At 55.0% G+C, this 230,686-nt stretch carries 186 protein-coding genes, 4 pseudogenes and 1 riboswitch (2 of these 191 only partly in view); of the genes and pseudogenes, 100 read left to right on the top strand and 90 right to left on the bottom strand.

Going from position 1 to position 230,686, the window contains the following annotated elements; translation table 11 throughout:
• Nucleotides 1-2,284, top strand: the 3' portion of a protein-coding gene (locus K5Y33_RS12470) for a cation-transporting P-type ATPase (RefSeq protein WP_222234119.1). The gene continues 416 nt to the left of window position 1, outside the view; 2,284 of the gene's 2,700 nt are visible here — the last part of the coding sequence; the start codon falls outside the window, past its left edge; its stop codon occupies nt 2,282-2,284.
• A 36-nt stretch (nt 2,285-2,320) separates the two neighbouring features.
• Here the strand turns inward: K5Y33_RS12470 and K5Y33_RS12465 are convergent, their stop codons facing one another.
• The 4 genes from K5Y33_RS12465 to K5Y33_RS12450 all read right to left on the bottom strand — a co-directional run bounded on the left by K5Y33_RS12465 (nt 2,321) and on the right by K5Y33_RS12450 (nt 8,494).
• Complete coding sequence (locus tag K5Y33_RS12465; protein WP_222234118.1) at nt 2,321-5,386, bottom strand: efflux RND transporter permease subunit; 3,066 nt, start codon at nt 5,384-5,386, stop codon at nt 2,321-2,323.
• The gene (locus K5Y33_RS12460; protein WP_222234117.1) at nt 5,383-6,528 is read right to left on the bottom strand and encodes an efflux RND transporter periplasmic adaptor subunit; all 1,146 of its coding nucleotides are present in this window, start codon (nt 6,526-6,528) and stop codon (nt 5,383-5,385) included. The genes K5Y33_RS12465 and K5Y33_RS12460 overlap by 4 nt, the downstream gene beginning before the upstream one ends.
• Nucleotides 6,529-6,617: 89 nt before the next feature.
• Entirely contained in the window at nt 6,618-7,802 is a 1,185-nt protein-coding gene (locus K5Y33_RS12455) for a cell wall metabolism sensor histidine kinase WalK (RefSeq protein WP_222234116.1), read from the bottom strand.
• Nucleotides 7,799-8,494: a response regulator transcription factor gene (locus K5Y33_RS12450; RefSeq protein WP_101761262.1), complete on the bottom strand. Its 696-nt coding sequence runs from the start codon at nt 8,492-8,494 to the stop codon at nt 7,799-7,801. Before K5Y33_RS12450 ends, K5Y33_RS12455 begins: the two co-directional genes overlap by 4 nt.
• A 124-nt stretch (nt 8,495-8,618) precedes the next feature.
• On the opposite strand from K5Y33_RS12450, the gene K5Y33_RS12445 reads away from it, so the two are divergent.
• Nucleotides 8,619-9,404, top strand: coding sequence for a MipA/OmpV family protein (locus tag K5Y33_RS12445; RefSeq protein ID WP_222234115.1), 786 nt, complete (start codon nt 8,619-8,621; stop codon nt 9,402-9,404).
• Between the two features lie 71 nt (nt 9,405-9,475).
• On the opposite strand, the gene K5Y33_RS12440 is transcribed toward K5Y33_RS12445, so the two are convergent.
• The 3 genes from K5Y33_RS12440 to K5Y33_RS12430 all read right to left on the bottom strand — a co-directional run bounded on the left by K5Y33_RS12440 (nt 9,476) and on the right by K5Y33_RS12430 (nt 10,868).
• Nucleotides 9,476-9,706 (bottom strand): YgdI/YgdR family lipoprotein, encoded by a 231-nt coding sequence (locus K5Y33_RS12440; protein WP_222184172.1) that lies wholly within the window; start codon nt 9,704-9,706, stop codon nt 9,476-9,478.
• A 27-nt stretch (nt 9,707-9,733) separates the two neighbouring features.
• A complete protein-coding gene (locus tag K5Y33_RS12435; protein WP_007885913.1) occupies nt 9,734-9,967 on the bottom strand; it encodes a YgdI/YgdR family lipoprotein in 234 nt (77 codons plus the stop codon).
• Nucleotides 9,968-10,097: 130 nt separating this feature from the next.
• Nucleotides 10,098-10,868: a GntR family transcriptional regulator gene (locus K5Y33_RS12430; protein WP_110867130.1), complete on the bottom strand. Its 771-nt coding sequence runs from the start codon at nt 10,866-10,868 to the stop codon at nt 10,098-10,100.
• Nucleotides 10,869-10,947: 79 nt separating this feature from the next.
• Here K5Y33_RS12430 and K5Y33_RS12425 point away from each other — a divergent pair, with 79 nt between their 5' ends.
• From K5Y33_RS12425 to K5Y33_RS12400, 6 genes are read left to right on the top strand one after another with little or no spacing between them, the layout of a single operon-like run.
• Entirely contained in the window at nt 10,948-12,228 is a 1,281-nt protein-coding gene (locus K5Y33_RS12425; RefSeq protein ID WP_222234114.1) for a M20 family metallopeptidase, read from the top strand.
• Between the two features lie 20 nt (nt 12,229-12,248).
• Nucleotides 12,249-13,847, top strand: coding sequence for an ABC transporter substrate-binding protein (locus tag K5Y33_RS12420; RefSeq protein ID WP_222234113.1), 1,599 nt, complete (start codon nt 12,249-12,251; stop codon nt 13,845-13,847).
• A gap of 9 nt (nt 13,848-13,856) precedes the next feature.
• Complete coding sequence (locus tag K5Y33_RS12415; RefSeq protein WP_007885920.1) at nt 13,857-14,804, top strand: ABC transporter permease; 948 nt, start codon at nt 13,857-13,859, stop codon at nt 14,802-14,804.
• Nucleotides 14,797-15,624, top strand: a complete 828-nt coding sequence (locus K5Y33_RS12410; protein WP_222234112.1) for an ABC transporter permease — start codon at nt 14,797-14,799, stop codon at nt 15,622-15,624. Before K5Y33_RS12415 ends, K5Y33_RS12410 begins: the two co-directional genes overlap by 8 nt.
• Nucleotides 15,624-17,261 (top strand): ABC transporter ATP-binding protein, encoded by a 1,638-nt coding sequence (locus tag K5Y33_RS12405; RefSeq protein WP_222234111.1) that lies wholly within the window; start codon nt 15,624-15,626, stop codon nt 17,259-17,261. Before K5Y33_RS12410 ends, K5Y33_RS12405 begins: the two co-directional genes overlap by 1 nt.
• 10 nt (nt 17,262-17,271) lie before the next feature.
• On the top strand, nt 17,272-18,498 hold the full coding sequence (locus K5Y33_RS12400) for a M20 family metallopeptidase (RefSeq protein WP_222234110.1): 1,227 nt from the start codon (nt 17,272-17,274) through the stop codon (nt 18,496-18,498).
• Between the two features lie 177 nt (nt 18,499-18,675).
• On the opposite strand, the gene K5Y33_RS12395 is transcribed toward K5Y33_RS12400, so the two are convergent.
• Together K5Y33_RS12395 and K5Y33_RS12390 are read right to left on the bottom strand one after the other, a co-directional pair.
• Nucleotides 18,676-19,365, bottom strand: coding sequence for an NYN domain-containing protein (locus K5Y33_RS12395; protein WP_222234109.1), 690 nt, complete (start codon nt 19,363-19,365; stop codon nt 18,676-18,678).
• Between the two features lie 336 nt (nt 19,366-19,701).
• Entirely contained in the window at nt 19,702-19,968 is a 267-nt protein-coding gene (locus K5Y33_RS12390; RefSeq protein WP_008110643.1) for a DksA/TraR family C4-type zinc finger protein, read from the bottom strand.
• Between the two features lie 123 nt (nt 19,969-20,091).
• Nucleotides 20,092-20,219, top strand: a riboswitch (TPP riboswitch).
• 101 nt (nt 20,220-20,320) lie between these two features.
• Here K5Y33_RS12390 and K5Y33_RS12385 point away from each other — a divergent pair.
• From K5Y33_RS12385 to K5Y33_RS12375, 3 genes are all read left to right on the top strand, one after another.
• On the top strand, nt 20,321-21,403 hold the full coding sequence (locus K5Y33_RS12385; RefSeq protein WP_222234108.1) for a long-chain fatty acid--CoA ligase: 1,083 nt from the start codon (nt 20,321-20,323) through the stop codon (nt 21,401-21,403).
• A complete protein-coding gene (locus K5Y33_RS12380) occupies nt 21,400-22,848 on the top strand; it encodes an acyl-CoA reductase (RefSeq protein WP_222234107.1) in 1,449 nt (482 codons plus the stop codon). The genes K5Y33_RS12385 and K5Y33_RS12380 overlap by 4 nt, the downstream gene beginning before the upstream one ends.
• A gap of 114 nt (nt 22,849-22,962) precedes the next feature.
• Complete coding sequence (locus K5Y33_RS12375; RefSeq protein WP_222234106.1) at nt 22,963-23,730, top strand: 3-oxoacyl-ACP reductase; 768 nt, start codon at nt 22,963-22,965, stop codon at nt 23,728-23,730.
• A gap of 30 nt (nt 23,731-23,760) precedes the next feature.
• Here K5Y33_RS12375 and K5Y33_RS12370 read toward each other — a convergent pair whose 3' ends face one another.
• Complete coding sequence (locus tag K5Y33_RS12370) at nt 23,761-25,236, bottom strand: Sapep family Mn(2+)-dependent dipeptidase (protein ID WP_222234105.1); 1,476 nt, start codon at nt 25,234-25,236, stop codon at nt 23,761-23,763.
• Nucleotides 25,237-25,446: 210 nt separating this feature from the next.
• Here K5Y33_RS12370 and K5Y33_RS12365 point away from each other — a divergent pair, with 210 nt between their 5' ends.
• The 10 genes from K5Y33_RS12365 (at nt 25,447) to K5Y33_RS12320 (ending at nt 37,135) form a co-directional block, all read left to right on the top strand.
• Nucleotides 25,447-27,504 (top strand): hydantoinase/oxoprolinase family protein, encoded by a 2,058-nt coding sequence (locus K5Y33_RS12365; RefSeq protein ID WP_222234104.1) that lies wholly within the window; start codon nt 25,447-25,449, stop codon nt 27,502-27,504.
• Nucleotides 27,501-29,531 (top strand): hydantoinase B/oxoprolinase family protein, encoded by a 2,031-nt coding sequence (locus K5Y33_RS12360; RefSeq protein ID WP_222234103.1) that lies wholly within the window; start codon nt 27,501-27,503, stop codon nt 29,529-29,531. The genes K5Y33_RS12365 and K5Y33_RS12360 overlap by 4 nt, the downstream gene beginning before the upstream one ends.
• Nucleotides 29,515-30,591 carry a PotD/PotF family extracellular solute-binding protein gene (locus tag K5Y33_RS12355; RefSeq protein ID WP_222234102.1) on the top strand — a complete coding sequence of 359 codons (1,077 nt, stop codon included), beginning with the start codon at nt 29,515-29,517 and terminating at the stop codon, nt 30,589-30,591. The genes K5Y33_RS12360 and K5Y33_RS12355 overlap by 17 nt, the downstream gene beginning before the upstream one ends.
• Nucleotides 30,588-31,670 (top strand): ABC transporter ATP-binding protein, encoded by a 1,083-nt coding sequence (locus K5Y33_RS12350; protein WP_222234101.1) that lies wholly within the window; start codon nt 30,588-30,590, stop codon nt 31,668-31,670. Before K5Y33_RS12355 ends, K5Y33_RS12350 begins: the two co-directional genes overlap by 4 nt.
• Nucleotides 31,670-32,536 (top strand): ABC transporter permease, encoded by an 867-nt coding sequence (locus K5Y33_RS12345; RefSeq protein ID WP_061720430.1) that lies wholly within the window; start codon nt 31,670-31,672, stop codon nt 32,534-32,536. Before K5Y33_RS12350 ends, K5Y33_RS12345 begins: the two co-directional genes overlap by 1 nt.
• Entirely contained in the window at nt 32,529-33,335 is an 807-nt protein-coding gene (locus K5Y33_RS12340; RefSeq protein ID WP_217547923.1) for an ABC transporter permease, read from the top strand. Before K5Y33_RS12345 ends, K5Y33_RS12340 begins: the two co-directional genes overlap by 8 nt.
• Before the next feature lie 235 nt (nt 33,336-33,570).
• Nucleotides 33,571-34,266: a hypothetical protein gene (locus K5Y33_RS12335; protein WP_222234100.1), complete on the top strand. Its 696-nt coding sequence runs from the start codon at nt 33,571-33,573 to the stop codon at nt 34,264-34,266.
• A gap of 469 nt (nt 34,267-34,735) precedes the next feature.
• Nucleotides 34,736-35,215: a type VI secretion system tube protein TssD gene (locus K5Y33_RS12330; protein ID WP_222234099.1), complete on the top strand. Its 480-nt coding sequence runs from the start codon at nt 34,736-34,738 to the stop codon at nt 35,213-35,215.
• A 39-nt stretch (nt 35,216-35,254) separates the two neighbouring features.
• Nucleotides 35,255-35,773 carry an O-acetyl-ADP-ribose deacetylase gene (locus K5Y33_RS12325; RefSeq protein ID WP_101761282.1) on the top strand — a complete coding sequence of 173 codons (519 nt, stop codon included), beginning with the start codon at nt 35,255-35,257 and terminating at the stop codon, nt 35,771-35,773.
• A gap of 150 nt (nt 35,774-35,923) precedes the next feature.
• Nucleotides 35,924-37,135, top strand: coding sequence for a DUF4236 domain-containing protein (locus K5Y33_RS12320; RefSeq protein ID WP_222234098.1), 1,212 nt, complete (start codon nt 35,924-35,926; stop codon nt 37,133-37,135).
• 182 nt (nt 37,136-37,317) lie between these two features.
• On the opposite strand, the gene malG is transcribed toward K5Y33_RS12320, so the two are convergent.
• Genes malG through malE form a run of 3 tightly spaced genes read right to left on the bottom strand, consistent with a single transcriptional unit; the run spans nt 37,318 to nt 40,989 of the window.
• Nucleotides 37,318-38,208, bottom strand: a complete 891-nt coding sequence (malG, locus tag K5Y33_RS12315; protein WP_008110659.1) for a maltose ABC transporter permease MalG — start codon at nt 38,206-38,208, stop codon at nt 37,318-37,320.
• Between the two features lie 9 nt (nt 38,209-38,217).
• Nucleotides 38,218-39,738 carry a maltose ABC transporter permease MalF gene (malF, locus tag K5Y33_RS12310; protein WP_222234097.1) on the bottom strand — a complete coding sequence of 507 codons (1,521 nt, stop codon included), beginning with the start codon at nt 39,736-39,738 and terminating at the stop codon, nt 38,218-38,220.
• 60 nt (nt 39,739-39,798) lie between these two features.
• Entirely contained in the window at nt 39,799-40,989 is a 1,191-nt protein-coding gene (gene malE / locus K5Y33_RS12305) for a maltose/maltodextrin ABC transporter substrate-binding protein MalE (protein ID WP_192235192.1), read from the bottom strand.
• A 363-nt stretch (nt 40,990-41,352) separates the two neighbouring features.
• Here malE and malK point away from each other — a divergent pair, with 363 nt between their 5' ends.
• The 3 genes from malK to malM all read left to right on the top strand — a co-directional run bounded on the left by malK (nt 41,353) and on the right by malM (nt 44,825).
• Nucleotides 41,353-42,462, top strand: a complete 1,110-nt coding sequence (malK, locus tag K5Y33_RS12300; RefSeq protein WP_222234096.1) for a maltose/maltodextrin ABC transporter ATP-binding protein MalK — start codon at nt 41,353-41,355, stop codon at nt 42,460-42,462.
• 41 nt (nt 42,463-42,503) lie between these two features.
• Nucleotides 42,504-43,805 carry a maltoporin gene (locus K5Y33_RS12295; protein ID WP_222234095.1) on the top strand — a complete coding sequence of 434 codons (1,302 nt, stop codon included), beginning with the start codon at nt 42,504-42,506 and terminating at the stop codon, nt 43,803-43,805.
• A gap of 96 nt (nt 43,806-43,901) precedes the next feature.
• Nucleotides 43,902-44,825 carry a maltose operon protein MalM gene (malM, locus tag K5Y33_RS12290; protein WP_222234094.1) on the top strand — a complete coding sequence of 308 codons (924 nt, stop codon included), beginning with the start codon at nt 43,902-43,904 and terminating at the stop codon, nt 44,823-44,825.
• Nucleotides 44,826-45,366: 541 nt separating this feature from the next.
• Here the strand turns inward: malM and malQ are convergent.
• Both malQ and malP read right to left on the bottom strand, forming a co-directional pair.
• Complete coding sequence (gene malQ / locus K5Y33_RS12285; RefSeq protein ID WP_222234093.1) at nt 45,367-47,409, bottom strand: 4-alpha-glucanotransferase; 2,043 nt, start codon at nt 47,407-47,409, stop codon at nt 45,367-45,369.
• The gene (gene malP / locus K5Y33_RS12280) at nt 47,406-49,799 is read right to left on the bottom strand and encodes a maltodextrin phosphorylase (protein WP_222234092.1); all 2,394 of its coding nucleotides are present in this window, start codon (nt 49,797-49,799) and stop codon (nt 47,406-47,408) included. The genes malQ and malP overlap by 4 nt, the downstream gene beginning before the upstream one ends.
• Before the next feature lie 274 nt (nt 49,800-50,073).
• Between malP and malT the strand changes: the two genes are divergently transcribed.
• On the top strand, nt 50,074-52,776 hold the full coding sequence (gene malT / locus K5Y33_RS12275; RefSeq protein ID WP_222234091.1) for an HTH-type transcriptional regulator MalT: 2,703 nt from the start codon (nt 50,074-50,076) through the stop codon (nt 52,774-52,776).
• Nucleotides 52,777-52,796: 20 nt separating this feature from the next.
• Here the strand turns inward: malT and K5Y33_RS12270 are convergent, their stop codons facing one another.
• Nucleotides 52,797-53,630 (bottom strand): MBL fold metallo-hydrolase, encoded by an 834-nt coding sequence (locus K5Y33_RS12270; RefSeq protein WP_255610305.1) that lies wholly within the window; start codon nt 53,628-53,630, stop codon nt 52,797-52,799.
• Nucleotides 53,631-53,769: 139 nt separating this feature from the next.
• Here K5Y33_RS12270 and K5Y33_RS12265 point away from each other — a divergent pair, with 139 nt between their 5' ends.
• A complete protein-coding gene (locus K5Y33_RS12265) occupies nt 53,770-54,648 on the top strand; it encodes a LysR family transcriptional regulator (protein WP_222234090.1) in 879 nt (292 codons plus the stop codon).
• A gap of 2 nt (nt 54,649-54,650) precedes the next feature.
• Here the strand turns inward: K5Y33_RS12265 and K5Y33_RS12260 are convergent, their stop codons facing one another.
• Both K5Y33_RS12260 and eptB read right to left on the bottom strand, forming a co-directional pair.
• Nucleotides 54,651-55,187, bottom strand: coding sequence for a GNAT family N-acetyltransferase (locus K5Y33_RS12260; protein WP_222234089.1), 537 nt, complete (start codon nt 55,185-55,187; stop codon nt 54,651-54,653).
• Between the two features lie 24 nt (nt 55,188-55,211).
• Nucleotides 55,212-56,879 carry a kdo(2)-lipid A phosphoethanolamine 7''-transferase gene (gene eptB, locus K5Y33_RS12255; RefSeq protein WP_222234088.1) on the bottom strand — a complete coding sequence of 556 codons (1,668 nt, stop codon included), beginning with the start codon at nt 56,877-56,879 and terminating at the stop codon, nt 55,212-55,214.
• Nucleotides 56,880-57,331: 452 nt separating this feature from the next.
• Here eptB and K5Y33_RS12250 point away from each other — a divergent pair, with 452 nt between their 5' ends.
• The 10 genes and pseudogenes from K5Y33_RS12250 (at nt 57,332) to K5Y33_RS12205 (ending at nt 74,323) form a co-directional block, all read left to right on the top strand.
• Nucleotides 57,332-58,996, top strand: coding sequence for a ShlB/FhaC/HecB family hemolysin secretion/activation protein (locus K5Y33_RS12250; protein ID WP_222234087.1), 1,665 nt, complete (start codon nt 57,332-57,334; stop codon nt 58,994-58,996).
• 12 nt (nt 58,997-59,008) lie between these two features.
• Entirely contained in the window at nt 59,009-70,051 is an 11,043-nt protein-coding gene (locus K5Y33_RS12245) for a hemagglutinin repeat-containing protein (RefSeq protein ID WP_222234086.1), read from the top strand.
• 2 nt (nt 70,052-70,053) lie between these two features.
• Nucleotides 70,054-70,404: a hypothetical protein gene (locus K5Y33_RS12240; protein WP_154156727.1), complete on the top strand. Its 351-nt coding sequence runs from the start codon at nt 70,054-70,056 to the stop codon at nt 70,402-70,404.
• A gap of 141 nt (nt 70,405-70,545) precedes the next feature.
• Nucleotides 70,546-71,247, top strand: coding sequence for a GNAT family N-acetyltransferase (locus K5Y33_RS12235; RefSeq protein ID WP_336768069.1), 702 nt, complete (start codon nt 70,546-70,548; stop codon nt 71,245-71,247).
• 62 nt (nt 71,248-71,309) lie between these two features.
• A pseudogene (locus K5Y33_RS12230) lies at nt 71,310-71,903 on the top strand (NAD(P)H-dependent oxidoreductase).
• The gene (locus K5Y33_RS12225; RefSeq protein WP_222234085.1) at nt 71,900-72,115 is read left to right on the top strand and encodes a hypothetical protein; all 216 of its coding nucleotides are present in this window, start codon (nt 71,900-71,902) and stop codon (nt 72,113-72,115) included. The pseudogene K5Y33_RS12230 and the gene K5Y33_RS12225 overlap by 4 nt, the downstream one beginning before the upstream one ends.
• Nucleotides 72,036-72,677 (top strand): hemagglutinin repeat-containing protein, encoded by a 642-nt coding sequence (locus tag K5Y33_RS12220; RefSeq protein WP_222234084.1) that lies wholly within the window; start codon nt 72,036-72,038, stop codon nt 72,675-72,677. The genes K5Y33_RS12225 and K5Y33_RS12220 overlap by 80 nt, the downstream gene beginning before the upstream one ends.
• Nucleotides 72,678-72,930: 253 nt before the next feature.
• Nucleotides 72,931-73,293 (top strand): annotated as a pseudogene (locus K5Y33_RS12215) (hypothetical protein); the annotation flags it as partial.
• 8 nt (nt 73,294-73,301) lie between these two features.
• Entirely contained in the window at nt 73,302-73,703 is a 402-nt protein-coding gene (locus tag K5Y33_RS12210; RefSeq protein ID WP_222234083.1) for a hypothetical protein, read from the top strand.
• Nucleotides 73,704-73,720: 17 nt separating this feature from the next.
• Nucleotides 73,721-74,323, top strand: coding sequence for a hypothetical protein (locus K5Y33_RS12205; RefSeq protein WP_222234082.1), 603 nt, complete (start codon nt 73,721-73,723; stop codon nt 74,321-74,323).
• Between the two features lie 266 nt (nt 74,324-74,589).
• On the opposite strand, the gene K5Y33_RS12200 is transcribed toward K5Y33_RS12205, so the two are convergent.
• A complete protein-coding gene (locus K5Y33_RS12200; RefSeq protein ID WP_222234081.1) occupies nt 74,590-75,510 on the bottom strand; it encodes a LysR family transcriptional regulator in 921 nt (306 codons plus the stop codon).
• Between the two features lie 111 nt (nt 75,511-75,621).
• Between K5Y33_RS12200 and K5Y33_RS12195 the strand changes: the two genes are divergently transcribed.
• The 5 genes from K5Y33_RS12195 to K5Y33_RS12175 all read left to right on the top strand — a co-directional run bounded on the left by K5Y33_RS12195 (nt 75,622) and on the right by K5Y33_RS12175 (nt 83,941).
• Complete coding sequence (locus tag K5Y33_RS12195) at nt 75,622-76,764, top strand: M20 family metallopeptidase (RefSeq protein WP_222234080.1); 1,143 nt, start codon at nt 75,622-75,624, stop codon at nt 76,762-76,764.
• Nucleotides 76,751-78,151: a YfcC family protein gene (locus tag K5Y33_RS12190; protein ID WP_222234079.1), complete on the top strand. Its 1,401-nt coding sequence runs from the start codon at nt 76,751-76,753 to the stop codon at nt 78,149-78,151. The genes K5Y33_RS12195 and K5Y33_RS12190 overlap by 14 nt, the downstream gene beginning before the upstream one ends.
• A gap of 302 nt (nt 78,152-78,453) precedes the next feature.
• A complete protein-coding gene (locus K5Y33_RS12185; RefSeq protein WP_255610302.1) occupies nt 78,454-83,019 on the top strand; it encodes an autotransporter outer membrane beta-barrel domain-containing protein in 4,566 nt (1,521 codons plus the stop codon).
• Between the two features lie 69 nt (nt 83,020-83,088).
• Nucleotides 83,089-83,364, top strand: a complete 276-nt coding sequence (locus K5Y33_RS12180) for a TetR/AcrR family transcriptional regulator (RefSeq protein ID WP_222234078.1) — start codon at nt 83,089-83,091, stop codon at nt 83,362-83,364.
• A 28-nt stretch (nt 83,365-83,392) separates the two neighbouring features.
• Nucleotides 83,393-83,941: a pyridoxamine 5'-phosphate oxidase family protein gene (locus K5Y33_RS12175; protein WP_222234077.1), complete on the top strand. Its 549-nt coding sequence runs from the start codon at nt 83,393-83,395 to the stop codon at nt 83,939-83,941.
• Here K5Y33_RS12175 and K5Y33_RS12170 read toward each other — a convergent pair whose 3' ends face one another.
• Nucleotides 83,942-85,408 carry an MFS transporter gene (locus K5Y33_RS12170; protein WP_222234076.1) on the bottom strand — a complete coding sequence of 489 codons (1,467 nt, stop codon included), beginning with the start codon at nt 85,406-85,408 and terminating at the stop codon, nt 83,942-83,944.
• A 117-nt stretch (nt 85,409-85,525) separates the two neighbouring features.
• On the opposite strand from K5Y33_RS12170, the gene K5Y33_RS12165 reads away from it, so the two are divergent.
• Nucleotides 85,526-86,530 carry a helix-turn-helix domain-containing protein gene (locus K5Y33_RS12165; RefSeq protein WP_222234075.1) on the top strand — a complete coding sequence of 335 codons (1,005 nt, stop codon included), beginning with the start codon at nt 85,526-85,528 and terminating at the stop codon, nt 86,528-86,530.
• Nucleotides 86,531-86,567: 37 nt separating this feature from the next.
• Here the strand turns inward: K5Y33_RS12165 and uraH are convergent, their stop codons facing one another.
• Nucleotides 86,568-86,990: a hydroxyisourate hydrolase gene (gene uraH, locus K5Y33_RS12160; RefSeq protein WP_222234074.1), complete on the bottom strand. Its 423-nt coding sequence runs from the start codon at nt 86,988-86,990 to the stop codon at nt 86,568-86,570.
• Between the two features lie 587 nt (nt 86,991-87,577).
• The gene (locus K5Y33_RS12155; protein WP_064740224.1) at nt 87,578-87,781 is read right to left on the bottom strand and encodes a general stress protein; all 204 of its coding nucleotides are present in this window, start codon (nt 87,779-87,781) and stop codon (nt 87,578-87,580) included.
• Nucleotides 87,782-88,206: 425 nt separating this feature from the next.
• Here K5Y33_RS12155 and K5Y33_RS12150 point away from each other — a divergent pair, with 425 nt between their 5' ends.
• Together K5Y33_RS12150 and K5Y33_RS12145 are read left to right on the top strand one after the other, a co-directional pair.
• On the top strand, nt 88,207-88,701 hold the full coding sequence (locus K5Y33_RS12150; protein WP_222183016.1) for a DUF892 family protein: 495 nt from the start codon (nt 88,207-88,209) through the stop codon (nt 88,699-88,701).
• A gap of 429 nt (nt 88,702-89,130) precedes the next feature.
• Nucleotides 89,131-90,696, top strand: coding sequence for a methyl-accepting chemotaxis protein (locus K5Y33_RS12145; protein WP_192235148.1), 1,566 nt, complete (start codon nt 89,131-89,133; stop codon nt 90,694-90,696).
• 43 nt (nt 90,697-90,739) lie between these two features.
• Here the strand turns inward: K5Y33_RS12145 and map are convergent, their stop codons facing one another.
• The 3 genes from map to K5Y33_RS12130 all read right to left on the bottom strand — a co-directional run bounded on the left by map (nt 90,740) and on the right by K5Y33_RS12130 (nt 92,062).
• Nucleotides 90,740-91,522, bottom strand: a complete 783-nt coding sequence (gene map, locus K5Y33_RS12140) for a type I methionyl aminopeptidase (protein ID WP_222234073.1) — start codon at nt 91,520-91,522, stop codon at nt 90,740-90,742.
• The gene (locus K5Y33_RS12135) at nt 91,522-91,764 is read right to left on the bottom strand and encodes a ParD-like family protein (protein ID WP_008106304.1); all 243 of its coding nucleotides are present in this window, start codon (nt 91,762-91,764) and stop codon (nt 91,522-91,524) included. Before K5Y33_RS12135 ends, map begins: the two co-directional genes overlap by 1 nt.
• A 112-nt stretch (nt 91,765-91,876) precedes the next feature.
• Entirely contained in the window at nt 91,877-92,062 is a 186-nt protein-coding gene (locus tag K5Y33_RS12130; RefSeq protein ID WP_101761305.1) for a general stress protein, read from the bottom strand.
• A 242-nt stretch (nt 92,063-92,304) separates the two neighbouring features.
• On the opposite strand from K5Y33_RS12130, the gene K5Y33_RS12125 reads away from it, so the two are divergent.
• The 4 genes from K5Y33_RS12125 to K5Y33_RS12110 all read left to right on the top strand — a co-directional run bounded on the left by K5Y33_RS12125 (nt 92,305) and on the right by K5Y33_RS12110 (nt 98,015).
• Nucleotides 92,305-93,753 carry a sugar porter family MFS transporter gene (locus K5Y33_RS12125; RefSeq protein ID WP_137387035.1) on the top strand — a complete coding sequence of 483 codons (1,449 nt, stop codon included), beginning with the start codon at nt 92,305-92,307 and terminating at the stop codon, nt 93,751-93,753.
• Between the two features lie 64 nt (nt 93,754-93,817).
• Nucleotides 93,818-94,522, top strand: coding sequence for a YoaK family protein (locus tag K5Y33_RS12120; protein WP_110867163.1), 705 nt, complete (start codon nt 93,818-93,820; stop codon nt 94,520-94,522).
• A gap of 214 nt (nt 94,523-94,736) precedes the next feature.
• Nucleotides 94,737-96,605 (top strand): PTS beta-glucoside transporter subunit IIABC, encoded by a 1,869-nt coding sequence (gene bglF, locus K5Y33_RS12115; RefSeq protein ID WP_222234072.1) that lies wholly within the window; start codon nt 94,737-94,739, stop codon nt 96,603-96,605.
• Between the two features lie 15 nt (nt 96,606-96,620).
• Entirely contained in the window at nt 96,621-98,015 is a 1,395-nt protein-coding gene (locus tag K5Y33_RS12110) for a glycoside hydrolase family 1 protein (protein WP_222234071.1), read from the top strand.
• A gap of 131 nt (nt 98,016-98,146) precedes the next feature.
• On the opposite strand, the gene licT is transcribed toward K5Y33_RS12110, so the two are convergent.
• Nucleotides 98,147-99,010 (bottom strand): BglG family transcription antiterminator LicT, encoded by an 864-nt coding sequence (licT, locus tag K5Y33_RS12105; RefSeq protein ID WP_137387031.1) that lies wholly within the window; start codon nt 99,008-99,010, stop codon nt 98,147-98,149.
• Between the two features lie 293 nt (nt 99,011-99,303).
• Here licT and fliD point away from each other — a divergent pair, with 293 nt between their 5' ends.
• Nucleotides 99,304-100,716: a flagellar filament capping protein FliD gene (fliD, locus tag K5Y33_RS12100; RefSeq protein ID WP_110867167.1), complete on the top strand. Its 1,413-nt coding sequence runs from the start codon at nt 99,304-99,306 to the stop codon at nt 100,714-100,716.
• A 48-nt stretch (nt 100,717-100,764) separates the two neighbouring features.
• Here fliD and yajD read toward each other — a convergent pair whose 3' ends face one another.
• Nucleotides 100,765-101,112, bottom strand: a complete 348-nt coding sequence (gene yajD, locus K5Y33_RS12095) for an HNH nuclease YajD (RefSeq protein WP_101761311.1) — start codon at nt 101,110-101,112, stop codon at nt 100,765-100,767.
• Between the two features lie 175 nt (nt 101,113-101,287).
• Here yajD and K5Y33_RS12090 point away from each other — a divergent pair, with 175 nt between their 5' ends.
• On the top strand, nt 101,288-102,793 hold the full coding sequence (locus tag K5Y33_RS12090; protein ID WP_255610301.1) for a glucosyltransferase domain-containing protein: 1,506 nt from the start codon (nt 101,288-101,290) through the stop codon (nt 102,791-102,793).
• A 60-nt stretch (nt 102,794-102,853) separates the two neighbouring features.
• Here the strand turns inward: K5Y33_RS12090 and K5Y33_RS12085 are convergent, their stop codons facing one another.
• Both K5Y33_RS12085 and K5Y33_RS12080 read right to left on the bottom strand, forming a co-directional pair.
• Nucleotides 102,854-103,885: a methionine synthase gene (locus K5Y33_RS12085; RefSeq protein ID WP_101761313.1), complete on the bottom strand. Its 1,032-nt coding sequence runs from the start codon at nt 103,883-103,885 to the stop codon at nt 102,854-102,856.
• 29 nt (nt 103,886-103,914) lie between these two features.
• Complete coding sequence (locus tag K5Y33_RS12080) at nt 103,915-104,895, bottom strand: DUF1852 domain-containing protein (RefSeq protein WP_110867169.1); 981 nt, start codon at nt 104,893-104,895, stop codon at nt 103,915-103,917.
• Between the two features lie 306 nt (nt 104,896-105,201).
• On the opposite strand from K5Y33_RS12080, the gene K5Y33_RS12075 reads away from it, so the two are divergent.
• Entirely contained in the window at nt 105,202-105,741 is a 540-nt protein-coding gene (locus K5Y33_RS12075; RefSeq protein ID WP_222234070.1) for a DUF2058 domain-containing protein, read from the top strand.
• A 20-nt stretch (nt 105,742-105,761) separates the two neighbouring features.
• On the opposite strand, the gene K5Y33_RS12070 is transcribed toward K5Y33_RS12075, so the two are convergent.
• Complete coding sequence (locus tag K5Y33_RS12070; protein WP_222234069.1) at nt 105,762-106,460, bottom strand: RluA family pseudouridine synthase; 699 nt, start codon at nt 106,458-106,460, stop codon at nt 105,762-105,764.
• Nucleotides 106,461-106,650: 190 nt separating this feature from the next.
• Between K5Y33_RS12070 and K5Y33_RS12065 the strand changes: the two genes are divergently transcribed.
• A complete protein-coding gene (locus K5Y33_RS12065) occupies nt 106,651-107,133 on the top strand; it encodes a cold-shock protein (protein ID WP_101761317.1) in 483 nt (160 codons plus the stop codon).
• 53 nt (nt 107,134-107,186) lie between these two features.
• Here the strand turns inward: K5Y33_RS12065 and K5Y33_RS12060 are convergent, their stop codons facing one another.
• The 4 genes from K5Y33_RS12060 to K5Y33_RS12045 all read right to left on the bottom strand — a co-directional run bounded on the left by K5Y33_RS12060 (nt 107,187) and on the right by K5Y33_RS12045 (nt 110,315).
• Nucleotides 107,187-107,672: an Hcp family type VI secretion system effector gene (locus K5Y33_RS12060; RefSeq protein WP_222234068.1), complete on the bottom strand. Its 486-nt coding sequence runs from the start codon at nt 107,670-107,672 to the stop codon at nt 107,187-107,189.
• Nucleotides 107,673-107,686: 14 nt separating this feature from the next.
• Nucleotides 107,687-108,013, bottom strand: coding sequence for a DUF1493 family protein (locus K5Y33_RS12055; protein ID WP_101761319.1), 327 nt, complete (start codon nt 108,011-108,013; stop codon nt 107,687-107,689).
• Nucleotides 108,007-108,456 (bottom strand): STM2901 family protein, encoded by a 450-nt coding sequence (locus K5Y33_RS12050; RefSeq protein ID WP_101761320.1) that lies wholly within the window; start codon nt 108,454-108,456, stop codon nt 108,007-108,009. Before K5Y33_RS12050 ends, K5Y33_RS12055 begins: the two co-directional genes overlap by 7 nt.
• 215 nt (nt 108,457-108,671) lie before the next feature.
• Nucleotides 108,672-110,315: a methyl-accepting chemotaxis protein gene (locus tag K5Y33_RS12045; RefSeq protein ID WP_222234067.1), complete on the bottom strand. Its 1,644-nt coding sequence runs from the start codon at nt 110,313-110,315 to the stop codon at nt 108,672-108,674.
• Between the two features lie 289 nt (nt 110,316-110,604).
• Here K5Y33_RS12045 and K5Y33_RS12040 point away from each other — a divergent pair, with 289 nt between their 5' ends.
• On the top strand, nt 110,605-113,883 hold the full coding sequence (locus tag K5Y33_RS12040) for an autotransporter outer membrane beta-barrel domain-containing protein (RefSeq protein WP_222234066.1): 3,279 nt from the start codon (nt 110,605-110,607) through the stop codon (nt 113,881-113,883).
• A gap of 85 nt (nt 113,884-113,968) precedes the next feature.
• Here K5Y33_RS12040 and glgX read toward each other — a convergent pair whose 3' ends face one another.
• The 6 genes from glgX to K5Y33_RS12010 form a co-directional block, all read right to left on the bottom strand.
• The gene (glgX, locus tag K5Y33_RS12035; RefSeq protein WP_222234065.1) at nt 113,969-116,041 is read right to left on the bottom strand and encodes a glycogen debranching protein GlgX; all 2,073 of its coding nucleotides are present in this window, start codon (nt 116,039-116,041) and stop codon (nt 113,969-113,971) included.
• A 35-nt stretch (nt 116,042-116,076) separates the two neighbouring features.
• Nucleotides 116,077-118,563 (bottom strand): malto-oligosyltrehalose synthase, encoded by a 2,487-nt coding sequence (gene treY, locus K5Y33_RS12030; protein WP_222234064.1) that lies wholly within the window; start codon nt 118,561-118,563, stop codon nt 116,077-116,079.
• Nucleotides 118,560-120,344, bottom strand: coding sequence for a malto-oligosyltrehalose trehalohydrolase (treZ, locus tag K5Y33_RS12025; RefSeq protein ID WP_222234063.1), 1,785 nt, complete (start codon nt 120,342-120,344; stop codon nt 118,560-118,562). The genes treY and treZ overlap by 4 nt, the downstream gene beginning before the upstream one ends.
• Before the next feature lie 743 nt (nt 120,345-121,087).
• Nucleotides 121,088-122,527 carry a glycine betaine/L-proline transporter ProP gene (proP, locus tag K5Y33_RS12020; RefSeq protein ID WP_101761326.1) on the bottom strand — a complete coding sequence of 480 codons (1,440 nt, stop codon included), beginning with the start codon at nt 122,525-122,527 and terminating at the stop codon, nt 121,088-121,090.
• A gap of 200 nt (nt 122,528-122,727) precedes the next feature.
• Nucleotides 122,728-123,618, bottom strand: coding sequence for an oxidoreductase (locus K5Y33_RS12015; RefSeq protein ID WP_222234062.1), 891 nt, complete (start codon nt 123,616-123,618; stop codon nt 122,728-122,730).
• Nucleotides 123,619-123,678: 60 nt separating this feature from the next.
• Nucleotides 123,679-124,428, bottom strand: coding sequence for a DeoR/GlpR family DNA-binding transcription regulator (locus K5Y33_RS12010; protein ID WP_222234339.1), 750 nt, complete (start codon nt 124,426-124,428; stop codon nt 123,679-123,681).
• Between the two features lie 129 nt (nt 124,429-124,557).
• Between K5Y33_RS12010 and K5Y33_RS12005 the strand changes: the two genes are divergently transcribed.
• Entirely contained in the window at nt 124,558-124,917 is a 360-nt protein-coding gene (locus K5Y33_RS12005) for an NUDIX hydrolase (RefSeq protein WP_222234061.1), read from the top strand.
• Between the two features lie 47 nt (nt 124,918-124,964).
• Here the strand turns inward: K5Y33_RS12005 and K5Y33_RS12000 are convergent, their stop codons facing one another.
• From K5Y33_RS12000 to K5Y33_RS11985, 4 genes are read right to left on the bottom strand one after another with little or no spacing between them, the layout of a single operon-like run.
• Nucleotides 124,965-125,744 carry an SDR family oxidoreductase gene (locus K5Y33_RS12000; RefSeq protein WP_222234060.1) on the bottom strand — a complete coding sequence of 260 codons (780 nt, stop codon included), beginning with the start codon at nt 125,742-125,744 and terminating at the stop codon, nt 124,965-124,967.
• Nucleotides 125,745-125,754: 10 nt separating this feature from the next.
• Nucleotides 125,755-126,834: a Xaa-Pro peptidase family protein gene (locus K5Y33_RS11995; protein WP_222234059.1), complete on the bottom strand. Its 1,080-nt coding sequence runs from the start codon at nt 126,832-126,834 to the stop codon at nt 125,755-125,757.
• Entirely contained in the window at nt 126,827-128,470 is a 1,644-nt protein-coding gene (locus K5Y33_RS11990) for a GMC family oxidoreductase (RefSeq protein WP_222234058.1), read from the bottom strand. Before K5Y33_RS11990 ends, K5Y33_RS11995 begins: the two co-directional genes overlap by 8 nt.
• Nucleotides 128,471-128,480: 10 nt before the next feature.
• Nucleotides 128,481-129,800 (bottom strand): MFS transporter, encoded by a 1,320-nt coding sequence (locus tag K5Y33_RS11985; RefSeq protein ID WP_222234057.1) that lies wholly within the window; start codon nt 129,798-129,800, stop codon nt 128,481-128,483.
• A 152-nt stretch (nt 129,801-129,952) separates the two neighbouring features.
• On the opposite strand from K5Y33_RS11985, the gene K5Y33_RS11980 reads away from it, so the two are divergent.
• The gene (locus K5Y33_RS11980) at nt 129,953-131,125 is read left to right on the top strand and encodes an ROK family protein (protein ID WP_222234056.1); all 1,173 of its coding nucleotides are present in this window, start codon (nt 129,953-129,955) and stop codon (nt 131,123-131,125) included.
• Nucleotides 131,126-131,164: 39 nt separating this feature from the next.
• Here K5Y33_RS11980 and K5Y33_RS11975 read toward each other — a convergent pair whose 3' ends face one another.
• Complete coding sequence (locus K5Y33_RS11975; protein ID WP_222234055.1) at nt 131,165-131,911, bottom strand: SDR family NAD(P)-dependent oxidoreductase; 747 nt, start codon at nt 131,909-131,911, stop codon at nt 131,165-131,167.
• A 147-nt stretch (nt 131,912-132,058) separates the two neighbouring features.
• On the opposite strand from K5Y33_RS11975, the gene K5Y33_RS11970 reads away from it, so the two are divergent.
• The gene (locus K5Y33_RS11970; RefSeq protein WP_222234054.1) at nt 132,059-132,964 is read left to right on the top strand and encodes a LysR family transcriptional regulator; all 906 of its coding nucleotides are present in this window, start codon (nt 132,059-132,061) and stop codon (nt 132,962-132,964) included.
• A 35-nt stretch (nt 132,965-132,999) separates the two neighbouring features.
• On the opposite strand, the gene K5Y33_RS11965 is transcribed toward K5Y33_RS11970, so the two are convergent.
• The 4 genes from K5Y33_RS11965 to K5Y33_RS11950 all read right to left on the bottom strand — a co-directional run bounded on the left by K5Y33_RS11965 (nt 133,000) and on the right by K5Y33_RS11950 (nt 137,693).
• Nucleotides 133,000-133,896, bottom strand: a complete 897-nt coding sequence (locus tag K5Y33_RS11965) for an SDR family oxidoreductase (protein WP_101761337.1) — start codon at nt 133,894-133,896, stop codon at nt 133,000-133,002.
• 248 nt (nt 133,897-134,144) lie between these two features.
• Nucleotides 134,145-134,297, bottom strand: coding sequence for a general stress protein (locus tag K5Y33_RS11960; RefSeq protein WP_101761338.1), 153 nt, complete (start codon nt 134,295-134,297; stop codon nt 134,145-134,147).
• A gap of 116 nt (nt 134,298-134,413) precedes the next feature.
• Entirely contained in the window at nt 134,414-135,523 is a 1,110-nt protein-coding gene (locus K5Y33_RS11955) for an ABC transporter substrate-binding protein (protein ID WP_222234338.1), read from the bottom strand.
• A 40-nt stretch (nt 135,524-135,563) separates the two neighbouring features.
• Nucleotides 135,564-137,693, bottom strand: coding sequence for a TonB-dependent siderophore receptor (locus K5Y33_RS11950; protein WP_222234053.1), 2,130 nt, complete (start codon nt 137,691-137,693; stop codon nt 135,564-135,566).
• Nucleotides 137,694-137,889: 196 nt separating this feature from the next.
• Here K5Y33_RS11950 and K5Y33_RS11945 point away from each other — a divergent pair, with 196 nt between their 5' ends.
• A complete protein-coding gene (locus K5Y33_RS11945) occupies nt 137,890-138,777 on the top strand; it encodes a MurR/RpiR family transcriptional regulator (RefSeq protein WP_222234052.1) in 888 nt (295 codons plus the stop codon).
• A 2-nt stretch (nt 138,778-138,779) separates the two neighbouring features.
• Here K5Y33_RS11945 and K5Y33_RS11940 read toward each other — a convergent pair whose 3' ends face one another.
• Nucleotides 138,780-139,697, bottom strand: coding sequence for a DMT family transporter (locus K5Y33_RS11940; protein ID WP_222234051.1), 918 nt, complete (start codon nt 139,695-139,697; stop codon nt 138,780-138,782).
• A gap of 169 nt (nt 139,698-139,866) precedes the next feature.
• On the opposite strand from K5Y33_RS11940, the gene K5Y33_RS11935 reads away from it, so the two are divergent.
• On the top strand, nt 139,867-140,781 hold the full coding sequence (locus K5Y33_RS11935; RefSeq protein ID WP_222234050.1) for an alpha/beta fold hydrolase: 915 nt from the start codon (nt 139,867-139,869) through the stop codon (nt 140,779-140,781).
• A gap of 39 nt (nt 140,782-140,820) precedes the next feature.
• Here K5Y33_RS11935 and K5Y33_RS11930 read toward each other — a convergent pair whose 3' ends face one another.
• On the bottom strand, nt 140,821-142,992 hold the full coding sequence (locus tag K5Y33_RS11930; protein ID WP_222234337.1) for a TonB-dependent siderophore receptor: 2,172 nt from the start codon (nt 142,990-142,992) through the stop codon (nt 140,821-140,823).
• A gap of 659 nt (nt 142,993-143,651) precedes the next feature.
• On the opposite strand from K5Y33_RS11930, the gene K5Y33_RS11925 reads away from it, so the two are divergent.
• The 6 genes from K5Y33_RS11925 (at nt 143,652) to K5Y33_RS11900 (ending at nt 149,267) form a co-directional block, all read left to right on the top strand.
• Nucleotides 143,652-144,548, top strand: coding sequence for an ABC transporter substrate-binding protein (locus K5Y33_RS11925; protein WP_222234049.1), 897 nt, complete (start codon nt 143,652-143,654; stop codon nt 144,546-144,548).
• Nucleotides 144,545-145,468: an amino acid ABC transporter permease gene (locus K5Y33_RS11920; RefSeq protein ID WP_110867192.1), complete on the top strand. Its 924-nt coding sequence runs from the start codon at nt 144,545-144,547 to the stop codon at nt 145,466-145,468. The genes K5Y33_RS11925 and K5Y33_RS11920 overlap by 4 nt, the downstream gene beginning before the upstream one ends.
• Nucleotides 145,461-146,222 (top strand): amino acid ABC transporter ATP-binding protein, encoded by a 762-nt coding sequence (locus K5Y33_RS11915; protein WP_137387006.1) that lies wholly within the window; start codon nt 145,461-145,463, stop codon nt 146,220-146,222. The genes K5Y33_RS11920 and K5Y33_RS11915 overlap by 8 nt, the downstream gene beginning before the upstream one ends.
• A gap of 34 nt (nt 146,223-146,256) precedes the next feature.
• A complete protein-coding gene (locus K5Y33_RS11910) occupies nt 146,257-148,542 on the top strand; it encodes a molybdopterin-dependent oxidoreductase (RefSeq protein WP_222234048.1) in 2,286 nt (761 codons plus the stop codon).
• Between the two features lie 87 nt (nt 148,543-148,629).
• The gene (locus K5Y33_RS11905; protein ID WP_110867195.1) at nt 148,630-148,902 is read left to right on the top strand and encodes an antitoxin; all 273 of its coding nucleotides are present in this window, start codon (nt 148,630-148,632) and stop codon (nt 148,900-148,902) included.
• The gene (locus tag K5Y33_RS11900; RefSeq protein WP_222234047.1) at nt 148,902-149,267 is read left to right on the top strand and encodes a type II toxin-antitoxin system PemK/MazF family toxin; all 366 of its coding nucleotides are present in this window, start codon (nt 148,902-148,904) and stop codon (nt 149,265-149,267) included. The genes K5Y33_RS11905 and K5Y33_RS11900 overlap by 1 nt, the downstream gene beginning before the upstream one ends.
• A gap of 98 nt (nt 149,268-149,365) precedes the next feature.
• Here K5Y33_RS11900 and K5Y33_RS11895 read toward each other — a convergent pair whose 3' ends face one another.
• A complete protein-coding gene (locus tag K5Y33_RS11895; protein ID WP_222234046.1) occupies nt 149,366-153,076 on the bottom strand; it encodes an FAD-dependent oxidoreductase in 3,711 nt (1,236 codons plus the stop codon).
• A 329-nt stretch (nt 153,077-153,405) separates the two neighbouring features.
• Between K5Y33_RS11895 and K5Y33_RS23680 the strand changes: the two genes are divergently transcribed.
• A complete protein-coding gene (locus tag K5Y33_RS23680) occupies nt 153,406-153,528 on the top strand; it encodes a hypothetical protein (RefSeq protein ID WP_255421536.1) in 123 nt (40 codons plus the stop codon).
• A gap of 114 nt (nt 153,529-153,642) precedes the next feature.
• On the top strand, nt 153,643-153,867 hold the full coding sequence (locus tag K5Y33_RS11890) for a hypothetical protein (RefSeq protein WP_007890034.1): 225 nt from the start codon (nt 153,643-153,645) through the stop codon (nt 153,865-153,867).
• On the opposite strand, the gene K5Y33_RS11885 is transcribed toward K5Y33_RS11890, so the two are convergent.
• The 3 genes from K5Y33_RS11885 to K5Y33_RS11875 are packed head-to-tail and all read right to left on the bottom strand — an operon-like array spanning nt 153,864 to nt 156,861.
• Nucleotides 153,864-155,177, bottom strand: coding sequence for an MmgE/PrpD family protein (locus K5Y33_RS11885; RefSeq protein WP_222234045.1), 1,314 nt, complete (start codon nt 155,175-155,177; stop codon nt 153,864-153,866). The two genes, K5Y33_RS11890 and K5Y33_RS11885, sit on opposite strands and share 4 nt — an antisense overlap.
• Entirely contained in the window at nt 155,177-156,319 is a 1,143-nt protein-coding gene (locus K5Y33_RS11880; RefSeq protein WP_210080228.1) for an amidohydrolase, read from the bottom strand. The genes K5Y33_RS11885 and K5Y33_RS11880 overlap by 1 nt, the downstream gene beginning before the upstream one ends.
• The gene (locus K5Y33_RS11875) at nt 156,316-156,861 is read right to left on the bottom strand and encodes a GNAT family N-acetyltransferase (RefSeq protein ID WP_101761773.1); all 546 of its coding nucleotides are present in this window, start codon (nt 156,859-156,861) and stop codon (nt 156,316-156,318) included. Before K5Y33_RS11875 ends, K5Y33_RS11880 begins: the two co-directional genes overlap by 4 nt.
• 334 nt (nt 156,862-157,195) lie before the next feature.
• Here K5Y33_RS11875 and K5Y33_RS11870 point away from each other — a divergent pair, with 334 nt between their 5' ends.
• Genes K5Y33_RS11870 through K5Y33_RS11860 form a run of 3 tightly spaced genes read left to right on the top strand, consistent with a single transcriptional unit; the run spans nt 157,196 to nt 160,819 of the window.
• Nucleotides 157,196-158,266, top strand: a complete 1,071-nt coding sequence (locus K5Y33_RS11870; protein ID WP_101761352.1) for an iron-containing alcohol dehydrogenase family protein — start codon at nt 157,196-157,198, stop codon at nt 158,264-158,266.
• Nucleotides 158,267-158,299: 33 nt separating this feature from the next.
• Complete coding sequence (locus tag K5Y33_RS11865) at nt 158,300-159,601, top strand: LLM class flavin-dependent oxidoreductase (RefSeq protein ID WP_101761353.1); 1,302 nt, start codon at nt 158,300-158,302, stop codon at nt 159,599-159,601.
• An 18-nt stretch (nt 159,602-159,619) separates the two neighbouring features.
• Entirely contained in the window at nt 159,620-160,819 is a 1,200-nt protein-coding gene (locus K5Y33_RS11860; protein WP_222234044.1) for an aminotransferase class I/II-fold pyridoxal phosphate-dependent enzyme, read from the top strand.
• Between the two features lie 208 nt (nt 160,820-161,027).
• Here K5Y33_RS11860 and K5Y33_RS11855 read toward each other — a convergent pair whose 3' ends face one another.
• On the bottom strand, nt 161,028-161,429 hold the full coding sequence (locus K5Y33_RS11855) for an H-NS family nucleoid-associated regulatory protein (RefSeq protein ID WP_101761355.1): 402 nt from the start codon (nt 161,427-161,429) through the stop codon (nt 161,028-161,030).
• Nucleotides 161,430-161,957: 528 nt separating this feature from the next.
• Between K5Y33_RS11855 and fhuE the strand changes: the two genes are divergently transcribed.
• Nucleotides 161,958-164,153, top strand: coding sequence for a ferric-rhodotorulic acid/ferric-coprogen receptor FhuE (gene fhuE, locus K5Y33_RS11850; RefSeq protein ID WP_217548030.1), 2,196 nt, complete (start codon nt 161,958-161,960; stop codon nt 164,151-164,153).
• Between the two features lie 69 nt (nt 164,154-164,222).
• On the opposite strand, the gene K5Y33_RS11845 is transcribed toward fhuE, so the two are convergent.
• The 6 genes from K5Y33_RS11845 to K5Y33_RS11820 all read right to left on the bottom strand — a co-directional run bounded on the left by K5Y33_RS11845 (nt 164,223) and on the right by K5Y33_RS11820 (nt 170,358).
• Nucleotides 164,223-165,341: a M20 family metallopeptidase gene (locus K5Y33_RS11845; RefSeq protein WP_222234043.1), complete on the bottom strand. Its 1,119-nt coding sequence runs from the start codon at nt 165,339-165,341 to the stop codon at nt 164,223-164,225.
• Complete coding sequence (locus K5Y33_RS11840) at nt 165,341-166,096, bottom strand: glutamine amidotransferase (RefSeq protein ID WP_222234042.1); 756 nt, start codon at nt 166,094-166,096, stop codon at nt 165,341-165,343. Before K5Y33_RS11840 ends, K5Y33_RS11845 begins: the two co-directional genes overlap by 1 nt.
• Nucleotides 166,097-166,109: 13 nt before the next feature.
• Entirely contained in the window at nt 166,110-167,189 is a 1,080-nt protein-coding gene (locus K5Y33_RS11835; protein WP_101761359.1) for a phosphotriesterase, read from the bottom strand.
• A gap of 3 nt (nt 167,190-167,192) precedes the next feature.
• Nucleotides 167,193-168,194, bottom strand: a complete 1,002-nt coding sequence (locus tag K5Y33_RS11830) for an ABC transporter permease (RefSeq protein WP_222234041.1) — start codon at nt 168,192-168,194, stop codon at nt 167,193-167,195.
• An 18-nt stretch (nt 168,195-168,212) separates the two neighbouring features.
• On the bottom strand, nt 168,213-168,959 hold the full coding sequence (locus K5Y33_RS11825; RefSeq protein WP_222234336.1) for an ATP-binding cassette domain-containing protein: 747 nt from the start codon (nt 168,957-168,959) through the stop codon (nt 168,213-168,215).
• Nucleotides 168,960-169,329: 370 nt separating this feature from the next.
• Complete coding sequence (locus K5Y33_RS11820; RefSeq protein WP_110867209.1) at nt 169,330-170,358, bottom strand: LacI family DNA-binding transcriptional regulator; 1,029 nt, start codon at nt 170,356-170,358, stop codon at nt 169,330-169,332.
• A gap of 350 nt (nt 170,359-170,708) precedes the next feature.
• On the opposite strand from K5Y33_RS11820, the gene K5Y33_RS11815 reads away from it, so the two are divergent.
• Nucleotides 170,709-171,659 (top strand): substrate-binding domain-containing protein, encoded by a 951-nt coding sequence (locus tag K5Y33_RS11815; RefSeq protein WP_110867210.1) that lies wholly within the window; start codon nt 170,709-170,711, stop codon nt 171,657-171,659.
• 4 nt (nt 171,660-171,663) lie between these two features.
• Here the strand turns inward: K5Y33_RS11815 and K5Y33_RS11810 are convergent, their stop codons facing one another.
• Nucleotides 171,664-172,533, bottom strand: coding sequence for a PfkB family carbohydrate kinase (locus K5Y33_RS11810; protein WP_222234040.1), 870 nt, complete (start codon nt 172,531-172,533; stop codon nt 171,664-171,666).
• Between the two features lie 28 nt (nt 172,534-172,561).
• On the opposite strand from K5Y33_RS11810, the gene K5Y33_RS11805 reads away from it, so the two are divergent.
• From K5Y33_RS11805 to K5Y33_RS11775, 7 genes are read left to right on the top strand one after another with little or no spacing between them, the layout of a single operon-like run.
• On the top strand, nt 172,562-173,407 hold the full coding sequence (locus tag K5Y33_RS11805) for a BtpA/SgcQ family protein (protein ID WP_222234039.1): 846 nt from the start codon (nt 172,562-172,564) through the stop codon (nt 173,405-173,407).
• A complete protein-coding gene (locus tag K5Y33_RS11800; protein WP_101761366.1) occupies nt 173,407-174,066 on the top strand; it encodes a TenA family protein in 660 nt (219 codons plus the stop codon). Before K5Y33_RS11805 ends, K5Y33_RS11800 begins: the two co-directional genes overlap by 1 nt.
• Complete coding sequence (locus K5Y33_RS11795) at nt 174,063-174,830, top strand: ATP-binding cassette domain-containing protein (RefSeq protein ID WP_101761367.1); 768 nt, start codon at nt 174,063-174,065, stop codon at nt 174,828-174,830. The genes K5Y33_RS11800 and K5Y33_RS11795 overlap by 4 nt, the downstream gene beginning before the upstream one ends.
• Nucleotides 174,831-174,861: 31 nt before the next feature.
• The gene (locus tag K5Y33_RS11790; RefSeq protein ID WP_101761368.1) at nt 174,862-175,833 is read left to right on the top strand and encodes an autoinducer 2 ABC transporter substrate-binding protein; all 972 of its coding nucleotides are present in this window, start codon (nt 174,862-174,864) and stop codon (nt 175,831-175,833) included.
• An 11-nt stretch (nt 175,834-175,844) separates the two neighbouring features.
• Entirely contained in the window at nt 175,845-176,786 is a 942-nt protein-coding gene (locus K5Y33_RS11785; RefSeq protein ID WP_222234038.1) for an ABC transporter permease, read from the top strand.
• Nucleotides 176,783-177,727: an ABC transporter permease gene (locus tag K5Y33_RS11780; protein WP_222234037.1), complete on the top strand. Its 945-nt coding sequence runs from the start codon at nt 176,783-176,785 to the stop codon at nt 177,725-177,727. Before K5Y33_RS11785 ends, K5Y33_RS11780 begins: the two co-directional genes overlap by 4 nt.
• Before the next feature lie 3 nt (nt 177,728-177,730).
• Nucleotides 177,731-179,053, top strand: coding sequence for a M20 family metallopeptidase (locus tag K5Y33_RS11775; protein WP_222234036.1), 1,323 nt, complete (start codon nt 177,731-177,733; stop codon nt 179,051-179,053).
• A gap of 37 nt (nt 179,054-179,090) precedes the next feature.
• Here K5Y33_RS11775 and K5Y33_RS11770 read toward each other — a convergent pair whose 3' ends face one another.
• Entirely contained in the window at nt 179,091-180,167 is a 1,077-nt protein-coding gene (locus K5Y33_RS11770; protein ID WP_222234035.1) for an LLM class flavin-dependent oxidoreductase, read from the bottom strand.
• Complete coding sequence (locus tag K5Y33_RS11765; protein WP_222234034.1) at nt 180,164-181,312, bottom strand: acyl-CoA dehydrogenase family protein; 1,149 nt, start codon at nt 181,310-181,312, stop codon at nt 180,164-180,166. Before K5Y33_RS11765 ends, K5Y33_RS11770 begins: the two co-directional genes overlap by 4 nt.
• Nucleotides 181,313-181,512: 200 nt before the next feature.
• Here K5Y33_RS11765 and K5Y33_RS11760 point away from each other — a divergent pair, with 200 nt between their 5' ends.
• Nucleotides 181,513-182,571, top strand: a complete 1,059-nt coding sequence (locus K5Y33_RS11760) for an ABC transporter substrate-binding protein (protein ID WP_222234033.1) — start codon at nt 181,513-181,515, stop codon at nt 182,569-182,571.
• A gap of 65 nt (nt 182,572-182,636) precedes the next feature.
• Here K5Y33_RS11760 and K5Y33_RS11755 read toward each other — a convergent pair whose 3' ends face one another.
• The 3 genes from K5Y33_RS11755 to K5Y33_RS11745 all read right to left on the bottom strand — a co-directional run bounded on the left by K5Y33_RS11755 (nt 182,637) and on the right by K5Y33_RS11745 (nt 185,889).
• A complete protein-coding gene (locus tag K5Y33_RS11755) occupies nt 182,637-183,686 on the bottom strand; it encodes a PLP-dependent cysteine synthase family protein (RefSeq protein ID WP_222234032.1) in 1,050 nt (349 codons plus the stop codon).
• 111 nt (nt 183,687-183,797) lie between these two features.
• Nucleotides 183,798-184,805: an ABC transporter permease gene (locus K5Y33_RS11750; protein WP_222234031.1), complete on the bottom strand. Its 1,008-nt coding sequence runs from the start codon at nt 184,803-184,805 to the stop codon at nt 183,798-183,800.
• A 10-nt stretch (nt 184,806-184,815) separates the two neighbouring features.
• Nucleotides 184,816-185,889, bottom strand: a complete 1,074-nt coding sequence (locus K5Y33_RS11745) for an ABC transporter substrate-binding protein (protein WP_222234030.1) — start codon at nt 185,887-185,889, stop codon at nt 184,816-184,818.
• Between the two features lie 194 nt (nt 185,890-186,083).
• On the opposite strand from K5Y33_RS11745, the gene K5Y33_RS11740 reads away from it, so the two are divergent.
• Entirely contained in the window at nt 186,084-186,860 is a 777-nt protein-coding gene (locus tag K5Y33_RS11740; protein ID WP_222234029.1) for an ABC transporter ATP-binding protein, read from the top strand.
• Nucleotides 186,861-186,893: 33 nt separating this feature from the next.
• On the opposite strand, the gene eptA is transcribed toward K5Y33_RS11740, so the two are convergent.
• Entirely contained in the window at nt 186,894-188,537 is a 1,644-nt protein-coding gene (eptA, locus tag K5Y33_RS11735) for a phosphoethanolamine transferase EptA (RefSeq protein WP_222234028.1), read from the bottom strand.
• Between the two features lie 89 nt (nt 188,538-188,626).
• A complete protein-coding gene (locus K5Y33_RS11730) occupies nt 188,627-189,541 on the bottom strand; it encodes a LysR family transcriptional regulator (RefSeq protein ID WP_222234027.1) in 915 nt (304 codons plus the stop codon).
• A 164-nt stretch (nt 189,542-189,705) separates the two neighbouring features.
• Here K5Y33_RS11730 and K5Y33_RS11725 point away from each other — a divergent pair, with 164 nt between their 5' ends.
• On the top strand, nt 189,706-190,218 hold the full coding sequence (locus tag K5Y33_RS11725) for an SRPBCC domain-containing protein (protein ID WP_222234335.1): 513 nt from the start codon (nt 189,706-189,708) through the stop codon (nt 190,216-190,218).
• A 94-nt stretch (nt 190,219-190,312) separates the two neighbouring features.
• On the opposite strand, the gene K5Y33_RS11720 is transcribed toward K5Y33_RS11725, so the two are convergent.
• Nucleotides 190,313-191,188, bottom strand: a complete 876-nt coding sequence (locus K5Y33_RS11720; RefSeq protein WP_222234026.1) for a LysR family transcriptional regulator — start codon at nt 191,186-191,188, stop codon at nt 190,313-190,315.
• A gap of 90 nt (nt 191,189-191,278) precedes the next feature.
• Between K5Y33_RS11720 and K5Y33_RS11715 the strand changes: the two genes are divergently transcribed.
• From K5Y33_RS11715 to K5Y33_RS11705, 3 genes are read left to right on the top strand one after another with little or no spacing between them, the layout of a single operon-like run.
• The gene (locus K5Y33_RS11715; RefSeq protein WP_225608256.1) at nt 191,279-191,782 is read left to right on the top strand and encodes a lactoylglutathione lyase family protein; all 504 of its coding nucleotides are present in this window, start codon (nt 191,279-191,281) and stop codon (nt 191,780-191,782) included.
• Nucleotides 191,775-192,737, top strand: coding sequence for a zinc-binding dehydrogenase (locus K5Y33_RS11710; RefSeq protein ID WP_222234025.1), 963 nt, complete (start codon nt 191,775-191,777; stop codon nt 192,735-192,737). The genes K5Y33_RS11715 and K5Y33_RS11710 overlap by 8 nt, the downstream gene beginning before the upstream one ends.
• 18 nt (nt 192,738-192,755) lie before the next feature.
• On the top strand, nt 192,756-193,859 hold the full coding sequence (locus K5Y33_RS11705; protein WP_222234024.1) for an NADH:flavin oxidoreductase/NADH oxidase: 1,104 nt from the start codon (nt 192,756-192,758) through the stop codon (nt 193,857-193,859).
• Between the two features lie 547 nt (nt 193,860-194,406).
• On the opposite strand, the gene K5Y33_RS11700 is transcribed toward K5Y33_RS11705, so the two are convergent.
• Together K5Y33_RS11700 and aspT are read right to left on the bottom strand one after the other, a co-directional pair.
• Nucleotides 194,407-196,002 carry a bifunctional aspartate transaminase/aspartate 4-decarboxylase gene (locus K5Y33_RS11700; protein WP_222234023.1) on the bottom strand — a complete coding sequence of 532 codons (1,596 nt, stop codon included), beginning with the start codon at nt 196,000-196,002 and terminating at the stop codon, nt 194,407-194,409.
• 34 nt (nt 196,003-196,036) lie between these two features.
• On the bottom strand, nt 196,037-197,728 hold the full coding sequence (gene aspT, locus K5Y33_RS11695; protein WP_222234022.1) for an aspartate-alanine antiporter: 1,692 nt from the start codon (nt 197,726-197,728) through the stop codon (nt 196,037-196,039).
• A 512-nt stretch (nt 197,729-198,240) separates the two neighbouring features.
• Here aspT and K5Y33_RS11690 point away from each other — a divergent pair.
• Complete coding sequence (locus K5Y33_RS11690) at nt 198,241-198,765, top strand: phenolic acid decarboxylase (RefSeq protein WP_222234021.1); 525 nt, start codon at nt 198,241-198,243, stop codon at nt 198,763-198,765.
• 186 nt (nt 198,766-198,951) lie between these two features.
• Here K5Y33_RS11690 and K5Y33_RS11685 read toward each other — a convergent pair whose 3' ends face one another.
• Entirely contained in the window at nt 198,952-200,154 is a 1,203-nt protein-coding gene (locus tag K5Y33_RS11685; protein ID WP_222234020.1) for an MFS transporter, read from the bottom strand.
• A 65-nt stretch (nt 200,155-200,219) separates the two neighbouring features.
• Between K5Y33_RS11685 and K5Y33_RS11680 the strand changes: the two genes are divergently transcribed.
• Both K5Y33_RS11680 and K5Y33_RS11675 read left to right on the top strand, forming a co-directional pair.
• Nucleotides 200,220-201,242, top strand: coding sequence for an AraC family transcriptional regulator (locus K5Y33_RS11680; protein ID WP_222234019.1), 1,023 nt, complete (start codon nt 200,220-200,222; stop codon nt 201,240-201,242).
• Nucleotides 201,243-201,782: 540 nt separating this feature from the next.
• Nucleotides 201,783-202,214: a hypothetical protein gene (locus K5Y33_RS11675; RefSeq protein ID WP_222234018.1), complete on the top strand. Its 432-nt coding sequence runs from the start codon at nt 201,783-201,785 to the stop codon at nt 202,212-202,214.
• Nucleotides 202,215-202,429: 215 nt separating this feature from the next.
• Here the strand turns inward: K5Y33_RS11675 and K5Y33_RS11670 are convergent.
• The 14 genes and pseudogenes from K5Y33_RS11670 to K5Y33_RS11605 all read right to left on the bottom strand — a co-directional run.
• A pseudogene (locus K5Y33_RS11670) lies at nt 202,430-202,740 on the bottom strand (IS30 family transposase); the annotation flags it as partial.
• A 70-nt stretch (nt 202,741-202,810) separates the two neighbouring features.
• Nucleotides 202,811-203,083, bottom strand: a pseudogene (locus K5Y33_RS11665) (GNAT family N-acetyltransferase); the annotation flags it as partial.
• A 102-nt stretch (nt 203,084-203,185) separates the two neighbouring features.
• On the bottom strand, nt 203,186-204,034 hold the full coding sequence (locus K5Y33_RS11660; protein WP_222234017.1) for a VOC family protein: 849 nt from the start codon (nt 204,032-204,034) through the stop codon (nt 203,186-203,188).
• Nucleotides 204,035-204,057: 23 nt separating this feature from the next.
• Nucleotides 204,058-205,209, bottom strand: coding sequence for an amidohydrolase (locus K5Y33_RS11655; RefSeq protein ID WP_222234016.1), 1,152 nt, complete (start codon nt 205,207-205,209; stop codon nt 204,058-204,060).
• 2 nt (nt 205,210-205,211) lie between these two features.
• On the bottom strand, nt 205,212-206,309 hold the full coding sequence (locus K5Y33_RS11650; protein ID WP_222234015.1) for an alkylhydroperoxidase domain protein: 1,098 nt from the start codon (nt 206,307-206,309) through the stop codon (nt 205,212-205,214).
• Between the two features lie 12 nt (nt 206,310-206,321).
• Nucleotides 206,322-207,323, bottom strand: coding sequence for a putative FMN-dependent luciferase-like monooxygenase (locus K5Y33_RS11645; protein ID WP_222234014.1), 1,002 nt, complete (start codon nt 207,321-207,323; stop codon nt 206,322-206,324).
• A complete protein-coding gene (locus K5Y33_RS11640; protein ID WP_222234013.1) occupies nt 207,320-208,930 on the bottom strand; it encodes an ABC transporter ATP-binding protein in 1,611 nt (536 codons plus the stop codon). The genes K5Y33_RS11645 and K5Y33_RS11640 overlap by 4 nt, the downstream gene beginning before the upstream one ends.
• Complete coding sequence (locus K5Y33_RS11635; RefSeq protein WP_222234012.1) at nt 208,927-209,784, bottom strand: ABC transporter permease; 858 nt, start codon at nt 209,782-209,784, stop codon at nt 208,927-208,929. Before K5Y33_RS11635 ends, K5Y33_RS11640 begins: the two co-directional genes overlap by 4 nt.
• Entirely contained in the window at nt 209,781-210,725 is a 945-nt protein-coding gene (locus K5Y33_RS11630) for an ABC transporter permease (RefSeq protein WP_222234334.1), read from the bottom strand. The genes K5Y33_RS11635 and K5Y33_RS11630 overlap by 4 nt, the downstream gene beginning before the upstream one ends.
• Nucleotides 210,726-210,737: 12 nt before the next feature.
• Nucleotides 210,738-212,360: a TIGR04028 family ABC transporter substrate-binding protein gene (locus tag K5Y33_RS11625; RefSeq protein WP_222234011.1), complete on the bottom strand. Its 1,623-nt coding sequence runs from the start codon at nt 212,358-212,360 to the stop codon at nt 210,738-210,740.
• A gap of 13 nt (nt 212,361-212,373) precedes the next feature.
• Nucleotides 212,374-212,556 (bottom strand): hypothetical protein, encoded by a 183-nt coding sequence (locus K5Y33_RS11620; protein WP_222234010.1) that lies wholly within the window; start codon nt 212,554-212,556, stop codon nt 212,374-212,376.
• Between the two features lie 474 nt (nt 212,557-213,030).
• Nucleotides 213,031-214,317 (bottom strand): TRAP transporter large permease, encoded by a 1,287-nt coding sequence (locus K5Y33_RS11615; protein WP_222234009.1) that lies wholly within the window; start codon nt 214,315-214,317, stop codon nt 213,031-213,033.
• 12 nt (nt 214,318-214,329) lie between these two features.
• The gene (locus K5Y33_RS11610; protein ID WP_110868462.1) at nt 214,330-214,836 is read right to left on the bottom strand and encodes a TRAP transporter small permease; all 507 of its coding nucleotides are present in this window, start codon (nt 214,834-214,836) and stop codon (nt 214,330-214,332) included.
• 48 nt (nt 214,837-214,884) lie between these two features.
• Entirely contained in the window at nt 214,885-215,862 is a 978-nt protein-coding gene (locus K5Y33_RS11605; protein ID WP_222234008.1) for a TRAP transporter substrate-binding protein, read from the bottom strand.
• A 368-nt stretch (nt 215,863-216,230) separates the two neighbouring features.
• Here K5Y33_RS11605 and K5Y33_RS11600 point away from each other — a divergent pair, with 368 nt between their 5' ends.
• The 9 genes from K5Y33_RS11600 to K5Y33_RS11560 all read left to right on the top strand — a co-directional run bounded on the left by K5Y33_RS11600 (nt 216,231) and on the right by K5Y33_RS11560 (nt 224,652).
• On the top strand, nt 216,231-217,226 hold the full coding sequence (locus K5Y33_RS11600) for an MsnO8 family LLM class oxidoreductase (RefSeq protein ID WP_222234007.1): 996 nt from the start codon (nt 216,231-216,233) through the stop codon (nt 217,224-217,226).
• Between the two features lie 22 nt (nt 217,227-217,248).
• Complete coding sequence (locus tag K5Y33_RS11595) at nt 217,249-218,406, top strand: amidohydrolase (RefSeq protein ID WP_222234006.1); 1,158 nt, start codon at nt 217,249-217,251, stop codon at nt 218,404-218,406.
• 83 nt (nt 218,407-218,489) lie between these two features.
• The gene (locus K5Y33_RS11590) at nt 218,490-219,803 is read left to right on the top strand and encodes an LLM class flavin-dependent oxidoreductase (protein ID WP_110868465.1); all 1,314 of its coding nucleotides are present in this window, start codon (nt 218,490-218,492) and stop codon (nt 219,801-219,803) included.
• 18 nt (nt 219,804-219,821) lie between these two features.
• A complete protein-coding gene (locus K5Y33_RS11585; RefSeq protein WP_101761401.1) occupies nt 219,822-220,754 on the top strand; it encodes an ABC transporter substrate-binding protein in 933 nt (310 codons plus the stop codon).
• Between the two features lie 9 nt (nt 220,755-220,763).
• Nucleotides 220,764-221,276: a GNAT family N-acetyltransferase gene (locus tag K5Y33_RS11580; protein ID WP_101761402.1), complete on the top strand. Its 513-nt coding sequence runs from the start codon at nt 220,764-220,766 to the stop codon at nt 221,274-221,276.
• 9 nt (nt 221,277-221,285) lie between these two features.
• A complete protein-coding gene (locus K5Y33_RS11575; protein ID WP_110868467.1) occupies nt 221,286-222,212 on the top strand; it encodes an amino acid ABC transporter permease in 927 nt (308 codons plus the stop codon).
• Entirely contained in the window at nt 222,196-222,990 is a 795-nt protein-coding gene (locus tag K5Y33_RS11570) for an amino acid ABC transporter ATP-binding protein (protein ID WP_110868468.1), read from the top strand. Before K5Y33_RS11575 ends, K5Y33_RS11570 begins: the two co-directional genes overlap by 17 nt.
• Nucleotides 222,990-223,895 carry an ABC transporter substrate-binding protein gene (locus K5Y33_RS11565; RefSeq protein WP_222234005.1) on the top strand — a complete coding sequence of 302 codons (906 nt, stop codon included), beginning with the start codon at nt 222,990-222,992 and terminating at the stop codon, nt 223,893-223,895. Before K5Y33_RS11570 ends, K5Y33_RS11565 begins: the two co-directional genes overlap by 1 nt.
• A gap of 331 nt (nt 223,896-224,226) precedes the next feature.
• Nucleotides 224,227-224,652, top strand: a complete 426-nt coding sequence (locus K5Y33_RS11560; RefSeq protein WP_255610300.1) for a hypothetical protein — start codon at nt 224,227-224,229, stop codon at nt 224,650-224,652.
• Between the two features lie 52 nt (nt 224,653-224,704).
• Here the strand turns inward: K5Y33_RS11560 and K5Y33_RS11555 are convergent, their stop codons facing one another.
• Entirely contained in the window at nt 224,705-225,865 is a 1,161-nt protein-coding gene (locus K5Y33_RS11555; RefSeq protein WP_255610299.1) for a bifunctional diguanylate cyclase/phosphodiesterase, read from the bottom strand.
• Nucleotides 225,866-226,264: 399 nt separating this feature from the next.
• On the opposite strand from K5Y33_RS11555, the gene K5Y33_RS11550 reads away from it, so the two are divergent.
• From K5Y33_RS11550 to K5Y33_RS11540, 3 genes are all read left to right on the top strand, one after another.
• Nucleotides 226,265-226,825, top strand: a complete 561-nt coding sequence (locus tag K5Y33_RS11550; protein WP_222234003.1) for a non-canonical purine NTP pyrophosphatase — start codon at nt 226,265-226,267, stop codon at nt 226,823-226,825.
• Nucleotides 226,822-227,616, top strand: coding sequence for an SIR2 family protein (locus K5Y33_RS11545; protein WP_008108794.1), 795 nt, complete (start codon nt 226,822-226,824; stop codon nt 227,614-227,616). The genes K5Y33_RS11550 and K5Y33_RS11545 overlap by 4 nt, the downstream gene beginning before the upstream one ends.
• A 73-nt stretch (nt 227,617-227,689) precedes the next feature.
• On the top strand, nt 227,690-228,037 hold the full coding sequence (locus tag K5Y33_RS11540) for a YebG family protein (RefSeq protein WP_222234002.1): 348 nt from the start codon (nt 227,690-227,692) through the stop codon (nt 228,035-228,037).
• A 42-nt stretch (nt 228,038-228,079) separates the two neighbouring features.
• Here K5Y33_RS11540 and K5Y33_RS11535 read toward each other — a convergent pair whose 3' ends face one another.
• Nucleotides 228,080-229,189, bottom strand: coding sequence for a Fic family protein (locus tag K5Y33_RS11535; RefSeq protein WP_222234001.1), 1,110 nt, complete (start codon nt 229,187-229,189; stop codon nt 228,080-228,082).
• Between the two features lie 270 nt (nt 229,190-229,459).
• Between K5Y33_RS11535 and K5Y33_RS11530 the strand changes: the two genes are divergently transcribed.
• Nucleotides 229,460-230,686: the 5' portion of a methyl-accepting chemotaxis protein gene (locus K5Y33_RS11530; protein ID WP_222234000.1), read on the top strand. Its footprint extends 714 nt past the window's final position; only the first 1,227 of its 1,941 coding nucleotides appear in the window; the start codon lies at nt 229,460-229,462; the stop codon falls past the right edge of the window.

Here is a 230,686-nt window from a genome sequence, read left to right as displayed (position 1 = left end):
CACCGTCGCTACACAGCATCTGGTGGTCGGCGATGTGGTAATGCTGCGTCCTGGCGATAAGATCCCGGCGGATTTGCGGCTGTTCGAGGTACATAACTTGCGTGTCGAAGAGGCGATTCTGACCGGCGAATCCACGGTGGTATCAAAGAACACCGTGGCACTTGAAGGTGAAAAAGGGCTCGGCGATCGCCTGAATCTGGCCTATTCCGGCACCACCGTCAGTTCAGGTACCGCGCTGGGCGTGGTGATCGCCACCGGCGGCGACACCGAGCTGGGCCACATCAATGCGATGATCTCCGCGATTGAAGAGGCGAAAACCCCGCTGCTGGTGCAGATCGACAAACTCGGAAAAGCCATCTTCGGCATCATCATGTTGATGATGGCGGCGCTGTTTGTGTTTGGTTATCTGCTGCGCGACATCGCGGTGACGGAGCTGCTGCTGTCGGTGATCAGCCTCGCGGTAGCGGCGGTGCCGGAAGGTTTACCGGCGATTATTTCGATCATTCTGTCGCTTGGCGTGCAGTCGATGGCACGCAATCACGCCATCATTCGCAAGCTGCCGACGGTCGAAACGCTCGGTGCCATGACGGTGATCTGCTCGGATAAAACCGGCACGCTGACCATGAATGAGATGACGGTGAAAGCGGTGGTGCTGGCGAACAGCCAGTGGCGCATCAGCGGTAACAGCTATGAGCCTAAAGGTGAATTTACCCTTGAAGCGGGTCAGCAGAGCGATGCGCTGATGCAGGGCTTCCTGCAGGTGGTGGATATCTGTAACGAAAGCCAGCTGCGTCAGGATGCCAACGGCAACTGGGGCATTGTGGGTGGCCCAACCGAAGGGGCGCTGAAAGTGCTGGCCGCCAAGGCGGGCATTCACAGTGACAAGGTGCAGATCCTGAGCAAGCTGCCGTTTGACTCGGCCTACAAATACATGGCGGTGAGCTGCCTGATTGATGGCAAACCGTGCCTGCTGATGACCGGTGCGCCCGATGTGTTGCTGTCGCTGTGTCAACAGCAGCAGGGCGCTACCGATGCGGAAGTGATTGATCGCGAGTATTGGGAAGCGGCGATCACCACCTACGCCAGCGAAGGGTTGCGCACGGTTGCCGCCGCGTGGCGCTGGCTGCCGGAAGCGCAGCACCACATCGATCATGAGGATTTACGCAACGGCATGAAGATGCTGGGCCTGGCGTGCATGATGGATCCGCCGCGTCCGGAGGCCATCACCGCGATTCGCGACTGCCAGCAGGCAGGGATTCGCGTGAAGATGATTACCGGCGATCACCCGGAAACCGCGATGGCGATTGGCCAGATGCTGGGCATTGGTAACAGCGATTCTGCGATTACCGGTTATCAACTGGAGCACATGGACGATGCCGAGTTGGGCGTGGCGGCGCGTGAATACGACATCTTTGCCCGTACCAGCCCCGAGCATAAGCTGCGTCTGGTGAAAGCGCTGGAGAGCAGCGGTGAGATCGTCGGCATGACCGGTGATGGCGTCAATGATGCGCCCGCGCTGAAGCAGGCCAACGTTGGTATCGCGATGGGTATCAAAGGCACCGAAGTGACCAAAGAGGCGGCGGATATGATCCTCGCCGACGACAACTTCGCCACCATCGCGGCGGCAGTGAAAGAGGGCCGACGCGTCTACGATAACCTGAAGAAAACCATCCTGTTTATCATGCCGACCAACCTCGCGCAGGGATTGCTGATCATCATTGCGATTCTGATGGGCAACCTGCTGCCGCTAACGCCGGTGCAGATTCTGTGGATGAACATGGCGACCTCGGCAACGCTGTCGTTTGGTCTGGCATTTGAACCGGCAGAGCGCAACATCATGCGCCGCCCGCCGCGTAACGCACGCAGCCCGGTGATGGACGCTTACGCCATCTGGCGCGTCATCTTCGTCGGCCTGCTGATTTCGATTAGCGCCTTTGTGCTGGAAGCCTGGCTCCAGCCGCGCGGCTACACGCCGGAGTTCATCCGCACCGTGCTGCTGCAGATGCTGGTCACCGCGCAGTGGGTTTACATGCTGAACTGCCGCAACAGCAACGGATTCTCGCTGGATGCCGGCTTGCTGAAAAACCGTGGCATCTGGCTGGTCACCGTGGTGCTTATCGCGCTGCAGGCGATGATTATCTATGTTCCACTGATGAACACGCTGTTTGGCACCGCGCCGCTGCCGTTCAAATACTGGCTGATTTCGCTGGCGGTGAGCGCCGGGATCTTTGTGCTGGTGGAGATAGAGAAGCGCCTGACACGCGGCTGGCGCCTGGCACGTTAACGTATGTTGGCTGGCGCAAGGCCAGCCAACCCTTTTTCATTCAGCGGAAGACGCTGATTCACGCTGCATCACCAGACTGAGCGCAGCGGGCAATACCGTCAGTGTCATCAGCGTTCCCACCAGCAATCCACCAATGATGGCGTAGGCCATCGGCCCCCAAAACACCTGTTGCGAGATGGGAATCATGCCTAAAATCGCGGCGCAGGCGGTGAGAAGAATCGGCCGGGCACGATGCTCAGCCGCTTGGCTTACCGCATCATTGCGCGACATGCCAGCACGCAGATTGCTATCGGCTTCCATGATCAGGATCACCGCGTTGCGGATGATCATGCCAGCCAGCGCAATCATACCGAGCAGGGCGACAAATCCCATCGGCGTGCCGCTGGGCAGCATTGCCAGAACAATGCCAGGCAGTCCAAAAGGCGCCATCGCCAATGCCAGCAACATGCGCGATACGCGTTGCAGCTGCACCATCAGCAGTATCAGCATGACAAACAACGTCACCGGCAAAACGGCAAACACTGAGCCGTTACCTTTATCCGATTCGGCAACCGTGCCCTCTTCATCAAGGGTGTAACCCGGCGCTAATCCGGCACGCAGCTGCTGGACATCTGCGCTGAGCTGCGCGGATGTGGTCTCCGCTTGCATGCCCGCCGCTACATCAGTTTGTACCACCACATAGGGAAAACCCTGGCGACGCCACATCACCGGATCCTGCAATCCCCACTGCAGCGTCGCAACCTGGCCGATGGCAATCTTCGTGCCTGCCGCGGTGGTCAGTTTCAGCGCAGCGAGGCCAGTTAAATCCAGCCGGTCAGCATCGTTGGCGCGCAACACCACGTCAACCAGCCGGTTATGATCTCTCACGGTAGTCACGCTTTGACCGGACCACACGCGGTTCAGCAGCTGCGCGATATCCTGTGAAGAGACGCCAGCCGCTCGGGCTGCAGTCTGGTTCACCACAAAGGTGATGACGCGTTCCGGCTCGCCCGCTGTCAGGTTTACACTGCGCGTCGCGCGGGATTGCCCGAGGATGCTGGCCAGCTTTTCCGCATACTGTTTCACCCGCTCGTAGTGCGGCCCGCTGATGCGATAGCGGATCGGCCAGCCAACCGGCGGACCCAGTTCCAGCGGCGATACGCGCGTCACCACATCGCTGAAATCGCGTGCCAGCAGGCGATCGAGTTCAGCTTTCAACCGATCCCTCGCCGCCAGATTTTTGGCTACCACGACCAGCTGGGCGATGTTTTCATCATCGTTCAGCACGTCCATCGGCAGATAAAAACGCACGGCGCCGCTGCCGCTATAGGAGGAGAAATGGTCGATATTGGTGTTGCCGCTGAGTTTCGCTTCGAGCTGTTCTACCACGCTTAAGGTGCGCGCCTGCGAGGCGTTCGCCGGCAGCGTGAGGCTGACCAGCAGCTCCGGGCGATCGGATGCCGGGAAAAACTCGCCCTGCAGGTGGCTCATGCCCCAGATGGCGAGCAGCAGCGATGCGCCCGCCAGGCCGAGCGTCAAGCCCCGATGGCGTAACACCTGTGAAACCAGACGGCGATAGAGGCGCAGCAACCAACCGGGCTCAGCGTGCGGTTTACCTGGCCTTGATGACAGGATCCAGCTGCCGGTCAGCGGAGAGAACAACACCGCAACGACCCATGAACTGAGCAGCGAGATCAGCACCACCACAAACAGCGAGTAGCAATATTCCCCCGCGCCGGACGCGGCGAAGCCGACGGGAATGAAACCGGCAATCATCACCAGCGTGCCGGTGAGCATCGGAAATGCGGTGGTTTCAAAGGCTACGGTAGCGGCGCGCCAGCGGGAATCACCGGCTTCGAGTCGGGCGACCATGGTCTCCACCGCGATCATCGCATCATCCACCAACAACCCCAACGCGATGATCAGCGCGCCAAGGGAAATGCGTTGCAGCCCAATGCCCGCCAGCATCATGCCGGTAAAGGTCATCGCCAGCACCAGAGGAATCGCCGCCGCCACCACTAAACCGGCACGCAGCCCGAGCGAGACGAAAGAGACGGCCAGCACGATAAAGATGGCTTCCCCGAGCACCCGCACAAATCCGCTGACCGCGTCGTTGACCACCCGCGACTGATCCGCCACTTTCGTTACCTCAATTCCGTGCGGCAGTTGGCTGGCAATCAGCGACATTTTGTCCGTTAACGCGTGGCCAAAATCCAGCATATTGCCGGTCGGCGCCATGGAGATCGCCAGCCCAATCGCTGGCTTACCGTTGACGCGATAGAGCGGCGTTGGCGGTTCCGCCGCCACACGCGTCAGCGTGACGATATCGGTCAGGGGAATGTAGCGATCGTTGATGTGCAGCGTCACGGCGCGCAGGCTTTGTTCCGAGTTGAAGGCACCGCTGACGCGCAGCGCGATGTTATCGCTGTCGGTGCGAATGACGCCTGCGGGTGACAAGGCATTCTGCGCCTGCAAGGCATCGGTGACCTGTTGCAGGCTCAGGCCCATTCCCGCGAGCGTGCGCGGAGAGAAGCTCGCCACAATCTGCTGCTCCTGCACGCCGAGCAACGTAATTTTGCCGACATCCGGTACGCTCATCAGCCGATCGCGAATCGACTCAACGCGATCGCGCAGTTCACGCGTGCTGAATCCTTCCGCAGTAAAACCGTAAATCGTGCCAAAGGTATCGTCAAAATCATCATTGACCGCCGGTGCCGCAACGCCCGCAGGCAGCGCGGAGTTGACATCCTGCATTTTCTTGCGTACCTGATACCAGATGTCCTGCACTTTGCCGGGCGGCGTGCTGTCGCGCAGATTGACAAAGATAACGGTTTTACCGGGATGCGTTTCGCTCTGCACGTAATCCAGATAGGGCACTTCCTGCAGCTTTTTCTCCAGCGGTTCAGTCAGCAGTTGCACCGTATCGTCGAGATCGGCACCGGGCCATTGCGCGGAGACCACGGCGGTTTTGATGGTAAAGGCGGGATCTTCGTTGCGCGGCAGCGCCTGATAGCTGAGCACGCCAGCGCCAAGGATCATCAGCATCAGAAAAGCCATCAGCTGTTGATGAGCCAGCGCCCAGGCGGAAAGGTTGAATTTATCGCGAGCGGAAGGTTCACTCATGGCTGCTCATCTCCCCGCGCAACCGCTTCGCCATCGCGCAGTGTGCTGACGCCTGCCGTGACCACGCTTTCGCCTGCCGTGAGACCACTGGCGATATAGACTTCGCTGGCGGTGAAGCGGGAAATCACCACCGTGCGGCGTGTGACCTTGCCGCGCTGCGCATCCAGCACAAACACCGCCGGCTTGTCCGCAAGGCGCGTCAGCACGGATGCAGGAAGGATAAAGGTGCGGGGATCGCTCTCCGGTAGTGCAACGCTGACGCTGGCGCCCAACAGCATCGCTGGCGGTGGATCGTCTAGCGTTAATCGAACCCGCCAGGTCCGCGTTTGCGGATCGGCCTGCGGGCTGATATCGCGCAGATGCGCCTGCGCGGTGATCGCCGGTGAAGAGAGCAGAGTTACGCGAAAGGCATCGCTGGGGAGCGAGGAAAATGCTGCCGGGAAAGGCACATCCAGAACCACATCCCGCCGCGCACCGCTTGCCAGTGACATCACCGTTTGACCGGTGCTCACGACCTGTCCGGCAGAGTCGCTGACGGCGGTGATCACGCCGCTAAAAGGAGCCGTCAGCTGCGTCCAGCGTAGATTTTCCTGCGCGCTGTTGAGTGCGGCTTCGCTGCTTTGCAGGTGCGCCGCAGCGGATTGCCAATCGGATTGCGCGCTGTCGAGCTGCGCCCGTGCAATCGCACCGGAAGGCATCAACTGTTTCATACGATGTAGATTCAGCGCCGCAACGCGTTCAGCTGCCCGCGCGCTGTCGGTGTCCGCCATCGCGCTGCGTAACGCATTGGCGGTAGTGCTGCTCTCTAACGTTGCCAGCACCTGACCGGCGTCAACACGATCGCCCACTTCGGCAGGGCGCGTCAGAATCCGCCCATCCAGCCTGAAACCCAATGATGTTTCGTCGTGGGCATGAATATCGCCGGTCATCTGCACCTGTTGCCCTTCCAAGGCGGGCTTCACGGTGATGAATTTTACCGGTCGGGGAGGCGCGGGTGGTAAGGGATCGCGTGGCCCGCAGGCAGTCAGCGACAAGGCGATGACCACCATGCAGGGCAACAATGGCAGTAACGTTATCAGGCGTTGTGCATCGATAAGATGGTCGGCGGCCTGTTTGACCAGGCCGGTGAAAGAGTCAGTCATGGCGCCACTCCGTACAAGGATTTGGCGCCATTAAAACGGCTAACTGTCGAGATTCGTTGTACGGCGAGTCAAGATCCTGTCAAGAGCGCTTAAAACGGTGCCGGACTGACGTCCGGCAGGAAAATCGCCAGGCTGAGGCCGCCCTCTTTGGGTAGTTTGGCGCTGATCCTGCCGCCATGCGCCGCGCAGATGGCGCGGGCGATCGACAAGCCCAGCCCGCTGCCGCCTGAGTGGCGCGCGCGCGAGGATTCACCGCGCGTGAAACGTTCAAACATCTCGGGCAGAAACTCAGGCGCCACGCCGGGGCCATCATCTCTGAATTCGATGCTGCAGCCTCCCGGCACCGCGCGGGCAGTAATCTGCAACTGGCCCGCAGGTTTGCCATAGCGCAAGGCGTTTTCAATCAACACGCTAAACACCTGGCCCAAGCGGAAGGGATCGGCACGGCAGGTGAGCGTGCTGTCTGCTGCCACGCTGATGATCATGCCGCTGGCTTCGGCTTGCGGTCGCACCCAGGCCACGCGCTCCCGCGCCAGTTCTCCGGGGTTGATCTCATGCAGATCCAACTTGAGTTGCCCGGCGTCGGCCAGCGACAGCAGGTGCAGCTCATCAATCAGTCGGCTCATGTGGCGCAGCTGTTTCATGATCATCTCCAGCTGCTGCGGTTCGGGCTGAAACACGCCATCCCGCAGACCTTGTAACCGGCCAATGGCGGCCGTCAGCGGCGAACGGAGTTCGTGTGCCAGCGCCACGTGCGAGGCGCGCAGTTCACGATCGTAGAGCGCCAGCTGCTGGCTCATGCGATTAAAGTCGTGCGCGAAGTGCAACAGCTCCGCCGGCGCGCTTTTTACAATGGTGGCGGCGGAACCAAACTGCCCTTCGGATACCCGATCAGCGGTTTTTTTCAGGTGGCTAAACTGCAACGCCAGCGGGCGGGCGTTGCGCAGAACGGTGAAGGCAACAAACGGCGTAATGATGAAAATCAGGATGATCACCATCAGCCAGTCAGCGGCACCCACCGAAGGATCGGAGTAGCGCACGCCCCAGCGTTCATCAACGATCTCGTGGAAGCGCGGCAGATTGGTTTGCGGATGCGCACGCAGCGTCAGAAATTCCTGGCGCATCTCCGGCGGCATATGGTGGATGATCCACAGGTTTTGCAGCGCAAAGCGCAGGAACATAATCCCGGCGACGGCAATCACCGTGACGATCGCCAGCGTCAAAATACGCACGCAGATCCAGCGCCATAGCGTTTGAGGAGGTGACTTTTTCATGGCTGTCTGAACCTGTAACCCACGCCGCGCACGTTAAGTAATATCTCGGATAAACCGGCGTTTTCGAGCTTCTTACGCAGGTTGTAAACGTGGGTGTCGATCACCCTTTCCAGCGCCTCGCTTTCAGGCATGCAGGTTTCGATCAGATAGTGACGGCTGAGTGCGCGTACCGGCGCTCGCATCAGGGTCACCAGCAGGGAAAATTCGGTTGGCGTGAGTTCAACGCGTGTTGGCTGTTGCTCTGGCTGCGCGACCATTGCAGTCATCGCGGCAGTATTGACCTCAAGCGCCTGCCAGCGCAGCACTTCATCCTCTGCAACGGCCGCCCGGCTGCGGCGCAGCACCGCCTGCACGCGCGCCACCACTTCGCCCGGATGATAGGGTTTCACGACGTAGTCATCCGCGCCTAAGCGCAGCGCGCCGATTCTGTCGGGCGTGTCGGTCATCGCGGTAATCATAATCACCGGCGTGTCCGCGCGGCGTCGCACGGCAGCCAGCACCTCGGTGCCGTTCATGCCGGGCAACATGATGTCGAGCAGAATGAGATCGGGTTTCCACTTCTCAACGCGCTCAAGTCCGCTATGCCCATCGCCGGCAATCTCCACGGCGTATCCTTCACGTAGCAGATAGGCTTCCAGCACGTCTGCCGCGTCTGCATCATCCTCAATAACCAATACTCGTCTGTTGTTCATGGCTCACCTTGACAGTTTCTTCATAAATCCCTGGCACGTTATTGACAATGCTTCGGGATACTCCAATCCGTGACGCAACGCCCGGGCAAGGGGCTAAAAACAGATGGGTAACTGAGGTGACACGATGATAACGAGAAAAAAGGCGCTGTACAGTGGCTGTTTGTTACTGGTCAGTATCAGTACCAGCAGCCGCGCTGATGACAGCGCAGCGCAGGATGGCGTGATGATTGGCGTGGGCGCGCAGACCACGCCGACATACAGCGGCGCGGACAAGCAACGCTGGCAAGCGGTGCCGATGTTGCAGGCCAGAAAAGGTGCCTTTTTCGTCGATTCCCAAAAGGGGGTCGGCTACGATCTGCAAAGCGACAGCGGCCTGTATCTGGAGCATTCGCTGGGATATGGCCTGGGCAGGGCAGACAAAGATTCCGACTGGCGCGACGGTTCTGACAAGCTGCGTGGCATGGGCACGATCAATGCCACGCTCAACACCGCTATTGCGGCCGGTTGGGCGGTCTCGCCGTGGCTGGTCCTCGAAGCGAAAGCCGTGCTGTCGCTGACAGACAGTCAGGGCGTGAATTATCGCACCTCGGTAACGTTAATTCCGCTGCAAAGCCAGCAGGATAGCCTTTCCTTGCAGACGTCCGCGTTGTTTGGGGATGCGCGTTACATGCAAACCTGGTACGGCGTTAGTGCGCGTCAAAGCGTGAAAAGTGGCTATGCGACTTACTCACCGGCAGCGGGATTTTATGGGGTAGAAACCGATCTGACATGGAGTCATCAGTTTACCCATCATTGGGGCGGCGCGTTAAGCGCGGGCTACACGTGGCTGGACGATCACGCGGCGGACAGTCCCATCGTGTTCAGGCAGAATCAGCTGACCGCAACAGCGGCGGTGACCTATACGTTTTAAGATTTGAATGGTGTTTAAGCCCGCACCGCTGTAAGGAAATCCACTACAGCGGGCGGCTTGAGTGAGAAAGATTATTTATGCGGAACTTCAGAGATCTCTTTCACGTCACTTTTATTAATTTGCTGCTTCACGCCATTGGCATCGACGTAACCCAGCAGGCCGGTTTCAGCATCCTGTGGTTTGCCATCGGTGACGATGGTGCGTCCATCATTGGTGTGGATGGCGTACGAGGTACGCGTACATCCGGTTAAAGCGGACAGGGCAATAAGCGCAGTAATAGAAAGCAAAATTGATTTTTTCATTAGTCTCTCCAGGCTGTTAAAAGGATATTAATTATCCAGTTCGCTCATGTTGGTAATCTTGTCGCGATTGATCTGCTCAGTTTTACCGGTTTGCGCATCCTTGTAAGAAACAAGGCCCGTGTCACTGTCGATTTGCGGCTTACCAGACGTCACAATCGTGCGTCCGTCGGTGGTCTTAATCGCCTGATTTGAAGAGCAAGCGGTCAATGTCATTGCCATAAAAGTGCCAAGAAATGCCGTTGCCAGTACTGTTTTTTTCATCGTGATGAGTTCCTTTCAGTGGAATAAGTTTTAACTACCTAAATAGCTTAGAACATTTTCCCGAAACAGCCAGAAACCCGGCGCATCTGCGCTGTTTAACCCTACTCAGATGGCGGTTCATGCCGCGCGCTTAGCGGATCTCATTCACATACATAAAGTGTTCAGTACTAAAACGGTGGTGCGCCAAAATTACCGGCAGGGCACTTTGGTCAAATGACACTTCATCAATCACCATCACGGCGTGCGGCAAACTCAGCTCCAGCAGCGCCGCATCCTCTTCATTCGCCAGCGTAGCGGTAATTTGTTCACGCACGGCGGCGACGCGCAGGTCGTAGCGCTCAAACAAATAGCGATAAAGCAGCGGCGGTAACTGATCGGCTGCTGGGAAATCGGCCAGTCGCGCCGAGGGCAGCACCAGCGTTTCATGCATCGCGGCGATGCCCTTCACGCGACGCAAACGCTTCAGCCGGATCACTTCATCGCCCTGACCAATTTGCAGTTTCTCTGCTTCGTCGGCGCTGGCAAGACTCAGTTGATAATCCAGTAATCGGGTATCGGATTGCAGCAATCCGCCGGTTTTATCGTGCAGGCGAAAATACTGGAAAAAGTGGCTGAGATTGTGCAGCGGCGCCCAGCCGGTTACCACGGTGCCGGTTTTGCGGCGTCGCATCAGCATGCCTTCCGTGGTCAGCGCCGCCAGCGCTTTGCGCACTGTGCCCACCGACACACCAAACTTCGCCGCCAGGCTATTTTCACTCGGCAAAATCGTGCCTGCGGGCAGTTCACCTTGCAGGATCGATTCGCTGATATGGCGCTTGACCACTTCGTACAGCGGCGCACCTTCACCTTCGCTGAGTCTGGCGAAAGGTTGAGCGTGGTTCGCGTCATAGTTTTTTTGCATGTTTCCGATTACCGATTGACCTCAGTCGTTGAATTGCATTATCTATAAACTATATAGAAATACAACAGACGATAATCCTATGACGCAAAATCCACGGTTTAACAACGCATTAGCGATGATTGCTCATGACGGCGCGCAAATGACGGATGACCTCAAACAGATGCTGGAGGTGGATACCTGCTTCCCGCCGGGCAACGGTTATGGCGCATTTGCTGACGTGATGACGCACTTGTTAACACCGCTGGATTTTCATTTTGCGCGCGTCTCCGTGCCGGAACATTTATGGCAGGCACCGGACGGCAGCGCGTACGGTGAACGTGTCAATTTGCTGGCATCGCTTAATGCCGGTGCCGCTGAAAACTGCAATCTCTATTTCCACACCGATACCGTGCCCGCCGGCGATGGCTGGCGTTTTCCGGCGCTCACGCTGACCGCAGCAGAAGGCAAGCTGTTTGGGCGCGGCGCGGCAGACATGAAAGGCACCATTGTTGCCGCGATGGCGGCAGTGCGCGCGGCACAGGCGGCGGCCATCCCGCTGCGTTTTAATCCGGTATTTCTGCTGTGTAGCGATGAAGAGGGCGGCTTGTATCCCGGCATTCGTTATCTGGCGGAACAACAGCTTTTCTCCGGTCACCTGCTCAGCTTCAACGGCGGCGCGGTGCCGCGCATCTGGGCCGGTTGCTTTGGCAGCATCGATCTCAAAGTGATTATCACCGGACGTTCGGCGCACTCCGGCGATCCGGTTAACGGCATTAATGCTATTGAAGCGGCGCTGCCAATGATGAACGCGCTTTATCAGCTGAAGCTCGAGGTGGAACAACGCACCTCGGCGATGCCTTCTCCGCCGCACTATCACGGCAAACCGTTGACGTCACTGCTAACGCTGGCCGCTGCGCAGGGCGGCAGCAAAGGATCAACCATTCCAGAACGGTTTGAGCTGCTGATTAACCGCCGCTACGCGCCGGAAGAGCGCTTTGACGCGGTGTGGCAGGAGCTGACGCACTGTGTGGAAAGTGCGATGCGCGACAGCCCCGCGCTCGACGTCACGCTGCAAATGATTGGCCATCTGGCGCCGGTCGCTAATCCGGACGGTCCGCACTGGCCGCGCTGGCAGGCGGCGCTGAGTCAGGGTTTTGGCTTCCAACCCAGCGAATTCAAACCCTGGGGATCGTCCACCAGTTCCGATATGGGCTGGGTCCAGCAAGCCGGGATTCAGGAGATTTTACTCGGCGGCCTCGCCCGTCCTGACAACCGCATTCATGCCGCCGATGAGTACACCACGCTGGCAGATGTGATCGCACTTTCGCAGTCCATTCTGGCGTATCTCGCCGATGATTTTCAGCCAACCCAGGGTTATTAACTAATCACGAGGAAGAGAAGATGTGCGCAATGAAAGGGTTAAACCGCAGACAGTTTATCGCCAGTTCTACCGCTCTGACGGGCGCAGCGATGCTGCCCTGGTCGTTCTCGGCCCATGCCGCGCAGGTGGCGAGCGCCACGCCGGGCGGCACGGCGCGTAAAGGCGGTGTGCTGCGCATCAGCGTTGATCAAGCCGTCGGCGTGTTAAATCCACATCAGGTGCGCGTCAACCCGGAATATCTGGTGGCGGAACTGCTGTACAGCGGCTTAACGCGTCTGACGCAGGAGATGGAAGCCGAAGCCGATTTGGCGCAATCCTGGCAGGCCAGCGCCGATCTTAAACAGTGGACGTTTACCCTGCGCCCGAACCTAAAGTTCAGCGACGGTTCCGCGCTGACTTCCGCCGATGTGGTCGCCAGCCTGCAGGCGCTGCTCGAACCGAAAAATGCCTCGCCAGCGCTGCATAACATTGGGCCGATTAACGCCGTCAGCGCGCCAGATACCAACACGGTTTTGATTGAAACCGATGCGCCTTACGCCGATTTGCCGGTGATGCTGGCTTATCCGGATGCGAAAATCATCCCCGCCAGTATCGCGCAAGGTCAGTATGACAAGCTGAGCAAAGCCTCGTTCGGCGCCGGTCCTTTCCAGCTGGTCTCCTACGACCCAGAACGCAAAATTGTGGTGAAGCGCAATCCGCATTACTACGATCCGGCGCGTCCCTATCTGGATGGCGTGGAAGTGATGGTCTATCCCGATGGCATCGCGGAGAGTTCCGCGCTGATCTCCGGTGACACCGATCTGATGCTGAGCGCGCAGTCGAGCGAGTTCGCGCGCCTGTCCAAATCTTCCGGCGTGCTGCCGCTGCGCGTGGCCTCCGGCCAGTTCCTCAATGTGAACATGGGCTGCGACCAAAAACCGTTTAACGATGTGCGGGTACGTCAGGCGCTGGCACTGTGCGTTGATCGTCAGGCGTCGGTGGATTTCGTGGCGGATAGCCTGGGTTCACCGGGCAACGACACGCCGATTAACGGCGCGTATCCGTTCTTCGCCAACCTGGCGAAAAAAGCGGTGGATTACAGCAAAGCCAAAGCGCTGCTGGCGGAGGCCGGTTATCCCAACGGGATCGATTTAACACTTATCGCCTCCGACAAACCGGCCACCCGCACGCAGCTGGGCATTGCCCTGCGCGAGATGGCGAAACAGGGCGGTTTCCGCATCAACGTGCAGACCATGGCGCACAGCACCTATCTCGATCAGGTGTGGAAGAAGGGCAACTTCTACGTTGGCTTCTACAACATGCAGCCGACGCCAGACGCGGTGTTCTCGCTGCTCTACACCACAACCGCATCGTGGAATGAAACGCGCTGGAACAACGCGGAGTTCGATAAAGCGGTAAGTGCGGCGCGTGAAACCCGCGATGAAGCACAGCGCACCACGCTGTATGGCAAAGCGCAGCAGCTGATGCATGACGAAGTGCCATCGGTGATCCCGACCTTCTTCGATCTGCTCGCCGCCAGCCGCGATTATGTCGGCGGATATCATCTGCATCCGCGCGGTGCGGTATTCCGTCTTGACCATATCTGGTTAACCGACAAAGCGCCGAAGCGCGCAGCGTAAGGAGCGAACGTGACAGCAAGTTATCTGCTCAAACGCCTTCTGCTGATGGTTTACACCTTGTTAGTGGTGTCGCTGCTGGTTTTTGGCATCACGCAACTGTTACCGGCCGATGCGGCTGTCACCTTGCTGGGACAAAACGCCACGCCGGAAGCGCTAGCGGCGGTGCGTGAACGTCTGGGGCTGGATGCCCCAGCGTGGCTGCAATATTGGCATTGGCTGACGCAGGCGCTGCAGGGCAACTTTGGCGTATCGATGCGCAATGGTCTTGAAGTGGCGCCGACGCTGCTGACGGCATTATCACGCTCGCTGCTGCTGGCGGTGTGCGCCTTAATTCTGATGCTGATTATCGCCATACCCCTCGGCATCTGGGCGGCGGTGCGCCGTGGCAAAACCGCCGATGTGCTGGTGAGTGTCATCTCCTATATCGGCATCTCCTTCCCGGAGTTCGTCACCGCCACGCTGGTGCTGCTGCTGTTTGCTGATGTCTGGCAGATTTTGCCCGCCACCGGCTATGTGCCGCTCAGTGAGAACTTCGTCAGCGGGATCCAGCACCTGATTCTACCTTCGGTGACCGTGGCGCTGATTCTGGTGGCGCACGTCTCGCGCATGGTGCGCTCAGAAATGGTCGATGTGTTGCATACCGATTACATCCGCGCCGCGTGGCTAAAGGGCTTATCGCGTCGCCGCATTCTCTGGCGACATGCGCTGCGTAACGGCTTGTTGCCGACCATCACCATTGTGGCGCTGGATGTTGGTTATCTGCTGGGCGGCATTGTGGTGGTGGAGGAGATCTTCGCCATTCCCGGCATTGGCCGTGAACTGATTGTCGCCGTGCAGGCGCGCGATCTGCCCACCATTCAGGCTGGCGTGATGATTCTTGCCGCGACCTATTCAGTGGTGAACTTCCTGGCTGATTTGGCCTATGTCACTCTCGATAAGCGGATCTCCTATGCCTGATATGTTGAAACGTTTGCTGCGTTCACCGCAGGGTGCCGCTGGCGTGCTGATTATCTTGCTGGCGCTGCTGATGGTGGTGGGCGGTGCGCACGTCGCGCCTTTTGATCCCGAATCGATCTCCATTCTGACGCGCTATAAGCCGCCCAGCGCGGAACACTGGTTTGGTACCGATCAGATGGGCCGCGACATCTTCAGCCGCGTAATGGTGGGCGCACGCTCAACCATTCTAATGTCGCTGCTGGCGACCGCGCTGGCGATGGTAATCGGTTCGGTGCTCGGTACCGCCAGCGCCTATCTGGGCGGCAAATTTGATGAGTTCATGATGCGCACCATGGATGCGGTGATGGCGATTCCCAGCCTGCTGTTTGCGTTGCTGATTGTCAGCACGCTTGGGCAGAGCAGCATGAACGCGGTGCTGGCGATCACTATCGCCTTTGTGCCGGGCATGGTGCGCATCTCGCGCAGCGTGGCATTGGCCGCCCGCCAGCAGGATTACATCAACGCCGCCATCGCGCGCGGCGAAGCCGGGCACTACATCATTCTGCGAGAAATGCTGCCGAATATTCTGGCGCCGATCATCGTGGAAGCCACCATTCGCGTCGCCTTCGCCATCATGCTGTTTGCCACCCTGAGTTTTCTGGGTTTGGGCGCGCAGCCGCCAGAGCCAGAATGGGGATTGATGGTCTCTGAAGCGCGCGCTTACTTCTTTAATGCGCCGTGGATGATGATGATTCCGGGCCTCGCCATCGCATTGGTCGCCATTGGGTTTAATTTACTGGGTGACGGGCTGCGTGATGTGCTCAACCCAAGGAGCCACTGATGAGTGACAAGCTTACACCGGTGCTGTCGGTGGAAAATTACAGTCTCGATTACGCGTTAGCCAAAGGACATGCACTACCGGTACTGCGTGACATCAACCTGCAGGTGATGCCCGGCGAAGTGTTGGGGCTGGTGGGCGAATCGGGTTCCGGCAAAACCACGCTCGGCTGGGCGATCATGCGCTGGCTGGCGGGCAATGCGCGCGAGCTGCAGGGCGATATTCGTCTCAACGGCGAGAGCCTGCTGACTTTACCCGCGGCCAAACTGACAGCGCTGCGCGGTGCCAAACTCGGCATGATTTTTCAGGATCCCAGCGCCTCGCTCAATCCCACGCTGACATTGGGTGAGCAGGTCACCGAAGTGTTACGCCGCCATCGCGGTTTATCGGCGCGTGAAGCGCAGGAGATGGGCGAATCGCTGCTGCGTGACGTTGAACTTAAAAATCCGGCGCGCATGATGCGCCGCTATCCGCATCAGGTGTCGGGTGGCGAGAAGCAGCGCATCCTGATCGCCACCGCATTTGCCTGCCAGCCGGACTGCATGATTTTTGATGAGCCAACCACCGCGCTGGATGTGATCAGCTCGGCGCAAATCCTCGATTTGTACGAGCGTTTGCGCGAAGAGACCGGCGTTGCGTCGCTCTACATCTCGCACGATCTGGCGTTGGTGGCCAAAGTGGCCAATCGCGTCTGTGTGCTGGAACAGGGACGCATTGTCGAACAGGCCGACACGCGCAGCCTGTTCAGCGCGCCGCAAAACGCCTATACGCGCAAGCTGATTGAGGCGGTACCCAATCCGCAGCACCGGCTGGTGCAGGACGCGCCCGGCAACCAACCGTTACTCGGCCTGAAACAGCTGACCATCGATTACGGCAAACACGGTCTTCTTGATCGTCTGCTGAAGCGTGAAGCCAATACTACGCGCGCCGCCAATGCGGTTGCGCTCACCGTTCATCAGGGAGAAATTCTCGGCGTGGTTGGCGAATCGGGTTCCGGCAAATCCTCGCTCGGTAAAGCCATTACCGGGCTGGTACCGTTCAGCGGCGAGCTCGACTTTTGTGGCTACGCGCTGCATGGCCGGGCGCAAATGGATAAAGAGTATCGCCGCCGCGTGCAGATGATTTTCCAGCATCCAGATGCCTCGCTGAATCCGCGCATGACCATTGGCGAAATCATCGCACGGCCACTGCGGTTGTATGGTTTACCCGCAGGTGAAACCGAAGCGCAGGCGGTCGCGCGCCTGCTGCAGGAAGTGCGTTTGCCGGCGGAGTTTGCGCAGCGTTATCCGCATGCATTGTCGGGCGGGCAGAAGCAGCGCGTTGCTATCGCCCGTGCGTTTGCCAATCCGCCGGATTTGGTGATTTGTGACGAGATCACCGCCGCGCTCGACGTCTCGGTGCAGGCCACCATTATCGAGCTGCTGCTGGAACTGCGCCGCCGCTACGGCACCGCGTATCTGTTTATTACCCACGATCTCAACCTGATTCGCCAAATCGCCCATCGTGTCGCCGTGATGTATCGCGGTGACGTGGTGGAAGTGCTGCCCGGCGACAACATGACGGCGCTGGCGCAACATCCTTATACTCGTGCACTGCTTGATGCGGTGCATATTCCCGACTTATCCAAGTCCGTTGCATGACGAGAGAAACATGAAGCCTGAACAGTTGATTCATCATATCGATCGCGATTTTTGCCTCTCATTCCTGGCAAAAATGGTGCAGCACAAAAGCTACAGCGCCACCGATGGCGAGCGTGAATTGGCGAAATACATGGCCGCGCAGATGGCGCAGCTGGGCCTGGAAACCGAACTGCAGAATGTGCCCGGCGACAGGCTGAATGCCATCGGACGATTGGCAGGCAGCGGCGGCGGCAAAAGCCTACTGTTCAACGGACATCTGGATACCAATCCAGTCACCGAAGGCTGGACCGTCGATCCCTGGGAAGGAAAAATCGACGAACAGTTTATCTACGGTATTGGCGTTTCGAACATGAAAGCGGGCGATGCCGCCTATTTTTGCGCGTTGAAAACACTGATTGATGCCGGTGTAAAGCTGAAAGGCGATGTGATTTTGACCTATGTGGTGGGTGAGTTGCAGGGCGGCATTGGTACGCTGGCGGCGATTGAGCAAGGTGTGCGCGCCGACTACTTCATCAATGCCGAACCCACAGATCTGCAAGCGCTGACCATGCACGCCGGTTCGCTGATGTTTACTATTGAGCTCACCGGCGATACGCGCCATCTGTCAAAACGGGAAGAAGCGGTGGATGCGATCAGCGCCGCCGTCGAGCTGATTCCGCAGATTAACGGCATAACCTTTAGCGGCGCGAAAACCGCTGAGCATCGCAAGATTAACCGTGGTCATATCGGTACCGTGCATGGCGCGTTAGGCCGCGATCTGGAAGAGTGGCGACCGCCGCAGGTGGCTGACTTTGTGCGCTTAAAAGGCTCGGCACGTTTCGCGCCAGGACAAACGGTGGAAGGTGTGCTCGCCGATCTGCAGGCGCTGCTGAACACGTTGTGCCAGCGCTATCCGGGACTGAAAGCCGAGCTTTATGATGATGGCATCCGTGATAAACCCACCATGTTGCCGTTCGAAGTGTCACCGGAATCCGCCATCGTCAAAGCGGTGAATCGCGGCTGGAAAACCGTGCGCGGCACCGAACAGCCCACCGGCGTGATCACGCCTCCGGCGTTCTTCGGCACCGATGCGGCACATCTCTATCAGCATGCGGGCATGGAAGGGATCGTCTGTGGGCCAGGCGGCAAATACAACACCATGCCGGATGAGCGCGTAGAAATCAGTGAATTCCTCGACATGGTGCGCATCTATCTGCTGGCCATTCTGGAGATTTGTCAGCCGGTTGAGGCCGCGTAATTCAGGTTTAAGCGCTGATGAGAGCTAATAGGATTTAGCCTGACGCAGGACGTTGAACTGAATGATTTATCAGTAACCGTTCTCGCATTACGTTTCGATATGAAATAGGCCACGACGGAGAACATCGCGAGCTATGCCATTTACCGCGAGGCGCATTAAATGGCGTGGTTCTGATGCTTACCAATATTCGGGTTTAACCGCAGGTTTTTTACGCGTCGCAACCCGAACAGGAAACTGGCATGCATCAAGCTCTTCATTGGTGATCGTTCTGCGTATCCAGTGACTATGATTCTGCAGTGAACCCGGAACACCACGTACGTTGCCCTGGCGGTGCGGCAAAATGATCCCGATGCGAACGTCGGGAAAATCTTCGCGAATAGCCTTGAGTGCTGGCGTCATGTCGGTGTCAGCTGAAACTAACACCAGCTGCGCGATTCTCTCTTCGGTTGCCAACTTCTGCTGTTTTGCAAATAAACGGTACATACTGATGGCAATATTCACATCGGTTTCTTTTTCTTCCAGCTCCCAGATATCCACCTTATCCAAGCGTGATGCTGGCACGCTTTTACTGATGAAACGCGGAGCCCGAGCGTGCTCAAGCCGATGACGTCCGGTAAATATATTAATTCCGGTCGTCTTCAGCGCGCGAATATAAGTATCCTGAGCGTGTCGGGATTCGATGCCGCGTGTGGCGAGATGGGGAATAACCGAGGAGGTGTAATAGTTTACTGTTTCAATTATGGCAGTCGGATCCTGTACCCGGCATATATGCGACAGCAGCAATGACAAGTTGAGCCATTTATAAGGCGTACCTGCCAGCAGTCCATAAAATACATTGTACCCGTCAATAAAAACTGCAGTACGCACTCTTATCCTTCCTTAAGATACGAAAAAACCGGCCTGAGCCGGTTTTTTCACCCTAACGGCCAGCGAACTGAATCGCTGCGTACAGGGTTGAGTTGTGTGGCTAACTTATCAGCATTACTGGCTAAACTCAAGTTGCTCAAGGTGAAATCTAAGCCATAAAGTTTGTAAAATTAGGCGCTTCTTTCGGCTTCAGCAATAGTGCTGCAGTATTTAACTTTGGAAAATCAGGAGATATGCGAATTGTCTTGCTTCAGATTAATGGTAATTCTAATTAAAAGTAACAAGTGCAAATGAAATTTTAAAATATCCATTAACCTGAATTGCTAATTTAAATAACTATCTCAACTGACTATCCTTACTTCCACGGCGGTTATAACCGCTGATCGCTGCCTGTTTTTTATCGATCTTGCTCTGGCAATTCACGCAGTAACGCACGCCAGCCAATGCTGCGCGACGCGCTTCCGGGATCGGTTCGCCGCACTCGTCGCAAAATTCAGCACTTTCACCGTGCCCGAGATTTTCACGAGCGCGGGCCACCGCATCATCTACCGTGGCATCAATTTGTTTGTGCACCGCACCGTCTTCTGACCAACCGCCAGCCATACTTCACCTCCGCAAATACTCATGCTCTGAGTATAAGACATGACTTGATTTGTGCCGGGCAGCTCAAATTTTCACGCGTATTTAACATGGTTGACACATCATCGCGCGCCATCCTAGACTGCGGCTTGTTCCAAGGGGTGCTCTGTTAAGGGGCTGAGATTCTACCGGCTGGCGTGTATGCGCGAGCAACGTAGTGACCCTCCGAACCTGATCCGGCTAATACCGGCGTAGGGATGCGGAACCGCAGGGCGATATTGCGCCCTGATTCCCTCTTTGTGCTTTGTAGCGGACAGTTCGCGCTCTTCAGGCGTTGCCTGAGAGTCTCTGCGCAATCGCAAAGGTGGCGACGCACATGAACGAAACACACATCATCCAGGCTCTGCTGACATTCCTGCAGCGCGAAGATAGCTCAGACGACGATTTCAACCAGCTGGCCCTCGAAATCTTCGCTTATCAGTTCGCACACAATTTTCCTTATCGCCGCTTCGCCACCCAGCGCGGACGCACGCCGCTGACGGTGAAAAACTGGCGCAACATTCCCGCCATCCCGATTAATGCCTTCAAAGATCTGACGCTCAGCTGCCGTCCCACCGACCAAATGGCCGAGATCTTCATGACCAGCGGCACCACCGGCACGGTAAAAGGGCGCAGTTACCATTCGACGCTGGAGGTGTGGAAAAAATCGATGCTGCTTAACTTCCGCCGTCGCTTTATGGCGGGCCGCGATCGCATTCGCATGGGCATTTTGTTCCCGGATACCGTGGCGATGCCGAACTCCTCGCTGGCGACCTATCTTGATTTGGCGATGAAGGAGTGTGGCACGCCGGACAGTGAAGTGATGGTGGACGAACATGGGCTCGAAACCAGTCGTCTGTTCAGTGCGCTGGAACAGGCCGAAGCGGGCGGCGAACCCTACGCGCTGCTGGGCGCCAGTTACAGCTTTGTGCCTCTGCTGGATGACATGCAGCGCCAAAAACGCCGCTTCACGCTGCCGGCAGGCAGTCGCATTCTTGATACCGGCGGTTTCAAAGGCCAGTCGCGCGAGATGGGTGCGGAAGAATTCTACGCTTCGCTCTCTCACGCTTTCGGTATCCCGCGTTCCCACTGCATCAACATGTACGGCATGACGGAAATCAGCACGCAGTTTTACGACGCGGGCAATGAGCGCTGCCCGGCGGTGAAATCCGGGCCGCACTGGATCCGCACGCGCGTGGTCAATCCGCTTACCGGTGATGATGTGCCGGACGGCGAAGTTGGCGTGCTGGTGCATCACGATCTGGCGCATTTCAACTCGGTGTCCGCCTTGTTAACGGAAGATGCAGGCGTGAGGGTGCCCGGCGGATTCCATCTGCTGGGACGCGCGACCGGCGCTGATGCCAAAGGCTGTTCGCTGACCATGGAAGCGTTTCTCGCCAGCGCGCAGGCACAGTCGTGAAAGAAATTGCCGGACATCTGCCGGGCCTCTCCGCTGACGAAGTGCAGTGGCACACGCTGAGTTTCAATCATCGTGGCCAGCGCCTCGAGGTTAGCGTTCCGCAGCTTGATGACGCGCAGATTAAGGCGCTCGCAGCGCGCATCCGCACCAACGCCCGCGCTTATCTCCAGCAGCTGAGCGTGGCGCAGATCATGGGCATCATTGATGAAGCGGTGGCGCGACTGCTCGATCGTCATCATCCAGTGCGCATCAAGGCCGAAAAGCTGCTGCCCATCGTCACCGGTTACGATGCCGAGATGGTGCGGCTTGGCCTTACCGGCTATCTGAAAACCTTTCGTCAACCGCAGTTAAAGCGCTTTCTAGCGGAGGATTTCGCCGATGCGCAGATGCTCGACGATTTCCAGCCGCGCCCCAAAGGCGGCTTTGCGCGCGCATTTGGCCCGCAATTGTTAATGCATATCTGGGCGGGCAACGTGCCGGGCTTGCCGCTGTGGAGTTTGATTTGCGGTCTGCTGGTTAAGGCGGGAACCATCGGTAAACTGCCAGGTAATGAGCCGCTGATGGCAAGCTGGTTCGCGCAGTTGCTGGCGGAGATCGATCCTAAACTGGGCGAATGTATCGCGGTGGTGTGGTGGAAAGGCGGCGATGCGCAAACCGAACTAACGTGGCTGCGTCAGCCCGATGCGCTGGTGGCTTATGGCGGAAATTCAACGCTGGCGGCGATCCAACAGCGTTTGCCGGTTACCACGCGCTTTCTGCCGCACGGCCACAAAATCAGCTTCGGAATGGTGGCGCGTTCGGCGCTGAATGTACGGCAAGGCGCGGAGCTGGCGCGTTGCGTGGCGTATGACGTGATGCGTTACGACCAGGCCGGTTGTTACTCGCCGCAAATGCTGTTTGTCGAGCGCGGCGGCAAGGTGTCGCCGGATGAGTTCGCCAGCTACATCGCCCATGAACTCGCCGCGCTGGCGCACAAACATCCGCGCCGTCCGCTGGCGAGCGAAGAGATCAACAGCATTGCCGCGTGGCGTAATGGCGAGGAGATTCGCGCGCTGGGCGGCGATCGTAGGCTTTACGGCGAGGCGGCAGACGATTGGGCAGTGGTGAGCGTTGATCATGCGGAGCCTTTATCGCCGGCGGCATTAGGCCGTACGTTGAAAGTGGTGTGCGTGGATGCGCTGGAGGAAGTGGTCGATTTGGTGGCGCCGCAGCGGCATTTTCTGCAAACCGCAGGCGTGGCGGCCGCGCCGCAGGCGTTGTTCGGCATTTCGGCTCTGCTCGGACAAGTGGGCGTTACGCGTATCGCGGCGTTCGGCAATATGACCTCGCCGGAAGCGGGCTGGCATCACGATGGACGTTTTAGTTTGCTGGATCTGGTGACCATCACGGAGATCGAGCAGGACGCAGAAGCGGCCGCCGAGCGTTGCGCACCGTATGCGGAGTGACGCGACAACAGATCGCACATACCGTAGCGGTGCAATTTATTGCGCATCAATCAGCTGCGCGCGATAAATCGCGCCGCTACAGATATTGCGTGACCATATCAACATGGAGCCATAATGAAATTCTCCAACCAAACAGTACTGGTGACCGGCGCAAGTCGCGGTATTGGTGCGGCGATCGCTAAAGCCTTCGCCGCAGAAGGCGCGTTTGTGGTGGTGAACTATCTGCGCAATGAAGCTGCCGCTGCGGGCGTGGTTGAGGAGTGCCGCGCATTGGGCGGCGACGCGCTGGCGATTGCCGCCGATGTCACCTCTGAGCAGCAGGTCAACGCGATGATGGAGCAGATCGTCAACGCCACCGGCCGTCTTGATGCGGTGATCAACAACGCTTTCGCACCTTACGTTTTCGACACTGAAAATCGTTCACGTTTCTGGGAAACGTCGTGGTCGGGCTATCAGTCACAGTTCGATGGCGCGGTAAAAGCCGCCTATAACGTTTGCCAGGCGGCGCTGCCTTCAATGCGTGCGCGCGTGCGCGGCAGTATCGTTAATCTCACCAGCGATCTGGTGGCGCGTCCTTCAGTGCCTTACCACGATTACATCACCGCGAAAGCGGCATTGACCGGCTTTAGCCGCACGCTGGCGACGGAGCTGGGCCCGCTAGGGATCCGCGTAAACTGCGTGGCGCCCGGCCTGGTGTATCCCACCGATGCCAGCCAGGCAACGCGCGAGGAGGTGCGCGATTCTCTTACCGCGCAAACCCCGCTGCGGCGCATCGCGCGACCGGAAGATGTTACCGGCCCGGTGCTGTTTCTCGCCTCCGACTGGAGCGAATTTGTCACCGGACAAACGTTGTACGTTGATGGCGGATTAGTGATGAATTGAACCGTACGGTCGCCATTTATGGCGATCGGTTTAGCCCTGCGCAAGCAAATAACTATCCAACCTGATCAACGCGATCACATATTTCGGCAACGCCTCCAGCAGCGATGGCAGATGGATTGTCTCGTCGGCACCGTGCGGCAATCCATGGCCTTCGGGTAAAAAATCGGGCGTGTTTGCTGCGGTTCTCCGGTAACCGGGCCCAAAGGTGATGGCGTTTGGCAGCTTCTTCGAATGGGTCACGCCGCCCATCGCGTAAGGGCGATCGTCATTGCCGGTGGTGTCATTCCACACTTGCTGCAGCAGCGAAATCACCGGATGTGAGGCCGGCAGGAAGAACGGAGCCACGTCGCGCCAGCCGGGATCGAGCGTAATGGTAGTAGCGGCTAACTGCTGCTGCAGCATCTCGACGATCTGCTCGCCGCGCCACGAAACCGGATAACGGATATCGCAGTCAATGCTCAGCGTGTCGGCGTGATGGCTGTACCACACGCCCGCGTTCAGCGTCAGTTTGCCGGACTCCGCATCTTCCAGCCCCAATCCGGCGCTCTCGCCATACGGCGACGCAAACAGCTGTACCAGCGTTTCCGCCAACTGACGTTCGTGGTCGCCCAGCAGCTCCAGCTCAATCAGCGCCGCGAGCAGCACCTGCGTGGCATTCAGCGTGCCGTCGGGGAAGGCGGCATGCCCGCCGTTGCCGCGCGCTTCCAGGGTGAAAGCGCCATCGTTTTCCGGCTTGATCGACACATAGGTCGCGGCAATGCCCTGCAGCAGCGCCAGCTTTTCACTAACCGCATGCTGATCGGCCTGCGCAATTCGCACGCTGGCGAAATCCGGCACGCTATTGCTGGCCGATCCGGCAACAATATCCGCCAGCACGCCCGACTCGGCGACATTCAGGGTAAAACTGAGTTGCCCTTTCTGCGCATTGTTCACCGGGAACATGCCATCGGTGACAATCGAATAATCAGGCACTGGACCGTTCTCCGCGAACCACGCCATATCGGCCATGTTGGTCTCTTCCGCCAGACCATAAACGATGCGCAGATTGTGATGCAGCGGAATTTTCAGATCGCGCATCAGCTTTAACAGATAGAAATTGAGCACGCCGGGTCCTTTGTTATCCGCCACGCCGCGACCAATCACAAAATCGCCGTGCTGCGTCAGCGTGAAGGGCGGAAAGGTCCAGTTATCGCCCGCCGGCACCACATCCAGATGGTTGATCAGCCCGATGTCGCGCGCGTGCTCGCCATAAATTACCGAACCGGCGTAGCCCTGATGCTGCTCGGTTTTGAAACCGGCCTGCTCGGCCTGATCTAACACCTGCTGCAAGATTTGCGCGCACTCGGGGCCAAACGGCGCGCCTGGCGCTGCGCGGTCGGCGCGGCTGATGCTGGGAATGGCAATCCATTTGGCCAGATCATCGGTTAATGCGGCGCGGTGCGCCGCGATCCATTGCTGGATCTGCGGCAACAGCGCGCTTTCCTGAGGTGATAACGACGCGGACATAAGGCTTCTCCTTCAATTTATGCACAACATAAAACATTCCACCGCGTCGGCTTAGACGCATTTGCGCGAACCATTGCTACCACGCAGCTAAGCGCCACTTCATGCGCATTCCTGCAAAGCTTAGCTATTTTTGTTGCTCGTATTGCATGGCAAAGCAACGGAGATTAACGCCCTACGACGCTAAGTCACCAGTAATGCAGGAGAATTAAGGTGGATAACAGCCCCGCAGCCGGAGCGACAGTCGGCGTGGATGTCGGAGGAACCTTTACCGATTTTGTTTTATTTGATCCGCAACGCCAGCAACGCTTTTTCCATAAACAGCCCAGCACGCCCGCCGATCCCGCGCTGGCGGTGAGTGACGGGCTGCGCGCCGTGCTGCTGAAAAGCGGTTTGCCAGCCAGCGCGCTGTCGCTGGTATTGCACGGCACCACGCTGGGCCTCAACGCCATTATCCAGCGGCGCGGCGCGGATATCGCGCTGGTGATCAGCGCCGGTTTCCGCGATGTGCTGGAGATCGCGCGTGCGCGCATGCCGTCCTCCTTTGATTTTCATGCCGACCGCGAGCCGCCTTTTTTACCGCGTCAGCGCGTGCTGGAGATCCCGGCGCGGTTTAGTCCCGCCGGTGAAGTGACGCAGTGGCCAACTGAGGCCGAACTGGCGATGGTGGCATCCGAGGTTCTGCAACTTAAGGTAAGCGCGGTGGCGCTGGTGACCATCAACGGTTATGCCAATCCCACGCGTGAAGCGGAACTGGCAAGCGCGCTGGCCGCAAAGTTAGGCGCTGTGCCGGTGCTCTCTTCGGCGCAGCTGTGGCCGGAGATTCGTGAATATGAACGCACGCTGGTGGCCGGGCTGAACGCCTATATTCAGCCGCTGATGCAGCGCTACTTTAACCGGCTAGGCGATTTACTGGCGCAGCAGGCGATTGACGTTCCCTTATTGATCACCGCGTCCAACGGCGGCGTGCTGCCGCTGGACGCCGCGCATCAGCGCCCGGTGGACACGCTGCTCTCCGGACCGGCATCCGGCGTGATTGCTGCGGCGCATCTGGCGTCCGGAACGGGCTTTGTCTCCTTTGATATGGGCGGCACCAGCAGCGATATCTCGCTGTCGCAGCAGGGCGAAATCGAACGCGTTAACCGCACCGAGATTGGCGGCCTGCCGCTGATTCTGCCGGTGGTGGGCGTATCGGCGATTGGTGCCGGCGGCGGCTCCATCGTGCATGTCGATGATTTCGGCATTCTCAAGGTTGGCCCAGAAAGTGCGGGCGCGGATCCGGGCCCGGTAGCCTATCAGCGCGGCGGCACGCAACCCACGCTCACCGATTGCTATCTGGTGAGCGGCATCTTATCCGCCGACGCGGCGCTGGCGGGCACCATCACGCTGGATCACGCCGCCGCACTTCGCGCACTCAGCGAATTGGGCGAAACGTTAGGTTTGGCGGCCGAACAGGTGGCAAGCGGCGCTATCGCAGTAGCCACCGCGCAGATGGCGACCGAACTGAACAAAGCGCTGGCGCAGCGCGGATTGACCGCCGATGGCTTGACGCTGATTCCCTTTGGCGGCGCGGGCCCGACCCACGCCAACTTCTTTGCCGAAGAGGCGGGCATCAACCGCATTCTGGTGCCGCTGCGTCCCGGCACGTTCTGCGCCGAGGGCGCGATCAGCGCTGATATCCGCCGCGACTTTGTGCGCAGCCTGCGCATCAACGTTACAGCGGAGAGCTACGGCAAAATCGCCGCCACCGTTGCGGAGCTGCATCAGCTGGCGCAAAAGTGGTTTGCCGAACAGGCCAGCCGCCTCAGCGAGCGCGCCCATTATCGGGTGGAAGCGGATATGCGCTATGCCGGACAGGCCTACGAACTCAGCGTCACTCTCGGCAGCCCGGCAAGCATCACGCATCAGCAACTGCTGGAACGTTTTCAGCAGCTGCATCAGCAGCGTTATGGCTTTAACACGCCTAACGCGGCCATTGAACTCACCACGCTGCGCCTGTCGCTGAACGCCGCGCTGCCGCGCCCTACCGATAAAACTTTTAACTCTGAGAATGAGATTGATGAGCCAGTTTCGCGCCCACTTTATCTGCGCGGCGGCTGGGTGAATGCGCGCATCTGGCAACGTGTGAACATCGGCAAGCAGAGCCACATTCACGGCCCGGCGGTGATCGAACAAGAGGATACCACCACGCTGATCTTGCCTGGCTGGTCGGCGTGCACCGATAGCAGCGGCAATCTGTTGATTGCGCGTGTAACGGGAGACGCAGCATGAAACTGGATGCCATCACTCTCGAAATCCTCAACCAAAAACTCACCGCGCTCACCGAAGAGATGTGCCACATCCTGCAGCGCACCGGACGCACGCTGTACGTCAAGGAAACCGCCGATTTTTGCTGCGCGGTGGCTGATCTGCAAGGCCGCTTCTTTGCCTATCCGAAAGGTATTGGCGTTTCCGGTTTTGTCGGGCTGAACGCGCTAACCGCGATTCAGGCGGTCGGCGAGGTTGCGCCCGGCGATGTGATTCTGACTAACGATCCCTGGCGCTCGCGCGGGCTGGCGACGCATCTGCCAGATTTGCAGGTGCTGGCGCCGTGGTTCGTCGATGGCGAACTGGTGGCGTGGGGCTGGGCTTTTTTACACGCCTCCGACGTTGGCGGGCGCGTGCCGAGCAGCATCTCGCCGACCAACAGCGATATTTATCAGGAAGGGCTGCAAATTCCGCCGGTCAAGCTGGTGCGTGCGGGTGAACTCAATCGTGATGTGATGAACATTCTCACCGCCAACAGCCGCACGCCGGAGGCGATTGCTGGCGATATTCAGGCGATGCTGGCCGCGCTCAATGCCGGTCGCGATCGCCTGAATCGCATCGTGGCGCAGCATGGCGTTACCAACGTGGTGCAGGCGCAGCAGGATTTGCAGGCATATTCGGCCATTCGCGCGCGCCAGGTGCTGCGCCGCATTCCCGACGGCGTTTATCAGTTTGAAGATTACCTCGATGACGCCGCCGGCAGCGGCTTGCCGGTGCGGCTCGCCATCACCGCCACCTTTAACGATGGCAATGTGCATCTCGATTTCACCGGCAGCGATGCGCAGGTGGCGGCGGCGATCAACATTCCCAGCCACGGCGATCCACATGCGTGGCTGACGCTGCGCATTTTGGCGCTGGTGTGCACGCTGGACAAAGGCGTGCCGCTGAATGCCGGTTTACTCGCGCCGGTGACGCTGTTTGCGCCCGCCGGATCGCTGGTCAATCCGCACTATCCGGCGGCAGTTGGCGTACGCCATGCGGCGGCGGTGCGCGTGAATGATCTGCTGAACGGTTTGCTGGGGCAGCCGTTGCCGGACGTAATGCCCGCCGCCAGCGGTGGCACCATTATTCCGCTGGTGATCGCCGAAGTGGCGCGCAATGGCCGCGAGCAAAATGTGCAGGTGATCGAACCGCTGGTCGGTGGTGGCGGGGCGCGCTTGGGGCATGACGGCATCGACGGCCGCGACAACAGCATCTCGAATCTGGCGAACAATCCGGTGGAGATGGTGGAAGCGGAAACCCATATCGAAATCCGCCAGTACGCGCTGCGCCCCGGTTCTGCCGGCGCAGGACAATGGCGTGGCGGCATGGGCCAGCAGATCCGCGTGCGCATTCTGCAAAATGACAGCACGCTGCTGGCGCGCGGCATGGAGCGCATGCTGTTCCAGCCGTGGGGCGTGCAGGGCGGCCAGCCGGGGGAATCGACCAGGCTGACGCTTAATCCTGATGTCGCGGGCGGTCAACCGCTCGGCAAGATCGATCTGCTGAGCGTCAACGCCGGTGACGAAGTGCTGCTGCAAACGCCCGGCGGCGGCGGTTGGGGCGATCCCTTCAAGCGCGATGCGCTGGCGGTGCAAAACGATGTCGATAACCATTTGCTGAGCCACGCCGACGCGGCGCAGCACTATGGCGTGGTGTTTACCGATCACGGCATTGATGCCGCGGCCACCGCCGCCTTGCGCAGCCAACCGCGTGCGGCGTCATCTTCCTTCGGCGCGGCGCGCGAGAACTGGCAAACGCTGTTTGAGGGCGATGTGCTGACGCGGCTCAATCAGCTGCTTTATCCACTCAGTCCGGCCGAACGCCAGCGCCATCGCTCTGCGGTGTTTGCCGCCGCGTTAGCGCAGTTACCGGCAGATTTTCCTCGTTCAACTTCTCCAGCTATCGCGACGGCGCGCCAGGTGTTTGCCGCTGCGCTGCGCGCGCTGGAGAGTGAACTTTCAGCGTCAATTACCTCAATACCAGGAGATGGCCATGCGCCAGTTAAATAACAAAAAAATCCTGCTCACCGCGCTGGTGGGCATGTTGATCAGCGGTGCGGCGAGCGCGGCTGAAACCACAGACTCGGTGATCGTTGGCGTTTACGGCGGTGACTGGGAGAAAAATATCCGCGCGTCCGGTCTGGAGCAGTTTGCCAAAGATAATCACCTGAAGCTGACCGTAGTGCCGGGCGCGGATGCCGAATGGTTTGCCAAGCTGCGCGCCGCCAAAGGCCGTCGTTCGCCGTATGACGTGGTGGTGTTCCAGCCCGATACCGTGCAGCGCGCGCAGGCGGCGGGCTTGCTGCAGCCACTGGATGCCAAAGATATTCCCAACCTGAATAATCTGTATAAGAGCGTGCAGTCGCGCTTTGTGTATAACAATCAAACCTACGCCGCCGCTTTCAGCCTCGGCCAGCTCGGCCTCGCTTATCGTAGCGATCTGGTGAAAACCTCGCCGAAAAGCTGGCTCGACTTGTGGAATCCGGAATACAAAGGCCACGTAGCGATTTCATCGCCGACCTACGCCGCCGGTTTGCAGTTCTTCGCGGGCTTAGTACACGCGTTGGGCGGCGAACTCAATCAGCCTGCCGCCGTGGATAAAGCCTTCACCAAACTGGCGGAACTGCGCGGCAACGCGGTGGCGTTCCCGGATAGTCCGGGCGCGATTCAAACCCTGCTGGAGCGTGGCGATGCGTGGGTGGTGCCGTACTGGGATGGCCGCGTGTTTGCGCTCAAGCAGCAAGGCATGAAAGTCGATTTCGTCTATCCATCCGATGGCCCGGTTGTCGGTGCCGCGAACTGGGTGATTCCAAAGGGCGCGCCGAACCTCGCCAACGCCTATAAAGTGGTTAACGCCATGTCTGCGCCTGACGTGCAGAAAGCCTTCTCGGATAAATCACTGTATGGCATGACCAACAAAGACGTGCAGTACAGTGACAACCTGAAGAAGCAGGTGAAAGTGGGCGAAGAGGCCTACAGCAAACTGATTTGGATTGATTACAGCACCGCCACGCCGCAGTTGGCGGACTGGACGCGTCGCTGGAGCCAGGCGCTGGGTGGTGCCAAATGAGTTCAGTCGTCATTGACGGCGTAGCGCGGCAGTTTGATAACCATCGCGCGCTGAATGACGTCAGCATCACCATCGAGCAGGGCGAGTTTTTCTCCCTGCTCGGGCCGAGCGGCTGCGGCAAAACCACGCTGCTGAATATCATCGCCGGATTTTTGTCGCCGAATAACGGGCGCGTGTTGATTGGTGGCAAGGATGTCACCGCGCTGCCGCCGTATCAGCGCCACATCGGCATGGTGTTCCAGAACTACGCGCTGTTTCCGCATCTGAGCGTGGGCGATAACGTCGCGTTCGGGCTGAAGGTGCGCAAAGTATCGCGCAGCGAACAGCAGCGTCGTGTCACCGAAGCGCTAAAGCAGGTGCGACTGGAAGGGCTGGCGCAGCGCATGCCGCATCAGCTTTCCGGCGGACAGCAGCAGCGCGTGGCGATTGCGCGCGCGCTGGCGATTGAACCGCAGGTGCTGCTGCTGGATGAACCGCTGTCGAACCTCGATGCGCGCCTGCGCAAGGAGATGCAGGACGAACTGCGCGCGTTGCAGCAGCGTGTTGGCATCACCACGGTGCTGGTGACGCACGATCAGGAAGAGGCGCTGACGCTGTCGGATCGCATTGGCATTCTCGGGCAGGGCGAGCTGCAGCAGATTGGCGCACCCGCCGCGCTCTATCGCCAACCGGCGAATCGCTTTGTCGCGGAGTTTGTCGGACAGGCCAATCTGTTCCATGCCTCTGCGCACAACGGACTTTACCGGGCGCGCGATCACTTTGTTGTCGCCGGATCAGCGCTGCAACTCAGCGCCGCGCAACCGGCAAGTGCCTCATCGTTGCTGATTGTGCGTCCCGAGCGCGTGCAGTTCTCCACTGAGCCGCAGCAATTTACCAGCAACGGCAGCGTCGCCAGCGTGAAAGAAGTGAGTTTTGCCGGTGCGACCTTGCGGCTGGTGTGCCAGCTGCCGGGCGGCGGCGAGATCCGCGTGCAGCCCGCAGAAGCGCACTTTTCACAGCTGCCCGCGCCGGGCGATCGCTGCTATCTGCACTGGCAAGCGGCGGATGTCATCGTGCTGCCCGCGCAGGAGCGCGCCTGATGAAGATCGCTACGCGTAATCTGTTTCCCTGGCTGCTGCTGACGCCATCGCTACTTTTTCTGCTGCTGTTTTTGCTGGTGCCGCTGCTGCTGCTGTTCGACCAAAGCCTGACCAACGTTGATAGCCTGCTCAATCCGCTGCCCGGTTACAGCCTGGCGCAATATGTAACGGTGTTTGCCGATGCGCAATATCTGCACGCGCTCTGGACCACGCTGTGGGTGTCGTTGCTCACCGCCGCGATTACCGTGCTGCTGGCGTGGCCGGCGGCGTGGCTGCTGGTGACGACGCAGCGGCGCGGCTGGCGCACGCTGCTGTATGTGATCCTGATTTCTCCGCTGCTTACCAGCGTGGTGATCCGCACCTTCGCGTGGATTGTGCTGCTGGCGCAGAACGGTTTGATTAACGGCTTCCTGCTGTTCACCGGCCTGATTCCACAGCCGCTGAGCCTATTGTGGAACATGAATGCGGTGATCATCGCTTATGTGCAGGTGATGCTGCCGTTTGCCGTGCTGCCGCTGATTACCTCGCTGAATGAAATCGCGCCCTCGCTGCGATTGGCGGCGATGAGTCTGGGTGCTACGCCCGCGATGACCTTCCGCCGTGTGGTGCTGCCTTTGACGCTGCCCGGCATGCTGACCGGTTTCATCATCGTCTTTTCCCTCGCGGCGGGCAGCTACATCACGCCGTTGCTGATTGGTGGGCGCTTACAGCCGCTGCTGCCGATTGCCATTTATCAGCAGGCGATGCAGATCGCTAACCTGCCGCTGGCGGCGGCGCTGTCGTTGACGTTGCTGGTGATGACCTTGATTGTCGCCGGGATTGCGGGCGCGTTCCTGAAACGCTGGGAGAAGAAAAATCATGGATAACACGCAAAGCCTGGCGCAGCGGCTGACGCAGTTCGGCGTGACGCTGGCGGGCATCGTGATTTACGCCTTTTTAGCGCTGCCGGTGCTGGTGATTGTGCTCTCGGCGTTTAGCCCGGAACCCTATCCGCAGTTTCCACCGCAGGGATTTTCGCTGCGCTGGTTTAGCGCGCTTTTACAGGATGACGGTTGGATCGCGTCGCTGTGGATCAGCGCCTTGCTGCTGGTGATCGTCACGCCAATCACCGTGGTGCTGGGTACGTTTGCCGCCTGGTCGCTGGCGCGGCTGGAGTTCCGCTATCGCGAAGCCTTGCAGGCGTTTATTCTGTCGCCGCTGATGATTCCGCAAGTGGTGCTGGGTATTGCGTTGCTCTATGTGCTGACGGCGGCGGGCATCGCCGGGATGATCAGCGGGCTGGTGATTGGCCATGTGGTGGTGGCGCTGCCGTATGTGGTGCGCACCGTTAGCGTGAGCCTGGCGGCAATGGATAAGCGGCTCGAAGCGGTATCGATGAGTTTGGGCGCGGGGCGCTGGTATACGTTTCGCCACGTCACGCTGCCGCTCATTAAGCCCGGCATTCTGGCCGGAGCGGTATTTGCGGCGGTAACTTCGTTTGGTGAAGTCTCCGTGAGCCTGTTTCTCAGCGCGCCAGACACCATCACCGTGCCGGTTCGGGTATTTAATTACGTCGATCAGACTTTCGATCCTACGGTGAATGCGATTTCGGTGATCTTTATTATCTTCGCGGTGCTGATTTTAATGGTAATTGAGAAAACGATTGGGCTGGTGAAGTTGAGTTAGATTGTTAGGTTATCGCCGCCGTGATGGGGAGATAATGGGATCGTTGCGTGATAAATAATGGATATTGCGTTTACGGGTCTTTCTCAGAAAATTCTTTAGTTAAACGAGTAAGCCGCACTGGTAAGTGCGGTTTTTTTTATGAATAGGGATCACAACTGGCTAAATTTTCGCTTCACTGAATTTTATTATTCCCCTATAGTTTGCATGGTTAACAGGATTAACTATAGGGATATATATGTACCACAGTGATGCGGTGATACGGCAGCTTCAGGCGCAAAGGATTCTGGCAGAAAAGCTCGACAATGCCGTTTCCGGTGTTATTGACGCAGTTTCCGATCAGGTCAGTAAGATCAATAAAGGGGCGACCCGGCTTTCATTTTATGCATCGTGCTTTACTGATGAATACATGGACGTCTGTAAAAATCAGATGCTGGAAGATAATCGTTTTAGAAAAGCAGTCGTTCGGTTAATAAAAGACAGAGATATTATTTTTGCACTGTTGCAAACCTACATAGACTATCAGCTTGAAGGCAGATCTTATCGCCAACTCGAAGCAATTAAAATTCATCTAATGCGAGCAAACATTCACATTGCAGCCAGCACACTCACTACTCGCGCATTTGGTGCTGGAGCGGCTATGGCTGTCGTTCTGGGGATGAATATAACGCTTCCTGTTGGCCGTAATGTTGGTACTGCAGTTGGCGCGGCAGCGTCAGTATTGGGAATTTATGCCATAGTTCAAAACGCAGCAGACAGCGCAAAGCGCTTGCAAATAATGCACCCTCCTTTTTACCACGCATTGTATATGCGAGAACTCGAAATGATGTATTTCCTTATTGAACCTTCATTCATGCGGGCTGGTGCGCTAAAAAATCAATGGCTTTCAGATTACGAAGTCGCTGAAGTATTGATGAAGTTAGTGGGGAAATGATGAAGAAATTTTTAAAGCAATGGTTAATATCAGAATCGAAATTCCTGATCTGCACATACGTGCCGATAGTATTAACAATAATTTTTGCGTTGCTACAAATCTACTTTTTCCCAGATAGCAGTATGTTAGGTGTAGGGATATTTTATCTGTGCTCTCTGTCATTTGTTATCTACAAATGTCGTTAAATTTAAGGCTGAAATAGAGCATGTTTAGCGTGCTGAGACATTATGCTCTTTAGGCTTGTATACGAGTAGGTTGGAGTGAAATATGAGGGGGTGTTTTAAGAGATGGTTGGTAGCACAATTTAAAATGCTGTTATGCATCTATGTGCCGGTTTTATGTGCGCTCGTATTTGGTGTGCTTAAAGTTTATTTCTATCCCGAGAGTGGAATAATGAGCGTGGGCCTTGTGTATCTTCTCACGCTAATAATTTCTGTTTATAAATTTCGTTAAATTCAGAGGAATTAATATGTCAACTCCAGCACATCTCTGGTTAGAAGATGAAAGTGGTTCGCCAATTGTGGGTTCGTGCATGATGCCAACCCGCCTCGGTTCGATAGAGCTCAATTCGGTCATGCATAATATTACCATCCCGGTGGATCCGCACACCGGAAGGCTGACAGCCACACGGATTCATGCACCGATATCCGTTCAAAAGGAGTTTGATAGAACAACGCCGGTGCTGTTTCGAGCATTGTGTCAGTGCAGAACGCTGAAATCTGCGACCATCAAGATGTACCGAATTAACGAAGCGGGCATTGAGGTTGAGTATTTTAATATCCACCTGGATAACGTCAAAATCTCCAGCATTTCACCGGCTCTGCTGCCAAACGGCCAGACCAGCACGCATCTGGAAAATATTGAGCTACGATATGAAACGATCACATGGAAATACGTGGATGGAAATATTGTGTTTAAGGATGGATGGAACGAGAGGATGATTGCTTAGCTTTTGGCTAAGATTGCTGACGCCGAGGATTAGAAATACATGAACAAAATAGTATTGCTTAAAGACGATATAACCAAAGTCCCAGTGGAAGCCATTGTGAACGCCGCCAACACCTCCTTGCTGGGCGGCGGCGGAGTTGATGGCGCCATCCACCGTGCTGGCGGACCAGCGATTTTGGCTGAATGTCAGAAAATCAGGAATCGACAAGGTGGCTGTAAAGTCGGAGATGCAGTGATCACCACGGCGGGTGATTTGCCAGCAAAGTACGTCATTCACACCGTTGGCCCACACTGGCATGACGGAAGACATGACGAAGAAACGCTGTTAAAGAATGCCTATCTGAGCTGTTTTAAACTGGTAGAAGAATACGGTATTCAAACCGTTTCGTTTCCTAATATCAGTACTGGTATATACAGATTTCCGAAAGTGCTGGCGGCTGAAATCGCACTAGCCGTGATTGATCAGTGTTTGCGTGAGAACGCCAATATCGAGCAAGTCAATTTGGTCTGCTTTGATGAGGAAAATTACGACCTGTATTCAAAAATGCTTGGGCAATAAAGTTCTGTATAATTTCATTCAGCCGCACTCGAATAACGATATATTTACGGTTGGCTAGACAACATTGATGGCTATCTTATCGCCATCTTAAGCCGGGAAAAATGGCAATTTTTTACCCTTACTCAATAATCAAAAGGAATGGTTAATAACATGGGGTTTAGATTTCGAAAATCGATAAGCATTATTCCCGGTGTAAGGATGAACCTGAGCTCCTCGGGTGCGAGTATGAGTGTTGGGCCGCGAGGGGCATCCGTTTCGTTCGGCAAACGCGGTACTTATGCCAATCTGGGACTTCCAGGGACGGGATTGAGCTATCGAACTCGTTTAGATCGAGCAAGTGCAGCGAGCAGAAAACGCAATGCTTCTCGACAAGAGGATCCCTATTTACGGCAAGAGCTTGAGCAAGAGGTGGAAGCGCTTAATCAGGCTGTAGACGATATTGTGAATATCTATCTCCTTACACCTGATCCTCGTACGGGGCATTCCTACTCCGAGCTCGAAGCGCATTATCGGCAGTTGATGTTGCAGCCCTACAATGTGCCTGCACCTGTCCGTCCCGAAAAGCCCGTTCCTCTTATTGCACCTGAACAACCTGAAGACAATCAAGGTCGTGGTCTTATTGGACGAATATTTGAATCAGCTTCTGCTCGCCAGGATCGGCAAACACGTAATATTGAGCAATGGCAACGAGAAGTAAAAGAGTGCGAACAGGAAAACGAACTTTCTCTGAAGCGATATCAGGCGATGCGTCAGCGCTGGGCGGAGCTATACGCTAACTGGAAATTCGATGCGGCTGAACATGAAAAGAAGATTGCAAGCAAGTTGGCAAATATTGAATCGCAATTCGCCACCGATAACAGCTATTTCGAATCACTTCTGTCCGAAGTCATTCAAGCTGCAGACTGGCCACGCGAGACGCTGGTGTCGTTTCAGGTGAATGCCTCCACATCTGAAATTCTCATTGAAGTAGATTTGCCAGAATATGAAATGCTGCCTACTTCATCAGTACGGGTGAATGCCCGTGGAACAGAGATTATTGAAAAAGAGTTGTCACAAAAGGCGATGCGAGAACGTTATGCTTTGCATGTGCACGGTATCGTATTGCGGCTGGCTGGTATGGCTTTTTGCGCGCTGCCATTTAATACCGTTATCATTAGCGGCTTTACTCAGCGAATCAGTAAACAGACCGGGCACTTAAATGATGAATACATCCTATCCTCACGTATTGAACGTTATTTATTTGAACGGCTCAACTTTAGCAATCTGGAAAATGTCAGCCCGATTGACGCTTTTGATAAATTCCAAACACAGCGTCGCATGAGCGCAACATTCATTTTTCAACCCGTTACACCTATTGTTTGAGAAGATGATCGCGGCCTCTACTACTCGGAAACCCTAACCAAATTTGACGCGACCGCATTGATTCAGTCTATATCGGGTGACAAAAGGATCTGTAATAACCCCACACCCATAAAAAAAGCGGCCCTAAGGCCGCCAAAACCCTCAACTGCAGTGAACATTGAGGAAGGAGGATAATAAACGGGTTAGCCTTTCACGCCACCAGCCGTCAGGCCGCTGACCAGCCAGCGCTGGGCCAGCAGGAACACCAGCGTAATCGGAATTGCAGAGAGCACCGCCGCCGCGGCAAAGTCGCCCCACAGATAGTTTTGCGGGTTGAGATATTGCTGCATGCCGACCGCCAGCGTGTAGCTATTCACATCGCGCAGCAGCAGCGAGGCGACCGGCACTTCGGTGACGGCGGCGATGAACGCCAAAATAAACACCACCGCCAGAATCGGCACCGAGAGCGGCAACAGCACCAGCCGGAACGCCTGCCACGGCGTGGCGCCATCCAGCGCGGCGGCTTCTTCCAGCGAACCGTCGATGGTTTCGAAATAGCCTTTAATGGTCCAGACGTGCAGGGCGATGCCGCCGAGATAGGCAAAGATCACGCCGCCATGCGTATTCAGGCCAATAAACGGCAGATATTGTCCCAAGCGATCAAACAGCGCATAGAGCGCCACCAGCGACAGCACGGCCGGGAACATCTGGAAAATCAGCATGCCTTTAAGCAGCGTGGCGCGCCCGGCAAAACGCATGCGCGCAAAGGCATACGCGCAGGTGGTGGAAAGCGCCACAATGCCAATCGCGCTGATGGCGGCGATTTTCACCGAGTTCCACAACCACAGCAGCACCGGGAAGGGCGGCGGCGTGACGCGGCCATCGGCGTGCTCCACGCTGAAACCTAACGCCAGCTGCCAATGTTCCCAGGAAATCTGCTCCGGGATCAGCGAGCCGGTGGCGAAGTTACCGGCGCGCAGTGAGATGGCGAACACCATCAGCAGCGGAAACAGAATTCCCGCAATAAACATCAGCAGCAGCAGGTGCGTCATCAACAGACGCAGCTTTTGCGATTTGGGTTGCACCATAGCCATAACGTCTCCTTAATCGAATTTCATCCGAACGGCTTTAAGATTGATCACCGCCAGCGCGCCTACCAGCAGGAAGATCAGCGTGGCAATCGCCGCCGCCAGACCAAAGTCCTGACCGCCGCCGCCTTCAAACGCAATGCGCCAGGTGTAATTGACCAGCAAATCGGTGTAACCCGCTGGCGTGGTGGTGCCGATACGATCCGGTCCGCCGTTGGTCAGCAGCTGCACCAGCACGAAGTTATTAAAGTTAAAGGCAAAACTGGCAATCATTAGCGGCATCAGCGGCTTCAACAGCAGCGGCAGGGTAATCAGGAAGAAGTTCTGCAGCGGCCCGGCGCCGTCCATCGCCGAAGCTTCATAGAGATCGTCTGGAATCGCTTTCAGCAGCCCCATGCAGAGAATCATCATGTAGGGATAACCCAGCCAGGTATTGACGATCACCAGCATGGTGCGCGCCAGCGTTGGATCGCTGAACCACGCGGGCTGGAAGCCAAACAGCGCTTTCAGCATCACGTTGATTTCACCGAAGCTCTGGTTAAACAAGCCTTTGAAGATCAGTATCGAGATAAACGCGGGCACGGCGTAGGGCAAAATCAGCATCACGCGATACACCGCTTTGCCTTTCAGTGCTTCCCACTGCACTAAGCAAGCCAGCACCATGCCGACCGCCACGGTGAGAATCACCGTCACAAACGAAAACAGCAGCGTCCAGCCAAAAATCGCCAGAAACGGTTTTTGAATCCCTTCATCGGTAAACACGCGAATGAAATTCTTCCAGCCGGTATTCACCGTAAAGCCCGGACTCAGCGCCTCGCCGCTGCTGTTCTGATAGAAACCGCTTTCACGATTGGCCTGATAAAGCGCGCCGCTTTGCTGATTTTTCAGGTCGCCGTTGGCTTGCAGTACATACAATGGCCGCGTACCGGAGAACTGACGCAGTGAGCTCATCACCACCATACGACCATCCGGCAGTTCGGCCTGAATCTGGTTCAGCGCCTGGCGATTGGTGGTGACGATGCGCAGCGTGGCGCGTTCGCCCGGCGGTGGCGGGGCGCTAGTGAGTTTCAGCTTTTGCGATCCGCCAAAAGCGAACGCAGGCGAGACGAAGGTTTGCCCGTTGGCGGCTTCGGTCAGCACCAGCTGCCAGCGATCGCCCGCCGGGATCAGCGAGAAGTTCAGCGCCGAACCATCCTGATACTGACGGCTCAGCAACACCTGTTGCGCACGTTCCAGCGTCAGCTGGTTGGTGCTGCTGTAGTTGGTAAAGGCAATCGCCACGGTACAGGCGAGGGGAAACAGTACGAACAGCGCCATACCGGCGAGTCCGGGATAGACATAGCGCCAGGCGTAAGCGCGACGATTGGCATAAATCCAGATGCCGACGGCGCTGATAATCAGCGTCACCAGCGCAAACAGATATTCACCTTTTGCATACATCAGCACGAGCAGATAGCCGACCAGCAGACAGCAGATACCGAGAAAAAGAGCCTTCAGCACGGCGCTGAACCGTGCTGTTTTCGGTTTTCCTGACATGATGCGGTTTTCCTTAACAGCCAGTAACGAGCCGGATTGCGCCGGCTCTGGTAGAGAGGATTACTTGTTGAGTCGTGCCTGCGCATCTTTCAGCGCCGCATCGACGCTTTGACGTCCGCTCAGCGCATTCAGCGTGGCGGTGCGCATCGCGTACCAGAAGGCAGCCATTTGCGGAATGTTCGGCATGATGTCGCCGTTGCGCGCGTTGGTCATGGTGGCGGCAATACGCTCATCTTTTTCCAGCGTCTGCTGGAACGATTTCAGCGCCACCGCGCCGAGCGGTTTGTCTTTGTTGACCGCATCAAGACCGGCGTCGGTCAGCAGGTAATTTTCCAGGAACTCTTTGGCCAGCTCTTTATTCGGGCTGGCGGCATTGATGCCGGCACTCAGCACGCCGACGAAGGTTTTGGAGTTTTTGCCATGCAGCGTGGGCAACAGCGTGACGCCGTAGTTGATTTTGCTCTTATCGATGTTGCTCCACGCCCACGGCCCGTTAATGGTCATGGCGGTTTGCCCCTTGTTAAAGGCGGCTTCGGCGATGGAGTAATCGGTATCGGCATTCAGCGTTTTTGCCTTCACCTGATCGACCAGGAAGCTCATGCCGGCTTTGGCCCCCGCGTTATCCACGCCGGTATCTTTCACATCGTAGCGGCCATCGTTGAGCTTAAAGGCATAAGCGCCGCCCGCCGCCAGCAGCGGCCAGGTGAAATACGGCTCCTGCAGATTAAACATCATGGCGCTCTTGCCCTGCGCGCGCATTTTCTTATCGATGGCGGCGATCTCTTCCCAGCTTTTTGGCGGCTCAGGCAGCAGATCTTTGTTGTAGATCAGGGATAACGACTCAACCGAAATCGGATAACCGATCAGCTTGCCGTTGAAGCGCACCGCGTCCCAGGTGAAGGGGAAGATTTTCTCCTGGAAGCGCGCGTCCGGTGAAATCTCCGCTAACAAGCCTGACTGCGCATAGCCGCCAAAGCGATCGTGCGCCCAGAAGATGATGTCCGGGCCGTCGCCGGTGGCGGCCACCTGCGGATACTTCTCTTCCATTTTGTCCGGATGCTCAACCGTCACTTTAATGCCGGTCTCCTGCTCAAACTTTTTACCCACTTCAGCCAGGCCGTTGTAGCCCTTGTCGCCGTTGATCCAGATGACCAGCTTTCCCTCTTCAATCTTTGCAACGGCAGAAGCTGAAAACAGCACGGCCGTCAGGGCGGAAAGGGCAAGAATGCGTGCACCGGTTTTCATTGTCATAACTCCATCCTGTTAGCGGAAACGGAAATCGTTTTACCTGCCACATTGTGAGTATCTGCCGCCGCTTCTCATCCTCCCCGGCTCTACGCCTGCCCGACAACTGATGTGATCTGCGTTGCAAAACCACCCGGTTATCACGGGCTGGCGCACACAATCGTCGCTCTGCTCTGCGTCATAGCTCACAAAAATGGTTGCCTGCCGCGTTTTATCAGACAGGTTTGCAAGATCTCCTCCTCCCGTCTCCTCCCCCACGCAGACGCCGTGCGGTGGAGGATGTCGGCGGTTATCTCCTTGCCCATAGTGGTCGCCGGGGTCTGTCCGCCGACTTGCGGACAAGGAATAGCAAGCTGAGAGGAAAGCATCATGTCGAGCGTTACGTTGCGCAGTGTCTCCAAGGTGTGGGGCGAAACCGAGGTGTCGAAAAACCTCAGCCTTGAGATCGCTGAAGGCGAGTTCGTGGTTTTTGTCGGACCTTCAGGCTGCGGCAAATCGACGTTGCTGCGCATGATTGCCGGTCTGGAAACCATCACCAGCGGCGATCTGTTTATTGGCGACAAACGCATGAATGAGGTGCCGCCCGCCGAGCGCGGCATCGGCATGGTGTTTCAGTCCTACGCGTTGTATCCCCACCTTTCGGTGGCTGAGAACATGTCGTTCGGCCTGAAGTTGGCCGGCACGCGCAAAGCGGAGATTCAGCAGCGCGTCAATCAGGTAGCGGAAGTGCTGCAGCTGGCGCATCTGCTGGATCGCCGTCCGAAAGCGTTGTCGGGTGGTCAGCGTCAGCGCGTAGCGATTGGCCGTACGCTGGTGGCGGAACCGCGGGTGTTTTTACTCGATGAGCCGCTCTCCAACCTCGATGCCGCGTTGCGCGTGCAGATGCGCATCGAGATCTCACGCCTGCATAAGCGTTTGAAGCGCACCATGATTTACGTCACCCACGATCAGACCGAAGCGATGACGCTGGCTGATAAGATCGTGGTGCTGGATGGCGGCCACGTTGCCCAGGTCGGCAAGCCGCTCGAGCTGTATCACTATCCCGCCAATCGTTTTGTTGCCGGCTTTATCGGCTCACCGCGCATGAATTTCTTACCGGTGAAAGTCACCGCCACCGCCATCGATCAGGTTCAGGTGCGTTTGCCAAGTACCCAGCTGGTGTGGCTGCCGGTCGACAGCGCCGGTGTGCAGGTGGGCAGCAACATGTCGTTAGGCATTCGTCCCGAACATCTGCTCTCCAGCGATATCGCTGACGTCACCCTCGAAGGCGAGGTGACGGTGGTGGAGCAGCTGGGACACGAAACGCAAATTCACATCCAGATTCCCGCCATTCGTCAAAGCCTGGTTTATCGCCAGGAGGACGTCGTGCTGGTAGAAGAGGGCGCCCTGATGGGCATCGGCCTGCCGCCAGAGCGTTGCCATCTTTTCCGTGAAGATGGCAGCGCCTGTCGCCGGCTCCATCAGGAACCCGGTGTTTAGCCCTGCAAAACAATAAAAGCAATGACCTCAGGAGATAGAAAATGTTAACTCTGCGCAAACTCCCTATCGCGGTTGCTATCGCGGCAGGCACGCTCGCTGCCCCGTCGATGGCAGTCGATTTTACCGGCTATGCCCGTTCCGGCATCGGCTGGACCGGCAGCGGCGGGGAACAGCAATGTTTTCAGGCCACCGGCGCTCAAAGTAAATACCGTCTGGGCAACGAATGTGAAACCTACGCTGAGCTGAAGCTGGGCCAGGAAGTGTGGAAAGAGGGCGATAAGAGCTTCTACTTCGATACCAACGTCGCCTATTCGGTTTCTCAGCAGAATGACTGGGAAGCGACCTCGCCCGCGTTCCGCGAAGCCAACGTCAAGGGCAAAAACCTGATCGACGCGCTGCCGGGTTCCACCATCTGGGCCGGTAAGCGTTTCTACCAGCGTCATGACGTGCATATGATCGACTTCTACTACTGGGATATTTCCGGTCCTGGTGCCGGTCTGGAAGATGTCGATCTCGGCTTCGGCAAACTCTCCTTTGCCGCCACGCGCTCCTCCGAAGCGGGCGGTTCTTACACCTTCTCTAGCGATCAGATCCGTGATTACGCCACCAGCACCGCCAACGACGTGTTTGATGTGCGCCTCGCAGGTCTTGAAACCAACCCGAACGGCGTGCTGGAGCTGGGCGTCGATTATGGCCGCGCCAACGCGCGTGACGGTTATCGCCTGGAAGATAACGCCTCCAAAGATGGCTGGATGTTCACCGCCGAACACACGCAGAGCATGCTGAAGGGCTACAACAAATTCGTGCTGCAGTACGCCACCGATGCGTTGACTTCACAGGGCAAAGGGCTGCCGCAGGGCACCAACATCAACAACAGCGGCAGCATGTATCGCGTACTCGATCACGGTGCAATTAGCCTCGCCGAACGCTGGGATCTGATGTACGTCGCCATGTACCAGAACACCGATCTCGATAACAACCGTGGTACCGAGTGGTACACCGTGGGTGTGCGCCCCATGTACAAATGGACGCCAATCATGAGCACGCTACTTGAAGTGGGCTACGACAACGTGAAGTCGCAGCAGGTGAACGAGCGCAACGGCCAGTACAAAGTGACGCTGGCGCAACAGTGGCAGGCGGGCGACAGCATCTGGTCGCGTCCGGCACTGCGTCTGTTCGCGACTTACGCCAAGTGGGATGAGAAGTGGGGTTACAGCAAAGACAGCTCAGGTGATTTAACCTCCTTTGCTTCTAACGACAGCAGCGGCAACGGCATTCTGACCAACAGCCGTGGCAACGACGATGAGGTGACATTCGGGGCGCAGATGGAGATTTGGTGGTAATGCTCCCGCATGTGGCTTAACTGAGACGATCTCTTTTCGGCGCGGCGCGCCATTGCCTGGTTCGCGCCGCCGCCTGACAGTTTTTGAGGTTATACAATGAGAATGAAAAAAACGGTTTTTGCGCTCTGCCTGAGCGCCGCGCTGCTGGCCGGCCAAAGTTTACCGGCGCTCGCGGATGTCAATCTGGTGCCACAGGATCTCTCTGCCGCGCCCACATTCCCCGCCGCCAGCCTGCAAACGCTGAGCTGGCTGCCGGTCGATACCTCCCGCACGCAGGTCACTACGCTGAGTGAGAGCCATAGCAATCTGAATGCAGCGGGCGTGACGGGTTCGGTGGCGGCCTACAGCTTGCCAGCCAATATCGGTGAACTCACCATTACGCTGAGCAGTGAAGTGAAACAAAATCAGGTGTTCGCACCGAATGTGCTGGTGCTGGATGAGAATATGCGTCCAGCGGCCTGGTTCCCGGCGCGCTTTTTCACCTACCAGCAGCCGGGCGTGATGGCGGCGGATCGGCTGGAAGGCGTGATGAAACTGACGCCTGCGCTGGGTCAACAAAAGATCTATCTGCTGGTATTCACCACCGAGAAGGATTTGACCGAAACCACCACGTTATTGGATCCGGCGAAAGCCTACGCCCGCGGTACCGGCAATGCGGTGCCGGATATCCCCGATCCGATTGCGCAGCACAGCCGCGATGGCACCCTGAAACTGAAAGTGAAAACCAGTTCAGGTTCATCCATTTTGGTTGGACCACTGTTTGGATCATCGAGTCCTGCGCCGGTAACGGTGGGCAATACGCAGCCGGTTGCGCCGGCGACTTATCGTGCTGCCGCGGTTTCGGATGCAAAACCTAAACCGATCATGACGGATACCGAAGGTTACTTTAATCAGAACATCCGCGAAGCCGTTGAGAAGGGCAATATCGATAAGGCGTTGAAGCTGCTGGATGAGGCCGAGCGTTTAGGCTCCACGTCGGCCAGACAGGTGTTTATCAGCAGTGTTAAAGGCAAGGGGTAATCCGCCCCGGCAGTGCTGATTTGTCCCATCTGGTGCGCTTCGGCGCACCTTTTTTTCAGGAGTGGGCACTGGCGTATCTGCTTCGTCACGGGCCGTCCTCGCGCCGCTAGCGCGGTGCCTTCAGCTTTCACGTCGTGCCGACGGACCATTCGGGGATCGGCCTTCCTGGCCGGCCCCGAACTTCCTCACGCATCCATGCGTGAGTCTCCTGGCTCAACGTAAAAGCCTCAGCGCTGCGGATAGCCCTTATGCCGAAGCAGATACGCCAGTGCTGCTAGCAATGTGCCCATTTAACAGCAGGCACTCGAGCTCATTGGCAGGCCGGGGTCACTTTCGGGCAGGCGATCCGCAGCGCTGAACGAAGCGAGGAAGCCAGGAGAGCCCGCAGGACGCGGGCGAAAGGCGGAGCCGGGACAGGGAAGTCCCGTCTCCGCCGGTCCGTCAGGCAGACGAGTGAAGTGAAGGTACCGCGCATGCGGCGCGAAGGCTGCCGGACCGAAAGTGACCCCGGCCTGCAACCATGCAAGGCAACCAATAGCGACTAAACATTACGCCTCCGTTGATCGATATCCGCCAACAACGCATTGATCTGCGGGTCAGCAAACATCGCCTCCAGCGAAGCGCTGAGTTTGCGGCGCCAGTTGGGATATTGGCGGGTGGTGCCGGGAATATTCACCGGGGAAGCCATATCCAGCCACTCTTCGGGTTGCAGGCCCAGCAGCGCGCTATTGCTGTCGGCCAGATAACGTTGCATCGCCGCACTTAACGCGCGATCCATCACCTGCGGTTCGGCCTGTTCGGGCAAGCAATTACTGCGTTGCAGGCTCTTGAACAGCGCGCGGCGCGCGGCTAAGCGTGACTTATTCAGCCCGGTAAGAATTTGCTTATCAGGATAAAGCCCCAGTTCGCTGCCCAGCCGTAAATCGTCGCTTTGCCACCAGCCGCGCAGGGTCGGCATATCGTGGGTGGTGGCGACCGCCATCGCCTGACGCGGCCAGCGGGCGGGGGCGCGAAACGCCACTTTGGACGTCTGCTCAAAATAGAGCACTTTGTAGGAGTAAACGCCCGCCTGGTAAAGCTTGCCGATGATCTTCTCCGGCACCGTACCCAAATCCTCACCAATCACCATGCAGTGATGACGCTGGCTCTCCAGCGCCAGAATCGCCAGCAGATCGTCGATGGGATAATGCACATACGCGCCTTCAGCCGCGCTTTCGCCCTGCGGGATCCACCACAGTCGCAGCAGCGCCATCACGTGATCGATGCGCAGCGCGCCGCAGTCGTGCATGTTGGCGCGCAGCAGATCAATCCATGGCTGGTAGGCGCGCGCCTGCATAATCTGCGGATCCATCGGCGGCAATCCCCAGTTCTGGCCCAGCGGGCCGAGGATATCCGGCGGCGCGCCGACGCTGGCCTGCAAGCAGTAAAGCTCGCGATCGCTCCAGGTTTCCGCGCCGCCCTGCGCCACGCCCACGGCCAAATCGCGGTATAAGCCAATCGGCATCGCCTGCTGCTGGCACACCGCCCAGCAATCAGCGAACTGGCGCGCGGCCAGCCATTGCAGCCACAGATAAAAGCGCACGTCATAGGTGTGTTCGATGCGGAATGCCCGCACCGCTGCGCTCTCGGGCGACTGCAACGCCGCAGGCCAGGTTGTCCAGTCGTAACGCTGAGGGTCTTCGGCGATCTGTGCGGCGTGCAGCGCATCAAACACGCCCTGATGCAGCAGACTTTCACCGCCTTGCTGCATAAAACATTCAAAGGCGACAACCAGGCCATCATCCGCACCGCGCTGCCTGAACTGCTGCCAGGCGAGACGCAGCGCCTGCAGTTTGAGCGCAGTGACCGCTGAATAATCGACCCACTCAGCGTCCCGCGCCGCCTGTAGCGCCTGCTGCGTGCTGGTCGCCTGCCACCAACGCTGGGCCTCTTCACTCAGCGTAAAATCCTCAACGGCGGCGACATCGATATACAGCATATTGAGCCAGCGCCGCGACGAAGGGCTGTAAGGGCTGGCGCTCTCCGGCGTTGCCGGGAACAGTGCATGCAGCGGATTCAAGCCAATACAGGCCCCGCCGCGCTGCGCGACCTCAACCAGCATCTGCTTTAAGTCGCTGAAATCGCCGATTCCCCAGTTGGACGCCGACCGCAAGGTATACAGCTGAATACACGCACCCCACAGCGATTGCCCTTGCTGGATGGCTGGCGGCTCGTAACAGCGCACGGGCGCGACAATAATCCGGCAGTGAAACGCCTGCTTCTGGGCGCTAAAGATGAGCTGGTAATAACCTAAAGGCAGCGCAGGCAAAACGATCGGCTGGTTGGCGATAGCGCGCCCTTGCCAGCGTTCGCCCTGTTCCGCGATCAGCTGCCATTCGCCTGCCATGCCGGGCGCAGGCAGCACAATCTCCGCCTGTTCTCCCTGCACGATCAATACCGGCGGCAGCGGCGAAGCGTGCGGTTGCGCGGGATGCATCGCCGCCAGCAAACGCTGGCGGGTAACGGCAGAAACCGATTGCAGCTGGCCGTGCGCGTCAATGTATTCGCTGGCGATTTCGGCGGTTGGCGTCATGGTGCTGTTCATCGCGCGGCCTGCCAGACGCGTTGCTGATAGTCGCGGATGGCGCGGTCGGCGCTGAACATGCCGCAGCGCGCGGTGTTGAGGATCGCGGCGCGCGTCCAGCCATGCTGATCGGCCCACAAGGTTTCTGCCTGCGCCTGCGCGTTGAGGTAGTGACGAAAATCGGCTAGCACCAGATAAGGATCGCCGCCTTTGGCGCTCAGGCTGTGCAGCAGCGGCTCGAACGCGGTGACGTCGCCGTCGCTAAAGGTGCCGTCTTCTAACGCTTTCAATACCCGATCCAGCTGCGCATCTTTTTTGCGCCACGCGTCAGGCGAGTAACCTTCTGCTTGCAACGCGCTGACCTGAACAACGGTATGACCAAAGATAAAGATATTGTCGCGCCCAACCTGTTCGGCGATCTCCACATTGGCGCCATCCAGCGTGCCGATGGTTAAGGCGCCGTTTAGCGCCAGCTTCATGTTGCCGGTGCCGGATGCCTCTTTGCCAGCGGTAGAAATCTGCTCGGAGAGATCCGCCGCCGGGATCAGCCGCTCGGCAACCGTAACGTTGTAATCAGGCACAAACACCACTTTCAGGCGATCGCCAATGCGCGGATCGTTGTTGATGGTGGCCGCCACTTTGTTGATTGCATAGATGATGTTTTTGGCCAGCACGTAACCCGGCGCGGCCTTGGCACCAAACAGCACCACGCGCGGCGTCAGATTGGCCTGCGGATCGCTCACCAGCGTTTGCCACAGCGCGATAATGTGCAGCAACGCCAGATGCTGACGCTTGTACTCGTGCAGGCGCTTGATCTGCACATCAAACATCGCCTCAGGATTCACCTGGATGCCGGTGCGTTCTGCAATCCAATGCGTCAGCGCAACCTTGTTCTGCTGCTTGATGGCGCGATACTGCGCCTGGAATGCGGCGTGATCGGCGTAAGTTTCTAACGCTTTCAGCTGATCGAGATCGGTGATCCACGGCTGATCGAGAGTTTGGCTGATCAACGCCGCCAGCGCTGGATTGCACTGATTAATCCAGCGGCGCGGCGTGATGCCGTTGGTGACGTTATGGAATTTCTCCGGCCACAGCGCGTGATATTCCGGGAACAGATCTTTCACCACCAACTGCGAGTGCAGCGCCGCCACACCGTTCACCGCAAAGCCGCTGGTGACGCAGAGATTGGCCATGCGCAGTTGGTTATTGTGAACCAGCGCCAGTTTCGCCCAGGTCGCTTCGTCGCCCGGCCAGTGCGCTTCAACCTGCTTTTTCAATTGGGCATTGAGTTGGTTAACGATCAGCATATGGCGCGGCAGCAGGGCGCGCACCATGCGCACATCCCAGCACTCCAGCGCTTCAGGCATCAAGGTGTGATTGGTATAGGCAAAGGTGCGCTGGGTAATATGCCACGCCTCGTCCCAGCTCAGCGCGTGTTCATCCAACAGCAGGCGCATCAGCTCGGGGATCGCCAGCGTGGGATGGGTATCGTTGAGCTGAATCACTTCATGATCCGGCAAGCTGGCAATGCTACGGCCGGCGCGCTGATGACGGCGCAGAATATCCGCCAGCGAGCAAGCGCACTGGAAATATTGCTGCATCAGGCGCAGCTTTTTGCCGTTGTCGTGATTGTCGTTGGGGTAGAGCACTTTAGTGAGTTTTTCAGCTTCAATGCCCGGCTGCTCGGCGCGCAGAAAATCCCCGTTATTGAAGCGCTGCAAATTAAACGGCTGCGCATGTTTCGCCTGCCACAAGCGCAGCGGCTGAGTGACGCCATTCTGATAACCGACTACCGGCAGATTCCAGGCTTCGCCGAGAATTTGCACCGCCGGCTCCCAGCGCGCAACGCCATTGTGCGTGATGACTTTGCCGCCGAGATGCACCGGCACAGTTAACGCCGCGTTATGGTTAAACCACGGATAGCTGTCGCGCTGCCAGTCATCCGGCATCTCCTGTTGCGCACCATCAACAAAGTGCTGGCGGAACAGACCGTACTGATAACTGAGTCCGTAGCCGGTGGCGGGTTGTCCCACGGTTGCCATCGAATCGAGAAAACAGGCGGCGAGCCGGCCCAAACCGCCGTTGCCCAGCGCCGGATCGGTTTCACACGCTTCCACGTCGCTCAGCGTGATATTCCACTCGGCCAGCGCCTCGTTCACCTCGTCATACCAGCCAAGGTTGAGCAGATTGTTGCCGGTCAGTCGGCCAATCAAAAACTCCATCGAGATGTAGTTAACGTGACGCTGCGGCGTGGTCGCTGGTGGCGCAGGCATCTCCGCCAGCATGTCGGCCAGTGCGCCACTCAGCGCCTGCCACCATTGGTTTGGCGTCATCTCTTGCGCATCGTGCAGACCAAAACGTTGCCATTGTCGGGTTAGCGCGTGTTTAAAACGGGTGCGATCAAATTTCATAATCAGTCCTGTCAGGGCGGAGGTGAATGTGCTCCATTCTGCGCGTCAGCCATGACGCGCTCCTCCTCCTGCACCAAATTCAGCGGGGAGGATGAGCGGGGAGGAGAGGCTGAGGGAAATCTTAAAGTGTGACAGGAATGTGATAACCGTCGCTTTTGTTAAGACTGCTTAATGGGTTAGCTTGCATTAGGTAAACGAATATCTGAACGTATGTGACTATTAATTACGAAGCGTAAAATAATGATGCGCCACGTTTAGGGAGAAGCGTTTACCGATGTTAATACCCTCCAAACTTAGCCGACCGGTCCGCCTTGAGAACACGGTTGCGCGCGAGCGCCTGATGCAAAAACTCGGCGCGGCGGGCAATTACCGTTTGGTGTTGGTGACCAGTCCGGCGGGATATGGCAAAACCACGCTGATCTCACAATGGGCGGCGGGGAAAGCCAATCTGGGCTGGTATTCACTGGATGAGGGCGACAATCAGCCAGAACGCTTCGTCGATTACCTCATCGCGGCTCTGCAGCAGGCAACGCAGGGCGGCTGCGCCTCCAGCGAAGCGCTGGCGCAGAAACGGCAGTACATCAACTTAAATGCGCTGTTCGCTCAACTGTTCAGTGAGCTGGCGGCGTGGCAGCAACCGATTTGGCTGATCATTGATGATTACCATCACATCACCAATCCCGCGATTCATGACGCGATGCGATTCTTTCTCCGCAACCAGCCGGAAAATGTGACGCTGATTTTGCTGTCACGTAATCTGCCGCAGCTCGGCATTGCCAACCTGCGCGTGCGCGAACAGCTGATTGAGTTAGGTAGCCAGCAGCTGGCGTTTACCCATCACGAAGCCAAACAGTTTTTTGATTGCCGCCTGACAACGCCGCTGGAATCGGAAGAGAGCGGGCGTCTGTGCGATGACGTGGCGGGTTGGGCGACGGCGCTGCAGCTGATCGCGCTCTCGACGCGTCAGGGCGCGAGCTCCGCTCAGGATTCCGCGCGCCGCCTTTCCGGCATTAACGCCAGCCATCTGGCGGATTATCTGGTTGAGGAGGTGCTGAATAACGTGGATAGCGCCACACGACATTTCTTACTGAAAAGCGCGCTGCTGCGATCGATGAACGATACGCTGATCGCCTGCGTAACCGGCGAAGAACAAGGGCAGATGCGGCTGGAAGAGATTGAACGTCAGGGCCTGTTTTTGCAGCGCATGGATAACTCGGGCGAGTGGTTTAGCTATCATCCGCTGTTTGGTAGTTTTTTGCGTCAGCGCTGTCAGTGGGAACTGGCGGCGGAACTGCCTGCGCTGCATCGCGCGGCGGCTGAAAGCTGGATGCTGCTGGGTTTCCCTGGCGAAGCGATCCATCATGCGCTGGCCGCCGGTGATGCGTTGATGCTGCGCGATGTGCTGCTGCAATACGCCTGGACGCTGTTTAATCAGAGCGAACTCACGCTGCTGGAAGATTCTCTCAAGGCACTGCCATGGGAGATTCTGCTGGAAAATCCAAAGTTAGTGCTGTTACAGGCGTGGCTGATGCAAAGCCAGCACCGGTTTTCCGAGGTGAGCAGTTTGCTCACGCGTTTTGAGCACTCCTGCAGCGAACAGATTGATGATGTGCTGCGCGGCGAATTCAACGCGCTGCTGGCACAGGTTTCGATAAATGACGGTAACGCCGAAGAAGCCGAGCGGCTGGCGTTGCTGGCGCTCGGTGCGCTGCCGGAAAGCCGTCAATACAGCTGCATCGTGGCGACGTCGGTATTGGGCGAAGTGATGCACTGCAAAGGCGAGCTGAGCAGTTCGCTGAAGTTGATGCGCCAGACCGAGCAGATGGCGCGCCGCGAGGAAGCGTGGAATTACGCGTTGTGGAGCCTGATTCAGCAGAGTGAGATTCTCTTTGCGCAGGGGTTTTTACAGTCCGCATATGAGATACAGGAGCGGGCATTTGTGCTGGTGAAAGAGCAGCATCTGACACAGTTCCCGATGCATGAATTCCTGCTGCGAATTCGCGCGCAACTGTTGTGGGCGTGGGGCCGACTCGACGAAGCAGAACAGGCGGCGCGCGAAGGGATAAAAGTGCTGAAAGGCTATCAGCCGCAGCAGCAGATTCAGTGCCTCGGTTTGCTGGTGCAGTGTTCGCTGGCGCGCGGCAATCTCGATAATGCGCGCAGCCACTTGAGTCGGCTGGAGAATCTGCTTAACAACGGATCGCTGCACAGCGACTGGATCGCCAATGCCGATAAGGTGAGAGTGATTTTTTGGCAGATGACCGGCGACAGCCAAAGCGCCAGTAGCTGGATGCGCCAGACGGTGAAACCGGAATTTGCCAACAATCACTTCCTGCAAGGGCAGTGGCGCAATGTCGCGCGTGCGCAGATTCTGCTGGGAAATATGAGCCAGGCCGAAGTGGTGCTCGATGAGCTGAATGACAATGCGCGCGCGCTGAATCTGATGAGCGATATGAATCGCAATCTGCTGCTGCTAAATCAGATTTACTGGCAAACTCAGCGCAAAGCAGAAGCGCAGCAGGCGCTGACCGAAGCGCTGAAACTGGCGCGCAGCACCGGTTTCGTCAGCCATTTTGTGATTGAAGGTGAAGCGATGGCGCAGCAGCTGCGTCAGCTGATTCAGCTCAACACGCTGGATGAACTCGATAATCATCGCGCCAGACGCATTCTCAGCGAGATTAATAAATATCATCGCCATAAGTTTGCCCATTTTGACGAAGGCTTCGTTAGCCGCCTGATTAATCATCCTGATGTGCCGGAACTGATTCGTACCAGCCCGCTAACCCAACGCGAATGGCAGGTTTTGGGGCTGATCTATTCGGGATACAGCAACGACCAGATTGCTGGCGAGCTGGATGTTGCTGCTACCACCATCAAAACGCATATTCGTAATCTGTACCAAAAACTCGGCGTGACGCACCGCGCGGAAGCGATGAATCAGGCGCAGTCGATGCTGCGGATGATGGGGTATGTTTAAGGCGGACACCGGCTCGCGGTTCAGACATATTCCAGAAAATAATGTCCCTCTGAAGGGGAGCGGATATATGCAAACCCAGACACGCCCAAGTGCATACCTGCAATCAATAGGTTTTCTCGTGAAGCGCGCTCAAGAATTGCTCTTCGTGTTTGCTCTGCCTGGTCAGGATCGTAATCAAAGGCGATTGAAACTTGCGGATGGGCAATTTGAATATGCGGATAATGCGTAATATCACCCCAAATCAGTAATTTTTCATCGCGGGAATCTATCAGGTAGCCGCTGTGACCAGGCGTATGTCCCGTTAGGCTGACTGCGGTGATATCTTCAGCAATCGCTGTTTCTTCCGTAAATCGAACAGTTGAATAAGCTTCGAACGTGCGACGAAACAGCGAACCATTCATCAGTGCGCGTTCACTCAGGCTAGTTAATTTTTCATTATCCAGCCAGAAGTTTGCTTCTGCTTTGCTAATGTAGAGTGCTGCATTTCGGTAAGCGGGTCGCCCATTCTCATCCAGCAGACCGCCAATATGATCGGGATGTGCGTGGGTCAACAACACGGTATCAACCTCGTCAGGCATGATGCCGGATAAAAGGAGGTTTCGTCTTAATTCTCCACCGATATGATTGAGGTTTCCCATACCCGAATCGATCAATATTATTCGTCCCGCTCCACGGATGAGATAGCTATTAATTTGGATATCATCCGCTGCTTTTATTCCGGCGTGTTGCTGTATATTTACCGCTGCTTCAGGTTCTATTCCAGATAACAGACTCAGGCTGGCTTTCATCACACCATCACTAAGCGCAGTGACCTTATAATTGCCGATATCCCTTGCGCTGAATAAATTCGTCAAAATTACCTCGTCAAATGTAGATAATAAAAATAGAAGATGACTCTGTTTGCTTAATTAAACGTCGCATTACTTAAGATGTTGCGGCAATATTTATTGTGTGGCTATCATCATTCTCGACTGAGTTGTGACCGGAAAAGTTATGGACATTAAGTTATTGCGCTCTTTTGCTCTCGTCGCCGAACTCGAGCACATCGGTCAGGCAGCTGAGAAATTGCATATTTCAGCATCCCCCTTGAGCCGCCAAATTCAGCAACTTGAAGATGAGTTAGGTGTGGCACTTTTTCATCGGGAAAAGAAACGCCTCTATCTCAGCGCCGAGGGCAAGCAGTTCCTGACAGAAGTGAAGGCATTGCTTTTGCACCATGACCGTCTGAATGGACTGGGTAAAAGTTTGAAGAATGGCCAGTCGGGCAGGCTTGATATTGGCTATGTCGAAGCGGCCATTCACTCACTTCTGCTTCCTGAAAGCCTTGCCCGGTTAAATTGCTCGTCAAAAGTTGATATACAGCTCCATGCCTTACGCTCACAGGCACAAATCGATGCGCTAGCGAATCATGCGCTGGATCTGGCACTGGTTTATAACGAGCCGGAAGAGGATGACTGTTTTGCCTTTCAAAGCGTGTTAGTTGAGCCGGTGGTGCTGGCTATGCCAATAGAACAGGCAATTAGGGATCCCAAACCTGAGCAGTTACACATGAAGCGCTGGATCGCCGATAAGCAAAGTCTAAATACGGCAGTGTCCAACCGCTTGCTTGAGGTGTGTGAAGGGAGTGGGTTTACGCCTGATATTCGGCTTGAGGTTAGCGGACCACTGGCGGCGCTCTCCTGTGTTGAAGCAGGGCTGGGATTTACCTTTATTCAGCGAAGTCTTGCGCGCCTGGCTTCGTCGTCGGTCATTGTTGTTGAAGTACCCTGGCTGGCGCTGTATGTGAATCTCTATGCGATATGGCGGAGAAATGAGGCCAAACCGCTGGTCAGCCGCTTACTGACGGCATTGAGGGAACACGTTCCCTCTTGATGTTAATGTGATAGCCACTCATCGCGGGTTAATTCCCACAATTCATAATCGAGAACACCCGCGACATACTCTTTTTTGCCGGTTTCTATCAGACGCATGCCGGATTTACGTGAGATCTTCACTGAGCCAGTATTTACCGCCGCTTTTGGCACACGTAATACTTCACGGCCAAGGGTTTTAAACCAGAAATCATTCACGGCGTTGCAGGCTTCACTCATATAGCCACGTTGCTGCCATTCGGGAACCAGCCAAAATCCGCGGTTATCATTTTCTCCATCGCGCAGTTCGATCAGACCGATTAATTCTTCAGGCTTCTCCTGACGTCTGATACTCCAGCACCAGCCTCGACCTTCCTTAACGGCGGGCAACACCACGTTATCAACGTAATTCTGTGCGGCACCTTCAGGATAAGGCCACGGCACGGCAGCATTGAGATAACGCACTATCTCCCAGCGCGGAAAGGCGATTTGCATCGCCTGCCCATCACCGCTTTCCAGAGGCTTCAGGATTAATCGTTGCGTTTTGATTTCTGGCGTCATAGTTCCTCCCTAAGAAACGTCACTTTACTTCTGAAGAGTAGAATGATCGCACCAGTTTCGCATTGAATTAATTCCGCCATCTGGTGAGGTAAAGCCCGCGCAGCCTAATATCGAGTCGAATAACTTCTCATGGAATACCGGCGTTTTGTCGTTCTGCAATTGCTGCAGTTTGGCAAATGACGCTTTGTTATTACTGTCACTTAAAAACTTATCGGATGCCCAAACCATAATTGGCACCGTGCGCTGCGCCATCGGCGCATGATCGCGTGGCGTGCCGTGGAAATGCAGATTGTCGGAAATCGATTCTCCGTGATCGGAGGCATAAAACACGATGGCATTTTTATCTTTCAGGCTATCGAACGTCTGCTTAAGAAAATAATCGGTATACAAAAGACTATTATCGTAGGAGTTGATCATCTCCTGCGTGCTACAGGCATCATCAATACCCTGACATTCCGGCTTATAACGCGCAAACGCGCGTGGATAGCGTTCGGTATACATATAATGTGAACCTTTGGTGTGAAGAATTACAATATGTTTACCCTGCGGATGGCGCTGAATGGAGTCCTGCAATTCATTAATTAACGCCATATCATCCACCGGCTTACCGACATTACGCTTCTCCGCCTGAATAGATTCGCGCATTGAATAACTGTCGGCCATGACTTTGTTATAGAACCAGGCTTCGCTCTGCATGGAATAGAGATCTTCCGAGAAACCTTGCTTCTTCATCACAGTAAAGACATTCATCTCTTTCAGGGTGCGCTGCGGAGCTTCTGAGGCGCCGCCTTCTCTGACAAACATACAGCGCAGCGAGAGCTTGGTTGAGGTATCACAGGAATAACCCTGCAAGTGAACGAGGTTTTTTTCGTGATCGAGATAAGGCGTGTTGTCGCGATCGTAACCGTATAAACCCATATGATCGCGGCGGGCACTTTCACCAATCACAAACACGATATACAAGTTATCCGCATTTTTCGGTGGGACGTATTTAAAGTGTTCAGCGGGATCGTATAGATTACGGTTGTCTTCAGCCTGACTGAATGAACTGTATGCCAGCAAGCCAACGCCTGATAACCAGTTAGACGGTGAATAAGTACCGGCAACAATGCCGCCGTAGCTGGCCATCATGCGGTTATTTTTCTTGTCCTGTTCATCCTGCACCTTGCCCATTAAATTCAACGGTAACCAGCAACCTAATGCGGCAATCACAATGGCGATGGTTTTATAAGACCAGTAACGCTTTTTGCTGATATTTGAAACGGGTTTACTGCGCATTCCGCGCCAGATTAGCCATAGCGGAATGACGTTGATAATTACCATCCACAGCACAAAGTGCCAGCCAACGGATTCCTTAGAAAGATCCAGTGAATCGGCGGCTAAAACGGCGGCGATGATTCCATAACCAATATCAATATTAAAGAAAATCATGTAATAACTGGCCGCGCTGGAGAAAATCACCAGCATGGTCATCAATACGCGCGACAGATATTTTCCGGTTAATGAGGTTAACAACGTTAACAGCATCACCAAACAAAATGCAGCGATGACCTCAGTCACTAATGAAAGGGTATTATCAAACTGCAATTGCGTATAGCGGCGGATAAAAATCGGAATGTTAAGCAGTACGCCGATATAGAGCGAAATAAACGCCGGTAGATAAAACTGTTTAATCCAACCCTTTATAAACATGTGTTCCCCGTTCTTATAATAAACAACTCAATCACTTGCCTGAAAATTGACAACCTTAAGTGAGAGGGTGGATTTGGGGAACAGTTCAATCGTTGCTGGGCCTAAAGTATGTTATAATGTAACAATCAGATTCAGGCGCTAATTCCTCGTTTAGGGCTCATCCAACCGTCTTACCCGCAGATTTCTAATCAATGTAGTGATAATCCTCACTCGATATATGCATTAATCTCACCATTACACCTGGCATGCGTGATCACCAGAATAAGTATTATTGGATAAACTTAATGAATGACTGTCTATTTGTGTTAAGGAGAAATTTCATGATTTTTAAAATTGAATAAACAGGAAATTAATATTTTTATAATAAGTCAGGAACTTTCTGATTGTTAAGGTGATATTCTGCACAAAAGAGCTTACACAAAACTTACAATCAATTTCGCTTAAGTCTTATTATGATGGCAAAAACAGGGATGTCGCTGGCGCTGTGCGTCGGTATGATCACAACTTCTGCATTGGCGGCGCCGTTAAATCCTGGCGACCGTGATTATATTCAGAACCAGCAACAGCAACGTTTGCAAAATGACCAGCAGCAGCGTGATGCGCTGTGGAGTGCTATCGCGCCGCAGAGCACGCCAGCAGCGGATTCCGCTCAGGCCGGTCCCTGCTTTCCGGTGCAGCATATCGCTATTCGCAACGCCACGCTGATTTCTGTTAGTCAGCAGCAATCGCTGGCCGCTCCTTATATTCATCGCTGCCTGAACTTAACCGAAATTAATTCACTGGTGCATGCCATTTCTGACTGGTATATGCAGCGCGGCTATATCACCAGCCGGGCATTTTTAATTGAACAGGATTTATCGCAGGGTGAGTTAATTATTCCGGTGCTGGAAGGGAAGCTGGACGCCATTCGTCTCGACGGCCAGCATCCGCGTTCATTACAGATGGCGTTTCCGGGTCTGGAAGGCAAGGTGCTTAACCTGCGCGATATTGAGCAGGGCATGGAGCAGATGAACCGCGTGCGCGCAACACCGGTACAGATTGAAATCCAGCCGTCGCCTAAAACCGGTTATTCGGTCGTCAATCTAACGGCCAAACCGGAATTTCCGCTTAGTGCATCATTAGGTTTCGATAATAGCGGACAGAAAAGCACCGGCGTTGGCCAGCTCAACGCGTCGCTGACGGGGAACAATCTGCTGGGACTGGCTGACCGCTGGTTTATCAGCGGCGGGCGTAGCAGCGCTTTCAGCGACTGGCGTGATGCGCAAAACCTGCAGGCGGGCGTCAGCGTGCCCTACGGCTACGGGCTGCTCGACTACAGCTACAGCTGGAGCAACTATCACAGCAGCTTCGTTAACAACGGCTTTACCTGGCTGAGCAACGGCGACAACGTGTCGCACCGGCTTAACGGTTCGTGGGTGCTGTTCCGTAACGGCGATATCAAAACCGGCGTGCAGCTCGGCCTGAATCACTATTCCAGCCACAGCTTCCTCAATAACACGCTGCTTCAGAGCAGCAGCCGCAAAATCACCAGCATTCAGCTGGGGCTGAACCACACGCAGAAAATCCTCGGCGGCGTCGCTACGCTCAACCCGACGTTCAGCCGCGGCATGCCGTGGTTTGATGCCGAAGATGACGCGGGAAAAACCGGCGATTTGCCCAAAGCACAGTTTCGCAAGTGGAGCATCAGCGGCAGTTTCCAGCGCCCGCTGGCTGACAAACTGTGGCTGCTGAGCAGCATTTACGGCCAGTGGTCGCCCGATCGGCTGTACGGCAGCGAACGCCTGACGCTGGGTGGCGAAAGCTCGGTGCGCGGTTTTAAGGAGCAGTATCTCTCCGGTGATGCCGGTGGCTATCTGCGCAACGAACTGAGTTACAGCCTGTTCACGCTGCCCGTTTTGGGTGACGTCAGCGCGCTGGCCGCTATCGACGGCGGCTGGTTAAAGAGCGACGCGCAGAACCGCGAGTCCACCGGCACCTTGTGGGGCAGCGCGGTAGGTCTCAGCACGCGCGGCCGCAACTTCTACACCCAGTACACCGTCGGTATTCCGCTTAGCTATCCCGGCCATCTCCAGCCGGATCACCTCAGCATTTACACCCGCGTCGGGCTGGTTTTCTAAGAGGCAAAGATTATGGACGATCGTCAACCCGTTTCCCTCGCCCGTCGCGCGCTGAGCTATCTGATTTGCTATCTGGTGGCGGTCCAACCGATGCTGCCTGCTGTCGCCGCGCAAATTACGCCGGTAACGCCAGGAACGAAAATGGATGCTGCCGGCAACGGCGTACCGGTGGTGAATATCGCGACGCCCAACGGCGCCGGGATTTCGCATAACCAGTATCAGCAGTACAACGTTGGCAAAGAAGGGTTAATCCTCAATAACGCCACGGGGCAGCTTACCCAGACGCAGTTGGGCGGCCTGATTCAGAACAACCCCAACCTGAAAGCCGGACACGAAGCGCAGGCGATCATCAACGAAGTGGTTGGCGCCAATCGCTCACAGTTACAGGGCTACACCGAAGTGGCGGGTAAAGCCGCTAACGTGATGGTAGCCAACCCGTACGGCATTACCTGTAACGGCTGCGGTTTTATCAACACGCCAAACGTCACGCTGACCACCGGTAAGCCGCAGCTGGATGCCAACGGCAATCTGGCCGCGCTGGAGGTGACTAAAGGGTCGGTGATCGTCGAAGGTCAGGGACTGGACGGCAGCAACACCGATGCGGTGTCGATCGTCGCGCGCGCAACGGAGATCAACGCCGGGATCCATGCGAAAGATCTGTCGGTGACGGTGGGGGCTAATCGGGTCGGTGCGAATGGTTCCGTCACGCCGATTGCCGGTGAAGGCGCTGCGCCGTCGGTGGCGGTGGATACCGGCGCGCTCGGCGGCATGTATGCCAATCGTATTCACCTGGTGTCGAGCGAGAAGGGCGTTGGCGTAAACCTCGGCAACCTGGTGGCAAAACAGGGTGATATTCAGCTCGATGCAAGCGGCAAACTGACGCTGAATAACAGCCTGAGCAGCGGCGCGCTGACGGCGAATGCTGAATCAGTGACGCTTGGTGGGGAAAACAAAGCGTCCGGACAGGTCGCGCTCAATGCACAGCAGGATGCAACGCTTAACAAAGGCACGCTGGTCAGCGACGCCGGAGTGAGCGTTACGGCGAAAGGGAATCTCACCACCAGTGGCGTCAGCATCACGGCAGGGCGCGATATTCAGCTTGGTGGCGCAACCGTTGTCACGGACAGTAATGCCGTCGCAAAAGCCGGTAACGATATCCGGTTGCAGGCGCAGGATCGGCTCAGCAACAGCGGCCAGCTGACGGCCGGAAAAAACCTCTACATCTCGGCCAAACAACTCGATAACAGCGGCATGCTGGCCGGTAACACCACCGGCATCATTTCAAGCAGCCTGCAGAATGCTAAGGGCGCGGCCATCTCCGGCGCAGAAAATCTCACCCTCAGCAGCGACAGCCTGCTCAATCAGGGCGTATTGTCAGCGCCGGTACTCTCACTCAGCAGCGTGCAAACCGATAACAGCGGGCTGATTCAGGGCAGCAAGGCGCTGACCTACAGCGGCAACCGCCTGAATAATCTGGCGGGCGGCACCCTGAATTCGGATAACAGCTTTGCACTCAATCTGCCGCAACTGAGTAACAGCGGGCTCATCACCAGCAAGGCAGGGCTGACGCTGAGTGGCGACGCGCTGAGCAACAGAGGAGAAATCAACGCCGCCAGCATGTCTGCCTCAAACGCGCAGCTGAACAATCAGCAGGGCGGCCTGCTGCTCGCGGATAACAACCTCAGTCTTCAAAACGCTGCGCTGACCAATGACGGTCAAATCGCCGCAGCGACAATTCATGTTGATGCCAGTTCGCTGAACAACAGCGGCACGTTGCAGGGCAAACAATCGCTGAAGGCCAGCGGCAAGGCGATAACCAGCAGCGGCACGTTACTGAGTGACGGCAAATTAACCATCGCAGCAGACACGCTCACCAACCGTGGCCAGCTGCAGGGACATCAGCTGGCGGTGACGGCGGGCCGCTGGAATAACAGCGGCAACGCGTTGAGTGCGGATGATGGCGTACTTAACGCCGCAACGCTTGATAACAGCGGCAAAATCCTCGGTCAGATGAGCTTACAGCTCAAAGCAGATTCCGTTGATAACAGCGGCTGGCTGCTGGCGCAGGCGCTCACGCTTCAGGGAGACTTAGTTAACAGCGGGCTGATTCAGGGCAGTGATGCGCTGACCGTGACGGGTAATAAACTCAGTAATAAGACCGGTGGCCAGTTACTGAGTGCCGGCACGCTGACGACTAAGGCTGGAAGCCTGGATAATCACGGCAGCATTCAGGCCGACACGCTTGATATGCGGTTGCAAAGCTGGCAGAACGCCGGCAGCGCTCAGGCGACCACGCAGTTCCTTGGCACGTTGAGCGGCGCGCTGGATAACAGCGGCACGCTGCTGAGCCAGAACGATTTTGCCCTCATCAGCAACGACATTTCTAACAGCGGTACGCTGGCGGCCAACCGACTCAGCATCACAGCCCCTCAGCTGACCAACGCCCGGCTGCTGCAGGGTAACCGCTCGCTCTCACTGAACAGCGCGAATGTTACTAACGCCGCCAGCGGTCAGCTTATCAGCGGCGGTTCGCTGACGCTTTCTCCGGTACAGCTGACCAATGCGGGCCTGTTACAGGTGGCGGATGACTTCAGCCTTAACGGTCGTGACCTGATCAACAGCGGACGCATCACCGCAACCAGTCTGAAAGCAGACCTGAGCGGCACGCTGAACAACAGCGGGCAGGGCGTTCTGCTTGCGCAGCGCCAGGCAGATATTCAGGCGAGCACGTTGAACAACAGTGGTTCGATTGCGGCACAGCAGTTGAACGCTTCAGGTGATGTGCTGAAGAATCAAAGCCTGCTACAGGGTGACAGCGGACTCAGCGCGGATTTCAGGCAGTTCAGCAACCTGAGCGCGGGGCAGTTACTGAGCAACGGTCTTCTTGCAGTTAAGGGCGCAATCGCTGACAACGCCGGTGTGATGCAGGGCAACAATGTTGATTATCAGTTTGGCTCGCTGATCAACAGTGGCAGCTTTTACGGTATTAACTCACTGAAAGGTCAGTCTGACGGGCTGCTGGATAATCGTGGCAGCCTGACTGCGGGCGGCAACGCCAGCCTGACGGCGGGCAACCTGCAAAACAGCGGTAAAGTGCTGTCCGATAATCTGAGGCTGCGCGGAAATAGCCTCAGCAACAGTGGGTTATGGCAGGGAACATCCTCGCTGGATGCGCAGTCGAGCGGCGCGTTGACACAGACAGCAGGCGGCAAAACGCTGACCGGGGGTGACCTGCTGCTGAACGCTGCTGACCTCAACACGTCAGGGACAATCCAGGGCGACAACGCACAAATCAGCGCAGGCCGCTGGCAGAATCAGGGCTCGCTGCTGGGCACCGCAGGCGTGTCTGCGGATGTTGCAGGTGAGCTGCGCAACAGCGGTGAAATATTGTCGCAGGGCACGGCACAGGTCAGCGCGCAGAACCTGAACAACAGCGGCTCGCTGCTGGCGGATAAGGCGATGACGCTGAGTGGCGACGCGCTGAATAACAGCGGCAGCGTGCAGGGCGAAACGCTGGCTATTACCCCGGCCAGCGTGACCAATCAGGGCAGTCTGATTGGCCTGCAATCGCTGACTATCGGTCCGGCACAAACTCCCGGGTTGCGCATGCTGGCGGTACAGTCGCAGCCAGCACGTGAATTAATCAACAATGCTGGCGGTCAGCTGCTGACGCAGGGCACGTTGAACATTGCCGGTGATGTCATCACCAACAACGGCAGCTGGCAGGGACAGCAAATCCTGCTGAACGCTACCCGCCTGGCTAACAACGGCGCGATTCAGAGCGCGGGCGATCTGACGCTTAACCTCAGCGATGCGCTGACGTCCGCCACGGGCAGCAAAATCACCGCAAACGGTAATGCCGCGCTCAACGCCCTCAGCCTCAACAATCAGGGGCAGTGGATTGCCGGAAACCTGACGTTAAAAGGCACTACGCTGAGCAATGGCGGAGAAATCTCCGGCGTTAACGGACTGACAGCGGTAATCGGCGGCACGCTGACGCAGCAGCAAAATGGCGCACTGCTATCGGGTGGCAAACTGGATCTTCAGGCTGCGGCGTTAAGCAATGGCGGCCGCATTCAGGGCGGTGATCTGACGGTCAACACCGGAACACTGACCAACAACGGGCGGTTGCAGGGAGATAACAGCCTGTTGCTGAACACCAGCGGCCGCATCACCAACAACAATAGCGGGACGCTGATAAGCCAGAGCGGTCTGACGCTGATCACGCCAGAGCTTTATAACTACGGCCTGATTCAGGGGGCAACTAATCGCATTACCGCCAGCAGCAGCGCGACCAACAGTGGAAAAATGCTGTCTGCGGGTGAGCTCACGCTCACCACGCCTCAACTCGTCAATAGCGGCTGGTTGCAGGCAGCGCAACTGACGCTGAATGCTGCCAACGCCAGCAACAGCGGCACCTTACTGGCCGATCAGCAGGGAACTTTAACCGGCTCGCAACTGCTGAATCAGGGAACTGTGCAGGGTGGCACGCTGGCGGTCAATTATGACCAGCTCAATAACAGCGGCACGCTGCTGGGTGTCAATCAGCTTAATGTGAAGGCCAGCCAGGTCACGCAGCAGGCCGCGGGTAGGCTGTTCAGCGGTGGCAATCTGCTGCTGGAGAGCACCGGTTTTGATCAGCTGGGACAGGTGGTGGCGCTTGGCGACGCCACGCTGAAACTGATTAACGGCTTTACCGCACGCAACACGCTGGCCGCAGGCAATCGCCTGACTATCAGCAGTAACGGTGCGATTGAGAATCAGGGCACGTTACAGGGGCAGGTGCTGACGTTGAGCGCAGGCGGCGATCTGACGAACAACGGCCAGCTCACCACCGGAACCGGCGACAGCAGCCTGAGCGGTCAGCGCATAAACATGAACAGCGCAGGCTCGCTGCAGGGTGGCGGCAACATTACGCTGGCCAGCCGCAGCGACGTAGCACTCAATGGCTTCACCGGCACGCGCGGCAGCCTCACCATTTCTTCGCCAGGCAGCATTGTAAATACGGCGCTGCTGTATGCCGGGCAGAATCTCTACCTGTACGCCAACAGCATTAAAAACCAGCGTGGCGACATGCTGGCAGGCAACAGCCTGTGGATGCAGCGCGACGCGGCGGGGAATGCCAATGGCGAGGTGATCAATACTTCGGGAACCATTGAGTCGCAGAATGGTGATATTACCATCAGAACTGGTAGCCTGCTAAATCAGCGCGATGGTCTGAGAGTGGAAGAAAAGACCCAACCTGTATCTGGCTTACCGACAGGTATTGGTGGTTCATCTATAACTTACCGGCTCGACCAGCTGAAAATTTCTGATTTAGGCTATTACATTATTTCCGTCAGGACGGGCGGCAGCTTTGGTCAGGGGAATGGTTCAATTGATGATTACTCATACCTGGCGCCTAATGCGCAAGGTGCCGTTCAACGCTATCTCACAGAAACTACAACACTTAATGCCCAAGCTGATGGCAATGCAGGTCGCATAGCTGCCGGGCGAAATCTTGATGTCTCTGCCAGCCAACTCAACAATCTCGCCAGTACGCTACTGGCAGGTAATTCCCTATCGCTTCAGGGAAATACCCTTAATAACCAGTCCTGGTTTAACGGTGTGAGCAACACTTATTTGACGTACACCTATGATGGCCGCACTGGAAACAACAAACTTAAAAGCGGTCGCGATCTGAACTATTTTTCTCCTGATGCTCAATCGGCTTCCTACAGGGGAAATACATCGGCCGCTTCAGTGACCTATCTCTTAACTACAACGCCCGAAACTGAAACGATTTTTAGCGGAGATGCATTACGTTCCGTAATTCAGGCTGGCGATAGCGTTAATGCCAGCTTCAGCGGTGATATCAGGAATACCAGCTCAACACCCAATGCTGGCTGGATTGGAACAACAATTCATGCGCCAGCATTAAATAACTTAGCTGCTGTCAGTCAGGTGAATGCACAGCAGCGTCAGCAACTTACTGCCACTGATAAAGTCGCAGTGAATTCTCCTGCATGGCAAGATCAGCTGCAAAATGCACTTCAGCAGGTGAACGGCGGTACCGTACTTGACACCTCAACGCCAGTAAGCGCTTCACTCGCTGACCAGTCCGGAGCGAAAAAAGGTCAGGCCAACTTAGGCGAGGCTGGCGGGCTTGCAACGGACACATCGGTAGTTCCCGCAGCACTCAAAACTTACTCGTCGTCAAACGTCGATACCAGCGCATACCCGCTCCCCACCAGTGACAATGGTTACTTCGTCCCGGGCGACAGAAGCAGTCCCTATCTCATCACCGTAAACCCCAAATTAAACGGTCTGGGGCAGCTGGACGCCAGCCTGTTTGGCGATCTCAATCAGTTGCTGGGTAAACAGCCTGGCAGCGCGCCACAGGAAAGCCGTCAGCAGTATACCGACGTGAATACTTTCCTCGGCTCGTCCTATCTGCTGGACAGGCTGAACCTCAAGCCTGACAACGATTATCGCTTCCTCGGCGATGCGGCATTTGATACGCGTTACGTCAGCAACACCGTTCTTAACCAGACCGGCAGCCGCTATCTGAATGGCGTGGGTTCCGATCTGGACCAGATGCGTTACCTGATGGATAACGCCGCCGCGTCACAGCACTCTTTAGGCCTGCAGTTTGGCGTGTCGCTTACCGCGGATCAGGTCGCTTCACTGGATAAGAGCATCATCTGGTGGGAAGCCACCTCGGTGAATGGTCAGACGGTGATGGTGCCAAAAGTGTACCTCTCCGAAAAAGATGCGGCGATGAACAACGGCAGCGTGATTGCCGGAAACAACGTGACGCTCTCCGGCGGGAACATCACCAACAGCGCCAGCACTATCGTGGCGCAGAATGCGGTCAGCGCCGACAGCCAGAACAATATCGACAACCTTAAAGCCGGGCTGATTAAAGCCGGAGGCGAGCTGAATCTCAGTGCGCTGAATAGCATCAACAACATCAGCTCGACAATCAGCGGTAAAAAGGTGGCGCTGGAAAGCGTCAATGGTGACATCAATAACACCACCATCAGCTCACAGTGGACGATCGGCGGCAACGGTCCAGTGCAGGCAAGCAAAACGCTGATTGGCCAGACGGCGGCGATTACGTCACTGGATGCGCTCAGCCTGAAGTCCGGTAACGATATCAACCTCACCGGCTCCTCACTCAATGCGGGTGGCGATCTGCTACTCAACGCCTGGCACGACCTCAGTCTCAACAGCATCGAGACCAGCGAAAGCCGTAAAACAGGTAACAAGGAAACGCATAGCTCCGGTGCTGAACGCACGACCGTTTCCAGCGGCGGCAATCTGACGCTGGTAGCCGGGCAGGATATTACCAGCCAGGCAGCAGCCCTGGCAGCGGAAGGCGATATTGGTCTGCAGGCGGGGCGTGATATCAATCTGAATGCAGTTGAAAGCCGCTCCGGAGACAGTGAACGGGGCAGTAAAAAAACGGTTATCAACGAAGCAGTGCGTCAGCAGGGCACGGAAATTGTCAGTGGCGGCAGCACGACGATGCTTGCCGGAAATGACATCACCACTCAGGCCGCAAGCATCACCGCAAACAAAGATATTGGATTACAGGCTGGCCACGACGTAAATATCACCACGGCGACGGAAAGTGATTATGCCTACAAGGAAGAAACTAAAACCAAAAAAGGCCTGTTCAGTAAGAAAACGACTCACACAATCAGCGAAGACAGCTCAACCACTGAAAAAGCTTCCCAGCTAAATGGCGACCAGATTTCAATCGTCGCAGGTAATGATCTGACTTTAAAAGGCTCCACCGTTGTCGGTGAAAACAATGTTGGTCTTAAAGCAGGCAACGACCTCACTATTGCGGCGGCAACCGATACCCAGAGCAGCTATAGGCTGAGTGAAACCAAGAAGAGCGGCATGTTCAGCGGTGGCGGAATTGGGGTCACTTTTGGCAGCGCATCCTCGAAACAGCAGCTTAAGCAGGACGGTACGACAGAAAGTCAGAGCGCCAGTACCGTTGGCAGCACTGGCGGCAACGTTACGCTGGTTGCGGGTCATGACGCGCACGTAGCGGGATCGGATGTGATTGCTAAGCAGGACATCAGCCTGGTCGGCGGCTCGGTCACTATCGATCCGGGCAACGACACGTTAACGCGCCGTCAGAGCTTTGAGCAGAAGCAGAGTGGCCTGACGCTGCAGCTGACCAGCCCAATCACCGACGCGCTGCTGAGTCTCGGTTCCCAGGCAAAGGCCGCCAGTGAGGCCGGTGATGATCGTTTGAAGGCTCTTGGCGCTGTGAAGGCGCTGGAGAGTGGCTGGGCGATGTCAAAAGGCGCTACGCAATCCGCTACAGCACTGGCAAAGGGCGATATGAATAACGCGGGCATTAAAATTTCGCTCAGCGTGGGGGCCAGCAAAAGCAAATCGTCATCCGAATACATCAGTAACACTGTTAGCGGTAGTTCACTTAGCGGCGGCGGCAATGTCGCCGTGGTGGCGACGGGCAACAACGGCACCAGCGGCGACGTGATACTGGCAGGCAGCGGCATCACTGGTAACAACGTGACGCTTGCCGCCGCACATGACCTGAATCTGGTTGCCGCCAGCAATAACACGGAGCAAAAGAGCAGCAACAAATCTTCAGGCTGGAGCGCTGGTGTTCACATTGCCATAGGTCAGGAAACCGGCATCGGCGTACAGGCCAGCGGCTACATGGCCAGCGGCTTGGAGAACGGCAGCAGCACCGAATACGTTAACAGCCGCGTCAATGCTAAAGACAACCTGACGCTCAGCAGCGGCAACGATACGCTGCTGTCCGGCGCCCAGGCGCTGGGTAACAGCATCAGCGTGAACGCGGGCAACAACCTGACGCTGACCAGCTTGCAAGATACCGACAGTTATCATAGCCAGCAGCAGAGCGCCAGCGGGGGCTTTAGCTTCACCTTTGGCTCGATGACGGGCTCGATCGGTCTAAGCCTGAGCAAAAGCAAGGTCAACAGCGAATACGCCAGCGTCGGCGACCAGAGCGGTCTGTTTGCGGGCAACGGCGGCTATGACATCTTTGTGGGTAACCACACACAGCTTAATGGCGCAGTGATTGCCTCAACGGCGGATGCCGCGAACAACAAGCTGTCAACTGGCACACTGGGCTGGGACAGCATCGATAATCATGCCAGTTACCACGCCAGCAGTTCTGCAATCGGCTTCAACGGCAGTTACAGCAAGACGCCAATGCCTTCCGGAGAGCACTATGCTGCCGGCGCGCTGCCGTCAGTGGTCAACATGAGCGACAGCGCCTCCGGTACCACGCGTTCAGCAGTGGCGGATGGCACGATTACGGTGCGCAACGCGCAGAACCAGACGCAGGATGTGGCAACGCTGAGCCGCGATACAGAAAACGCGAACGGCAGTATCGTCAAAATCTTCGACAAAGAAAAAGTCGCGAACCAGATGGCGTTTGCACAGGGCGTACAGGAACTGGCGGGCCGTGTTGTCGGTGATGTTAAAGAGTACAAAATGGGCGCCGCATCTGCCGAAGCTCAAGCGCGACTGCTAAAAGAGCATCCCGACTATGCAAATCTGACGCCAGAGCAGCTGAATGTGAAAATTCAGCAGGATCCGGGTTATCAGTCAGTCGCGGCACAGTGGGGCACCGGTGGCACCTATTCGATGGTGGCAACGGCGGTTGCGGGTGCGCTGGGCGGACTGAGTGCCAGCAATCTCGGCGCGGCTGCAAGCGGGGTGATGGCTCCGTATATTGCCAACGCTATCAAGCAAGCTACGACAACCTACAACGCTGACGGTACTGAGAACGTCAATCTGCTGGCAAATACCATGGCCCACGCCGTAGCCGGCGCTGTGCTGGCACAGATATCCGGCAGCTCTGCGTCAGCGGGTGCGGCTGGCGCAGCAGGTGGTGAGCTGGCTGCGCGGACGATTGTAAAAGTGATGTATCCGGACACAGACATCAGCAGCCTGACAGAAAATCAGAAGCAGATCGTCAGCAGCCTGAGCCAGATTGCAGCAGGCATGGCAGGCGGGATTGCGTCTAATTCGTCGATGGGAGTCGGGGCTGGCGCGGGTGCCGGGAAGAATGCAGTGGAGAATAATTTCCTGAGCAAGGGAAATCCGCAGAAATACGCTCAAGAATATAAAGAATGTCACGGTAATGATAGCTGTGAGCAGAAAATCCGTAAGAATATGGCGAAGGAGTCGGCAGAAAATATTCAGGCCCTGAAGTCGTGCTGGGATGCAGGGGATACAGCCTGTGTAACGACGATGCGCACCAAGATAGAGCTGAGTGACAACGCATATACGAAATTGCGCCAACAGGATAATATGGCTGGGCGAGCTTACGAAGAGTCGGCAAAATGGTATGGCGATATCATTGATAGCTGTGCTGGAAAATGTGGCTGGCTGGAAGCCGCGTTATTAAAAACGGGTGCGGATGGACTAGGTAATATAGTTTATGGCTCACTGGGTGCTGGCAGTGTGCTGAAAGTAAAACAGGGTTCCAATCCTGTGCCTGAAAATGTTGTAAAAAAAGGGGCTGGTAATTATCAGAATCCTGAAGCTGGGAATATAAATAAACTCGTAAAAAATGAACAAGGAATTTATGAAGTAAAAGTAAATTCGACACCGTTGGAAGGTCATGAAAGATTAAATACACCCGATGTAAATGGTAATGGGAAATATAATCCTGCTGAAGCCGCTGCTGCTGCGAGACTTGAAAGTACGTTGGGTAAACTGGAAAGAGCCCCTGATACAGGTGGAAAAACTGCTGATTTCATCATAAGTGGTGGCTCTAACGCAGGTAAAACGGTCGACTTTATGTACACTACAAAAAACTTGTCTCAGAAAGAGGTTGATGGGATCAACAGATTCTTTGAGAAAAATATGACAGTATCTAGAACTGCTGGAGAAATTCCAACAGGTCAAAAGCAAATCCTCGATCACTTAGGAAAAGCAGACATAGTTCCTGTAGATTTTAGTGTATTAACATCGTCTAACCAGAAAGTGTTTATGGACTACATAAAAACGTTGCCAAAAAATCAACAAGATAAATTAATTATTATGAGGTAATCATGGGCTCTTTTTTCGATATAGGATGCAAGCCATATAACAACAACTATGGTGAAAGAGGGCTAACAGTAGGGCTTAACAGAACAGCTTCGAATGCTTTAGAAGCATTGTTCGACGATGCATTACAGGAGTGTCATCCTGACATACATGAAAAGATAATGATGTTTTTGCCCTTAGATCAGATAAGTTTTAGTGAGTTAAGTAAAGAAGAGTTCAATATGGCCGTAAAAACTATTAGACAATGTCTTTTTGCTCGAAAAGAACCCAATGAAGTTCAGCTATATCAACAAGACATCTGGAATACAGAAATTCTGCCTCTAATGATGCAGGATGAGCGCTATCAACCTGATTAAAATGTATAATTTCGGCCGAATCCTTGATGTTACTTTTTTAACCAGTTAGTTAAGTATTATTAACTGCGGCGCAGCTATCACCGGGATAAACTCCGAATAGGTTGTATCCAGAAAACCATTTTCGTGAACAGGACGTTTAAAATGACACTTTGTGGCATAACTAATGACGGGTTAGCCTTCATTTTATCGGCAGACGAAAAAGTATTTTCCTCCCGTTTTGAGCCGTCGCGCACCACCAACTGGACGATTGTGCATCATATCGTTATCCAACTGGCACGGTTTGTTACAGAGAAGACAGGCGCGACGAATTGGATAAACATCGATCGCTCAACGTTTCCCAATCAGTGTAAAAAATTCTCCGCTCTGGAGGTTTTAATCAAGATGACTAACAGGAACATCAAAATCCAGCAATCCGCTCCCCACTCTGCAGAGTCCCAATTACTGGTAGAGAAGTTATCAGCCGAACTCGCCTTCATAACCGGCGACAACGGCAAAAGTCATTTCAACGCCCAGGAACTCAACAATGAGTGTTGTTTGTGGGTTCTAGCCAGAAATGAAGCCGGCAATGCCGTGGGTTGCGGGGCGTTGCGGTCGCTTGGGAACAATACCGCCGAAGTAAAACGCATGTACTCCGATCGTAGTGTGCCGGGCGTTGGCTCAGCGCTATTGGAGTATCTGGAAACGCGGGCCAAAAGTATGGGATACCGCGAAATTCGGCTATCGACCCGCGTTATCAATAGCCGTGCCGTGGCGTTTTATTACCGTTCCGGCTACGCGCAAATCCAGAACTACGAACCTTACATCGGCAGAAACGAATCGATCTGCTTTGCTAAAACGCTGTGAGTTTGACAACCTACCAATGGTAAGTTGCTACTGGTAGCTTACCCATGACGGAGGTTGTCGCTATGCATGCTCTGATCGTTACTGCTCATGTGGACCAACATTCACACACGCACAACATCGTCTCGCAGGTGGCACAAGGTATTGATGCTGGCTGCCACAGCTATGAAATTGCCGATCTGGCGGCGGAGCAGTTCGATCCGCGCTTCAATCAAGCCGATTTTGAACAGTTCAAAATTGTCGCACCGTCGCCCGCCGACGTCGTAGCGGAGCAGCAGCGGCTGGATCGAACAGATGCGCTGGTGCTGGTCTACCCGATTTACTGGTGGTCGTTTCCGGGGCAGCTCAAAGGCTGGATCGATCGCGTATTTACCTAAGGTTGGGCGTAGATGTTGACGGCCAAACCATGGTGAAAACGCTCGGCTATTTGCAGGTGCATTTGCTGGCGCTGGGCGCGGCGAGTCATCATACCTATGTGCGTCGCGGCTATTTTCAGCAGCATGCGCACGCAGATCGATGAGGGAATTTTTGGCTACTGCAGCGCGCCGGTGGTGACCAGCGAATTACTGCTGCCAACCGATGAAAATTATCCCGACGCACACTTCGCGCTGGCACATCAACACGGACAGCGACTTTTCAACGTGAAGGAACCGGCATGAATCAACCCACTCGGCAGCGCATGACGCATCAGGCACGTCGTCAACAACTGATAGGCGTGGCGTGGAATCTGGTGCGCGAGCAGGGAAGCGATGCGCTGACGTTAGGACGCGTGGCGGAAGAAGCGAGCGTCAGTGAACACCGGCATCGGCGTGCAGGCCAGCGGCTCGGAGAACGGCAACAGAACCGAATACGTGAACAGCCGCGTCAATGATAAAGATAACCTGACGCTGACCAGCCAGCAGGATCGCGCCAGCTACTACAGCAAGCAAAGTTCCATCGGTTTCAGCGCCAGCATCTACGTGCCGCCTATCTGTGCCGGCGTGCCGGTGCAGGGCAGCGCCAGCATGAGCGGCAGCAAAATCTACAACGATTACGCCTCCGTGCAGCAGCAGAGCGGTATCACTGCGGGTGACAATGGCTACAACATTTTTGTCGGCAACCACACACAGCTGGGCGGCGCGATCATCGCTTCCTCCGCAACGCCGGATAAAAACCATCTCAGCACCGGCACGCTCGGCTGGACGGATATTGAAAACCACGCCAACTCAGGCGCCAACGGCTTCAGCGTCGCCGTCAGCGGCAGCATGGGGAAACCACCACGCCGGCGTCTGACAGCTACATCAACAACATTCCGAAATCCGGGGAGCCCCAGCCGTCGGGTGGCAACTCGCTGCCTGTGGCCACGCTGCAGCAGACAAAGGACCGCGCAAGTTCGAGGACTTACAGCGCCATCTCACCTGGCACCATCGAGATCCGCAATCCAAAGCGAATGAGAGGGGTGAACTGCAGACGGAGTATGCTAACCGTCTAAATGCTCTGGGAGAAAAAGCCAGGGAAAATGGTGGCTTGGATGCGGAATACCGGCAAGAATGGATATACCTTAATGGTGTCCTACCCTCGCTGGAAGCTGATAGATCGGCAGCTATTAAGAATGCACTGGCATCAGGTGAATCGGCTGAAGCGAAACAGCTTGCCATAAATGAACTGGCTCAGGTGGTCGGGACAAGTGCAGCGGGGATTGCTGCAGGGATTGGTAAAAATAAAGGTGGTTCTCAGGCAACGAATAAGAATGAAACTATTCTTCAGGCTGAGAAAAACTGGGAAACTGCCCGTAATAAAGCCATTGATATCGTGGGTAATTTAGGACCCGACTCCAAACCAGTTATTGGCCGACTGGAACTTAGTGCCGGAAATGGCAAAGTGATTGGGCGCCAATCAAATGATGGCAAAGTCGGTTTGCGAGTTGATTACGATCCTGATAAAGGAACGCATATTAATATTTGGGATTACTCGCTTGGTAAAGGTCCAGGTAAAGGAGTTAAACAAGTGATTCCCTTTGAAGGTAATGAAAAATCTTTTGAAACCATACTTAAACAGTTGAATAGGTAGTGTTAAAAATGACTATGTTTGATGAGTGCAGAGAAGCCCTGGGTTCGAGCTTTTACATGGTTCAGAAAGATAGTGAGAAAGAAGCGATTAACATTTTGCATGGCTTTCCTTTAGTAGGAGGGAGCATTTCATGGACTGAAATTGAGCATGTGGATTTATTTGAACCACATGAGATTTTGAATTTTTCAGGCTTGGCTGAAGATATGGTTTATGTTTTGGCAGATGATGCTAGCATTCCCCTATTCGCAACTAAGATTTCGTCTTTCATTGAAAATATATATGATGTCATTTCACTTTCACCAAGGATTTTCATTTTTAATGATAAAATAATTATTCAACCACTTTTCCCTGATGATAAAATTAGACTCGGATTTAAAAAAACATCATCATTGGCTAATCTACATCTCTAAATATAAAGGGTTTTTTAATGTATTTGGCGGCTGAGCATAAAAAAATTCATGACTTATTATTTAATGGTGAAGTCGATATTGCTGTATTCGTCTTAGATGGAAATCATTACTATGTAATTGATAGAAAAGACAATTACTGTATAGATGTTAGACCAGAATATGATGCTTATATCCAGAATGGATGGTTGAAACCTGAACAACTTGATGATGCGTTAAACTCATTCAGTGGAGGGATCCCCTTGCTTGATAAAAATAATTTTTTTGAGTACATAAAAATAGCTGATGTAAAGTGCTTCACAAAATCATGGATGCATGCTTTTTTTATACACAATAAAACTAAAGAGGATTTATGTTCGTTCTATTCATATGTTGAAAATTTTCTTTCAACCTCTAATGAAAAAGTTAGCCTTGAGTGGGATGCATGGAGATTACGGCTACCCAAATTTTACATAAATTTTGATAAGAAAATTTATCAACATACTGATTGGGATAGAGATCATGAAAATCTGGTGCCATCGAATTGGAGCTTTCAAAAAAACAATATGTTTGGACTGCTCGTTTCCGATAAAGAGCAATATTGGATTATTGACGGAATGAATTTCTGGAAACTAAAAATGTAAAGACATCATGTCTCGTTCAAACGTAAAAATAAGTTTTCGATATTCAGAAAAATTAATAATAAAAGCTATGGGGATCGCCTCAATAGCACTGTGAGTGCCGCACCACCAATGGGTTAAACAATTGGAAAAAAATCAAAGTGATCCGAATTCATCACGGTTACAAATAGTTATAATAATGCCCAAGTGCTACCCAGAGAGCAAAATCGGCATAAATTAAATAAAGGGTAAACAAATTATTATTAAATTTGTAATCAAATAAGCAGCAATTAAACCGCACCCGCCGTACCTTCAAAAAACGCCACCAGCAATTGCCACAAATGTTGCGCTGCGGGCGTGAAGCGGTGATCGGCGCTGCGTAATAAGTGGCATTGGCTTTCGCGGGCGATGCGATGGTGAATCGGCACGGCGACTAAGTTCTTAGCGATGAGGTCGTCTTTAACCACTTTGGCGGTCATAAACGCGATGCCCATGCCGGCCTGGCTTAAGGCGATGGCGCTGGAAAACAGATTACAGCTATAAGCCGGGCTGAATATAAATCCTTCCTGACTGAACATGGCATTCATATAACTTTGAATGCCAAAATTTTTGTCCATGCCAATTAATGAATAATTGACCAGTTCGGCCACCTCAATTTGCGAATAATCCGCGATGGGGTGTTGGCTGTGCACCACCGCACAGATTGGTCCGCGGTGAAAACTCAAACACTTCAGGCCGGGCGGGCCAATCGGGCCAAAACCCACCGCCATATCAACGTCGCCTTTGGCAATCAACGACACGGTGGTTTGCATATCACCCGACAGGATATCGATGAATACGTCGGGGTAAGTTTGCGAAAACGGCTGCAAAACATGCCTGACGACTTCATCCACCATGCCCTGACCGACGCGCAATTTGATTGAGCCGCCGCGTTTATGGCGCAGATCTTTTAACTGGCGATCTAACTGGCTGCGCCGTTGATGGGTGTGCGCGTAATCTTCAGCCAATAACTTGCCAGCTTCGGTCAGCACCACATTGCGGCCACGTCGCTCCAGCAGAGGCAATTGCATCTCCCGCGCCAGTTGCGATAACTGACGGCTGATGGCGGCGGGATCAACATCCAGGGCTTCCGCCGCGCGACGAATACCGCCGTAATTGCCCACTTCATACAGATACCTTATGGATTTTTCTGGATAGAGCAGCATCGCCATAGGTTTTTCTTATCCGTTGATCTGAGGTCAACAATAATAGCCTTTTATCTCCATTTTTTAAGCGCATTTTTATCTCCATACTCGAAGATTCACTATGCGAGGGCAGTACAAATGAAAACTATAAAAAATTACCTGCAACAACATGCCGATGAAATTCTTGTGGATATCAAGGAATTGGTCGCGGCGGAATCTCCATCAATGAACAAGGCCGCCGTGGATCGTTGTGGCGAAGTCTTACAAGCGCTGTTTGCCAAACGTTTGGGCGTGGTAGCAGAGATTGATGAGCAACCGCATTACGGCAATCACCTGAAATTCACACTGGGAAGCGGTGACGAGCAAACCGTGTTACTCGGGCATTTCGATACCGTTTGGGATGAAGGCGAGTTGGTAATGCGTGAAGAAGACGGCAAGCTTTACGGCCCTGGCGTGCTGGATATGAAGGCCGGTCTGGTGCAAGCCATCTGGGCAGTACGCGCGTTGCAACAGCACGATTTACTGGCGGGCAAACGCATCGTGTTTCTCTGCGGCAGCGATGAAGAAGTCGGTAGCCCAAGCTCCAGCGCCTGGTTATCGCAGCACGCCCTGGGATCGGCGCAAGTGCTGGTGGTTGAACCTGCGGTGGCGGGCTCGGGCGCACTGAAAACAGCGCGAAAAGGTACCGGACAATATGAAATCACCCTCAACGGATTAGCGGCGCACGCCGGGAACAATCCCGAAGAGGGCATCAGCGCGGTACAAGAAATGGCGCATCAAATCATGTTCTTGCACAGTTTAAACGCGCCAGAGCGCGGCACCACCGTCAATGTGGGAATCGCGCGGGGTGGCAACCGCATCAATGTGGTGGCGGATAAAGCTGTGTTAGGCATTGATACGCGCGTTACCAGCGAAGCAGAAGCCGAGCGCATCCACGCCGAAATCAGCCAGATCACGCCACATTTAGCCGGCATCACGCTGGATATTAGCGGCGCACAATCACGTCCGCCAATGCGTCAAACACCGGAATCGTTGCTGCTGATGGAACGTGCGCAGCAGGTTGCCTTACAGCTTGGTTTCGAGGTGGAAGGCAAAGCGGTTGGCGGCGGCAGCGACGGCAATTTCACTGCTGCGTTGGGCATTCCAACCTTGGATGGTTTGGGCGCAACCGGCGCAGGTATTCATGCACGTCATGAACATATCATTATTGCCGATATTGCTCCGCGCGCGGCGTTGGTGGCGGGATTGATCCTCGGAGGTGATGCGCATGTCTCAGGTTAATGTTGAGAAAAATACGCTGCGGCAACCGCCAGCAGCGAAAACCGAGCAAAGTCCTTATTTGCTGCTGTTTATTATTTTGGTGCTGGCGGCGGTGGCAACCTGGATTATTCCGGCGGGCAAGTTTGACCATGAAACCCGCAATGGCATCACTTTTGCCATCAAGGGAAGTTTGCATGAAGTCGCGCGTTCGGGCGTTTATCCCGGCGAAATCTTCATGGCGATTGTGCAAGGGGTGATCAAAGCCGCGCCGATCATTTTCCTGATTCTGTTTACCGGCGGGTTATTAGCCGTTATCGAATCGACCGGTGCTATTGCCACGGCGCTTAATTCACTGTCGCGCAGTACCAAAATAAGCGATACGCGCATTATCATCATTTTTGGTGTGATATTCGCCATTCTCGGCACCACCGGCGTGGTGCAAAACTCGGTAGTGGCGTTTGTGCCGATTGGTTTATTAGTGGCGCGATCGTTGGGTTTATCGCCAATGATTGGTATGGCGCTGGTGTATTTAACCTGTGCGGCGGGTTTTAACGTTGCGGTATTAGGTCCAGCTACCACCGGATTAACCCAACATCTGGCGCAGTTACCGCTGTTCTCCGGCATGTTGTTGCGCGGCATCACCTGTTTATTGTTCGTAATAACGGTGATGACCTATTTGATTATCTCGGTGAAACGCGCGCGAAATAATGGTGAAGTGCGAATAGAACAAACGGCGCAGAATGATGAATCACTGACGATTACGGGTCGGCATAAACTGATTTTGATCACCTGCGCCGCAACGCTGATTGTATTTATGATTGGCACGGTGCAATTACATTGGGCCACCAATGAAATGTCGGCGATGTTTATTATTCTGTCGATTATGGTCGGCATGATGGGTCGCATGTCGGGTTCTGCCATTGCCAACACCTTCCTTACGGGTTGCTCGCAATTGGTAAAAGGCGGCTTCATTGTGGGTATGGCTGGCGCGATTTCCGTGGTGTTGCAACAGGGCAATATTCTTGATCCGATTGTTGGCTTCCTGTCTGATTTACTGGCACCGGTTCATCCCGCCATTGCGGCGGTGGGCATGTTCATTAGCGCGGCGTTGATGCATTTCGGTATTTCATCCGGTTCCGGTGAATCCGCTTTGCTGATCCCGATCTTCTCGCCGCTCGGCGATAACCTTGGTTTAACCCGTCAGGTGACGGTGCAAACGGTGTTGCTGGGTGAAGGTATCGTCAACTCCATCAGCCCAACTTCTGGCGTGTTAATGGCAGCCTTGGCCACCGCCAATATCTCTTTCAGCAAATGGATTAAATTCGTTGCGCCGGTGGTGGCGATTTGGTTTGCCATTTGTGTTGTCACCTTATTAATTGGTGTGGCGATCAACTGGGGACCATTCTAATAAATCGTAAGAAGCCACTTAATGGTGGCTTCTTATTTTTATATTGTTGTTAACACTATCAACATCCTTTCCGCTATTTCAGTCCCACGAATAATTGCATTCAATCCCCGGCCTTTTCTTAAAGTTATCTCATCATCGCTATTTGGCTTAAGTCGCGCTGGAACTGTCTCGCGTAAAGTGATGTTATTGCCGCGTCGCAGAATTTCTTTACGTTCAATTACACAAATTAATAATAGCCAAACCCATTGCTGGCGATGTCTTTACGCATCGCGGCAGCGTTGCACGCTTCTCTGGAGTGAACGATGATGTTTCGATTGCATCCGCTGTTTATTAGCCTTATTGCCGCTTACGGTGTGTTTAATCCAGCCTCGCCAGTTTGGGCGGCGACGCTTAAGCCTTTTACGCCAGAATTAAATGACAACCGCGCCGGCGTGTTTTGTATTTGCAATGGCTCGACTCAAACTTTAAGTGGCAATCAGCGGTTTGCGCCCGGTCAGGACGGCGGTGGCACCATATCCATCGGACAATTGCTCAGCAGTGGCAGAATTATTTCGTATTCCTGGCAAGATTCAGGTCGCGTCGATCTGGGCGCGCAGAATTATGTGATTAACGTGCCAGACGCCAATGGCAGCGGCAGTAATAGCGTTCAGGTATATAACTCCGCCGCGATTAGTGCCATTGAAACCAATACCTTGCCGAATTTTTATAACGTTAATAATGGGCAGTATATCAACGCGCGCGTTGCGCAGGTCAGCAATGGCACCATCAATGTTGATATCGGGCAGAAGGGCGCTGCGACCACCGCCAGCACCAACGGCTGGTCGATGGCGGCGAAACAGAGCGAATTGTTTACTGCCAGCGGCAGCGGCACCATGAACTGGAACTCCGCCAACCGCATCTCCTTTTTTGGCTCCTACACGCCTTACACCTATCAACTGGGGCAATGGTTCGACAATGTGGTCTCCTGGCGCGGCGCGTTTAGCGTCACCACGCTGGACAATGCCACCACTTCATTCAACGTTTCCAACGTCAGCAGCTTGCAGAGTTACAACAATTGGCTGATTGAGCAATTGCAAAACGGCAATCTGGCCGCCGATAGCTACAGCAGCGAGTTTAATAAAGCGCTCTCCTTGCGCAGCGATGTCATCGCCTATGTGATCGATGCCGATGAATACTACGACGAAGTGACGCAGCCGATTGGCGAACGCATTGTGTTAAGCGCTGATGGCCCCAATGCCAGGGCAACCATTGGTAGCAGCGGCATACTGGAAGTGGTAAATGCCAGCAGCGCGGCGATGCGCGCCAGCAACGGCGCGACGGCGGTGATTGACGGCAAACTGGCCAGCGTTGGCAGCAACGCACTGGAACTGTTGAACGGTAGCACCGGCATTAACAACGGCGTCATAAACAGCGGCTTTTTCAATAATGCCGATGGCAGCGGCGTCGATGCCTCGACCGTTGGTGCGGGTGGCACCGGCGTGTATGCCAACGGTGGCAGCCGCTTCATCAATAATGGCGTGATCAATACCGCGATTAACAGCACCGGCATCCGTCTCGAGGATGCCAGCGGTGCGAATAACGGCACCATCAATGTGAAGGGCAAGGGCTCGACGGGCGTTGCCGTTTCGGGCAGCCAGGCCAATTTTGCCCAGAACGGCAGAATCAATTTGTACGGCGAAAATACGGTTGGTGTTGATGTGCGCGATGACGCCAGATTAACCATCAGCGATGCCAGTTCACTGCATTTTTACGCGCCGAATCAAACCGGTTATCAAGCCACCAACTATGCGCACATCGATAGCCACGGCGGCAGTTATGATGTCTCCACGCCAGGTTCGGCGCTGTATCGCCTGAGTGATGGCGTGATCTTTAATCCGGTGGTGGCTGCCGACGTGACGTTGAGCGGTGCCAACACACGCGGCATTGTCGCTTCAGGTGCCGGTTCACGACTTTATGGCACCACCTTGTACGGCACCGACAGCTATCACGTTAACGGCGAAGGGGCGATTGCGGTTCAGAGCTCGGAGGGTGCAGACGTGACCATCACCAACCCGATTGAGCTGAACGGCAACAATACCATTGCGGGCACCGGGCAAGGTGGATTCTTCGCCAACGTGGCGCCGATCACCGGCAACGGAACCAACGCCACTGCCTTTGATATCCGCGACGGTGTGATCTATCAGTCCACGCCGCGCGGCACCATCAATCTCACCGGGCCAAACAGCATCGGTGTGCGTATTCGCAGCGGCGGAAATATCTTTGATGGATCCAGCACCAACATAGCCTCGGGTATCGCGCTGGATACCGCCGAAGGCAATACCGTTTATTGGACCGATCACAGCGGATTGAGTGCGGGCGGCATTGCTGCGGTGCGCGTTGGCAATAACGGCGGCCTAACGATTAATGGTGATACCGCCGGGCCGAATTTTTACTACAGCACCATCAACGCCAATGCTGGCGCAGACACCATCTTACTGGATAAAGGCGCAGCATCGTTAACCGCCAGCAACATCGGACTCTACAATTCTGGCGGCGGCACTGTGCTGAACAACCGCGCGGAAACCAGCAATATTTCGCTGCAAGATGTCGGGATGAACACCGATGGCGGCACGTTAATTCGCTCCGCGACCTCATTCGATCCCAACGGTTATATGCTGGGTGCGGTGAGTGGCGCAGGCGCGACGGGCTACGTGTTCAGCAATGAAGATGGATCCACCACCAGCAACGATTTGATCATCCCACAAGGTTACAGCTTCTTTGTCTATGGCCCGGCAACCGGCGTGCGCGCCAACACCACCGGACGGGTGATCGCCAACGGTAACATCATCGTCAACAGTTCCGATGGCGGCTCGGCGATTGTCACCAGCACCGCCAGCGAGGTAATCAACCGTGGCACCATCGTTTCGCTCAGCCTGGTTTCGCCAATTATCGATCTGCGTGGCGGCAACTCCGTATTTATCAATGAAGGCAACGTCACCGCGCCTTACCCGGAAACGGTAGTGGTCGCGGGTGGCGCCACCAATGACCAGATCGCGCTGGTCGATGGCAACGTGGTGGGCGATGTGAACACCGGCAACGGCACCGACGTGGTCGAACTCACCGGCGGAACCATTGACGGCAGCGTGACGATGGGAACCGGTGTTAACAATGTGGCTTCGATCGCCAACGTCATTCTGGCAAACACGCGTCACATCACTACCGCAGGCGGCAGCGGCAGCACGCTGAACTTTAGTGAGATTAACGCGCGCGGGGGTTCGTTCAGCAACGATGATCTGGCGCGCGGCGTTAACCTCGGCGCAGGCTGGAGCACCATCAACTTCTACAGCACGCAATTTACCCTTACCGATAATCTCAAACTGGCACACAGCACCATCAACGTGGATAGCGGCTCAACGCTGTTTGTCGGCGATCAGGTCAATCCGGTTTTGTCGGGCGAGACTGACGATTCGTTGGTGGTGAATAACGCCGGTACGTTGAATCTCACCAACGGCAGCGGCGCGGCGGGCAACACGTTGACCATCAACGGTGATTTGGCGTCGGCGGGCGGCAAGCTGGCGTTGCGGACGCAGGGCGCGCAAAGCGACACTTTACGCGTTAACGGCAACGTGACCGGCACTACCTTTATCAATGATGCGCTGAGTGCTGCCACGCTGGCGGATAGCAATCGAGATGGCGTGATCTCCGCCAATGAAGGCGTTTCTCTGGTGCAGGTTGCTGGTAGCGCCAGCGCCAATAGCTTCGCGCTGCAACGGGGTTATGTCGCGGCAGGGCCGTGGCAATACGGGCTTTATAGCTTTGCCCCCGAGAATGGCAATACAACCTGGGATTATCGTCTGGCCAATAACTACGTTTGTAAAGATGGTTCCCTTTGCCAGCCGCAGACAGCAGGCAGCGGCGCGGTGCGCCCGGCGGTCATTCCACAGCTTCCTTCCTACATTTCGGCGCCGGTCGGATTGGCGTATTACACCCTGGCAACCATTGGTGATTTACATCAACGCCTGGGCGAATTGCGGCAGAATCCAGACGGATCAGCGGAAATGTTCATCCGTTATTCCGGCTCCAACCAGAAGTACAAAACTAACCTTGATACGGCGCATTACGGTTACGACTTTGACCTCGATTACAGCGCGGTGCAGTTTGGCGGCAACCTACTGCGGTTGGACGGCGAGCAAGATAGTCTACGCGTCGGCCTGGCTTACACGCGCGGCAATGCGCGCATCCGACCGAATGCAGCTGATGGTTACAGCTCAACAGATTTCGACAGCGACAGCCTGGCGATTTACGGCACCTGGCAGCGCGCAAGTGGCTTCTATCTGGATGGCGCGCTTTCACTCGATTGGCATCGTGGCGACACCGATATCGCCCGACAAAAAGAGGTGGCGAAGTTGAAAGGCAAAGGCTGGACCGCATCCCTGGAGAGTGGTTATCCGTTCCAGTTGGCGAACGGCATTCGTCTTGAGCCGCAAGCGCAACTGGTGCATCTGCATTTGAAGATGGATGACTTCACCGACGACGATCAAACCCAAGTCTCTTACGACGATTATGACCAAACCATTGGCCGCGTCGGCGCACGTCTGGCACGGACCTGGAACGATAGCGGCAGCGGGCAATATACGCCGTATCTGCGCACTAACTACTATCGCGGTTGGGGCGGCACGGCGAAAGTGGATGTTGGTGCCAGTAACAGCGAGGTTAGCGATAGCTTCAACAGCGGCAAGTTCGGCCAGATGTGGGATGCCGGCATCGGCGGCAATGCGGCTTTCACCAACAATGTCTCGCTGTATGCCGAAGCCAATTACCGCAAAGAAATCGACGGCAACGGCGTGCAAGGCTGGAATTACAACGCGGGCGTACGCTGGGTGTTTTGATAAAACGGTTACCCTCACAAGCCCGTCGGTTTAGTTGACGGCGGGCTTTTTTACCTGTTGCGAGCCGGCATGAATCAACCCACTCGCCAGCGCATGACGCATCAGGCACGTCGTCAGCAACTGATTAACGTGGCGTGGAATCTGGTGCGCGCGCAGGGCAGCGATGCGCTAACGTTAGGACGCGTGGCGGAAGCGGCTGGCGTCAGTAAACCGGTGGTCTACGATCTTTTGGTAAGCGCCGCCGATGCGATTTCCCATGCGGTGGTGTGCGGTGACATCAGCCAGCAGCAAGGATTAGCAGAACTTCAGGCGCTGATTCTGGCGCTGGTGGAACGTCACCAGTAACCTTTTATCCAGCCAACAGGAACAACAGATGTCATTACGCGAGATTGATAGCGATTGCTGGCAACAACTGGAGACCGGCGCAAGCGAACCCGATGCCGGTTTTCACTTCTTAACACTCGCGTCGGTTGATCAACAGGGCAAGCCGCAGGCAAGGACGCTGGTGCTGCGCGCGGTTGACCGCGTCAAACGCTCGCTGGAGTTGCACACCGATATGCGTAGCCCGAAATGGCAGGCGCTGGCGGTTAATCCAGACGTTACGGTTCTGGGATACAGCGCAAAAACGCAGCTGCGGTTGCAGGGAACGGTCGAGCTGCACGCCGCACACAGCGCAGTAGCTGAAGCGGCGTGGCAACGATTATCGCGCCGGACGCAGCAAACCTATGCTGGTGCTACGCCGGGAAGCGAGATCGAAACCACATCCACCCATCCCGGCAACGCCGAGGATAATTTTGGCGTGTTGCTAATCCGAATTACCCAACTGGATTGGTGCCTGCTGGCGCGGGAAGATAATCAAAGAGCGTTGCTGAATTACACCGACGACGGCGCGCTAGTCAGCAGCAAAAGGGTGCATCCGTAACTAAGGCGTGCATTGTTGCTGCGCCTTGCGACGAACGTTAAACAGCAGAAAACTTGCCAGCGCCAATCCCCAAACGCCCGCCGCGCCATACAACAGCACGTCGGAAAAACCGTCGGTGAGCACCTGCGCGGCAATATCGTGGTTCAATGAAACCTCGCCGCCGCCGGCGATGCGCTCGGCCAGCGTATGCAAATCACTTTGTCCCGGCATAATGCGTTGCAAACTCGCCGCAATGCCCGCCACCAGCAAACTGCCCATCAGCGCGATATTGATGGCAAGCGTAATCAAGCGCGCGCTGATATCAATCCCCGACGCCATGCCAACGCGATTACCCGGTACCGATCCGGTTGTGGTGTTGGTCACTGGCGTGTTGGTCAATCCGAGCGCCATTCCAGCGAGCAGCGCGCCTGGCAGTAAACTCATCTGCTGCGCCACGGCGAACTTCATCAACATAAAGCCCGCGCCGATGGTGAATAATCCCAGCGGAATCATGCGCGCCGCGCCAAAGCGCACCACCAGTTTCTCGCCCAGCGGCGGCATCAGTAAGGTTGGTAAAGTGTAAGCCAGCAGCGCCAAACCGGTTGCCATGCTGCTGTAGCCAAGGCCGCTTTGATAATAGACCGGCAAATAAATCATCAGCGGCCAGAAGCTGAAGTTCATACCAATCGAACCCATTAATGCCCCGGAAAAGGCGCGGATACGGAACACGGAGAAATCAAACATCGGATGTGGATGGCGCTTCTCAATCCATACAAACAGCAGCGCGCTCAGTAGTGTAACCAGCAAAATCAGTTGTGCCGCGACGCTGTTCCAGCCGAGGCTGCTGCCCTGCGTAATGAGATAGGTGGCGCCGACCACGCTGAGCGATAAGGTAATCAGGCCGCTGAGATCGAGCTTTTGGGCTTCAGCATCGCGCGATTCGACCACATTTTTCAGCGCGAGGATCAGCGTCAGCAACGCGATAAATCCGTGTACCAGAAACACCCATTGCCAGCTAAACCAGGCAACTAGCATGCCGCCGATGATGGGTCCGAATCCCAGCCCAAAGCCAAAGGTAATGCCCCACGCGGCGAACGCACGGCTACGCGCTTTGCCCTGGGGAAACTGGAACGACAGAATCGCAATCAGGCAGGTTAACATCGCGCCACCGCTTAATCCTTGCAGCAAACGTCCGACAATCAGCCACAGCGCATTGCCCGCCAGTCCGCACATCACCGATGTCACGCCGAAGGAGATGATGCTGATGATGAAGATGCGCTTGCGTCCATAAGTGTCGGCCAACGTGCCGGTGGCCATTAGCACTGCGGTGCAGGCCAGCGTATAGGCGTTCATGATCCACTGCAGTTCGCGGAAGCTGGCGTGCATCTCCCTTTCCAGCACCGGTAAAATCACCGGTACGCTGGATATCTCCAGTCCCGACATCAATGCGGCCAGACAAACCGCCATCAGCGCCAACATGTTCTTCATACTCAATCCCTGCGATACGTTAAGAGCGTGCCAGCATGAAAGATTGGCGTGCGAGTGGAAATCTGCCTGCATGCCATATATCGTCAAGATCGTGCCAATTTCTCCGGTGACCCTTAAATGCAAATGATTGCTCCGCTTCATGGCCGTTCGCCTGCACCGTTCAACCGCCGACTGGTTTTGCTGGCGTATGAATGTCTGTGTACCTTTGAGTTCGGCATCGCCGTTGAGGCTTTCGGGCGCGCCGACGAAGTGTTCGGCCAGCCTTTGTATGATTTGAACGTGGCGTCGGTGGAAGAGGGCGTATTCGGCGCGCAAGGTGGCGTGCGGCTGGTGGTCGACGGCGGACTTGAGCTGCTGGAAGAGGCGGGCACCATCGTAATTCCCGGCTGGCGCAGCGTACATGAACCGGCATCGGATCAGCTTATCGCCGCGTTACAAAAAGCCCATCGCAACGGCACGCGTATTGTTTCGATCTGTGCAGGCAGTTTCGTGTTGGGCGCTGCCGGATTGCTAAATGGTAAGCGCGCTACCGCACACTGGAACAGCACCGAGATTCTGGCGCAACTCTTCCCGCAGGTGCAGGTTGAGCACGGTATGATTTATGTTGATGAGGGCAGCATCATTACGTCAGCGGGTGGCGCAGCGGGCGTGGATTTGTGCCTGCATCTGATCCGCCGTGATTATGGTATTGAAGTGGCAAACCGCACCGCTCGCCGCATGGTGGCGCCGCCGCTGCGCGAAGGCAATCAGGCGCAGTTGGTTCAGCAGCCGGTGCCGCAGCGTGCGGCAAAAAATCTTTCGCCGTTACTTGATGATTTGCGTAATCACCTCAATACGCCACTGGTTATTGACCAACTCGCCAGGCAAGCTGGCATGAGCCGCCGCACCTTTTTACGCCGTTTCCATGACGCTACCGGCACCACGCCGGGAGAATGGATGTTAAGCGTGCGGCTTGAAAAAGCTTGCGCACTGCTGGAGAGCGGCAAGCTGAGCATTGATCAGGTTGCTGAACAGGCGGGATTTGGATCGCCAGAAACCTTACGTCATCACTTCAGACAGCGGCTCAACACTACCCCGACCAACTGGCGCAAGTCATTTAGTGAAAGAGGGATAACACAATAGATTCCGTGGGTCGCCATTTAAGGCGACCGTTTTAAATTTAATTCCCGCGATAAGTCGAATAACCAAACGGGCTCAACAGCAGCGGAATATGGTAGTGCTCGCTGTTGCTTTCCATATTGAACTCGACCGGAATTTCCGGGAAGAAGGTTTTCTGGTTGTTCATTTTGTAATAGTCACCGGTTTTAAACACCACGCGATAGCTGCCTGCGCTGGCGGTTTTATCTTCCGGGAATAGCGCGCTAATCCTGCCGTTGCTGTCGGTTTTGCCGCTGGCTAATTTCACCCAGTTATTATTCTGTTTCTGATCGAGTTCAACCTCAATACCCGCTGTCGGCGAGCCTGTTTGCAGGTTCAAAACATGTACGCTGAGCGGATTTTTTGGTGCTGCCGGTTGTGCTGCTCCCGCTGACAGGCTGGTCGCAATCAGGATGGCGCTGGCTGAGGTAAAGAGAGTTTTCATTAAAATATCCTTTTTAAGCAGGTGAATGTGCTGCAATCCTGGATGCTTCGACAACAAAATCATAATTGATAAGACTAAATGTGAAATTTCTGAGATCTGACGAGCAATCTACCAAGTGCTGACATCTTAGCGGGCATTGATGCAAACCTGGTAGCCATGAAGGGCGAGCATACGTAATGCAGGTCATTGTTGTCGTCACTCCCTCAGTGCAAATGGCGGTTAATTAAATTACCAGCGAACGGCAGCTACGCTAATCCACCTCCGATTATTCTGAGTCATCTGTCAGGATTCTTCACTAAAATTTGTACCAGTTTAAGTAACATGTACATATATAATTTTGAGTCAGGCATTTATTATTAGCTTGCAAATGTAATTTTATGGTTAATAAGCGAAGGGTAAAGCCTGGATAAGCGAAGCGGTAAATAAATTGAAGTTGATCAAGAAATAATCGATTATACGGATTTTTAGCTGGAAATAACCCTCCTGACATGGATAAATCTGTATTTAAGCGAAGCGTAAATACAGTATCAGGAGAGTGTTGTGCAGAAGTAAAATGATGTTAGATGATTATTCTTTTGGGAAGAATGTTATTTGCGTCGGCTGATTTTCCCTCCTTTTCGTCCTGCTTCAATGGCGCGCTCCGGGTCGTTTTTGAAGTTACCGCTGCTAGCCTGACCGCCTTTGCGCCCGGCTTCAGCCGCGCGTTCCTTGTTCTCTGCGAAGTTGCCTGCACCACCACGACGTTGCGGCTTTTTTTCTTCCTCATCGGGTAGCTTCTTAGCGTCCGTCATTGGTTCTCCTCTTTTTTAAATACCAACATGATGCAAAATAAATGTAGTGCCATTTTTTCCAGTTTCAAGCCTGGGTTTCTCGTAAGTCTTAATTCTAAGAGGCTTGCTTATGTTACTTCCAGTTAAATTTTCACTTCTCTCTAAATGTAACTACCATTAGTTACGTGCTTAAGATTTTTAACATTAAAAAGAAAGCTTCTCTAGCCAGATAATAAGCGAAGCGGTAAGCGCATTTACTTATAACCTCAATCGCAATTCTTGCGCACATTACTTGCAGCTTGACGCTTGCTTGCTACGTTTAATTAATCTTCTTGTTTAGCCTAAATTAACGCTTCGCTTATTTTGCTCAATTAGCCTAAATGAGCTGATGTCATACCCATCAGGCAGCTAACTGTCGATGTTCTTCTCACTACCGGAGCAAATTGATGACCAAGGAATTTGTATATCTGGATTGGTTGCGCGATGCGCATGCGATGGAAAAACATGCAGAGCCTTTGCTGCAGGCAGCTACGCTGCGGCTGGAGGAGTTCCCGCTGTTGCAGGCACGTATGAAGCAATATGCACAACAAACCGCTGAACAGCAGCAGTGGGTGAAAGACGTTTTGAAACGCTACGACAGTAACTGGTCAGCGCTTAAAGACGCGTTAGGACGATTGTCGATCGTTGGGCAAGCCGCGAGCGATATGTTGCGCAATGAAGAGGGCGTGCGCATTGCGGTGAGCAGCTACGTGTTCTGTAACTATAAAGTGGCAACCTACACCGCATTACTGGCCGCAGCGCAACAGGCGGCGGACAGCAAAGGTATTAAGACTTTCCAGCTGATCCTGCAACATGAAATCCAGATGGCAGATTGGCTTCTTCATCAGCTGCCGGACGTGGCGAACGAGGCCATTTTGCATAGCGCGGTAGCCGCAGTCTGACGGATAACTATAAGTGGTCGGCAGCCTTGCTCTGCTGACCGCTCAATTTGGCTTGCAGGTTAAACGCTACAGAGAAACTAACTGTTTTCCCTTAGTCAAATTGCTGCAAATAATAAAATCAGGATCATTCTTTGCTATTTGTTAGCTTGGCGAGAACCTTTATTCTAAATTAAGCAAAAAAACCAGGCTTAGAATTTTATGTTATTCCCTATCAGTAAATGGAACTGATCAATGAAATCGATTTCAGCAAAATGACACTCCGCGTCTGATATTTGAAATGTGACTCTATCAATCATCGTCTCTAATGTTAATGAAATTGCTGACGATAACAGCAGAGGTGCTGCCGATTAACGCCCGTAGCCTCTTCTGTTTTTTAAAACAACATTATTGTCTTCACTACTTTTCAATCAAAATCATTGAGGTTTCTAAATGGACGTAGTTCAAAGATTTTCACGTAATGTAAAGTTGCGAACCAAACTTACAATATCCTCTATGCTCAATATCGCGATGCTACTTTTAGTGGCGTTACTCGGATTAAATTCGCTATTCTTAGCGGAAACCGGCGTTAATGGCATGATGAAAGACGATTACCCGACTATTGCATTGGGCAACCGATTAATTGATGAGATCAACGTAACGGTGCAGCAGCAGGCGCTGCTGCTGAGCCCGATTGATGCGCAACGCCGGACAACGATTCAGAGCAATCTTCAGGATGCCTCGAAGAAAATTACCGAAACCTATAAGCAGTTAAATAAGCTGGCTTCCGATGATGAATCAATCGCATTTCTCAAGCGCGTGGAAGTGAGGCGAGCAGAGTTCCTTAAAGAGCGAAATGTATTCTTCGATTTAGTGAATAGTGATGTGACAAAAGCAGTGAATTTCTATTTTTCTACGCTTGCCTTAGCGCAAAGAAATTATATCGATGAAGTTGAGGGGTTTATTACCCTGCAAGAGCAGCAAATGGATGGCTCCTATAATAAATTTATGGCGTCATACGGCAAAACGAAAATTTCCATGCTGATTATTTTTGTGGTGGCTATTTTACTTTCAGCATTTATTGGCTGGATTATTATCCGCTCGATTACCGTGCCATTGAAAAAAGTGATCGCCTTTCTTGGTCGAGTGGCGGATGGCGATCTCAGTTCTGATTTTCATGAACAGCGAAAGGATGAAATGGGGCAGTTAATTAACGCCATCCAGCAGATGCAGGAAAAGATGTCGGATATTGTCAGCCATATTCGCATTAGCGCAGAACAGATTTCCGGCGGCGCCAGCGAAATCATGTCGGGCACCAACGATCTCGCGGCGCGTACGGAAGAGCAGGCCAGCTCGGTAGAGCAAACGGCGGCCTCGGTGGAGGAATTCAGTGCCACCATTAGCAACACGCGTAATAATACCCACGTTGCTGCCGATCTCTCCGCTAAGGCGGAAACCACGGTAGGACGTAATGCCAGCATGATGGACAACGTCGCCAGCAAAATGGCCGAAATCAATGATTCTGCCAGCCGCATGGCAGAGATCATCAACCTGATCGATTCCATTGCTTTCCAGACCAACATTCTGGCGCTCAATGCTGCGGTAGAAGCCGCACGCGCGGGTGAACATGGTCGCGGTTTTGCCGTGGTGGCGCAGGAAGTCCGCGCGCTGGCGCAGAAAACCGCCACCTCATCGCATGAGATCCGTAATTTGATTGAGGAGTCGTCCACGCGTATTGCCGATGGGCGCGATATGGTGACGGATGCCAATAAATTGATGAACGGCATGATGTCGAACGTGGCTGAGATGAAAGAGTTGCTGGTGCAGATCAATCAGGCCAGCAGCGAGCAGGCCGACGGCATCAGCCAAATCAACACCGCGATTAGCCAGATTGATATCACCACGCAGCAGAATGCGTCGCTGGTGGAACAATCGCTGGCGGCGTCGGCGATGCTGAGCGAGCAGGCGGCGAATATGGTGAATAGCGTAAGCGTGTTTACGCTGCGTCAAACCGCTTAATGCGAGTGTGATCCAGAACGGCATATGCGTTCTGGATCTTTTTTTAAATTGCCGGATATTCGCCGGTACCTTCTGGCCACGGCGTCAACAAATCAAAGCCGGTTTCGGTCACGGCGATGGTGTGTTCCCACTGCGCTGACAGCGAGCGGTCTTTGGTGACCACCGTCCAGCCATCGGACAGTACGCTGGTGCCGGCTTTACCCGCGTTGATCATCGGTTCGATAGTGAAAATCATGCCCGCCTGTAATGCCAATCTCGCGCCTGGCGTGCCGTAGTGCAGAATCTGCGGATCGCCGTGATACACCTCGCCAACGCCGTGACCGCAATATTCGCGCACCACCGAGAAACCGGCTTTTTCCGCTACCTGCTGAATGGCGGCCCCGATATCGCCTAAGGTCGCGCCCGGTTTTACCACTTTGATACCTGCCACCATCGATTCGTAGGTGATATCCACCAAACGTTTGGCGCGCACCGACGGCTGGCCAACGTAATACATGCGGCTGGTGTCGCCGTACCAGCCATCTTTAATGATGCCGACGTCTATGTTGACGATGTCGCCATCCTTGAGCTTTTTCTCGCCCGGAATGCCGTGGCACACCACGTGATTCACTGACGTACAGGTCGTTTTGCTGTAACCGTGATAGCCAATATTTGCTGGCACCACTTTTAGTTCGTTTACCACGTAATCATGACAAATCGCGTCCAGTTCATCGGTGGTGACGCCCGGTTTAACGTACGGAGTGATGATCTCCAGCACTTTAGCGGCGGCGTGTCCAGCGGCACGCGCCAGTTCGATCTCTTCAGCGGTGTGCAGTTTGATGCTCATTACGCGATTCCCTGCGAGGTGAATAAAGGATGGTCGAGCAGTTGCGCTAAATCCGCGCCGCTGTCGCGTTCAACGCGCATCAGCAAGCGCGTCAATTCCTGATGATTGAGTGACGGATAAATCTCGGCCAGCATGCCGATCTTCATCCAGTGTTCCGCCTGCGCGTTGATGGAACGGCTCATCGCCGTGCTGGCGATGCGCAGATTCTCATGCATTAAGTCAGAGATTTTTACGATGCCCATGGTGCAACCTATATATGAATCGTATGTGATATGTATATAGGTTACCGTTTTAGGCTGGGATATGCAAAAAGGGGGTGAAGCCAATCCATGGCGGACAAAATCCTAAGGCGCCTTACTCAGACTTCGTTGGAGGACGACGACTTATTTTGCCTCCTTTCCGTCCCGCTTCAACGGCGCGTTCAGGATCGTTTCTGAAGTTGCCTCCACTGGCTTTGCCTCCCGCCTTGCCAGCTTCTTTCGCACGTTCTGGATCGTTAGCAAAATTCCCTGCGCCGCCTCTGTAGCTCTGTTTGTTCATAGGAAGACCTCTTATCAATGTTCCGTTAGATTTGAGGACTAGCTAGTCACGCTGCAATTTTAGTTCGCCGTTGCGTTAAAGCCAGGCCGTAAACGCCGATCATTGAAAATGATCATTAAGCGCGATGAAATTTGTCGAATTAATAGTGACCTTCGTCACATTTTACAATTCCTGACTATACTTCTGCCTTTTGGGTTTCAACCTTTGCGCTATAAGGCGCGTTCAATATGCAGGGAACAGGAATGGACACATCGCAGCAAAATAGTGACGACGATTCAGCGCTAAGTAATCTCACCGTTAAACAGCGCATCTTCTTTGTGGTACTCGTAGCGACAATGGGTGCGCTGGCTTTTGGTTATGACACCGGGATTATCTCGGGTGCCTTGCCGTTTATGACCTTGCCGCCTGATCAGGGCGGTCTTGACCTCACACCGTTCACCGAAGGTTTAGTCACTTCATCCCTGATCTTCGGTGCCGCGCTGGGTGCTTTCCTTAGTGGTTATTTCTCCGATCGCTTTGGCCGACGCATTACGCTGCGTTCTCTGGCGCTGATTTTTGTGCTGGGCGCGATTGGTACCGCCTTAGCGCCAAACCTGCACGTAATGGTGGCGATGCGTTTTCTGCTGGGGATTGCGGTGGGTGGCGGTTCCTCAACCGTACCGGTGTTTATTGCCGAAATTGCCGGGCCAAAACGGCGTGCGCCGCTGGTGAGCCGCAACGAGCTGATGATTGTTTCCGGTCAGCTGCTGGCTTATGTGGTCAGCGCGGTGATGAGTTTCACGCTTAACGATCCGCATCTGTGGCGTTATATGCTGGCGATGGCGATGATTCCTGGCGCGTTGCTGTTTATCGGCACCTTCTTTGTGCCAGCGTCGCCACACTGGATGGTGGCAGAAGGGCGCATCAAAGAAGCGAGCCGTATCCTGCACAAACTGCGTGAAACGCCACGCGAAGTGAAAAAGGAGATGACGGAGATGCGCCAGCACGCTAAAGCGGCGCGTCAGGGGCCGTCAGCGCGTGAACTGCTGCAAGAGAAATGGATTCTTCGCTTGTTACTGGTGGGCGCGGGGCTCGGCATTGTTATCCAGTTCACCGGCGTGAATGCCTTTATGTACTACACGCCCGTGATTCTGAAAACCACCGGCATGGGCACCAACGCCTCGATTGCGGCGACCATCGGTAACGGGATTGTTTCGGTGCTGGCGACCATGGTGGGCATCAAAGCAGTGGGACGTTTTGGTCGTCGTACCATGCTGATGACCGGTTTGTCGGTAGTGATCGCCATGCAGCTGGCACTCGGCTGCGTGCTGCTGTTGATGCCACAAGACATGACGCAAAGCATCTTCGCGCTGGCGGCGATCCTGGTGTTCCTGTTCTTTATGCAGATGTGCATTTCGCCGGTTTACTGGTTGCTGATGTCGGAGCTGTTCCCGATGAAAGTGCGCGGCGTGCTGACCGGCGCTGCCGTTTCGTTCCAGTGGATCTGTAACGCGGCGGTGGCATTTGCCTTCCCTCCGCTGCTCTCCGCCACCGGCAATGGCGCGTTCTTTATCTTTGCAGCCATCAACGTCGGCTCGCTGATCTTCGTAATCACTATGCTGCCGGAGACCAAAGGCAAATCGCTCGAGCAGATCGAAAATGAGATGCGCGAGCGGTTCAGCGAGCAGGAGCAGGATCAGCAAACCGCGTAGCGGCGCTTGAGAATTCCTGGTCACGGGAGGAAGATACGCATCTTTCACCGGGCCAGGATTTCCCATGCTAATCACCGCCGAGAACACGCGCACCTTCAATACCGACATTCGCCTGGCCTGCACGCTGGCCGCCGTTGCGGGCGCACTTAACACCGCAGCGTTTGAAACGGTCGGCTTCTTCTCGGCGAACATGACCGGCAATGTCTCCTCACTTTCCGACCATCTGGCCAAAGCTAATCTGCACGTCGGCCTGTTTTTTCTGCTCATCGTGCTGCTGTTTATCGCCGGATCTTCTGTCTCAACGCTGATAATCAACTCCGGCAGACGGCGCCAGATTCGCGGCATCTACGCCATCAACATCCTGATTGAAGGCATCGCTTTGCTGCTGCTCGGCGTGATTGAAAGCTGGTTTCGCTTTAGCGGCTCTGGCGTGTTGCTGGTGCTGAGCCTGAGTTTTTTGATGGGATTGCAAAACGCCGTTGTGACGCGCATCTCCAACGCCCGCGTGCGCACCACGCACGTTTCTGGCACCGCGACCGATATCGGCATTGAGCTGGCGATGCTGTTTGATGTGCTGCGCCGCAAAGAATCCCCCAAAGATGCGCCGCTCTACATTGAGCGGCTTAAGCTGCATTTTTACACCGTGCTGGCGTTTTTGGGCGGCGGTGTGTTGGGGATTTGGCTGCTGCAGTGGATGAGTTATCTGCTGCTGATGGTGATCGGTGCGCTGCTCAGCGTGCTGGCTTTAGCGGCACTGAAACGGATCTGATCGGTGAGCAGCTTCACAGTTTTCCGCATCGTTCGCTAAAACTGCTTGCCACTTTTTCCGCGCTGTTAGCATGATAGCGCCCGTTAAGGATTGTTACTGTTCGGCAGGCAAAACCTGAGACGCGCCCTTTTTCAGTTGAAGAGGGCGCGTCTCAGGTTTTTTTTTGCGCGAAATTCAGGGCATGAGTTTAGGGCATTGTTCAGGAGAAAGAGTGATGCAATATCAGGAACTGGCGGATGACATCTTTGCCGGTGTTGGCGGCAAAGAGAACATCATCAGCGTGATGCACTGCGCCACGCGCTTACGCTTCAAACTAAAAAACAGTCAAAAAGCGCAAACTGCGGCGTTAAAAGACAATCCTGGCGTGATCATGGTGGTGGAGAGCGGCGGCCAATATCAGGTGGTGATTGGCAATCAGGTAGCGGAAGTGTATCGCGAACTCACGTCACGTCACGGGCTGGATAATCAGAGCGAGGCCGCAGATAACGCTGCACCGCAAGGCTTATTTGCACGCTTTATCGATCTGGTTTCCGGCATTTTTACTCCGTTTATCGGCGTGATGATCGCCACCGGCATCATCAAAGGGTTGCTGGCGTTGGCATTGGTGCTCGGCGTGATGGGTGCCGACAGCGGCAGCTACAAAGTGCTGTTTGTTGCCAGCGACGGTTTGTTCTACTTCTTGCCGATATTGCTCGGCTACAGCGCCGGTAAAAAATTTGGCGGTAATCCGTTTGTCAGCATGGCGATTGCCGCTGCGCTGGTGCATCCAATGATTCTCGAAGTGCTGCAACAGCAGCAGCAGGGCAATGCGCTGACCTTCATCGGCATCCCGCTCGAAGTGCTGAACTACAGCTCGTCGGTGATTCCGATTATTTTCGCGGCCTGGGTTTCCAGCCTGATTGAACGCTGGGTGCATCCGCGTTCTCCCAGCGCGGTGCGTAACTTCACTACGCCGTTGTGCTGCCTGCTGATCACCGTGCCGCTGACGTTTCTGGCGATTGGTCCGGCGGCGACCTGGCTGAGCCGCATGTTGGCCGAAGGTTATTTGTGGATTTACAGCCTGAGCCCAATGATTGCGGGTGCGGTGATGGGCGCGATTTGGCAAGTGTGCGTGATTTTCGGTCTGCACTGGGGTTTAGTGCCGATCATGCTGAACAACCTCGCCAACTTTGGTCACGACACGCTACTGCCCTTGCTGATGCCTGCGGTGCTGGGCCAGGCGGGCGCCACGCTCGGCATCTTCCTGCGCACCCGCGAAGCGAAACTGAAAGCGATGGCGGGGTCGGCTTTTACCGCCAGCATCTTCGGCATCACCGAGCCGGCGGTATATGGCGTGACGCTACCGCACCGTCGTCCGTTTATCTTCGGCTGCATCGGTGGCGCCTTGGGCGCGGCGATCCTTGGCTTCTGGCACACCACCATTTACTCCTTTGGTTTCCCGAGTGTCTTCACCTTTATTCAGGTGGTGCCAAACAGCGGCATTGATGCCAGCGTGCTGGCGGCATTTGCCGGTGCGGCGGTGGCGTTAAGTTTCGCTTGCGTCAGCACCTATCTGTTCGGTCTGACCGAGCCCGCAACCGAAGCGGTTGCGCCGCCGGCAGCGGTTGCTCCGCCCACCAGCCTGACGCGCCGCGAAAGCGTGGTCAGTCCGATAGCGGGCGATGTCATTCCGCTCGATCAGGTTAAAGATGAAACTTTTGCCAGCGGATTGCTCGGTAAAGGCGCGGCGATTATCCCGCAGCGGGGCCGCGTGGTATCGCCGATCGATGGCGTGGTGTCGTCAATGTTTCGCACCGGCCATGCGATTGGCCTGACATCGGCGCAGGGTGCAGAAGTGTTGATCCACGTTGGCCTCGATACCGTGAAGCTCGATGGACACTATTTCTCTCCGAAAGTAGTGAACGATCAGCCGGTCAAGGTGGGTGATTTGCTGCTGGAGTTTGATCTCGATGCGATTAAAGCCGCAGGCTTTGACGTTACTACGCCGGTGCTGGTGAGTAATAGCGATGACTTTGTGGATGTGTTAACCCTGAGCCGCACGGCCGTGAGCGAAGGCGCTCCGTTGTTGGCCGTGCTGAAATAATAGAGGAGCAAACAGATGACTAAACGTTTCCCGGACGGATTTTTATGGGGCGGCGCCGTTGCCGCAAACCAGGTTGAAGGCGCGTATCAGGAGGGCGGCAAAGGTTTATCGACCTCCGACCTGCAACCCAAGGGCATATTTGGTGCACGCGTCGAACGCAGCGGTGACGATTTTGGCATCAAGGATACCGCCATCGATTTCTATAACCGCTTTCCGGAGGACATCAAACTGTTCGCCGAGATGGGCTTTACCGTACTGCGTACCTCGATTGCCTGGACGCGCATCTTCCCGCAGGGCGATGAAGCGGAACCTAATGAAGCGGGATTAGCCTATTACGATCGCCTGTTCGATGAGATGGCGAAATACAACATCACGCCGCTGGTGACACTGTCACATTACGAAATGCCGTACGGCTTGATCAAAAAGTACGGTGGCTGGGGCAATCGCATCACCATTGATTGCTTTGAACGCTATGCGCGCGCGGTGTTCACCCGCTTCCAGCACAAGGTGAAGCTGTGGCTGACCTTTAATGAGATCAACATGTCGCTGCACGCGCCGTTCACCGGCGTTGGTCTGGCGGAAGAGAGCGATCAGCAGGCAATCTATCAGGCGATTCATCATCAGCTGGTGGCGAGCGGACGCGCGGTTAAAGCCTGCCATGAAATCGTTAAGGACGGCAAAATCGGCAACATGCTGCTGGGCGCGCTGCTCTATCCGCTGAGCTGCCGTCCGGCGGACGTGCTGGAAACCTTGCAACAGAACCGCGAATGGCTGTTCTTTGGCGATGTACAGGTGCGCGGCGCGTATCCGGCCTATATGAAGCGCTTCTTCGCCGATCGTAACATCAGCATCGAGATCACCGATGCCGATAAGCGCGACCTGCAAAACACCGTCGATTACATCTCCTTCAGCTACTACATGACCGGCTGCGTTACCACTAACGAAGAGGAGAATCAGAAAGCGCGCGGCAACATTCTCGCGATGGTGCCGAACCCACATCTGCCGAGTTCCGATTGGGGTTGGCAGATCGATCCTGAAGGGCTGCGCATTCTGCTTAACGTCCTGTACGACCGCTATCAGAAGCCACTGTTCATCGTGGAAAACGGGCTTGGTGCCAAAGATGTGGTGGAAGCGGACGGGCAAATTAACGACGATTACCGTATCCAGTATCTCAACGATCATCTGGTGCAGGTGCGTGAAGCGATTGAAGATGGCGTCGAGGTATTGGGTTATACCTGCTGGGGGCCGATTGATTTGGTCAGCGCGTCAAAAGCCGAGTTCTCCAAGCGTTACGGCTTTATCTACGTGGATCGCGATGATGCGGGCAACGGCACGCTGGCGCGTTCACGTAAGAAGAGTTTCTTCTGGTATCAGGACGTGATTCGTAGCCATGGTGCAGCGTTGAAATAGCCAGTGAATAATTAAGCGCCGCACATATCGTAGCGGCGCAATTTATTGCGCATTGTCGGGATGGGCACGGTGCTGCCATTGAAATGCGCGATAAATCGCGCCGCTACGGAATGTGTGCGATACAAATTTGGTTATGCCTCATCCGCATCATCCTGCAACGCCAGCGTCTCTTTTCGTACCCGTTCAATATGAATGGTGAGAAACATGCGTTCCTCGCTGGAGAGCTGATACAGGTATTTCTGCTGAATATGCTGGTCAATCTTCACTGCACATTGATAGGCGAGCGGATATTTGTCGCGCACCACATCATGTAAAGATTCATCCTCGCTCCACACGCCGCGTTTGCCCAACATGCGTTGCGCAAAGAACTTCAGATGGTTGACGAAACGGTTGTAGCTCAAGCTCTCTGTGCGGTAATCCAGCTGCAGGCGATACTTCACGATATGCAGGATTTCCTGCATAAATTGCGTGATGTGAGAAACATCGGCGAAATCACTACCAAGCTGCGCATTCACCAGATGCAGCGCGATAAATCCGGCCTCATCTTCCGGCAACGCTACGCCCAGCCGCTGGTTAATCAGTTCCAACGCTTCGATACCCAATGAAAACTCTTTCGGATAGAGCGTTTTGATCTCCCACTTCAACACGTTGCGAATCGGGATACCTTGCTGGTGGCGCTCAATCGCAAAATGGCAGTGATCGCACAGTGCGATGGAGAGGCTTTCATGCAGCGGCTGGCCCAGCTGCTGACGTGCGTTGGCAATGATCAGTTCGCTGGTGGTGATCACCTCGAGCGGGATATCCGACAGCAGTTCGCTGAGCCGGCCCGTTAAGGTGTCGCTTTGTAGCGCAAACACTTTTTCGATCTGCTGTGCATCCAGTTCGTCGCCAACGCGCTTCTGAAACGCCAAACCGCGTCCCATCACCACCTGTTCTTTGCCGTTGTCGCCCAGCACCACCGCGACATTATTGTTGAGGATTTTCGCGATTTTCATTTTTATCTGCCCTGAAAATAAAAAACCTGACCCACCGGGAGGACGGCGTGTCAGGTTTTGCCTGCGCTGAACGCAGTAACAATCTCGCCAGATCATAATCGGCTCTGCTTTCCCGACAAGCAGAGCGACAGTTAAATGTGAAACGCATCATATTTCCAGCGCAATTAATCAGATGCGTTGATGGCGCAATTTAATGAATGTAAGGATAGCGTAAGGAAATGATCAGATTTCTATAAAGTTTGCGTTAAGGCTGCCGATAGTACCGTAACGTTAAATTAACAGGAGTTGCGTACATGACTGGGATTTCAACATTAGGCGTCGGTTCAGGACTGGGTTTAAGCACCATTCTCGACAAACTGACCGCGGCAGAAAAACAATCGCTGGCACCGATTTCCAAACAACAATCCGCTGCGACCGCGAAGTTGTCCGCCTACGGCACCCTTAAAACCGCGATTCAGACCTTCCAGACGGCAAACAATAAATTAAACGATGCCGCGCTTTATACTTCGACGACCACAGCATCCAGTTCCAGTGCGTTTAGCGCCGATTCCAACGGCAATGCGCTGGCGGGAAAATACACCATCAGCGTGCAGAAGCTGGCGCAATCCCAGACGCTAACCAGCGAGACAAAAACCGATATCAAAGCGGCGATAGGTAGCGATGCCGCGTCCAGAACCCTGAAATTTGTTAACGCGGAAGGTAAAGAGAAAAGCATTACGCTAACCAAAGATCAGACTTCGCTTTCGGCGATTCGTGACACCATCAACAAATCTGACGTTGGCGTTACTGCAAGCCTGATCAAGGTCTCCGCCACGGAATACCGTTTGTCGCTGACATCATCGGCATCCGGCACCGCCAATGCGGTGAAATCGCTGAGCGTGACCGGCGATGATACCTTGCAGGATTTTATCGGCTTTGATGCATCAGATGCGGCCAGCAGCGGAATGGCGCAAAGCGTCGAGGCGCAGAATGCCAAGCTGACCGTAAACAATGTGGCGATTGAGAGCAGCAGCAACGTTATCACCGACGCGGTGGAAGGCATCACGCTGAAGCTTAACGATGAAACCAGCGGCAACCAAACGCTGACGGTGAGCAGCGATACCAACAAGGCGAAAACCGCCATTACCGATTGGGTGAATGCCTATAACTCGCTGCAGGATACGATGGCGAGTTTGACTAAATACACGCCAGTGGATGCGGGTAAAGATCCGGACGGGAAGAATGGAGCGCTACTCGGTGATGGCACACTGCGTAATATTCAGGTGCAACTGAAAAGTATTCTGGCCAACAGCTCGGGTTCAGGTGTTTATAAAACGCTATCTCAGGCGGGCATTACTACCGATCCCACTAACGGCCAACTTAAGCTGGATGCCACCAAACTGACAACCAGCTTGCAAGTGAAACCAGAAGCGATTCGGGACATGTTTGTCGGTGATGGCAAAAAAACCGGTGTTTCGACGGTGCTGAACACCACATTCACCGCATTTCTCAGCAGTAAAGGTGTGTTGCAGGGCGCGACGGATTCCATCAGTAAAAAACTGAATACGCTAACCGATCAGTACAATACCGCCAGCAAACGTATTGATGACACGATTGCGCGGTATAAAAAGCAGTTCACCAATCTGGATAAGATGGTCAGCGTGCTGAATAACACCAGCAACTATCTCACCGAGCAGTTCAGCAATAGTACAAAGACCAATAAGTAAGCGTAACGCGGTCGCCATAAATGGCGATCGCTATTTCTGAAACTAGCCTTACTTTTTCTTATTCAGCATGGCCTTCAAATCGGCAAAAGGATTATAGGTGGCTTCACCAACATCCTTCTGCGCATCTTCACCCGCCACAACACGCGTGCCGTACTGATCCGCTTCGGTGTATTTCGAGTGCTCGTGATCGTGACAATAGAGGCACAACAACTCCCAGTTACTGCCATCTTCCGGGTTATTGGTATGGTCGTGATCGATATGGTGAACGGTTAATTCGCGCAGGTTGGAATAAACAAATTCACGCGAGCAGCGGCCGCATACCCACGGATAGATTTTTAATGCTTTCTCACGATAGCCGCTTTCCAGCCGCGAGTAGTTTTTAGGGATCAGAGCCATTGCCGACGTTGCCTATTTGAAAGAGATAAAGCGACATGTTATCTGCACATCCCGCAGCTGCCAATGATGTTTATCATTCCTGAGCATCCGTTATACAAAAACCGCCTACACTAGTTTGTAACTACGCGGAAATAAAAGGCCGCCCGACCCCGTCCGATGGAAATTCACTCATAAAATGATGCCCGTTAATGATTCTCCGTCGGTAAGCCGGATGCAACGTATTGCTTTGACTATGATGGTGGCATTGCTGGCCACGATCCCTCTATGGACCAACAAAATTTATTATCGGGATGATCTTTACCGGATATTAGATGGGGATAGATCAACATGGCTAAGTAACGGGAGGCCGGGCACCTGGTTATTACAATCCCTGATCTCTTTTGGTGATACGGTCAGCGATATTTCTCCGCTTAATTTACTGCTCGGATTGCTGGCGCTAAGTATTGCTGCGGTATTTTTCACGGAAAGATTGAGAATTCCGCTTGCGGGTTTCTGGTCATTTCTCCCACCGCTATTTATCATTCTTAATCCCTTTCTGACGCAGGGAATGCTCTATACCTATGACAGTCTCACCATACTTCTGTCATTTGCAGGCGCAATGCTGGCAAGCATGGTTAATCGCGCAAAGCCTTTTCAGGAGATCGTTTACACGGCGCTGATATTATTGCTGATTCAGACACTCTATCAGCCTGGGCTCAATGTCTATATTGCCTGCGTAGCCTTGCTGGTCGTCTCTCGACTGGTAAATGATCAATCTAGCTGGAAGTGGCTGTGCGGGAAAATAGTGGCGCTGGGCATTGCCATCCTGGTTTATAAACTCGCGATGAAATATTTATTGCCGGTGAAGATCGACTGGTACAGCATGAAACACAGCAAGTTGTTATCACTGAACTCCGATTCTCTGCAAGTACTTATCAACACTATTAAAGCGTTCAGTGACCTTTTTCTCAGCGCCTATCCGCGCGGCATGATGGTATTTATAGGGCTGCTTATGCACATAATGTTTTCAGGCCTTATTTTGATGGTTCGAAACTTAAAACAGCAGCAGAAGTTGACGCTAAGTGCGGTCTTATTGCTGTTCAGTGCGGGATTGATCGTCATCATCGCCATCCCCGGACTTTCATTGGCCTTAGCCACGCCGTTATTTGCACCGCGTATGCTGGGCGCATGCAGCATTACTTTCCTGTTCTGTTTCTATGTAGCCGTTTATTCATTACCTGCAATAAGAAGCTGGCTGGCGGGATTGAGTGCGATATTGCTGTTTTATCATCTGGTGGTGATGCTGGTCACTTTTAACACTGTAGTTAACGATCAACGATATCAAATGGAGGTGATGAATCAGATCAAAATCACGCTTTCTGCTCCCGCTGCCCAATCGATTGATTCACTCGCCTTTATTGGGCAGTTGAATGATGCTCCAGAAGTACAAACCAATATTCGTAACTTCCCCATCATCGATCATATCCGCATGAAAATGTTGGGTGAGTCTGAACCGTGGATATGGCTGGCGCTGATCAAACATGTAGGTTTGAGATTGAAAGCGGTGAAAGCAACGGATGAAATGAGAGTAATTAAACCGCGTCAGGTTCTGGCGCAGGGACCCGATTATGACGCCTTTCAGGATGGGCAAACGATGGTGATTGATTTTAGAAAATCGGGTGGGCAGATTAATAAACTTTAATTCAACGGCTCAGTCCGGTTGCGGGTGGGTAATAATCCCGGACTGAGCTTTTATCTGGTGTTATTTATTCAACAGTTCTTTGCGAACAATTTCTGCACCTGCACTCAATGCATCTAGCTTGCCTCTTGCCACACCGCGTGGCAGAGGAATCATGCCGCAGTTGGTGCAAGGGTAGAGTTTATCAGCATCAACAAACTGCAGGGCTTTACGCAGCGTTGCTGCAACTTCTTCTGGCGTTTCAATGGTATTGCTTGCCACGTCAATGGCACCAACCATCACTTTTTTGCCGCGAATCAGTTCCATCAACTCCATCGGCACATGCGAGTTTTGACACTCCAGTGAGATGATATCGATATTCGACTTTTGCAGTTTAGGGAATATCTCTTCATATTGACGCCATTCTGTGCCCAGCGTCTTTTTCCAGTCGGTATTCGCTTTGATGCCATAGCCGTAGCAAATATGCACTGCGGTTTCGCATTTCAGCCCTTCAATGGCTCTTTCTAAGGTTGCGATACCCCAATCATTCACTTCGTCGAAGAAGACGTTAAATGCCGGCTCATCAAACTGAATAATATCGACGCCCACCGCTTCTAACTCTTTCGCTTCTTCATTGAGAATTTTAGCGAATTCCCATGCCAGTTTTTCGCGGCTTTTATAGTGGTTGTCATAAAGCGTGTCGATCATGGTCATTGGACCCGGCAGCGCCCATTTAATGGGACGATCCGTTTGCTGACGTAAAAACTTTGCATCTTCAACAAACACTGATTTTTGACGACTCACCGGACCCACAACGGTCGGCACACTGGCATCATAACGATCGCGGATTTTAACGATCTCGCGCTTCTCAAAATCTACGCCGTTGAGATGTTCAATAAAGGTGGTGACGAAGTGCTGGCGGGTTTGCTCGCCGTCACTGACGATATCAATTCCTGCCTGCTGTTGATCGTCCAGGCACAAACGCAGCGCATCTTGTTTGCCGTCGGTTAATTCCTGATCTTGCAATTTCCACGGTGACCACAACGTTTCCGGCTGAGCCAGCCACGATGGTTTCGGTAAACTACCAGCAGTGGAAGTCGGTAATAATTTTTTCATAGCAGGTGACCTTATATTTTTATCGGTAATCAAAGAACGGGAGTAAACCATTGCTCAAGAAGAGTTTGATATGGCTTAATGAAGCGCTCTTCCGTGAACTTTCCTTGTTCAATAGCCAGATGGCTACGTTCTTCTCGATCATAAACAATTCGCGTTAAAGAATAATCCTGATGGCTCAGGCTTGGCTGATAGTGTCTACCAGCTGCAGAATTCGCATTGTAAATCTCAGGGCGGTAGATCTTCTGGAACGTCTCCATGGTGCTGATGGTGCTAATCAGCTCAAGATTGGTGTAATCACTGAGTAAATCGCCATGGAAATAGAAGGCCAGAGGCGCAGCACTGTTTGCCGGCATAAAATAGCGTGCCCGCAGGCCCATTTTGCCGAAGTATTCGTCAGTCAGAGAAAGTTCATCCTGCTGATATTCAATGCCCAATACCGGATGTTCATTACCGGTGCGGTAATAGGTATTTTTACTGGATACGCTCAGGCAAATAACCGGGGCTTTATTGAAATTCGCTTTGTAAGCTTCTGAGTTAACGAAGTGCTTGAAGATATTGCCATGCAGATCGCCAAAATTATCTGGCGTGCGGAATTCAGTATGGTTCTTATTGTGCTCAGACAACAAAACGCTGAAATCATAATCACGCACGTAAGAAGAGAAGTTGTTACCAACAATCCCTTCAATGCGTTCGTTGGTTTTTTTATCAACGATATTGGTTTTCAATATTTCGATCACCGGGAAGGTGCTGTTGTTGCCCTCGGCACCCAGATTCAGCTCAGCAGAAATAATCTCTAGCTCAACCGCGTAACGATCGCTTTTAGGGTTGTCCCAATGCGCCAGTGAATTGAAACGGTTATCAATCATCACTAAGGCGTTGCGCAGGTTCTCCTGACGCTTTTCACCACGCGCCAAATTGGCAAAATTGGTGGTGATGCGTGTATTGCCAGAAGGATTGTAATTTTCGTCGAAACGAAGGCTCTTAACCGTAAAAGTAAAGGCGTTGTTCATTTTAGTCTGCTATCCCGGTTACCAATAAAAAGCCTTGCTGTCGCTGGATTTCAGGATTTCCCAATGCTTTTGCAGGGTACTTTCATTCAGCAGGCTTGATATTATTTTAAGTTATTAACAATGGTACTTTTATGCCTGAGTCACTGGTTGAAAAAAAGTGATTTAATTTCATCGAACATGAAGGAATTTCATGATGTGGTGGGGAGGATGAACGGCGCTCACTGTAGCCAGCCTGTTCAACCTGGCAGAGGCTCTACAATTAAAGGTATACTCTTCCACAAATTTTTAACCGGTTAAGACACGACAATGGCAAAACTCACCTTACAAGAGCAGCTGCTGAAAGCAGGTTTAGTCAGCAGCAAAAAAATGGACAAGGTCCAGAGAACCGCTAAGAAATCACGCGTTCAGGCTCGTGAGGCCAGAGAAGCGGTGGAAGAGAACAAAAAGGCTCAGCTGGAGCGTGATAAGCAGTTGAGCGAACAGCAAAAGCAAGCGGCGTTATCGAAAGAGTACAAAGCGCAGGTTAAGCACCTGATCGAAATGAACAAAATCGATATCTCTAAAGGCAATATTGGTTTTAATTTCACCGACAATAATTTGATCAAAAAAATCGACGTCGATAAGCAAACGCAGACGCAACTGATTAATGGTCGATTGGCGATTGCGCGCCTGGCCGTCGATAGCAAAGGCGAGAGCCAATACGCGATTATTCCCGCCAGCGTCGCCGATAAAATTGCACAGCGTGATGCGAACAGCATCGTGTTGAATAGTGCATTGAGTCAGGAAGCGCAGGATGAAGACGATCCGTACGCTGATTTCAAAGTGCCTGATGATTTAATGTGGTAAGCACAACGCCGGTTGCGCTGTCAGAACGGGCAGGCACACTTGGCGTTTAGGCACTCGCCGCTGACCGGATGAACAAACTTCAACTCGCTGGCGTGTAACATCAGACGCGGGATGTGTTCGGTCCCCGCCAGCATAAGACCGCCATACAGGTCGCAACCCAAAATCGGATGGCCCAACAGCTGGCAGTGGATACGCAGCTGGTGGGTGCGTCCAGTCTCTGGCGTAAGTTCCACCCGCGTTAATGGCATGAACGTCTTATCTTCCAATAGGTGATGAGTGCGCTCAATCACCTGATAGCGTGAGCGAGCTGGCTTACCATTGATTGGGCAAATTGACATCAATGGAAATAGCGTCGGATCTTTGGCAATCGGCGCGTCAATCACACCTTCGTCGTCATGCAAATGCCCGCACAACAGTGCGCGGTAAATCTTGGTCACGCTGCGCTGGCTGAACTGCTGGCAAAGTGCGGCATTGATCGCCTTATTGCGGGCAATCACCATTAACCCTGATGTGCCGAAATCCAGACGATGCACCAGCGTGCAGCCGGGAAAAAGCTTCACTAACCGATGATGCACAGAATCGAGATTGCGCGGATTTTTCCCCGACAGGCTGAGCAGACCAGCTGGTTTATTGATCAGCAGCAGATGATCGTCCTGGTAGAGAATCTCAATCTCTTCAAGACATTGCGGGGCAATAAAGGTATCGATAATCGTAGACATCAGGCTGCCCGGCTGGCGAAGGGATGCGGATAATAGCGAATTTTGCGGCAACTGGCGAATCCGGGCATGTGTCTATTCGCTCAGGCGAAAATTATCGTCCAGACTTAAAGCAAAGACGTGGTCTGCGCAGGCAATGTGCTTTACACTGCGCGCTGAAAAAACTGAGTAGATAACGATTAGGTAGGCGGCAATGGCGATGAACGGAACGATCACAACCTGGTTTCAGGATAAAGGTTTTGGATTTATCAAAGATGAAAATGGCGATAACCGCTATTTCCATGTGATTAAGGTCGCTAACCCTGAGCTGATTAAGAAAGACGCGGCGGTGACCTTTGAACCCACCACCAATAACAAAGGTTTGTCCGCGTATGCGGTGAAGGTCTCACCTGAAAGCAAATACATCTATATTGCCGGCGAGCGCCTGAAGCTCACCTCGATCAAATCTTATGTGGTTTACAGCGAAGACGTGCCGGTTGAAACGCGCATCGATAAAGAGAATACCGTGCTGTCGGTAGGTATTCTGATGAATAGCATCAAGCCGAAAACAGACGTTAAGCCGGATGAAACGCGCTCACTGAAAAAACTGGCGGTAACCACCTTTCAGGGAACGACTTTGATTTTCACGGCGGATGAAATTGATATTGATGCCACGGTGAAAATGCTTAAGGTGTGAAGATATTGTGATTAATTCTCAGCGGAAATCCTCACGCAGGATTTCCGCATTGATTATGCCGTTGGCCTTTCGTTCCATGCATCGTTGAATTGAATGTTTCCATCAACATATTTCCACGTGATCTTCGCATAACGCAGCGCAACGCTTTCCATATGCCCGGTTCCTGGACAATTACGCGTGTCATGCATGATCGGCGATATCGATATGACCTTTACGTCTTCCATTAATATGTTGAAGTACTCTTCTTCCTGACCGGCGTCACTGATGCGGTACCATTTGATTTCAGCTTCTTTTAACGTCTGGCCTGTTGCCACAGCTTTGTATAAATAAGGTGACGCAGAATCAATTTCTTTCTCAAATATAAATGGAGCATGTTGCCGTGTGCCTGTTAGCTTGCCGGTATTGTTGTCGGTGGGAATAGAGAGAAGATGCTGTACACCCCGTAATTCAATGCTGCCCTCACGGTGCATCACGTCTGAACCGCCTCTGATTACTGCGCCGCCATCATCTTTAATAAACATATGAACGGGTATAGCCATGTGAATCTCCTTAGTTAGTCATACAACCAGCGTCCAGCTTTAGCCGACTCCACAAACATACGTACAGTTAGTGGTTTAACGTCTTGTTGAATTGGATCCTTAGAAAAGTATTTTCGGAAAACTGTTTCTGTTTTCCAGGGATAATAAGCATCAAAATTTATAACTGTTGTATCGACATGATATTTTTTACCAAAATCCTGAATGGCATAGGGCAACTCATCCCATCCGGCGTAGCCTTGTAATGGAGTATCAAATTCGATTGGAATGGGTTTTAAACTCCATGTAGTCATGAGAGATAACTCGCCACGAAAAAAATCTAATATTTGATGTTCGTCTACCATACTCGATCTTCTTCTCTCACGATCATGTTGTAGGTTGAAACAGTCTTATAGACTATTTGAGAAAGATCATTTGCCAGTAAGACCCATCCTACAACCGGCACAGTTCGACCAACAAAAGCCCCAAGATTGTTTGTCCACATCGGCTTGAGTAACTTAATGCTGGTGTTAGTGAACGTTGGCAAAGGTCTGGGCAATTTCACATTCAGAATTTGACGCGAATATTTAGAGGCGATCGAAGTACCAGGTGTAGCATTGCCGGGCTTACCTCTTGTACCCAGAATAGGAAGACCAAGAATGATGCTGCTCACCGCAACAATGTTATTGATGCCACCTACATGCTCATCAATTTTGTCCAAAAGTATCCAAAAAAATAATTCACCAGCTGAAACATTGCTGACTCCTTTGTAAAAGTACGTCCCATTAAGCTGCTCAACCGTATCCATAATCATCCTCCCTGAATTACAGGCGGCCAGATTACAACGTGATGAACGCTATTTTTTGTTCAAAAGAGAGGAGTGGAACCACTAATAGCGGGTTAACTATTGGAGAGTTTAGGGAGACTATGGCAGCGTTTGCCTGGCAAAGGCAGCGTGGTCGCCATGATTGGCGACCCAGCGTTTTCGTAGGGTGCACATTTATGCGCACCGGCTAAATCAGCTTAAAAACTCTGCCAATCCGCATCATTCACCACCGCAACGCGCGAGGGTTTAACGAATGAAGGCGTACGCACCACAGCCTGCTTTTGCTGAACTTCGCCAGCCGCCGCGACATGGAATTTACCCACCAGCTGATTCAAATTCCCGGCCTGTTCCTGCAGCGATTGCGAAGCGGCAGAGGCTTCTTGCACCAGCGCGGCATTCTGCTGCGTAACGTCGTCCATCTGATTCACCGCTTGCTGCACCTGCACGATGCCCTGACTCTGCTCGACAGCGGCAGCGGCAATCTCTTCCACCAGTTGGCTTACCTGATGAATGGCATCGTTCATCACGCTCATATTACGGCCTACGTCGCTGGCCTGCGCAGCACCGGCTTCGGTCAGACGATGTGACTCTTCGATCAGCGTTTTGATTTCGCGCGCGGCGGTGGTTGAACGTTGCGACAAGTTGCGCACTTCACCGGCGACTACGGCGAAGCCTTTGCCGTGTTCACCGGCACGTGCGGCTTCAACGGCGGCGTTCAGCGCCAGAATGTTGGTTTGGAAGGCGATGCCTTCAATGATCGAGACGATTTCCGTCACTTTGCGCGAGCTACCACGAATGTTATCCATGGTTGAAAGCATGGTAGTCAGTGACGTGCTGCTCTTCTCTGACAATCCGCTGGCGTTAGCGGCAAGCTGACTGGCCTGGCGCGTGTTATCGGCGGTTTGACGCACGGTTTCACTCAGCTCGGTCATGCTGGCCGCGGTTTGCTCCAGCGATGCCGCCTGTTGCTCGGTGCGTGATGAGAGATCTTCATTGCCCGCGGAAATCTGTACCGATGCGCTGCTCACTGATTGTGACGCCTGACGCACCGAAGAGAGCGCGGCTGCAACGCGTTCCATCAGGACGTTAAACGAGTGCGCCATGTTGCCCACTTCATCACGACGGCTCTCATCTGCTTTCAGCGTCAAATCGAGGTTTTCGCTGGCAGTCATCATTACTTTGCCCGCAGCAGACAAGCTGCGACGAATGCGCAATACGGTGAACAGCGACAGCACGCCAAAAATCAGCACGGTGGCGATAACGCCGGTGATGGTCGTCCATAACACCGAGTGGAACGTGCTGCGGTTGGTGGCGCGCAGTTCATCGCCAATGGCGATATTCAGCTGCAGCTGTTTTTGATAATCGCTAATCAGCTGGCGAATGGCGGCTCCGATACCGGTTTGTCCATCAATCAGATTGAGGCTGATATCATTTTGATGCGCACGCGAGGCGGTGATAAATGGCGCCAGTGCGGCGGTGACGTGCTGAATATTGGCATAAGCGACTTCGGTTAAGCGCTTATCTTCATCGCTGGAGATATCGTGCGCCATGTAGTAATCGGTCTGCGCCTTCAAATCCGCCAGCTGTTTCTGGATCTCGTCCTCAACAGCCGGCATTTTGCTGTCGTCGGTCTGGCTTTTGTGTTTGTAGAGCGTCAACGCCAACTGGTTACTGCCATCAATCAGTTTCCCCAGATCTTTGATCGAGGGAATCGCATTGGCCTGTACATATTCAAAGCGATCCTGAAAACCAGAGAGTAAGGAAATGGCGAGTATCGCTTGCAGGATGATGGCGCCAAACAGTATGGAAAAGGTGGCAAACAGACGTTGAGAGATGTTCATTTTATTATCCTTAATCTTAAAGCGTCCCGGCAAAAGCCGCGTAGGGAAGAGGGCAGATTAATAACCATCGGCAGATTGAGGAAATTAGTTAATTTTTTTATTCAGGGTTTAAGTCTTCAACTGGTTATCACGCTAATTTTTAACATTTTTGCCGGATACCAGCGCTGTATTGCATTGGATAAGTAAAGGACTACAAAACTCCGCGCTCCCTCCGATATTGCCTTACAGACCCGCTCTCTATCATTTCGGAAATCGTAAAAGTTTCTGAACTTAGAGAGAGTAAAATCCCATGAATAAAATATTCCGTGTGATTTGGCATGCTGCAACGCAGCGTTATGTGGTGGCCTCTGAGCTGGCTAAGGGCAAGGTTAAATCCCATTCCTCTTCGGTGTTAACGCCGTCCGCAAGCAAAGCCATGGCGTTAACCGGTGTGGCGCTGGCAATTACAGTGGCTCTGCATGCTACAACGGCAATCGCTGCCAGAACCATCATTGCTAATGGCAATTCGGTCATTGTAAATAATCAGGATATTGTAGGTGCGGGAACCGGCGAATATGTGCGCGGCATAAGCGCCACAAATAATGGGACAGTTGATTTCACCACTGGCACCATCACCACTTCAAATACCTATGGGCACGGTGCATTCGCAGATACTGGCGCTGGGGTGACCTTAAAAGATATCGATATCAAAACCTCTGCAGCCACGTCGCATGGACTCTATGCGCGCGGTGCCGGCTCTATCACTGGTGACGGTATCAATATCATTACATCTGGCAAAGGTTCATACGGGGTCCAAACCAGCGATGGTGATATCACGCTGACTAACGGCACCATTAAAACCAGCGGAGCCAATTCCTTCGGTGCGTTTGCGGCAGCGGGTGCTGGGCATCTTTCCATCAGTGATAGCAGCATCAGTACCACGGGCGACGGTGCTCATGCGGTCAACGCCACTGGTGCCGAGATAACAATTAACAATAGCGTCATCAAAGCAGAAGGCCACATGACTAATGGCGTTAAGGCCGCAGGAAACGCCAGCGTAGTTAATGTTAATAACAGCGAGATCAGCACGGCGGGCTCATCCTCCGAAGCGGTATATGCGCAAAACGGCGGTACGGTTAATCTGACTAACACCAATATCTTTACCGATCGCATTAATAACTACGGTCTGCGTGCTAATGGAGGCAATTCAGTGGTGAATTATGATGGCGGCACCATTACCACTGCTGGACCAACTATTTCTGTTCAGGCATTAAATGACGGTAGCGAAGTCAATATTCGAAATGCCACGCTAAACACCACTTCTCAGGGTATTTCAGCCACCTTTGGCAAAGTCACAACCGAAAATACCATTATTAACAATAATGGTACGAATGCATCCACAAGTCCGCTCACCACCGATCCCTCTTCATACGGAACAGCTGTTGCTGCCGGATATGCCGGTGCCTCCGTCGTCATGAAAAACAGCCAGGTGAATAGTACACGAGGAGATTTACTTGGTCTGCGCGTTGGACGTAATGCCAGCGTTCAATTAGACAATGTTGAGTTTAACCATTCCTCAAACGGTACAGGTCTGGTTGCATTTCAGGACGGTATAATCACAGGCGATCAAGTCAGTATCAACATTGCAGGGCAGGATGGCGCGTCACTCTCTTCCGGTTTATGGATGGGAGCGGGCGCCGGGGATAACAGCGTTAATCTCAGCAATTCACAGATCACGCTCACCGGCGCGAACAGTGCGGGTATGCTGTTCCAGTCTGATGCGGTCAGCAATAACTCCGTGTCGCTGAGCAACAGCGCGGTTACTGCGAGTGAAGGTAGTGCAATGGTGGTTTCCAGCACCGCCGATACCAAAGTCACCACCTCCGGTACCGCATTAACCGGCGTGACGCTGTTATCCGCAGGCATTGGCAATAGCGGCACGGTTAGCAATGTGACATTGACCGGTGATAACGGCTCAGTATTTAACGGCGATGTCATCATCGAGCGCGCCAATACCGCGACCAACATCATCAACCTCGATAACAACTCAGTCTGGAGTGGTGCGACCAGCTCACTGGAAAATCTGAACCTGGCGAATGGCAGCCAGTGGAATGTTACGTCGAGCTCTGCGGTGGATAATCTGACGCTGAATAACGCCACGCTGAATATGACCGCGCCCGGCACCGGCTTTAGCCAGGTGACCTTGAGCAGCCTGAACAGCACCAACGGTACCATCGACTTCAAAACCCATCTGATGGATGATCATTCAGAGACCGATCACCTGCACATCACCGGTGATTACAACGGTAACAGCAACGTGGTGGTGCAGAACGCCGGCGGCACCGGCGCGAAAACCATCGATGGTATTGAGCTGATTCGCGTCGATGGCAACGTAAACGGTACGTTTACCCAGCAGGGCCGTATTGTGGCCGGTGCTTACGATTATCATCTGGTGCAGGATGCCAATAAATGGGTACTGGAGAGCAACAGCAACAATGTGGCACCGGGCAATCCAGGCAGCAATCCGGTTAATCCTGGCGATCCCGAGAGCGGCTCTGGCACGCCGGGCAGTGGTTCAGGTAATGCGGGCGATGTGGGCAAGCCGGTTAAAGGCTTCCCGATTACGCGTCCGGAAGCGGGCAGTTATGCGGCTAACCTCGCTGCGGCGAATACCTTATTTACCACCTCGCTGGATGATCGTCTGGGTGAGACTCACTACATTGGCGCAGACGGTAAGAAACACGCCACCAGCCTGTGGTTGCGTAACGCAGGTGGACACACGCGCTTCAGCGATAGTTCCGGCCAGCTGAAAACCACCGGTAACCGTTATGTGATGCAGTTAGGCGGCGATATCGCCCAGTGGAGCAGTAATGGTGCGGACCGTTTCCATCTGGGTGTCATGGGCGGCTACGCTAATGCGCAAAGTAACACACACTCCAACGTGACGGGTTACACCGCAAAAGGTCAGGTGCACGGTTACAGCACGGGCGTTTACGCGACCTGGTTGCAGGACAACGCTGACAAGACCGGAGCTTATGTTGACAGCTGGATGCTCTACAACTGGTTTGATAACAGCGTGAAAGGTGATGGCATCGCGGAAGAGAGCTACAAATCGAAAGGCATCACCGCGTCAGTGGAAGCCGGTTACAGCTTCAAAGTCGCGGAGATGAGCGAGCGTTCCAGCGTCTATCTGCAGCCGAAGGCGCATGCGACCTGGATGGGCGTGAAAGCCAAGGATCATCAAGAGCAAAACGGCACGCGCGTGGTGGGTGAAGGCGACAACAACCTGCAAACGCGTCTGGGTGTTCGCGCTTACATCAAAGGCCACAATGCCATTGATGATGGTAAAAACCGCACCTTCGAGCCGTTTATCGAAGCCAACTGGGTGCACAACACCGAAACCTTTGGCAGCAGCATGAATGGCATCAGCGTGCAGCAAGCCGGGGCGCGTAACCTCGGTGAAGTGAAAGTGGGTGTCGATGCGAAGCTGAATAAAACCGTTAATCTGTGGGGCAATATGGGTCAGCAGATGGGGGATAAGGGGTACAGCGATACCAGCGCAATGGTGGGCGTGAAGGTTAATTTCTGATAACACAAATCGCGTGAAAAATCGCGCCGCTACGAATGCATGCATGTTTCTGTAGCGGCGCAGTTTATTAAGCAAATTTATATAATTACGGCCTGCGGAACAGCGCCATACTGCGGCCTTCCAGTTCGAAATCCTTCTCTTTGGTAATCACTAACCCTTTCTCAACGCTGTCTGACGTCGAAAGCTCCAGCACCCAGCCACCTTCACCAAACTGTGGAATACTGAACGGCACATTGCCTTCATACGGATTAAACAGCATCAACACGTCATGCCAGATGCCTTCCTCCAGCACTAAATCCGGGCGACCGAGATACACCCCGAGCGTGGTGCCATCATCCCATTGATCATCCTGCTGGAAGCCGCCACCGGCGTTAAACCATTTGATTTCCATACCATCGCGCCAACTTTCACGCCGCAGCAGCGGTTGTTGAGCGCGTAACGCCAGAATATGCCGGGTAAAGTCGCGCAGTGCATCAGCAGAAGGCGGCAGGTTTTCCCAATGCAGCCAGGAAATCTCGCTGTCCTGGCAGTAGCCGTTATTGTTGCCCAGTTGACTGCGACCAAACTCATCACCCGCCAGTAACATCGGCGTGCCGTGCGAGAACAGCAGCGTGGCGAGGAAGTTGCGTTTCTGCCGCTCACGTACCGCGTTGATGCCTTCATCGTCCGTTGGGCCTTCCGCACCGTAATTGTACGAACGGTTCTCGTTATGGCCGTCATTATTGTCTTCACCGTTAGCTTCGTTGTGTTTCTCGTTGTACGAAACCAAATCGTTGAGCGTGAAGCCATCATGTGCGGTAAGGAAATTGATGCTGGACCAGGGACGGCGACCGCGCTGGTCGTAGAGATCACCAGAACCGAGCAGGCGCGCGGCAAAGTCGTTAGTGACCATGTCACCTTTCCAGTATTCGCGCACCGTATCGCGATACTTATCGTTCCACTCCGCCCAGCCCGGCGGGAAGCCGCCAACCTGATAACCGCCCGGCCCAATATCCCACGGCTCACCGATCAGTTTCAATTTGGACAACACTGGATCCTGCATGATGGCATCGAAGAAGCCACTACGCTGGTCAAAGCCTTCTGGTTCACGGCCCAGCACGGTGCCGAGATCGAAACGGAAGCCATCAACATGCATGGATTCGGCCCAATAACGCAGGGAATCCAGAATCATCTGCAGCACGCGCGGATGCGACGTATTCACGGTGTTACCGGTGCCGGTGTCATTGATGTAGTAGCGATGCTGATCCGGCAGCGTGCGGTAATAAGAGTAGTTATCAATGCCTTTAAACGACAACGTGGGGCCGAGTTCATTGCCTTCGGCGGTGTGGTTGTAAACCACGTCGAGGATCACTTCGAGGCCAGCATCGTGGAAGGCGCGCACCATATCGCGGAAGCCCTGAATCCCGCGCGGACCAAAGTAGCGCGTGGCCGGGGCGAAGAACGCCAGCGTGTTGTAGCCCCAGAAGTTTTTCAGACCGCGATCCAGCAGATGCTGATCGTCCGGGAAACCGTGCACCGGCAGCAGCTCCACGGTGGTTACGCCCAGGCTTTTGATGTAATCGATCGAAGCCTGATTGCTTAAACCGTCGTAAGTGCCGCGCATCTCTTCGGGCACCGCCGGATTAAGCTGGCTAAAACCTTTAACGTGGGCTTCATAAATGACCGTTTTCGACCACGGAATATTCGGTCGATTAGCATCCTGCCAGTCAAATTCATTGGGATCGATGACCACACATTTGGGCGTAAACGGTGCGCTGTCGCGGGTATCGAAACTCAAATCCTTATCTTCATGCAGCAGGTCATACGCGAAGTGCGACTCGTCCCACTGCAATTCGCCCGCCAGTTCGCGTGCGTAAGGGTCGAGCAACAGTTTGTTAGGGTTAAAGCGATGGCCATTTTCCGGCTCGTACGGGCCGTGTACGCGATAGCCATAGAGCGCGCCGGGCTGCAAGCCGGGAATGTAGCCGTGCCACACTTCATGGGTGTATTCCGGCAAATCGAAGCGGGCGATTTCGTTTTCGCCGCTCTCATCGTACAAACACAGTTCGACTCGCTCAGCGCAGGCCGAAAACAGCGCAAAGTTCACGCCCTGGCCATCATAGTTAGCGCCAAGCACTTGTCCCGAACCTGCTGTAATTTCTAGAGGCTTACTTGTCATCCATTATTCTCCACACAGATTAATCGGGTAATGCATCAGCTGCTCAGCAGCACTAACGGCGCACTTGAGGCCGCCTCATCCAGCGCGATGTAATCGCCAATCGTCACGGTTTCGCCACTCCATAAGTTGCGATAGTGACGATGGGCGAGTGACTCGGGCAGTACCACTTCGGTTTGCGTCCACTGCGCGTTGTCAAAACTCAGGCGCGGCAGAATGACCAGCAGCGCGTGGTTACTGTCCTGACGCGCAAAGGCGATGACTTTCTCCTGATGTTCACCGCTGACGTCCAGCGGCTGATAATCGCCCACGCGGAACAGCTGCGGATAATCGCGGCGCAGATGCAGAAGGCGTGCAATCACTTGTTGTTTCAGTTTGCCGCTCAGCCAGTTTTGCGCGTCGTTGAAGTCGGGCGAAGAAGACTCTTCCAGCTGCTGCTCCAGCAGCGCGAAGTCCGGCGTGCGGCGGTTGTCGGGATCGACCAGGCTGAAATCCAGCGCTTCGCTACCCTGATAGATATCCGGCACGCCCGGCGCGGTGAGTTTAATTACCGTTTGCGTCAGGCTATTAATTAATCCGGCCTGAATAAACGGTTGCAACGCGTGGCTGAAATCGCTGAGGAACAACTGATTGGCCGGTGAAAGCAGATGACGCGCGTAATCCAGCACCGCTTTTTCGTAGGCTTCGTTGCTCTCTGCCCAGTCGGTGCGCAGTTTGGCTTCGCGTAACGCTTTTTCGACAAAAGGAATAAAGCGCTCTTCGAGTTGGCTGGCATCCTGCGGCTGCAAGGTGGTCGGCCACACGCCGGCTAACGCCTGATACAGCATCCATTCCACCGCCGGTTCCGGCGCGGCGCCATCGTCCAGTTCCACCACCTGCGCCTGATTAATCTGCCGCCAGCGCGCTACGTGTTCCGCCCACAGCGCGGGGGCTTCGCTTAGCGTATACAGCCGCGCACGCGCATCTTCACCACGCTTGGTGTCGTGGGTTGAGGTGGAAGAGATGCCGTCGGGCTGCTGTTGCAGCCGCATTTGCATCTCGCTGTGGAAATGCGCCAGCGAGAAGGCGTGCGGCAGCGGTTCTGCGCCCACTTCATTGATGGCTAACGCGACGTGATTGCGGAAGAACAGCGTGTCTTCTACCGATTTCGCCATCAGCGGTCCGGTCAGCTGCTGGAAGCGCATGCGGAATTCGTGCGCGTCTTTTTCGCTCTCTTCGGAAACCGCGCCCAGCAGCATCGCCTGCAGCAAACTCAACACCGTTGGCGACGCGCTGTTTTTCACCGTTTCCAGCACCTGTTGCAGCAGCTCTTCGCCTTCGAGCGGCATGCCGTCCTGCTGGCCGTAGGTGCGATACACCGGGAAGGCGATGAGGATTTCGCGCAGTGCGACGTGCAGTTCCGCTTCGCCAAGGTTGCGATGTTCAGAACCGGCAATCTGCGTCGCCAGCTTAAGCAGACGCGCAAACTCACCGGCAAAATTGCGGTCAACCATCAATTCACGCGCCACGCGCAGTCCGCCTTCAACGTCGTTACGTTGTCCGGTGGTGGCTTCATAGGCCAGATGCAGCGTATCGATCTGCGAATCATCCACCAGCGCGTGCGACAGCGCGGCAATAAATTCGTAGCCGGTGGTGCCGGAAATGGGCCAATCGTCAGGGATCTTTTCCCCTTCGGCGAGGATCTTTTCCACCGTGATATAGCAATCCGGGCCGGTGGCCTGGCGCAGCTGGCGCAAATAGCCTTGTGGATCGGCAAGGCCATCAACGTGATCGACGCGCAGGCCGCTGACCGCGCCCGAGCGCACCAGTTCGAGAATCAGCCGGTGGGAATCGGCAAACACCGCCTCGTCTTCAACGCGCACGCCGACCAGCCCGGTGATCTCAAAGAAGCGGCGATAAGAGAGCTCGCTGCGTGCATCGCGCCAGCTGATCAAACGCCACGGCTGCTGCTCATGCAGTTCAGCAATCGCTTTGGCTTCAGTCATCGCCAGCACCTCGTCGGCGCGATCCTGCCAGCTGGCGGGCGTCAGCGGGTAAAAGCTGTCGTAATACGCCAACGCGGGATGGCCAGTTTGCGGATGCGTTTTAATGCTCAGCTCACCGTTTTCCAGCACGTTCTCGAAGCTGTCGCCGAGAAACGGGAGCGTCAGGCGGCGCGTCCAGTCGATATCAAAATGATTGGCATAGCGGCTGCTCTCGCCATACTCGATCACATCACGCCACCAGGCATTCTCCAGCGAGGCCGCCATGTGGTTCGGTACGATGTCGAGAATCAAGCCAATCTCCGCGTCCTGCAACGCCTCAACCAGACGATTAAAGCCGTCGCGGCCGCCAATCGCCGGTTCGATCTCATTGGCATCGATGACGTCGTAACCGTGGGTGGATTCGGCGGTGGCGCTAAATATCGGCGACGCGTAAAGATGGCTGATGCCAAGGCGTTGCAGATAGGGCACCAGCGCCGCGGCGCGATCAAACGTCATGCCGTTGCGAAACTGAATGCGATACGTCGCGGTTGGAATACTCATTTTGTTGCTCCCTGATCCAAACGCACCACGATGGCGTTTTGTGATAATGCTTCAGTTTCTTGCGGCCAGGCGAAAATCGTGCGACCTGGCGTGGCGGGTAAAGGTTGCGTCTGCTTGCCGATATTCAGCGCCAGCGACAGTTCGCCCTGTGGGAAATGCCAGCTGACGGCCACAAAGCCTTCAGCGGTAGCGAGCACCTTGCCGCTGTTGCCGCCCGCATCGGCCAGCAGCGGCACGATGTATTGCTGACGCAGCGCCAGCAGCTCGCGCGTGAGCGCCAGCCAGCTCTGGCCTTCAGGCGTTTGTAACTTATCCCAGTCAAGTTTTGAGCGGGCAAAGGTCTGCTCGGCGTTGGGATCCGGCACCTCTTCGTCATGCCCGGCGTGCCCGGTGAACTCCTTCGCGCGCCCTTCACGCACCGCTTTGGCCAGATCGCCGTGGAAATCGGTGAAGAACAGGAAAGGATTCGTTTCCCCATACTCTTCGCCCATAAATAGCAGCGGAATATGCGGCGACAGCAGCAGCGTCGCCAGCAGCACTTTGGTGCGATCGCTGCCCGCCAGGCTGAGCAAACGATCGCCCTGCGCGCGGTTACCCACCTGATCATGGTTCTGGATGAAATCAACAAACGCCACCGGCGGCTGGCTGGCGCTCGGCACGCCGCGCCGCTGCCCACTCTGCGGTGAAAGTTCGCCCTGATAAGCAAAGCCTTCAGTCAGCACTCGCGCCACCAGCTTCTCCGGCACGTCGGCGAAATCTTCGTAATAGGCATGAGTTTCACCGGTTGCAAACACGTGCACCGCGTTGTGGAAATCATCGTTCCACTCACCGGTAAACAGCGGCGCGTTGCTCTGTTTGTCACGCGGATGCAGGAAGATAACGTTGCGGCAATCTTCGGTGGTGAGATGAATAGGGCGCTCGGGTATTTCCTGACGGATACGTTCGGCGATCTCAATCAGCGCATGCTTACTGGAGCTGTCTTCAATCTGGTCGATGGCATCAAAACGCAGGCCATCAAGATTAAATTCCTGCAGCCAGTAGAGCGGTGCTTCGACAATGTAGCGCCGCACAGCATCGACATCATATGCAATGCCTGCGCCCCACGGCGTCATGCGTTCCTGGTGGAAAAACGCCGGCGCCAGCAGCGGCAGGTAATTGCCTTCCGGGCCAAAGTGGTTGAGCACGATATCCAGCACCACCGACAAACCGTGCGCGTGCGCGGCATCGATAAAGGCTTTGAAATCATCCGGCGATCCGTAAGCCGCATGCGGAGCGTAGAGCAGCACGCCGTCGTAGCCCCAACCGCGATTGCCACCAAACTGCGACACCGGCAGCACTTCCAGCTGCGTGATGCCTAATTCGGCCAGCCACGGCAATTTAGCTATCGCCGCCTGGAAAGTGCCTTCGGGCGTGAAGGTACCGATGTGCATTTCATACACCACCGTTTCATGCCACGGACGACCTTGCCATTCGGTGTGCTGCCAGCGATAGCTTTGCGGATCGACCACCAGTGAAGGGCCGTTAACATCAGCCTTTTGCGCACGCGCGGCGGGATCCGGTACTACCGTGCCATCGTCCAGCACAAAGTTATACTCTGCACCGGGCGCCACGCCGCTGACTTGCAGCTCAAACCAATCGTCGCCTGCGTCGAGCATGGCGGTGTCGTTATCGGCAAGTCTTAAGGTGATGTGCTGCTGCCCTGGTGCCCAAACACGAAAACGGACGCTGTCATCAGCAAGAATCTCAGCGCCCCAGGATTTTTCAAATGATCTGAATTCCATTCAATTGCCTCGTTTAGCCCACGCAGGGGCAATGGACGACATCAAGCGATTCGCTACTGGCTGAAAACGATAAATAATTTGGGATGAAAGTTAGGTCGGACAACAAATCATAGTCGATATTTTGGCGTTTTCTGGCGCGCGCGAGAGGATTTCAGGTGGGTTTAAGAAATTATCGAATAAGCGGGGGATTTTTACGCTTCGGTTAGATGAGGTCGCCAAAAAGGCGTGATGTTTGTCAGATGTGCAGCGCGCTGACATCGCAGGGGTTCCGCCCGCTAAGCATCTGGTAGTTTCAGAATGCTGGAAGCAGGCGGCCGGGCTAAGGTCCGAAGGCGCGGACCTTAGCAATCCGCGCCTGCGCCGTCCTCGCTATTCCCTCGCTTATCGCTCCGTCCTGACGGACCGCGCGGATTCGCCTTCCTGGCTCATGCCGCGCTTTCGCCGACGTCCTGTCGGCTCATCCTGGCCGTCACTCTGCGCTCGGCGCTGCGGATGGCGCGCAACAGCGCCGTCTGTGATGGCAGTGCCCGAACGGGTTTTTCGTAGGGTGCGCATTGATGCGCACCAGGTCACCATGAATGGCGACCCTACGGGGTTTGTAGCGATGGTGAGTCAGGTTAATGCATAGTTGCTGCAACGTGGATGTTGAGGCGACATCCGCGCTGCAGCAGTCGTGTGTATTCTTAACTCAAAATCGCTTTAAATCCCGCAGGACTGCGACCTTTGTTAATGCCGACTCGAACCTAAGCCGGTTTATGCTTGACCTTACGTTTACGCAATTTATCGATCAAACGATGCGCTTCCGCTTCTGTTGCCACCGCAGGCGATGAACCTTTCAGCGGTTTGCGGGCCGTTTCACTCAAGGTTAAAACCGTCAGCAAACCAATAATCCCGGCACCGATCATGTAATACGCCGGCATCAGATTATTGTGCGTGGTATCCACCAGCCATGCGGTAATCAGCGGCGTGGTGCCACCAAATAGCGAAACCGATAAGTTAAAACCAATTGCCAGCGCGCTATAACGAATATCGGTGACAAATAGCGCCGGTAACGTTGCCGGCATGGTGCCGCTGAAACAAGTATGCAATAAGCCCAGAATCGCCAGTCCGGCAAATACCAAAAGCATATTGCCGGAACCAATCAACATGTAGCTCGGAATCGCCAGCACGATTAAGCCCAACGCGCCTAAACCAATCACCGGACGGCGACCAATGCGGTCGGTGAGATATCCCCACATTAACGTCAGCGGCATCATGATAAACATAATCACCATCACCAACATCAGGCCGGATAGTTCACTCATTCCCAGCACGCCAGTTAAATAGCTCGGCATATAGGCGGTCAGCATATAATTGGAGACGTTGAACAACAGCACCAGACCAATACATTTCAGCAGCGGTTTACGTTGATCGCGCAGCATCTGCCACACGCTAAGGCGCGGCTTGTTGTGCTCCATCTCTTCGCGCTTATCCATGTGATCTTTAAACGCGGGCGTCTCTTCCAGCTTTAAGCGGATATACAAACCGAACAGACCCAACGGCGCGGCGAGGAAGAACGGCACACGCCAGCCCCAATCCATCATGGTTTGATGCGGTAAGAAAGCGATCATTGCTGTCACCAGGCTGGCGCCCAGCAGATAGCCACCCAGCGTACCGAACTCAAGGAAGCTACCCATAAAGCCGCGACGTTTGTCGGTGGAGTATTCCGCGATAAAGGTCGCGGCACCGCCATATTCACCACCGGTGGAGAACCCTTGCAGCAAGCGCGCCAGCAGCAGCAGAATCGGCGCAGCGATACCAATGCTGGCATAGCTCGGAATCAGACCGATACAGAACGTACCGATCGACATCATGATCATGGTTAACGCCAATACCTTCTGACGTCCAATGCGGTCGCCGAGTGGGCCAAACACCATGCCGCCAATCGGACGCACTAAAAACGCCGCGGCGAAGGTACCGAACGAAGCGATCAGCTGCGCGGCAGCGCTGGCATCGGCGAAGAAGACCTGGCCAATGATCACGGCGAGATAGCTGTAAACGCCGAAGTCAAACCACTCCATCGCATTACCCAATGCGGCGGCACCGACCGCGCGTTTCAGCAATTTGTTGTCGATAACGGTGATGTCATCAACGGTCAAGCCACTGGCTGTGGCTGAGTGTGTTGTATCCGTTCCTGTGCTCATAAATTCCCCAGTTGAGAAAATGGCGCGATCTTATAGCTTTCGCAGCCGTAATTTCATAAATGGAAAAGAAAGCTATAAGAGGCAGAAGAAGCGCAAACCCTAGTAAAGATTTTAACATCTCGCAAGTTGGCAGGATAAAACACGGGTAGATAGCATGCTTGAGGGTGGTCGCCATGGATGGCGACCGTGAATGTAGATGATCAGCCCGGCCCCTCACTACCGGCCGCCAGCAGCGGCACAATCACATCGCTGATTGGCGTGGGAATACCGCGCGCCCGACCATAACGCTGCACGACGCCGTTGCGGATATCCCACTCCAGCGGATGGTCGGCCTGGCGGTCGGCAAGGATCGAGGTGCCTAAATCAGTCGGTGCGCGGTGGAAGCGTTCTACAATCTCCTGCGGCACCTCATCTTTTAACGCGGCACCTTCAGCGCGTGCTACCGTCAGGCACTCCTGCAAATAGGCCAGCGCCAGCGCGCTGATGTCGTCGCGCTGGAACATGCCCGCACGACGATTCGACAGCACCATTAAACCGGCAACCGCGTTTTGCAGCAGTTTGCGCCAGGCGATGGTCAGGAAATCGGCGGAGAGATCGACCGCGCAGCGCGTGTCGCGCAGTGCCGCAACCACCAACTCAGCGTGCGGCGTTTCTGGCAGCGTCAGGCGCGGCTTTTCCCGCAGCCACACGGAGGCGTCCGGTTCGCGCTGGGCCGGGAACCACACCACCGATGGCAGCACGGTCGCGCCATTGACATAGGGCGCGAGTTGGCTTTTCTGCTCTACGCCATTCTGCAGTGCGCACACCACGGTATTTTCATCACACAACGCCGCCAGCCATGGCGCGGTATCCTCAACCTGGGTGGTTTTCACCGCCACAAACACCAGATCGAACGGTTGCGCGATCTCGGCGGGATTGGTGAGCACCGGGCCGGGAACAATAATTTTGCCGCTGTCGTGACGCAACTCCAGCTGCGGATGTGCGGTACGCCCGCAAATCGTGGGCGTGCGTCCAGCTTCATGCAGCGCCGCTGCGATGGTGGTGCCAATCGCGCCCGGTCCAATTAGGGCGATGGTGGGATTCTCAGACATCTTATTAAGCTCCTGATTATCTAGTGGCAGAACGTTTCTTCAGCAGCGAAGAATAGCCGTTTACAGCACAGTTATGTGCTTTTTCCGCAGCAGTTGGCACATTTCGTCATCGGGTTGAGCATCAACGATCAAGGTGCTGACCAGTGATAATTCGCCGATGGCAAACGCCGAAGCGGAATTCAGCTTCTCATTCGACACCATCACCACCGTTTCCGCCGCGCGTGCGGAAAGCGCACGTTTCACCCCGGCCTCTTCGTAGTTGCCAGTGGTTAATCCCGCCGTTTTGTGCACGCCGGTCACGCCCATGAAGAACAGATCGGCATTAATCCGCGCAATGCCTTCCAGCACCGCCGCACCCACCGCCACCACCGAATGGCGATAGAGCAGGCCGCCAATCATGATCACGTCAACCTGCGGATAATCCACCAGCGCCACGGCGATGCTTGGGCTGTGCGTCACCACGGTAAATGCCAGATCCGGCGGCAGCAATTTCACCATCTCGGCGGTGGTAGTGCCGCCATCGATAATCACTACCTGGCCTGGCTGGATTAGCTGGACCGCTTTCTGCGCGATAAGGCGTTTAGAGCTAATCTGCACGCTTTTGCGTGTTTCAAACGGTGCGATAGCGGCAGAAACCGGCAGCGCACCGCCGTGTACACGTTGCAGTAATCCTTCGGCGGCTAGCTCACGTAGATCGCGGCGAATTGAGTCTTCCGACACCGCAAAGCGCTGGCTAAGCTCGCTCGACATCACCTGTTTCTCTTCGCTCAAAATGGCGAGGATTTGCTGCTTACGTTGGCTGGAGAGCATTATTTTCTCATTCATGTTTTTGCTTGTATCTGCACGATTATGCATGTTAGCGTAGATTTTGTCACCTATCGCCGGGCAAATCGTGCAAAAAAACGCTTGCCCACACCATCGAATTTTTGGAGAAACGCAATGTTGATTCTTATAGCAGGGCCCGTACGCAGCGGCACCAACGGCAATCAAGTGTTAATTCATGAAAACATTAAGAAATTAGACCAGATTGCCCTGCAGGTCTACCAGCGCGGACATACGCCGGTGATCGGTGAGTGGCTGGCGTTGCCGCTGGCGAGCGCCGCCGGTTCGCAGACAATTGGCGATGAAATCAGTGAATCTTTTCTCTATCCGGTGGCGCATCGTTTGATTTACTGTTGCGATGCTATTTTACGCATTCCGGGCGCGTCGCAGGGGGCTGATAACGATGTGCGGATTGGCAAGGAGCGGGGGATGGCGATCTTTACCCAACTGGATGAGATTCCGGTGATTGAGAGTTAGATTAAGCGTGGTCGCCATGAATGGCGACCCGATAAAAATATCATTTATTACTCGTGATAAATCTGGCTGCGTCCGCCATCAACCAGGATATCGGTGGCACTGATGAAGCGCGCTTCGTCCGAGGCGAGAAACAGCGCGGTATATGCCACTTCCTGCGGTTCACCAATACGTTTGCACGGTAGCAAAGCGGCCTGCCGTTCACGCTCGGCTTGCGGATCGGGACAGCTTGCCAGCCAGGCTTCAGCGGCGGGCGTCATGATCAAACCCGGAGAAATGCTATTAATGCGAATGCCCTGACTGGCGTACTCCACGCCCAGCGAACGCGTGAGGCCAATCAAACCGTGCTTGGCAACCGGATAGGGAAACGCGCCGGGAATGATTTTGTGCCCGTGTACCGACGCGACGTTAACGATATTGCCGTACTGGCGCGCCAGCATGCCCGGCAGCACGCTGCGGATCAGGTTGAAGGGTCCTTTCAGATTGACCTCCATACAGCGCTGCCAGTCGTCATCTTCCAGTGCCAGCGGATCGCGAAACACATTCACGCCCGCGCAGTTGATCAGAATATCAATCGGGCCCAGCGCTTGCTGCGCTTCGCTCACCGCCCGCTGCACCTCCTCGGGTTGCGTGACATCTGCGCTATAGGCAATACAGTGTTGACCACTTTGCTGCTGCAACTCTGCCGCCAGCGCTTCGGTGGTTTCACCGTCAAGATCGAACAGCGCCACGCGAGCACCTTGTTGCGCAAACAGTGTAGCGATCGCGCTGCCTATGCCGCTGCCAGCGCCGGTGATAATCGCGGTTTTATTAGGTAATCGTGATGACATAATCGCCTCCTTATGAAGATGCCGGTAATGCCAGCCAGTCTGGGAAGTACAACCTGCTCTCGCCGCGCTGCACGGTAATCATTGGCCATTCGCCACTGCGCGTTAAGGCTTCGCAGCCCTCAGCGGTAAGCAAAAAGGTATCTTCGCTTTTTACGCCGCTGAGCGTGGGATTCCACGCCACGGCAATATCAGAATGAATATCGCCGCGCGTATCTGGCGTTAGGATCACGTCGCGGCAACCATAACCCGCCGGGCCGCCCTGATGATGATCGCGCCACGCATCGCCATGTCCGTGCCGCTGATAGGCATCTTTAATTGCCTGAAATAGCGTTGACCAGCTTTGGCCCGGCTGCGTTGCACAGAGAATATCGGCGTGGATCTGGCACAACGTGTTGAGGCGCTGGCGTAATGCGGGTCCAGGTTGGCCGATATGCACTAACCGCGTCAGGCTCACGTGCAGCCCGTGGCGCTCGGCGCCGAGCGTGATCAGCATGTGTTGTTGCAGCTTTTTCTGCGTGGGCACCGGGTGTTTGAACGCGCTAATACGCTCATCAGCCGCCACTAAGGTGCACATCGGACGAATACCGCGTGCCAGACAGGCTGCGACAATCTCGGCCTCTACCTGCCATTCCGTCACGCCTGCTTGTAACTTACGCGCCACGCCTTCGACAATCTGCGCGGCTTCACGCCCCAACGCTTTAAATCGCTGCTGCTCGTTGCTGTTCAGGCCCTGTCGCAGCGCCACCATCGCTTGTTGAATATCAGACATGCCGTTTTGCGGCGTATCGCTGCCGAATTTGCCTTCAGGCAACAGGGTATTTAACGATTGAAACCACGGATAGCTCAGCGTTTCACAGGCAAACGGCAGCGATTCTTCGGCGAGGATACGCGGCATCTCATTTTCAGGCGCGAGCAGTAGAACCTTGTCCTGCGTGATGAGCAAGCTGGCCACGCCGACTTCGGCGCGTTCCACCACGTAAAAACTGGCACCTTCGGTCAGCCAGGCGATGTTATCGCGCCGGGTAAGCAGCACACCATCGAGTTGCCAGGAGGCGAGTGCACGCTGCAGGCGGGATAATTTTTCACTCATAAGCGTGCTCCTTGTTCTCGCTCTGCTGCGTCTGCAATAGCAATTCAGCAGCACGATGGGCCACCGCCATCACAATGGCATTGGTGTTGCCGCTGATAATGTTGGGCATCATTGAGGCATCGACCACGCGCAGGCGGTTAACGCCGCGCACGCGCAGGTCGTCGTGTAACACCGCCAGCGGATCGTTATCGTGGCCCATGCGGCAAGTGCCGACCGGGTGATAGCCGGTTTTCACCATGCGCTTGCAGTGTTCGGCAATCTTTTCATCTGAAGTCATCTCTGCACCGGGGAAGATCTCTTGCTGCACCATCGCGCCGATGGGCGTCGCGGTGATGACCTTACGCGCAAAACGGAAACCGGCGATGGTGCGCGCCAAATCGTCGGGATGACCAAAGATTTGCGCATCGATAATCGGCAAGCTACTGGCGCTGCTATCGCGCAGCGTGACCTCGCCGGTCGCTTTGGGGCGCAGCAGCAGCGAATTGACGGTAACGCCATGGCCGGGATCGGCGCCCATCACGTCGCGGTCGAGATACACCGTAGGCACGCAAAACATCTGAATCGTTGGCGTGGCCCCGAAATCGAGCGGGTCAAAGAAGGCGCAGGTTTCCACGCCGGTGGTGGTGACCGGACCGGTTTTGAACAACATATATTGCAAGCCAGCTTTGACCATCGGCCAGCCACGATCCTGACCATAATAGCCAAAGGCACCGTTGGTGCTGGCCACCACCGGCACTTCATAGTGATCCTGCAAATTCTTGCCGACACCCGGCAAATGCTGACGCAGCGTGATGCCATGCTGTTTTAGCTGGGCTTGTGGACCGATGCCGGAGAGCATCAGCAGCTTCGGCGTTTGATAGGCACCGGCAGCCAGAATCACCTCTTTACGCGCGCTGGCACGTTGCGGATGGCCATCCTGTGTGTAGCGTACACCGCTGGCATTTGCGCCCTCGAACAGAATCTCCTCTACCTGCGCGCCGGTGACAATGGTCAAGCGCGCGTCATGGCGCAGCGGCGTAATAAAGGCATCCACCACGCTGCAGCGCTGGCGCGTCTGACCGTTAATGGTGTGCTGCATAAAGCCTACGCCAAACGGATTGCCGGTATTGAAATCCGGCGTGTAAGGAATGCCCAATCCCTGCAGAGTTTTCACATAAGCGCGGCTCAGTGGGCTGAAGTGGCCGAGATGCGACACTTTCATTGGCCCGGCGATGCCGTGATGGGGCGCGCCGAGATGATCGTTATCTTCGATGGCGGTAAAGTGCGGCAGCAGCGCATCCCACGACCAGTCGATGCCCTGATTGCCGAGTGCGCTGTTCCAGTCGGCGTAATCCTGGCGATGGCCGCGCATATACACCATCGCATTGACCGTCGAACCGCCGCCTAACACTTTCGCCTGCGGCACAATCACGCCGCGTCCGTTGAGCTGTGGCTGCGGCTCGGTCTGGTGCATGGTGAGGAATTTGTCGCTGGCGAGAAACTTCATGTAACCCGCTGGCATTTTTAGCACCGGATGATACTCGTCGCGCCCGGCTTCCAGCAGCAGCACGCGCGCGTTGCCTTCCGTGACTAACCTGGCGGCGACGATACAACCGGCGCTGCCGCCGCCCACCACAATGTAATCAAACTCTTTCATGGCTCTCTCTTTACTCTGAAGCGACAGAATCTAAACGGCGCAAGCGCTGCGCCTCGGGATTATGCTGCTCGCCGGGATCAAGCGGGCTGAGCAGGAAGCACCAGGAAACAATGGCGCTGATCAGGTACAAAGCGGCGTAACCCCACACTACGCCCGAGGTGCCAAACAGCGCGTTGAAGGCACCGTACAGCGCAGGGCCAAAGAACGTGGAAAGCCCGGCAGCAAAGCAGTAAATCGCCATCGCGTTGCCTTTATCTTTTGGCTGGCACAGGGAAGAGAACAGCGCGGCAGCGGGAACATAGCCGCACAAGGTGATGCCATATAAACACGCGCAGATGACGCTGAGTAAAAAGCTACCGTGGCTCCACTGCGGCACAAAATACATCAGCAGCATTGAGATGCCGGAGCCGAGTCCACCAAATACCGTCAGCACCTTGCGCCAGCCGATGCGATCGCTGAGCTTGCCGACAATCGGGTTAAAACTCATGCCGACTAAGCCCATGATGGTGATCAGGCTGAGATATTCGGTTTGCGTAAATCCGATCTGCTCGGTGAAAAAGCCTGGCAGGAAAACAAAGAAGCCGAAGTAAGGCGTGGTGTTGATAATGCGTACCACAGCAGCGGCGGCGATGCGTGGTTCACGCCACAAAATATCGATGCCGCCCATCAGCGTACGCGCAACGCTCTGCTGACGGTGTTGCTCATCGAGCAACGACTGATAGCCGCTGCGTTCTTTCAGCGCGATCACCATCACCAGCAATCCCAACGCGACCAGCCCAAGCGACAACCAGAACGTGGCATATTCACCCATCAACTGTATTGAGAAGATCGCCACCAGCGATCCCAGCGTGGGCAAGCCGCCGGTAAACGCCAGCCAGAACCAACCGGTTGCTGAACCGCGCATATCGGCGGGTGCGGCGGCCTGAATCCACACCAGAAACGCATAGGCAAACATGGGGTAGGCGACGCCGCGCAAACCGTACGTTAACGCCAGCAAGGCCACGCTATGGGAAGGCAAGGCGATGGCGAGGAACAGTACTTCAAACACAATCCAGATCACACCGCCTGCCAGCATCACTTTGCGCGGGCCAATGAGTGTGGAGAGCGAACCGGCCAGCCAAGAACCGAGCGTAACGGTGACGCCGTAGAAGGCGATCACCGCCGCCGCGATATTGAGTGAGAAACCATTTTCATGCAGGTAAGGCGCGAGATAGTTCGACTCCACGCCATCGCCAATCATAAACAGCAATACAGCGACGTAGCCCCAGGCCAGCGCGGGTGGAATACCGAGGCGGATCAGCCACGGATGGTTTGCAGGTGATGTTGTCATGTTCAATGTCTCTTGAGAGGTGAGGATATTTTTTTGTTATTGGGATGAGCACGAACTTTAAGGCAACGGTAGTAAAGAGGATGGCGAAACCATCACAAAAGACAGTAAACTCTGTTTAGTAAACGGGGCGGATGGGGTGTAATGGAGACAAAATGAAGCCGGTTGGTTTGAACAATTTGCAGGTGCGAAAACATAATAAGGCGCTGTTTATGTCGCTGATGTGGCGGCATAAGCAACTCAGTAAATCTCAATTGGCACTCCTCAGCGGCTTAACCATTCCGGCTACCAGTAAAATTTTGCAGGCGCTGCTGGATGAAGGAAAACTGCAACACTCTAAGGCGCTGATGAGCGCACGCGGTAACAGCAACGGCAGTTTTCAGCTGCCATCCAACGGAGCCTGGACGCTGTGTTTATGCGTCAAGCCGAGCAGCATTGAACGGCAACTGGCCGATGCGCAACTGGTAGCGCAGGGAGAATTTGAGCAAGTCGCCATCAAAGCGGAAACGCCGGAAGCATTGCTCAGTGAGATTGAGGCGGTGTGGCGGAAAACCTGCAAACAGTGGCCGAAGCGACGCATTAATCTGGCGCTGGCAGTGCATGGTCAGGTCGATCCGGTCACCGGTGTGTCACAGCATATGCCTCAGGCCGCGTGGAAAACGCCGTTGCAGTTGAAATTTCTGCTGGAGGAGAAGCTCGGCGTGGAAGTGCGTGTGGATAACGACTGCGTGATGCTGGCGCTGGCTGAGAAGTGGTTAAATCGCAATGCGCTCAGCGAATTCTGCGTCATCAATGTGGATTACGGTATCGGCTCATCATTTGTGATCAACGGTGAGATTTTTCGCGGCAATTTGTACGGCAGCGGCCAAATCGGCCACACCATCATTGAGCCTAACGGCCAGCGCTGCAGTTGCGGACGTCAGGGTTGTCTGGAAACGGTGGCCTCACTCAGCACCTTAAAACAGGCGGCTCATCAGCGCGATCCCGAAGCGCCGCAGCCCAGCAGCACGCAGTTATTGCAAGCGTGGCAAGCGGGCGAACCCTGGATTGTAGCGTGGGCACAGCGCGCCGCCGAAGCGATTGGTATGAGCTTATATAATTTTCTCAACACGCTGAATATTAATCAGATTTGGTTATATGGTCGCAGCTGTACCTTTGGTGAAAGTTGGTTGCAGAGCATTGTGCGGCAGATCGATTTCAATCCGTTCGATCCGCGTGATGCGTTGAAAAGCAAAGGCACCAATGTGCATTTTGGTCAGCTGGATCGGTCGCGGCAGGTGCTGGGGATTGGTTATTTGTATGTGGAGGCGGAACCCAGTGCGGCTTGAGAGCGTGGTCGCCATAAATGGCGACCTACAAAATAGCTTTCAGACCTGCGCCATACCGCCATCGACGAACAGCTCAGCGGCGTTAATAAAGCTGGACGCATCGGACGCTAAAAACGCCACCACTTTGCCAATTTCGCCAGGCTCGCCAAGCCGACCTAACGGCACCTGCGCCGCCAGCGCATCAAACAATCCTTGCTGCTGATCTTCCGGCACCAAACCACCCAAACCTGGCGTGCGCACCGGGCCGGGACTCACAACGTTAACGCGAATACCGCGATCTTTCACATCCAGCGCCCATGAGCGGGCAAAGTTGCGCACCGCGGCTTTACTGGCGCTGTATACGCTGAATCCGGCAGTACCCTGAATCGATGTGGTGGACGAGGTGAGGATCACCGAGGCATTGTCACTCAGTAGCGGCAACGCCTTCTGCACGGTAAACAGCACGCCGCGCACGTTGGTGCCAAAGATACGGTCAAAATGCTCTTCGGTGATGGCGCCAAGCGGCAGCATGTCGCCGCCACCGGCGTTGGCGAACAGGATATCGAGGCGGCCCGCTTGTTTGGCGATTTCTGCGTAAACGTTGTCGAGGTCGCTTAGCACCGCAGCATCAGCGCGAATACCGCTGGCGCTGGCACCGATGCTGGCGACTGCCGCATCAAGCTCCGCCTGACGACGACCGGTGATAAACACGCGTGCGCCTTGTGTCGCCAACTCCTGCGCGGATGCCAGACCAATGCCAGTTGTGCCGCCGGTTACCAATGCGATTTTGCCGTTGAGTGCGTTCATGTTTGCTTCTCCAATGGATGATGAGGTTTTGATGACTGTGTTGCAGTGCATGAGAAGCAATCTATCTTCACGGCGTTTGCTGATAAATGGTGTAGAATCGAAATGACTATTTCTGTGTGTGGATAATTAAAGGCGGCGGAAAACAGCATGGATCAGTTATTGGCGATAAAGGCCTTTGCGCGCGTCGTCGAAGCGGGCAACTTTACGCGTGCGGCGGATTCGCTCGATATGCCGAATGCCACGCTGAGCAAACTGGTGCAGGAACTGGAAGCGCATCTCGGCATTCGCTTGCTGCAACGCACCACGCGGCGCGTCACGGTGACGCCAGAAGGGCGCGATTACTATGAAAAAGCGCTGCGCATCGTGCGCGATTTGGAAGATATCGATCACTCGTTTAATGCGGAAAGCGCCAAACCTGGCGGCTATCTGCGTATTGATATTGGCGGCTCAACCGCGCGCGATGTATTGATTCCGGCGCTGCCCGATTTCATTGCCCGCTATCCGGACATTCGTATCGATCTTGGCGTTGCGGATCGCGCGGTGGATTTGATCAGCGGTAACGTCGATTGCGTGATTCGCGGCGGTCCGCTTAGCGATTCGTCGCTGGTGGCGCGTCATTTGGGGGATGCGGAGATGATTACCTGCGCCGCGCCGGGCTATCTGAAAACCTATGGCGTACCGGCTTATCCGCAGGAGCTGAAAAATGGTCATCGCATGGTGAGCTATTTGTCACCGCAGAGTGGCAGGGCGTTTCCGTTTCGTTTTACCCAGGGCGAAGAGCGGCTTGAGATTAAGAGTGAGCATCGGATTGGCGTCAATGAAAGTAACGCGCATTTGGCGGCAGCGGTTGCGGGTTTAGGGATTATTCAGACCTTCCGCTATGCAGCGGCAGCAGATTTACAGGCGGGAAAATTGGTTGAGATTCTGGCGGCGTGGCGTCCGGGGAATTATCCGTTTCATGTGGTTTATCCGCAGAATCGTCATCTTACGCAGCGATTACGTGTATTTATCGGATGGCTGAGGGACGTGTTTCCTGAACGATTGAACGGGTAGAGCGGGATCGCCACGAATGGCGACCCCAAAGATGATTACAGCGTGCCGGTGCCGCCATCAGAGCACCACACCTGGCCGGAGGTGAAGCTGTTTTTCACATCGGCAAACGTGACGTACAGCGGGGCGATTTCAGCCGGTTGTCCCGGACGACCCAGCGGTGCGGATTCACCGAACTTCTCCACTTTCTCTTGCGGTTGTCCGCCGCTCACCTGCAGCGCGGTCCAGTATGGGCCGGGCGCAACCGCGTTGACGCGAATCTGCTTTTCACCTAGCTGTTTCGCAAGCGCTTTGGTAAACGCGACAATCGACGCTTTGGTCTGCGCATAATCCAGCAGGATCGCGCTTGGCTGATACGCCTGCACCGACGAGGTGTTGATGATGGACGACCCAGCTGGCAGATATTTCAGCGCCGCTTTGGTGATCCAGAACATCGCATAGACGTTAGTCTTAAAGGTAGCGTCAAAGTCTTCAGTAGAGAGTGTCAGGATGGATTCATTAAACTGCTGACGTCCGGCGTTATTCACCAGAATATCCAATCCGCCTAGCTGCTCAGCAGCCTGATCCACCAGCTTCTGACAGAACTCTTCCGAACGAATATCACCCGGAATCGCCACCGCTTTGCGGCCTTCGGCTTCAATCAGTTTTACCACTTCTGCCGCATCAGCCTCTTCTTCCGGCAGGAAGTTGATGGCGACATCAGCGCCTTCGCGGGCATAAGCAATTGCCACGGCGCGGCCAATCCCGGAATCACCGCCGGTGATCAGCGCTTTACGACCGGTCAATTTACCGGTACCACGATAGCTGGTTTCACCATGATCGGGACGGGGATCCATTTTGCTCGCCAAACCCGGCATCGGTTGCGTCTGCTTTTTAAATGGCGGAACCGGATACGTTTCAGTAATAAGGGTTTTATTTGTGGTTTGCGATGTCATATATATCTCCTTGTCGCATGAGGTGAATAAACTAAGCCTGGCATAAATGTGATGTTTGTCACGTTAGAAAGTGAGCAATCAGATTTATTAAGACGAAACGGTAAACGAAAGGGGGTTAAAAAGTGCAGCAGTAACGTGAGGTAATTAACAATATTTATCGAGGTGCGACTGCAGAAGGGGATAATGCTTAGGGCGTCCGTGCCCTGGCGGATTTCCAAGGTGCTATGTGCTATTTAAAACATGGTTGGCTACTTCTTGCCGCCTTTCTTACCTGCTTCTGATGCTTTAGCGGGGTCATCTTTGAAACTACCACCGCTTTTTTCTCCGCCTTTTTTACCGGCTTCTGATGCTTTCTTTTTATCGTCAGCAAAATTACCGGAACCGCCTCTATGCTCAGCCATAAAACATCCTCTCGTGAGTTGTTGTTGCATGGCGGAAATAAGGGCTTCAACGCCATGCCCGTGCTGCAATTTAAGATTAGCGAGGTTCGGATTAATCACAAGCGGAGCGGAAGTGATTATTTATTGCTCGCTGGCGGGATGTTAATAAAATAAGTGCCGCTATAGGGAATGGGTAAGAAATCACGGAAAATCTGCTGCAGGGTCTTTTCGGGTTCCAGGTCCGCAAACAGCTGTGGATAGAGTGTCTTAGCCATAAATTCTGTCGCCGCAATGTGCCACGGACTGAGGTAGAAATTCATCCAGATCACCGCCGAGTGACCATTTTTCAATGCCGATAATTCGCGTAAACCGTTTTGCTGCGCGGTGAGCTGTTTGAAACTAGCCAGCACGGTTTCGGGTGCCACGTCTGGCCCTAATTTCAGTAAGCCCTGCGAGGCGTTATCGCCAAAGCCGGTAGCAAAATAGTACTGCGGCTGAGCGGCAATCACGCTCTCTTCACTCAGGCGACCAAACACGCCGTGCTGGGTTTTGTTGGCGATATTGTCGCCGCCCGCCGCGTTGAGTAATTCGCCGAGGCTGCCGTTGATCGCCGTCACGCAACATTCGTTACGGCGTCCAAGATGCAGTTGCAGCAGCACCGACGGTTTCGCGCCCTGATAGCTGGCTAAGCGATCATGAATCACCTGCATATGCTGCTGGTAGAAACGATTAAACGCTTCTGCCCGCGCCTGCTGATTCAGCACTTCGCCAAATATCTCCACGCTGCGGCGGGTGTTTTTCAGCAGATGCACGCGCAGATCGATCTTCACCACCGGAATGTGCGCCGCTTTCAGCATGGTGACAAGGCGCAGGTCGGCATCATCGTAGCGTGCCAGACTCGGCAAAATCACCACGTCCGGTTTCAGCGCCAGAATCTGCTCGGGATTGATGGCGTTCGGCCCGCCAGCACCCAGCGACGGGATTTTCAGCATCTTGGGAAAGTGACGGGCAAAACTGTTCCAGGTTTGGCTGTCGTACTTCTTCAGATCCTGCGGCCACGCCACAATGTGCTGAAACGGATCGCCGGGCTCCAGTAACGCCAGCGTATACAGCATGCGGCTTTCACCCAGCACGATACGCTGCGGACGATCGGGGATTTCAACGCGATTACCGTCGATATCGGTGATGGTTTTTGCCGAGGCCACGCTGCTGAGCACCAGCAGAAAACAGGCCAGCACCACCAACATCGGGCCGGACAAGCCTGGCGCACGTCGTACAAATATCGAATCAGAATTCAACGCTGGCCTCGAGCATCAGGTTGCGGGTTTCTCCTTCACGCACGCGCAGATTGCCGCCGCTGGAGGTGTAATAATGTTTGTTGAACAGGTTATTCAGGTTGAGCTTCAGCTGGGTTTTCTCGCCAAACAGCTGATTGTTCCAGGCGACAAAGCTGTCCGCCACCACATAATCGGGCAGGGTAAAGCTGTTTTCCGGATCGCCGGCGCGCGTTCCCACATAGCGCGCACCGCCGCCTACGCGCAAATCGCCCGGAATGCCGGAGATCGCCAGATTATGGCTCAGATAGAGCGCGCCTGCGTGGCGCGGCGCATTCTGCAGGCGATTGCCGTTATTAGCCGCGTTAACACCGTCATCTACGATCTCGGCTTTGTCATAGCTGTAGTTGGCGCTGAGATCCCAGCCCGGCAGCACTTCGCCATTTAACTCAAATTCCGCGCCGCTGGAGCGCGCTTTATTGATGGCGCGCGTGGTGCCGTTAATGCTTAGCGACATATCGCGCTCGTTGATGCGATACAGCGCGACGCTGGCAAACAGCTTCGGTGAAATCTGCCACTTGCTGCCGACTTCCCATGTGGTGCCCTGTTCCGGTTTACCGACGTTGCCATCATCATCAACATCGGTCGATGGTGTGAAGGATTTACTCACGCTGGTGTAGAGCGAAACGTCCGGCGTCACTTTGTAGATCAAACCGGCCTGCGGCAGGAATTTGTTGCCTTCGCTGTCCAGCGTTTGCACCACCGGATCAAAACCTTTCGAGGCGCGTTGCTCGTAATGCTGATAGCGTCCGCCCAGCACCGCAATCCAGTTTTCCGTCAGGCTGATGCTGTCTTTGGCATAGATTGAACGGCTGTGCGTGCGGTTGAGGTTATTGGCATTGGCGCTGTTTTCGGTGCTGCTGTTGGTAACAGGCGACAGAATATCGTACTGCGGATCGGTGAAGTTGAAACCGGTGTTGGCTTTGCCCTGATACTGATGCGCGCGATAGGTTTGGATCATCTCGTAATCGGTGCCCAGCACCAGATCGTGCGTCATCCCTAACACTTGCTGTGAGCCGATCACGTCCCACGAAACGTATTTGGTTTTATGGTTAAAACCGCGATTGGCATCGGCACGACGCGTCACCACGCCAGTGCTGGCATTGACCGCCGTGACGCGCACTTCATTATTATCGTATTGACGCTGGTTCCAGCCGAGCGTGACGCGCGTGCTCCAGTCATCATTAAATTGCCAGTCATAATGGGCGTTGAGGGTTTTGTTGTGACCCCATGCATGGTTGGCTTTGTCATCCAGACGATCTTTGTAGCCCATATCCAGCGGCTTACCGTTGATAAATGCGGTGCCGCGATCGTAAGGAATGTCGTACTGATAATCTGAATAGCTAATCAGGAAGCTGGCTTGCTCACCAAACCACTGCAGCGAGGGCGCGATCAGCGTGTGCTTTTCGCTGCCGAAATTGCGCCAGTAATCCTGATTCTGTTTTTCCGCAATCAGGCGGAAGGCGAAGCCGTTGCCAAGCGGTCCAGTGACATCCACCGTGCCCGCGCCACCGCCTTCACTGGAGGTTCGGCCGCTGACTTTGCTGTGCCACTCATACTGCGGCTTTTTGCTTATCACATTGATTACGCCACCCGGATTCTGGATGCCGTACAGCAGCGATGCGGAGCCTTTCAACACTTCAACGCGCTCGGTGGTGGCATCAAAGTTCAAACCCTGGCTGCTGCGCACGCCATCGCGATAAATCGAACCATCCGAATTGCTGCCAAAGCCGCGACGCACGAAGCCATCTTCGGTGCCTGCCAGCGTATTGCCTTCCGTAACGCCGCTGACAAAACGCATCGCGTCGGCAAGGCTCGACGCCTGATAATCCTCCAGCTGCTGCTGCGTAACCACGCTGACCGACTGCGCCTGGGTAATGCGCGGCGTAGAGGTTTTACTGCCGATCGCGCTATTAGTGACGTTGTAACCTTGTGCGTTATCTTCCTGCGCCGAAACGGTGAGCGTGTTGCTCTCCTCGGCGGCAAAACTGCTGGTGGAACCCCAAATACTGACGCCGTAAATCGCAGCCAGAATGGCGGGATGGCGTTGAGATTTAGAAGCCGACGGCTTGTTGTTATTCATTCTTTATTAACCTGGTGCAATGCAATTGAGAATCATTCAACCATGTTGTAATGTAGTAGTAAATGGAAATGATTACGAAGCCGTTACATTTTTATTATCTTAAATTCATTGGCTTACATCTTAGATCTAAGTAGTAAGTGGGTAATTCACTACAAACCTTCAGTAAAACTCTGACACTTTAAAGAGCAATCAGCAGATGAGTCGAAATAGCATTAAAAGTCGTGTGGATGTGCTGGGTGAACGCTATCGGTTACGCGCACCGACATTATCATCCGGTCTGCAAGCGGTGGCGCGTTACATCCACGACCATCGCGAGGTGGTGTTGGATGCCACGGCGCTGGAAATTGCCAGGGCCACTAACACCTCGGATGCGACAGTGGTGCGCGCGGTGCAGGCATTAGGTTTTGCCGGTTTGCGCGATTTAAAAACCACGTTGAACGCCTGGTTTGGACCGGCGATGAACTCTGAAGAGAAGATGAGCGCCACCGTCAGCGAACTGTCGTGCGATATCAATTCCGGCATCGATTTTGTGTTGAGCGGCCATAAACATGCCTGCGATGCGCTGTCCGAACCGCACAATCGTGAAGCCGTCGCCAAAGCGGTAACGCACTTGATTGACGCGCGTCAGGTGGCGCTATTTGGCATTAATGCCTCCGGGATTTTGGCGGATTACAGCGCGCGTCTGTTCACGCGCATTGGTATTCCGGCGGTAACGCTCAATCGCTCTGGGATTGCGCTGGCGGAACAGCTGATTGGGCTGCAACGCGGCGATGTGCTGATTATGATGGCGCAGAAGTCGGCGCACCGTGAAGGCATGACCACGCTGAAAGAGGCGAAGCGTCTCGGCATGCCGGTGATTTTGCTTACAAATGCGCTTGATTCGGCTTTCGCTAAACAGGCGGATGTCATTATTAACGTGCCGCGCGGCGGCGAGAATGGTCGCATGCCGCTGCACGGAACGGTGTTGGTGTGTCTGGAGATGTTGATATTGTCGGTGGCTTCCGCGACCTCATCGCGTACGGTAAAAACCATGAAGCGTATTCAGGATCTCAATCGATCGTTGAAGCCATCCGGCAAAAAGTAACGCTATTTGCTGGCGCTGCTGTTTACAGCGCCGCGTTTGCCAAAGCCGTTGCTGGTCACCAGCCACACCGCGCAGACAATCAGCAGCGAACCGCCGATAAAGCCCTGATTGATTTGCTCGCCCAACACTAACCAGCCCCACAAAATCCCGAACGGCGGAATCATAAAAGTGACGGTCAGCGTGCGCAGCGGGCCAATATCGGCCAGCAGGCGGAAATAAATAATGTAGGCCAGCGCGGTACAGATAAACCCAATCGCCAAAATAGAAGCCCACACTTCCGGGATTTGCCAGCTGCTGGCGGGCGTTTGCGGTGCACTAAAGGCAAAGACCGGCAGTAAAAACAGCGATGCACCCAATTGGCTGCCAAAAGCCACTTTGGTGGCATCCAGTCCGCCGCGTGCACCAATCCAGCGCTTGGTCAGGAAACCGGCAAATCCATAACAGGCGGTGGCGACCAGGCAAGCCAAAATCCCTCCGATTAAAGTGCTGCTCAGATGCGCTTCGCCGGTGGTGCTGATGACAATGATGCCGCTGAATCCGGCTATCATGCCGAGAACTTTGGTGATCGTCAGTTTTTCATCGAAAAACGCCGCACCAATGATTACGCCCATCAACGGTGTGGTGGCGTTAAGAATTGCGGAATAGCCCGCCGGTAGCACGCGCGCCGCCAGACAATACATCAGGAACGGAATCGCTGAGTTGATAACGCCCAGCAGCATCGCCCAACCTAATTTGCCCTCAAAGCGGCGTGGAATGCGCATCATCGCCATGATGATCAGTAAACCCAACATGCCGCAAAACACGCGTAAAAACGCGGTGTTCACCGCGCCCAGCGCCGGTACCGCAATGCGCATAAAAAGAAAACTGGCACCCCAAATACCGGCTAAAAGCAGCAGCCGCAACAAATCCGATGTTCGCATAAGTTTCACAATTGTTAAGAAAGAGTCGCGCACAGAATAGCAAATAACCCGCTCCGTCGGGCCGCTATTAACGGCGACTGATTACCGCTTTGCAGAAATATTCCCAGGCAGCGCAATCATCAGGTAGTATTTAGGAATTGATCATTTCCTAAGTGCGCGGAGAGCGAAAATGTCAGCATCAGTTATCAAACATGCACAGGGCTGGACGCAGCCATTCAACGCGTTAGACGGATTTTCCCATCATTACGCCACGGTAGACGGCGTGCGTTTGCACTACGTCAGCGGCGGCAATGCAAATGGAGAAACGTTGCTGCTGCTGGCGGGATTTCCACAAAGCTGGTTCGCCTGGCGCCAGGTGATGGCGCTGCTGGGCGATCGCTATTTCATTATCGCGCCGGATTTACCCGGTCAGGGCGACTCGGATAAACCGCTCAGCGGCTACGACACCACATCGCTGGCGCAGAATGTACAGGGCTTGATGCAGCAATTGGGTCATGAAAGCTATTACCTCGCCGCGCACGACGTCGGCGCGTGGGTTGCCTGGCCGTATGCCACGCTGTTTAGCGATCAGGTGAAGAAATTGGCGCTGCTTGATGCCGGTATTCCTGGCGTGACGTTGCCAGAATCGCTGCCCGCGACGCCGGATAAAGCGTGGAAAACCTGGCACTTCGCGTTTCATCTATTACCGGATTTGCCGGAGGCGCTGATAGAAGGGCGCGAAGCGATCTATCTCGAATGGTTCCTGAAACGCAAAGCGGCCAGTCCGATGGTGTTTGGCGATGAGGACATGGCGGAATATACCCGTTTGTTACAGCAGAAGGGCGCGATACGCGCCGGAATGGCGACTTATCGTGAAGTGACGGTTTCGGCGGCGCAAAACCGTGCGTTGCTGAAAAAACGCGGCAAATTAGCGTTGCCGTTACTGGCGATCAGCGCCGATCAGGGTTCGATTCCGGATATGGCCTTACCATTGCGTGAATTCGCTGCGGATGTGACGGGAATTAAGATCGCGCACTGCGGTCACTTCATTCCGGATGAGCAACCGCAGGCGCTGGCAGAGGCGTTGGGTGAGTTTTTTAATTAAACGTCAGGTCGCCATGTCTGGCGACTAAAAACCGCTCAATCAAAACGACATCGTCACACCGGCATAATAGGCGCGGCCCGGTTCGTTATAGGTCGAAGCACCCGAATTTTCGCGGTAAATGCGTTTATCAAACAGGTTATTGATACCGGCATTGGCGCGCAGGTTTTTGCTGATGTCGTAATTGACGTTCAAACCAAACACCGAATACGGGCTGATTTCCTGCGTCGTCATGCTCGAGGTATCGATATTGGTCTCAACATTTTGACGCGGTTTCTGGCGGCCATACTGCGTCCAGTTGATGTTGGCGCTGAGATCCTGCGTCGCCTGCCACTCCAGCTGCGAGTTGATGGTGAATTCCGGGATCACCGACAGCGGATTGCCGGTTTTCTTGCTCTCGGAGCGGAACATGTAGGTGGCGTTGGAGCGCCATTCCAGCGTATCAGCGATCAAAGGAATAGTCAGATTTCCTTCCAGTCCTTCCACAATCGCTTTGCCGCCGTTTTCCCAGCGCAGCACGTTGTAAACCGGGCGAGTGCTGGAATAAACCGGCTCGGTGCCCGACACAATCTTGTTCTTGTAGTCATTGCGGAACCAGGTGATGCCCGCGACGTAGCCCTGGTTGCTGAACTCCAGTCCAATCTCTTTGTTGACGCTGGTTTCTGCATCAAGATCGTTGTTCCCCAGCAGATAACATTGGCTGAGCCCAATCGGGCAGCCGTTGCCACGCGTGGAGAGCAGATAACCCGGCGTTGACTGATACAGGTTTGGCGCTTTAAACACCCGTGCAACACCGGCCTTCAGGGTGAAATAGTCGCCCAGACCTTGCGAGAGGTTCAGGCTTGGGCTCCAGTTGGCGCCAAACTGATCGTGATAATCAAAGCGCAGGCCAGGAATCACTTCGGTACTATCGGTAGCGGCAATGTTGTCTTCGAAGAACAGTGAACTGATGGTGGCGCTGTTCTGACTGCTGCGCTGCGATGGATCGCCAGAACTGCCTGGCAAATTCACGCCGGTCGCGCTGGCCGCAAGCATTGATGCTGGATCGTTCAGCTCATCGCGGTTCCACTCCGCGCCCAGCGTCACGGTTTGATCGACCAGCAGCTGCAGCGGGAAGTTGATCTCTCCGCCCGCGCGATAGCTTTCCAGGCGGCTGGTGGCGTACGTATCGCTGTTGATCATTCCTTCAGTACGCCCGGCAGTGCCTTCCTGCAGGCGGGTGTTATTGGTTTTCTCGTAGTTGAAATTAAGCTTCGAGGTTCCCCAATCCCAGATACCGTTGTGCGCGATGCCGTAGCTCTGGCGATACATGCGGTTAGTTTCATCACCGTACAGCGACTCCACTAAACCGTCGGTGCTGGCGTTGCTGTTACTGTTCTGCGTGTCACCGGCATAAATATTGCCCTGACGGCTGTAGCCCCAGGAGAAGTCGATGATTTGCAGCGGCGTGATTTTCCACGACAGCACGGTATTGATGTCTTTGTTGCGCACGCCTTCACGGCCCGCCGCGTATGAACCGTTTTCTGCGGTGTTGATATCGAACGCATCGGCATCGGTGCGGTTGAGGTTGCCGTACAGGCGCATCGTCAACGCATCACCGGCCAGCGGGCCGCTGAGATTGAAGTTAGCGCGTCGGGTATCGCCTTCTTTGCTATTTTCCGGCTGGCTGGTATAGAGCGACAGCGAGCCGTGCCAGTCGTTGGTGGGACGCTTGGTAATGATGTTCACCACGCCGCCCGCCGCGCCAGAACCGTATCGAGCAGCGGCCGGGCCTCGAATCACTTCAATGCGCTCAACCATTTCAGCTGGCACCCAGTTGGTATCGCCGCGTGAATCACGCTCGCCGCGCCAGCTGTAGCGCACCGAGTTACGAGAGGAAACCGGCACGCCATCGATCATCACCAGGGTGTTTTCCGGGCCCATGCCACGGATATCGATTTGCCGGTTATTGCCGCGGCTGCCGCTGGCGCCGTTACCGGTAAGGTTTACGCCGGGCATTTTGCGAATGATGTCGGAGAGATCGTTAACAGGGGGATTTTTTTTGATGTCTTCAGCGGTGATGGTGGACACGCCCGGTTGCTGTTTGAGCTCCTGCTCGGCGGTGACGATCATTGATTCATCGTCAGCCAGCTTTTCGGTGGTTTCAGCTGCAAAGGCAGGCGACGTTAGCATTCCCGCTAAAAAAAGCGCAATTGGACGCTTTTTGCCACGCATGGTTACATTCACTTAAGTTTTCTCCCTGTAACGTTAACAATTGTAAGTAAATGCGCATGATAATGATAACGGTTCTCATTGTCTATTCAGCCAGCCGGCAACAGGCCTGATAATACAAACCTTTACAAAGGTTGTTCGGTTGCGGGGTGTAAGTTGCGAGGAGGGGAATTTCTCATTTGCTTAGAAGAAACCGTTATGAGTAAGAAGAAATGTGTCGATAAATACTGGATAAGCAGGCTATTGATTCACTAGCATATTCTGAATTCTGCTGAGTCTTACGTGCCAAATCTGGGGCGGAAATCCCGCCTTGCAACCGTGCTTGCGGCTATTGCCATATTTCGGCAATAGATATGTTTTTTTCGCATTTGTGATTGTTATCTATCTTCCAGAGAATGCTAATCGGGACGTAAATACCCGTCATAATTTCAGCCGCAACTGCGTTGGCTCCGCGTGTTCACCCCAGTCACTTACTTAAGTAAGCTCCCGGGGATTCACACACTTGCCGCCTTGTTGCAGCTGGAATTATTTAGGGTAAATGAGGATGACAATTCCACTCACCGCACGCCGCTCGCGCGAGGTGAGTCAGGAGACAAAACCATCGCTACCTCAACGCCTTTTCCCTGTGGGGAAACTTTTTATAAATCAGGAGAAAGGTTCCAGTGAAATTCGCCAAAGGCATGACTCTTCTTGCGCTCGCGCTGAGTGCACACACCGCGTTCGCCGCCGATGAAAACGTCCCAACTGACAGCTCAATCCACGTGAAGGCCGATCCTGCGCTGAAAAGCCTGCTGCCTGCGGATGTGGTGAAACGTGGCTACATTGTTGCCGGAACCAACCCCAACACCCCGCCAACCACCTTCTATAAAGAAGACAACAAAACGCTGGCCGGCCGTGAAATCGATATCATGAATGCCGTGGGCGAGCGTCTGGGAATCCAGGTTCAGTGGCGCGACACCGGCGGTTTCGACAACATCATTCCAGGCCTGAAAACCGGTCGTTACGATGTGGCGCTCTCCAATATCAACGCCACGCCAGCGCGTGCCAAAATCATCGACTTCGTGGGTTATTACGATGCCAGCCGCCTCGGCATTATCTCGCGTAAAGATGCCAACATCGCGCCATTCAAAGAGCTGGCCGATGTCTGTGGTAAAGAAGTGGGCGCCGGTTCCGGTACCACCCAGGTTACGCGTCTTGAAGACGCCAGCAAAGCCTGTGAAGCGGCGGGTAAAAAGCCAATCAAAGTCTCTGTCTTCCCGGATCGTCCAGCCGGCGTGCAGGCGGTGGTAAGCGGTCGCGTGCCAATGTTCCTCGGCCCGTATGAAGGTTTGCTGTGGCAGGTGAAGGTGATTAAACCGCTGACCATGAGCGGTGAGATCACCGTACATGACGCACCCGTTTCCGTCGCTTTCCCGAAAGATTCTGCGCTGGAGCCCGCCGTACAGGCCGCGCTTAACTCGCTGATCAAAGATGGCAGCTACAACAAGATCCTCGACAACTGGGGCATCGGCTTTGGTGCTGTTAAACAAGCCAAACGCAATCAGGAAATCTTTCAATGAGTGACATTCACGACCACACCGGCGATTTGAAAATCGTCGGCAAACGTTACTACGGACGCTGGCTGAGTGCGCTGGTCGTGTTGTTGTGCGTGGTGGCGATGGCGAACTCGATGATTAACAATCCACGCTTCGAATGGAGCGTGATTGCGGAGAACTTTACCGGCGAATCGATCCTGCAAGGCGTATTAATGACGCTGCAGCTTACCGCGATCTCTGTGGTGCTGGGTTTTGCCTTCGGTACGGTGCTGGCGCTGATGCGCCTCTCCTCCAATCCGGTGCTGGTGGGCGTGAGCTGGTTCTACACCTGGTTCTTCCGTGGTGTACCGATGTTGGTGCAACTGTTCCTGTGGTACAACATCGCGGCGCTTTATCCCACCATCGCTCTGTCGATTCCGGGCCTCGGCGAAATCTGGAGCACGCAATCGAACGCGCTGGTGAGCCCATTTAGTGCGGCAGTGATCGCGCTGGTGATGCACCAATCTGCCTATGCCGCCGAAATTGTGCGTGCGGGTATCCAAAGCGTCGGCAACGGCCAGCTGGAAGCCGCGCGTGCGCTCGGCTATCGCCCTTCGCAGATTTTCCGTCACACCGTGCTGCCGCAGGCGATGCGCGCCATCATGCCGCCCGCCGGCAACGAAATCATTGGTCAGCTGAAAACCACGGCGGTGGTCTCAGTGATCTCGCTGCAGGACGTGCTGTTCTCGGCGCAGATTATTTACCAGCGCACCTATGAAGTGATTCCGCTGCTGCTGGTGGCTACCTTGTGGTATCTGCTGATGACTTCGGTGCTGTCGGTGGGTCAGTTCTATGTGGAACGCTATTTTGGCCGTGGCGTTTCGCGCCGGGAAAAACGCAGCCTGTTGAAATCGTTGCCGGGCTTCTCAGCGCCAAAAGCAGAAAGGAGCGTCAGCAATGGGTGAAGCGATCGCCTTACGTAAAGTCACTAAGCGCTTCTCTGGCGTCACCATTCTGGATGAAGTAAATCTGGATATTCCCGCCGGTTCAGTCACGGTAATCCTTGGGCCGTCGGGTTCGGGGAAATCCACGCTGCTGCGCTGCATAAACCACCTGGAAAAACTGGATGGCGGCACCATTCGCATCGGCGGCGAGATCATCGGCTACAAGCAGAAAGGCCAGGCGCTGCACGAGTTAAGCAGCGGTGAAGTTGCGCGTCAGCGTGCCGAAATCGGCATGGTGTTCCAGCAATTCAACCTGTTCCCTCACCGTACCGTGTTGCAAAACATCGTTGATGCGCCGATGCGCGTCAAGAAGCAGAGTCGTCAGCAGGCGACCAGCAAAGCACTGTCGCTGCTGAAGCAAGTGGGTTTGTCTGGCCGCGAAGATGAGTGGCCGCAGAATCTCTCCGGAGGACAGCAGCAACGTGTGGCGATTGCCCGCGCGCTGGCGATGGATCCCGGCGTAATGCTGTTTGATGAACCCACTTCAGCGCTCGATCCCGAACTGGTTGGCGAAGTGCTGCAGGTGATCAAACAGCTGGCGCACTCCGGCATCACCATGGTGGTGGTGACGCATGAGATTGGTTTTGCGCGCGAGGTTGCTGACAACATTGTGTTTATGGAAAGCGGCAAAATCGTGGCGGCGGGGCCAACCCAGCAAGTGCTCGACGACCCGGAAAACGGGCGCGTAAGAAACTTTATTGCAACGGTGCTTTAGGCACCGTTTTTCTTTTTTGATGCCAGGAACAGTGATGACGCAAAAACCGGTAATGCACAGCGCCCATTGGGGCGCTTTTCATGCCCAGCAACAGGGCGATCGGCTCACCATCGAACCGTTCAAGGGCGATCCCGATCCCAGCCCGCTGCTGCAAAATTTCCACACTGCGTTAAACCATCCGGCGCGCGTATCCCGTCCGATGGTGCGCCGTGGCTGGCTGGAGAACGGCCCGGGCGCGGACGATCGTCGTGGCAACGATGAGTACGTCGCGGTGAGCTGGGATGAAGCTTACGCGCTGGTCACGCGCGAACTGCAACGCGTCGGCGATAAGTACGGCCCGGAAGGCATCTTCGGCGGCTCTTACGGCTGGTCAAGCGCGGGGCGCTTCCACCACGCGCAAAGTCAGGTGCATCGCTTCCTCAACACCACGCTCGGCGGCTACGTGCGTTCAGTCAACAGCTACAGTTCCGGCTCCGCGTCGGTGTTGCTGCCGCATATCGTCGGCGACATGAATGAAATTGCCCGTCGCGGCGTCAGTTGGGAAGAGATCGCCCAGCACAGCGACATCGTGTTGGCATTTGGCGGTTTGGCGCTGAAAAACTCGCAGGTCGCCAGCGGCGGTTTGAGCGAACACACCGAGCGCGGCTTTATGCAGCAGGCGGCTGAGCGCGGCACTCGCTTTATCTCGGTCAGCCCGCTGCAAAGCGATCTCCCTGAAGAAGCGCAGGGCGAATGGCTGGCGCTGCGTCCGGGCACTGACGCGGCCTTCATCCTCGGCGTGTTATCGGTATTGATCGCTGAACAGCTGACCGATGAGGCTTTCCTCGCGCGCTACACCGTGGGCTGGCCAGAAATGGCGGCCTACATTCGTGGCGAAGAGGATGGCACGCCGCGCGATGCGGCGTGGGCAGCAGAAATTTGCGGCGTGAGTGCTGCGTTCATCAGCGATTTTGCTCGCCAGCTGCAAGGCAAACGCGTGCTGGTGACGGTGGCGCATGCCTTGCAGCGCGCCGAAAACGGCGAACAGCCGGTGTGGCTGGGATTGGTGCTGGCGGCCGCACTTGGTCAGCCGGGCTTGCCGGGCGGCGGCTACACCTATGCGCTGGGTGCGCTGGGCCATTACGGTAAGCATCACAATCTGGTGAGTTTTCCGGCGCTACCGCAGGGTAAAAACGGTATCGATCGTCTGATTCCGGTGGCGCGTATCTCCGATATGCTGCTCAATCCCGGCAAGCCGTTTGATTACAATGGCCGCCGTTTAACCTATCCGCACATCCGTCTGGCATATTGGGCCGGCGGCAATCCGTTCCATCATCATCAGGATCTCGCGCGCTTGCGTCAGGCTTTTTGTCAGCTGGATACGCTGATCGTGCATGAGATCGCCTGGACCGCCAGCGCGCGCCATGCCGATATCGTTTTGCCCGCCACCATGACGCTGGAGCGCGAAGACATTGGCGGCGCACCCACCGATCGCCACTTGTTTGCCATGCAACCGGTGGCGCAACCGTTCGGTGAAGCCAAAGATGATTACGCGATTTTCACCGAGCTGGCGCGCCGTTTAGGCCGCGAAGAGGCCTTCACCGAAGGGCGCGATACGCGCGGCTGGTTGCAGCATCATTACGCCCAGCTGCAGCAAAAGCTGGCGGCGCATCAGGTTGAGATCCCCGACTTCGAGAAGTTTTGGCAACAAGGCGTGCTGGAGTTGCCGCAGCTGAAAGACGGCGGCCGTATGATCAACGCGTTCCGCGCCAACCCGGAAGCGTCGCCGCTGCCGACGCCGAGCGGGAAAATTGAAATTTTCTCTGCCACCATCGCCAGCTTTAACTACGAAAACTGTCCGGGACATCCGGTGTGGCGTGAACCGCAGCAGAAACCGAATCCCGATCATCCGTTTTGGTTGATCGCCAATCAGCCGGCGACGCGTTTGCACAGCCAGCTCGATTTTGGTGATTACAGCCTGAGCGGCAAACGCCATGGCCGCGAAGTGTGCAGTTTGCATCCGGCGGATGCGGCGGGGTCAGGCATTAATGATGGCGATATTATCGAGCTCTACAACGCGCGCGGCCACGTGCTCGCCAGTGCGCGTCTCACCGAAACCATCATGCGCGGCGTGGTGCAGTTGCCGACCGGCGCCTGGTACGATCCGGTCGATCCTACCGCGCTGCGTCCGCTGTGCCGTCACGGTAATCCCAATGTGTTGACGCTAGATATCGGCACGTCTTCATTGGCACAAGGTTGCAGCGGACAAATCACCGTCGTGCAGGTGCGTAAATATCGCGGCGAAGTGACGCCGGTACAGGCGTTTATTCCACCTGCCTAAAAGCAGACGCATCTCAATAAATCAAAGTGTGACTTTGTCTCACCGAGTGATAGACTCAGTGTGACAAAGTTACACTTTGGAGGATGTATGGCTTTAACCAAACTGCGTCAGCAAGGCGGAGCCGTTGTGCTAACGATTCCCAGTGACATCGCGACCAAAGCGGGTTGGCATGTGGGGATTGAGCTAGATGTCACTGCAACTGACGAGTCAATCAACATCAAACCTGTTAACCGGCTCGCACGCGGCAGGAAAACGATGGACCAACTGTTAGCTGGCATTGATCAGGAAGAGATTCGCCAGTTTAATGAAGCCGTCAGCGACGATTTGCAGGATAAACCGCAGGGCAAGGAGGCTATCTGATGATATCGCGCAGAGTTCCGCAGTTAGGTGAAATCTGGCACGTCAACGGTGATCCCGTTGAAGGCAGGGAGTTTAAAGGGCCGCATTATTATCTGGTGATTTCACGGCGGGAACTCGTCGCTGCTTTAGGGACAGCGGTTTGCATTCCGGTAACCAGCGGTGGCGGCGCATCACGCTCGAGGGCTGTTGCGGTGTATCTGGATGGCAGCAGCACGGATACCGGCAGCGTAACTGGCGTAGCGTTGTGCTACCAACTTCGTTCTCTTGACCTGACCGCGCGGAAGGCAAGTTTCGCCGCGAAAGTTGAATCGCACGTCATGGATGAAATCCTGTCGATGGTAGTGGATTTGATTGATCCGCGTTAAAAAGCTGAATGCGCACCCTACGAAAATCACGATGACAATCGTAGGGACGCCATTCATGAATGCCGCCCCGTTCACCCTAACTGACTAGCTTTTTCATCTCACGCCGTGGTTTTCCGGTTATGGGTCAAATCTTTCACCGTTTCCGCTGCACGTTTACCGGCAAGGAACGCGTGGTCCGAGTTGTAATATTCCCACTCGCTGTAGCGCCCGGAAAGATGGATGCCTTGCGTCGCCAGCCAGCTACGAATCAGCGTGACGTTGGCGGTGCGTTGATGGTCGTACACCACATAAGCGTACGGCATATCCACTTCGCTGGCGGTAACGATCTCATCATCGGCATTGATGATGCCGACCCGAATACAATCCGCAATGCAGCGTTCAATCAACGCATCGCCTTCGCAAGGAAGCGGCTGATCGTCGCGATAGGTCATTTCGCAGGTCAGGCCAAAACCGCCTTCTGGATTGCAGTGCGGGCTGGCGTTGCCCTGTAAAAAGATGCGGTGGAACAGCGTGTTGCCGGGATAGTAAATCCAGTGTTTGTCGCTGATATTGGCGCGGCCAATGCCCAGATTGACGCAGCGCACCGAGATATGACGCAGTTGCTTCGCCGCTTTCTGCACCGCTTCCGGTGCAAAATTACCCATCAATCGCACCAGCTCAGGCAGCGGCAAGGTGCTGATCATCTGGTCATAATGGAACTGTCGGCCATCACTCAACAGCACGCGCCGTTGCAGCGGCTGGATCTCGCTGACGCCCGCTTCCATCTCCAGCGTACACTTCAGATGTGGCAGAAATCCTTCCATCAGCGCCTGAAAACCGCCGCGCAGCGGATAGCCAAAGCGCGCATTGGGGCCGACCGGTTTATCCAGCGGCGCCAGCGCGCCGGAGATGATCTGCTCCAAATCGGGCAGCGGCACGCGTCCGCCGAGCCATGAGGTTTCCATATTCACCAGCGGGGTTTTCCACAGTTTCTGGTTATACGGCAGGGCGAAATGGCGGGCGATGCCTTTGCCCCAGGTACGGAAAATAAAGCTTTCGAAATCTTCGCTCTCCGGCTGACAAACCAGGCTTTCACCATCCGGGATGGCGCCATCGGCGCAGCAATCACGCCGCGCCTCGGTGGCCACCGCCTGTAAAGCGGGAGGCGACGCATAGCGCGCTTCAATCGCGCCTAACACACACTCGCCAATCACTTCGGCAGGCAAACCATGCAGCGCCGACTGAAACGGATAGCGGGTGTAAACATCATGGCTGTAAACCCAGGCTTCACGCGTTTGCCAGTGCTGATTGTCGCCCAGCAGGATATCGTACAGGCGCAACACGTAAGGATCGTTGGAGAACATAATGTGGCCGGCGTGATCGAAGGTGAATCCCTGATCCTCGACCGAACGGCACCAGCCGCCCACGGTGGCATTTTTCTCCAGCACCACTGCGCCCGCGCCGTAGTGATAACCGGCGCTCAACCCCGTTGGCCCGGCCCCCAAAATCAAGCACGCAACGGTATTGTGCGCCAGCGCGGGCGGAGGGGCGGCGGCTATTTCGGGATGGGAAATCTGACGTTGGGTCAGCGCCACGATATGCGCCTGCATCTCATCGACAGTGCGATCCCACGAGGTTTCCGCAACGCGTGTCGCCATGTTTTTCGCTAGCTGATAGCGGGTTTCCACCGGCATGCTGAGCGCCGCTTCACAGGCCTGAACAAAGCTCTGATGCGAGTCGGCGATGCTCACCACGTCGGCATAGTGTCGCGCCACATCGGCAATCGCGGTGCTGACAATCGGCAGTTGCGCTGCCATGTACTCCAGCACTTTGGTAGGACTGATAAAGCGCGTCGAAGCATTGAGCGCGAACGGCATCAGGCAAAGATCCCAGCCGGCGAGAAAGTGCGGCAAGGCGGCGTACGGTTGCTGGCCGAACCAGTGCAGATTGCTGCGCTGGGGCAGGCTGGCGGCATCAATTTTCACCACCGGACCGACCATCACGATCTGCCAGTCGGGATGCGCATCGGCCAGCGCGGCAATCAGCGTCAAATCGAGGCGTTCATCAATTACGCCGTAATAGCCGAGGCGCGGTTTTGGCAGGTTTTCCTGCAGCGGATGACTGTTAGTGCGGTCCAGCGCCTGTTCGAAATGTCCCGCATCGACGCTGCTTGGGCAGCAGAAAACCTGCGGATGGCGATGTTTCTTCGCTTCATACAGGCTGGTGCCGCCGGTGAACACCAAATCGGCGCGGCTCAACAGCGCCGATTCACGCTGCTGAAGCTGGCGCGGCGCCTGGTTAAAGGCGGAGAGTTCATCCATGCAGTCATAGATAATCGCGCTCGGTGTAAAGCAGGCCAGCAGCGGCAGCGCCATCGGCGTATAAAACCACACCATCGGCGTTTCATCGTCAGCAAGCAGTTCAGCCAGCAGCGGTTGCAGCACGGCGATTTGGCTATCGTGAAAGCCAGGCGCGGCCACATCGGTATGCGGTTCGATCACCGTTACGTTTGGTGCGGGCTGATATTGGCGTAACGCGGCTTCACCGGGCTGATAAATCGGCTCTTCGATAAACACAATGCGGTGGAATTGGGCAAGGCGCGACAATAGATGCTGTGGACGTTGAAAGACAAATCCCCAACGTAAATGACTGAATACCACTAATACGGATTGTTTCATGACGCTTTCCTCTGGCCTGCTGGCCGCGGTGATAAGACCCTGAAAACGGGCTAATAATCGTTGTGATTGCTGTAATGACGCGGCATAAACCGGGTTCAGCAGACGCTTTTTGTGAGGATCGACATCCCACAATCCGCTGCGTGGCCAGTGTTCGAGATCTTCCCAAAGTGGGCGATCGATAATCGGATAAAGACAGATGCCGCGGATATCACAGCCGTTCAGCTGTGCCTGCGCGACATCTGCGGTTACTTGTGAAATCCAGGCGGCGCGTCCGCTGCCGACGTGGCTGGTTTCCGCCAGCAAAATGGGCCGTTGGTAACGCTCAGTTAACTGCGCCAGCAGCGGATGCAGCGGCACGCGGCGCGCATCGCCCAGATGCCATTCCAGTCGGCAGCCGGACCCGGTGAGCCACTGATTGCCGTGGTAATAATTGGCGCCAACCACATCGAGATAGTGCGGTTTGCCGCCGAGTTCCGGCTCGCGCAAACCGGCGATCATGTCCCACGCCTGATATTGCGAAGCGTTGATATCGCGGGTGCGCTGCCGACACGCATCGCTGTCTTCATCCGGCACCACGTGAATAATCGGGTCGCAGTGCAGGAAACGCGCACGCGGATCTGCAAGGCGAATGGCGGCGCAACCCGCCAGCGTGGCGCGAATCAATTGACGTTTAATCTCATCGGGATCGGTATGGGCATTATTACCAAACAGGCCGACAGAAATTCCCCACGCCAAAAACGAGATTTCATTCATCGGCGAATAAATGGGTGCGTCTTCATAATATTCCGCGAGGAAGCCCGCCATGCGCTGACAAAAAGCGGCGAAGCGCGGCACAAATTCGCTGGAAAATAAGGTTAAGTCATCCGGCCAGCCGTAATGGCAAAAGGTCCAGTTAATTTGCACGCCAAAGGAGCGCGCCGAATTCATGCGTTTTTTTAAACTTTCGAGCGTGGTTTGCGGTTCCATTTCCGCCAGTCGCCAGCCAATACTTTCGCGGGCGGAGGTAATGCCAAACTGCTGCAGCGCGGCGTAATCGTTATGGTATTGCGATAAATGGTCGGTCAACGCATTCATTGAAAGCCGCTCGCCGAAGGGATTGATATGATCCGCTCCCTCATAACCGGCTTGCCAAAAGCTGGAAAATGGCGACATGATGTTCCCCCGGAATAACATTCAGGAAATAGCAATAAATAAAAGAAGTTAATCGTGTTATAGGGGCGCCATTTAAGGCAACCAGGGAAATCGACTGTTGAACCTAATTCAAATTATAACCACGCTTTGGCTTAGCGCAAATGGCTGAGCTGAAAAGAAAATAAGCCCAGCGTGAGTTTTGCTTATTTAAGTGAAGCGGTGCAAAGAAATGAAGATATTATTGTTGCGCGATTTCTTACGCTTAACTCACATAATGAAAAGAAGGGCGATGTTTAATTTATTTCATTACTACACTTTAATTAACCCAATTCGGGTTTACGGAGGTACGTATGTCAGAACGTCCAGATGATGATGTAATTCCACTGCCAGGTGATGATGAAACATTACCTGACGAAGATGATGATTTACCCCGCGATACTGAATTCCCTGAAGATCAGCAACCTAAAATCTGAAAATCGGTCGAGCCGCCGCTGGCGGCTCACTATTTAGAGTGCACTCTGCTGTAATTCCCCCATAATACCTCTCCAGGATTCATTTATTTTTTTAACACTTAAGGGAGAGATACGATGGTCAACGACTATTTCACACAGCCACCGATTGGCGTCACGGTTGAGCAGCATAAACGCACCGTTGCGGTTGCGGCGGCATTAGCGGTGGCAAAAGAGTCAGTTAGCGCCTCAACCTCTGCCAGCGGATCAAAGGCATCGTGGGATTTGCAGGCGGTTGCCAATGAGATCGCAAATCTGGCCGATGCCATTCAGGATGCGCTGGAGCCGGTCGAAACGCTTTAAGCGAGCAGCTGGGTTAACTGCGCCAGATGCGTGCTGTTAGCCAACTCGCTGCTGTTCAGCAGTTGTTGCTGACGTAGCGGAGATTCCTGCTGCAGTGCCGCGCGCAGCTTGCCTGCGACATCCACCGCATCGGCCAGCGATTGCTGACGTGTGCGGTGATGCTGCAACTGCAAGCCATCGCGTAGCGTAATCGTCACCAGATGAAAACGCAGCGCCGGGTTAATTGCATCCGGTGGCGCACCTTCATCTGGCGTACGACGCACCTTTGCTGCCAGCGGCATCACCTCTTGATTCAACTCGCCTTCGGCAAAATCCTGCAAACGCAAATCGCCATACATCAGCATCGCGGCGATCACATATTCCAGACTGAAACGCGCTTCGATGCCGTTGGTTGGAACGCGCACCGATGCCGCAATATCACCGCCCGGCGGAAACGCCACGCTAATTTCGCTAATGTTTTCCAGCAAACTTTCCAGTGATTTACCGCTCGCCAGCCATTGATTGCGCAAGATGCGCGTGGCTTCGGCGGCGCTGTGCGTACCGGCGCAGGTGGGGAAGGGTTTGAATTCCAACCCAGGCGCGACGATGCGCCACGGCTGCGCCCAATGCTCAATCAGTTTTTCCGGCTGCGCCTGGCCATTGCTGGTGGCGGAGATGAAAGCGTCAATCACGCCGTCCTGCTTGCCTTCAAAGCCTGCCAGCGTCAGCTGTGCGGCGCTCACCGCGCGTTCAGCTGCAAACCCGGCATGCAGCGGCTTTACCGCCGAACCAAACTGCGCGCGTAAGCCGCTGGCCTGCGTGATGGCGATGCCGAGCAGCGTTGCGGTGGCAGCCACATCTAACGCTAGCAAACGCGCCAGCGCGGCGGCAGCGGCAACTGTGCCAAGCGTCGCGGTATTGTGATGACCTAAAGCGTAATGCTGCTGGCTGACGGCAAGGCCTAAACGTCCGGCAACCTCCACGCCAACCGCATAGGCATCAAGAAACTGATCCAGCTCAGAGGGCTGCAACTGCTGCCAGGCAAAGAGCGCAGGCAGAATCACCACGCTGGGATGCCCGCGAAAATCCGCATGGAAATCATCGTAATCCAGCGCGTGGCTGGCATACCCGAGCAGCAGCGCGTTGGATCGCGCGCTGCCGTCGCCATATACGCTGCGCAGCGCCGGTAATCCGCTGTCTGGCACCTGACCTTGCAGTACCGGCCAGCTGACGGCGAGGAAATCACGCACCCCTTCGCGTGCCGCATTACGTGCGGCGGCGTCCGGTTGGCTGTGAACAATGCGCTCAGCCAGCGCGGCAGTGAGGCTCATCAGCTCACGCTCTTCAGCGCTGCGACCGCCAGATTGGCGAGATAGCGCGACGTCGGCAGCAGCACATCATCATTGATGCGAAACGCCGGATGGTGCAGCGCGTAAGGCTCGCCGGTGCCAATCATCATAAACGCGCCCGGCAGCTGTTGCTGATAGAACGCGAAGTCTTCGCCGATTGGGCTGGCTTCCACCACGCGCGCCTCAAAGCCGCTGGCGCTGGCCTGCTGCAAGGCAAAATCCGCCCAATGCGCATCATTTACCACCGATGGCGGACCCGCGTGCCAGTTGAATTTCACCTCGGCGGCGAAAGCGGCGCCGATACCTTGCACGATTTCACGGAAGCGCTGCTCCAGACGTTCGCGCGTTTCCTGCGAGAAGGAGCGCACCGTGCCTTCCAGCCAGGCGCTATCAGGAATCACGTTCCAGGTGCTGCCGCTGTGAATCTGGGTAATCGAGACCACCGCGTTATCGCCGGATGGGGCATTGCGGCTAATCAACGTTTGTGCGGCCGAGACAATTTGCGCGGCAATCACAATCGGATCGTTACCCTGATGCGGTTTGGCGGCGTGGCTACCCATGCCGGTGATGCTGATATCAAAGCGATCGACCGCGGCGGTGAGCGGACCGGCTTTGCTGCCAATCACGCCAGGCGGCAGAGACGGATCGTTGTGAATGCCGAAGATTGCCACCGCATCATCCAGCGCGCCGGTCGCGATCACATCGGGCGCGCCCTGGCCGGTCTCTTCAGCGGCCTGGAACAGAATACGCACGCGACCTGGCAGGGTATCTTCCTGCTGTTTGAGCAGAATCGCTGCCCCCAGCGCCGCCGAACTGTGAAAGTCGTGGCCGCAGGCGTGCATCACGCCGGGACGTTCAGATCGGAAGCTCACATCTGACTGCTCTTCAATCGGCAGCGCGTCAATATCGGAGCGTAACACCATCAATGGGCCACTTTCCGCCCCAATTTCCGCCACTAAACCGGTTTTGAGCGGGAGATCCAGCACGCGAATCTGGTGTTGCTCTAATTGCTGACGAATTCGTGCGGTGGTTTCAAACTCTTGATTGGAGAGCTCGGGAAAACGGTGCAGTTCATGGCGGAAAGCGATCAGCTGTTCGCCTAAGGTGTCGAGAGATTGGCTCATGCTTTTACTCCTTGTTGTGCCGCCTGGCGTGTTAACCACGCATCGTGGGCGCTTTCATCCAGTACTTTCTTCATATATTGCGTGATATGCCCTTTGCCGAGATCGGTGGTGTGCATCAGCTGGAAACCGCGCTTTTTGTACATCTCGATCAGCCACGGATGGCTAGTGGCGGTGCCGAGCGACACCGCAGGCGCGCGTAACTGGCCCAGCAAGATCTCCTGCTCGAGACGATCCTGCACCTGACGACCAAATTGCTGGCCGGGATAATCGGGATGCGCGCCAAACCAGCCGATATGCGGCAGGCCAAACGGGCCGGGCAGCGGTCCCCACGGATAGCGTACGGTAACGGATGAGACCATCACATCATCGGCATACAGGGCATAAACACCGTGGCTCTGCAGATGACGCAGTGTCTTGGCAAGGTCGGCGGTGGCGGCATCAAATTTAATGCCGAGCGCCAGCGTGGGTGCATACGCGGCATGCATCAGCGCCTGATAGGTTTCCACCTCGTCTTCTCTGACCTGACGAAATTCAAGTGACATAGACATCCCCGGGAAAAAACCGCCATCAGGCGGAGAATCAAAAAACAGGCACCTTCCATAGCGGCGCGATTCATCGCGCAATAAATTGCGCCGCTATGGAAGGTGCTCGTCTGTTATAAGGGTTCAGATTACCAGCAAAGCCATTCCCTGCTATATGTGAAAAATAACTAAGCTAATGCGAATTTGTGAAAATGAAATCGCCCCTTTTGCATTGCTTAAATCGTTATTTACCGTAGTATGCAGAAAATACATAGCGCTATAACTATTCTGTATTAACCCTCTGAAATATCTTAATTTAATCCGTTATAGCCTTATTCTTAATCAGGGTGACGCCGTGTTAGCGATCAAATCTCCGCGTGCATATGCACATGAATCCGGTTTGCGTGCGCGCGCCGGTGAATTTATCAAACCTTACGCTTCCCATATTCGCGTCTTTACTTCCCCCCGCGCCTGGCAGGCCGTTAATCCGGAATTAACCCAGAGCCTTGAAGCCAATGATATTCGCTGGGAAATAGAGTATCTGACCGGTGAATGCACCGATGCCGCGATTGAAACCCTGAAGCACAATGTCGAGCGGCAGGGCGCTGAACTGCTGTTTGCGATCGGCGGCGGGCGCGTGCTGGATGCGGCAAAAGCGGTGGGTAGCCAGCTGCCCGATCTCAAGGTGATCAACTTCGCCACGGTTGCCGCGACTTGCGCTGCCTGGTCGCCGGTGGCGATTGTTTACAACGAGCAGGGCGGCCATGTGCGCAGCCAGCCGCTGGGCAAAATGCCGGATTTGGTACTGGTCGATAGCGAGATTATCGCGCGCAGCGACGTGCGTTACCTGAAGGCCGGCATCGTTGATGCGCTGGCAAAATATTATGAGTTCTATCCGTATCAGCGTAACAATCCCAACGATCTGGCGCTGGATCTCAAAGTGATGACCGCCAAACGCGCGCTGGATCTTTATCGCGAGCTGGGCCCGGCGGCGGTAGCCGCTAACCAGCAACAGCAGGTCACGCCGGAGCTGGTGAAAATCATCGATGCCAATATCGTGTTGGCCGGATTAGCCAACAGCGTGCGCGATGTGCTGCCGACGCCAGGTTTTGCTCACGCCATTCACAATCGTCTGACGCATCAGCCGGAACTGCATCAATGGCTGCACGGTGAAAAAGTGGGTTACAGCCTGCTGGTGCAATCGCTGATTGAGCATGACGGCGTGCCGGATGCCGATCTGCTGACGCTGCTGCGTGCGTACGACATGCCGCTGACCTTAGCGCCGTTAACCGGTGACCGCGCGGCGACGATTCGCACCATCGCAGAACAGATTAAATTTCCGGCGGCCAGCGCCGAACGTCTGCCATTCCGCATCTCTGCCGATGCGCTGGAACAGGCGCTGCTGGCGACCGAGAACACGTTTTAAATCGCACCACTTTTTATTGACCAGGACAAATTAATGGCTAACTCAAAACAACAACGCCGCATCCGTTTAGGCCTTTTCGTGCAGCCGGTAGGACAACACGTCAGCGGCTGGCGTCTGACGGAAAAGCTCGGCGATCCAACTGACATCGACTGGCTGATCACCATCGCCAAAAAAGCCGAAGCCGGTAAATTCGATCTGTTCTTCGTAGGCGATGCGCTGGCCACCAGCATGTATCGTTTGCCCTCGACCATGGCGCGCCTTGAGCCGCTGACCATGCTGTCGGCGCTGGCGGTGAATACCAAACGCATCGGTCTGGCGGCAACGGCGTCCACCACCTTTAGCGATCCGTTCACCATGGCGCGCAGCTTCTCTTCGCTGGATCACATCAGCCGTGGTCGCGCGGCATGGAACGTGGTGACCTCGTTCTCTACCGATGTAGCGCGTAACTTTAGCCGCAACGATATGCCAAACCATGCCGAGCGTTATGCGCGTGCGCGCGAATTCCTCGAAGTGGCTGACAAGCTGTGGGCCGGTTGGGAAGAGGGCGCGGTGCAGCCGAACAAAGAGACCGGTGCGTACTTTGTTGATGAAAAAATCCAGCCGATTAACCATGAAGGCGAGCACTTCCAGGTGCAGGGTCCGCTGAATATCACCCGTTCGCCGCAGGGTCGTCCAGTGATCATCGAAGCCGGTTCCTCCGCCGATGGTCAGAAACTGGCGGCGGAAACCGCGGAAGTGATCTTCACCGCGGCTGCCAGCCTCGAAGAAGCACAAACCTTCTACCGTTCGCAGAAAGATCAGGTCATTGCCGCTGGTCGTAATCCGGATCATGTGGTGATTATGCCGGGCGTGATGCCGATTGTGGGCCGCACGCGTGAAGAGGCCAAAGCACTGTGGAAAGAGCTCAACACGCTGGTGGACATCGAAAACGGTCTGCGTCAGCTGTCGCTGCGTTTCAGCATGGATCTCAGCCAGTTCCCGCTGGATGGTCCGGTGCCAGAAGTGCCTCTGGGCGAGGGCAACCAGAGCCGCGTTAAACTGATGACCGATATGGCGAAGCGCGAAAATCTGACGCTGCGCGAGCTGGCGGCGGTGGCTGCTGGTTCACGCGGACATCGCGTGATTGTCGGTACCGCCGAAGATATCGCTGACGATTTCGAGCTGTGGATGAACGAGGGCGGCGCGGATGGTTTCAATATCATGCCGGCGATCATGTCCGAGCAGCTGGATCTGTTTGTTGAGCTGGTGATCCCTGAACTGCGCCGTCGCGGCCTGTTCCGTGACGATTACGAGTTCGCCACGCTGCGTGAAAACCTCGGCTTGCCGGTGGTCTAACCCATTCAGGAGCTCAACATGGTCACCTTATCAAAGCGTGTGCAGTCCGTGTCGCTCTCTGCTAATGCGGCGGCGCGTCAACTGACGCGCCAGCTGAAAGAGCAGGGCGTGGATATTCTCGATCTCACCACCGGTGAGCCAGATTTTGATACGCCCGCGCATATTCGCCAGGCGGCGGTGGCGGCAATGGAAGCCGGTGAAACGCGCTACACGCCGACCAACGGCACCACGCCGCTGCGCAAAGCGGTGCTGGCTAAGCTGAAAAATGAAAATCAGCTCGATTATGAGCTGGCGCAAATTTGCATCGCCAACGGTGCCAAGCAGATTATCTTCAACGCCTTTGCCGCCACGCTGAATGAAGGCGATGAGGTGATTGTGCCAGTGCCGTACTGGCCGACGTTTCCGGATAGCGTGCGTTTCAACGGCGGCGAAGCGGTGCTGCTGGCGTGTCCGCTGGAGCAGGAATACAAGTTGCAGCCGCAACAGCTGGCGCAGGCGATCACTGCTAAAACCCGCTGGCTGGTGCTGAACAATCCCGGCAATCCTTCTGGCATGGTGTACAGCGCAGATGAGCTGACCGCGCTGGCGACGGTGCTGCGCGATCATCCTGATGTGCTGATCATGCTGGATGAACTCTACGAGCATATTCTGTTTGATGGCCGTGAACATATTAGCCTGCTGCACGTTGCGCCGGATTTAGCCGACCGTATTCTGCTGGTGGGCGGCGTGTCGAAAACCTACGCCATGACCGGCTGGCGCATCGGTTTCGGTGCCGGGCCTAAAGCTTTGACTGACGCGATGGTGGTGGTGCAGTCGCAAAACAGCTCCGGTGCCAGCGCGATCAGTCAGGCCGCAGCGGTGGCGGCGTATAACGGTGGACTCGACTTCCTGCCGCCGCAACGCAAGTCTTATCAGGATCGCCGCGATGCGATTATGGCGCTGTTAAAGCCGGTGCAGGAAATTGACGTGCTTAATCCTGATGGCGCGTTCTTTATTTTCTGTCGCTGCGCCGGTTTATTAGGTAAAACGCGTCCCGATGGTCAGAAGATCGAAAGCGAGCAGGATGTGATGAATTATCTGCTGGAAAGCGGTGTCTCTGGCGTGGCGGGCAGCGCGTACGGATTATCACCTTATTTCCGTTTGTCGATTGCCACCGACATTGAAACGGTGCGTGAAGCGGGCCGCAGAATTGCGCAGGCCTGTGCGGTTCTGAAATAAGCTTATTAGTAAAAGACGTCAGATATTTCCGGGGGATTATCTGACTTAACGGCAAGTATGATGCGCAATCCGGTATCGCTTGCCAGGATTATGTTTACGACGTTTTAAAAGCGTATATCAAACAGATTAACGCGCAGAAGTAATAACAAAAAAACGCAGCACTTGTGCTGCGTTTTTACTGTTCATACGCTGTACAGCAAGTCACCGATTAAATCAGGAAATCATCCATTGAACCGCCAGCTTCCAGTGCGGCTTTAATCGGTGACGGCGTACGGCCCTGGCCGGTCCACAATTTCTCGTTCCCCTGTTCGTCGATGAATTTATACTTCGCGGGGCGCGGAGCACGTTTCGACTTAGGCTTGCTTTCCTGGGTAGTTAATTGCGCCAGGTCACTAATATCAATGCCGTCTTTCAACAACATCTCTTTATACAGCGCCAGCTTTTCTTCTTTTTCGCGCTGAGCTGCAGTTTCTGCTTCCGCTTCTTCACGGCGCTCTGCGACGACCACGGCGAATTTTTCCAGCATCTCTTCTAATGCTGCGACGTCAATATTACGCGCCTCGGCACGCAGCGTACGAAGATTGTTCAATGCTTTAAGTGCATCGCTCATGTATTAATCCTTATTACTTATTTGACTGGTGTAAAGGGAGGTATTCTACGAGATTTTTTGCCAAATTAAAATAATCAAACGTGGGCAGAATTGTCTGTAAAATATCCGGGTGATCAGAGATTCCTTTATATTCCGTGACGCTTTATCGAGCTATTTGGCTTATTCACGTGACGCGGGAGAGTAAGGAGAATAATAGTGGGTGATTTAATATGCGTGTGTATGCGGTGCGTGTGAAGGTCGCCATAAATGGTTACCGTACACATAAGAATCTGTTCAATTTCACATAGTTGCCGAAAGCCACGCCATGAACCTTCCTGAAAATAACGTAAGTCAACTATTACTCGTTGAAGAATAAGGCTTTTCACCAAGTGTAAAAGTGTCAGTAAACTGGTAACAATTTCTTGCATTGGAAATCTTAATGCGTATATTTCTCATTTGCTTTCTTAACGGCTTCCTTACTGTTGTTCCTCTTTCCGACGTCAGCAGCGGTGCCGCAAAAAAATAACGATAAGTTGATTGAGGAATCGTATGTCTTTCAGTGATTTGCGCGTCAGGAAACCCGGCAGTGCGCCTCAGCGTGCGTTACGTCTCTCTTTACTGGCTGTGATGGTTGCGTCGGGTATCGCGCAGGCAGCAGAGACCACCAACACCGAACAGACGCTGAACGTGGATGCCAGCGCTAACGCCGATCAGCAACAGCAGGCGGCACAGGATTACAGCGTACCAGTAACGCGTGCCGGCACCAAAATGGCGCTCACCGCGCGCGATATTCCGCAATCGGTTTCGATCGTCAGCAAGCAGCGTATGCAAGACCAACAGCTGCAATCGCTGAACGATGTGCTGAAGAACACCACCGGTATCCACGGCGTCTCTTCCGATATGGACCGCACCAACTACTATTCGCGCGGTTTCCTGATCGACAACTATATGGTCGACGGTATTCCAACTGCCTTCGCCTCACGCTGGAACCTTGGCGATGCGCAGAGCGACATGGCGCTGTATGAGCGCGTCGAAGTGGTGCGCGGTGCCACCGGCTTGCTGACTGGCCCAGGCAATCCTTCTGCCTCCATCAACATGGTGCGCAAGCACGCCGATAGCAAAGAGTTCACCGGTGATGTTTCCGCCAGCTACGGCAGCTGGAACAAGCAGCGTTACGTTGCCGATCTCTCTGCACCGCTGTCGCCTGAAGGGAACGTACGTGGTCGGCTAGTTGCGGGCTATGAAGACAAAAACAGCTTTATCGAACGCTACGGCGCAGACAAAAAGTTCGTTTATGGCGTGGTTGACGCTGATCTGACCGACTCCACCAAATTGTCGGTTGGTTACGAATTTACCCAGGTAAACACCGATTCGCCAATGTGGAGCGGTTCGCCGCGCTGGTATACCGACGGTTCTCAGATCAAAGCGCGTCGTGGTTACAACACCGCGCCAGACTGGGCTTACAACAACAAAGAAAACAAAAAGGTCTTTGTTAACCTGCAGCAAAACTTCGATAACGGCTGGAACATCACGCTTAACGGCACGCATAACGAAATGTTCCTCGACAGCAAACAGCTGTATATCGATGGCTTCTTTGATAAAACCACCGGCGCGGGCTCTTCCTCTTACGCCGGCTATCCGGTTATCGGCGGCACCGGCTATAACACCGGCAAACGTAAAGTGGATGCGGTGGATGCCTTCGCCAGCGGCCCATACGAATTGTTGGGACGTCAGCATGAGCTGATGATTGGCGTTAACTACAGTCGTCAGGACAACAAGTACTACAGCTCGTGGGAGAACATCTCATCAGCAGAGCTGGGTAACTTCAATAACTACAACGGCGATTTCCCGGAATCTAACTGGGATCCGCGCGAACCGGCTTCAGATACACAGCTGGTACGTCAGAAATCTGCTTATCTGGCAACACGCATCTCGCTGGCCGATCCGCTGCATGTGATTCTGGGCGCGCGTTATACCAACTGGAATCGTCAGACGCTGAGCGAAGAGATGGAGAAGAACAACATCACGCCGTACGGTGGTGTGATTTGGGACTTCTACGACAACTGGTCGGCGTATGCCAGCTACACCTCGGTATTCCAGCCGCAGGATTATCAGGATGCCTCGGGCGGATTCCTGGCGCCGGTGATTGGCAAGAACTACGAAGCGGGCGTGAAATCAGACTGGTTTAACAGCCGCCTGACCACCTCGATCTCCGTATTCCGCACTGAACTGGATAACGTTGGCGAAGCGACCGGACAAACCAACCCGGAAACGGGCAATGCCATTTATGTGGGTAAAAGTGGCGTAGTGAGCCGTGGCGTGGAGTTTGAAGTCAACGGTGCGGTAACCGATAACTGGCAGATGACCTTCGGCGGTACCAGTTATGTGGCGGAAGATCGCGAAGGCGAAAACTACAATTCTCAGCTGCCACGCACCTCATTCAACCTCTTCACCAGCTATCGCTTGCCGATGCTGGATCAGTTGACCCTGGGTGGTGGCGTGACCTGGCAGTCGAAAACCTACGGCGACATTGGCGGTCCAGACGGCGAAGGCACCTGGCGCGCACGACAGGGCAGCTACTCGGTGGTCGATTTGTTCGCACGCTACGACGTCACCAAAAACGTCTCACTGCAGGCGAACATTAACAACCTGTTCGACAAAGAGTACGACACCAACGTCAGCAACGGCGGCATCGTGTACGGCGATCCACGTAATTTCTCTGTCTCGGCGAGCTATCGTTTCTGATAAAGATGCTGGGTGCGCAGGACTGTGTACCCAGCAATTCCCGGCGGTCGCCATTCATGGCGACCGATATTAACCCTTCATCCACTCCGCAATAATCTGCCCATACAACTGCTCGGCTTCCCCCAGCTTACTCACCAGACAATACTCATCGGTTTGATGCGCCATCTTCGGTTCGCCCGGACCTAAAATAATGCACGGCGGATCACCCAGCGCGGGCAACAGCAACGATGCATCGGTAAAGTAGGGCACCACGCGCGCTTGCAACGGCTGCTCGAAAAACGCCTGACAGTGACGGTAGATCGACTGAATCCACAGATTCTCTTCGGAACTCAACACCGCAGGCAGATCGACCAAAGTGGTGATGTGCACTGCTTCGCCCATTAATTCGCCTAACCGCTGGCGAATAGCGGCGTGTTGCAGGTTTGGCGCGCTGCGGATATCAACATCAAACGCCGTGCGATCCGGCACCGAGTTAATATTCAGGCCGCCCTGAATGCGGCCAACGTTCAGCGTCGGTTGCTTCATTAAAGGATGCGGCGCGCCCGGCGAGAAGTGGCGGATTTTGCCTAACGCATCGGCAGCGAGATAGATGGCGTTAATGCCTAATTCCGGCATCGCACCGTGCGCGGTTTTGCCACGCGTCTCGCAGCGCAGCCACAGCGCGCCTTTGTGACCAATTACCGGATAGTTGGCGGTGGGTTCACCAACGATCAATGCGCCAATCTCTGGCAACGTTCCGGCCGCAATCAGCGCCTGCGCGCCATCGCAGCCGGTCTCTTCACCGCCGGTAATCAGCAACACCACGCCGCGCCCGGCGCGAATCGCCGGTTGCTGCTTGATGCAGGCGTGGGCAAAAGCGGCGATGGCCGCTTTCATGTCACTCGAACCGCGCCCATAAAGCCGATCGTCCGCAATTTCCGAACCAAAAGGATCGTGCTGCCACGGCTGATTGCCGAGCGGCACGGTGTCGAGATGTCCGGTAAACGCCAGCGGTTTGCCCGCAGCGGAGCCGCGCATCTGCGCCACCAGATTGCTGCGACCTTCGCCAAACGACGATAGCTGCACCTCAAAACCCTGATCGCTGAGCCACGCGGCAAAAAACGCCATGCAGGAAGCTTCGTTGCCCGGTGGATTAATGGTGTCGAAGCCGAGCAGTTGCTGAGCAAGTGCCAGTGAAGCGGGCTGCATCAGGCGCGCTCCGTCAGCCAGTCGAAGCAGTTAATCCACAGCTGGCGATAGCCGGGCCATTGGGTAAACTCTTCCGGCAGCCAGTGCGCCGACATATCGCTGGTCCACACCAGCGAACGGCCTTGCTGATATTCCCGCACCGCTAATAAAGGATGCGCTGTTCCGGCGACGGTCGCCAGCAGCGTGCCTTCGGGCTGCATCTCCACCTCGTTGTAGCCCAGCATCCACGGCCATTCGCCGGAGATGTTATCGAGCAGCGCATGTGATTGCGTCATCTCCAGCGTAGAACCTTCCGGCGTTTCAATGCGGTCATCCCAGGCGAGGCAGCGCACCGGCAACACCTTTTCCACCAGCGTATTGCGGAATCGCGCGCCGCCGTTGATGCCCTGAAAACTGAAGTAGCCGCCGATCATCATCAGGCTGCCGCCAGCGGCGACGTAATCGTGGATCAATGCCAGGCGATTGGCGGTACGACGGCTTTTCAGCCAGGTATCGGGATGCAGCAGCAGCGTATTGGCACCAATATCCGAAAGAATTATCACATCCCACTTTTGCAGCCCTTCGAGCGTCAGCGGGAAATCGGTGGCGGCGGCATGCGCTGGCATGTGGGTAATGGCGTAATCGCTATCCTTCAGCGCCGCGATAAAATCGCTGGCACCGCTGTGCCAGGTGGCGGTGGAGAACTGGTCAAAGCCTTTGATGTGGTTCGAGGTGCTGGTCCAGGATTCGCCCACCAGCAAGACTTGTTTCTGCATGATATTTTCCCTTTTACCCGCCAAATACGCGCTGCGGGTTAGCAATCATTAAGGTTTCGAGTTGTTCGCCGCTAACGCCGTGACGTTTCAGACGCGGGACAAAATGTTTGAGGATGTAGCCATAACCGTGGCCGCCAAAGCGCGTCAGCATGGTTTTCAGGAACACATCCTGCGACAGCAAAATCTGCTGAATGTAGCCGTCATCAATCAATTCGCAGATGGCGCGCGCGTTCTCTTCATCGGAAGGCGATTGCGCGGATTCATCAGCGTAGTAATAGCTCATGCCGATCATGTCGTATTCGAGGAACACGCCGCGGTCGGCCAGTTCACGCTGATAGGTCTTATCGGCAAAGCTGGGATTCATATGGCACAGTACGGTGTGACGCAGATCGGCACCTTCCTGCTGCAGAATATCCAGCACTTTATGACCTAAACGCTCCCAACCCGGCAGATGCACCTGAATCGGCACGCCGGTTGCCGCACTGGCGCGTCCGGCGGCACGCAGCGATTTCTCTTCATCGGCGGTAAAGCGGCTGGAGATGCCGATCTCGCCGATCAATCCGGCGATCACCTCGGGTTTCTCCGCTGCGCCGCCAAGGTCAAAAATCAGCTTCTCGGTGAGTTGCTCAACGCTGATGCTCTTCACCCATTCCGGATGCGACGGCTCCAGATACAAGCCGGTGCCCATCACGATGTTGAGTCCGGTTAAGCGCGCGATGCGTTGCAGCCCTTTGGGATCGCGGCCAATGCCGATGTTGGTAGGATCGACGATGGTTTCGCCGCCCAGCGCGCGATACTTCATCAGCTCGTCAATCGCCATATCGACATCAAACAGCTGGCAGTTATCGCGGCTCATCAGCGGGTTCATGTTGAGTTCGCCGAGGTTCTCCATTTTCACCGGCATCTCAGCGATATGACGATCGCTGCAACAGCAGGGCGGCACCCACTTGCCGGATGCATCCAACAGAATGTGTTCATGCATCAAGGTAACGCCCATCTCGGCCAGCGGCAGCGGCCCTAAAACCGTCATCACATGTCCGCTGCTCACGCCGAGCGGTAACGGATCCGCATGGCGAAAAATCGATCCTTTCATGAGCTATCCTTTTGCCGGTGTGCGAGTGGGATTGAGAATGCGGGTGTTAAGCCAGATGGCGAGCAGAATGATGGTGCCGGTTGCGATTTGCGTATAGAACGGCGAGATGTGCGACAGGATCAGCCCGTTCTGGATAATCGCAATCGACAGCGCGCCCAGCAGCGTACCGATAATGGTGCCGAAGCCGCCAAACAGGCTGGTGCTGCCGAGCACCACGGCGGCGATCACCTGCAACTCAAAGCCTTCGCCCTGATTGGATGAGCCGCTGCCGAGACGCGCGGTGATAATCATCCCGGCCAGCGCCGCCGCCATGCCGCTGATAATGTAGACCTTCATGGTGACCGATTTAGTATTGATGCCGCTGCGACGCGCGCCTTCGGCATTCGAACCAATCGCCGTCACGTAGCGACCAAAGCGCATGTGGTTGAGCACAATATGCCCGGCGAACAGCACAACAATGCCAATCAGCGCCGGCATCGGAATGCCCAGCACCCATGCGCGGCCCATAAAGGTAAACAGACTGTCGGCCGGCACCGGAATCGAATAACCCTGAGTGACCAGCAGCGCGATCCCACGCACCACGGCCAAGGTAGCCAGGGTGACGATAAACGCCGGAATCCCCTCAAAGGCGATAAAGAAGCCGTTGATGGCGCCAACCAATCCGCCCAGCAGCAGTCCGCCAATTAACACCACCGGCCACGGCAATCCCCAGTTATTCAGCGCGATAGCCGAAAGCGCGCCGACCAGCGCCAGCGTTGAACCCACCGATAAATCAATGCCGCCGGTGGTGATCACCAGCGTCATCGCGGTGGCGACGATCAGTAGCGGGGCGCTTTGGCGAATGATGTTCAGCCAGTTGTTGCTGGAGAGAAAATTGCTGGTGATCAGCGAAAACACCACGCAGCAAAAGATGAAAAACAGCGCAATGCTTACCACGCCCGAATGGTTGTGCAACAGGCGACGCGGTAGCGAATGCTGGATCATGCGCGAACTGCTTAAATTCATGATGCTCATCCCGTTACCTCAGTGTGCAGCCGCTGAGTGAGCGGTAAATTTCTCACCCACGATCAAATTAACGATATCGCTTAAGCTGGTATCCGCCACGCGCCGGTCCGCCACGTTGGTGCCTTCGTACATCACCATGATGCGATCGCACACCAGGAACAGATCCTGCAGGCGATGGGTGATGAGGATAACGCTGACGCCGCGCGCCGAGACGCGGCGAATCAACTCCAGCACTGCTTCCACTTCTGCCACCGCTAAGGCAGCGGTCGGTTCATCCATGATCAGCACTTTCGGTTCGAAGGCGGCGGCGCGCGCAATGGCAATAGCCTGGCGTTGTCCGCCTGACAAATTGCGCACCAGCAAGCGCGTATCCGGAATCGAAATGCCCAAACCTTTCAGCATCTCGCGCGCTTCGGCGTGCATTTTTGCCTGATCGAGAAAGGGAATGCCGAGCAAGCTTTTCATCGGCTCGCGTCCCATAAACAGATTGCCGGCGACATCCACCGTGTCGCATAGCGACAGATCCTGATAGACCATTTCAATATGGCAGCGGCGCGAATCGGCCGGATTGGTGAAGTGTTGCTGTTCACCGTCAACGCGAATGGTGCCGCTGGTGGGCACCACCGCGCCGGAGAGCACTTTGGTCAGCGTCGATTTACCCGCGCCGTTGTCGCCGACTAAGCCCAGCACTTCGCCCGGTGCCAGTTGCAGATTGACGCCGCGTAGGGATCGTATCGAACCGTAAGTTTTGGTGATGTTAATCATCTCTACCCGCGCTGGGGTAGCATGAGGCTGCTGCATCTGAACACTCCCAATCGGTTGCCGGGAACTTGGCCTGTTAGCGCAGCAATGCTTTAACTAACACGATTTACCCTCTAGTAAACCGGTTTACCTGTCAGTTAAAACACTGGCCGCACTTCCAGAGCCATGGGTTACAACGATATTTGTTTGCCGCTGGAAACGTTGCAGCTTCTGTGCCAGGTTAGAATTTAGTCAGTTTGGCCTGCATCAAACGCGAGAAGATTCAGCAGGTTAAAATTTTATTGTTCAGTAAACCGGTTTACCTCGAAGTACTGAACTTCACTTCATTGATCAACTTTTGCGCCAAGGCTGTGCAATTTTGCGCCACGATGGATCAGGGTAGGCGGATTTGAATCGAATCGCGTCCCACCCATTCAACGGGTAAGCGTGTTTCCAGCGGGATATTCACGTCGTTATTCAGCAGGCGCAGCATGATGTCCACGGCGGTATAACCCAGTTCGCGCGCGGGTTGGCGGATGGTGGAGATGCGCGGCTGCGTCAGGTCGGTGTAGTTGGCATCATCAAAGCCGACCAGCGAAAGGGCATCCGGTGCCTGCAAGCCGCTGGCGCGTAAACCGTCCAGCAATCCCAGCACCAGATAATCGCTGGCCGCAAACACTGCGGAAGGGCGCGGCGACTGGCTGAACAGCCGCTGCAAAGCCTGCTGACCGAACTCGCGCTCGTAGTTGCCGTACATCACCCATTCTGCAGGCACCGATAAACCGGCCTGCTTCATGGCGGTGCAGAAGCCGAGATAACGTTCGCGCACGCTCATCAACTGTTCCGGGCCACCGATAAAGGCGATGTGGCGATGTCCGGCGGCGATCAGCTGTTCGGTGGCGATGCGTCCGCCCTGCACGTTGTCGGCAAACACTTTCGGCACGCTGCTGCCGGGAATATCTTCATCAAGCAACACAATATGCTGATGGCGCTGAATCTCTTTACGCAACAAACCGTTATCCGGTCGGTTGGTGGTGAACAGCAGGCCATCAACCTGACGCGTATCCAGCCAGCGAATGAACTGCGCTTCTTTGTCGGGATTGTTGCGGGTGATGCACAGCACCAAACTGTAACCGCGCGCCGACGCCGCCTCTTCTGCGGCATCAGCCAGTTCGGCAAAGAAGGAGTTGGTGATATCGGGCAGCACCAAACCCAGGGTTTCGCTGCCGCCTTTGCTCAGGCGTCGCGCCAGGCTGTTGCCGCGATAATCGAGCTGGCGAATCGCCGCTTCGATGCGGTCAATTGTCTCCTGCGGCAACACGATACTGTGATTCATATAGCGAGAGACCGTGGCTTTAGAGAGCCCGGCTAATTGTGCCACGTCGGATAACAACACGCGTTTTGAATTCATGTTCCTCGCCATTATTACATCGGGATCATCGTGTGGTGGTTACAAGGTCGCCATGAATGGCGACCTTACGCGTTAATCATTACACATCGCCAACCAAATAAACACTTGACAAAAATATTTACTCAGCGAATTGTATGCACAGTTTACCGCATTACCGGGAATCACTTCCCAAACCGACTTAAGTTATTTCACCAGGTATTCCTAGCGGATGGGTTACCGAAACAAACTTAAGCAGGTCGCTATAAAAACACTGCACTTATGCAGTGTGTATATCACGTCATCGATATTTGCCCGCCAAAAATAATCTCAGTGTCTTAACGCTGGGAAACGCTGATTATTATTTATTCCCGACGAGGAACACCATGATGTTATCTTTCACCGGAAAACTGCGTTCATTGGTTTTGGCTTCCACCTTAATTACTGCGGGTTCATTTTTCTCGCTGGCGCAGGCTGCGCCGACGTATGCGTTGGTGCAAATTAATCAGCAGGCGCTGTTCTTTAATCTGATGAATCAGGGCGCACAGGAAGCCGCAAAAGCCAGCGGAAAAGATCTGGTTATCTTTAACGCCACCGATAATCCAGTGGCGCAGAACGATGCAATTGAAAACTATATTCAGCAAGGCGTGAAAGGTATTTTGGTTGATGCCATTGACGTCAACGGCATTATGCCCGCCATTAAAGAAGCCGCAGCGGCTAACATTCCGGTCATCGCCATTGATGCTGTATTACCGGCCGGTCCACAAGCAGCGCAGGTTGGCGTAGATAATCTCGAAGGCGGCAAAATCCTCGGTAAATATTTCGTCGATTACGTAGCGAAAGAGATGGGCGGCAAAGCGCGTCTCGGCATTGTTGGTGCATTGAACTCGGCTATTCAGAACCAGCGTCAGAAAGGCTTCGAAGAGACTATCAAAACCAACAGCAAAATCACCGTTGCCGATGTGGTAGATGGCCAGAATATTCAGGACAACGCCATGACGGCCGCAGAAAATCTGATCACTGGCAATCCTGATTTAACCGCAATTTACGCCACCGGCGAACCGGCACTGCTGGGTGCGATTGCGGCGGTCGAAAACCAGGGCCGCCAGAAAGATATCAAAGTATTTGGCTGGGATCTGACGGCCAAAGCCATCAGCGGGATCGATGGCGGCTACGTCACCGCCGTATTGCAGCAGGATCCGAAAAAGATGGGTGAAGAGGCGCTGAAAGCTCTCAACGCGCTCTCTGAAGGCAAAACGGTGAACAAAACTATTCTGGTGCCGGCCACCGTGGTCACCAAAGCGAACGTCGACAGTTACCGTTCGCTGTTTAAGTAACCGATCACTCGCTGCGCGTAGCCAGCAGCGCAGCGAGTTCCTGTTGTGTGGGGAATGCGTTAACGGTGCCGGTACGACTCACGGTAATAGCGGCGGCCTGGCTGGCATGCTGCAGGGCAAGCGCATCGGGCTCCACTTCGCGTAACAGCGAGGAGGCGAGCAGCACGGCGAGGAAGGTATCGCCCGCGCCAGTGCTGTCCACCGCGTTTACCGCCGCTGCCGGACAGAAGTGGCGCTCGGTTTCGGTGATCAACCACGCGCCTTGTGCGCCTTGGGTGATCACTAAGGTGCTGACGCCAGCCGGTTGCAGCCGCTCAGCTTCCAGCTGGTTAACCACCGCGATATCCACTAGCGGCCAGAGTTGGGCGAAATCAGCATTGACCGGCGAAGGATTAAAGACCGTTTTCATGCCGTTGGCTTTTGCCCAGATAAAAAGAACACGGGTTTTCTCAACCGAGAAGTTGCCCTGTTGCAGCATTATATCGCCTTTCTTTGCATCGGCTAAATAAGGCAGCATCTGTTCGACGGTTAATGCATCTGCCGCAGCGGTGGTAGTAATAATGGCGTTATCGCCATCGCTGCTGTTAAGAATAATTGAGGAGTCGCTGTGTGGTGAAGAATATTGAGTGGGAAATAGCTTAACCGGCTCATGCGCTATTTTCTCACGCAGCCATTGTCCGTTACTGTCGTGACCGATTGCGGCAATTAATCGTGTATCGAGACCACAGCGTGCAATAACAATCGCCTGATTCGCGCCTTTACCGCCAATATCCTGCGAGGTTTTTACGCCGTGGATCGATGCGCCTTTTTGCGGCAGATCGCCAATCGACCAGGTTTCATCAACAACAATATTCCCTGCAACATAAATTTGCATAATGGTTCTCGTTAATAAGGTGGAGAAGATGGTTTCTATATCAGCAGGAAAAACCAGCGCAATACAAGATATTTTTTCCAGAAAGAAAACAGTGATTGGCGTAGTGCATTGTGATGCTTTTCCGGGTGCACCTAAATATCGCGGTAAACCGCTCTCAGCTATTATTGAGCGCGCACTGCGTGATGCCGATAATTATATTTCCGGTGGCGTGCATGGGTTAATTATCGAAAACCACGGCGATATTCCGTTTGCCAAACCAGACGATATTGGGCCGGAAACTGCCGCTTTTATGGCGGTGATCACCGAAAAGATCCGCGAGCGTTTTGGCGTGCCGTTGGGCATTAACGTATTGGCGAACGCCGCGATTCCCGCCTTTGCCACCGCTTTAGCCGGCGGCGCGGATTTTGTGCGCGTCAATCAGTGGGCCAACGCCTATATCGCCAACGAAGGCTTTATTGAAGGTGCGGCGGCGAAAGCGCTGCGCTACCGCAGCCAGCTGCGCGCTGAACACATTCGCGTGTTTGCCGACAGCCACGTCAAACACGGCAGCCACGCGATTGTGGCTGATCGCTCGATTCAGGAGCTGACGCGCGACGTCGATTTCTTTGAAGCCGATGCGGTGATCGCCACCGGGCAACGCACCGGCGACAGCGCCACGCTGGATGAGATCGACGAAATCCGCGCCGCCACCGAGCTGCCGCTGCTGGTCGGTTCCGGCGTCACGCCTGCCAACGTCTGCCAGATTCTTGGTCGTACTCAAGGCGTGATCGTCGCCAGCACCCTGAAATTTGATGGCGTGTGGTGGAATGAGGTCGAGCTGGAACGCGTGAAGCACTTTATGTCCGTGGCGCAAGCGGCGCTGGAGGAGGCGTAATGAACAGCTTCACTGACCAGCTTTTACAGCAGCACCACACGCTGTGGCAGGCGATGCAGCAGCATCCGTTTGTGCTGGATATCGAGCGCAATCAGCTGCCCGACGCGGTATTCAATCGCTATCTGGTATTCGAAGGCAACTTTGTCGCCACCGCCATCAACATCTTCGCGCTGGCGGTAAGCAAAGCGCCGGATATCCGTCAGCAGCGCTGGTTAATCGGCGTGCTGAATGCGCTGGTGGACACGCAAATCGCCTGGTTTGAAGCGGTGCTGGCGCGCCGCAATATTAACCCACTGGATTACCCCGACGATCTGCCCGGCGTCACCGCCTTCCGCGATGGCATGTTTAACGTGGCAAAGCAGGGCAGTTTCGTCGAGATCCTCACGCTGATGTTTGGTGCCGAGTGGATGTATTACCACTGGTGCGCGCGCGTCAGTGCCCAGCCGCTGCTGGATGACGACATTCGCCATTGGGTCGATATGCATGCCGAAGAGGAGTTTCACCAGCAGGCGAGGTGGCTGAAAGCTGAGCTGGATCGCGCCGCGTTGGCATTGACGCAAGAGGAGAAGCAGCGCTTATCCAATCTCTACGCGCAGGTGCTGCAGTGGGAAATCGATTTCCACAGCGCCGCCTATCTCAGCAGCGGGGAGGCGAGATGAGCAGCTGTTTTATTGAAGCGCGCAACATTTGCAAACGTTTTGGCGCCTTAACCGCCCTCAATCAGGTCAATCTCAGCATCCATCGCGGTGAAGTACTGGCGCTGTTGGGGGATAACGGCGCGGGCAAATCCACCTTTACCAAAGTGTTGTCGGGCGCCTACAGCGCCAGCGACGGCGAATTGTGGATCGATGGCAAAGCGGTGAAATTCACCTCGCCGCGCCAGGCATCTGAACACGGCATCGCCACCATTTATCAGGAGCTGGCGCTGGCGGAGAACCTCAGCATCGCGGAAAACGTATTTCTTGGCCGTGAGCTCAAGCGGCGCGTGCTGGGCATTCCGTTTTTGCGTCGCCGGGAAATGCGCGAGCAGGTCGATCAGCTGTTAAAGGATCTCGACGCGCATATCTCCGATGCCGAAGCCTCGGTTGGCAGCCTCTCGGGCGGACAGCGCCAGGCGGTGGCGATCTGTCGTGCGCTCAACCTCAACGCGCAGCTGGTGATCATGGATGAACCGACCGCCGCGCTGGCGGTGGCTGAAACGCAGAAGGTGTTACAGCTCACCCGCAAACTCGCCGCACGCGGCTGCGCGGTGGTGCTGATCAGCCACAACATCAGCGACGTGTTCGCGGTGGCCGATCGCATGGTGGTGTTCCGCCGGGGGCGAAAAATTGCTGAGCGCCGTCACGCCGAAACCTCGCCCGATGAAATCGTTTCATTAATTACCGGTGCGCATCCCGATGCGCGCGCCTTTGAGAATCAGTAATTGTTGTGCCATTAACCCAGGGGAAATAAAGATGCGTCGAATTACCACTGCAGTCTGTTCTCTCTCATTACTGTTTTCAGGTTATGCCCTCGCCGCCGAGAAAGTGGCCTTTGTGCCGCAGATCATCGGTATTCCCTATTTTCAGGCGATGGAAGCGGGCGGTAAACGTGCGGCCAGCGATCTGGGCGTCGAGTTCGTTTACAGCGGTCCGGTGGATACCAATCCCATGGATCAATTGCAGATTGTGCAGAACCTGATCGCGCAGAAAGTGAATGCGATTGGCATCAGCGTGCTCGATGCCTCAAGCATCGCGCCGGTGTTGGCGCAGGCGAAAGCCAACAATGTGCATCTGTTTACCAGCGACAGCGACGCGCCCGACAGCGGACGCCCGGTTTATGTGGCGCAGGCCACCGATCAGGGTTTGGGTGACACCATCATTGATGAGATGGTCAAGCGCGTCGGCGATCACGGCAAAATCGGCATCGTCTCCGGCGAAGCCACCGCCTCCAACCTCAACAGCTGGATTGGCTTTATGCAGCAGCGGGTGAAGAGCAAATATCCCCATATCACCTTGCTGAAACCGCAATATGCCGGCGGTTCCGCCAGCCGCGCGGCGCAGATCGCCACCGATTTGATGTCGGCGAATCCGGATATCAAAGGCCTGATCGCTATGGCCTCCACCACTTGCCCTGGCGTGGCACAGGCGATTGAGACCGCAGGCAAAAATGGCAAAGTGATCGGCAGCGGTTTCTGCAGCCCTAACACCGCGCGCGCCTACCTGAAAAGCGGCGCCTTTGGTTACACCGTGTTGTGGGATCCGGAGAAGCTCGGTTATCTCACCGTTTGGGCAGGCAAACAGCTGATTGATGGCAAAGCCTTCAGCGCGGAAAACCGCGTGCCGGGCTTCGCCGAAGCGGTGAAGTTTGACAGCAAAACCGGCGTGCTGCTGCTCGGTTCGCCAGCGGTATTCACCAAAGAGAATGTCGATCAGTTCAAATTCTAACGGGGCTTCGCATGCACATGACTTCACGGGAGATCGCCTTGCTGGCGATTGCCCTGTTAGCCATCGCCGGTTTTTCCTGGTTTTCACCCTGGTTCGCCACCGTCGATAACCTGCTCACTATTCTGCGCAACAGCAGTGAACTGTTGTTGATTGCGCTGGGAATGACGCTGGTGATCGCCATGGGCGGCGTGGATGTCTCGGTGGGCGTGGTGATGGGCGTTGCCGCATGGGGCGTCGGCCAGCTGTTGCTGCTGCAATCGCCGTGGCTGGCAGCAATGGCCGGTCCGCTGCTCGGTTTGCTGCTGGGTATGATGACCGCGCTGGTGGTGGTGATAGGCCGCATTCCGGCAATTGTTGGCACGCTTGGTCTGTTCGGCGTGTGGCGCACCGGGCTGTTTGCGCTGCTGGGCGGACAGTGGTTATCCGGGTTGCCCGGCAGCTTAACCAGCGGCCTGATGCATCCGCTGCTGGGTTTACCGGTGATGGCGTGGGTCATCGTGCTGGTGTGGGCGAGCGTCTGGCTGGTGTTACGTCACACGCCGTACGGTTTGTGGCTGCTGGCGGCGGGCAACTCAGAGGAGAGAGCGCGGCTGGCGGGCATTCCGGTCACTCAGGTGCGCATCGCGACCTTTATGATCAGCGGCCTGCTGTGCGGCATCGCCGCTACCTGTTACATCGCTACCTATCGCAACGTCGAAATGACGGTCGGCGGCAGTCTGGCGCTGGAAGCCATCGCGGCGGTGGTGCTCGGCGGGACGCGCATTACCGGCGGTGCCTGCAGTTTGTTGGGCACGCTGCTCGGCGTGTTGCTGCTGCGCATTCTGCAAAACGGCTTATTGCTGGTGGGCATTCCGTCGCTGTGGCAAACCGTGGTCACCGGCGCGGTGCTGCTCATCGTTCTGAGCAGTGAAGCGGCAAGCGGTCGCGTTTTTGCCTTCAGGAGGATCGCATGAGGTTGTGGCGCAAATCTCCCGACCTGACGCTGCTCAGCGCGCTGTGGCTGCTGCTGGCCATCGGCATTGTGCTGGTGCTGCCGCAGATGCTGGCTGCCTGGTCAATCACCTCGATTTTGCAGTTCGCGACCTTGCTGTCGCTGGTGGCGCTCGGCCAATCGTTGGTGGTGATGAGCGGCGGCGGCGGTATCGATCTCTCGGTGGGCGGCAACGTTTCGCTCTCGGCGGTGATCGGCATGCTGGCGCTCAATCAGGGCATCAATCCGCTTTGGCTGCCGCCGATCTGCCTGATCACCGGCACGCTGGCAGGCGCGATTAACGGCTGGCTGATCGCGCAGCTGCGTCTCTGGCCGTTGATTGTCACGCTCGGCAGCTTCTACTTGTTTTCCGGTCTGGCGCTGGCGCTAACCGGCGGCGCCGCCGTCGCCGGCGTGCCTGCGCAACTGACGCAATGGGGACGCGGCGCGCAGTTCTTTATTCCTTTGCCGTTTCTCACCTGCGTGATTCCGGCATTCCTCATCGCCTGGCTGATTCTCAGCAAAAGTGCATGGGGCAAATGGATCTACGCCTGTGGTTTCAACGAACACGCCACGCGGCTGGTCGGCATTCCGGTCGATCGCCTGCGCTTTCTCGCGTACTGCCTGAGCGGCTTGCTGGCGGGCTGCGCGGGATTCGTTTCGCTCAGTTGGCTGGGCAGCGCGCGCCCGGAAATCGGCGTCAATCTGGAGCTCGAATCCCTTACCGCGGCTCTGCTCGGCGGCGTGGCGATCTTTGGCGGACGCGGCAGCGTAATCGGCGTGTTAGCCGCCGCGCTGATGCTGGTCACCCTCAAAACCTGCATGTTGCAGCTGGGATTGAACAGCGTCTGGCAACTCGGCGTGGTGGGCATTCTGTTGATTATCGTATTGATGGCACAACGACTATTTATCTATCGGAGATAACTAATGAATCTGACTGAACAAATCAGCGCGCACGTTGAGGCGAGCGCCGAACGCATCGCCAACACGCTGTGCGATCTGCTGGCGTTTCCCTCGATCGTCAAAGTTGATCCGCGCGAAGCTGGGCCGGGCGAGCGCGATTGCCAGCGCTATCTGCAGCAGCGTCTGGAATCGTTGGGCATGGAAACCGATCTGTGGGATCCGGATGGTCCGGCGCTCTACGCCAAGTATCAGGGCCGACCGGGCGCCAATAAAGGCCGCACCTTTGAAGGTCGTCCCAATCTCGGCGGCACGTTAACCGGCGCGGGCGGCGGCAAATCGCTGATGCTGACTGGTCATATCGACGTGGTGCCGCCGGGGCCGCCGGAACATTGGCTCACCGATCCCTTTGTGCCGGAGATCAAAAACGCAGCGGTGTACGGTCGCGGCGCGGTGGATATGAAAGGCGGCGTGGCCTGCATGTTGATGGCGGTCGAGCTGTTGCAGGATCTCAACATTCGTCTGGCGGGCGACGTGGTGTTTACCACGGTGGTGGATGAAGAGATCGGCGGCATGGGATCGCTGGCGATGGTCGATCGCGGATTCAGAGCCGATGCGGGCATCATGACGGAACCGACCGCCAACCGCATCTCGCCAATCTGCCACGGCATTTTGTGGGGTCGCATTATTCTCGACGGCATCGGCGGCCACGCGGAGCTGACGCCCAACAGCTGGGACAGCAGCGGCCCGGTGGATGCGGTGACGCTGTGCCGCCAGATGCTCGATGGCCTGGATGTGCTGAATCGCCGCTGGCAAACGCAGCCGAGCAAAAACCATCCGCTGATGGAATTACCAAACCAGATTATCGTTACGCAGCTGAAAGTGGGTGAACATCCGGCCTCGATTGCGGGCCGCGCCGAGATTGTGATTGATGTGCAATATCTGCCGGGCGAGAAGGATGAGATGGGGCTGGGCGGACACGTCAAAAAAGAGATTGAGGCGCACGTTGCTAAAGTCTGTGCGTTAGATCCTTATCTGGCGCAACATCCGGCCAAAGTGGAATGGATTCTGGATGCCGATTGCGCCGAAATCGAAGCGGATCACCCGTTTGTCACCACCTTCCAGCAGAGCGTCAGTGATGCGGCACTGAATCCGCAACTGGCCGGATTCGGCGCGCACAGCGACATTGGTTTGCCGAGCACATTAGGGCAGACGCCAACGGTGAACTTTGGACCGGGCGATCCGGCGATGTCGCATCAACCCAACGAGCATGTGCCAATCGCCGATCTGGTAGCCTGCACCAAAGCCATAGCATTGACGTTAGTGCGCTGGTGCGGCGTCGCATCTTAATCCGCAATGGCGCAATAAATTGCGCGCCATTGGCCTTCTACGCCGCCGCGGCCGCTAACGTCTTCACCCGCTCACGGATACGCGGCAACAAATGTTGTCCGTAATCGGTGGCATCGCGCAGCTGATCAAATCCACGGAACAGGAACGTGGTGATGCCGAGCTTGTAATACTCCAGCGCGGCATCGGCCACGGTATCCGCTGAACCCACCAGCGCGGTGGAATTGCCCGCCGCGCCGGACAGCGCCGCAATCTCCGTCCACAGGCAGCTATCGTATACTTTGCGTGCGGTGGCGAGCTGATACAGTCGCTGCGATCCGGTATTGCTATCAGGCTGAATCGCCTTGCCGCCAATGTTGGCCTGCGCATCCCGCAGCAGTCGATTGGCGCGCGCCCAGGCTTGTTCATCGCTATCGCCGAGAATCGGGCGCAGCGACAGGCTGAAACGAATATGCTTATCGCGGCCATATTTCTTCGCTGCCGCGCGCACTTGCTCAATTCTCGCTTTCACCTGCTCCAGCGGTTCGCCCCACATCATATACACGTCGGCGTGACGTGCGGCGATATCGATGGCGGCTTCTGAAGCACCGGAGAAATAGACCGGCACGCGCGGCTGCTGCCAGGGTTTAACCTCGGTGAGATTATCTCCCACCTGGTAAAACTTGCCGTCATAGCGGAACGGCGTACGTGATTCCCACGTCAGTTTCATGATGTCGAGATACTCGCCGGTGCGCGCGTAACGCTCATCTTTGCTAAGGAAATCGCCGTCGCGCTGCAAATCGCCGCTGTCGCCGCCGGTGATCACATTGATGGCCGCGCGTCCCTGGCTGAGCTGATCGAGCGTGGCAAACTGGCGGGCGGCAAAAGTCGGTGCCTGAAAGCCGGGTCGATGCGCCACCAGCAAGCCCAATTTTTCGGTAAAAGCCGCCACATAACTGGCGATGATCATCGAATCCGGCGCGCGGGTATTCACCGCCAGCAGCACCTTGTCAAAACCGGCGTACTCCTGCGCGTGGGAAAAGGCTTTGATAAACGGCACATCGACAGTCGGCCCATGCGCCGCCAGCGATTCGCTGCTCTCCTGCGCCCCAACCAGACCAATAAATTCCAGCGTCATGATGTACTCCTCTCAGCAGAAAGGGCGGATTTGCCCACGGAAGTGAAAATGACGTCGTCCTGCGGCGTATGTATGCGGCCGCAAAGCACGTTACGCAGGTGACGTTGTAACGGATGGTGGCGCGTCAGCGCGTGGTTGCCAATGCTTTCCACCATCAGCTGCACGCTGCGAATGGCGTTTTCGATTACCACCTGTTTGATTTGTGCGGCATGTCCGCTGGCGACGTGGCCTTGGGCGGCGCTGCTTAGCATAGTTTGACTGGTAAACAGCAGCGTATCGATGCGGCCCACCAGCTCCTGGAAGCGCGGCAATGATGCCAGCGGTGCGCCAAGATTGGCCGGCACGCGCTGCTGCAAAAAGCCGATAAACCAGTCGCGCGCGCTGTGCGCAATGGCGTCATACAGCGAACCGAGCAGCACCGCCATCCACAGCGATTCCTCTTCGTTGAGGCCGGGTCGCGGCGTGCTCCACGGCGCGACGTTGACCGCGTGATCGAGCGGGATCAGCACCTCGTCCAGCACCACACGATGGCTACAGGTGCCGCGCATGCCGAGGTGATCCCACTCATCAATAATGTGGATGCCGGGCGCGTTGGCCGGCACCAGATAGCCGCCGACCAGCGGATCGGCATCGTCGCTGCTGGCCCACACCAGAAACCAGCTCAGTCCATAGCTGCCGGTGGAGTAAATCTTCTCGCCGCTGATGCGCCAGCCTTCAGCGGTGCGGCGTGCGCGGGTGGCGGGCAATCCGCCGCGCGCGGGCGTGCCTAATTCGGGTTCGACGCGCAGCGCGTTAATCAGCGCACCGTCGCGAATCACGCTCTCCGCCACCCTGCGGCGCACCGCTTCTGACCAGTTTGAACTGTCGTCGAGGCGACGCGTGTTGAGATACTGCATGATGAGGATCAGCGCCGCAGAAGGTTCGCCGCGCGCCACGGCCTGGATAATCGCCTGGCTTGCCAGCAGATCGCCGCCGCTGCCGCCCGACGCCGTCGGCAATACAAAATGCAGCAAGCCATGCTGCTGCAACACGCTAAAAGCGGTTTTGGGAAATTCGCCGCTGCGATCAACCTCTTCAGCGTCTTTTTCTAAGGCCTGAATAATCACCGGCAATATTTCAGCCAGAAAGGGCGGGTTATTTGCCATGCGTTATTAATCCCCTTATTAAATCAGGCTTAATTGTTTCCTGTTCTGCCACCGCTGTAAAAGCAATAAACCGGCTATATACATGCGGAATCGGCATAATTCTGCCGCCGGTGGAAGTGTTAATTTGCAATGGCTGTTTCTGCGCGAGCCATTAATTAGGGTCAACACCTTCACCTGCATTTATTTTTGGGAGTCATTTAATGCCAAATAATTATTTAGTTTCCCGTCGGCATTTTCTGGGATATTCCGCCGCATCGGCGATGGCGGCAACGTTACCGGGCCGCGTGTTTGCCGACGATCATATGGCGGGCATGCAGATGCCCGGCGATTTACTGCAAGATGGCCCCGGAAAATGGGCGCTGGCGAAGCCAACGCATGTGCGTCTGGCGGTCAATCTCAACGCCATCTGCCTTGCGCCGGTAGTGGTGGCCGATCAGCATAACTTCTTTAAAGCGCACAACCTTGAAGTGGAGTTCGTTAACTTCGGCAACTCCACCGAACTGCTGCTGGAATCCATCGCCACCGGCAAAGCCGAAGCTGCCATCGGCATGGCGCTGCGCTGGCTGAAAGCGCTGGAGCAGGGCTTTGACGTCAAACTCACCGCCGGCACGCACGGCGGCTGTATGCGCCTGCTGGCGCGCGATGGCGGGCCGACCACGCTGGAGCAGCTGAAAGGCAAAACCATTGGCGTCACCGACATGGCGGGCGCGGATAAAAACTTCTTCTCGCTGATGCTGAAAAAGCACGGCGTCGATCCCAATACCGATGTCGACTGGCGCGTGTTCCCGCAGGATTTGCTGCCGATGGTGCTGGAGAAGGGCGAGATTCAGGCCGCCAGCGGTTCCGATCCGGTGATGTGGCGCTTAACCCAGAAGCCGGGCTACCGCGAGATTGGCACCAACTTAATGGACGAGTACGCCAGACTGAGTTGCTGTGTGGTGGGCACGCGCGGCAGTTTGATTCGCGAACAGCCGGAAGTGGCGGCAGCGATCACCCACGCGATTCTGCAAGCGCATGCTTATGCGGCCAAACACCCGGAAGCGATTGGCAGCGAATTTAACGGCCAGGCGCTCAACACCACGCCGCAGGAGATCGCCAGCGTGCTGAAAACCCATACGCACGGACACTATTCGGTGGGGAACGCGTTTGTGAATGAGATCGACGTGTATGCGCGTGATTTAAAGGCGATCAACGTGTTACGACCGGAAACCGATCCGCTGTTGTTTGCTAAGGGGATTACCAGCAACGTGCTGGTTTAAATTGAAATCGCGCCGCTACGAATACATGCATGACTCTGTAGCGGCGCGATTTATCGCGCATTATTTCAGGCGATTTTCCTGGAGGTTTGCACGGCGCTCGCCAGCTTCAGCGATTCGGCTGGTACCTGATGCGCGAACAGCTGGGTGGTTAAATAACTGCTGCCGCCATCGGCCAGCAACACCACAATGCGCTTGCCGCGGTTCTCCGGTCGCGCTGCAACCTGTTGGGCCGCCCACAACACTGCCCCGGAGGAATCCCCCACCAGCACGCCCTCGCTCAGCGCCAGCTGCCGCGCCGCTGTATACGCCTGCCAGGTTTCCACCGCGATCACTTCATCGTAAACGCGGTGATCGAGATTGGCAGGAATACGCTCAGGCGTCTGGTTGCTGAACGCATGCACGCCGGTAATTTCCAGTGGATCCGGCCGCAGTTCGCTCGGCTGTGAACCCACGCCCGGCTCGACGGCGATCACCTGTAATCCCGGATGCTGCTGTTTGAGATAGCGTCCGGTGCCGGAGAGCGTGCCGCCGGTGCCGACGGCGGCGATAAAGATATCCAGCTCGCCGCCGCTGTCGCGCCAGATCTCCGGCCCGGTGGTGCGCTCATGCACCGCCGGATTGGCCGGATTATCCAGCTGCAGCAGGAAGTGCACTTCCGGTTCCGCTGCGGTGACCAGCTCGGCCAGCCATTTGGTGGCGGCGACGAAATCGCCGTTGCTGGCATCGTAAAACGCTTTGAACCCTTCAATGGTGCTGAACGGCACCACTTCGGCACCGTACGCCTGAATAATCTGGCTGCGTTCGATGCTAACGAAATCATTGATATAGACGCGGAACTTGTAGCCTTTCGCCGCCGCAATCGCCGCTAACCCAATGCCGGTGTTGCCGCTGGTGGTTTCAACCAGCGTATCGCCGGGCTGAATAATGCCGTTGCGTTCGGCGGCTTCAATCATGCTGAGGGCGATGCGATCTTTCACGCTGTGATTGGGATTAAACAGTTCGAGTTTGGCGACCAAATCGGCCTGAATATCGTGTTGCTGTGCGTAGCGAGACAGGCGCAGCAGCGGCGTGTTGCCAATCAGTTCAGTGATAGAAGCAGAAATTTTTGCAGCCATAATCGACCTCATAAATAGATGAGATGAGCCTGAATGATTGCGCGATCAATCGCGCCGCTACGGATGGGTGCACATACCGGATCGGCGCAATTCATTACGCAATGTATGTCGTTACCATTTCACCGCGCTGCGCTGCCATGACAACAGGCGATCGCGCACCAGGAACAGCAGGGAGATCAGCGAAGAGAACAGCAGCGCCATAACAATCAGCGCGGCGTACATATTGGCGTAAGCCGCCCAGCCTTGCGCCCACTGCAGATACCAGCCGAGCCCGGATTTCACGCCCATCATCTCCGCCGCCACCAGCACCGAGAACGAGGCGCCCAAACCCATAAACAGGCCGACAAACAAGTGCGGCAGCGCTGCCGGCACCGCCACGCGCATCACGAGGAACAGCGAATTGGCACCGAGCGTGCGCGCCACATCGTAATAACGCGTATCAACGCTGGAAACGCCCGACCAGGTTAGCACCGTCACCGGGAACCAGGTCGCCAGCGCAATCAGAAATACCGCCGCCGAGAAGCTTGACGGGAAGAAGTAGAGCGACAGCGGCAGCAGCGCGGTAGAGGGCACCGGGCCAAGGAAACGCAGAATCGGATGCACCCAATAACCCAAGCCGCGCGACCAGCCTATCGCTACGCCGGTAATAAAGCCGACCACGCTGCCGTAGATAAAGCCGAAGGCCAGCAGACGCAGCGAATTGAGCACGCTATCCAGCAGACGCGGCCAGTCGGTGGCATAGGCTTCGACCAGCGCACGCGGCGGGGCGAAAAACGGCGCGGGCAGCAGCGCCAGTTTGCCAGTAACGGTTTCCCACAAGCCGATCAGCAGCGCCAGCACAATCAGCCACGGACCGCTGCGTTTGAGCGGCGCAAGTAGTGTCAGCCGTGGGAACAGACCCGAGGCAATCGCCAGCCCGGTGAGAAGCAGCGCGATGGCGGCAAACAGCTCGTGCGTTTCATTGACAAAGCGCGGGGCGGCAAAACCCTGCGGCTTATCCGGCACCGCCACCATCAGCGCGACCAGCGCCCACCACAGCAGGAGCGCACCCCACACCGCCGGTTGAAGGCGGCGCGGCACATCACGGTTGCGGGCAATCGTCAGGGTAACACTGGCCATTCTCGTCTCCTTAGCTGGACATGTTGCTCATGTGCGCCATGTTGCTGGCGTGCTGATGGGCGGATTCCGCTGGCAGCAGCTCCGGCACATAGTGTTCGGCGAAGCGCTGCGCATCGGTATCCGGGCGAATCACATTGATTTTCTTCAGCTCATCGATATACACCGCCACCTCTTTGCGCAGCTGCACGCCGGTGGAGTGATGGCTGTGAGTATGTTCTTTCAGCATCGCGGCGATATCCTCCACCGCGACGGAGCCGGGCACAAACGGCTGGAAGATTTTCGCCGTCTCTTCCGGATGTTCGGCGGTCCACTGCTGCGCATCGACAATCGCCTGGGTGATAGCGCGCGCGGTGGCGGGATCGTCGCGCACCAGCGAGCCGCGCAGGCCCAGCACGCAGCAGGTGAGGTTGGCGTATTCGCCTTTCAGGTTATTATCGACTTCCACCAGATCGTGCTGCTTCTTCAGCAGCCAGCCCTGCGGATCGTCGGTGGCCAGCGCCTGCACTTCGCCTTTGCGCAGCGCTTCGCCGAACAGGTCGGGCGGATATTGCAGCCAGTTGACTTGCTTATCGGGATCGATGCCCTGTTTCGCCAGCTGAATGGCGAAGAAGTTACGAATCGGGCTGGCCTGATCGCTCACCGCCACCGATTTGCCCACCAAATCTTTCACATCGCGGATGCCGCTGTTCTGCGGCGCGAGTAAACGCATGCAGCCGCCGTGCGTGCCGACGGTGAGATCCACATCAAAACCCTGCTCCAGCGGTTTCAGCCAGCGCAGCGCCATGCCGATGCCGCCATCGGCCTGGCCGGTGGCAATTGCCTGTAAGAGCGCATCGGTGGGGCCGCTGAAGTTCACCGGCTCAACATTCAAGCCGTACTTTTTAAAGAAGCCTTGCTTCAGTGCCACCGAAATCGGTGACTGACACACTGCGGTTTGCCCCCAGGCCAGCTTGATGGTTTTGAGGGATTTTTCGTCGGCAAACACGTTGCTGCTCAGCAACGGATTCACCGCCATGCCGGCACTAAAGAGACCCAGCCCGCGTAATAACGCGCGGCGGCTCAGAGAGAATTGTTGCAATGCCATCCTGTCTTCCTTGTAGATAAAGTTCACAGGCACTATGGCAAAGGCAATTAGCGCGACCAAATAACAATCCCGCATGACATCATGCAGTTTTTCATTATGAATATTTGCGGATAGGTTTGCCGAAATGGCTATTTCGATGTGGGAAAGGCGAGGCTTATGCTTTATTTCTTAGCAAATCAAGCAGGAGCGAAAATATGGCTACCACTTCGGCGGGCGTTAATATTGCGATTGAGAAGGTGAATCATCACTTCACCTTAGAAGGCGAAGATTTACCGGTGCTGGAGAATATTAATTTGCAGGTAGAGGCCGGTGAATTTGTCGCGCTGCTGGGGCCGTCCGGCTGTGGCAAATCGACGCTGCTGCGTTTGCTGGCAGGCCTCGAACCGCCCGCCAGCGGGTTACTGGCGGAGGAGGGCAAAGCGATAACCGCGCCCGATCCGTCGCGCGTGGTGGTGTTTCAGGATCCCACGCTTTATCCGTGGCGCACCGTCTATGACAACGTCGGTCTCGGTTTGCAGATTCGTGGGGAGAGCCGGCCGGTGCGCGAACAGCGCATTAACGCGATGCTGGATCGCGTCGGCCTCAGGCAGTTTGCTCGCGCGTGGCCACATCAGCTTTCGGGCGGTATGGCGCAGCGTGCAGCGCTGGCTCGCGCGCTGGTTAACGTGCCGCGTTTGCTGATCCTCGATGAACCGCTCGGCAAGCTCGATTCCCTGACGCGATTGCGGATGCAGCAGGAGATTGTTGATCTGTGGCAGGAGCAGCAGTTCACCACGCTGATGGTGACGCACGATGTGGAAGAAGCGTTGGTAATGGCGAATCGCGTGGTGGTATTCAGCCCAAGACCGGCGAAAGTGGTGGATGTGATCGAGGTGGCTCTGTCGTGGCCGCGCCGTCGTGATGATCCGCAGCTGGTGGCGCTGCGCAGCAGGATATTGGATTTGTTGGGGGCGGATCGGGTAGCTGCGTGATGTGGGTCGCCATTCATGGCGACCTTCTGGCATTTAACTCTGCGTACCTCGGCAACCGGCCAAAATATCATCCGCAGGTTGATACTCGCTGGTTTGAATCCCCGTCAATCCCAGCACGGTGGAGAACAGATTATCCTGCGAATAACTCTGATGCGCCGCTTGTTTATCGACACAGCGTTTACTCACGCCATAACGCTGCTGGTAATCTGGTGACAGCCAAATCAGCATCGGCACATGTTTCTGCACATCCGGTGCAATCGCATACGGCATACCGTGCAAATAAGCGCCATTTTCCCCCAACGACTCACCGTGATCCGATAAATACACCAGGCTGGTGGTGTATTGATCCTGATGCGCCTTCAATACATTGATCGCCTTATCGACAATGTAATCAATATACAGAATGGTGTTGTCGTAGGTATTCACCAGCTGCTGTTGCGAACAATCCTGAATTTGATTGGTATCGCAGGTCGGCGTGAATTTTTTAAACTGCGGCGGATAACGGTTGTAATAGGTTGGGCCGTGACTGCCAATGGTATGCAGTACGATCACGCCGTTGCCTTTAAGGTTTTTAATAGAGTCCTCGATACCGTGAAATAATACCTCGTCATAACACTCCCCATCGTGACACATATTCGGCAGATTCAGACTGGTCATATCCTGATGCGGGACGCGATCGCAGGCACCTTTACAGCCGCCGTCATTGTCATTCCATAAAACCTGCACGCCGGCGCGCTGGATAATATCGAGCATACCTTCCTGATGTTCAGCAAGCTGATCGTCATAATGCGCGCGCGCCATATTCGAGAACATGCATGGCAACGAGACCGCAGTAGCGGTACCGCAGGATTGCGTATTAGGGAAATAAGAGACGTCATCTTTCGCCAGCAACGGCGTGGTTTCGCGACCATAACCATTAAGCTGGAAATTCACCGCGCGCGTGGTTTCACCCACCACCAAAATCGTCAGATTGCGCTTTGCACCCGCCAGCATCTGCGGCTTTTGTTTGGCATCTAAGCCAATTTTCACCAGCGGCAAATTGGCGGTGCGGCTGTGGTGATACCAGGAAAGTGTCGCCACAATGGAGTTCGACGGGCTGAGCGACTTGATCAGCTCTTTTTGGTTACGAAACAGCGAGGCGTAATCCTTATAAAAAAATGTCGCCACCAGGGCGATGCAGATGACCGACACCATAATTGACGCGGCGCGTTTGGCGATGTTTTTCCACAGCGGTTCGTTATGTTTAATCCGAATCCAGAATACCAAAAGGGCAGCGAGCAGGCCGCTGCCACCCAGCGTGATAATTAACTTAGGCGACAATAAAGCAAAGGACTCGGACGGTGTGGTATCCAGAATATTCACGATCATCGAGCGATCAATAACAATGCCGAAGGTCCAGATGAAATATTGCGCAGCCGCCGCCACTAATACGAACAGCGCAAGAATAAGCCGGTCAAGCCAAACAAAAGAGGCGATCGTGGCAATGATATTGATCACGCTAAAAGCCACCAGCGGCATCGAGACGAAGACGAATATCGTGCGCAGCGTATCGAGCGGCATCGCTGCAATTACCTGTCGATAAAAGGCAATATTCAGGAACACCGCAATATAAATGGAAAATAGCGAAATAAGAGTCAGCCGACTTAGCGTCGGTCTTTTGCGCAGCGAAAACGTCATTGGTCCATCCGTAATAGTGAAGATGGCGCCAGATTAAGAAATGAAGGTTAAGTGAACCTTAGGCTGAATCCTGTCAGGCAGATTTATCTTTAGACAGCATCATTGCGGCTGACCGTGGTGAACAATAATTCGCGCAACCAGCGATGTCCGGCATTGCGGTGCGTTCTTTCGTGCCACGCCACGGTTTTAGTGAAACCCTGAATCTCCAGCGGCGGCGCGAAGACTTTCAATCCCGCGTGATGCAGTGCCAGACGACGCGGCACCACGCTGATCAAATCGCTGACGCGCAATATCTCCGGCAGCACCAGAAAACTGCACACCGAAAGCGTGACGCGGCGCGAGCGTCCCATCGCGTTGAGTGCGGCATCGGTGACGCCATGAAAACTCCCGCCGAGATAAGACACCAGCGCGTGATCCTGCGCGCAGAAGTCGTCTAACGAGAGGGTTTCATGATTGGCCAGCGGATGATCGTCGCGCATCAGGCAAACATACCCTTCAGCGTACAACGCGCGGGCATGCAGTTCGGGCGGCGCGGTATCGGGCGTGATTAAGGCGATATCCACCGATCCGCGTTCGAACTGTAACGCCAACTGCTCATTGTTCACCGGCAACACCGCCACGCGAATCCCCGGCGCCTGCTGACGCAACGCCGCCATAAACGGCACGATCACCGCCCGCAGCGCGTAATCGGTAGCGGCAATGTTGATGGTCATCTCGGCGGTGGCCGGATCAAATTGCTTCGGCTGCAGCAGCGCACTCACTTCCGTCAAAATAGTTTTTACCGGCAGCGCCAGTTCCAGCGCGCGCAGCGTCGGTACAATGCCGCGTTGGGTGCGGGTAAACAGCGGATCGTCAAAGCATTCACGTAAACGCGTCAACATGCCGCTAACTGCGGGCTGCGTCAGCGATAAACGCTCCGCCGCACGCGTCACGCTGCGCTCATCGAGTAAGGCGTCGAGTGCTTTCAGTAAGTTGAGATCTAACGTGCGGAGATCGGTTTTCATGGTTTTCATCTTCAGCGGGGTTGCAGCAAGCATAGCGTGATGCAGATATCACAGTAAGTGATATCACAAATAAAAAATGGCGATTGGCCTTATGTCTTTGTCAGCCGGATACTGCATCTGTCCTTTAGCAACCCACTATTAACCTTGAGATTGACTCGATGAAAATGAACGCGATTAACTGGCCTGAAGGCTTTGTGCCGGGTTTTACTGATAATTATTGCTCGAATGAAGTGATCGTCGCTGGCCTGACAACCGCCGACATCTGGCCGCTGCTCAACACACCGGCATTGTGGCCAAGCTACTACCAGAACTCCGCCAACGCGCGCTTTTATGACCACAAAGGCCCCGAACTGGCGCAGGGCGTGCGTTTCTACTTTGAAACCTTCGGCTTCCCGGTTGAAGCACAGGTCACTGAATATGTAGCACCTGTAGCAGGCGAACCGGCGCGCGTTTCATGGCACGGCTGGGCGGGTGAACCGGGCAGCGACGATCGTCTGGACGTGCTGCATGCATGGTTGATCGAAGATCTTTCCGATAATCGCGTGCGCATCCTGACGCAGGAAACGCAAAACGGCAAACCCGCCGTCGAGCTGGCAAAAGCGCAGCCGAACCCGATGATTAATGGCCATCAGGATTGGCTGAGTGGTTTGGTGGCGGCAGTAAAAGCCCGCAAATGATGAACCAGAGCAACGCTAATGCATATTTTGTAGCGGCGCGATTTATCGCGCGTTGTGTAAATACGCGCAATAAATTGCGCCGCTACGGTTTGCGCTAACTGTTGTACATGCTGTTTTTCAACCAGCGCAGCGCCTGCTGCGCGCGTGCTGACAGCGGCCATTCGGCGCGGTGAATCAGCCAGATGGTATCCACTAATTCGACGTTATCTGTGGCAACCGCAATTTCTGCTGGCCGCGCAAATGCCAGACGGGCAAAGCGCGGCAGCACCGCGAAACCGAGGCCACGCGCAACCGGCTCCAGAATCAAACCGATCTGATTGCTGAAGCCACGCTGCGGCAAATTGCGTACGCCCGGATTACCGGGAAAGCGTCGGCTGAGCAATCGCGTTGCCATCGCTTGTCCATCAGGATGATCGATATAACCAAGCGCTTCGAGATCTTCCCAACGGTGTACGCTCGCGCCTGCCGGGATCACCAGTTCGAGCGGCTCTTCGGCAAACTTCTCTGCCACCAGCCGTTTGTCGTCCGGTTTTTGCGTCACCAATCCCATTTCGTAGCGGTTGTGCAGCACCGCATCCATCACTTCGCTGTCGGGCGCGAAGCGATGGCGCACGCTGAGATCGGGATATTGCTTTTGTAGCGCCAGCAACAGCGGGTAGAGTCTCAGCCCGATGCTGCCGGGTGAAATCAGGCTCACTTCGCCGCAGGTGACGTCATCATCACTCAGGCGTAAAGCTAAATGCCGCTGAGCGCGATCCACTTGCTGGCAATAATCCAGCAGCGCGCGTCCGGCTGGCGTCAGTTCGAGCGGACGTTTGCTGCGCAGCAGCAAAGGACCCAATTGCAGCTCAAGATGACGAATATGCTGGCTGACCGCCGCTTGCGTTATGCCCAGTCGCTCGGCGCTGTCGGTGAAACTGCCAATCTCAGCCAGCGTGGCAAAAGAGGTTAACCATTGGGGATTGAACATAAGGATATTTTATAAAACCTATAACTGAATCACTGTTTTCATTATACAGGCGGCAACGTAGTCTGGGGATATATTCGTAACAGGAGATAGATGATGACTGCCCCTTATCCGCGTACTTTTTCTCATATTGGTTTGTCAGTCACCGACCTTGATGCCGCCGTGAAGTTTTATACCGAGGTGATGGGCTGGTATCTGATCATGCCGCCAACCGCGATTCAGGAAGACGAATCCGCGATTGGCGTGATGTGCCGCGACGTGTTTGGTCAGGGCTGGGAGAAGTTTCGCATCGCGCATCTCTCCACCGGCGATCGCGTCGGCGTCGAGATCTTCGAATTCAAAGCCGCTGAAAAACCGGAAAACAACTTTGAATACTGGAAAACCGGCGTCTTCCACTTCTGCGTACAGGATCCCGATGTGGAAGGTTTGGCGGCGAAGATCGTCGCGGCAGGCGGCAAACAGCGCATGCCGGTACGTGAATATTTCCCCGGCGAGAAGCCTTACCGCATGGTGTACATGGAAGACCCGTTCGGCAACATCATTGAAATTTACAGCCACAGCTATGAGCTAACTTATTCCGCAGGTGCCTATGTCTGATAACCGATTTTCAGTGCCACAACAGTGGCGCGCCTGGATGTGGCAGGGCGATGCGCTGCAGCAAGAAATCATCAGTGCAGAACCGCTGCAGCCGCACGATGTGGTGGTGCAGAACGCCGCGATTGGCCTTAATCCCGTCGACTGGAAAGTGCTGGCGAGCCAGATTGGGCAAGTGCCAGGCGTTGACGGTGCCGGAACGGTGGTGGCGCTGGGTGCAGAGGTTGACCCCGGCTTGCTCGGCGCACGTGTGGCGTACCATCAAAGCTTGCGCCGCAACGGCAGCTTTGCCGAGTTCACCGTGCTGGCGGCGCAGGTTTTGATGAGTCTGCCGGATGAGCTGGATTTTGCCACCGCAGCGTCACTACCATGCCCGATGCTAACCGCCTGGCAGGCCATCGAGAAAGTGCCGACGCAGCCGGGGGCCGCGATCCTTATCGCCGGTGCGGGCGGTTCAGTGGGGCATTTCTTAGTGCAGATGGCGCACGCGCGCGGCTTTGAGGTAACGACGCTTAGCCATGAACGTCATTGGTCGCGTCTGCACGCACTGGGCGCGAAGCGCTGTCTGAGTGATTCAATGCACAATGCCGAAGCAACACCGCGACGCTACTTTGCAGTGATCGATGCCGTCGGCCCGGAACATGCCGCGCATCTGGCGGATAACCTGCTGGCGAATGGTCATCTGGTGTGCATTCAGGGACGCGTTGAACAGTGGCCTTGCAGCCCGTTTGGTCGCGCGCTGTCGCTGCATGAAGTGGCGCTGGGCGCATTACATCTACACGGTGATGCGCAACAGTGGCGCGCATTAACGCAACAGGGTGAACGCCTGATGGCGCAGCTGGTGCAAGGCAAACTGGAAAGCGAGCTGTTACTGCATTTTCCTTACGATCAATTACCTGCGCAGCTGCTGGCGTTGCAACATCGCAACTTCAGCGGCAAGCAGATCATTTTGCTTTAATCAGATTCAGAGGTGGTTATGTCAGGCCTATTTACGCTCTTTACCTTAAAAGATGTCACGCTGCGTAACCGCATCGCCGTGCCACCGATGTGCCAATACAGCGCCGAGGATGGCATGAGTAACGAGTGGCATCGCGTGCATTACAACAGCCTGGCGCGCGGCGGCGCGGGATTGGTGATTGTTGAAGCCACCGCAGTATCCCCGGAAGGGCGCATCACACCCGCTTGCCTTGGCATCTGGAACGACGCGCAGGCGGAAAAGCTGGCGCAGATTGCGCGTGAAATCAAAGCGTCAGGCGCGGTGCCGGGCATTCAGATTGGTCATGCCGGACGCAAAGCCAGCGCCAATAAGCCGTGGGAAGGTGACGACCATATCGCCGCCGATGACGCTGCCACTTGGGAAACCATTGCGCCATCCGCGGTGGCGTTTGGTCAAAATCTGCCGCGCGTGCCTCTAGCCATGACGCATGCGGATATTCAGCGCGTGCGTGAAGAGTTTGTGCGCGCCGCTCAACGCGCGCGTGATGCCGGTTTCGAGTGGCTGGAGTTGCACTTCGCGCATGGCTATTTGGCGCAGAGCTTCTTCTCAGTGCACGCCAATCAGCGCACGGATGAATACGGCGGCGATTTGGTGGGTCGCAGTCGCTTCCTGCATGAAACCTTTGATGCGGTGCGCGCAGTATGGCCAGAAAATCTGCCATTGACAGCGCGTTTTGGCGTGCTGGAGTTTGATGGCCGCGATGAAGAGACGCTGCAGGAATCGATCACGCTGACCAAACAGTGGCGTGAAAACGGTCTGGATCTACTTAGCGTGAGCGTGGGCTTCTCCACGCCGGATGCCAATATTCCGTGGGGCCCCGCGTTTCTGGCGTCTATCGCCGAGCGCGTGCGCCGTGAAGCGAATATCCCTGTGGCTTCAGCGTGGGGTATTGATGCACCGGCAATTGCCAATCAAACCATCGAGAAAGGTCAACTGGATCTGGTGATGGTGGGCCGCGCGCACCTGAAAAATCCAAACTGGGCGTATCAGGCCGCACTAGCGCTGGATAAGAGCGAACCATCATGGGTGCTGCCCGCGCCTTACGCGCACTGGCTGGAGCGTTATCGGGTGAGTGAGGCTTAATGCTGCCCGCTTAAGAAAGAAATGACCTATGTATGCAGGTGCGCATGACTGCGCACTCTACGCAGCCTTGTCGGTCGCCATTCATGGCGACCGATTAACGTTTTAAACTACATTACGTATTACGGTTTCGACTTATTTGTACTAACCCACCATTGTAAAACGTGATAATGAAGAACTATGCCAGTCGATTTTCACTTGTTGACGCCTATTTTAAACAAACGATAGCGGGGTTCAAATTTTACACGCTGATTTTGAAATGCCCGTTTCTGCCACGTAACGGACGAGCACGTCAGATCCGTTATGAGCGAAAAGCGGTAATAACATTATTTTACACTCATACAGCTCTTAATTAATCTTTAGATTAATTGCTAACTGAGGATGATATTCTGACATTTAAGGATAATTCTATAGCACTCACTGTTAAATAAGGGCTGCAAAGCAACCCTTTTATTGTCAATGTTTTCTATATTTAAGTAACTACTTTATTTAATGGTTTTCGGTGTATTACCATCCCTGAAAATAAAAGCGCCTTAACTTAATTAACTATTTATTTTCTCTTGTCTCCGGAACGATATTTTTCATAATATTGCTCCATCATTTTTCTTAATGACTTACCGATGGCGGCGTACTCGTATTCATTTAAGTTAGCCAGAGATATGCGTCCTGCGGGCTTCAGACTGCCAAATCCGGTTCCCGGAAGCATGACTATTCCCGTCTCTTCGGCAATTCGGAACAGGATATCGGTCGGATTGAGCGTTTTATTCACCCAATCAGCGAACTCGTCACCATAAACTTGTCGGGATATCGCTTCGAGATCCAGCAACGTATAGTAATCCACGGCTTCTTCTGTATCGATATGCGTTATACCCAGCTCACGATACAGCACAGCCTGACGGCGACGAATAATTTCTGACACCGCCGCTTTGTATCCATTCTCCCCATCCATAAGGGCAAAAAGACTGAACAACACCATCTGCACCTGTTGCGGGGTGGATAAACCGGCGGTGTGATTCAGTGCTACGCTTCTGCTGTCAGCTACCACCCTGTCAAGAAAGCGTAATCCGGGTACATCCGGAGTCAGTGAACCGTAGCGTTGGTTAAGGCGCTTTTTTTCTACATCACTAATTTTAGCTAGTTTCTCATCAAGGACATTGAGCTGATGAGTCGCGATTACACCCAGACGCCAGCCCGTTGCTCCAAAATATTTAGAAAAGGAATATACCAGTATCGTGTTCTGCGGACAGGTGGCGAACAGTGATTTGAAGTCGTTGGCGAAAGTTCCATATACATCATCGGTAATAATAATGAGATCTGGACGCTGCTCAACAATGCTGACCATTTTCTCGAGCGTACGCTCATCCATTTTAACTGAAGCAGGGTTGCTCGGATTAACACAGAAAAAGATTTTTATCGCAGGATCCAGCAACTTATTCAGCTCTTCATCGGGATACTGCCAGTTATCATCCGGGGACGCATTAATCATTACGCTTTCCAGACGGTAGTCTTCCAGCTGCGGAATTTCGATGTACGGGGTAAATATTGGTGCTCCCATTGCCACTTTATCACCGGCAGTGACCAAGCCATTCGTACGCAGCGTGTTAAAGAGGTAGGTCATGGCGGCTGTGCCCCCTTCAACTGCGAACAGGTCGACATCTTCAGCTGAAATCAGGCCACCGATCATCTCTTTAACGATATATTCACGCGTGATTTTTTCACTGAGAGCCAGCATTCGCGGCGGAACCGGATAATTAGAACCGAGAATGCCTTCCACCATTTCATGTAAAAAATGCGAAGCGGAAAGTCCTAACTGGTCCCGTACATAGCTTACTGCTCGTGATAAAAAAGCCACGCCCGGCTGCTCATGGCCACGTGCCAGGAATGCATCAAAACGCGCCTCGATCCCCTCAATGTGCGGTAACCCTCCAATCCCATGCGGCAGGTAAGAGTAGGAACGCTCCGCCTCTTCGGTAGCAAACAATCCAAGGCGCCAGAAAGCACGGCGTGGCAAGGTGGCAAGAAAGTTGGGATTTCCTCTGCCTGCATTCAGCATCAGGCGGTCGGGTTTGCCCGAAGCTAACTTAATCAGGGCGTCTTTAAGTTCGAAGGGACTAAGTGATGCATATTGTTCGTAAGGATTTGACATAGAAAACATCTCCAGATGATGAAGCATTTAAACGTCATACCAGGGCGACGATCAGCGGGCCCAGCAGGGTAAGAAACACATTTGCCAGACCGTAGGTCACAGCAAATGGCGCAGTCGGAATGGCATTACCAGCCTTATCAAGAATTTCGCCAAAAGCAGGATTGGCGCTGCGGGTACCAGACAACGCACCGGCAAATATCGCCGTATTGTCATAGCGCAGCAGATAGCGGCCGATAAATAAGGTGATCATCAGGGGGACAATAGTAACCACAATGCCGATCAGGAAAATAGAAATACCGTTGTTCCTGACGGTCTCTACGGCCTGCAGGCCAGACTGTAAACCAACCACGGCAACGAATCCTGCCAGGCCCAGATCGCGAAGCAGGCCAGAGGCTGGCAAAGGCATATTTCCTGTCAGAGGCTTCCGCGCTTGATACCATCCAAACAGCAAGCCAGAAAGCAATGCACCGCCGCCACTGCCGAGCGTTAAAGGAACAGAACCGACGCGAAGAACCAATAATCCCAGTAGCAGACCAAACGCAAGGCCAAAACCGTGGAACATCAAATCCGTTTTTGGGCTTTTTAGCAGCACCGGTCCCGCCAGCGCCACCGCACGCTGGATATCCTGCTCGCTGCCATAGAGTGTCACAACGTCATTGCGTTCAACTACGGAGTCATCTTTGAAAGGCAGCACTGTCTCACCGCGCTTAAGCGCAGTCACATAGATACCGTGACGCACATCGCCTGAAATTTGGTTACGCAGTTCATCCACCCGCTTGCCCGTCAGCGCGGGATTGGTCAGTAAGACTTCGGATGTCTTCATGGTCATTTCCGGCCCGTCTTCTGCATCCAGCTCTTTTCCCAGCGAGGAGGCGAGGGCAACGATGCCTTTGCGGCGGCCCACAAGTAACAGAATGTCGTTATCATTAAGCGGCATGTCAGGCGTAACGGCGATGACTTTATCGCCGCGTTTAATGCGTTCAACGGTAACCGGGAAAAGTGGATTAGCTAACGCTTCAATCTGAGCAACGCTTCTGCCTGCTGCCGGTCCTGCCAGAAACACCCTTCCTACCAGTTCAGGTAAAGCAGGCATCTGACCTGGCGCCAGTATGATTGCGCCATGCATCAGTTCCTGTTCAGCTTTTATTGCGTCTTCACGAATAGAGCGCCCCATAATTTTGGGAAGAATGTTAACGCAGATAATGATGGCACCCAGGGAGCCGAAGATGTATGTCACCGCATATCCCACGGCGACATTCCCCTGCATCTGCTGGAGCTGTGCTGGATCAAGATTCAGTTTTGCGATGGCGGCACTGGCAGTACCGATAATCGCTGACTGGGTTAACGCACCAGCGGCGATGCCGGCCGCAATTCCCTTGTCCAGCGCAAATATTTTTGCCATCACGACAAGAGTGGCTAAAGAAGATACAACCAGAACCAACGCTAGGGCGATCTCACGCAATGTCCGCCGGCCCAGAGAGGAGAAAAATTTGGGGCCACTTTCGAAGCCCACAGCGTAAATAAAAACGGCAAATAGAACATTTTTAATGCCGCTGTCGATGGTGATACCAACCTGGCTTATCAGCACGGCAATGAGCAATGCTCCGGCGACGCCACCAAGCTGGAAAGCGCCCAGTTTAAATTTACCGATCCACGTGCCTACAGCGAGAGAAAGAAAAAGCGCCAGCTCCGGTGATAATCGAAAAACTTCATGAATCAAATCCATAGAAATATATCCCGCAGAGAAAATTCTTAGGGCTCAGGCATATTTTTCTGCCTGAAGAGTGATTATTCAGTTAAAAGAAACGTCAGCGTTTGATGCTTATCTCAGGTTAGCTTTATAATTTACTTTCGCAAATTAAAACCCTAAGAATCAGGTTTAAGGTAGTGCAAAATACTGATAAATAGTCTAATTTTAATCGTTACATTTTGAAGGCGAACCGGTAATTTATTACATACGGTTAACCTTTTTATTCATTTTGCGACTGATTCAAACTATTTAGCACTATAAAATGGTTAATCATTATGGAAAATTCATGCAAAGTGGCTATATTATTCCTTAAGCAAATGACTTGTATCTGTCATTCAAATGCTAATATTGTGTAAATAATTGATATGCAAATGCTTGCGCATTGTTTCATAACATGCTCACCGCGTAACACTACAGTATTTAGATTACACAGGTGCAGCAAGTAACATTCCACACTTCGCCACTCTATCGGAAAATATGAGGTCGTTATGTCAAGTGAAACAGTTAATGATATATCAAAAGACTTATCCGCCTTTATAGGGACGCATTTTGTCTATACCTATGATAATGGATGGAAATATGAATGGTATGCGCGTAATGACAATACGTGTGATTACAGGATTCATCAGGGGTTGGTAGGTGGTCGTTGGGTGACAAATCAAAAAATGAATGCCGTGCAGTTCGCACCTGGCATTTATAAAGTCGACTGGCACGAGCCGACAGGAACCTGTGTGAGCCTGTTATTTGACATTGAAAGAAAGATCATTCATGGCACCATCTTCTTTCCTCAGTGGATTGCAGGTGAAAATCAACATCCTGAAAAAACAATTTGTTATCAAAATGAGTTCATTGAGGATATGCATCGCTTCCGCGATGAAGGACCGGCATATCCCTATGTTGTGATACCCGAATTTGCCAGGGTCACGTATATGAAAAATGAAGGGCCTGATAATGATGCTGTTATTAATATGCCCCCAGGTCAACTTCCGGACAATTTCTTCGATGGGAAATAATTAATTCCAGACATTACTGCTTCATTACACTGACATCTCAAAGCCAATTCATTTGGATGCTGAGGTGCCGAACAAAGTAGTAGAGATTTTGAGTGAGCGGAAGAGCCAGGAAACCTCGCTACTTTTTTCAGGCCAGCCAAATGGTTCAGCTGGCCTTTATTTAAACGTCTTTAATAAGGGGTGTGGTCAGCTCAGCGCGACCCTCACTTTTAGTGCAATCACCAGCGCGGCAAAACACATTATGCAACCCGCGGTAATGAAAACACCGGTTACGCCGCTGAGACCAAAAAGTAATCCTCCCAACGCAGCACCCGCAGCAATTGAGGATTGAACTGCTGCGACTACCATGCCGCCAGCGGTTTCAGCCTGATCGGGAACGGAACGCGCTACCCAGTTTGACCACGCAACGGGTACGCCACCAAATGCCATACCCCACAACGCGACGAACAACATCAATCCTGCTTCCTCAAGTGGCAGCAAAATCATGCTTAATGCCGCTAAACCAACAAGTGCTGGCATCAGTATCAGGGTAAGACGCAGGCTTTTCTCCATCAGCCACCCGGCCAGCAGCGTACCGATAAAATTAGCGACGCCAAATCCAAGCAGTATCAAAGACAAACGATCCACATCAAGTTGAACGATATTTTCAAGAGCCGGACGAATATAGGTAAAGAGCGCATATTGACCCGTATGGGCAATCACACACCCCGTCATTCCCACCGCAATGCCTGGGCGGCGGAGTAAATCCATGACAGATGCCGTAATCATCATTTTACGCGGAGCCATCCCAGGAAGCGTAAACAGCTGGAAAAGCAGTGTCAGCAGGCCAACTGCGGTTGCAGCGATAAAAGCACTACGCCAGCCATAAAGCCCACCTAAATAGCTTCCCAGCGGGATCGAAACCACGGTACCGACAGCAATACCGCTAAAAATAATAGAGAGAGCACGCGGGACGCTTTTTGCAGGGACCAGCCGCATAGCTACGGCAGCAGCCATACTCCAGAAGCCTCCCAGCGCGATGCCCAGCAGAATGCGCATGACCAGCAGAACAGCCAGACTGGAGGAGAGTGCGACAAGCAGGTTGGAGGCGATCATCAGCACGGTAAAACCCAGCAAAACAGCTCGGCGATCATAATTACGCGTCAGGCGGGGAACCATCAGACCCGCAAACAGGGCCACCACAGCTGTCACCGTCACAGCCTGACCAGCAAGCGCTTCGGTTACACCAAGATCCGCGGCCATGGGTGTTAACAGGCTGGCAGGAAGATATTCTGCAGTCAGCAAGCCAAACACGCCCATCGTCAGTGAAATAACGGCCATCCATGCGGATTCTTTGGGTTCCGAACTGTTCAAACTAACAGATGCAGCTTCAGTTGCTTCATTTCTCATAACACACTCTTTTTTTGGAGAAAAAATGATAACTCCAAGTCTAGAGTTCAGCGGCTGGACGATCTATGATGCCACATCCTGATTTTTTACCCGAAACTCCGGTTATGCATGTGAATAAACACTTTGCCCTGTCATCCGAACTCATCAGTGAATTGCTGCTGGAAATGCGTCTGCGTGGCGTGCAGTACCGTCGTTTACAGACGGGCTCTGAGTTTGGCGTCGGTTTCAGCAACAGACCCGGACATGCCTATTTTCATTACATCGCAGTGGGTACTGCTGTGCTGCGCACACACGATGGTACGTTGCACGAACTAAAAGCCGGGTGCATGGTATTCATGCCGCAGGGTGAGGAGCATCAGCTTTTATCGGATGTCAGCTGTTCATTTCAACATATCGACACGTTCGGCTCTGCTCCTTTAGGCGAGGCCGTCAGCGGAATTAATACCTGCCCGAGTTCGCATCCGACGCCCAGCACGGTTCTGTTTTATGGCTGTATGGAGTTCGATCTTGGTGGAATGCAGGGCCTGGGTAAACTGATGCCGCAAGCCATCGTGGTTGAGGCAAATGAACAGATTTATCCGGGGCTGGTTCCCGTTCTGGGCGCGATGAAATCTGAAATCTGTTCCGGACGCGCGGGCTTCGCGGGCATTCTGGCACGCCTCGCAGAAGTGGCGGCGGCTATGATTGTACGTGGATGGATCGAAAACGGCAGCGAGAACGCCGCTGGTCTAATCGCTGCGTTACGTGATCCACGACTTGCCCGTGCCATTCTGGCGATTCATCGTGATACAAGCCGGGAGTGGTCTGTTGCCGAGCTTGCTGCCCAGTCGCATGTATCCCGTTCTGTTTTTGCTGAACGCTTCAAATCAATCATCGGCATACCTCCGCAGCGCTATGCAAGGGAAGTGCGAATGCGCATCGCGGGTCACTGGATTACTCACGATAAGATCTCAATTGACACCGTAGCGCTTCGCCTCGGCTATGCCTCGCAGGCAGCTTTTAGCAGAGCGTTCAAGCGCATTAATGGGTATCCGCCGGGCGCTATGCGTCAGCGAACAGCGAGAGGCGTTAATACAGTAAGTGAGTGAATGCTATTATTGTCATTTGCTGGATTGAATGTAGAAGACCTTAAAAACTGAGCGGAAACGACTTTTCATCATTCTACGGATCGCAAATTTTGCAATGTCTGCTTCTGGCACAAAGTTGCTGGTTGTAAGAAGCGGCTGTCTGTAATGAGCAAAGAACTGACATATCATTTACAGATGCTGGTGGTTTTGAAATTACGCAATCAAGCAAGATGATTAATTCTGATCTGACTGACTTTGTCACTAAACATTCTTTCCGAATATGCTTTTTCGTCCATGTAGGAAAGCACGATTTGTACGATGCGATATCGAATCTTAAAATTAGGAGCCTGGGATTCTAAATTGAAGTCAAACGAATTTAAGTTTAAAGGAATAATGAATATGTCATGCTTAAAAAAATATGTATAGTGGGTCTTCCCCAGTAATGGGGATATAATCGACAGTTCTACATTTTACGTTACTTTACTCATGCTTCTAATCTTGTCAGGAACCTGGGCTTATAAATTATAGTCAAACGAATTTACGTTTAAAGGAATAACGAATATGTCATGCTTAAAAAAATATGCATATGCCCCATTTATATCACTACTTTATGGTGTTTCAGCAACGGCCTCACCAGATTTGATGTATGACATTGATAAGAAAGACTATTCGGTGTCAACAGAGGTAACGCCACAATTTTCCTGGGATAAAAGTGAGTCTCAAGGTGATAAAACCCAATATTGTCTTACTCCTCGCGATCCAGGATGCAGCAAAATGTGGCATGAGGAAAAAGCGAAGGATTATTCCTGGACCACAGAGGTAACGCCAAAACTATCTTGGGAGAAAAGTGAGTCTCAAGATGATAAAACTCACTATTGTCTTACCCCTAGCGATCCAGGATGCAGCAATATGTGGCATAAGGAAAAAGCTAAGGAGTATGACAAGAGGATACAGCGTTACCACCAAAAAAGGCTCTCTAATTATCATAAATGATCGTTTAAAAGCTTATATTCAGTTTTCCATAGTGGGATATTACGCCTGGCTTGTAACGTTCTTAATAGTTAGGCTAATAATATTTGACGATTCATTTCTCGAAAATTGTTTGCAGCTTATCGAGAATGTATCTAAAAATTGCATTAAGCCGCCTCGACTTCATTTACTGATTCGCGAAATGTCATGGATTGGACAGAATAACTTGAGCGTCCAAAGTCAGTTCCTTTTGGGAAATATTGTCTGACCAGCTTGTTCGTATTTTCATTTGAGCCACGCTGTCAGGGAGATTGAGGACCACAGAAATAAATCCAAATGTCTGTCGCTACCGTAAATCGAGCGTGGCTGGTCGTTTGGCGCCTCGATCCCATGTTAGTGTTTTATAAAAGCTCAGCAGGTAATTCCGCGCTTGTTTGATGAGTGCAGATACAACAGTTATGGTTTTGTTGTCGCTGATTTTGGACAGCATAACAAAGCGGGAATGGCGTTCAACGTGGGTGACGATATAGGAGTTAGTAGACATCTCTATGTTTGGTCGGGTTAAATATGGCTAATTCGTTAAATAACCTTGATCCCGAGCTGAGTTGATCACACCTGCACTACAACCCATATTCCTCGCGCAACAACCCAAACAGCCAATCGTTATGCCACGCATTTCTCAGCCAGTAACTTTCTCGCAGTTCACCTTCTAATACAAAACCGACTTTTTTCAGCAGTCGCCGTGAGGGCGTATTGCCTGCGGTGACGGTAGCGCTTAGGCGTCGAATGCCGCCGTCGCTGAATGCATAGTCACAAATCGCGCGGAGCGACTCGTGCGCATAGCCTTTGCCTTGCGCTTCAGGTGCGAACAGAAAGCCGACTTCGGCGCAGTCATAACGTAGCGGCGCAATTTATTGCGCAATATCAGGCTAGTTGCGCAATCGCCATCACATTGTGCGATAAATCGCGCCGCTACGGATACATGCAAAACGTGATTATTGCTGGAACCGCAACGCCACACCAAACGCCTGCTCGGCACCAACAATAATCGCCGACTCTTCTTCGCGGAACGGCACATCACCGAGCAGCAGGCTGGCTTTCACTTTACGCAGATCCGCGGTGCGCAAACTCAATCCGGCCATGCGGGCGCTGCCGTCGTAATCAATCGGCAATCCGGCGAAGCGCTGCGTAACGTATTCCGCGGCGGCAAAGCGCACCGTTGCCACGCCCGCTTTGAGCACAAACGCGCCTTCCTGACAGGCGGTAAGTTTATCGGCACCAAATAAACGGCTGTAGGGCTGCGCAGCGGCGGCGGGATCCTGCGCCACCACCACGAATTCGACGATATCGCTCACGCCATTCGGATGGACGCGCCACGCGTCCTGCCACACCGAATCCGGCGTGTCGTGCTGACAAAAGAAGCTGCGGCCATTCGCAACCAGCGACGGGCGCAATCGCACGGTGCGGAAGCGTGCTTCCTGCTCGGTGCCGTCCGGCAAAGTAACGGGACGGAAAAAGCTCGCCGGCAGATCGCCGTCGATGTCCTGGCTCTCCAGATAGCGCCACACCGCATCGGCATCCTCGGTTTTCCATACTAATCCGCTGAGGCCAATCGGCGACTGCCACAAATCCTGGCGCAGATTGCCGCGCCCAGGCTCAAACCCTAACAGCTCCAGATAGTTATCACCAAAAGTCGCTAGATGATTACTGGAGCCGAGCGAATGATGGCCGCGCTCGGTCAGCTGAAATCCCAGGCGACGAAACAGCGCGCTAGCGTCATCCAACTGGCTGGCAACGTTGATCACCACATGGTCGAGACGTGGAACAGGTACAGAAATCGCCATCGCTTTTCTCCTTGCTCTCATGGTCACGATGCCAGCGCCTGTTGTTGGCGCAGCGTCAGCAGCGCGCGCTGGGCCAGCTCGGTGAAATAATGCACCGCCGGTTCCAGCATCGCTTCATCCGGATCGAAACCGGCGTGATGCAGGCCAAATTCACTGGCGCTACCGATGCTAACGAACGCGCCCGGCAGCTGCTGCAGGTAGAAGGCGAAGTCTTCGCCACCCATCTGCGGCGTGCCGACCTGTGTTTGATAGCCTTGCTCTGCGGCCAGATCCAGCGCGAAATCGGCCCATTGCGGGGTGTTAACCAGCGAAGGCGGACCTTCCTGCCACACCAGCTCCGCCTGTGCGCCAAATCCGGCGGCGATCCCGTTTATCAGCGCTCTCATTTTCTGCGGGATCTGCGCGCGAATCGCCGCATTGTGGGTGCGCACCGTGCCTTCCAGTTCCACCGTTTGTGGCAGCACGTTCCAGCTGTTGCCTGCGGTAATGCGCGTCACGCTGACCACCAGCGACTCCAGCGAACTGAACACGCGGCTCGGCAGCGTTTGCAGCGCGGTGACGATGTGGCTGCCAATCACGATGCTATCAATGCCTTCATGCGGACGCGCGGCGTGCGCACCTTTGCCGTTGATAGTGATCTGGAAACGATCAACGTTGGCATAATAGGCACCGCCGCGCGTCCGCAGCGTGCCGGTTGGCAGATCCGGCGCGTTATGCAGGCCGAAAATCGCCTGCACCTCTTTCAGCGCGCCCGCCGCCAGCAGCTGTTTCGCGCCGGTAAAAATCTCTTCGGCAGGCTGGAACAGAATGCGCACGCGGCCAGGCAGCTGGGATTCGATGCGTTGCAACTGCTGTGCGACGCCCAGCATCACGCTACTATGCAGATCGTGGCCGCAGGCGTGCATCACGCCCGGCTGCTGGGAGCGCCATGCTAGATCGGTTTGCTCGTCGATGGGCAGGGCGTCGATGTCGGCACGCAGCGCAATCAGCGGTTCACCGTGACCGATTTCTGCCACGACACCGGTTTTCAAATCCAGCGGCAGCAGCTTGACGTTGAGTTCCTGCAACCAGCGGGTAAGGCGCTCGGTGGTGGCAAATTCCTGATCCGACAGTTCGGGATGCTGATGCAGCTCGCGTCGCCAGCGCACCAGCTGTTGATGGGAAAGATCCGTCATGGTCATCCTTGTGTGTGTTCAGGTAAGAAAGGTTCGCCGAGCGTCAGCATCAGGCGATTCGCCCAGGCAAAGAAGGCGGCGGATTGAATCAGGTCCAGTAGCTCCAGCGTGCTGAATCCCTGATCGCGAAGCGCGTGCAGCTGTTTCAGGCTGGTGGCGGCAGGCGTAATCGATAAGGTAGCAACCAGATCGATCTGCGCCGCCCAGCGCGCCGATTGTCCGTGCGACAGCTCAGCGCCCGGCGCGACATTTAGCAGCTTCTGCACCGCCGGTTCATCTTTCGACAGCTGGCTGGCTTTGCGCGCATGCACCGAGGCGCAGTAGATGCAGCCGTTGACCTTGCTCACCACCGTGGCGGCGAGTTCTCGCTCGGCGCGCGAGAGTCCGCCTGCGGTGTAGAAGATGCCTTTATCGGTTAGCGTGCGCTGCTCAAGCAGCGGCTGATTGCGGCCCAGCAGGCGGAAGTAATCAGAGTCGCTGTGGCCGAATTTCGCCAGCGTTGCCTGCTCTTCAGCGCTAAATTCCTGCAGCGGTTTTGCCGCCAGCCACGGTTCCCAGCCGAGTTCCTGTTGGGTAAAGGCGGTGAGGGCGGTTTTCCCGCTGACGGTGAGCGGCGCATCGTGCCATTTACCGGCCACCGCATGTGGCTGCGACGCCGTCTCTTCACCGTTGAGCAAACGCAAACCCGCAAGCAAGCGGCTCTGGAAGCTGACAAAGGCAATCAGCTGCGCCAGCGTGACGATGCCGCGTGGCGACCATCCGGCAGTTTGCAGCGTCTCGATGTGCTGCGGCGCAGCATCGACCGGATGCAAGCTCAGCAGTTCCGCAAACGCCAGACCCGCATCGAAGCGTGCGTTGTTGGGCTGGTCCGGCTGGCGGTAATGCGCTTCGAGACTCGACGCGCCATGCCAGGCCGCGACCTGCGCGGCGAGGGCGAAACGTTCTGCTAACGGCAAATCCTCATCATCTTGCGAAAACAGCACGTCATAGCTGCCTTGCGTGTGCTGGGTGGCGGCGTGACGCTCGGCGCGGGCTTGCGCCAGTTCAGACGCGGGATCGATATCCGCCAGCGCGGCCAGTAAATCAAACGTTTGAGACATGAAATTCTCCTGTTAAGCGTGGCTCAGCGCACGCAGCGCGGGCGCAATATGCTCGGAAATCAATTCGATAGAACGCAGAATGTCGGCGTGTGGCGGATCGATGGAGTGCACCTGGAAGCTGATATCGGTGACGCGTTGCAGCGACGTATCGGCCAGCAGCGATTGCCGCACCGTGTCGGCATCGCCGAAGTGCGCATCCAGCTGACGCGCCTGTTCGTCCAGCGTGTTGCCAATCACGTGTCCCGATTCACGGAAATGCTGCGCCTGGCGCTGTAAGCCCGGCTCGGCAAGACGGCGCGCGTAGTCGTTGGAATCGGCCACAAAAGCGGTGCGCGATGCCAGAATGCGCGGCGCAATGCCTGCTGGTAAAGCCGCCAGATAGGCATCAATCATCGGGTTTTGTATCTGGTGGAGCGGCAAATCAGGCTGGGCCGCCGGACGCGGCTGGGTGCGCGACAGCATCAAACCGTGCCCGGCAAGGCCTGCGCGCGCCGCACCTTCCACCGAGAAGGTGGCGATCCACACGCGCTGCGCCAGCGTCGGCGCAGCGGGATAGAGATGATTATCCGGATGGCCCAGGGTATCGCCGCGCCAGGCGCCCAGCAGCTGATGCAGATGATCGGCAAACACGCTGGCGCGCTGGTCGATGGTGATACCGAACGGCAGAAACGAGGTCGCGGTGCCGCCCGAACCTAAACCGACTTCGAGGCGACCGTTGCTCAGCAAATCCAGCACCGCGGCATCTTCGGCGACGCGCAGCGCGTTCTCCATCGCCAGCGTGATGATGCCGGTGCCAAGCCGAATAGTGCGGGTGTGCGCCGCAACGTGGGCCAGAAACAGGAGCGGTGACGGCAAGCCGCCTTCTTTCTCGTGAAAGTGGTGCTGAGCAATCCACGCGCTGTCAAAACCGGTGCGCTCGGCGTGCTGAATCTGTTCAGTTGCCAGGCGATAGCGCTGCTGTGCGGAAGTGTCATCCAGCAGGCGAGTGAAAAAACCAATGCGTTTGCGCGTCATGCAGACTCCTTAATCAGCGGACGGAAAGCGGGAATCGCGTCAATCAGCGATCGGGTATACGGATGCTGCGGCGCGTTAAATAGAGTGACAGTGTCACCTTGCTCCACCACTTCACCGGCGCGCAGCACGGTGACGCTGTGCGCAATGCGGCGCACGGTGGCGAGGTCGTGGGTGATAAACAGATAAGTAAGGCCGAGCTCGCGTTGCAGCTGTTGCAGCAGTTGCAGAATCTGCGCCTGCACTGTGACATCCAGCGCTGAGGTAGCTTCATCCAGCACCAGAATCGCCGGTTGCAGAATCAGGGCGCGGGCGATGGCTACGCGCTGACGCTGGCCGCCAGACAACTCGCGCGGTTTACGCGTCAGCAGCTCCAGCGGTAACGCCACGCGCTGCGCCACGGCTGCGACGCGTTCACGGCGCTCGTCGCTGCTGAGTTTCTCAAAGTTACGCAGTGGCTCTTCAATGATGGCGAACAGCGTCTGGCGCGGATCCAGCGAGGCAAACGGGTTTTGATACACAAACTGAATCTTGCGGCGCAGCTGACGTTGCGCTTCGCCGCGCAGCGCGGTGGCATCGATGCCATCGATCATCACGCGGCCGCTATCGGCCTGCTCAAAGCCTAAAAGAATGCGCGCCAGCGTGGTTTTCCCCGAGCCGGATTCGCCGACCAGCGCGTGCGTGGTGCCGCGCGCCACCGTGACGCACACCTCTTTCGCCACCTGCAGCTGCTGCTGGCGACCGAGGGAAAACTGTTTATTGATGCCGGAGAGCTGAATCGCTGGCGACGAGAAGTTGGCATGTGTCGGCACGGACAGCGCGCTGTCGCCCGGATCGGCGTCCTGCAACAGCTGCCGCGTGTAAGCATGCTTAGGCGCGTTGATCACCTGCGCCGCCGGGCCTTGTTCCTGAACTTCGCCATGACGAAATACCAGCAGGCGATCGGCACGTTCTGCCGCCAATGCCAAATCGTGCGTGACAAACAGCACCGCCGTACCGGATTCGCGGCGCAGCACATCCAGCAGATCGAGAATGCGTTTTTGCACCGTGACATCCAGCGCGCTGGTGGGTTCATCGGCAATGATAATCTGCGGACGCAGGGCGAGGGCGATAGCAATCAGCACGCGCTGTTTCATGCCGCCGGAAAGCTGATGCGGATACTGCGTCAGACGCTGTTCCGGATGGCTCAGCCCCACTTTTTGCAGCAGCTCCAGTACGCGCTGCTGACGTTCGGTTTTGCTGATTTTCAGGTGCAGCTGCAACATTTCACCGACCTGATCGCCAATGGTTTTCACCGGATTGAGCGAGTTGCCCGGATCCTGCGGCACTAAGCTGATGCTGACGCCGCGCAGGCTATCAAGACGTTTAGAAGACCAACCGGCGATATCGGTGCCGTTCAGCACAATTTTGCCGCTGTCCCGGCGGCCGTTTTCTGCCATCAAACCAATAATGGCCTGCGCGGTGGTGGTTTTGCCGGATCCGGATTCACCGACCAGCGCCACCATTTCACCCGGCTGCAACTCAAAGCTGACGTTGTGAACCACCGCGCGCCACTCGCCGCGCTGGCGATAGCTGAGGGTTAAATTTTCAATGGCTAATAACGCGCTCATGCGTCTCCTCCGGCCAGTTGACGACTGATGCGGTTGGCGGCCAGCACCACGGCGACCACCACAATGCCGGGGAAGGTGGTGAGCCACCACGCAGTCGCCAGATAGTTACGTCCTTCGGCGATCAATAAACCCCACTCGGGCGTCGGCGGCGGCGTGCCGTAGCCGAGGAAGCTGAGCGTGGATAACGCCAGAATCGCCTGGCCAAACTGCAAGGCGGCGAAGGCGATCACCGCCGTCAGCGAGTTGGGTAAAATGTGACGCCACAACACGCGCCCGAAACTGCCGCCGCTGCCGTAAGCCGCTTCGACGAACTCGCTGCGGCGTACGCGGACCACTTCGCCACGCGCCAGGCGGGCAAAGCTGGCAATCGAGGCGATGCCCACCGCCAGCGCGGCGTGCACGGTGCCAAAACCCAGCAGAATCAGAATGCTGAGCGACAGCAGCAGCGAAGGAATCGACAGCAGCACATCCACTAAGCGCATCAGCCAGTTCTCAGTGCGACCGCCCATCGCGCCCGCCAGCACGCCGAGCGTGGTGCCGCCAATCAGCCCCATCGCCACCGCTGCGACCGCCGCCGACAGCGACTGTGACGCACCATAAATAATGCGCGCGTAGAGATCGCGGCCCAGCTGATCGGTGCCGAGCCAGTAAGCGGCCTGCGGCGGCAGACGTTGTGCGCCAGGCACGCCTTCCGTTGGGCTGAAATGGGTAAACAGACCAGGCGCAAATGCCGCCAGCAGCGCCAACAGCATCACGCCCCACGCCAGCCACAAACCTGGCTGGATGTTGAGCACGCGGGACTCACGTGCGTTGCCGTTGCTTTGACGCGCAGTTGAGTAATCGACCAGACTCATCGGTTGCCTCCGGCAATGGATTGCAGACGCGGATCGAACAGCGGCATCAGCGCATCGACCAGCAGGTTAATCAGCACAAACGCCAGCGCCGAGATCATCACCACCGCCTGTAACACCGCGACGTCCTGATTATTTACCGCCTGCTGCGTCAGCTGACCGACGCCGCTTAGGCCAAACACGGTTTCGGTAATCAGCGCACCGGCGATCAGTTCCCCGAGCAGCAAACCGGCAACGTTCAGCACCGGCAGCAGCGCATTGCGCATCACGTGATGCCACAGCACATGGCTTTCGCTGGCGCCTTTAGCGCGCGCGACCGCCACGAACGGCTGAGTAGAAACCTGATCGATGCTGCGTAATAGAATCTGCGCCAGCGGCGCGGAGATCGGGATCGCCACGGTAATCACCGGCAGAATCAAACCCTGTAGCGGCGACGGATTGATCACCGGGATCCAGCGCAGCTGGAAGGAGAACAGCTGAATCAGCGCGATGCCGAGCCAGAAGGTCGGCAGCGAGATAAACAGCGCCGGTACCGATTGCAGCAACGAACGCAGGAAGCGCAGCGCTGGCAAGCGCGATAACGCCGCCAGCGCGAACGCGATAAGGGTTGCCAGCACAAAACCGAGCAGCGCCAGTTGCAGCGTGGCGGGCAGGTTGCTGATCAGCTGTTCGCTGACCGGCACGCCCGCCTGTACCGAGTAACCAAAATCGCCGCGCACCATCGCCAGCAGCGTGTGCACGTACTGCTGCCAGAGCGGATTATCGGCGCCGTAAGCCAGTCGCATTTCGGCGATTTGATACGGGCTAAGGCCCAGATCCGGGTTCTGAAACTTGATCAGCACCGCATCGCCGGGCAGCACCTGCAGCAGAAAGAACGACAGGGTAAACGCGGCCCACAGCACCAAAACGCTTTGACCCACTCTTCGCAGCAGTGAACGTTGCATCATCAACCTGCCTTAGTGTTTTTCCAGCCACGCGCCGTAGAACGACGGACGACCGACGGCTTCAAAATTCACGCCTTTCAGCCACGGCGCACCGGCAAACACCTGCGGTTCTTCAAAAATCGGAATCACATAGGCCTGATCGAGCAGATAGCGCTGCGCCTCGCCGGTCACCGCCAGGCGTTTCGCCGGATCGACTTCCGAGGAGATCCCCAGCAACAGCGTGTTCAGCTTGTCGTCGCGGAAGTTCTGCACCTTGTCGCTGGAGCCGCCTTTTTGCAGCAGCGCATCACGGTTAGTCGGATAGAACTGGCTCTTCACCACGTCAGGATCGGCGCGGCCCACTTCGGACACCACCAGCGGGGTTTTCAGCGGATCGAGGTTATCCAGCACGCGGCTGCCGGCATCACCGGCTTTCACCGCCAGCGCGACGCCAACCTGACGCCACTGCTGTGCCACCAGCTGCAGTACCTCTTTGTTCTGCGGCTGCGGCAGCGATTCATAAATGGTCAGCGCCAGTTTCTTGCCATCCTTTTCGCGGATGCCGTCGCTGCCCGGTTTCCAGCCCGCTTCATCCAGCAGTTTTTTCGACAATGCCGGATCGAATTTCAGCTTGTCGGCCAGATTGACGTAACCGGCCGCCGAGGTGGCGATCACCGAGGTGGCCTGCGGATAGTTCGGTGAGAACAGGGTTTGCACCACTTGCTGCGCGTTGGTGGCGTGCAGCAGCGCCTGACGTACTTTCACATCGCTGACCAGCGGGTTATCCGGGCGGAAGCTGATGCTGTCGTTGACGCCACGCGTGGGTGCGGCGTAAATCGGGAAGTTTTGCTGCTGCGCCTGCTTCTCGTCGTAGGCTTGCACCTGACGAATAAAGTCGGCCTGACCGGCCAGCAGCGCGCCAATACGCACGCTGTCTTCTGGCGTGACGATGAATTTAATGCCGTCGAGATTGGCTGGACCTTGCTGGGCGAGATTTTTCGGGCCCCATTGGTAATCTTTGCGCGCGGTTAGATCGACTTCGCGGCCGAGCTTCTCATCGCTGACCACAAACGGACCGGAACCAATAATATGACGCGCATCGCCGAGTTGGTCGAAGCTACGCTGCAGCGTGCTGAGGGAAACCAGGCCCGAACCGATGGTGGCGGTGCCCTGTAAAAAACCAGGTGACGGTTTTTTGAAATAGAATTTCACCGTCTGAGGATCAATAACTTCACTGCGATCGTAATTATTGATCACTTCGGAAACCGGCAGGCGCTTGGCTTTATTTCCCAGACCGTAAGTATCAAAGTTTTTGGCTACCGCATTGGCATCTAAGGGCGTGCCATCAGAGAAGGTGACGCCGGGACGAATTTTAAAGGTATATTCGGTTTTATCGGCGTTACTGCTCCAGCTTTCGGCAATCCACGGTTCCACTTTTAAGGTTTCAGGATTCTGCCACGTCAGCTTATCGGTAATTTGATTCAGAATACCGCCATTGGGATAAAAGCCACCGGCGGGTGGATAAAGGTTGGTATGTGCCTGTTGTTCGAGGTAAACCAGCGTGCCGCCTTTGACGGGCGTGTCTGCCGCGTGGGCGCTAAAAATCCCTGATAGCAGGGCCAAACTCAACGCCTGCAAGTGAAAATGCTTAGTCATGGTGTTTCCCTTTTTAATCAATAGCCCGACGGGCGGTTTTCATCATTGAATGCCGCACACGGGAGTTGAACCAAGGAATTGCACTAAGCTTTGCTAAAAAAAATAAATAGGCGTTCTGTTCATACGATGGGGCGCCATAAATGGCGTAGTAATGCTTATTAGCTAAGCCATTGGCGATGGCGCTGACCGGTGCCACTTTTGGTCCGGCGGTCCTCGCGCCGCTTACGCGGTACCTTCACTTCGCTCGTCTGCCTGACGGACCGGCGGAGACGGGACGTCCTGTCCCGGCTCCGCCTTTCGCCCGCGTCCTGCGGGCTCTCCTGGCTTCCTCGCTTCGTTCAGCGCTGCGGATTGCCGGCCCAAAAGCGGCCCCGGCCTGCTCCAAACCTTCAGTGCGTGTTGTTGAAAAGGGCACATTTGCCAGAGGCGCTGACGCGTCTGCTGCGGCAAAAGGGCTATCCGCAGCGCTGAGGCTTTTACGTTGGGCCAGGAGCCTCACGCAAGGATGCGTGAGGCAGTTCGGGGCCGGCCAGGACGGCCGATCCCCGAATGATCCGTCGGCACGACGTGAAAGCCGAAGGTACCGCGCTAGCGGTGCGAGGACGGCCCGTGACGCAGTAGATGTGTCAGAGCCCGCAGCAGATTTAAAGCACAATGATTTGACCGGTTGTTACATCACGCCCATTAAACGCGGTAGCCATAGCGATAACGCCGGAATATAGGTAATCAACATCAGCACAATAAACAACACGCCATAGAAAGGCAGCATGGCGGTGACCACTTGCTCAATCTTTTGCTTACTCACTGCGCTGGCGACAAATAATACCGTGCCGACCGGTGGCGTAATTAATCCGATGCCTAAGTTGGTTAGCATTATCATGCCGAAATGAACCGGATCGACGCCGAGTGCGGTGGCTACCGGTAATAGTACTGGCGTCAGAATCAGGATCAGCGGTGCCATATCCATTAGCGTCCCCACCACCAGTAGCAGCAGATTAATGCACATCAAAATCACATACTTGTTACTGGAAAATTGGGTAAAGGCTTCGGTAATAATGGTGGGTAATTGCATAAAGGTCATTACCGCACCAAAACCGGCGGCGAAGGCGATCAACACCATCACAATGGTTACCGTTTTGATGGTACGAAACACCAGAATATGCAATTGCGTCCATTTGAAATCACGATAAATAAACATGGTGACAAAGAACGCCCAGATGCAGGCAATGGCTGCCGATTCCGAGGCGGTGAACACGCCGGACAGAATTCCGCCGAGAATGATGAAAATGGTGAACAATCCCCAAAACGCATCGAAGAAGATTTTCAACGCCTGCTTGTAAGGGATGCGCTCGCCTTTGGGATAGCCGCGTTTACGCGCAAATACCAGGCACATCACCATTAAGCAAAAACCCAGTAACAGGCCAGGAATGATGCCGGCGACAAACAACGATGAGATGGTGACAACACCGCCGGTGGCGAGCGAATAAATCACCGAGTTGTGGCTGGGCGGGGTTAACACCGCTTGTACCGAGCCGCTGGCCGTTACCGCCGCAGCGAAGTCACGCGGATAGCCTTTCTCCTCCATCTGCGGAATCATCACGGAACCAATCGAGGCGGTATCCGCCACCGAAGAACCCGAAATTGCACCAAAAAAGGTTGAGGCGACAATATTCACCAGCGACAAACCGCCGCGAATAAAACCAACGAAAATATAGGCAAAGTTGACCAGCCGTCGGGCAATGCCGCCTTCCGCCATAATCGCACCAGCCAAAATGAAGAACGGAATGGTTAACAGTGAAAACTTATTAATGCCGTTGGTAATCTGAATCACCACCGCTTCCAGTGGTAAATCGATCCACCATGCCCCGATAAACGCGCTCAATCCAACGGCAAATGCCACCGGGAAACCCACCAGCAGTAATACTACCAAACTGCCTATCAAAATCAGTGCGTCCATTTTCTTCTCCGCTTAGTGGGTGCCGCCAAGAGTCACGATGGCGCGTTGGCTTTGATCGCCATTAACCAATCTTTCAATGACAAACAGCAGGGTGAAAATCGCGCCGATTGGGATCGGCAGATACATTTCGCCATAGGTCACCACCGGTAGTGAGGCCAGCGTTTGCACCCACATCGCTTCACACAGGTTGTAACTGGCGCGGAAAATCACCAGACAGGTGATGATCATCAGCGCGTCAGACAACTTGAGCAGCCAGCGCTGATTCACCGGCGAGAGCCGGTCGGTCATCATCGAGACGCAAATATGCGTACCGGCGCGGAACCCGACTGGCGCACCAATAAAGGTAAAGATGATCATGCAAATGATGGCGACCGGTTCTGGCCAGGATAACGCGTCGTTCAGCACATAGCGGGTGAAAATCCCGATGGGAATCACCGTCACCATGATCAACAAGGCAACGGCGGCGATCGCCATGCACAGCAAATAAAGCCCATCCATCAGACGAGAGTATGCAGTCATAATGTTTACCTGATTAAAACGCCACGCAGGCACGTGGCGTGGGGAGGATTACTTCACATCAGCAATTTGTTTCATCAAATCCTGATATTTCCCGCCAAACTGATCGCGCACTGGCTGGGTGGCTTTCATGAAGGTTTCACGATCGGTTTCCTGGAAGGTCACGCCACCAGCTTTCATCTTCTCAATGGATTGTTGGGTGTAAGTTGCCCAGAGCTGACGTTCTTCCTCCTGTGCCTCTTTGCCTAATTTCTTCAGCAACGCCTGGTCGTCAGCCGAGAGGCGATTCCACAACGGTTTAGAGTAGAGAATCATTTCAGGCTGAATGAAGTGGCCGGTGAGGGTGTAGTACTTAGCGACGGGCATATAGTTGTGGGCAACAAAGGTTGGCGGGTTGTTTTCTGTGCCATCCACCACGCCGGTTTGCATGGCGCTAAACACTTCGCTCACGCCCATTGCCACCGGGTTTGCGCCCATGGCTTTTAAGGTCGCCAACGAAATCGCACTGTTTTGCACGCGGATTTTCATACCCTTAAGATCGTCGGGTTTGGCGATTGGCTTTTTAGTGATCATGTTGCGCACACCGGCGTCGGTCCAGCCGAGGAATATCATACGGGCGTTAGGATCGTTATCGAATTTCTCGACGATATTTTTTCCGATATCACCATCAAGCACCTTGTGCATATGATCCTCATCGCGAAAAACATACGGCAAGGTTAATACGCTGGTTTCTGGCGCGATGGTGGTGACCGGTGCCAGCGAAACACGGATCATGTCAATGGCGCCCAGTTGCACCTGCTGCAGCGTCTGGTCTTCATCGCCTAGTACGCCACCGGCGTAAACCTTCATTTCTAATCGGCCATCAGTGGCTTTTTTTAGCTTCTCGCCCATGTGTTCAAGCGCCACCACGGTGGGATAACCCGCCGGTTGAACTTCGGCCACTTTAATGACCTTGGCGGAAGCCACTGCCGGGCAAAACGCTGCCGCAGAGAATAACGAAACGACCAGAAGTAATTTTTTAAACGTCATGCTTTTTCTCCAGCTAAAGGGAGGCAGGAAGGTGCGGCGCATTAATTTGTCGAAGGATGCCGCGTGGTGTCAGCATAGAGAAAATAGTGGCTGGAAAAATAAGGGAATGGCGATTGAATGAATTACGTCACATTTTGAAACGATGTTTTAATAATTTTATATTGAGTGTCACATTTTCAAAACATCACCACAACAATCCATATCCTGCGGGGATAATTATGTGTTTTCAAAGGAGTTTAAACCACATGGTCCAATCTATCTCCCTGATATGCATAAAGTAAATATAGATACGACAATATCATGTTTTACGAATCCGCCTTCTCCGCCACAAACTACTCGCCATATTCATGACGAAAAGGATAAGGCGCATGTCATACCGACTGAGTTTGCTGGATAAATCGCCGATTGCCGACGGAGAGACAGCCAGCCACGCGCTACACCGCACGTTACAGCTGGCGCAGCAGGCGGAAGCCTGGGGCTATCACCGCTTCTGGTTAGCGGAGCACCACAATACCGATCGTCTGGCGAGTCCGTCGCCGGAACTGCTGATCGCCTGGATCATCGGCCAGACACAACATATTCGCGTCGGCTCCGGCGGCGTGATGCTGCAACATTACAGCCCGTACAAAGTGGCGGAAAACTTCAACTTGCTGGCGTCCTTAGCGCCGGGCCGCATTGACGTTGGTGTTGGCAAAGCGCCGGGCGGCTTGCCGCTCTCAACGCGTGCGTTGCAGCTCGGTGTGCATCTGCAGGAGAAAGGCAGCTTCGCCGAGCAATTGACGCTGCTGGATAGCTGGTTGCAAGTGCCGCCAGTGGGCGATGAAGAGATTCTGCGCGCCACGCCGCAGCCGCCGCGTCCGGCCAATCGCTTCCTGCTGGGTGCCAGCGAAGAGAGCGCCAAACTGGCGGCGGAACTCGGCTGGCAGCTGGTGTTTGCCGCGCATCACAACGGCGATCCGCAACTAATGGAAAAAGTCCTTAACAGCTATCGCCAGCACAGCAACGGCCAGCGCGCGCTGGTGGCGGTGCAAGTGGTGGTGGCGGACTCGCCGGCGGAAGCCGATCTGCTGGTGGATAACCTGCGCGTTTATCACGTCAGCGTGAAAGATGGCCCAAGCGTTAACGTCGGCAGCGTCGAGCAGGCCGAACGCTACGTGCGTCAGGGCGGTTATAACGATTACGTAATTGAACCGCGCACGCCATCGCTGCTGAAAGGCACCGCCGCGCAGGTGCATGCCAAGTTGGATGCGCTGCATCAGAATTTCGGCATTGAAGAGTTCGTGATTGATACGCCGGTGGCTGAAGAGCAGGCGCGCGTGAAATCACTCGAACTGTTGGCCACTCACCGTTTAGTCACCGCATGATTCGCTGCTTCCGGAGGCAGGTATGACGCAATTTAGCGAACATCAGCTGATTGACTGGCGACGTGAGCTGCACAGCTGGCCGGAGTTATCCGGCCGCGAAGTCGAAACCACCGCGCGCCTGCGCCGCTGGTTACAGGACGCCGGTTTGCGTCTGCTGGATTATCCGCTGGAAACCGGCGTAATCGTGGAAGTGGGGCGTGGCGACACGCTGATTGCGCTGCGCGCCGATATCGATGCGCTACCGATTCACGAAGCCACCGGACTCACTTACCGCTCGCGCAACAGCGGCGTAATGCACGCCTGCGGCCACGATGTTCACAGCGCGGTGATGCTGGGCGCGGCCTTGCAGCTGAAAGCCGTTGAAGATCACTTGCCGGGGCGCATCCGTATTCTGTTCCAACCGGCGGAAGAGAACGCCACCGGCGCACGCCAGTTGATCAATGCGGGCGTGCTGGACGGTGTGCAGGCGATTTTCGGCATGCACAATGAACCCGGTTTGCCGACCGGCACCTTCGCTACACGTGGCGGCGCGTTTTACGCCAATGCGGATAAATTTATCGTGCGCGTTTCCGGCAAAGGCGCGCATGCCGCGCATCCGGAAGAGGGCGTGGACAGCATTGTGGTCGCCAGCCAGATTATTCAGGCGCTGCAATCGCTCACCAGCCGCAGCTTCAATACGCTGGACAGCTTAGTGCTCAGCGTGACGCGTATCGACGCTGGCAAAACCTGGAACGTACTGCCCGGCGAGGCCGAATTTGGCGGCACGGTGCGCACCCATGACAAACAGGTGCGCGCGGATCTGGAGCAGCGCGCCCGTACGCTGGTGGAGAATATCGCCGCCGCCAACGGAGCCAGCGCCACCTTTAGCTGGCATCCGGGTCCGCCGGTGCTGGAGAACGATGCGCGCTGGGCGCAGTTTGCCAGCAACGTGGCGCAGCAGGTGGGCTACCGCGTGCAGACCGCTGAGTTACATCTCGGCGGCGAAGATTTCGCTTACTACTTACAGCAAATCCCCGGGGCGTTTGTCAGCATTGGCAGCGCGAGCGAATTTGGTCTGCACCATGGCGGCTTCAATCCTGATGAAGCGCTGATTGCCCCCGCTGCACACTACTTTACGCAACTGGCTCAGCAAGCGTTGCAGCACCTCAACGCGCGATGTCGTGACGCCATTCTGAACTAACGCGGTTTACCCTTTTAATTCCGGTTCTGCACGGCGACAGGCATGTCGCCGTCAGGCTGCGCCTTGGCAAAAGAGAGAACATTATGACTGCAAGACAACTGCGATTGGGCACCATTCTGCATGGCGCGTCCGGCAATATGTCCGCGTGGCGTCATCCGGCGGCGCTGGCCGATGCTAGCATCAATTTTGATTACGCCAAACACATTGCGCGCAAGGCGGAAGCGGGCAAGCTGGATTTCCTGTTTGTTGCCGATGGCCTGTTTATTAACGAAAAATCGATTCCCCACTTCCTCAATCGCTTCGAGCCGCTGACCTTGCTGTCGGCGCTGGCGGGCGTTACTGAGCATCTTGGTTTGGTCGGCACGGTTTCCACCTCATACAGCGAGCCGTTCACCGTGGCGCGGCAGTTTGCCAGCCTCGATCATCTGAGCGGCGGTCGCGCGGGCTGGAACGTGGTGACCTCGCCGCTGGAAGGTTCGGCGAAGAACTTCTCGCGCCAGCAGCATCCGGAACACGCGCTGCGCTACCGCATCGCTGATGAGTATCTGCAAGTGGTGAAAGGGCTGTGGGATTCGTGGGAAGGCGACGCTTTCGTGCGTAATAAAGAGAGCGGCCAGTTCTTCGATCCCGAAAAACTGCACACGCTGAATCACCACGGCGATTTCTTCCAGGTGCAAGGGCCGCTGAATATCGAACGCACGCCGCAAGGACGTCCGGTGGTGTTCCAGGCGGGCGCATCGGAAGATGGCCGCAAGCTGGCCGCTAAACACGCCGACGCCATCTTTACCCATCAGCCGACGCGCGAAGAGGCGCAGGCGTTCTACCGCGATGTGAAAAAACAGCTGGTTGCGAATGGCCGCGAACCGGGCGATCTGCACATTTTCCAGGGCGTTGGCGTGATTGTTGGCGACAGTGCGGAAGATGTGGAGCAGCAGTATCAAACCACCGCCGCGCTGGTTTCCATCAAAGATGCGCTCAACTATCTCGGTCGCTTCTTCGATCATCACGACTTCTCACAATATCCGCTGGATGAGCCGTTCCCGGAACTCGGCGATATCGGGCAAAACAGCTTCCGCAGCACCACCGACGAAATCAAACGCAAGGCGCGCGAGCATGGCCACACGCTGCGCCAGGCGGCGCTGGAAGCCGCGACGCCGCGTCCGCTGTTCCACGGCACGCCAGAGCAGGTAGCCGACGGTTTGCAGCTGTGGTTTGAGAGCGAAGCGACCGATGGCTTTATCATTCAGGGAGGCACGCCAGATACCTTCGAACGCTTTGTCGATCGCGTGGTACCGATTCTGCAAGCGCGCGGTTTGACCCGCAGCGAATACCCCGGAACCACGCTGCGCGCCAGCTTTGGTCTGAAAGATCCGGTTAACCAATACACACAAAAATAAAACTCGAGAATAAACGCTATGCAGAAAAAATCCCTTATTGCGCTGTTGTTGCTGGGCATGAGCAGCGCCGTATTCGCCGAAGATGTGGCGGTTAACGGTCAGAACATCAGTGTTGAAGCCAACAAAACGCCGATCAATACCGCGAAAAATGACGCCGCAGTGGCGCAGATCCCGGCTGGACATCGCTTTGCCGTGCCGGGTTCGTTCACCGTAGCGGTCGCCGCGCTGAATTCGCCGCCATTAACTGTATTCAGTGATGACAACAAAACCCTGCTCGGCAGCGAAGTGGATATCGCCCGCTTAGTCGCCGACAGCCTGGGTCTGAAACTCAACGTGGTGCCAACTTCATGGGAAGACTGGCCGCTGGGCGTGGCATCGGGCAAATACGATGCGGCGATCAGTAACGTGACCGTCACTAAAGAGCGCAAAGAGCGCTTCGATTTCGCCACCTATCGCAAAGATTCACTCGGTTTTTACGTCAAATCCAGCAGTCCAATTAAGTCGCTGACCAAAGCCGAAGATATTGCCGGACTGCGTATTATCGTCGGCTCTGGCACCAATCAGGAATCGATCCTGCTGGCCTGGGATAAAGAGAATCAGGCCAAAGGGTTGAAGCCGTTTACGCCGGTGTATACCAAAGACGATGCGGCCCAAACGCTGGCGCTGCAGTCAGGCCGCGCCGATGCCTACTTTGGTCCGAACGTAATTGGCGCCTGGAAAGCGGCGCTGACCAAGCAGACGCGTTTGGTTGGCAGCGTCGATGGCGGCTGGCCGAAAGCGGCGCACATCGCGGTGACAGTGAAGAAAGATGGCGGTTTAGTGCAGCCGATCAACACCGCGCTGAATGGCGTGATCAAAAACGGCGATTACGACAAGGTGCTGAAGCGCTGGGGTGAAGGCGTGGAGCGTATCGACAGTTCAGAGATCAATCCGGCCGGATTGGGCGATTAAGGAGGCCGCATGAGCGAGCAACTGTTCCGCGAAGTATCACCGGAAGCGCCTGAGCTGCAACCGATTTTGACCGGACTGTTTGGTGAATATACCGCGCGCTACGGCGCGTTCTTCACCAGCCAAAAAGAGGTGGAGCTGACCGAATGGTATTTACCGCCGCGCGGGCTGTTTATCGTGCTGGAGCGTGACGGCGAGATCATCGCGATGGGCGCGTATAAACCCTACGACGAGGTGACCGCTGAGTTTAAACGCATCTGGACGCGCAGCGATCTGCGTCGTCAGGGATTGGCACTGCTAATCCTGCAGGAACTGGAGCGCCGTGCGCTGCGTGCGGGCTATCAGCGCGTGTTTCTCACCACCGGTTTCCGCCAGCCAGAAGCGGTGAAGTTGTATATCGGCCACGGTTATCAGCCGCAGTTTGAGCTGCTGGAGGATATGGAAGTCTACAGCCAGCCGCCACACGATGGACGCTTGCGCTTCCTGAAAGTGATTGATGTACATAGCGTGGCGCAGGCCAGCTAAGGAGTTGTAATGCGTAATGAACCACAACGTTTAACCGTGGTGCCGGCGCGCTATCCGGCACGTACCGTCGGCGCGATTGTCGCGTTGTTTATTCTGGCCAGCGTGATTGATTCGGTTGCGTTCAATCCGCGCTGGGAATGGGGCGTGTTCGCCAAATGGTTTTTTGATCCGGTGATCCTCAGCGGTTTGGGGCAAACGCTGCTGCTGACGCTGTTTGGTACCATACTCAGCCTGATTTTTGGCGGTTTGCTGGCGCTGGCGCGCCTCTCGTCATCCTGGCTGCTGAGTACGCTGGCGTTTGGCTATATCTGGCTGTTCCGCTCGCTGCCGCTGATCGTGGTGCTGATCATCCTCTACAACTTCTCCTATCTGTACGACACGTTGTCGCTCGGCATTCCGTTTACCGCGCTGTCGTGGGGCCATTTCCAGACCATCAACGTGCTCGGCCAGTTCCCGGCGGCGGTGATTGGTTTGACGCTGGTGCAGAGCGCTTATAGTGCTGAGATCATTCGCGGCGGCTTTTTGGGTGTCGATCACGGCCAGTTTGAAGCGGCTTCGGCGCTGGGATTATCCTCCACGCGCCGTACCTTCCGCATCATTCTTCCGCAGGCGCTGCGCGCGATTATTCCTACCACTTTTAATGAAATCATCAGCCTCGCCAAAGGCACCTCAATGGTTTACGTGCTGGCGATGCCGGAACTGTTTTACACCATTCAGATGATCTACAACCGCACGCAGCAGGTGATTCCGCTGCTGATGGTCGGCGCGGCCTGGTATCTGATTATCACCACCGTTTTGTCACTGCTGCAGCACAGCGTTGAGCGCTGGCTGGCGCGCAGTGTCACCCGTGAACCGCAGCCGTCGCGCTGGCGTCAATGGCGTAACCGCAGCGCCAAACCTGCAACCGAGGAGCTTTCCCATGTCCGAAGCCATTGATTACCGCAATCTGCATACCGCTGGCGCCATTAGCATTACCGGCGTGAGCAAGTCGTTCGGCAAACTGAAAGCGCTGGATGATGTGTCGCTGGAGCTGGAACCAGGATCGGTGACGGTGATTCTCGGGCCGTCTGGCTCGGGCAAATCGACGCTGCTGCGCACCATTAACCATCTGGAGCGCGTTGATGAAGGCTATATCCAGATCGATGGCGATTACATCGGTTATCAGCGTCGCGGCGACAAGCTGTATGAGCTGAAAGAGCAGGCGATTCTGCGTCAGCGCATCAACGTTGGCTACGTGTTCCAGAACTTCAATCTGTTTCCGCATCTGACGGTGCTGGAGAATCTGATTGAAGCGCCGATTGCGCATCGTCAACTGTCTCGCCGTGAAGCGATTGATCGCGCGGGTGAATTGCTGGATGTGGTTGGCCTGCGTCACAAAGCCGATGCCTGGCCGCGCCATTTGTCGGGCGGCCAGCAGCAGCGTATCGCGATTGCGCGTGCCTTGATGCTCAATCCGCGCGTGATGCTGTTTGATGAACCGACGTCAGCGCTCGATCCCGAGTTGGTGGGTGAAGTGCTGGATGTGATCAAAAAGCTGGCGCGTTCCGGCACCACGCTGGTGATTGTCACGCACGAAGTCGGTTTTGCGCGTGAAGTGGCGGACAACGTGGTGTTTATGGTCGATGGACGCATTGTTGAGCAGGGCAGCAGTAATCAGGTACTGAATCAGCCGCGCCACGAGCGCACCAAACGTTTTCTGGCGCGGGTACTTTAATGGAAAGAGTGATTATTGCGGCGTTGCTGACAGTGATGTCAGGCGCGCCAGCCATCGCAGCAGAAACGCTGGATGCCAAAAACAACGAAACGCCCATCAATATAGCCGCGAATCCCCAGGCTATCGCGAAGATTCCGGCGGGTTTTCACTTGGTGAATCCGGGTTATTTGACCGTCGCCACCACGGCGATGAACTCGCCGCCGATCGGTTTATGGGCGTCGGATAATAAAACGCTGATCGGCAGCGATCCGGATATTGCGCGTCTGCTGGCGGACAGTTTGGGTTTAAAGCTGAAGCTGGTGCCAGCCGCCTGGGAAGATTGGCCGCTGGGTATTACCGCTGGACGGTATGACGTGGCGATGTTCAATATTGCCGTCACCGAAGAGCGCAAAAAGAAGTTCGATTTCGCCACTTATCGCGCGGATAACCACGCCTTTGCGGTGAAAACCAACAGTGCGATAACCGCGATTAAGGGCCGCGAAGATGTGGCGGGTAAGCGCATCATTGTGGGTTCGGGCACCAATCAGGAGCGGATTTTACTCAGCTGGGATGAGAAGAACCGCGCGCAGGGCTTAGCGCCGGTGCAGCCGATCTATCTCAACGATGATGCGGCGGCCACGCTGGCGCTGCTTTCGGGACGTGCGGATGCAACGTTTGGCCCTCAATCATTGGCAGCATGGAAAGTCGCTTCGCGCGGGCAGACCAAAATCGTCGGCCACGGCCCGTTCCGCGCTTGGGTAGCGGTGACCACTAAAAAAGGTAATGGATTGGATGTGGCACTGCAGCAGGCAATTAATGGCGCGATTGCCAGCGGCGAGTACAAACAAGTATTGGCACGCTGGGGCGAACAGGAAGAGGCGGTGGAAACCTCGCAGGTAAATCCGCCGGGGATTATTTACCAGTAATTTTCTGTTCTGCTTAATTTTGCGAGAAAGCTCACGATGTGAAAGTTGTGAGCTTTTTTTTATTTCATTGGGTTTTAGGTCGGCTCACATTAAATTGTCTGTAGATTGTTACTTGCTCAGTTGATTGATTATCTTCTTTGTTTTTTTGACAGTTATTTTTATTTTTCTTATTCAAACCACTAATGTTTGTGAAAAAAACCGGTGTTAATATGTTCAGGGTTTTAGGCGAGTGCGGTGTTTAACGTTTACCATTGCAAAAGGGAGTTTGATTATATGGCCTACCGTCAACCTGCATTACCCAATCAAAAATGGAAACGATTGGGGTGAAATAATGTTAGCTGAACCGTTAAATAAAAGTGTTATCAATTATGCGTGCCGTCAACGTAAATGCAAACAAGGCGGACAACCACCGAGCGGAGGTAAAGGAATGCAAGAGCGTGTTAAAAGTCTGGAAGACAATGTTACCGTATTGGTTTCTGACGTAGCGGTGATTAAGTCAAACTATGCCACGAAACAGGATGTCGAAGCGGTCAAAGCGGATGTGGCGGTAATCAAGTCAAATTATGCGACTAAAGAGGATGTGGCTGCCGTGAAAGCGGATGTAGCGGTGATCAAGTCTAATTACGCTACCAGGGAGGATGTTACGGCGATAAAGGTCGATTTATATAAAGCAATGATTACACAAACCAAATGGATAGTGACTACCCAATTTGTAACCTTAGGAGCGGGTCTTTCACTTGCGAAACTGCTGTTTTAGTTAATATGCCGTGTGCCGGTCGCCATAAATGGCGACCCTGCAAAACAGGAGATTATATTTTGGCTTTCTTGATCCATACCTGCGCATCTGCGGGCGGCAGCGGGCGGGCGAAATGGTAGCCCTGAAACAGATGACAGCCTTTATCGCGCAGGTAGGTGAAATACTCCTCACTCTCGATGCCTTCAGCCAGCACATTCAGACCCATCTCACGCGATAACTCGATAGTTTTCTGCACCACAATCGCCGATGACTCATTTTTAAAAATCTGCATGATTAATGATTTATCAATCTTAATATCATCAATGGCAAAATCACTGATCGATTTAAGCGATGAATAGCCGACGCCAAAGTCATCAATCGCCCATTTAACACCTAATTGGCTAAAATGGCTGATTACGTCGCCAATACGTTTCTGGTCGTAGACAAAGCTGGTTTCAGTAATTTCAAACTTGAGGCGTTCGGGGCGGATTTTATAATGTGACAGCGATAACAAGGTATCCTGGGTGAAATCGCGGTGTATTAACTGCAGCGGACTGATGTTAACAGAAAACACCAAATCACTAAGGTGCTGACCGCGATCCCATTCGGCGATTTGCTGTAAGGTGTGTTCCATCACCCACTTGCCAATGTCGATAATCAAGCCACTTTTTTCGGCCACTGGAATAAACACTTCGGGTGAAATAAAGCCTTTAACAGGATGCTTCCAGCGCAGCAGGGCTTCAAATCCAATCAGCTTTTTATTGCTGTCGACTTGTGGCTGGTAATAGAGCTCCAGCTGATTCTTTTCGATGGCTTGTGAAAGTTCACGTTTGATCAAATCGGTTTCGGAGTAGTTGCCGCGCAGCGTGAATGCCGTTAACAACAGCGCGATCATCGGCACTGCACAGTTGACGATATAAAAGCCGGATTCATGCGGAATATTGAGCTGAAACGCGCTATGTTGCCAGGTTAATCCGGTCGAGATAAAAAACAGATAAACCACCAGGCAGATTAACGGGAATATTTTACTTAAGTAAGGTGTTTGCTGGCGTAATACCAATGCTGAGCCGACGGTTAACGCCACCAGATAATTGTACTCTGAGTGTTTTTCTACTCTGTGGTCATTATCCAGCAGAAACAACAGCATTATGATCAGTAACAAAGCATGCACGATGATGTAGAGATGTTTGTTCAGCTTGTCACGGAATGCCGCAATGACAATATAAAATCCCATCGCGGTGCTCAGGCAATATAAGGCGGAAACACCATTTTCTCCCTTAATGAAATTCGTCGCTACCATATAAAAACCCGCCAGGATGCTGGAAAATCCAGCAATGAGCAGAGTTAAGCGCAATTTTTTTTCTGGGTTATCACCCTGCAAAATGAAGGGTAAATCTTTTAGCATGGAATATCTGGAGCTAAAATAAGAAATCATCTGAGGTTCTCATTTTTACTGTCATATTTATTAAATTGAATCGCATAATTATTCTAGATTCTTGCATCAATAAAGTCATAATTTTGTTTTCTCCTATCAGAGATTGTTCCTACCCAGTGCCCGGTAGGCGCGCTAGAATCAACGACCAACGGAAAGGCTTTTACAGAGCTTAAACTCACCTTCAACATACTGATTGCAATGAAAATACGATTCCTGTCTGCCAATGAACTAAAGCTGGCCGAGGTGCGTACCATCCTTGAGCCGGTCGGTGTCGAAGTGCTGCCCATCGCACGCCGTATTGAAGAGATTCAGACTGAAAATGAGGTTGAACTGGTGCGCGACAAGCTCACCAAAACGTTCTCTATTATTGGTCGTCCACTGTTTGTCGAACACACCGGGCTCTATCTGGATGGCCTGAACGGCTTACCGGCCGGATTGACGCGCATCTTCTGGAGCCGCCTGAATGCCGAGCGCTTCACTAAACTGGTGAACGGTTTAGATAGCGCCTGCGTCACGGCAAAAACCGTGCTTGGCTATTGCGATGGGCAAAAAATGTATCAGTTCGAAGGCGAACTGCGCGGCACTATCGCCACCGAGCCTGCTGGTCCACGCGAATTTCAATGGGACTGCGTGTTTATCCCGGAAGGACACACGCAAACTTTCGCCGAAATGGGCGAGCTGAAAAATGAGATTTCGATGCGTCGCCTGGCGCTGGATCGCTTCGCAACCTTTTTGAAAACATCGCGGGGATTGGCATGAAACCCGAGCTAAAACGCGCCTACGACGCCGGTAAACTGATCCTGTTCGCCGGTGCAGGCATTTCACGCAATCTTGGCCTGCCGGAATGGCATGAGCTGATTGCGCACCTGGCTAAAGAGCTGGGCTACGACCCGAAAATCTTCAATACCTACGGCACGCATCTGTCGCTGGCGGAGTATTACAAGCAGCGTAAAGGCTCGCTGGGACCGCTGCGCAGCTGGATGGATCGCGAATGGCATCGCCCGGATATTGATGTGCGCAGTTCTGAAATCCATACCATGATCACCCAAGGCAATTTCTCACGCATCTACACCACCAATTACGATCGCTGGCTTGAAATGGCGCATGAGGCGCACAACGTGCCTTACAGTAAAGTCGCGAACGCGGCAGATTTGGTGTCGTTGACTGAAGATAAGCGCCACATCATCAAACTGCATGGTGATTTCGACGACGATACGTCAATTGTGCTGGATGAAAGCAGCTACTTTGAACGCCTCTATTTTGATTCGCCGCTGGATATCAAACTCACGCACGACGTCATGGGCAACTCGGTATTGTTTGTGGGCTACAGCATCAGCGATTTCAATATTCGTCTGTTATTCTACCGCCTGACAAAAATGTGGGGCCGAACCGGATTGGCCACCGCGCGTCCTAAATCGTACCTGTTCACCAACCGCAACAACCCGGTGGCAAAAGAGGTATTAGGGCAGTGGGGCATTGAGATGATCGTCTCGGAAGAGGACGATCCGCGCAAAGCGTTGGCGCTGTTCCTGGAAGAATTACTGGCTTAACAGCAGAAAGTCATTGCCTGGAAAAGTTTGATCATAATATACTGTATATAAATACAGTTAATCGAGGTGCATCATGGCAGTCGAAACCAAATATGTTGTAGTCAGAAAGGGTGAAGAAAAGATGACGTTTGCCAATAAAAAAGACGCGGATGCCTGGGACAAAATGCTCGATATGGCAGACGCCTTTACCGATTGGCTACAGCAACATCAGCCAGAGTTGGGTGAAGCGCAGGCCGAAGCATTGGGTCTGCTGTTGGCTGAACAGAAAGACGCGGTGCAGCATATCTTGCGCACCAGCAAGCTGCCGGATATTGTAAAGGCAGAAGAGGTTGCGCAAGTGCCAGAAGCCGCTGCGGAAACCGAGAGCGAAGCGGAAGCGGTAGCGCCGGAAAAGAAAGTCCGCGCGGTTAAAGCGGCGTAAGCCGTTTTGTCAGGTGCGCATTGATGCGCACCTGGTTACCCATCAATGCTTAATCTGGTAGCGCGTGCTGCGCCCGCCGCCGGGTAATTTCTCCAGACAACCTTTCGCCAGCAGTTCTGTCAGATGTCGCGTCGCCGTGGCTTTACTCACTTTCGCCACCTTCTGATACTGGCCGGCGCTTATGCCTGCGTTAAATCCCTGTTCACCGCCATCCAGTAAGCGATTCAGCACGCGGGTTTGCTCCGCACTCAGCTCAGCAGCATTGTGCATTAACCAGAAGCGCGCTTTGTTTTGCGTGCGCGTGACGGTTTCCAGCGCGCGCTCAAGGCTGTCATTCAGCACATCACAAAACCACAGCAGCCAATCTGTGACGTCCAGCGCACCGCACTGCGTCTGCTGCAGGATGCGGTAATAATCGGCACGTTGCGCCAGAATCGATGCGGACATGGCATACAAGCGGATGCTTTGGCTATCCGCTTGCGCCAGCGCCAAATCGGTCAGGGCGCGGGTGATGCGTCCATTACCGTCATCAAACGGGTGCAGCGTAACGAACCACAGATGGCACAGCGCGGCGCGCAACAGCGGGTCGAGCAGCGGATCCGCGCGGCTGTGATTAAACCACGCGATAAATTCCTCAAGCTGTGCCTGCAGCCCGGCGCGCGGCGGCGCTTCGAAATGTACCGTTGGCCGATCGATACGCCCCGAAACGACCTGCATCGGTTCATCACCGCGCAGCGTGCCGACATTCAGTCGCTTGATGGTCCATTCGCTTGCGGGGAACAACCAGCGATGCCACTGACATAAACGCACCAACGTGAGTTCCTGATCGCGTTGCGTGATGGCATCCATCATCATGGTTGCCAAACCTTCGGAACGTTCGGAAACCGGGTAAGGCTGATTGAGCGAAACGCCTAAACGGCGGGCAAGGGACGATCGTACCGACTGCGCGTTGACGCGCTCATCTTCAATCGCTGAGGAAGAGAGGATATTGCTGAGCAACGTATCCAGCGTTTGTTGATCGCTGTTATCTTGCACGCTAGCGCGGCCCAGCAAGACGCCGCGCTGCTGCTGCAGCTGGCGCAGGCGCGGCAGTAATTTCTCTTCCTGCCAGCGAAACTGCGGCCAATCGGGCTGCTGCCAAATCCACATCATAAAGTCACTCCTGCATCGCGTGAGCTGAATAGAACGGCTATTCGGCTCATATAGTGAGCTGAATAATAGTCTGTAATCGGCTCATTGACCAGTTGAGAAGGCAGGCATCTGGCGCTGACCTGATGTCGGTCACCATCAACGGCAATCCACCGGAGTTTGGTACCTTGCCATCAAGTTCTACCGCCGCGCGCCGATAGAGTGTTCAAAGGGATGCACGCGCACAGGGAGTGGTTCTGAATACCGAAAAGTGTCAACTCCAGGAGCGCCATAATGGCCAAACACGCATCACCTAAGAAAACAATGAGCACCCGCACGCAGATGCTGCTGACGGGCGCCTTAACCATCACACTCGGCTTTGCTGTAACCATCGGCGTGCTGAGCTGGCAATCCAGTAACGAACAAAAGTCGCTGGCCGAAAGCTATCTGCAGCAGATTGCACAAAGCCAGGCGCTGCAAATTCAGCATGAACTTAGCTACGCGCGCGATGTGGCGCATAACCTCGGCCACAGCTTGATCGCACTGCCAGCGGCGGGCATTCAGGACCGTAAAGTTGCTGATAAGCTGATGGAATCGGCGCTGCGCGATAATCCCGATTACCTGTCGATCTCGGTGATCTTCGAAGAAAACGCCTTCGACGGACGTGACGCGGAGTTCGCCACCCAAGCCAATGCGGCACCGAAAGGTCGCTACGCCTTCTTCGTCGATCGCGAACAAACCGGCAATTTTAACCTGCATCCGCTGACCTCGATCTTCACGCCAGGTCAGGGCGATTACTATCTGCTGCCGCAAAAAAGTCAGAAAGATATGCTGATTGAGCCTTACAGCTACGCCTACAACGGCGTGCCGACGCTGCTGACTTCGGTAGCGGCGCCGATTGTGAGTCAAGGCAAACTGTGGGGCGTGGTGACGTCCGATATTTCGCTGGCGTCGCTGCAGGAAAAGGTCAACAAAATCAAACCGTGGGATGGCAGCGGCTATGCGATGCTGCTCTCCAGCGCGGGTAATGTGGTCTCTTATCCGGATAAAAGCCAGACCAGCAAGCCGTGGAAAGGTGATACCCATAACTTCAGCAGCAGCGTGATGGAACATCATGATGCGTTGCTGGGTGAAGATGCGCTGGTAACCTGGCAGCCGGTGGTGATTGGTAACAGCGATCAGAAATGGTATCTCGGCGTGGTTGCGCCGGTCAGCCAGGTGATGGCGGCGGCGCATCGTCAACTGATTAACGCGGTGATCCTGATGATCATCAGCATTCTGGTGGTGTGTACGCTGCTTGGCATGCTGTTCAGCCGCAAAGTGCTGAAGCCGATTGGTGGCGAACCGCTGGAAGCCGCGACCATCGCGCTGGCCGTCGCCGATGGCAAACTCGATAACGTCATCACGTTGAAAGGGCGCGATAACAGCAGCTTGTTCTATGCGCTGCATACCATGCAAAACCAGCTGCGCGATATCGTGGGACAGATTCAGGATGCCAGTTCGTCGGTGCGTCAGGGCGCG

Source organism: Pantoea sp. DY-17 (genome assembly GCF_019795975.1).
Lineage (GTDB): Bacteria > Pseudomonadota > Gammaproteobacteria > Enterobacterales > Enterobacteriaceae > Pantoea > Pantoea leporis.
The sequence above is the reverse complement of the archived record's forward strand: the minus strand, read 5'-3'. Positions and strand labels throughout refer to the sequence as shown.

What these genes read in the sequence shown, in the direction of transcription:
- K5Y33_RS12075 (WP_222234070.1), top strand. Translation starts at nt 105,202, where the DNA reads ATGGCAAAACTCACCTTACAAGAGCAGCTGCTGAAAGCAGGTTTAGTC.
- K5Y33_RS11550 (WP_222234003.1), top strand. Translation starts at nt 226,265, where the DNA reads ATGAAAATACGATTCCTGTCTGCCAATGAACTAAAGCTGGCCGAGGTG.
- malQ (WP_222234093.1), bottom strand. Translation starts at nt 47,409, where the DNA reads ATGAACAGCACCATGACGCCAACCGCCGAAATCGCCAGCGAATACATT.
- K5Y33_RS12360 (WP_222234103.1), top strand. Translation starts at nt 27,501, where the DNA reads ATGAAACTGGATGCCATCACTCTCGAAATCCTCAACCAAAAACTCACC.
- K5Y33_RS12245 (WP_222234086.1), top strand. Translation starts at nt 59,009, where the DNA reads ATGGACGATCGTCAACCCGTTTCCCTCGCCCGTCGCGCGCTGAGCTAT.
- K5Y33_RS11770 (WP_222234035.1), bottom strand. Translation starts at nt 180,167, where the DNA reads ATGACGCTGGAATTTATTGGTCTGGTTGGGGCGCAGGAGAGCAGCGAA.
- K5Y33_RS11935 (WP_222234050.1), top strand. Translation starts at nt 139,867, where the DNA reads ATGTCAGCATCAGTTATCAAACATGCACAGGGCTGGACGCAGCCATTC.
- K5Y33_RS11895 (WP_222234046.1), bottom strand. Translation starts at nt 153,076, where the DNA reads ATGTCGCCATTTTCCAGCTTTTGGCAAGCCGGTTATGAGGGAGCGGAT.
- K5Y33_RS11840 (WP_222234042.1), bottom strand. Translation starts at nt 166,096, where the DNA reads ATGCAGAAACAAGTCTTGCTGGTGGGCGAATCCTGGACCAGCACCTCG.
- K5Y33_RS11675 (WP_222234018.1), top strand. Translation starts at nt 201,783, where the DNA reads ATGTCATGCTTAAAAAAATATGCATATGCCCCATTTATATCACTACTT.
- K5Y33_RS11880 (WP_210080228.1), bottom strand. Translation starts at nt 156,319, where the DNA reads ATGAGCCAATCTCTCGACACCTTAGGCGAACAGCTGATCGCTTTCCGC.
- K5Y33_RS12210 (WP_222234083.1), top strand. Translation starts at nt 73,302, where the DNA reads ATGACTATGTTTGATGAGTGCAGAGAAGCCCTGGGTTCGAGCTTTTAC.
- K5Y33_RS11960 (WP_101761338.1), bottom strand. Translation starts at nt 134,297, where the DNA reads ATGGCTGAGCATAGAGGCGGTTCCGGTAATTTTGCTGACGATAAAAAG.
- K5Y33_RS12465 (WP_222234118.1), bottom strand. Translation starts at nt 5,386, where the DNA reads ATGAGTGAACCTTCCGCTCGCGATAAATTCAACCTTTCCGCCTGGGCG.
- K5Y33_RS12155 (WP_064740224.1), bottom strand. Translation starts at nt 87,781, where the DNA reads ATGACGGACGCTAAGAAGCTACCCGATGAGGAAGAAAAAAAGCCGCAA.
- K5Y33_RS12265 (WP_222234090.1), top strand. Translation starts at nt 53,770, where the DNA reads ATGGACATTAAGTTATTGCGCTCTTTTGCTCTCGTCGCCGAACTCGAG.
- K5Y33_RS11570 (WP_110868468.1), top strand. Translation starts at nt 222,196, where the DNA reads ATGTCCGAAGCCATTGATTACCGCAATCTGCATACCGCTGGCGCCATT.
- K5Y33_RS11545 (WP_008108794.1), top strand. Translation starts at nt 226,822, where the DNA reads ATGAAACCCGAGCTAAAACGCGCCTACGACGCCGGTAAACTGATCCTG.
- K5Y33_RS12060 (WP_222234068.1), bottom strand. Translation starts at nt 107,672, where the DNA reads ATGGCTATACCCGTTCATATGTTTATTAAAGATGATGGCGGCGCAGTA.
- K5Y33_RS11990 (WP_222234058.1), bottom strand. Translation starts at nt 128,470, where the DNA reads ATGAAAGAGTTTGATTACATTGTGGTGGGCGGCGGCAGCGCCGGTTGT.
- K5Y33_RS12455 (WP_222234116.1), bottom strand. Translation starts at nt 7,802, where the DNA reads ATGAAAAAGTCACCTCCTCAAACGCTATGGCGCTGGATCTGCGTGCGT.
- K5Y33_RS11955 (WP_222234338.1), bottom strand. Translation starts at nt 135,523, where the DNA reads ATGTTGGTGGTGCTGGCCTGTTTTCTGCTGGTGCTCAGCAGCGTGGCC.
- K5Y33_RS11750 (WP_222234031.1), bottom strand. Translation starts at nt 184,805, where the DNA reads ATGGCCAGTGTTACCCTGACGATTGCCCGCAACCGTGATGTGCCGCGC.
- K5Y33_RS12225 (WP_222234085.1), top strand. Translation starts at nt 71,900, where the DNA reads ATGAATCAACCCACTCGGCAGCGCATGACGCATCAGGCACGTCGTCAA.
- K5Y33_RS11680 (WP_222234019.1), top strand. Translation starts at nt 200,220, where the DNA reads ATGATGCCACATCCTGATTTTTTACCCGAAACTCCGGTTATGCATGTG.
- K5Y33_RS11580 (WP_101761402.1), top strand. Translation starts at nt 220,764, where the DNA reads ATGAGCGAGCAACTGTTCCGCGAAGTATCACCGGAAGCGCCTGAGCTG.
- malK (WP_222234096.1), top strand. Translation starts at nt 41,353, where the DNA reads ATGTCGAGCGTTACGTTGCGCAGTGTCTCCAAGGTGTGGGGCGAAACC.
- K5Y33_RS11540 (WP_222234002.1), top strand. Translation starts at nt 227,690, where the DNA reads ATGGCAGTCGAAACCAAATATGTTGTAGTCAGAAAGGGTGAAGAAAAG.
- K5Y33_RS12065 (WP_101761317.1), top strand. Translation starts at nt 106,651, where the DNA reads ATGGCGATGAACGGAACGATCACAACCTGGTTTCAGGATAAAGGTTTT.
- treZ (WP_222234063.1), bottom strand. Translation starts at nt 120,344, where the DNA reads ATGGAATTCAGATCATTTGAAAAATCCTGGGGCGCTGAGATTCTTGCT.
- K5Y33_RS23680 (WP_255421536.1), top strand. Translation starts at nt 153,406, where the DNA reads ATGTCAGAACGTCCAGATGATGATGTAATTCCACTGCCAGGTGATGAT.
- K5Y33_RS11715 (WP_225608256.1), top strand. Translation starts at nt 191,279, where the DNA reads ATGATGACTGCCCCTTATCCGCGTACTTTTTCTCATATTGGTTTGTCA.
- K5Y33_RS12430 (WP_110867130.1), bottom strand. Translation starts at nt 10,868, where the DNA reads ATGCAAAAAAACTATGACGCGAACCACGCTCAACCTTTCGCCAGACTC.
- K5Y33_RS12345 (WP_061720430.1), top strand. Translation starts at nt 31,670, where the DNA reads ATGAAGATCGCTACGCGTAATCTGTTTCCCTGGCTGCTGCTGACGCCA.
- K5Y33_RS11950 (WP_222234053.1), bottom strand. Translation starts at nt 137,693, where the DNA reads ATGAATAACAACAAGCCGTCGGCTTCTAAATCTCAACGCCATCCCGCC.
- K5Y33_RS12355 (WP_222234102.1), top strand. Translation starts at nt 29,515, where the DNA reads ATGCGCCAGTTAAATAACAAAAAAATCCTGCTCACCGCGCTGGTGGGC.
- K5Y33_RS11660 (WP_222234017.1), bottom strand. Translation starts at nt 204,034, where the DNA reads ATGGCGATTTCTGTACCTGTTCCACGTCTCGACCATGTGGTGATCAAC.
- K5Y33_RS12385 (WP_222234108.1), top strand. Translation starts at nt 20,321, where the DNA reads ATGAACGAAACACACATCATCCAGGCTCTGCTGACATTCCTGCAGCGC.
- K5Y33_RS12125 (WP_137387035.1), top strand. Translation starts at nt 92,305, where the DNA reads ATGGACACATCGCAGCAAAATAGTGACGACGATTCAGCGCTAAGTAAT.
- K5Y33_RS12375 (WP_222234106.1), top strand. Translation starts at nt 22,963, where the DNA reads ATGAAATTCTCCAACCAAACAGTACTGGTGACCGGCGCAAGTCGCGGT.
- K5Y33_RS11645 (WP_222234014.1), bottom strand. Translation starts at nt 207,323, where the DNA reads ATGACGCGCAAACGCATTGGTTTTTTCACTCGCCTGCTGGATGACACT.
- K5Y33_RS12235 (WP_336768069.1), top strand. Translation starts at nt 70,546, where the DNA reads ATGACACTTTGTGGCATAACTAATGACGGGTTAGCCTTCATTTTATCG.
- K5Y33_RS12170 (WP_222234076.1), bottom strand. Translation starts at nt 85,408, where the DNA reads ATGAAGAACATGTTGGCGCTGATGGCGGTTTGTCTGGCCGCATTGATG.
- K5Y33_RS11630 (WP_222234334.1), bottom strand. Translation starts at nt 210,725, where the DNA reads ATGCAACGTTCACTGCTGCGAAGAGTGGGTCAAAGCGTTTTGGTGCTG.
- K5Y33_RS11585 (WP_101761401.1), top strand. Translation starts at nt 219,822, where the DNA reads ATGCAGAAAAAATCCCTTATTGCGCTGTTGTTGCTGGGCATGAGCAGC.
- K5Y33_RS12080 (WP_110867169.1), bottom strand. Translation starts at nt 104,895, where the DNA reads ATGAACAACGCCTTTACTTTTACGGTTAAGAGCCTTCGTTTCGACGAA.
- K5Y33_RS12165 (WP_222234075.1), top strand. Translation starts at nt 85,526, where the DNA reads ATGCAAATGATTGCTCCGCTTCATGGCCGTTCGCCTGCACCGTTCAAC.
- K5Y33_RS12110 (WP_222234071.1), top strand. Translation starts at nt 96,621, where the DNA reads ATGACTAAACGTTTCCCGGACGGATTTTTATGGGGCGGCGCCGTTGCC.
- K5Y33_RS11705 (WP_222234024.1), top strand. Translation starts at nt 192,756, where the DNA reads ATGTCAGGCCTATTTACGCTCTTTACCTTAAAAGATGTCACGCTGCGT.
- K5Y33_RS11785 (WP_222234038.1), top strand. Translation starts at nt 175,845, where the DNA reads ATGCACATGACTTCACGGGAGATCGCCTTGCTGGCGATTGCCCTGTTA.
- fliD (WP_110867167.1), top strand. Translation starts at nt 99,304, where the DNA reads ATGACTGGGATTTCAACATTAGGCGTCGGTTCAGGACTGGGTTTAAGC.
- K5Y33_RS12250 (WP_222234087.1), top strand. Translation starts at nt 57,332, where the DNA reads ATGATGGCAAAAACAGGGATGTCGCTGGCGCTGTGCGTCGGTATGATC.
- map (WP_222234073.1), bottom strand. Translation starts at nt 91,522, where the DNA reads ATGAGCATCAAACTGCACACCGCTGAAGAGATCGAACTGGCGCGTGCC.
- K5Y33_RS12040 (WP_222234066.1), top strand. Translation starts at nt 110,605, where the DNA reads ATGAATAAAATATTCCGTGTGATTTGGCATGCTGCAACGCAGCGTTAT.
- K5Y33_RS11975 (WP_222234055.1), bottom strand. Translation starts at nt 131,911, where the DNA reads ATGAACGCACTCAACGGCAAAATCGCATTGGTAACCGGCGGCACAACT.
- K5Y33_RS11965 (WP_101761337.1), bottom strand. Translation starts at nt 133,896, where the DNA reads ATGACATCGCAAACCACAAATAAAACCCTTATTACTGAAACGTATCCG.
- K5Y33_RS11635 (WP_222234012.1), bottom strand. Translation starts at nt 209,784, where the DNA reads ATGAGTCTGGTCGATTACTCAACTGCGCGTCAAAGCAACGGCAACGCA.
- K5Y33_RS12145 (WP_192235148.1), top strand. Translation starts at nt 89,131, where the DNA reads ATGGACGTAGTTCAAAGATTTTCACGTAATGTAAAGTTGCGAACCAAA.
- malG (WP_008110659.1), bottom strand. Translation starts at nt 38,208, where the DNA reads ATGGCTATGGTGCAACCCAAATCGCAAAAGCTGCGTCTGTTGATGACG.
- K5Y33_RS11710 (WP_222234025.1), top strand. Translation starts at nt 191,775, where the DNA reads ATGTCTGATAACCGATTTTCAGTGCCACAACAGTGGCGCGCCTGGATG.
- K5Y33_RS11780 (WP_222234037.1), top strand. Translation starts at nt 176,783, where the DNA reads ATGAGGTTGTGGCGCAAATCTCCCGACCTGACGCTGCTCAGCGCGCTG.
- K5Y33_RS11855 (WP_101761355.1), bottom strand. Translation starts at nt 161,429, where the DNA reads ATGAGCGATGCACTTAAAGCATTGAACAATCTTCGTACGCTGCGTGCC.
- K5Y33_RS11575 (WP_110868467.1), top strand. Translation starts at nt 221,286, where the DNA reads ATGCGTAATGAACCACAACGTTTAACCGTGGTGCCGGCGCGCTATCCG.
- K5Y33_RS11700 (WP_222234023.1), bottom strand. Translation starts at nt 196,002, where the DNA reads ATGTCAAATCCTTACGAACAATATGCATCACTTAGTCCCTTCGAACTT.
- aspT (WP_222234022.1), bottom strand. Translation starts at nt 197,728, where the DNA reads ATGGATTTGATTCATGAAGTTTTTCGATTATCACCGGAGCTGGCGCTT.
- K5Y33_RS12450 (WP_101761262.1), bottom strand. Translation starts at nt 8,494, where the DNA reads ATGAACAACAGACGAGTATTGGTTATTGAGGATGATGCAGACGCGGCA.
- K5Y33_RS11655 (WP_222234016.1), bottom strand. Translation starts at nt 205,209, where the DNA reads ATGACGGATCTTTCCCATCAACAGCTGGTGCGCTGGCGACGCGAGCTG.
- K5Y33_RS11940 (WP_222234051.1), bottom strand. Translation starts at nt 139,697, where the DNA reads ATGCGAACATCGGATTTGTTGCGGCTGCTGCTTTTAGCCGGTATTTGG.
- K5Y33_RS11725 (WP_222234335.1), top strand. Translation starts at nt 189,706, where the DNA reads ATGAACGCGATTAACTGGCCTGAAGGCTTTGTGCCGGGTTTTACTGAT.
- K5Y33_RS11690 (WP_222234021.1), top strand. Translation starts at nt 198,241, where the DNA reads ATGTCAAGTGAAACAGTTAATGATATATCAAAAGACTTATCCGCCTTT.
- K5Y33_RS11805 (WP_222234039.1), top strand. Translation starts at nt 172,562, where the DNA reads ATGGTTTCTATATCAGCAGGAAAAACCAGCGCAATACAAGATATTTTT.
- proP (WP_101761326.1), bottom strand. Translation starts at nt 122,527, where the DNA reads ATGAGCACAGGAACGGATACAACACACTCAGCCACAGCCAGTGGCTTG.
- K5Y33_RS11790 (WP_101761368.1), top strand. Translation starts at nt 174,862, where the DNA reads ATGCGTCGAATTACCACTGCAGTCTGTTCTCTCTCATTACTGTTTTCA.
- K5Y33_RS11845 (WP_222234043.1), bottom strand. Translation starts at nt 165,341, where the DNA reads ATGCAGCCCGCTTCACTGGCACTTGCTCAGCAACTGCTCGGCTTCGAC.
- K5Y33_RS11835 (WP_101761359.1), bottom strand. Translation starts at nt 167,189, where the DNA reads ATGAAAGGATCGATTTTTCGCCATGCGGATCCGTTACCGCTCGGCGTG.
- K5Y33_RS11800 (WP_101761366.1), top strand. Translation starts at nt 173,407, where the DNA reads ATGAACAGCTTCACTGACCAGCTTTTACAGCAGCACCACACGCTGTGG.
- K5Y33_RS11865 (WP_101761353.1), top strand. Translation starts at nt 158,300, where the DNA reads ATGGCTAACTCAAAACAACAACGCCGCATCCGTTTAGGCCTTTTCGTG.
- K5Y33_RS12410 (WP_222234112.1), top strand. Translation starts at nt 14,797, where the DNA reads ATGCCTGATATGTTGAAACGTTTGCTGCGTTCACCGCAGGGTGCCGCT.
- K5Y33_RS11755 (WP_222234032.1), bottom strand. Translation starts at nt 183,686, where the DNA reads ATGGCTGCAAAAATTTCTGCTTCTATCACTGAACTGATTGGCAACACG.
- K5Y33_RS11730 (WP_222234027.1), bottom strand. Translation starts at nt 189,541, where the DNA reads ATGAAAACCGATCTCCGCACGTTAGATCTCAACTTACTGAAAGCACTC.
- uraH (WP_222234074.1), bottom strand. Translation starts at nt 86,990, where the DNA reads ATGAAAACTCTCTTTACCTCAGCCAGCGCCATCCTGATTGCGACCAGC.
- K5Y33_RS11605 (WP_222234008.1), bottom strand. Translation starts at nt 215,862, where the DNA reads ATGACGTTTAAAAAATTACTTCTGGTCGTTTCGTTATTCTCTGCGGCA.
- K5Y33_RS12340 (WP_217547923.1), top strand. Translation starts at nt 32,529, where the DNA reads ATGGATAACACGCAAAGCCTGGCGCAGCGGCTGACGCAGTTCGGCGTG.
- K5Y33_RS11970 (WP_222234054.1), top strand. Translation starts at nt 132,059, where the DNA reads ATGGATCAGTTATTGGCGATAAAGGCCTTTGCGCGCGTCGTCGAAGCG.
- K5Y33_RS12460 (WP_222234117.1), bottom strand. Translation starts at nt 6,528, where the DNA reads ATGACTGACTCTTTCACCGGCCTGGTCAAACAGGCCGCCGACCATCTT.
- K5Y33_RS11830 (WP_222234041.1), bottom strand. Translation starts at nt 168,194, where the DNA reads ATGAATTTAAGCAGTTCGCGCATGATCCAGCATTCGCTACCGCGTCGC.
- K5Y33_RS12175 (WP_222234077.1), top strand. Translation starts at nt 83,393, where the DNA reads ATGTCATTACGCGAGATTGATAGCGATTGCTGGCAACAACTGGAGACC.
- K5Y33_RS11890 (WP_007890034.1), top strand. Translation starts at nt 153,643, where the DNA reads ATGGTCAACGACTATTTCACACAGCCACCGATTGGCGTCACGGTTGAG.
- K5Y33_RS12195 (WP_222234080.1), top strand. Translation starts at nt 75,622, where the DNA reads ATGAAAACTATAAAAAATTACCTGCAACAACATGCCGATGAAATTCTT.
- K5Y33_RS12200 (WP_222234081.1), bottom strand. Translation starts at nt 75,510, where the DNA reads ATGGCGATGCTGCTCTATCCAGAAAAATCCATAAGGTATCTGTATGAA.
- K5Y33_RS11795 (WP_101761367.1), top strand. Translation starts at nt 174,063, where the DNA reads ATGAGCAGCTGTTTTATTGAAGCGCGCAACATTTGCAAACGTTTTGGC.
- K5Y33_RS12440 (WP_222184172.1), bottom strand. Translation starts at nt 9,706, where the DNA reads ATGAAAAAATCAATTTTGCTTTCTATTACTGCGCTTATTGCCCTGTCC.
- K5Y33_RS12185 (WP_255610302.1), top strand. Translation starts at nt 78,454, where the DNA reads ATGATGTTTCGATTGCATCCGCTGTTTATTAGCCTTATTGCCGCTTAC.
- K5Y33_RS11760 (WP_222234033.1), top strand. Translation starts at nt 181,513, where the DNA reads ATGCCAAATAATTATTTAGTTTCCCGTCGGCATTTTCTGGGATATTCC.
- K5Y33_RS12325 (WP_101761282.1), top strand. Translation starts at nt 35,255, where the DNA reads ATGAACAAAATAGTATTGCTTAAAGACGATATAACCAAAGTCCCAGTG.
- K5Y33_RS11765 (WP_222234034.1), bottom strand. Translation starts at nt 181,312, where the DNA reads ATGGCAAATAACCCGCCCTTTCTGGCTGAAATATTGCCGGTGATTATT.
- malF (WP_222234097.1), bottom strand. Translation starts at nt 39,738, where the DNA reads ATGTCAGGAAAACCGAAAACAGCACGGTTCAGCGCCGTGCTGAAGGCT.
- K5Y33_RS12350 (WP_222234101.1), top strand. Translation starts at nt 30,588, where the DNA reads ATGAGTTCAGTCGTCATTGACGGCGTAGCGCGGCAGTTTGATAACCAT.
- K5Y33_RS12420 (WP_222234113.1), top strand. Translation starts at nt 12,249, where the DNA reads ATGTGCGCAATGAAAGGGTTAAACCGCAGACAGTTTATCGCCAGTTCT.
- K5Y33_RS11685 (WP_222234020.1), bottom strand. Translation starts at nt 200,154, where the DNA reads ATGAGAAATGAAGCAACTGAAGCTGCATCTGTTAGTTTGAACAGTTCG.
- K5Y33_RS11930 (WP_222234337.1), bottom strand. Translation starts at nt 142,992, where the DNA reads ATGCGTGGCAAAAAGCGTCCAATTGCGCTTTTTTTAGCGGGAATGCTA.
- yajD (WP_101761311.1), bottom strand. Translation starts at nt 101,112, where the DNA reads ATGGCTCTGATCCCTAAAAACTACTCGCGGCTGGAAAGCGGCTATCGT.
- K5Y33_RS11985 (WP_222234057.1), bottom strand. Translation starts at nt 129,800, where the DNA reads ATGACAACATCACCTGCAAACCATCCGTGGCTGATCCGCCTCGGTATT.
- K5Y33_RS11945 (WP_222234052.1), top strand. Translation starts at nt 137,890, where the DNA reads ATGAGTCGAAATAGCATTAAAAGTCGTGTGGATGTGCTGGGTGAACGC.
- K5Y33_RS11815 (WP_110867210.1), top strand. Translation starts at nt 170,709, where the DNA reads ATGATGTTATCTTTCACCGGAAAACTGCGTTCATTGGTTTTGGCTTCC.
- K5Y33_RS11820 (WP_110867209.1), bottom strand. Translation starts at nt 170,358, where the DNA reads ATGGCGAGGAACATGAATTCAAAACGCGTGTTGTTATCCGACGTGGCA.
- K5Y33_RS11560 (WP_255610300.1), top strand. Translation starts at nt 224,227, where the DNA reads ATGTTAGCTGAACCGTTAAATAAAAGTGTTATCAATTATGCGTGCCGT.
- eptB (WP_222234088.1), bottom strand. Translation starts at nt 56,879, where the DNA reads ATGTTTATAAAGGGTTGGATTAAACAGTTTTATCTACCGGCGTTTATT.
- K5Y33_RS12405 (WP_222234111.1), top strand. Translation starts at nt 15,624, where the DNA reads ATGAGTGACAAGCTTACACCGGTGCTGTCGGTGGAAAATTACAGTCTC.
- K5Y33_RS11825 (WP_222234336.1), bottom strand. Translation starts at nt 168,959, where the DNA reads ATGATTAACATCACCAAAACTTACGGTTCGATACGATCCCTACGCGGC.
- K5Y33_RS12130 (WP_101761305.1), bottom strand. Translation starts at nt 92,062, where the DNA reads ATGAACAAACAGAGCTACAGAGGCGGCGCAGGGAATTTTGCTAACGAT.
- K5Y33_RS12425 (WP_222234114.1), top strand. Translation starts at nt 10,948, where the DNA reads ATGACGCAAAATCCACGGTTTAACAACGCATTAGCGATGATTGCTCAT.
- K5Y33_RS12240 (WP_154156727.1), top strand. Translation starts at nt 70,054, where the DNA reads ATGGGCTCTTTTTTCGATATAGGATGCAAGCCATATAACAACAACTAT.
- fhuE (WP_217548030.1), top strand. Translation starts at nt 161,958, where the DNA reads ATGTCTTTCAGTGATTTGCGCGTCAGGAAACCCGGCAGTGCGCCTCAG.
- K5Y33_RS11885 (WP_222234045.1), bottom strand. Translation starts at nt 155,177, where the DNA reads ATGAGCCTCACTGCCGCGCTGGCTGAGCGCATTGTTCACAGCCAACCG.
- K5Y33_RS12120 (WP_110867163.1), top strand. Translation starts at nt 93,818, where the DNA reads ATGCTAATCACCGCCGAGAACACGCGCACCTTCAATACCGACATTCGC.
- K5Y33_RS11595 (WP_222234006.1), top strand. Translation starts at nt 217,249, where the DNA reads ATGACGCAATTTAGCGAACATCAGCTGATTGACTGGCGACGTGAGCTG.
- malE (WP_192235192.1), bottom strand. Translation starts at nt 40,989, where the DNA reads ATGACAATGAAAACCGGTGCACGCATTCTTGCCCTTTCCGCCCTGACG.
- K5Y33_RS11915 (WP_137387006.1), top strand. Translation starts at nt 145,461, where the DNA reads ATGGGTGAAGCGATCGCCTTACGTAAAGTCACTAAGCGCTTCTCTGGC.
- K5Y33_RS11625 (WP_222234011.1), bottom strand. Translation starts at nt 212,360, where the DNA reads ATGACTAAGCATTTTCACTTGCAGGCGTTGAGTTTGGCCCTGCTATCA.
- K5Y33_RS12070 (WP_222234069.1), bottom strand. Translation starts at nt 106,460, where the DNA reads ATGTCTACGATTATCGATACCTTTATTGCCCCGCAATGTCTTGAAGAG.
- K5Y33_RS11600 (WP_222234007.1), top strand. Translation starts at nt 216,231, where the DNA reads ATGTCATACCGACTGAGTTTGCTGGATAAATCGCCGATTGCCGACGGA.
- K5Y33_RS11745 (WP_222234030.1), bottom strand. Translation starts at nt 185,889, where the DNA reads ATGGCATTGCAACAATTCTCTCTGAGCCGCCGCGCGTTATTACGCGGG.
- K5Y33_RS12085 (WP_101761313.1), bottom strand. Translation starts at nt 103,885, where the DNA reads ATGAAAAAATTATTACCGACTTCCACTGCTGGTAGTTTACCGAAACCA.
- K5Y33_RS12320 (WP_222234098.1), top strand. Translation starts at nt 35,924, where the DNA reads ATGGGGTTTAGATTTCGAAAATCGATAAGCATTATTCCCGGTGTAAGG.
- K5Y33_RS12390 (WP_008110643.1), bottom strand. Translation starts at nt 19,968, where the DNA reads ATGGCTGGCGGTTGGTCAGAAGACGGTGCGGTGCACAAACAAATTGAT.
- K5Y33_RS12335 (WP_222234100.1), top strand. Translation starts at nt 33,571, where the DNA reads ATGTACCACAGTGATGCGGTGATACGGCAGCTTCAGGCGCAAAGGATT.
- malP (WP_222234092.1), bottom strand. Translation starts at nt 49,799, where the DNA reads ATGAAATTTGATCGCACCCGTTTTAAACACGCGCTAACCCGACAATGG.
- K5Y33_RS11565 (WP_222234005.1), top strand. Translation starts at nt 222,990, where the DNA reads ATGGAAAGAGTGATTATTGCGGCGTTGCTGACAGTGATGTCAGGCGCG.
- K5Y33_RS11590 (WP_110868465.1), top strand. Translation starts at nt 218,490, where the DNA reads ATGACTGCAAGACAACTGCGATTGGGCACCATTCTGCATGGCGCGTCC.
- K5Y33_RS12400 (WP_222234110.1), top strand. Translation starts at nt 17,272, where the DNA reads ATGAAGCCTGAACAGTTGATTCATCATATCGATCGCGATTTTTGCCTC.
- K5Y33_RS12260 (WP_222234089.1), bottom strand. Translation starts at nt 55,187, where the DNA reads ATGACGCCAGAAATCAAAACGCAACGATTAATCCTGAAGCCTCTGGAA.
- K5Y33_RS12190 (WP_222234079.1), top strand. Translation starts at nt 76,751, where the DNA reads ATGTCTCAGGTTAATGTTGAGAAAAATACGCTGCGGCAACCGCCAGCA.
- K5Y33_RS12295 (WP_222234095.1), top strand. Translation starts at nt 42,504, where the DNA reads ATGTTAACTCTGCGCAAACTCCCTATCGCGGTTGCTATCGCGGCAGGC.
- K5Y33_RS12050 (WP_101761320.1), bottom strand. Translation starts at nt 108,456, where the DNA reads ATGGATACGGTTGAGCAGCTTAATGGGACGTACTTTTACAAAGGAGTC.
- K5Y33_RS11860 (WP_222234044.1), top strand. Translation starts at nt 159,620, where the DNA reads ATGGTCACCTTATCAAAGCGTGTGCAGTCCGTGTCGCTCTCTGCTAAT.
- K5Y33_RS12150 (WP_222183016.1), top strand. Translation starts at nt 88,207, where the DNA reads ATGACCAAGGAATTTGTATATCTGGATTGGTTGCGCGATGCGCATGCG.
- K5Y33_RS11740 (WP_222234029.1), top strand. Translation starts at nt 186,084, where the DNA reads ATGGCTACCACTTCGGCGGGCGTTAATATTGCGATTGAGAAGGTGAAT.
- K5Y33_RS12005 (WP_222234061.1), top strand. Translation starts at nt 124,558, where the DNA reads ATGTTGATTCTTATAGCAGGGCCCGTACGCAGCGGCACCAACGGCAAT.
- K5Y33_RS12045 (WP_222234067.1), bottom strand. Translation starts at nt 110,315, where the DNA reads ATGAACATCTCTCAACGTCTGTTTGCCACCTTTTCCATACTGTTTGGC.
- K5Y33_RS12000 (WP_222234060.1), bottom strand. Translation starts at nt 125,744, where the DNA reads ATGTCATCACGATTACCTAATAAAACCGCGATTATCACCGGCGCTGGC.
- K5Y33_RS11640 (WP_222234013.1), bottom strand. Translation starts at nt 208,930, where the DNA reads ATGAGCGCGTTATTAGCCATTGAAAATTTAACCCTCAGCTATCGCCAG.
- K5Y33_RS11535 (WP_222234001.1), bottom strand. Translation starts at nt 229,189, where the DNA reads ATGATGTGGATTTGGCAGCAGCCCGATTGGCCGCAGTTTCGCTGGCAG.
- eptA (WP_222234028.1), bottom strand. Translation starts at nt 188,537, where the DNA reads ATGACGTTTTCGCTGCGCAAAAGACCGACGCTAAGTCGGCTGACTCTT.
- K5Y33_RS11910 (WP_222234048.1), top strand. Translation starts at nt 146,257, where the DNA reads ATGACGCAAAAACCGGTAATGCACAGCGCCCATTGGGGCGCTTTTCAT.
- K5Y33_RS12445 (WP_222234115.1), top strand. Translation starts at nt 8,619, where the DNA reads ATGATAACGAGAAAAAAGGCGCTGTACAGTGGCTGTTTGTTACTGGTC.
- K5Y33_RS11615 (WP_222234009.1), bottom strand. Translation starts at nt 214,317, where the DNA reads ATGGACGCACTGATTTTGATAGGCAGTTTGGTAGTATTACTGCTGGTG.
- K5Y33_RS12330 (WP_222234099.1), top strand. Translation starts at nt 34,736, where the DNA reads ATGTCAACTCCAGCACATCTCTGGTTAGAAGATGAAAGTGGTTCGCCA.
- bglF (WP_222234072.1), top strand. Translation starts at nt 94,737, where the DNA reads ATGCAATATCAGGAACTGGCGGATGACATCTTTGCCGGTGTTGGCGGC.
- K5Y33_RS11875 (WP_101761773.1), bottom strand. Translation starts at nt 156,861, where the DNA reads ATGTCACTTGAATTTCGTCAGGTCAGAGAAGACGAGGTGGAAACCTAT.
- K5Y33_RS11650 (WP_222234015.1), bottom strand. Translation starts at nt 206,309, where the DNA reads ATGTCTCAAACGTTTGATTTACTGGCCGCGCTGGCGGATATCGATCCC.
- malT (WP_222234091.1), top strand. Translation starts at nt 50,074, where the DNA reads ATGTTAATACCCTCCAAACTTAGCCGACCGGTCCGCCTTGAGAACACG.
- K5Y33_RS11920 (WP_110867192.1), top strand. Translation starts at nt 144,545, where the DNA reads ATGAGTGACATTCACGACCACACCGGCGATTTGAAAATCGTCGGCAAA.
- K5Y33_RS12010 (WP_222234339.1), bottom strand. Translation starts at nt 124,428, where the DNA reads ATGCTCTCCAGCCAACGTAAGCAGCAAATCCTCGCCATTTTGAGCGAA.
- K5Y33_RS11980 (WP_222234056.1), top strand. Translation starts at nt 129,953, where the DNA reads ATGAAGCCGGTTGGTTTGAACAATTTGCAGGTGCGAAAACATAATAAG.
- K5Y33_RS11555 (WP_255610299.1), bottom strand. Translation starts at nt 225,865, where the DNA reads ATGGGATTTTATATTGTCATTGCGGCATTCCGTGACAAGCTGAACAAA.
- K5Y33_RS12135 (WP_008106304.1), bottom strand. Translation starts at nt 91,764, where the DNA reads ATGGGCATCGTAAAAATCTCTGACTTAATGCATGAGAATCTGCGCATC.
- treY (WP_222234064.1), bottom strand. Translation starts at nt 118,563, where the DNA reads ATGAGTATTCCAACCGCGACGTATCGCATTCAGTTTCGCAACGGCATG.
- K5Y33_RS12435 (WP_007885913.1), bottom strand. Translation starts at nt 9,967, where the DNA reads ATGAAAAAAACAGTACTGGCAACGGCATTTCTTGGCACTTTTATGGCA.
- licT (WP_137387031.1), bottom strand. Translation starts at nt 99,010, where the DNA reads ATGAAAATCGCGAAAATCCTCAACAATAATGTCGCGGTGGTGCTGGGC.
- K5Y33_RS11810 (WP_222234040.1), bottom strand. Translation starts at nt 172,533, where the DNA reads ATGCAAATTTATGTTGCAGGGAATATTGTTGTTGATGAAACCTGGTCG.
- K5Y33_RS12090 (WP_255610301.1), top strand. Translation starts at nt 101,288, where the DNA reads ATGATGCCCGTTAATGATTCTCCGTCGGTAAGCCGGATGCAACGTATT.
- K5Y33_RS11775 (WP_222234036.1), top strand. Translation starts at nt 177,731, where the DNA reads ATGAATCTGACTGAACAAATCAGCGCGCACGTTGAGGCGAGCGCCGAA.
- glgX (WP_222234065.1), bottom strand. Translation starts at nt 116,041, where the DNA reads ATGACAAGTAAGCCTCTAGAAATTACAGCAGGTTCGGGACAAGTGCTT.
- K5Y33_RS11610 (WP_110868462.1), bottom strand. Translation starts at nt 214,836, where the DNA reads ATGACTGCATACTCTCGTCTGATGGATGGGCTTTATTTGCTGTGCATG.
- K5Y33_RS11720 (WP_222234026.1), bottom strand. Translation starts at nt 191,188, where the DNA reads ATGTTCAATCCCCAATGGTTAACCTCTTTTGCCACGCTGGCTGAGATT.
- K5Y33_RS11900 (WP_222234047.1), top strand. Translation starts at nt 148,902, where the DNA reads ATGATATCGCGCAGAGTTCCGCAGTTAGGTGAAATCTGGCACGTCAAC.
- K5Y33_RS12180 (WP_222234078.1), top strand. Translation starts at nt 83,089, where the DNA reads ATGAATCAACCCACTCGCCAGCGCATGACGCATCAGGCACGTCGTCAG.
- K5Y33_RS12205 (WP_222234082.1), top strand. Translation starts at nt 73,721, where the DNA reads ATGTATTTGGCGGCTGAGCATAAAAAAATTCATGACTTATTATTTAAT.
- malM (WP_222234094.1), top strand. Translation starts at nt 43,902, where the DNA reads ATGAGAATGAAAAAAACGGTTTTTGCGCTCTGCCTGAGCGCCGCGCTG.
- K5Y33_RS11905 (WP_110867195.1), top strand. Translation starts at nt 148,630, where the DNA reads ATGGCTTTAACCAAACTGCGTCAGCAAGGCGGAGCCGTTGTGCTAACG.
- K5Y33_RS12370 (WP_222234105.1), bottom strand. Translation starts at nt 25,236, where the DNA reads ATGTCCGCGTCGTTATCACCTCAGGAAAGCGCGCTGTTGCCGCAGATC.
- K5Y33_RS11995 (WP_222234059.1), bottom strand. Translation starts at nt 126,834, where the DNA reads ATGAGTGAAAAATTATCCCGCCTGCAGCGTGCACTCGCCTCCTGGCAA.
- K5Y33_RS12015 (WP_222234062.1), bottom strand. Translation starts at nt 123,618, where the DNA reads ATGTCTGAGAATCCCACCATCGCCCTAATTGGACCGGGCGCGATTGGC.
- K5Y33_RS12055 (WP_101761319.1), bottom strand. Translation starts at nt 108,013, where the DNA reads ATGGTAGACGAACATCAAATATTAGATTTTTTTCGTGGCGAGTTATCT.